This is a genomic window from Pelomonas sp. Root1217 (genome assembly GCF_001425705.1).
Lineage (GTDB): Bacteria > Pseudomonadota > Gammaproteobacteria > Burkholderiales > Burkholderiaceae_C > Pelomonas.
In genome coordinates, this window is the sequence record NZ_LMDC01000001.1 from 1,333,810 (window position 1) to 1,557,693 (window position 223,884).

At 67.0% G+C, this 223,884-nt stretch carries 209 protein-coding genes, 2 tRNA genes and 3 pseudogenes (2 of these 214 cut by a window edge); 112 read left to right on the forward strand and 102 right to left on the reverse strand.

Annotated features, from left to right (window positions below; genetic code table 11):
• From ASC95_RS05975 to ftsZ, 4 genes are all read left to right on the forward strand, one after another.
• On the forward strand, positions 1-449 hold the end of the coding sequence (locus ASC95_RS05975) for a D-alanine--D-alanine ligase (protein ID WP_057296798.1). It extends 529 nt beyond the left edge of the window; only the last 449 of its 978 coding nucleotides appear in the window; the start codon falls outside the window, past its left edge; it ends in the stop codon at positions 447-449.
• A complete protein-coding gene (locus tag ASC95_RS05980; protein ID WP_235537702.1) occupies positions 446-1,273 on the forward strand; it encodes a cell division protein FtsQ/DivIB in 828 nt (275 codons plus the stop codon). Before ASC95_RS05975 ends, ASC95_RS05980 begins: the two co-directional genes overlap by 4 nt.
• Before the next feature lie 8 nt (positions 1,274-1,281).
• Positions 1,282-2,511: a cell division protein FtsA gene (gene ftsA / locus ASC95_RS05985; RefSeq protein WP_057296799.1), complete on the forward strand. Its 1,230-nt coding sequence runs from the start codon at positions 1,282-1,284 to the stop codon at positions 2,509-2,511.
• Between the two features lie 94 nt (positions 2,512-2,605).
• A complete protein-coding gene (ftsZ, locus tag ASC95_RS05990; RefSeq protein ID WP_057296800.1) occupies positions 2,606-3,841 on the forward strand; it encodes a cell division protein FtsZ in 1,236 nt (411 codons plus the stop codon).
• A 50-nt stretch (positions 3,842-3,891) separates the two neighbouring features.
• Here the strand turns inward: ftsZ and ASC95_RS05995 are convergent, their stop codons facing one another.
• The 3 genes from ASC95_RS05995 to ASC95_RS06005 are packed head-to-tail and all read right to left on the reverse strand — an operon-like array spanning position 3,892 to position 6,612.
• Positions 3,892-5,076, reverse strand: a complete 1,185-nt coding sequence (locus ASC95_RS05995) for a Bcr/CflA family efflux MFS transporter (RefSeq protein WP_057296801.1) — start codon at positions 5,074-5,076, stop codon at positions 3,892-3,894.
• Positions 5,073-5,897, reverse strand: a complete 825-nt coding sequence (locus ASC95_RS06000) for an alpha/beta fold hydrolase (protein ID WP_057296802.1) — start codon at positions 5,895-5,897, stop codon at positions 5,073-5,075. The genes ASC95_RS05995 and ASC95_RS06000 overlap by 4 nt, the downstream gene beginning before the upstream one ends.
• A gap of 19 nt (positions 5,898-5,916) precedes the next feature.
• The gene (locus ASC95_RS06005; protein ID WP_057296803.1) at positions 5,917-6,612 is read right to left on the reverse strand and encodes an SDR family oxidoreductase; all 696 of its coding nucleotides are present in this window, start codon (positions 6,610-6,612) and stop codon (positions 5,917-5,919) included.
• A gap of 108 nt (positions 6,613-6,720) precedes the next feature.
• Here ASC95_RS06005 and ASC95_RS06010 point away from each other — a divergent pair, with 108 nt between their 5' ends.
• The 4 genes from ASC95_RS06010 (at position 6,721) to ASC95_RS06025 (ending at position 10,554) form a co-directional block, all read left to right on the forward strand.
• The gene (locus tag ASC95_RS06010; protein WP_057296804.1) at positions 6,721-7,284 is read left to right on the forward strand and encodes a TetR/AcrR family transcriptional regulator; all 564 of its coding nucleotides are present in this window, start codon (positions 6,721-6,723) and stop codon (positions 7,282-7,284) included.
• Positions 7,285-7,386: 102 nt separating this feature from the next.
• On the forward strand, positions 7,387-9,342 hold the full coding sequence (locus tag ASC95_RS06015) for a sensor histidine kinase (protein WP_057296805.1): 1,956 nt from the start codon (positions 7,387-7,389) through the stop codon (positions 9,340-9,342).
• 77 nt (positions 9,343-9,419) lie between these two features.
• Positions 9,420-10,355, forward strand: a complete 936-nt coding sequence (gene lpxC / locus ASC95_RS06020; protein WP_057296806.1) for a UDP-3-O-acyl-N-acetylglucosamine deacetylase — start codon at positions 9,420-9,422, stop codon at positions 10,353-10,355.
• A gap of 13 nt (positions 10,356-10,368) precedes the next feature.
• Positions 10,369-10,554 (forward strand): hypothetical protein, encoded by a 186-nt coding sequence (locus ASC95_RS06025; RefSeq protein ID WP_057296807.1) that lies wholly within the window; start codon positions 10,369-10,371, stop codon positions 10,552-10,554.
• 284 nt (positions 10,555-10,838) lie between these two features.
• On the opposite strand, the gene ASC95_RS06030 is transcribed toward ASC95_RS06025, so the two are convergent.
• Together ASC95_RS06030 and ASC95_RS06035 are read right to left on the reverse strand one after the other, a co-directional pair.
• Positions 10,839-12,329 carry a carboxypeptidase M32 gene (locus ASC95_RS06030; protein WP_057296808.1) on the reverse strand — a complete coding sequence of 497 codons (1,491 nt, stop codon included), beginning with the start codon at positions 12,327-12,329 and terminating at the stop codon, positions 10,839-10,841.
• Complete coding sequence (locus ASC95_RS06035; protein WP_057297070.1) at positions 12,326-12,823, reverse strand: YqaA family protein; 498 nt, start codon at positions 12,821-12,823, stop codon at positions 12,326-12,328. The genes ASC95_RS06030 and ASC95_RS06035 overlap by 4 nt, the downstream gene beginning before the upstream one ends.
• Positions 12,824-12,885: 62 nt before the next feature.
• Here ASC95_RS06035 and dusB point away from each other — a divergent pair, with 62 nt between their 5' ends.
• From dusB to ruvC, 12 genes are all read left to right on the forward strand, one after another.
• Positions 12,886-13,938, forward strand: a complete 1,053-nt coding sequence (gene dusB / locus ASC95_RS06040; RefSeq protein WP_057296809.1) for a tRNA dihydrouridine synthase DusB — start codon at positions 12,886-12,888, stop codon at positions 13,936-13,938.
• Between the two features lie 20 nt (positions 13,939-13,958).
• Positions 13,959-14,207 (forward strand): helix-turn-helix domain-containing protein, encoded by a 249-nt coding sequence (locus ASC95_RS06045; RefSeq protein ID WP_056202949.1) that lies wholly within the window; start codon positions 13,959-13,961, stop codon positions 14,205-14,207.
• A gap of 6 nt (positions 14,208-14,213) precedes the next feature.
• Positions 14,214-15,791, forward strand: a complete 1,578-nt coding sequence (gene purH, locus ASC95_RS06050) for a bifunctional phosphoribosylaminoimidazolecarboxamide formyltransferase/IMP cyclohydrolase (protein ID WP_057296810.1) — start codon at positions 14,214-14,216, stop codon at positions 15,789-15,791.
• Between the two features lie 103 nt (positions 15,792-15,894).
• A complete protein-coding gene (locus ASC95_RS06055) occupies positions 15,895-17,304 on the forward strand; it encodes a coniferyl aldehyde dehydrogenase (protein ID WP_057296811.1) in 1,410 nt (469 codons plus the stop codon).
• 3 nt (positions 17,305-17,307) lie between these two features.
• Positions 17,308-18,948, forward strand: coding sequence for a GMC family oxidoreductase (locus ASC95_RS06060; protein ID WP_057296812.1), 1,641 nt, complete (start codon positions 17,308-17,310; stop codon positions 18,946-18,948).
• Between the two features lie 2 nt (positions 18,949-18,950).
• Positions 18,951-19,238: an antibiotic biosynthesis monooxygenase gene (locus tag ASC95_RS06065; protein ID WP_057296813.1), complete on the forward strand. Its 288-nt coding sequence runs from the start codon at positions 18,951-18,953 to the stop codon at positions 19,236-19,238.
• Between the two features lie 30 nt (positions 19,239-19,268).
• Positions 19,269-19,817, forward strand: coding sequence for a GNAT family N-acetyltransferase (locus tag ASC95_RS06070; RefSeq protein WP_057296814.1), 549 nt, complete (start codon positions 19,269-19,271; stop codon positions 19,815-19,817).
• A complete protein-coding gene (locus ASC95_RS06075; protein ID WP_057296815.1) occupies positions 19,817-20,206 on the forward strand; it encodes a GFA family protein in 390 nt (129 codons plus the stop codon). The genes ASC95_RS06070 and ASC95_RS06075 overlap by 1 nt, the downstream gene beginning before the upstream one ends.
• Positions 20,207-20,314: 108 nt before the next feature.
• On the forward strand, positions 20,315-21,190 hold the full coding sequence (locus ASC95_RS06080; RefSeq protein WP_082567508.1) for a M48 family metallopeptidase: 876 nt from the start codon (positions 20,315-20,317) through the stop codon (positions 21,188-21,190).
• A 45-nt stretch (positions 21,191-21,235) separates the two neighbouring features.
• A complete protein-coding gene (locus ASC95_RS06085; protein ID WP_057296817.1) occupies positions 21,236-21,886 on the forward strand; it encodes a 1-acyl-sn-glycerol-3-phosphate acyltransferase in 651 nt (216 codons plus the stop codon).
• Positions 21,886-22,866, forward strand: coding sequence for a phosphatidate cytidylyltransferase (locus tag ASC95_RS06090; protein ID WP_057296818.1), 981 nt, complete (start codon positions 21,886-21,888; stop codon positions 22,864-22,866). Before ASC95_RS06085 ends, ASC95_RS06090 begins: the two co-directional genes overlap by 1 nt.
• A gap of 245 nt (positions 22,867-23,111) precedes the next feature.
• Positions 23,112-23,660 carry a crossover junction endodeoxyribonuclease RuvC gene (gene ruvC, locus ASC95_RS06100; protein WP_056202980.1) on the forward strand — a complete coding sequence of 183 codons (549 nt, stop codon included), beginning with the start codon at positions 23,112-23,114 and terminating at the stop codon, positions 23,658-23,660.
• 47 nt (positions 23,661-23,707) lie between these two features.
• On the opposite strand, the gene ASC95_RS06105 is transcribed toward ruvC, so the two are convergent.
• Both ASC95_RS06105 and ASC95_RS06110 read right to left on the reverse strand, forming a co-directional pair.
• Positions 23,708-24,187, reverse strand: a complete 480-nt coding sequence (locus ASC95_RS06105) for an FxDxF family PEP-CTERM protein (RefSeq protein WP_057296820.1) — start codon at positions 24,185-24,187, stop codon at positions 23,708-23,710.
• 11 nt (positions 24,188-24,198) lie between these two features.
• Positions 24,199-27,198, reverse strand: a complete 3,000-nt coding sequence (locus ASC95_RS06110) for an ExeM/NucH family extracellular endonuclease (protein WP_235537703.1) — start codon at positions 27,196-27,198, stop codon at positions 24,199-24,201.
• 123 nt (positions 27,199-27,321) lie between these two features.
• Here ASC95_RS06110 and ASC95_RS06115 point away from each other — a divergent pair, with 123 nt between their 5' ends.
• The 5 genes from ASC95_RS06115 to ubiM all read left to right on the forward strand — a co-directional run bounded on the left by ASC95_RS06115 (position 27,322) and on the right by ubiM (position 34,030).
• A complete protein-coding gene (locus ASC95_RS06115; RefSeq protein WP_057296822.1) occupies positions 27,322-28,734 on the forward strand; it encodes a sodium:solute symporter in 1,413 nt (470 codons plus the stop codon).
• A gap of 10 nt (positions 28,735-28,744) precedes the next feature.
• Positions 28,745-29,107 carry a hypothetical protein gene (locus ASC95_RS06120; protein WP_057296823.1) on the forward strand — a complete coding sequence of 121 codons (363 nt, stop codon included), beginning with the start codon at positions 28,745-28,747 and terminating at the stop codon, positions 29,105-29,107.
• A gap of 38 nt (positions 29,108-29,145) precedes the next feature.
• Positions 29,146-30,882, forward strand: a complete 1,737-nt coding sequence (locus tag ASC95_RS06125; protein WP_057297071.1) for an ABC transporter ATP-binding protein — start codon at positions 29,146-29,148, stop codon at positions 30,880-30,882.
• A gap of 171 nt (positions 30,883-31,053) precedes the next feature.
• Entirely contained in the window at positions 31,054-32,823 is a 1,770-nt protein-coding gene (locus ASC95_RS06130; RefSeq protein ID WP_057296824.1) for an ABC transporter ATP-binding protein, read from the forward strand.
• 46 nt (positions 32,824-32,869) lie between these two features.
• Entirely contained in the window at positions 32,870-34,030 is a 1,161-nt protein-coding gene (ubiM, locus tag ASC95_RS06135) for a 5-demethoxyubiquinol-8 5-hydroxylase UbiM (RefSeq protein WP_057296825.1), read from the forward strand.
• 7 nt (positions 34,031-34,037) lie between these two features.
• Here ubiM and ASC95_RS06140 read toward each other — a convergent pair whose 3' ends face one another.
• Positions 34,038-35,279: a patatin-like phospholipase family protein gene (locus ASC95_RS06140; RefSeq protein WP_057296826.1), complete on the reverse strand. Its 1,242-nt coding sequence runs from the start codon at positions 35,277-35,279 to the stop codon at positions 34,038-34,040.
• 20 nt (positions 35,280-35,299) lie between these two features.
• Complete coding sequence (locus ASC95_RS06145) at positions 35,300-36,010, reverse strand: phasin family protein (protein ID WP_057296827.1); 711 nt, start codon at positions 36,008-36,010, stop codon at positions 35,300-35,302.
• A 205-nt stretch (positions 36,011-36,215) separates the two neighbouring features.
• On the opposite strand from ASC95_RS06145, the gene ASC95_RS06150 reads away from it, so the two are divergent.
• The 5 genes from ASC95_RS06150 to ASC95_RS06170 are packed head-to-tail and all read left to right on the forward strand — an operon-like array spanning position 36,216 to position 44,533.
• Positions 36,216-38,210 (forward strand): SDR family oxidoreductase, encoded by a 1,995-nt coding sequence (locus tag ASC95_RS06150; RefSeq protein WP_057297072.1) that lies wholly within the window; start codon positions 36,216-36,218, stop codon positions 38,208-38,210.
• 55 nt (positions 38,211-38,265) lie between these two features.
• A complete protein-coding gene (locus tag ASC95_RS06155; protein ID WP_057296828.1) occupies positions 38,266-41,952 on the forward strand; it encodes a M48 family metallopeptidase in 3,687 nt (1,228 codons plus the stop codon).
• Positions 41,953-42,012: 60 nt separating this feature from the next.
• Positions 42,013-42,558, forward strand: a complete 546-nt coding sequence (locus tag ASC95_RS06160; RefSeq protein WP_162250725.1) for a GNAT family N-acetyltransferase — start codon at positions 42,013-42,015, stop codon at positions 42,556-42,558.
• Positions 42,555-43,781, forward strand: coding sequence for a trans-acting enoyl reductase family protein (locus ASC95_RS06165; RefSeq protein WP_057296830.1), 1,227 nt, complete (start codon positions 42,555-42,557; stop codon positions 43,779-43,781). The genes ASC95_RS06160 and ASC95_RS06165 overlap by 4 nt, the downstream gene beginning before the upstream one ends.
• Positions 43,778-44,533, forward strand: a complete 756-nt coding sequence (locus tag ASC95_RS06170) for a nitrilase-related carbon-nitrogen hydrolase (protein WP_057296831.1) — start codon at positions 43,778-43,780, stop codon at positions 44,531-44,533. The genes ASC95_RS06165 and ASC95_RS06170 overlap by 4 nt, the downstream gene beginning before the upstream one ends.
• Here the strand turns inward: ASC95_RS06170 and ASC95_RS06175 are convergent.
• The 6 genes from ASC95_RS06175 to ASC95_RS06200 all read right to left on the reverse strand — a co-directional run bounded on the left by ASC95_RS06175 (position 44,530) and on the right by ASC95_RS06200 (position 47,906).
• Entirely contained in the window at positions 44,530-45,117 is a 588-nt protein-coding gene (locus tag ASC95_RS06175) for a PEP-CTERM sorting domain-containing protein (protein WP_082567509.1), read from the reverse strand. The two genes, ASC95_RS06170 and ASC95_RS06175, sit on opposite strands and share 4 nt — an antisense overlap.
• Positions 45,118-45,213: 96 nt before the next feature.
• The gene (locus ASC95_RS06180) at positions 45,214-45,672 is read right to left on the reverse strand and encodes a DUF1203 domain-containing protein (protein WP_057296833.1); all 459 of its coding nucleotides are present in this window, start codon (positions 45,670-45,672) and stop codon (positions 45,214-45,216) included.
• A gap of 261 nt (positions 45,673-45,933) precedes the next feature.
• Complete coding sequence (locus ASC95_RS06185; protein ID WP_057296834.1) at positions 45,934-46,416, reverse strand: hypothetical protein; 483 nt, start codon at positions 46,414-46,416, stop codon at positions 45,934-45,936.
• Positions 46,413-46,688 (reverse strand): hypothetical protein, encoded by a 276-nt coding sequence (locus ASC95_RS06190; protein WP_057296835.1) that lies wholly within the window; start codon positions 46,686-46,688, stop codon positions 46,413-46,415. Before ASC95_RS06190 ends, ASC95_RS06185 begins: the two co-directional genes overlap by 4 nt.
• 42 nt (positions 46,689-46,730) lie before the next feature.
• Positions 46,731-47,210, reverse strand: coding sequence for a glycine zipper domain-containing protein (locus ASC95_RS06195; RefSeq protein ID WP_057297073.1), 480 nt, complete (start codon positions 47,208-47,210; stop codon positions 46,731-46,733).
• A 138-nt stretch (positions 47,211-47,348) separates the two neighbouring features.
• A complete protein-coding gene (locus ASC95_RS06200; protein WP_056203026.1) occupies positions 47,349-47,906 on the reverse strand; it encodes an HNH endonuclease in 558 nt (185 codons plus the stop codon).
• Between the two features lie 381 nt (positions 47,907-48,287).
• Here ASC95_RS06200 and ASC95_RS06205 point away from each other — a divergent pair, with 381 nt between their 5' ends.
• The 11 genes from ASC95_RS06205 (at position 48,288) to ASC95_RS06255 (ending at position 60,456) form a co-directional block, all read left to right on the forward strand.
• Complete coding sequence (locus tag ASC95_RS06205) at positions 48,288-49,001, forward strand: TetR/AcrR family transcriptional regulator (RefSeq protein ID WP_235537759.1); 714 nt, start codon at positions 48,288-48,290, stop codon at positions 48,999-49,001.
• 40 nt (positions 49,002-49,041) lie between these two features.
• On the forward strand, positions 49,042-50,832 hold the full coding sequence (locus ASC95_RS06210; protein WP_057296836.1) for an acyl-CoA dehydrogenase C-terminal domain-containing protein: 1,791 nt from the start codon (positions 49,042-49,044) through the stop codon (positions 50,830-50,832).
• A gap of 29 nt (positions 50,833-50,861) precedes the next feature.
• A complete protein-coding gene (locus ASC95_RS06215; RefSeq protein ID WP_057297074.1) occupies positions 50,862-51,287 on the forward strand; it encodes a DUF2147 domain-containing protein in 426 nt (141 codons plus the stop codon).
• A 6-nt stretch (positions 51,288-51,293) separates the two neighbouring features.
• Positions 51,294-52,154: a S9 family peptidase gene (locus tag ASC95_RS06220; protein ID WP_057296837.1), complete on the forward strand. Its 861-nt coding sequence runs from the start codon at positions 51,294-51,296 to the stop codon at positions 52,152-52,154.
• A 34-nt stretch (positions 52,155-52,188) separates the two neighbouring features.
• Complete coding sequence (locus ASC95_RS06225; RefSeq protein WP_057296838.1) at positions 52,189-54,588, forward strand: 3-hydroxyacyl-CoA dehydrogenase/enoyl-CoA hydratase family protein; 2,400 nt, start codon at positions 52,189-52,191, stop codon at positions 54,586-54,588.
• 65 nt (positions 54,589-54,653) lie between these two features.
• Positions 54,654-55,145, forward strand: a complete 492-nt coding sequence (locus ASC95_RS06230; protein WP_056262554.1) for a DUF4442 domain-containing protein — start codon at positions 54,654-54,656, stop codon at positions 55,143-55,145.
• 11 nt (positions 55,146-55,156) lie between these two features.
• On the forward strand, positions 55,157-56,371 hold the full coding sequence (locus ASC95_RS06235) for an acetyl-CoA C-acyltransferase (RefSeq protein WP_057296839.1): 1,215 nt from the start codon (positions 55,157-55,159) through the stop codon (positions 56,369-56,371).
• Between the two features lie 3 nt (positions 56,372-56,374).
• On the forward strand, positions 56,375-56,908 hold the full coding sequence (locus ASC95_RS06240; RefSeq protein ID WP_057296840.1) for a DUF1569 domain-containing protein: 534 nt from the start codon (positions 56,375-56,377) through the stop codon (positions 56,906-56,908).
• 117 nt (positions 56,909-57,025) lie between these two features.
• Complete coding sequence (locus ASC95_RS06245) at positions 57,026-57,790, forward strand: enoyl-CoA hydratase (RefSeq protein WP_057296841.1); 765 nt, start codon at positions 57,026-57,028, stop codon at positions 57,788-57,790.
• Positions 57,791-57,840: 50 nt separating this feature from the next.
• Positions 57,841-58,515, forward strand: a complete 675-nt coding sequence (locus tag ASC95_RS06250) for an SGNH/GDSL hydrolase family protein (RefSeq protein WP_057296842.1) — start codon at positions 57,841-57,843, stop codon at positions 58,513-58,515.
• 198 nt (positions 58,516-58,713) lie between these two features.
• Entirely contained in the window at positions 58,714-60,456 is a 1,743-nt protein-coding gene (locus ASC95_RS06255; RefSeq protein ID WP_235537704.1) for a rhamnogalacturonan lyase B N-terminal domain-containing protein, read from the forward strand.
• Between the two features lie 166 nt (positions 60,457-60,622).
• Here the strand turns inward: ASC95_RS06255 and ASC95_RS06260 are convergent, their stop codons facing one another.
• Together ASC95_RS06260 and ASC95_RS06265 are read right to left on the reverse strand one after the other, a co-directional pair.
• A complete protein-coding gene (locus ASC95_RS06260; RefSeq protein ID WP_057296844.1) occupies positions 60,623-61,024 on the reverse strand; it encodes an acyl-CoA thioesterase in 402 nt (133 codons plus the stop codon).
• A 37-nt stretch (positions 61,025-61,061) separates the two neighbouring features.
• Positions 61,062-62,693, reverse strand: coding sequence for a PAS domain-containing methyl-accepting chemotaxis protein (locus tag ASC95_RS06265; RefSeq protein ID WP_057296845.1), 1,632 nt, complete (start codon positions 62,691-62,693; stop codon positions 61,062-61,064).
• Between the two features lie 163 nt (positions 62,694-62,856).
• Between ASC95_RS06265 and ASC95_RS06270 the strand changes: the two genes are divergently transcribed.
• Positions 62,857-64,659, forward strand: coding sequence for an ABC transporter ATP-binding protein/permease (locus ASC95_RS06270; protein WP_057296846.1), 1,803 nt, complete (start codon positions 62,857-62,859; stop codon positions 64,657-64,659).
• Here the strand turns inward: ASC95_RS06270 and ASC95_RS06275 are convergent.
• From ASC95_RS06275 to ASC95_RS06285, 3 genes are all read right to left on the reverse strand, one after another.
• Positions 64,656-64,979, reverse strand: a complete 324-nt coding sequence (locus ASC95_RS06275; RefSeq protein ID WP_057296847.1) for a hypothetical protein — start codon at positions 64,977-64,979, stop codon at positions 64,656-64,658. The genes ASC95_RS06270 and ASC95_RS06275 overlap by 4 nt on opposite strands.
• A 63-nt stretch (positions 64,980-65,042) precedes the next feature.
• Positions 65,043-65,663, reverse strand: a complete 621-nt coding sequence (locus tag ASC95_RS06280; protein WP_057296848.1) for a UPF0149 family protein — start codon at positions 65,661-65,663, stop codon at positions 65,043-65,045.
• Positions 65,664-65,688: 25 nt separating this feature from the next.
• Complete coding sequence (locus tag ASC95_RS06285) at positions 65,689-65,928, reverse strand: hypothetical protein (RefSeq protein WP_056203067.1); 240 nt, start codon at positions 65,926-65,928, stop codon at positions 65,689-65,691.
• A 63-nt stretch (positions 65,929-65,991) separates the two neighbouring features.
• On the opposite strand from ASC95_RS06285, the gene ASC95_RS06290 reads away from it, so the two are divergent.
• A complete protein-coding gene (locus ASC95_RS06290) occupies positions 65,992-66,837 on the forward strand; it encodes a transposase (protein WP_057296849.1) in 846 nt (281 codons plus the stop codon).
• Positions 66,834-67,667 (forward strand): amidohydrolase family protein, encoded by an 834-nt coding sequence (locus ASC95_RS06295; RefSeq protein WP_057296850.1) that lies wholly within the window; start codon positions 66,834-66,836, stop codon positions 67,665-67,667. Before ASC95_RS06290 ends, ASC95_RS06295 begins: the two co-directional genes overlap by 4 nt.
• Here the strand turns inward: ASC95_RS06295 and ASC95_RS06300 are convergent.
• From ASC95_RS06300 to ASC95_RS06315, 4 genes are read right to left on the reverse strand one after another with little or no spacing between them, the layout of a single operon-like run.
• Positions 67,654-68,394 (reverse strand): LytTR family DNA-binding domain-containing protein, encoded by a 741-nt coding sequence (locus tag ASC95_RS06300; protein WP_057296851.1) that lies wholly within the window; start codon positions 68,392-68,394, stop codon positions 67,654-67,656. The genes ASC95_RS06295 and ASC95_RS06300 overlap by 14 nt on opposite strands.
• The gene (locus ASC95_RS06305; protein WP_235537705.1) at positions 68,391-69,407 is read right to left on the reverse strand and encodes a hypothetical protein; all 1,017 of its coding nucleotides are present in this window, start codon (positions 69,405-69,407) and stop codon (positions 68,391-68,393) included. The genes ASC95_RS06300 and ASC95_RS06305 overlap by 4 nt, the downstream gene beginning before the upstream one ends.
• Positions 69,407-70,486 (reverse strand): sensor histidine kinase, encoded by a 1,080-nt coding sequence (locus tag ASC95_RS06310; RefSeq protein WP_057296853.1) that lies wholly within the window; start codon positions 70,484-70,486, stop codon positions 69,407-69,409. Before ASC95_RS06310 ends, ASC95_RS06305 begins: the two co-directional genes overlap by 1 nt.
• Positions 70,486-70,863: a hypothetical protein gene (locus ASC95_RS06315; protein WP_057296854.1), complete on the reverse strand. Its 378-nt coding sequence runs from the start codon at positions 70,861-70,863 to the stop codon at positions 70,486-70,488. The genes ASC95_RS06310 and ASC95_RS06315 overlap by 1 nt, the downstream gene beginning before the upstream one ends.
• 211 nt (positions 70,864-71,074) lie before the next feature.
• Between ASC95_RS06315 and ASC95_RS06320 the strand changes: the two genes are divergently transcribed.
• Both ASC95_RS06320 and ASC95_RS06325 read left to right on the forward strand, forming a co-directional pair.
• A complete protein-coding gene (locus ASC95_RS06320; RefSeq protein ID WP_057296855.1) occupies positions 71,075-71,515 on the forward strand; it encodes a hypothetical protein in 441 nt (146 codons plus the stop codon).
• A gap of 51 nt (positions 71,516-71,566) precedes the next feature.
• Entirely contained in the window at positions 71,567-73,801 is a 2,235-nt protein-coding gene (locus tag ASC95_RS06325; protein WP_235537706.1) for a penicillin-binding protein 1A, read from the forward strand.
• An 18-nt stretch (positions 73,802-73,819) separates the two neighbouring features.
• Here the strand turns inward: ASC95_RS06325 and ASC95_RS06330 are convergent, their stop codons facing one another.
• From ASC95_RS06330 to ASC95_RS31100, 5 genes are read right to left on the reverse strand one after another with little or no spacing between them, the layout of a single operon-like run.
• Complete coding sequence (locus tag ASC95_RS06330) at positions 73,820-74,236, reverse strand: hypothetical protein (RefSeq protein ID WP_057296856.1); 417 nt, start codon at positions 74,234-74,236, stop codon at positions 73,820-73,822.
• Positions 74,237-74,255: 19 nt separating this feature from the next.
• Positions 74,256-74,642 carry a VOC family protein gene (locus tag ASC95_RS06335; RefSeq protein ID WP_057296857.1) on the reverse strand — a complete coding sequence of 129 codons (387 nt, stop codon included), beginning with the start codon at positions 74,640-74,642 and terminating at the stop codon, positions 74,256-74,258.
• Positions 74,643-74,693: 51 nt separating this feature from the next.
• Positions 74,694-75,164, reverse strand: a complete 471-nt coding sequence (locus ASC95_RS06340) for a group II truncated hemoglobin (RefSeq protein ID WP_057296858.1) — start codon at positions 75,162-75,164, stop codon at positions 74,694-74,696.
• Positions 75,161-75,898 carry a DUF4386 domain-containing protein gene (locus tag ASC95_RS29765; protein ID WP_057296859.1) on the reverse strand — a complete coding sequence of 246 codons (738 nt, stop codon included), beginning with the start codon at positions 75,896-75,898 and terminating at the stop codon, positions 75,161-75,163. The genes ASC95_RS06340 and ASC95_RS29765 overlap by 4 nt, the downstream gene beginning before the upstream one ends.
• Positions 75,895-76,413: a hypothetical protein gene (locus tag ASC95_RS31100; RefSeq protein ID WP_057296860.1), complete on the reverse strand. Its 519-nt coding sequence runs from the start codon at positions 76,411-76,413 to the stop codon at positions 75,895-75,897. Before ASC95_RS31100 ends, ASC95_RS29765 begins: the two co-directional genes overlap by 4 nt.
• Positions 76,414-76,637: 224 nt before the next feature.
• Between ASC95_RS31100 and ASC95_RS06355 the strand changes: the two genes are divergently transcribed.
• Positions 76,638-77,336 (forward strand): hypothetical protein, encoded by a 699-nt coding sequence (locus ASC95_RS06355; RefSeq protein WP_235537707.1) that lies wholly within the window; start codon positions 76,638-76,640, stop codon positions 77,334-77,336.
• An 11-nt stretch (positions 77,337-77,347) separates the two neighbouring features.
• Here the strand turns inward: ASC95_RS06355 and ASC95_RS06360 are convergent, their stop codons facing one another.
• A complete protein-coding gene (locus ASC95_RS06360; protein ID WP_157255968.1) occupies positions 77,348-77,794 on the reverse strand; it encodes an Lrp/AsnC family transcriptional regulator in 447 nt (148 codons plus the stop codon).
• A 126-nt stretch (positions 77,795-77,920) separates the two neighbouring features.
• Here ASC95_RS06360 and ASC95_RS06365 point away from each other — a divergent pair, with 126 nt between their 5' ends.
• Complete coding sequence (locus ASC95_RS06365) at positions 77,921-78,835, forward strand: DMT family transporter (RefSeq protein ID WP_235537708.1); 915 nt, start codon at positions 77,921-77,923, stop codon at positions 78,833-78,835.
• Here ASC95_RS06365 and ASC95_RS06370 read toward each other — a convergent pair.
• On the reverse strand, positions 78,762-79,292 hold the full coding sequence (locus tag ASC95_RS06370; RefSeq protein ID WP_057296863.1) for an SRPBCC family protein: 531 nt from the start codon (positions 79,290-79,292) through the stop codon (positions 78,762-78,764). The two genes, ASC95_RS06365 and ASC95_RS06370, sit on opposite strands and share 74 nt — an antisense overlap.
• 85 nt (positions 79,293-79,377) lie before the next feature.
• On the opposite strand from ASC95_RS06370, the gene ASC95_RS06375 reads away from it, so the two are divergent.
• Positions 79,378-80,232 (forward strand): phytanoyl-CoA dioxygenase family protein, encoded by an 855-nt coding sequence (locus ASC95_RS06375; protein ID WP_057296864.1) that lies wholly within the window; start codon positions 79,378-79,380, stop codon positions 80,230-80,232.
• A gap of 146 nt (positions 80,233-80,378) precedes the next feature.
• Positions 80,379-81,554 (forward strand): BON domain-containing protein, encoded by a 1,176-nt coding sequence (locus ASC95_RS06380; protein ID WP_057296865.1) that lies wholly within the window; start codon positions 80,379-80,381, stop codon positions 81,552-81,554.
• Positions 81,555-81,612: 58 nt separating this feature from the next.
• Here ASC95_RS06380 and ASC95_RS06385 read toward each other — a convergent pair whose 3' ends face one another.
• From ASC95_RS06385 to ASC95_RS06440, 13 genes and pseudogenes are all read right to left on the reverse strand, one after another.
• Positions 81,613-82,038 carry a hypothetical protein gene (locus tag ASC95_RS06385; protein ID WP_057296866.1) on the reverse strand — a complete coding sequence of 142 codons (426 nt, stop codon included), beginning with the start codon at positions 82,036-82,038 and terminating at the stop codon, positions 81,613-81,615.
• Between the two features lie 105 nt (positions 82,039-82,143).
• Positions 82,144-83,523 (reverse strand): bifunctional UDP-N-acetylglucosamine diphosphorylase/glucosamine-1-phosphate N-acetyltransferase GlmU, encoded by a 1,380-nt coding sequence (glmU, locus tag ASC95_RS06390; protein WP_057296867.1) that lies wholly within the window; start codon positions 83,521-83,523, stop codon positions 82,144-82,146.
• Between the two features lie 75 nt (positions 83,524-83,598).
• Entirely contained in the window at positions 83,599-84,222 is a 624-nt protein-coding gene (locus ASC95_RS06395; RefSeq protein ID WP_235537709.1) for a DUF4136 domain-containing protein, read from the reverse strand.
• Positions 84,223-84,283: 61 nt separating this feature from the next.
• Positions 84,284-85,198, reverse strand: a complete 915-nt coding sequence (gene ttcA, locus ASC95_RS06400; RefSeq protein WP_057296868.1) for a tRNA 2-thiocytidine(32) synthetase TtcA — start codon at positions 85,196-85,198, stop codon at positions 84,284-84,286.
• A gap of 5 nt (positions 85,199-85,203) precedes the next feature.
• Positions 85,204-85,599 carry a dihydroneopterin aldolase gene (locus ASC95_RS31705; RefSeq protein WP_056203616.1) on the reverse strand — a complete coding sequence of 132 codons (396 nt, stop codon included), beginning with the start codon at positions 85,597-85,599 and terminating at the stop codon, positions 85,204-85,206.
• 312 nt (positions 85,600-85,911) lie between these two features.
• Positions 85,912-86,451: pseudogene (locus ASC95_RS31710) on the reverse strand (FAD-dependent oxidoreductase); the annotation flags it as partial.
• A 24-nt stretch (positions 86,452-86,475) separates the two neighbouring features.
• Entirely contained in the window at positions 86,476-87,102 is a 627-nt protein-coding gene (locus ASC95_RS06410) for a sulfite oxidase heme-binding subunit YedZ (protein WP_057296869.1), read from the reverse strand.
• Between the two features lie 4 nt (positions 87,103-87,106).
• Positions 87,107-88,075 (reverse strand): protein-methionine-sulfoxide reductase catalytic subunit MsrP, encoded by a 969-nt coding sequence (gene msrP, locus ASC95_RS06415; RefSeq protein WP_057296870.1) that lies wholly within the window; start codon positions 88,073-88,075, stop codon positions 87,107-87,109.
• Between the two features lie 128 nt (positions 88,076-88,203).
• Positions 88,204-90,420, reverse strand: coding sequence for a PAS domain-containing protein (locus ASC95_RS06420; protein WP_057296871.1), 2,217 nt, complete (start codon positions 90,418-90,420; stop codon positions 88,204-88,206).
• A 26-nt stretch (positions 90,421-90,446) separates the two neighbouring features.
• Positions 90,447-91,877, reverse strand: coding sequence for an ATP-binding protein (locus tag ASC95_RS06425; protein WP_057296872.1), 1,431 nt, complete (start codon positions 91,875-91,877; stop codon positions 90,447-90,449).
• Between the two features lie 269 nt (positions 91,878-92,146).
• The gene (locus ASC95_RS06430; RefSeq protein WP_082567516.1) at positions 92,147-95,449 is read right to left on the reverse strand and encodes an error-prone DNA polymerase; all 3,303 of its coding nucleotides are present in this window, start codon (positions 95,447-95,449) and stop codon (positions 92,147-92,149) included.
• 35 nt (positions 95,450-95,484) lie between these two features.
• Positions 95,485-96,777, reverse strand: a complete 1,293-nt coding sequence (locus tag ASC95_RS06435; RefSeq protein WP_057296873.1) for a DNA polymerase Y family protein — start codon at positions 96,775-96,777, stop codon at positions 95,485-95,487.
• The gene (locus ASC95_RS06440) at positions 96,746-97,570 is read right to left on the reverse strand and encodes a hypothetical protein (RefSeq protein ID WP_057296874.1); all 825 of its coding nucleotides are present in this window, start codon (positions 97,568-97,570) and stop codon (positions 96,746-96,748) included. Before ASC95_RS06440 ends, ASC95_RS06435 begins: the two co-directional genes overlap by 32 nt.
• Positions 97,571-97,755: 185 nt before the next feature.
• Here ASC95_RS06440 and ASC95_RS06445 point away from each other — a divergent pair, with 185 nt between their 5' ends.
• Positions 97,756-98,136 carry a VOC family protein gene (locus ASC95_RS06445; RefSeq protein ID WP_057296875.1) on the forward strand — a complete coding sequence of 127 codons (381 nt, stop codon included), beginning with the start codon at positions 97,756-97,758 and terminating at the stop codon, positions 98,134-98,136.
• Positions 98,137-98,141: 5 nt separating this feature from the next.
• On the opposite strand, the gene ASC95_RS06450 is transcribed toward ASC95_RS06445, so the two are convergent.
• The 3 genes from ASC95_RS06450 to ASC95_RS06460 form a co-directional block, all read right to left on the reverse strand.
• Entirely contained in the window at positions 98,142-99,188 is a 1,047-nt protein-coding gene (locus tag ASC95_RS06450) for a serine/threonine protein kinase (protein ID WP_057296876.1), read from the reverse strand.
• Between the two features lie 23 nt (positions 99,189-99,211).
• Complete coding sequence (locus ASC95_RS06455; RefSeq protein ID WP_057296877.1) at positions 99,212-100,078, reverse strand: DUF2726 domain-containing protein; 867 nt, start codon at positions 100,076-100,078, stop codon at positions 99,212-99,214.
• Between the two features lie 158 nt (positions 100,079-100,236).
• Positions 100,237-101,034, reverse strand: a complete 798-nt coding sequence (locus ASC95_RS06460; protein ID WP_082567517.1) for a GNAT family N-acetyltransferase — start codon at positions 101,032-101,034, stop codon at positions 100,237-100,239.
• A 209-nt stretch (positions 101,035-101,243) separates the two neighbouring features.
• On the opposite strand from ASC95_RS06460, the gene rplM reads away from it, so the two are divergent.
• The 4 genes from rplM (at position 101,244) to mdtD (ending at position 104,043) form a co-directional block, all read left to right on the forward strand.
• Entirely contained in the window at positions 101,244-101,672 is a 429-nt protein-coding gene (gene rplM, locus ASC95_RS06465; RefSeq protein WP_056203159.1) for a 50S ribosomal protein L13, read from the forward strand.
• Between the two features lie 9 nt (positions 101,673-101,681).
• Positions 101,682-102,074: a 30S ribosomal protein S9 gene (gene rpsI / locus ASC95_RS06470; RefSeq protein WP_056203161.1), complete on the forward strand. Its 393-nt coding sequence runs from the start codon at positions 101,682-101,684 to the stop codon at positions 102,072-102,074.
• 99 nt (positions 102,075-102,173) lie between these two features.
• Positions 102,174-102,539 carry an iron-sulfur cluster insertion protein ErpA gene (erpA, locus tag ASC95_RS06475; protein WP_056203164.1) on the forward strand — a complete coding sequence of 122 codons (366 nt, stop codon included), beginning with the start codon at positions 102,174-102,176 and terminating at the stop codon, positions 102,537-102,539.
• A 58-nt stretch (positions 102,540-102,597) separates the two neighbouring features.
• Positions 102,598-104,043: a multidrug transporter subunit MdtD gene (gene mdtD / locus ASC95_RS06480; RefSeq protein ID WP_057296878.1), complete on the forward strand. Its 1,446-nt coding sequence runs from the start codon at positions 102,598-102,600 to the stop codon at positions 104,041-104,043.
• A 10-nt stretch (positions 104,044-104,053) separates the two neighbouring features.
• Here the strand turns inward: mdtD and ASC95_RS06485 are convergent, their stop codons facing one another.
• Complete coding sequence (locus tag ASC95_RS06485; RefSeq protein ID WP_057296879.1) at positions 104,054-105,169, reverse strand: anhydro-N-acetylmuramic acid kinase; 1,116 nt, start codon at positions 105,167-105,169, stop codon at positions 104,054-104,056.
• A complete protein-coding gene (locus tag ASC95_RS06490; RefSeq protein WP_235537710.1) occupies positions 105,147-106,532 on the reverse strand; it encodes a M23 family metallopeptidase in 1,386 nt (461 codons plus the stop codon). The genes ASC95_RS06485 and ASC95_RS06490 overlap by 23 nt, the downstream gene beginning before the upstream one ends.
• Positions 106,533-106,768: 236 nt before the next feature.
• Between ASC95_RS06490 and tyrS the strand changes: the two genes are divergently transcribed.
• A complete protein-coding gene (gene tyrS, locus ASC95_RS06495) occupies positions 106,769-107,995 on the forward strand; it encodes a tyrosine--tRNA ligase (protein WP_057296881.1) in 1,227 nt (408 codons plus the stop codon).
• A gap of 147 nt (positions 107,996-108,142) precedes the next feature.
• Positions 108,143-108,616 (forward strand): DUF6622 family protein, encoded by a 474-nt coding sequence (locus ASC95_RS06500; protein ID WP_057296882.1) that lies wholly within the window; start codon positions 108,143-108,145, stop codon positions 108,614-108,616.
• Between the two features lie 45 nt (positions 108,617-108,661).
• Here the strand turns inward: ASC95_RS06500 and ASC95_RS06505 are convergent, their stop codons facing one another.
• Entirely contained in the window at positions 108,662-112,012 is a 3,351-nt protein-coding gene (locus ASC95_RS06505; protein ID WP_057296883.1) for a S41 family peptidase, read from the reverse strand.
• 140 nt (positions 112,013-112,152) lie between these two features.
• On the opposite strand from ASC95_RS06505, the gene ASC95_RS06510 reads away from it, so the two are divergent.
• From ASC95_RS06510 to ASC95_RS06525, 4 genes are read left to right on the forward strand one after another with little or no spacing between them, the layout of a single operon-like run.
• Positions 112,153-113,685 (forward strand): DUF4331 domain-containing protein, encoded by a 1,533-nt coding sequence (locus tag ASC95_RS06510; RefSeq protein ID WP_082567520.1) that lies wholly within the window; start codon positions 112,153-112,155, stop codon positions 113,683-113,685.
• Between the two features lie 11 nt (positions 113,686-113,696).
• Entirely contained in the window at positions 113,697-113,966 is a 270-nt protein-coding gene (locus ASC95_RS06515; RefSeq protein ID WP_057296885.1) for a hypothetical protein, read from the forward strand.
• Positions 113,963-115,117 (forward strand): hypothetical protein, encoded by a 1,155-nt coding sequence (locus ASC95_RS06520; protein WP_057296886.1) that lies wholly within the window; start codon positions 113,963-113,965, stop codon positions 115,115-115,117. Before ASC95_RS06515 ends, ASC95_RS06520 begins: the two co-directional genes overlap by 4 nt.
• A complete protein-coding gene (locus tag ASC95_RS06525) occupies positions 115,114-116,223 on the forward strand; it encodes a HupE/UreJ family protein (RefSeq protein ID WP_235537711.1) in 1,110 nt (369 codons plus the stop codon). Before ASC95_RS06520 ends, ASC95_RS06525 begins: the two co-directional genes overlap by 4 nt.
• Here ASC95_RS06525 and ASC95_RS06530 read toward each other — a convergent pair.
• The gene (locus ASC95_RS06530) at positions 116,216-117,109 is read right to left on the reverse strand and encodes a 5'-nucleotidase (RefSeq protein WP_057296888.1); all 894 of its coding nucleotides are present in this window, start codon (positions 117,107-117,109) and stop codon (positions 116,216-116,218) included. The genes ASC95_RS06525 and ASC95_RS06530 overlap by 8 nt on opposite strands.
• 75 nt (positions 117,110-117,184) lie before the next feature.
• Here ASC95_RS06530 and ASC95_RS06535 point away from each other — a divergent pair, with 75 nt between their 5' ends.
• Positions 117,185-117,700 carry a DUF3455 domain-containing protein gene (locus ASC95_RS06535; RefSeq protein WP_057296889.1) on the forward strand — a complete coding sequence of 172 codons (516 nt, stop codon included), beginning with the start codon at positions 117,185-117,187 and terminating at the stop codon, positions 117,698-117,700.
• Here the strand turns inward: ASC95_RS06535 and ASC95_RS06540 are convergent.
• Complete coding sequence (locus ASC95_RS06540; RefSeq protein WP_057296890.1) at positions 117,697-118,872, reverse strand: PLP-dependent aspartate aminotransferase family protein; 1,176 nt, start codon at positions 118,870-118,872, stop codon at positions 117,697-117,699. The genes ASC95_RS06535 and ASC95_RS06540 overlap by 4 nt on opposite strands.
• Positions 118,869-120,257, reverse strand: coding sequence for a pyridoxal-phosphate dependent enzyme (locus ASC95_RS06545; RefSeq protein ID WP_057296891.1), 1,389 nt, complete (start codon positions 120,255-120,257; stop codon positions 118,869-118,871). Before ASC95_RS06545 ends, ASC95_RS06540 begins: the two co-directional genes overlap by 4 nt.
• Before the next feature lie 258 nt (positions 120,258-120,515).
• On the opposite strand from ASC95_RS06545, the pseudogene ASC95_RS29775 reads away from it, so the two are divergent.
• A pseudogene (locus ASC95_RS29775) lies at positions 120,516-120,723 on the forward strand (transporter substrate-binding domain-containing protein); the annotation flags it as partial.
• 1 nt (position 120,724) lies between these two features.
• Positions 120,725-121,216: pseudogene (locus tag ASC95_RS06550) on the forward strand (amino acid ABC transporter permease); the annotation flags it as partial.
• Between the two features lie 134 nt (positions 121,217-121,350).
• On the opposite strand, the gene gspF reads toward ASC95_RS06550, so the two are convergent.
• The 11 genes from gspF to gspG form a co-directional block, all read right to left on the reverse strand.
• Positions 121,351-122,562, reverse strand: a complete 1,212-nt coding sequence (gspF, locus tag ASC95_RS06555; protein ID WP_057296892.1) for a type II secretion system inner membrane protein GspF — start codon at positions 122,560-122,562, stop codon at positions 121,351-121,353.
• Positions 122,563-122,573: 11 nt separating this feature from the next.
• Complete coding sequence (gene gspE / locus ASC95_RS06560) at positions 122,574-123,998, reverse strand: type II secretion system ATPase GspE (RefSeq protein ID WP_057296893.1); 1,425 nt, start codon at positions 123,996-123,998, stop codon at positions 122,574-122,576.
• A 7-nt stretch (positions 123,999-124,005) separates the two neighbouring features.
• Positions 124,006-126,240: a type II secretion system secretin GspD gene (gspD, locus tag ASC95_RS06565; RefSeq protein WP_082567566.1), complete on the reverse strand. Its 2,235-nt coding sequence runs from the start codon at positions 126,238-126,240 to the stop codon at positions 124,006-124,008.
• 2 nt (positions 126,241-126,242) lie between these two features.
• Positions 126,243-127,127, reverse strand: a complete 885-nt coding sequence (gspN, locus tag ASC95_RS06570; protein ID WP_235537712.1) for a type II secretion system protein N — start codon at positions 127,125-127,127, stop codon at positions 126,243-126,245.
• Positions 127,127-127,651 carry a type II secretion system protein GspM gene (gspM, locus tag ASC95_RS06575; protein ID WP_082567521.1) on the reverse strand — a complete coding sequence of 175 codons (525 nt, stop codon included), beginning with the start codon at positions 127,649-127,651 and terminating at the stop codon, positions 127,127-127,129. Before gspM ends, gspN begins: the two co-directional genes overlap by 1 nt.
• Positions 127,651-128,898 (reverse strand): type II secretion system protein GspL, encoded by a 1,248-nt coding sequence (gspL, locus tag ASC95_RS06580; RefSeq protein WP_057296895.1) that lies wholly within the window; start codon positions 128,896-128,898, stop codon positions 127,651-127,653. The genes gspM and gspL overlap by 1 nt, the downstream gene beginning before the upstream one ends.
• A 101-nt stretch (positions 128,899-128,999) precedes the next feature.
• Positions 129,000-129,989 (reverse strand): type II secretion system minor pseudopilin GspK, encoded by a 990-nt coding sequence (gene gspK / locus ASC95_RS06585; protein WP_057296896.1) that lies wholly within the window; start codon positions 129,987-129,989, stop codon positions 129,000-129,002.
• The gene (locus ASC95_RS06590; RefSeq protein WP_057296897.1) at positions 129,986-130,609 is read right to left on the reverse strand and encodes a type II secretion system protein J; all 624 of its coding nucleotides are present in this window, start codon (positions 130,607-130,609) and stop codon (positions 129,986-129,988) included. Before ASC95_RS06590 ends, gspK begins: the two co-directional genes overlap by 4 nt.
• Positions 130,609-130,977 (reverse strand): type II secretion system minor pseudopilin GspI, encoded by a 369-nt coding sequence (gene gspI, locus ASC95_RS06595; RefSeq protein ID WP_056203235.1) that lies wholly within the window; start codon positions 130,975-130,977, stop codon positions 130,609-130,611. Before gspI ends, ASC95_RS06590 begins: the two co-directional genes overlap by 1 nt.
• The gene (locus ASC95_RS06600) at positions 130,974-131,441 is read right to left on the reverse strand and encodes a Tfp pilus assembly protein FimT/FimU (protein WP_057297082.1); all 468 of its coding nucleotides are present in this window, start codon (positions 131,439-131,441) and stop codon (positions 130,974-130,976) included. The genes gspI and ASC95_RS06600 overlap by 4 nt, the downstream gene beginning before the upstream one ends.
• Positions 131,413-131,847 (reverse strand): type II secretion system major pseudopilin GspG, encoded by a 435-nt coding sequence (gene gspG / locus ASC95_RS06605; RefSeq protein ID WP_157255970.1) that lies wholly within the window; start codon positions 131,845-131,847, stop codon positions 131,413-131,415. Before gspG ends, ASC95_RS06600 begins: the two co-directional genes overlap by 29 nt.
• Before the next feature lie 53 nt (positions 131,848-131,900).
• Between gspG and ASC95_RS06610 the strand changes: the two genes are divergently transcribed.
• The gene (locus ASC95_RS06610; RefSeq protein ID WP_157255971.1) at positions 131,901-132,554 is read left to right on the forward strand and encodes a hypothetical protein; all 654 of its coding nucleotides are present in this window, start codon (positions 131,901-131,903) and stop codon (positions 132,552-132,554) included.
• Positions 132,555-132,569: 15 nt separating this feature from the next.
• Here ASC95_RS06610 and ASC95_RS06615 read toward each other — a convergent pair whose 3' ends face one another.
• Positions 132,570-133,643 carry a nicotinate-nucleotide--dimethylbenzimidazole phosphoribosyltransferase gene (locus tag ASC95_RS06615; RefSeq protein ID WP_057296899.1) on the reverse strand — a complete coding sequence of 358 codons (1,074 nt, stop codon included), beginning with the start codon at positions 133,641-133,643 and terminating at the stop codon, positions 132,570-132,572.
• 32 nt (positions 133,644-133,675) lie between these two features.
• Complete coding sequence (ilvA, locus tag ASC95_RS06620; RefSeq protein ID WP_057296900.1) at positions 133,676-135,196, reverse strand: threonine ammonia-lyase, biosynthetic; 1,521 nt, start codon at positions 135,194-135,196, stop codon at positions 133,676-133,678.
• Between the two features lie 197 nt (positions 135,197-135,393).
• Here ilvA and ASC95_RS06625 point away from each other — a divergent pair, with 197 nt between their 5' ends.
• Positions 135,394-135,573, forward strand: coding sequence for a hypothetical protein (locus ASC95_RS06625; protein WP_157255972.1), 180 nt, complete (start codon positions 135,394-135,396; stop codon positions 135,571-135,573).
• A gap of 12 nt (positions 135,574-135,585) precedes the next feature.
• Positions 135,586-136,017, forward strand: coding sequence for an OsmC family protein (locus tag ASC95_RS06630; RefSeq protein ID WP_057297084.1), 432 nt, complete (start codon positions 135,586-135,588; stop codon positions 136,015-136,017).
• Positions 136,018-136,028: 11 nt separating this feature from the next.
• On the opposite strand, the gene coq7 is transcribed toward ASC95_RS06630, so the two are convergent.
• Positions 136,029-136,691, reverse strand: a complete 663-nt coding sequence (gene coq7, locus ASC95_RS06635) for a 2-polyprenyl-3-methyl-6-methoxy-1,4-benzoquinone monooxygenase (protein WP_082567522.1) — start codon at positions 136,689-136,691, stop codon at positions 136,029-136,031.
• Between the two features lie 194 nt (positions 136,692-136,885).
• Between coq7 and ASC95_RS06640 the strand changes: the two genes are divergently transcribed.
• The 6 genes from ASC95_RS06640 (at position 136,886) to ASC95_RS06665 (ending at position 143,336) form a co-directional block, all read left to right on the forward strand.
• Positions 136,886-137,908 carry a porin gene (locus ASC95_RS06640; RefSeq protein ID WP_057296902.1) on the forward strand — a complete coding sequence of 341 codons (1,023 nt, stop codon included), beginning with the start codon at positions 136,886-136,888 and terminating at the stop codon, positions 137,906-137,908.
• A 174-nt stretch (positions 137,909-138,082) separates the two neighbouring features.
• Positions 138,083-139,285: a porin gene (locus ASC95_RS06645; protein ID WP_082567567.1), complete on the forward strand. Its 1,203-nt coding sequence runs from the start codon at positions 138,083-138,085 to the stop codon at positions 139,283-139,285.
• 157 nt (positions 139,286-139,442) lie between these two features.
• Entirely contained in the window at positions 139,443-140,420 is a 978-nt protein-coding gene (locus tag ASC95_RS06650; RefSeq protein WP_057296904.1) for an ABC transporter permease, read from the forward strand.
• Positions 140,421-140,422: 2 nt separating this feature from the next.
• Positions 140,423-141,367, forward strand: a complete 945-nt coding sequence (locus ASC95_RS06655; protein WP_057296905.1) for an ABC transporter permease — start codon at positions 140,423-140,425, stop codon at positions 141,365-141,367.
• Complete coding sequence (locus ASC95_RS06660; protein ID WP_057296906.1) at positions 141,364-142,344, forward strand: ABC transporter ATP-binding protein; 981 nt, start codon at positions 141,364-141,366, stop codon at positions 142,342-142,344. Before ASC95_RS06655 ends, ASC95_RS06660 begins: the two co-directional genes overlap by 4 nt.
• On the forward strand, positions 142,341-143,336 hold the full coding sequence (locus ASC95_RS06665; protein WP_057296907.1) for an ABC transporter ATP-binding protein: 996 nt from the start codon (positions 142,341-142,343) through the stop codon (positions 143,334-143,336). The genes ASC95_RS06660 and ASC95_RS06665 overlap by 4 nt, the downstream gene beginning before the upstream one ends.
• Here ASC95_RS06665 and ASC95_RS32420 read toward each other — a convergent pair.
• Positions 143,333-143,605: a lipoprotein gene (locus tag ASC95_RS32420; protein ID WP_082567568.1), complete on the reverse strand. Its 273-nt coding sequence runs from the start codon at positions 143,603-143,605 to the stop codon at positions 143,333-143,335. The two genes, ASC95_RS06665 and ASC95_RS32420, sit on opposite strands and share 4 nt — an antisense overlap.
• On the opposite strand from ASC95_RS32420, the gene cyaY reads away from it, so the two are divergent.
• Positions 143,495-143,827 (forward strand): iron donor protein CyaY, encoded by a 333-nt coding sequence (gene cyaY, locus ASC95_RS06670; RefSeq protein ID WP_200960075.1) that lies wholly within the window; start codon positions 143,495-143,497, stop codon positions 143,825-143,827. The two genes, ASC95_RS32420 and cyaY, sit on opposite strands and share 111 nt — an antisense overlap.
• Positions 143,828-143,831: 4 nt before the next feature.
• On the opposite strand, the gene ASC95_RS06675 is transcribed toward cyaY, so the two are convergent.
• Positions 143,832-146,225 (reverse strand): penicillin-binding protein 1A, encoded by a 2,394-nt coding sequence (locus ASC95_RS06675; protein WP_082567523.1) that lies wholly within the window; start codon positions 146,223-146,225, stop codon positions 143,832-143,834.
• 284 nt (positions 146,226-146,509) lie between these two features.
• On the opposite strand from ASC95_RS06675, the gene ASC95_RS06680 reads away from it, so the two are divergent.
• The 11 genes from ASC95_RS06680 to ASC95_RS06730 all read left to right on the forward strand — a co-directional run bounded on the left by ASC95_RS06680 (position 146,510) and on the right by ASC95_RS06730 (position 163,876).
• Positions 146,510-147,589, forward strand: coding sequence for a pilus assembly protein PilM (locus tag ASC95_RS06680; RefSeq protein ID WP_057296909.1), 1,080 nt, complete (start codon positions 146,510-146,512; stop codon positions 147,587-147,589).
• Positions 147,586-148,188 (forward strand): PilN domain-containing protein, encoded by a 603-nt coding sequence (locus tag ASC95_RS06685; RefSeq protein ID WP_057296910.1) that lies wholly within the window; start codon positions 147,586-147,588, stop codon positions 148,186-148,188. The genes ASC95_RS06680 and ASC95_RS06685 overlap by 4 nt, the downstream gene beginning before the upstream one ends.
• A 6-nt stretch (positions 148,189-148,194) precedes the next feature.
• Positions 148,195-148,884, forward strand: coding sequence for a type 4a pilus biogenesis protein PilO (locus ASC95_RS06690; RefSeq protein ID WP_057296911.1), 690 nt, complete (start codon positions 148,195-148,197; stop codon positions 148,882-148,884).
• Entirely contained in the window at positions 148,881-149,405 is a 525-nt protein-coding gene (locus tag ASC95_RS06695) for a pilus assembly protein PilP (RefSeq protein WP_057296912.1), read from the forward strand. The genes ASC95_RS06690 and ASC95_RS06695 overlap by 4 nt, the downstream gene beginning before the upstream one ends.
• Positions 149,402-151,603, forward strand: coding sequence for a type IV pilus secretin PilQ (pilQ, locus tag ASC95_RS06700; protein WP_057296913.1), 2,202 nt, complete (start codon positions 149,402-149,404; stop codon positions 151,601-151,603). Before ASC95_RS06695 ends, pilQ begins: the two co-directional genes overlap by 4 nt.
• A gap of 58 nt (positions 151,604-151,661) precedes the next feature.
• Entirely contained in the window at positions 151,662-153,833 is a 2,172-nt protein-coding gene (locus ASC95_RS06705; protein ID WP_157255974.1) for an Ig-like domain-containing protein, read from the forward strand.
• 1 nt (position 153,834) lies between these two features.
• Positions 153,835-155,544, forward strand: coding sequence for a 3-dehydroquinate synthase (gene aroB / locus ASC95_RS06710; protein ID WP_369820581.1), 1,710 nt, complete (start codon positions 153,835-153,837; stop codon positions 155,542-155,544).
• 1 nt (position 155,545) lies between these two features.
• A complete protein-coding gene (locus ASC95_RS06715; RefSeq protein ID WP_057296916.1) occupies positions 155,546-156,682 on the forward strand; it encodes a deoxyguanosinetriphosphate triphosphohydrolase in 1,137 nt (378 codons plus the stop codon).
• Between the two features lie 79 nt (positions 156,683-156,761).
• A complete protein-coding gene (locus ASC95_RS06720) occupies positions 156,762-157,487 on the forward strand; it encodes a transposase (protein ID WP_057296917.1) in 726 nt (241 codons plus the stop codon).
• 129 nt (positions 157,488-157,616) lie between these two features.
• Complete coding sequence (locus ASC95_RS06725; RefSeq protein ID WP_057296918.1) at positions 157,617-162,389, forward strand: glutamate synthase-related protein; 4,773 nt, start codon at positions 157,617-157,619, stop codon at positions 162,387-162,389.
• 11 nt (positions 162,390-162,400) lie between these two features.
• Entirely contained in the window at positions 162,401-163,876 is a 1,476-nt protein-coding gene (locus ASC95_RS06730; RefSeq protein ID WP_057296919.1) for a glutamate synthase subunit beta, read from the forward strand.
• Positions 163,877-163,940: 64 nt separating this feature from the next.
• On the opposite strand, the gene ASC95_RS06735 is transcribed toward ASC95_RS06730, so the two are convergent.
• The 6 genes from ASC95_RS06735 to ASC95_RS06760 are packed head-to-tail and all read right to left on the reverse strand — an operon-like array spanning position 163,941 to position 171,123.
• Positions 163,941-167,837: a pilus assembly protein gene (locus ASC95_RS06735; protein ID WP_057296920.1), complete on the reverse strand. Its 3,897-nt coding sequence runs from the start codon at positions 167,835-167,837 to the stop codon at positions 163,941-163,943.
• A gap of 28 nt (positions 167,838-167,865) precedes the next feature.
• Positions 167,866-168,510: a hypothetical protein gene (locus ASC95_RS06740; RefSeq protein WP_057296921.1), complete on the reverse strand. Its 645-nt coding sequence runs from the start codon at positions 168,508-168,510 to the stop codon at positions 167,866-167,868.
• Between the two features lie 9 nt (positions 168,511-168,519).
• Positions 168,520-169,665 carry a PilW family protein gene (locus tag ASC95_RS06745; protein WP_057296922.1) on the reverse strand — a complete coding sequence of 382 codons (1,146 nt, stop codon included), beginning with the start codon at positions 169,663-169,665 and terminating at the stop codon, positions 168,520-168,522.
• Positions 169,662-170,066: a type IV pilus modification protein PilV gene (gene pilV / locus ASC95_RS06750; RefSeq protein WP_235537719.1), complete on the reverse strand. Its 405-nt coding sequence runs from the start codon at positions 170,064-170,066 to the stop codon at positions 169,662-169,664. The genes ASC95_RS06745 and pilV overlap by 4 nt, the downstream gene beginning before the upstream one ends.
• Entirely contained in the window at positions 170,063-170,653 is a 591-nt protein-coding gene (locus ASC95_RS06755; protein ID WP_057296924.1) for a Tfp pilus assembly protein FimT/FimU, read from the reverse strand. Before ASC95_RS06755 ends, pilV begins: the two co-directional genes overlap by 4 nt.
• Positions 170,647-171,123 (reverse strand): type IV pilin protein, encoded by a 477-nt coding sequence (locus ASC95_RS06760; RefSeq protein ID WP_057296925.1) that lies wholly within the window; start codon positions 171,121-171,123, stop codon positions 170,647-170,649. Before ASC95_RS06760 ends, ASC95_RS06755 begins: the two co-directional genes overlap by 7 nt.
• Before the next feature lie 297 nt (positions 171,124-171,420).
• On the opposite strand from ASC95_RS06760, the gene ASC95_RS06765 reads away from it, so the two are divergent.
• The 6 genes from ASC95_RS06765 to ASC95_RS06790 all read left to right on the forward strand — a co-directional run bounded on the left by ASC95_RS06765 (position 171,421) and on the right by ASC95_RS06790 (position 175,420).
• Positions 171,421-172,224, forward strand: a complete 804-nt coding sequence (locus ASC95_RS06765) for an ABC transporter ATP-binding protein (protein ID WP_235537721.1) — start codon at positions 171,421-171,423, stop codon at positions 172,222-172,224.
• Positions 172,221-173,000 carry a lipid asymmetry maintenance ABC transporter permease subunit MlaE gene (mlaE, locus tag ASC95_RS06770; RefSeq protein WP_057296926.1) on the forward strand — a complete coding sequence of 260 codons (780 nt, stop codon included), beginning with the start codon at positions 172,221-172,223 and terminating at the stop codon, positions 172,998-173,000. Before ASC95_RS06765 ends, mlaE begins: the two co-directional genes overlap by 4 nt.
• 12 nt (positions 173,001-173,012) lie before the next feature.
• Entirely contained in the window at positions 173,013-173,513 is a 501-nt protein-coding gene (mlaD, locus tag ASC95_RS06775; protein WP_057296927.1) for an outer membrane lipid asymmetry maintenance protein MlaD, read from the forward strand.
• On the forward strand, positions 173,510-174,370 hold the full coding sequence (locus ASC95_RS06780) for a VacJ family lipoprotein (RefSeq protein WP_157255975.1): 861 nt from the start codon (positions 173,510-173,512) through the stop codon (positions 174,368-174,370). The genes mlaD and ASC95_RS06780 overlap by 4 nt, the downstream gene beginning before the upstream one ends.
• 88 nt (positions 174,371-174,458) lie before the next feature.
• Complete coding sequence (locus ASC95_RS06785) at positions 174,459-175,109, forward strand: phospholipid-binding protein MlaC (protein ID WP_157255976.1); 651 nt, start codon at positions 174,459-174,461, stop codon at positions 175,107-175,109.
• Between the two features lie 2 nt (positions 175,110-175,111).
• Entirely contained in the window at positions 175,112-175,420 is a 309-nt protein-coding gene (locus ASC95_RS06790) for a lipid asymmetry maintenance protein MlaB (RefSeq protein WP_057296929.1), read from the forward strand.
• Here the strand turns inward: ASC95_RS06790 and ASC95_RS06795 are convergent, their stop codons facing one another.
• Positions 175,421-176,281: a MurR/RpiR family transcriptional regulator gene (locus ASC95_RS06795; RefSeq protein WP_057297089.1), complete on the reverse strand. Its 861-nt coding sequence runs from the start codon at positions 176,279-176,281 to the stop codon at positions 175,421-175,423.
• Between the two features lie 2 nt (positions 176,282-176,283).
• Complete coding sequence (zwf, locus tag ASC95_RS06800; RefSeq protein WP_057296930.1) at positions 176,284-177,729, reverse strand: glucose-6-phosphate dehydrogenase; 1,446 nt, start codon at positions 177,727-177,729, stop codon at positions 176,284-176,286.
• Positions 177,730-177,863: 134 nt separating this feature from the next.
• Between zwf and tal the strand changes: the two genes are divergently transcribed.
• From tal to ASC95_RS06815, 3 genes are read left to right on the forward strand one after another with little or no spacing between them, the layout of a single operon-like run.
• Positions 177,864-178,805, forward strand: coding sequence for a transaldolase (gene tal / locus ASC95_RS06805; RefSeq protein ID WP_057296931.1), 942 nt, complete (start codon positions 177,864-177,866; stop codon positions 178,803-178,805).
• Between the two features lies 1 nt (position 178,806).
• The gene (pgi, locus tag ASC95_RS06810; RefSeq protein ID WP_057296932.1) at positions 178,807-180,453 is read left to right on the forward strand and encodes a glucose-6-phosphate isomerase; all 1,647 of its coding nucleotides are present in this window, start codon (positions 178,807-178,809) and stop codon (positions 180,451-180,453) included.
• Positions 180,450-181,070 carry an HAD family phosphatase gene (locus ASC95_RS06815; protein ID WP_057296933.1) on the forward strand — a complete coding sequence of 207 codons (621 nt, stop codon included), beginning with the start codon at positions 180,450-180,452 and terminating at the stop codon, positions 181,068-181,070. The genes pgi and ASC95_RS06815 overlap by 4 nt, the downstream gene beginning before the upstream one ends.
• Positions 181,071-181,080: 10 nt before the next feature.
• Here ASC95_RS06815 and ASC95_RS06820 read toward each other — a convergent pair whose 3' ends face one another.
• The 8 genes from ASC95_RS06820 to ASC95_RS06855 form a co-directional block, all read right to left on the reverse strand.
• Positions 181,081-181,296 carry a DNA gyrase inhibitor YacG gene (locus ASC95_RS06820; protein WP_057296934.1) on the reverse strand — a complete coding sequence of 72 codons (216 nt, stop codon included), beginning with the start codon at positions 181,294-181,296 and terminating at the stop codon, positions 181,081-181,083.
• Positions 181,293-182,048, reverse strand: a complete 756-nt coding sequence (gene zapD / locus ASC95_RS06825; protein ID WP_057296935.1) for a cell division protein ZapD — start codon at positions 182,046-182,048, stop codon at positions 181,293-181,295. Before zapD ends, ASC95_RS06820 begins: the two co-directional genes overlap by 4 nt.
• A 22-nt stretch (positions 182,049-182,070) precedes the next feature.
• Positions 182,071-182,676: a dephospho-CoA kinase gene (gene coaE / locus ASC95_RS06830; protein ID WP_057296936.1), complete on the reverse strand. Its 606-nt coding sequence runs from the start codon at positions 182,674-182,676 to the stop codon at positions 182,071-182,073.
• Between the two features lie 7 nt (positions 182,677-182,683).
• Positions 182,684-183,613: an A24 family peptidase gene (locus tag ASC95_RS06835; RefSeq protein ID WP_057296937.1), complete on the reverse strand. Its 930-nt coding sequence runs from the start codon at positions 183,611-183,613 to the stop codon at positions 182,684-182,686.
• Positions 183,613-184,836 carry a type II secretion system F family protein gene (locus ASC95_RS06840; RefSeq protein ID WP_057296938.1) on the reverse strand — a complete coding sequence of 408 codons (1,224 nt, stop codon included), beginning with the start codon at positions 184,834-184,836 and terminating at the stop codon, positions 183,613-183,615. Before ASC95_RS06840 ends, ASC95_RS06835 begins: the two co-directional genes overlap by 1 nt.
• 19 nt (positions 184,837-184,855) lie before the next feature.
• Positions 184,856-186,523 (reverse strand): type IV-A pilus assembly ATPase PilB, encoded by a 1,668-nt coding sequence (gene pilB, locus ASC95_RS06845; protein WP_082567571.1) that lies wholly within the window; start codon positions 186,521-186,523, stop codon positions 184,856-184,858.
• A gap of 219 nt (positions 186,524-186,742) precedes the next feature.
• A tRNA-Pro gene (locus ASC95_RS06850) sits at positions 186,743-186,819 on the reverse strand.
• A 20-nt stretch (positions 186,820-186,839) separates the two neighbouring features.
• Positions 186,840-187,793 carry a polyprenyl synthetase family protein gene (locus ASC95_RS06855; RefSeq protein WP_369820582.1) on the reverse strand — a complete coding sequence of 318 codons (954 nt, stop codon included), beginning with the start codon at positions 187,791-187,793 and terminating at the stop codon, positions 186,840-186,842.
• A 351-nt stretch (positions 187,794-188,144) separates the two neighbouring features.
• On the opposite strand from ASC95_RS06855, the gene rplU reads away from it, so the two are divergent.
• The 4 genes from rplU to proB all read left to right on the forward strand — a co-directional run bounded on the left by rplU (position 188,145) and on the right by proB (position 191,130).
• Positions 188,145-188,456: a 50S ribosomal protein L21 gene (gene rplU, locus ASC95_RS06860; protein ID WP_056203376.1), complete on the forward strand. Its 312-nt coding sequence runs from the start codon at positions 188,145-188,147 to the stop codon at positions 188,454-188,456.
• 37 nt (positions 188,457-188,493) lie between these two features.
• Complete coding sequence (gene rpmA / locus ASC95_RS06865; protein ID WP_056203384.1) at positions 188,494-188,757, forward strand: 50S ribosomal protein L27; 264 nt, start codon at positions 188,494-188,496, stop codon at positions 188,755-188,757.
• A 196-nt stretch (positions 188,758-188,953) separates the two neighbouring features.
• Positions 188,954-190,018 carry an Obg family GTPase CgtA gene (gene cgtA / locus ASC95_RS06870; RefSeq protein WP_057296939.1) on the forward strand — a complete coding sequence of 355 codons (1,065 nt, stop codon included), beginning with the start codon at positions 188,954-188,956 and terminating at the stop codon, positions 190,016-190,018.
• Positions 190,015-191,130: a glutamate 5-kinase gene (gene proB, locus ASC95_RS06875; protein WP_057296940.1), complete on the forward strand. Its 1,116-nt coding sequence runs from the start codon at positions 190,015-190,017 to the stop codon at positions 191,128-191,130. The genes cgtA and proB overlap by 4 nt, the downstream gene beginning before the upstream one ends.
• 11 nt (positions 191,131-191,141) lie before the next feature.
• On the opposite strand, the gene ASC95_RS06880 is transcribed toward proB, so the two are convergent.
• Complete coding sequence (locus ASC95_RS06880; RefSeq protein ID WP_057296941.1) at positions 191,142-191,744, reverse strand: RNA pyrophosphohydrolase; 603 nt, start codon at positions 191,742-191,744, stop codon at positions 191,142-191,144.
• 167 nt (positions 191,745-191,911) lie between these two features.
• Between ASC95_RS06880 and ASC95_RS06885 the strand changes: the two genes are divergently transcribed.
• From ASC95_RS06885 to ASC95_RS06895, 3 genes are all read left to right on the forward strand, one after another.
• Positions 191,912-193,657, forward strand: a complete 1,746-nt coding sequence (locus ASC95_RS06885; RefSeq protein ID WP_057296942.1) for a proline--tRNA ligase — start codon at positions 191,912-191,914, stop codon at positions 193,655-193,657.
• Positions 193,654-194,262 carry a lytic transglycosylase domain-containing protein gene (locus ASC95_RS06890; protein ID WP_057296943.1) on the forward strand — a complete coding sequence of 203 codons (609 nt, stop codon included), beginning with the start codon at positions 193,654-193,656 and terminating at the stop codon, positions 194,260-194,262. The genes ASC95_RS06885 and ASC95_RS06890 overlap by 4 nt, the downstream gene beginning before the upstream one ends.
• Positions 194,263-194,345: 83 nt before the next feature.
• Entirely contained in the window at positions 194,346-196,481 is a 2,136-nt protein-coding gene (locus tag ASC95_RS06895) for a M3 family metallopeptidase (protein ID WP_057296944.1), read from the forward strand.
• A gap of 3 nt (positions 196,482-196,484) precedes the next feature.
• Here ASC95_RS06895 and ASC95_RS06900 read toward each other — a convergent pair whose 3' ends face one another.
• From ASC95_RS06900 to hemA, 6 genes are all read right to left on the reverse strand, one after another.
• Positions 196,485-197,048 (reverse strand): UbiX family flavin prenyltransferase, encoded by a 564-nt coding sequence (locus tag ASC95_RS06900; RefSeq protein ID WP_057296945.1) that lies wholly within the window; start codon positions 197,046-197,048, stop codon positions 196,485-196,487.
• On the reverse strand, positions 197,048-197,362 hold the full coding sequence (grxD, locus tag ASC95_RS06905; RefSeq protein ID WP_056203405.1) for a Grx4 family monothiol glutaredoxin: 315 nt from the start codon (positions 197,360-197,362) through the stop codon (positions 197,048-197,050). The genes ASC95_RS06900 and grxD overlap by 1 nt, the downstream gene beginning before the upstream one ends.
• Before the next feature lie 55 nt (positions 197,363-197,417).
• A complete protein-coding gene (locus tag ASC95_RS06910; RefSeq protein WP_057296946.1) occupies positions 197,418-197,990 on the reverse strand; it encodes a hypothetical protein in 573 nt (190 codons plus the stop codon).
• 111 nt (positions 197,991-198,101) lie between these two features.
• Positions 198,102-198,911: a peptide chain release factor N(5)-glutamine methyltransferase gene (prmC, locus tag ASC95_RS06915; RefSeq protein ID WP_057296947.1), complete on the reverse strand. Its 810-nt coding sequence runs from the start codon at positions 198,909-198,911 to the stop codon at positions 198,102-198,104.
• Positions 198,908-199,993: a peptide chain release factor 1 gene (prfA, locus tag ASC95_RS06920; RefSeq protein ID WP_057296948.1), complete on the reverse strand. Its 1,086-nt coding sequence runs from the start codon at positions 199,991-199,993 to the stop codon at positions 198,908-198,910. Before prfA ends, prmC begins: the two co-directional genes overlap by 4 nt.
• 65 nt (positions 199,994-200,058) lie before the next feature.
• A complete protein-coding gene (hemA, locus tag ASC95_RS06925; RefSeq protein ID WP_056203417.1) occupies positions 200,059-201,321 on the reverse strand; it encodes a glutamyl-tRNA reductase in 1,263 nt (420 codons plus the stop codon).
• Positions 201,322-201,376: 55 nt separating this feature from the next.
• Here hemA and ASC95_RS06930 point away from each other — a divergent pair, with 55 nt between their 5' ends.
• Entirely contained in the window at positions 201,377-201,652 is a 276-nt protein-coding gene (locus ASC95_RS06930) for a hypothetical protein (protein ID WP_057296949.1), read from the forward strand.
• On the opposite strand, the gene miaB is transcribed toward ASC95_RS06930, so the two are convergent.
• Both miaB and ASC95_RS06940 read right to left on the reverse strand, forming a co-directional pair.
• Positions 201,642-202,997: a tRNA (N6-isopentenyl adenosine(37)-C2)-methylthiotransferase MiaB gene (gene miaB, locus ASC95_RS06935; RefSeq protein ID WP_235537723.1), complete on the reverse strand. Its 1,356-nt coding sequence runs from the start codon at positions 202,995-202,997 to the stop codon at positions 201,642-201,644. The genes ASC95_RS06930 and miaB overlap by 11 nt on opposite strands.
• Positions 202,994-203,371 (reverse strand): hypothetical protein, encoded by a 378-nt coding sequence (locus ASC95_RS06940; protein WP_057296950.1) that lies wholly within the window; start codon positions 203,369-203,371, stop codon positions 202,994-202,996. Before ASC95_RS06940 ends, miaB begins: the two co-directional genes overlap by 4 nt.
• A gap of 67 nt (positions 203,372-203,438) precedes the next feature.
• On the opposite strand from ASC95_RS06940, the gene ASC95_RS32425 reads away from it, so the two are divergent.
• Together ASC95_RS32425 and ASC95_RS06945 are read left to right on the forward strand one after the other, a co-directional pair.
• On the forward strand, positions 203,439-204,038 hold the full coding sequence (locus ASC95_RS32425; protein WP_369820583.1) for a hypothetical protein: 600 nt from the start codon (positions 203,439-203,441) through the stop codon (positions 204,036-204,038).
• Complete coding sequence (locus ASC95_RS06945; RefSeq protein WP_369820584.1) at positions 204,023-204,502, forward strand: Crp/Fnr family transcriptional regulator; 480 nt, start codon at positions 204,023-204,025, stop codon at positions 204,500-204,502. The genes ASC95_RS32425 and ASC95_RS06945 overlap by 16 nt, the downstream gene beginning before the upstream one ends.
• A gap of 31 nt (positions 204,503-204,533) precedes the next feature.
• Here ASC95_RS06945 and pepA read toward each other — a convergent pair whose 3' ends face one another.
• The 3 genes from pepA to ASC95_RS06960 all read right to left on the reverse strand — a co-directional run bounded on the left by pepA (position 204,534) and on the right by ASC95_RS06960 (position 207,271).
• Positions 204,534-205,328, reverse strand: coding sequence for a flocculation-associated PEP-CTERM protein PepA (gene pepA / locus ASC95_RS06950; protein ID WP_057296951.1), 795 nt, complete (start codon positions 205,326-205,328; stop codon positions 204,534-204,536).
• 165 nt (positions 205,329-205,493) lie between these two features.
• Positions 205,494-205,570, reverse strand: a tRNA-Met gene (locus ASC95_RS06955).
• Between the two features lie 54 nt (positions 205,571-205,624).
• On the reverse strand, positions 205,625-207,271 hold the full coding sequence (locus tag ASC95_RS06960; protein WP_057296952.1) for a rhamnogalacturonan acetylesterase: 1,647 nt from the start codon (positions 207,269-207,271) through the stop codon (positions 205,625-205,627).
• A 120-nt stretch (positions 207,272-207,391) separates the two neighbouring features.
• Between ASC95_RS06960 and ASC95_RS06965 the strand changes: the two genes are divergently transcribed.
• The 8 genes from ASC95_RS06965 (at position 207,392) to ASC95_RS07000 (ending at position 219,692) form a co-directional block, all read left to right on the forward strand.
• The gene (locus ASC95_RS06965; RefSeq protein WP_057296953.1) at positions 207,392-208,744 is read left to right on the forward strand and encodes a PD40 domain-containing protein; all 1,353 of its coding nucleotides are present in this window, start codon (positions 207,392-207,394) and stop codon (positions 208,742-208,744) included.
• A gap of 376 nt (positions 208,745-209,120) precedes the next feature.
• Entirely contained in the window at positions 209,121-212,264 is a 3,144-nt protein-coding gene (locus ASC95_RS06970) for a TonB-dependent receptor (protein WP_057296954.1), read from the forward strand.
• A gap of 96 nt (positions 212,265-212,360) precedes the next feature.
• On the forward strand, positions 212,361-214,193 hold the full coding sequence (locus tag ASC95_RS06975) for a rhamnogalacturonan lyase (protein WP_057296955.1): 1,833 nt from the start codon (positions 212,361-212,363) through the stop codon (positions 214,191-214,193).
• The gene (locus ASC95_RS06980; protein WP_057296956.1) at positions 214,190-215,179 is read left to right on the forward strand and encodes a glycoside hydrolase family 43; all 990 of its coding nucleotides are present in this window, start codon (positions 214,190-214,192) and stop codon (positions 215,177-215,179) included. The genes ASC95_RS06975 and ASC95_RS06980 overlap by 4 nt, the downstream gene beginning before the upstream one ends.
• Positions 215,179-217,593 carry a glycosyl hydrolase 115 family protein gene (locus ASC95_RS06985; protein ID WP_057296957.1) on the forward strand — a complete coding sequence of 805 codons (2,415 nt, stop codon included), beginning with the start codon at positions 215,179-215,181 and terminating at the stop codon, positions 217,591-217,593. The genes ASC95_RS06980 and ASC95_RS06985 overlap by 1 nt, the downstream gene beginning before the upstream one ends.
• Before the next feature lie 50 nt (positions 217,594-217,643).
• Positions 217,644-218,141: a hypothetical protein gene (locus tag ASC95_RS06990; RefSeq protein ID WP_057296958.1), complete on the forward strand. Its 498-nt coding sequence runs from the start codon at positions 217,644-217,646 to the stop codon at positions 218,139-218,141.
• Between the two features lie 44 nt (positions 218,142-218,185).
• Positions 218,186-219,157, forward strand: coding sequence for a family 43 glycosylhydrolase (locus ASC95_RS06995; RefSeq protein WP_057296959.1), 972 nt, complete (start codon positions 218,186-218,188; stop codon positions 219,155-219,157).
• 13 nt (positions 219,158-219,170) lie between these two features.
• Positions 219,171-219,692, forward strand: a complete 522-nt coding sequence (locus tag ASC95_RS07000) for a tetratricopeptide repeat protein (protein WP_157255977.1) — start codon at positions 219,171-219,173, stop codon at positions 219,690-219,692.
• Between the two features lie 8 nt (positions 219,693-219,700).
• Here the strand turns inward: ASC95_RS07000 and ASC95_RS07005 are convergent, their stop codons facing one another.
• The 5 genes in view from ASC95_RS07005 to ASC95_RS07025 are tightly spaced (at most 44 nt apart) and all read right to left on the reverse strand, a layout consistent with a single transcriptional unit that may run on beyond the window.
• Positions 219,701-221,080 (reverse strand): hypothetical protein, encoded by a 1,380-nt coding sequence (locus ASC95_RS07005; RefSeq protein WP_057296961.1) that lies wholly within the window; start codon positions 221,078-221,080, stop codon positions 219,701-219,703.
• Positions 221,081-221,085: 5 nt separating this feature from the next.
• Positions 221,086-221,394, reverse strand: a complete 309-nt coding sequence (locus ASC95_RS07010; RefSeq protein ID WP_057296962.1) for a DUF5060 domain-containing protein — start codon at positions 221,392-221,394, stop codon at positions 221,086-221,088.
• The gene (locus ASC95_RS07015) at positions 221,391-222,242 is read right to left on the reverse strand and encodes a hypothetical protein (protein WP_057296963.1); all 852 of its coding nucleotides are present in this window, start codon (positions 222,240-222,242) and stop codon (positions 221,391-221,393) included. The genes ASC95_RS07010 and ASC95_RS07015 overlap by 4 nt, the downstream gene beginning before the upstream one ends.
• A 44-nt stretch (positions 222,243-222,286) precedes the next feature.
• Complete coding sequence (locus tag ASC95_RS07020; protein WP_057296964.1) at positions 222,287-223,054, reverse strand: alpha/beta hydrolase; 768 nt, start codon at positions 223,052-223,054, stop codon at positions 222,287-222,289.
• Positions 223,051-223,884, reverse strand: partial view of a family 43 glycosylhydrolase gene (locus ASC95_RS07025; protein ID WP_057296965.1) — the 3' portion only. Its footprint extends 183 nt past the window's final position; only the last 834 of its 1,017 coding nucleotides appear in the window; the start codon falls outside the window, past its right edge; its stop codon occupies positions 223,051-223,053. Before ASC95_RS07025 ends, ASC95_RS07020 begins: the two co-directional genes overlap by 4 nt.

A 223,884-nucleotide genomic window follows, 5' to 3' on the forward strand; every position in this document is an offset into this window, starting at 1 on the left:
AGTTGGCGCTGGGCTTTGACGATGAGCTGCTGTTCGAGCAGTGCATCGAAGGCCCCGAGCTGACCTGTGCCGTACTGGGGGAGGGTGATTCGGCCGTCGCGCTTCCTGTCATCGAGATCCGCGCCGAGGCTGGCAATTACGACTTCGCAAACAAGTACGAGACCGACACGACGCAGTACCTGTTCGGCTCGCTGCCCGCCGCACTCGAGGCCGAGATCGGTCGCCTCGTGCTGCATGCCTATCGCCTGCTCGGCTGCCGCGGCTGGGGCCGTGCCGACCTGATGCTGCGCAAGTCCGACATGAAGCCCTTCCTGCTGGAGATGAACACCAGCCCCGGAATGACGTCGCACTCCCTGGTGCCCAAGGCCGCGCAGGCCGTGGGCGTGGACTACCCGCATCTGTGCCTGTGGTTGCTTGCCCAGGCCCGGCTGGATCGCCTGATCACGTGAACGCTGCCGCCGCCACCGCCGCGCTGCCGTCCGATATCCGCCTGATGAATGCGGTGTCGGCGCTGCTCGTGGCTGCGTTGGTGGCCACGGCCGCGTGGGGCGTGCTGCGCTGGATGGTGCGCCTGCCAACGTTCAACTTCCGCGCCATTCAGATTGAAGGCGATGTCAGCCGCAACAGCGTGGCCTCGTTGCGCGCCAATGCGCTGCCGCGCCTGCACGGCTCCTTCCTCAGCATGAACCTGAAGGACGGTCGCGCCGCCTTCGAAGCCGTGCCCTGGGTCAGGCATGCGCAACTGACGCGCATCTGGCCGATGCGACTCAAGGTCAATCTCGAAGAGCACCGCGCCGCCGCCTACTGGGAGGCGCGCACCGACGGTGCCGACTCGGCCACCGAAGCCAGCGCGGAACGCGCCCTGGTCAACAGCTTCGGCGAAGTCTTCCAGGCCAATCTCGGCGACGTCGAGGACGAAACCCTGCCGGTACTCGCCGGCCCGGCGCGGACCGCCGGCGCGATGCTGCAGATGTGGCGGGCGCTGTCGCCAGCCGCTGAAAAACTCGGCGAGGGCGTCGACCGCCTGGACCTCTCAGGCCGCGGCTCCTGGCGCGCGACGCTGGGCAGCGGCGCCGTCATCGAACTGGGCCGCGGCAGCGAGACGGATGTCGTCGAGCGCTTCAGCCGTTTTGCCCAATCCATCACGCAGGTCACGGCAACCTACCGCAGCCCGCTGCTGTCCGCCGACCTGCGCCACGCCGACGGCTACGCGGTCAAGCTGCGCGGCGTGACGACGAACACCCCGGGTAAACCCGTAAATAGAAAACGTTGAGGACGGACATGGCCAAGGAATACAAGGATTTGGTCGTCGGGCTGGATATTGGGACCGCCAAGATCATGGCCGTCGTGGCCGAGGTTTTGCCGGGGGGGGATTTGCGCATTGCCGGCCTCGGGGTGGCGCCGTCACATGGCTTGAAGCGCGGCGTCGTCGTCAATATCGACGCCACCGTCCAGTCCATTCAGCAGGCCTTGAAAGAGGCCGAAATGATGGCCGACTGCAAAATCTCCCGGGTTTACACGGGCATCACCGGCAGTCATATCCGCGGCCAGAACTCCACCGGCATGGTCATCGTGCGCGACAAGGAAGTCACGCCGGTCGATGTGACTCGCGTCGTCGAAACCGCCAAGGCCATCAATATTCCCAACGATCAGCGCCTGTTGCTGGTCGAGCCGCAGGAATTCGTCATCGACGGCCATGAGGTGAAGGAGCCCATCGGCATGAGCGGCGGGCGGCTGGAGGTCAAGGTCCATATCGTGACCGGCGCGCAGAGCGCGGCCGAAAACATCGTCAAATGCGTGCGCCGCTGCGGTTTGGAGGTCGATCAGCTGGTTTTGAACCCGAGCGCCTCCAGCCATGCCGCCCTGACCGCCGATGAACGCGACCTGGGGGTCGCACTGGTGGATATCGGCGCCGGCACGACCGATGTCGCGATATTCACCGGCGGCTCCATCCGCCATACCGCAGTCATTCCGATTGCCGGGGACTTGATCACCAGCGATATCGCGATGGCGCTGCGCACGCCGACCAAGGATGCCGAGGAAATCAAGGTCGAATATGGCGTCGCCAAGCAGCTTCTGGCCGATCCGTCCGACCAGGTGGAAGTGCCCGGCCTGGGCGACCGCAGCCCCCGCATGCTGTCCAAGCAGGCGCTGGCCGGCGTGATCGAGCCGCGCGTCGAGGAAATCTTTTCGCTGGTGCACCAGGTCATTCGCGAGAGCGGATATGAGGAATTGCTGTCCAGCGGCATCGTGCTGACCGGCGGATCGGCCGTCATGCCAGGCATGGTGGAACTCGCCGAGGACATTTTCCTGAAACCCGTTCGCCGCGGCCTGCCCACCTATTCAGGGGCCCTTTACGACATGGTCGCCAACCCGCGCTCGGCGACCGTCATGGGACTGTTGGAGGAGGCCCGGCTGTCGCGCAGCCGGGGTTTCAAGGCGGCACAGCAGGCCGGTTCGGTGCAAACCCTGCTTGGTCGGGTCAAGGATTGGTTCATGGGGAATTTTTGACCCCCCAAAACCAACAGTAGCCACGAAAAATTTGTTTCAGCAACTAGTCATCCATTGCGTGCCACGGCACAATTGCAGTAGTTAGGAGATCGATATGCCCATCGAGATGATCGAAGAGTTTGACCAAGGCACCCAAATCAAGGTGATCGGGGTCGGTGGTGGCGGCGGCAACGCCGTGGACCACATGATCGCCCAGGGCGTTCAGGGCGTGGAATTCATCTGCGCCAATACCGATGCGCAGGCACTGAATCGGTCCAAGGCCGACCAGCTGCTGCAACTCGGCACCTCCGGTCTCGGTGCTGGTGCCAAACCCGAAATGGGCAAGGCGGCGGCTGAAGAAGCCGAAAACCGCATTCGCGAATCCATCGCTGGCGCCAATATGCTGTTCATCACCGCCGGTATGGGCGGCGGTACCGGAACGGGTGCCGCGCCAGTGATTGCCCGCGTCGCCAAGGAAATGGGCATCCTGACGGTGGGCGTCGTCACCAAACCCTTCGATTTCGAGGGCGGCCGGCGCGCCAAGGCTGCCGACGCCGGTCTGGCCGAGCTCGAAGCCAATGTCGACTCGCTGATCGTCGTGCTGAACGACAAGCTGCTCGATGTGCTGGGCGACGATGTCACGCAGGATCAGGCCTTCGCGCACGCCAATGACGTGCTGAAGAACGCCGTTGGCGGCATTTCCGACATCATCCACATCCCCGGCCTGGTCAACGTCGACTTCGAAGACGTCAAGACGGTGATGAGCGAGCCGGGCAAGGCCATGATGGGCACGGCGCAAGCCACCGGCCCGGACCGCGCCGCCAAGGCCGCTGAAGCGGCCGTGGCCTGCCCGCTGCTGGAAGGCATCGATCTGTCCGGCGCGCGCGGCGTGCTGGTGCTGATCGCCGCGGGCCGCAGCAACTTCAAGCTCAGCGAGTCGCGCAACGCGATGAATGCCATCAAGCGCTACGCCTCGGATGAGGCTCACGTCATCTTCGGCACCGCCTACGACGAGAGCCTGGGCGACGCGCTGCGCGTCACCGTCATCGCCACAGGCCTGACGGCCGGCCGTGCCCGTCAGCAGGCGCCGCTGCAGGTCGTGCAGACCCAGCAGGTGGTGCGCAACGGTACCGACGGCATGCCTGTGCTGACGCAGGCGGTGGCCATGGCCACGCCGACGGCGCAGCAAGCCAATGTCGGCCTGGGCCTGGGTGATTTCGCCAACGCCAATGTGCCCAGCGTCTGGCGCCATGGCCGCTCGGGCAGTGCCGCGGCCAAGGTCGAGGCGCTGTCGTCCAACGGCATGGACGAGATCGAGATCCCGGCCTTCCTGCGCAAGCAAGCTGATTGATCAGCAGCTGCTTATAAAAAGGCGAGCCGTGAGGTTCGCCCTTTTGCTTTTCAAGAGGCACGAACGGCAGCTTGGACGGGCTTCGCGGAACCGCAGAGCAAGGCCATCAAACCACCGCTGGCCAGCACGAGCGCTAACGCATCCATGCGCGCACCCGGCAAGGTTGCAGCGGTGGTCGTCAGCAGCGCTGCAGCCGCCATTTGCAGAAAGCCCAGCAGCGCTGAAGCTTGGCCAGCCTGCGACGCAAATGGCGTCAACGCCAGCGCCGTGCCGGTGGGTGACACCAGGCCCATGCCAAACAGGAAGATGGCCACTGCGACGGCAAAGCCGGCAAGGCCTGCGGCGCCACCGGCCAGCATCAGCAGGCCGCCCAGAGTTGCCAGCACGGCGCCGACCCGCAACACCGTAGGCCCGCCCCACCGTGCCGCCCAGCGCGGCGCGGTCTGGCCTGCAGCAAAGACGACGAACACCGACGTGGCAAAGAACAGGCCGACCTGCAGCGCGCTGAAGCCGAAGTCACGCGCCAGCACCAGCGGTGCCGTACCGAAGAACGCAAACAGCGCGCAGAGGATGGCGGCGGTCGCAAGTGCGGGGCGCATGAAGCGCGCCTCACCCAGAAGCAGGACGTAACCACGCGCCAGCGTGCCCACCGGCTGATGCCGCCGCCGCTCGACGGGCAGCGTCTCGCCGACGATGCCGAGATACGCTGCGGCCAGCGCCAGCCCGGCCAACACGAGCACGACGAACAATGCCCGCCAGCCCCAGGCGGCCTGCACGAGGCCGCCGAGCAGCGGCGAAAAACCGGGCGCGGCGGCCATCACAACCATGATGCGGCCGAGCAGCGCAGCAAGCTGCTGGCCTTCGAAACGGTCGCGGGCGGCGGCGCGTGCCAGCACCGATGCGGCGGCCACCCCGATGGCCTGCAGTGCGCGGCCGAACAGCAGCAACGCCAGATCGCTCGCCAATGCACAAACCACGCTGCCCACGATGAAGACGGCCAATCCGACCAACACGACGGGCCGGCGGCCGATGCGGTCCGACAGCGGGCCGACGATGAGTTGGGCCAGCGCGAATACGGCGAGGAAGAGGCTGAGCACGGCCGTCATGGCTGCCTCGCTCGACCCCAGGGCCTGCGCCATCACGGGCAGTGACGGCAGCAGGATGTTGGTGGACAGGGTCGCCAGTGCCGACAACGCGGCCAGCGTCAGCAGCCAGGGGCGCGGCACGGTGCTCATCGAACTGCTCCGTCGGCCATGAAGGCCACGCTGCGGGCGATCACATCGGCATCGATCAACAGCCGGCGGTGCCCCAGCCCGCTCACCCGCTCGAACCGCGAACCGGGCCAGGCCGCGTGCAGGGCCTCGGACGCTGCGATGGGCACGGTGCGATCCTCCGGGTCGTGCACGATCAGCGCGGGGTGCTGCAGGCCGTGCTGCAGCCGTTCCAGGTCCACATAGGTGATGCGCGTGCCGATGAAACGCTCCACCCAGCCCGCGAATGCGGCCGCATCCGCTGGGCCCAGGCCCTGGGAAGCGGCCAGCCCCTTGACCATGGGCGTCAGCGAGGACGGGCCGGCCAGATGCACGCTGCGTCGGACCCGCCAGCCGTGCGCGAAGGCGAGCAGCGCCGCGGCCGAGCCCATCGAATGGCCGATGACGCCGTGCACTTCCGTGCCGATGTCGGCCACCACGGCGCGCAGCGCGCGGCCGGCATGCACGACGCTGGCCGCGTGGCCGGTCGAATCACCATGAGCGGGCAGATCGAAAAGGGTGACCGAGAAACCAGCCTTGACCAGGATCCGGGCGAAGCCGAGCAGGTGAGCGCCGCGGCTGTTCCAGCCATGCACGAGGACGACACGCGGGCCGGCGCCCAGCGTCCAGCGCGCGAGTTTGTGGCCTTCGTGGCGCAGCGGCGGCTCGGCGTGGCCGGCCAGCGCGGCGCGCTCCTCGGCCGTCAGCGGCACGCGCTCGGGTGCTGAGAAGGCATGGCGCGCCGCCGCAAGAAGGCCGTCGTCATGAACTGTGAAGGGCGCAGCAAAGGCTTGGGAGGCAGGCATGGCGATCTCCTGGGCGGGCTCAGTCGGCGTAGGCGGGCTCGGCCGTGGACAGGCTTTGCTTGACCTGGCGGCTGATGTCATCGGCCAGCACCTCGAATGCACCGGCTTCCAGCTCGGCCAGGGCCAGGCGGGCGACATCGGCCGGCGCGGACTTGGGCGCCTCCAGGCCGCGTGTCATGTCGGTGTCCATATAGCCGACATGCAGGCTGGTCAGCTGCGTGCCCTGGGCCTTGAGCTCGCTGCGCAGGCCGTTGCTCAGCGCCCAGGCGGCGGCCTTGCTGGCGCTGTAGGGCGTCAGGCCCGGCAGCGTCACCCAGCTCAGCACGGACAGCACATTCAGCACCGCGCCGCCGCCATTGGCCTGCAGCACGGGCGCGAAGGCCTGGGTCAGCGCCCAGACGCCGAAAAAGTTGATGTCGAGATGCCGGCGCGCCGTGGCGATGGCGTCGTCGGCGAGCACGCCAGCGCCCTGCGAGATGCCGGCGTTGTTGATCAGCAGCGTCACGTCGGGACACTGCACGGCCGCGGCGGCCACTTGGGCGATGTCGGTCACGTTCAGTGCGATGGGGACGACGCCGGGCAGGTCGATGGAGGCGGGGTCACGCGCCGCGGCGTAGACCTTGGCCGCACCGGCGGCCAGCGCGGCCTCGGCAAAGGCACGGCCCAGGCCGCGGTTGGCACCGGTGATGAAGACGACGGCGTTCTTGAGCTTCATGGCGATCCTTCTCGATCTGTTTATTCATGTCAGTCAACATGATTGATATAAATGTCGGTCAACATATAAAATCAGTCAAGTCCCGTCCGAAAGCCCTCAGGAGACGTCATGAAGGTCAGCCGCGCCCAGGCCGAAGAGAACCGCGAACGCATCCTCGACAACGCCGCCCAGCTGTTTCGCGAGCGCGGCTTCGATGGCATCGGCCTGAACGATCTGATGCAGGCTGCCGGCCTGACGCGTGGCGGCTTCTATGGCCATTTCGAGTCCAAGGACGATCTGGCCGCCCAGGCCACGCGACGTGCGCTGCAGGGCAATCGCGAGCAGTGGAAGAAGCAGACCGACCGCAGCCTGCAGGCATGGGTCAAGGCCTATCTGTCCGACGCCCATCGTGACCACATCGGTGCCGGCTGCGGCCTCGTCGCGCTGGCCGGAGATGCCGCGCGCGGCGGTCCGGCCGTGAAGCAAGCTTTTGCCGAAGGCGTCGCCAGCCTCGTCGCGACGCTGCAACATCAGATGCCGGCTGACGAGGCAGCCGAGAAGCGCGAGCAGGCGCTGGCCATGCTGTCCACGCTGGTGGGGGCGCTGCTGCTGTCGCGCGCTGTCGGCGGCGACACCACGCTGTCCTGCGAGCTGCGCGAGGCCGCCCGCAAGAGTCTGCCCGCCGGCGGCTGAACGGTCGCCACCTGTCGCCCAGCGGCGCTGCGGCGGTTGGGCTGCGGCCACCCCCTGTGGCATGCTCGCGCCCCATGTCAACGCCTAGAAGAAATCATAGGGATGCTTGAGTTGGGCCTGATATGGCGCCGCGGCCTGCTGCTGCTGGCCTTGCTGGCCTGCGCGCCATTGCAGGCACAGCGATTGCCCCAACCCAGCACACGGGCCGGGGGCGACGATGCGGCCCCCGCCGAGCTTGCCACCACCGCCTGGACGCGCGACCAGCTCGATGCCTGGTGGGCCGCGTTACGGCACCACACGGTGGTCGGCGGCGACCATCTCGATTTGCCGCCGGAACTGCTGCCCCCCGCCGACGAAGCGGCCTGGAAACCCGTGGCGATGCCTGACGTGCGCTCACGCCCCGGCGCGGCCATGGTCAGCGATGCACGGGGCTACGAGATGCGCTGGTACCGGCTCCATGTGCCGGGCGGGCGGGACGAAGCCATGGCGCTGTATCTGCCGCGCCTGGTCACGTTGTCGGCCGCCGTGCTGGCGCGCACCGACAAAGGCTGGCAGGCCCTGTTGGACAACCAGCATGCCGAGCGCGAGCAATGGGTGCAGCCCCTGTGGCTGCCCTTGCCCGGCATCGGGCCACAGGGGTTGGATGTCGTGGTCGCCCTGCCGGTGCCAGCGGGCAGTTATCACGCCGTGTCACGCATCTGGATCGCCCCTCGCGACCAGCTGGAACGACGCTGGCTGTGGCGGGTGCGCGCCCAGAACGGCCTGCCCCAGGCCGTCAGCTTGACGCTGGCAGTACTGGGCATGTTCGCGCTGACGCTGTGGCTGCGCCGCCCCGAGGCCATCTATGGCCTCTTCGCTCTTGGTACCGCCGCCTGGATGGTGCGCAACCTGCACTATTACGTCAGCCTGCCGGCCTCGCCTGCAGGGCAGGATTGGTTCTGGTGGGCCACGCACGCGTCCATGGGCTGGGTCATGCTGACGGCGCTGTTGTTCGCGCTGCGCTTTGCGAGCCGGCGCATCCTGTGGCTGGAATGGGCGTTGATCGCCAGTGTGACGCTGGTGAGCCTGCTCAGCATGCCGCTGTGGCTGCGCCAGCTCGACATGGTTGTCATGCAATACACGGTCACGGCCGGCGTTGCCGCCATCGGCACGGCCTGGGTGTCTTTCCTGGCCTGGCGAGAGCGACGCACCGAGCTGCGCATCATGGCTGTAGCGCTGATATTCGGCGTCGTCCTCGGCGGCCACGACCTGGCCGTCTTGGCCGGCTGGGCCTGGCCGGAGCACTTCTTCCTGATGCCGTTCGCGACGCTGGCTGTCATGCTCAGCTTCCTGCACGCGGTGCAGCGCCGCTATGTCGGGGCGGTCGAGCAGGTGCAGGCCGAGAACAGCCAGCTGCAGGAGGACCTGGATGAGCAGGTCTCGGTGCTGCACGCCCAGAACGCCCAATTGCGCGAGGCCGAGCGCCAGCAGGCCCTGTTGCTGGAGCGCCAGCGCATCATGGCCGACATGCACGATGGCCTGGGCTCGTCGCTGCTGTCGGCGCTGGTGGCCATGGAGCAGGGCAGCATGTCGCACGAGCAGTGCGTGGAAGTGCTGCGCGAATGCGTGGATGACCTGCGGCTGGTCATCGATTCGCTGGAGCCGGTCGGCCACGACCTCGTCTCGCTACTGGCGACGATGCGCTACCGGCTCGGCAAGCGGCTGCAGATCGGCGGCCTCAAGCTTGACTGGGACGTGCAGGACCTGCCGCCCCTGGCCTGGCTGGAGCCGCCCGACGCACTGCACGTGTTGCGCCTGATGCAGGAGGCGCTGAACAACGTGCTCAAGCACGCCCAGGCCAGCCGGGTGCGCATGGTGACGCGTCATCACGGCAGCTATGTCGAGATCCGCGTCGAGGACGATGGCGCCGGTTTCGACCTGCAAAGCATCCAGCACGGCCGCGGCTTGAAGAGCCAGATCAAGCGCGCCCAGCGCCTGGGCGGCAAGCTGCGCATCGACTCCCAGCCGGGCATGGGCACGCGCCTGTCTCTCAGATTGCCCGTGGAGCGCAAAGAGTAGGGCCTGCTGGCGCTGCGGCAACGCGACCCATTGCCGTAGCGCCAGCAGGCCCTCGTGTGATCTTGGACAATTGACCCATGGTCAAGCAACGCACTCTGAAGTCGATCACGCGCGCCGTCGGCGTCGGCATCCACAGCGGCCAGAAGGTCGAGCTGACATTGCGTCCGGCGCCGGTGGACACCGGCATCGTCTTTCGCCGCGTCGACCTCTGCCCACCGGTCGACATCCCGGTCAGCGTCACGTCGGTCAGCGACACGCGCATGGCCACCACCATCAGCCCGGGCGGCGACCCGGGCGGCCCGAAGGTGCAGACCATTGAGCATCTGCTGTCCGCATGCGCCGGCCTGGGCCTGGACAACCTCATCATCGACATCAACGCCGATGAGGTGCCGGTGTTGGATGGCTCGGCGGCGAGCTTCGTCTTCCTGCTGCAGTCGGCCGGCATCGTCATGCAGGACGCGCCCAAGCGCTTCCTGCGCGTGAAGAAGCCCGTCGAAGTGCGCCAGGGCGAGGGCAAGAAGCTGATGTGGGCCAAGCTCGAGCCGCACCACGGCTACACGCTGAGCTTCGAGATCGAGTTCGACAACCCGGCCGTGGCGGCCACCGGCAGCCAGTTCGTCTTCGACATGGGTTCGGGCACCTACAAGAAGGAGATCGCCCGCGCGCGCACTTTCGGCATGACGGCCGACATCGACCTGATGCGCTCGCGTGGCTTGACGCTGGGCGGCTCGATGGACAACGCCATCGTCGTCGACGACTACAAGGTGCTCAATGCCGACGGTCTTCGCTACGACGACGAGTTCGTCAAGCACAAGATCCTGGACGCCATCGGCGACATGCAGGTGGCCGGCATGCCGCTGCTGGCGGCCTACACATCGTTCAAGGGCGGCCACGCGCTGAACAACAAGCTGCTGCGCGCGCTGCTGGCCGACGAATCGGCGTTTGAGATCGTCAGGTTTGACGACGAGCGTGCGGCGCCCAAGGGCTTCGCGGAACTGGCACCAGCTTGGTGATGAGAGCGTTTACATGCTGATCGCTCGCCTGGTCATCGGCCTGCTGCTGTTCTCCGCCGTGCTTTGCTTCGCCGTCTCCATCGCCACCGGCCAGGCGCGCTGGCGGCGGCTGGGGCTGATGATCATGAAATGGACGCTGGTGGCCGGCCTGGCCTTCTTCGGCGTGCTGATCCTGGAACGATTGGCGCTGCTGCTGTGACGCTCGTCACGCCGTAGCTGGGCCACCCCTGGGCTTGCGGGGATGCCAGCCCGGCCGCATGTGCTCAGAATGCAATCACGGTCGCTGTTCGCATTGCAGCGGCCCAGTCCGGGACCCTACAAACCGGGCGCCACGCGTGGAGAAGGCCGGGGGGCCGGGGAAGCGCAGTGGATTGAAGAGAGAGATTGTTGTAACTGATTGGGCCGCTCCCGCAGGAGTGGCCCTTTTTTTTGTTTCGGCACCATAGCCAAAGCTGTCGACAAGCTGTCCGTCTTGGCCCGGATTCAGCTGCCCAGATAGCGGTCGCGCAGATGGGCCTCGAAATGCGCCGGGTTCAAGCCCTCGCCGCTGGCGCGCCGTACCAGTTCGGGCGTCTCATAGCGGCTCGCCGTCTGCCAGACATGGGTGGACAACCAGTCGAACACCGTGCCCAGTTCGCCGCGGGCGATCTGCACATCCAGGTCGTTGCGCTGGGACCTCATCGCCGCAAACCACTGCGCCGCGTACATGGCGCCCAGCGTGTAACAGGGGAAGTAGCCAAACAGGCCGGCTGGCCAGTGCACGTCCTGCATCGGTCCGTCCTTGAAATTGCCGCGCGTGTCCAGGCCGAGCAACTCGGCCATCTTGGCGTCCCACAGCGCCGGGATGTCGTCCACCTCGGCCTGGCCCTCGATGAGCGCGCGCTCGATATCAAAGCGCAGCAGGATGTGCGCGGGGTAGGTCACCTCGTCGGCATCGACGCGGATCAGGCCGGGCTTCACGCGTGTCAGCAGCTTGTGCAGATTGCCGCGCTCGAAGGCGGGCTGATCACCGAAGTGCTTCACCAGCAGTGGCGACAGCAGCCCGGCGAAGGCGGGGTGGCTGCCGAGCTGCATCTCGAAGGACAGGCTCTGGCTCTCGTGGATGCCCATGGAGCGTGCGCGGCCGACCGGCTGGCCCAGCAGGTCGCGCGGCAGGTTCTGCTCGTAGCGGCCGTGGCCGGTTTCGTGGATGGTGCCCATCAGGCTGGGCAGGAAGTCGTCCTCACGGTAGCGCGTCGTCATGCGCACGTCCTCGGGCACGCCGCCGCAGAAGGGGTGGGTGCTTTCGTCCAGGCGGCCGGCAGCGAAGTCGAAGCCCATCAGCTTCATCGCATCCAGCCCGAGGGCCTTTTGGGCTGCGGTGGGGAAGGGACCCACGGGCTCGATGACGGTTTCGCTAGCCTGTTTAGCCGTCACGTCGCGGATCAGGCCCGGCAGCCAGCCGCGCAGCGGCGCGAAGGCCGCCTCGACGTCGGCGCCGCGCATGCCGGGCTCATAGTTGTCGAGCAGTGCGTCGTACCTGGACAGTCCTGCGCTCTGCGATAGCAGCTCGGCCTCCTGGCGGGCGATCTTCAACACCTCGCGCAGGTTCGGCGCGAAGCCGGCCCAGTCATTGGCCGGGCGCTGGCTGCGCCAGGCGTGCTCGCAGCGGTTGTTGGCCAGGCTCTTGGCTTCCACCAGCGCCTGGGGCAGCGCGTTCGCGGCGCGCCAGGCGCGGCGGATCTCGCGCAGGTTGGCGCGCTGGCCTTCGTCCAGCGGCTCACTGGCGGCAGCGTCCAGCAGGCTGGGCAGGGCCGGGTCGGTCGCCAACTGGTGCAACAGGCCGTCCATCTCGGCCAGGGCCAAGCTGCGTGCCTCGTTGCCCTTGGCCGGCATGTTGGCCGCCTGATCCCATTGGGCGATGGCCTGCAGATGGCCGAGGTGGTGCAGGCGCTGCTGGCGCGCCGCGAGGTCTTGGTAGGCAATGGTGGTCATGAAATCCAGGTCTCCGGGATCAGCCAGATGAGGGCAACGGTATAGAGCAGGAAGCGCAGGAACTTACCCAGCGCCATCCAGCCCACACAGGGCCAGAACGGCAGCTTGAGCCAGCCGGCCACGGCGCACAGCGGGTCGCCGACGATGGGCAGCCAGCTCATCAGGCAGGCCTTGGGGCCGAAACGCTGCAACCACCGCATCGCCCGCGAATGCGAGGGTTCGTGGTGCTTCACCGCCTCGACCGCCTTCTCGGCGCCGTAGCCTATCCACCAACTCGTCATGCCGCCCAGCGTGTTGCCGACCGTGGCCACCGCAATGACGGCCCAGAACATGCTCGGGTCTGCCTTGACGACGAGGTAGACGGCCGGCTCAGAGCCTAGTGGCAGCAGAGTGGCTGAGACGAAAGTGATGATGAAGACGGCCACCAGCCCGACCTGGGGCAGAGCCAGGGCGGCGAGCAGCTCGCTGATGAATTGACCGAGCCAGGCTTCCATGGCGGTCATTGTCGGTGCGGCCGGATGGCTACAATCTCGCCTCTTTTTTAAGCAGACGTCTCGTGCAAATCGGCCCTCACCTTCTCCCCAACCGGCTCTTCGTGGCGCCGATGGCGGGAGTGACGGACCGGCCCTTCCGCCAGCTTTGCCGGCGCCTGGGCGCGGGTTACGCGGTCAGCGAGATGGTCACGTCGCGCAAGGAACTGTGGGGCAGCCTCAAGACCTCGCGACGCGCCGACCACAGTGGCGAGCCGGGACCGATTGCCGTGCAGATCGCCGGCACCGACGCGGCCATGATGGCCGAGGCCGCCGCCTACAACATCGACCGCGGTGCCCAGATCATCGACATCAACATGGGCTGCCCGGCCAAGAAGGTGTGCAACAAATGGGCGGGCTCGGCGCTGATGCGCAACGAGGCGCTGGCGCTGGAGATCGTCGAGGCCGTCGTCGCCGTGTCTACGCCGCGCGGCGTGCCGGTCACGCTGAAGATGCGCACCGGCTGGAGCGAAGACGAGCGCAATGCGCTGCGCCTGGCGCGCCTGTTCGAGTCGGCCGGCATCGCCATGCTGACCATCCACGGACGCACCCGCGAGCAGGGCTACAAGGGCCTGGCCGAGTACGACACGATTGCGGCCGTCAAGACAGCGCTGACAATTCCGGTGGTCGCCAATGGCGATATCGACAGCCCCGAGAAGGCGCGCGACGTGCTGGCCTACACCGGTGCCGACGCGCTGATGATCGGCCGCGCCGCCCAGGGCCGGCCCTGGATCTTCCGCGAGGTGGCCCACTTTCTGGCGACAGGCGAACACCTAGCCGCGCCCACCGTGCTTGAAGCACGCGACTGGCTGAGCGAGCATCTGCACGACCACTACGGCCTGTACGGTGCGCTCAGCGGCATGCGCAGTGCGCGCAAGCACATCGGTTGGGCCGTGCGCGGCCTGCCCGGCGGCGAAGCCTTCCGCCAGCACATGAATACGCTCGAGAGCTGCGACCTGCAGTTGCAGGCTCTGCGTGACTGGTTCGATGAACTCGGCCAGACCCACGACCGGCTGCCGCCCACCGTCGCGGCCGCCAACGACGAAGACGCACAGGCCGACGAAGCCTGTGCCGCCTGAAACCTTTTTCGCGCCCTGTCATGAGTGCCCAGAAGAACACCACGCCCAACCCCATCGACGCCTGCGTGCGCGACAACCTCGAAGCCTTCTTCCGCGACCTCGACGGCCAGGAGCCGCACTCGATGCACGAGATGCTGGTCAAGCTGGTCGAGAAACCGCTGTTCGAGATCGTCATGCGTGAGGCTGGCGGCAACCAGAGCAAGGCCGCGCAATGGCTGGGCATCAACCGCAACACGCTGCGCCGCAAGCTGACCGATCACAACCTCTAAGCCGTCATGCAACTCACCGCACTTCTCTCCGTTTCCGACAAGACCGGCATCCTCGAATTCGCCAAGGCGCTGCACGCCCTGGGCGCCAGGCTGCTGTCCACCGGCGGCACCGCCAAGCTGCTGGCAGACGCCGGCCTGCCGGTGACCGAGGTGGCCGAGCACACGGGCTTCCCCGAGATGATGGATGGCCGCGTCAAGACGCTGCACCCCAAGATCCACGGCGGCCTGCTGGCGCGCGGTGACACGCCCGAGCATGTTGCGGCGATGGAAAAGCACGGCATCACGCGCATCGACATTCTGGCCGTCAACCTCTATCCCTTCGAGGCGACGGTGGCCAAGCCCGGCTGCACGCTGGAAGACGCCATCGAGAACATCGACATCGGCGGCCCGGCCATGGTGCGCAGCGCGGCCAAGAACTGGAAGGACGTGACGGTGCTGACCGACGCGGCCCAGTACGGCACGGTGCTCGACGAGCTGAAGGCCCACGGCAAGACCAGCGACAAGACGCGCTTCGCCTGCTCGGTGGCCGCGTTCAACCGCATCGCCCAGTACGACGCGGCCATCAGCAATTACCTGTCGGCGCTTCAAGAGGACGGCGCCAAATCCGAATACCCGGCGCAGATGAATGCCACCTTCGTCAAGGTGCAAGACCTGCGTTACGGCGAGAACTCGCACCAGAGCGCGGCGCTGTATCGCGACCTGTTCCCGGCGCCGGGTTCGCTCGTCACCGGCAAGCAGTTGCAGGGCAAGGAGCTGAGCTACAACAACATCGCCGATGCCGACGCCGCCTGGGAATGCGTGAAGAGCTTCGACACCCCGGCCTGCGTCATCGTCAAGCACGCCAACCCCTGCGGCGTCGCCGTGGCCGGCACCGCGGCCGAGGCCTACAGCAAGGCCTTCAAGACCGACCCCACCAGCGCCTTCGGCGGCATCATCGCCTTCAACCGCGAAGTGGACGGCGCGGCGGCCCAGCTCGTCGCCAAGCAGTTTGTCGAGGTGCTGATGGCCCCGAGCTTCAGCGCCGAAGCGCTGGAGATCTTCAAGGCCAAGGCCAATGTGCGCCTGATGCAGATCGCCTTGCCGCCGGGTGGTTCGCGCCCCTGGGACCAGGGCCGCAATGCCGGCGACAGCAAGCGCGTGGGCTCGGGCCTGCTGCTGCAGACCTCCGACAACCACTTCCTGAAGCGCGAAGACCTCAAGGTCGTCACGACGCTGCAGCCTACCGCCCAGCAGCTCGACGACCTGATGTTCGCCTGGACCGTGGCCCAGTATGTGAAGAGCAATGCCATCGTCTTCTGCGGCGGCGGCATGACGCTGGGCGTGGGCGCCGGCCAGATGAGCCGCCTCGACTCAGCCCGCATCGCCTCCATCAAGGCCCAACACGCCAGCTTGAGCCTGCAGGGCTCGGCCGTGGCCAGCGATGCTTTCTTCCCCTTCCGCGACGGCCTTGACGTGCTGGCCGACGCGGGCGCGAGCTGTGTCATCCAGCCGGGTGGCTCCATGCGCGACGACGAAGTCATCGCTGCCGCCAATGAGCGCGGCATCGCGATGGTGGTCACAGGCGTACGCCATTTCCGCCATTAATCCGGCTCTAGACGTACTTCTCTAGTCCAGGGCCTCCCCCGATGGTGGGGGCCCGTCTTGCGGTTAGCCTCGACGCACTAGATCGAGAACCGGAGACATGCCCATGGACACCGCCCTGCAGGAGCGCCTGCATCTGGCGCTGACGGCGCAGCGCCGCGCCTACGAGGCTGAGCGCATGCCTTCGTACGAGGTGCGCCGCGACCGCCTGCAGCGCCTGCTGGCCATGACACGCCAGCACGGCGAGGCCATCGCCGCTGCCATGGCCCAGGACTTCGGCCATCGCGCCCGCCAGGAATCGCTGCTGGCTGACATCTTCACCGTCGAGTCCGGCGCCCGCCACGCCATCAAGCATCTGCGCCGCTGGATGAAGACCCGGCGCGTCGCCACGCCGCTGCACTTCCTGCCCGGCCGCAATGTGCTGATGCGCCAACCGCTGGGTGTCGTGGGCATCGTGTCGCCCTGGAACTATCCGTACTACCTCGCCATGGAGCCTGCCGTCGCCGCGCTGGCGGCAGGCAACCGCGTGCTGATCAAGCCCTCGGAGCTGACGCCGGCCACCAGCGAGCTGATGGCGCGCATCGTCGCCGAGCACTTCAAGCCCGAGGAAATGCAGGTCATCACCGGGGACGCCGAAGTGGGCAAGGCCTTCACGACGCTGCCCTTCGACCACCTGTTCTTCACCGGCTCCACCGCCGTGGGCCGCCACGTGGCCCAGGCCGCCGCCCGCAACCTGACGCCGGTCACGCTGGAACTGGGCGGCAAGTCACCGGCCGTCGTCGACCGCAGCTGCGACCTGCGGCTCACCGCCTCGCGCCTGGCCTTCGGCAAGCTCTTCAACGCCGGCCAGACCTGCGTCGCGCCCGACTACCTGCTGGTGCCGCGCGAGATGGTCGAACCGCTGAGCGAGCAGATCCTGGCCGAGATGCGCCGCATGTACCCGCGCATTGCCGGCAACGCCGACTACACCAGCATCGCCACGCCGCGCCACCTCGCGCGTCTGCAAGGGCTGATCGCCGATGCCGCCGAGCGCGGCGCACGCGTGCTGCGCAGCCACGACGAGCAGCCCGACGACCGTCGCCTTGTGCCGGCTCTGCTGCTTGACGTGCCGCCCGAGGCCACCGTCATGCAGGAGGAAATCTTCGGCCCGCTGCTGCCCATCGTCGGCTACGACAAGGTCGACGAGGCCCTGGCCCACATCAACCGCGGCGACCGTCCGCTGGCGCTGTACTGGTTCGGCCAGGATGGCGCGGCGCGTGACCACGTCATGCGCGAGACCCATGCCGGCGGCGTGACGATCAACGATTGCCTGTGGCACCTGGGCCAGGAGGAGCAGCCCTTCGGTGGCGTCGGCGCCAGCGGCATGGGTTCGTACCACGGCGAATGGGGTTTTCGCACCTTCAGCAAGGAGAAGCCGCTGTTCATCCAGTCCCGCTTTGCCGGCACCAAGCTGTTCCAGCCGCCGTATGGCGCCACCTTCGAGAAACTTCTTTCGCTGCTGCGACGCATCGCCTGACCCATGAACGACACCCAAGGTTTCGACGAGGCCCATGACGTCATCGTCATCGGTGGTGGCTCATCCGGCTCGGCGCTCGCCGGCCGGCTGAGCGAAGACCCCGGCACCCAGGTGCTGGTGCTGGAAGCAGGTGCCGACGTCAGCAACTGGCTGGGGACGGTGCCCACAGGTGCCGTGCTGATGGTGCCCAGCAAGCTGCACAACTACGCCTTCGAGACGGTGCCGCAGCCGGGCCTGAATGGCCGCTGCGGCTATGTGCCGCGCGGCAAGATGCTCGGTGGCTCGTCGGGCATCAACGCGATGGTCTACATCCGCGGCCAGCGCGAGGACTATGACCACTGGGCCGCGCTGGGCAACCCCGGCTGGGGCTGGAGCGACGTGCTGCCGCACTTCATCAAGAGCGAGGGCAACGACACCTTCGGCGCCCCGCTGCATGGTCGCGATGGGCCATTGAAGGTCAGCCAGTTGCGCACCGACAACCCGCTGCAGGCTGCCTGGCTGGCCGCCGGGCGAGAGGCGGGCCACGTCATCAATGCCGACTTCAATGGCGAGACGCAGGAAGGCGTTGGCATCTACCAAGTCACGCAGGACCGCGGCGAGCGTTGCAGTGCGGCCCGCGCCTACCTGCGCCCGCACCTGGGCCGGCCCAACCTGCGCGTGACCGTGCAGGCACAGGTGCAGCGCATCCTGTTCGACAGCCGCCGCGCGGTGGGCGTGGAGGTGAAGGTGGGCGGCGTGTTGCGTCGGCTGCAGGCCAGGCGTGAGGTCGTGCTGGCGGCGGGCGCCATCCAGTCGCCGCAGCTGCTGATGCTGTCCGGCGTGGGCGATGCGGCGCAACTGCAGGCGCAGGGCATCGCCGTGCTGCACCACCTGCCCGGTGTCGGTGCCAACCTGCAGGACCATCCCGACTTTGTGTTCGGCCTGCGCAGCAGCAGCCTCGACACCTTCGGCCTGTCCCTGCGCGGCGGCTTCGCCTTCTGGCGCGCCGTCCAGCGCTACCGCGCCGAGCGCCGCGGCATGCTGACCAGCAATTTCGCCGAAGGTGGTGGCTTCCTGCGCACCAGCGCCGCGCAGGCGCGGCCGAACATCCAGCTGCACTTCGTCGTCGCGGCCGTGGAAGACCACGCGCGCAAGATGCGCCTGGGGCACGGCATGTCCTGCCATGTGTGCCTGCTGCGCCCGCAAAGCCGCGGCACCGTCAGGCTGGCCGGGCGCGATGCCGGCACCGCGCCGCTGATCGACCCAGGCTTCTTCCAGCATGCCGACGACATGGCGCAGATGGTGGCCGGCTTCAAGCTCACGCGCGAGCTGCTTCACCAGCCGGCGCTGCGCGCGCATTGGCGCACCGAGATGTGGAGCACCGAGACGCGCTCGGATGCCGACATCGAAGCCCTGCTGCGCCAGCGCGCCGACACCATCTACCACCCGGTGGGCAGTTGCAGGATGGGCACGGACGCGATGGCCGTGGTGGACGCCGAGCTGCGTGTGCACGGCCTGCAGGGCCTGCGCGTGGTGGATGCGTCCATCATGCCCACGCTGGTCAGCGGCAACACCAACGCGCCCGCCATGATGATCGGCGAGAAGGCGGCGCAGATGATGCAGGCTTCGGCCCGCCAGCCCGAGATCGTTGCGCAGGCGGCCTGAGCATGATCCTGGAGATCGCGCAGCTTCAGGTGCGGCCTGGTCAGGGCGCTGAGTTCGAGAGGGCCTTTGCCGTCGCGCAGGGAATCATCTCGTCCATGCCCGGCTACCTGGGCCATGAGCTGCAGCGCTGCCTGGAGCGCGCCGATCACTACATGCTGCTGGTGCGCTGGGAGAGCGTCGAGCACCACGAGGTAGGCTTTCGCAAGTCCGAGAGCTACCAGGAATGGCGCCGGTTGCTGCACCACTTCTATGACCCCTCCCCGACAGTGCTGCACTACGAGCGGATTTGAAGCCTCGGGATGCGAACATGCGGTCCACGCATGCACAGCCCGCCACAATTCCGCCACGCCACGCCTGAAGACGCTGCCGCGCTCGCGGCCTTCGGCGCCCAGGCCTTCGCCGACACCTACCGTGAGCTCAGCGACGCGCAGGAGATTGCCGACTATGTCGCCGAGCACTTCCAGCCCGAGGTCATGGCTGGCGTCATCCTGGACACCACCTGCACGGTGCTGCTGGCCTGGGTGGACGAGCAGCTCGCCGGCTACGCCATCGTCAAGGTCGAGCCTGCGCCCGATTGCGTGGCGGGCCCGGCCCCCATCCATCTCTGGCGCATCTATCTCGGCGAGGGCTTCATCGGCCGTGGCCTGGGCGCGGCGCTGATGCATGAGGTGCATGCCGTGGCGCGCCGGCGCGGGGCGCAGACCCTGTGGCTGGGTGTCTACGATCGCAATGTGCGAGCCGTGGCCTTCTACGAGCGCTTCGGTTTCGCCCAGGTTGGCGGCCAGGAATTCCTGTTCGGCGGCCAGATCTACATCGACCCGGTCTACGCGGCCGCCGTGCGTCCGCCCGAACTGAAGGAGGCCTGCTGATGATCGAAGGTTCCTGCCTGTGCGGCAGCGTGTGCTGGCGTTTCGACGGACAGCCTGACGGCGCAACCGCCTGCAACTGCACGGCCTGCCGTCGCTACGGCACGCTGTGGGCCTACGACTACGTGGACGAAGGCATCCACGTCACCGGCCCGACGCAGGCCTATGTGCGCGGCAAGGCGCTGGAATTCCATTTCTGCCCGACCTGCGGCTGCGTGACGCATTGGCGCGGGCTGAGGCTGGAAGCCGACGGGCGCCGCCGCATTGCCGTCAACCTGCGCCTGGCCGAGCCTGATGCGGTGGCGGCCGTCCCGATCGACCACTTCGACGGCCTTGATACCTTCGATGACCTGCCACGCGATGGCCGATGCGTTTCCGATTATTGGTTTTAGTCCTACAGGTAAAGCCTTGAAACCGCACGGCTCGTCGCCAGATTGGGGGCGCAAACTGCCGTCTTCCCACGCGCGTGGCGGGTGGGTGATGGTTTGAGGAGTGTTGCGATGAAATTCCCCCGATTCCTGCTGCTGTGCATGGCCCTGCTAGGCACGCTCTGGCTGGGCAACGCCCAGGCGCTGCCTAACGTCGACGAGGTGCAGGCCGCTGCTCAGCGTGGCGACTACGCCGGCGCGGAGAAGATGATGCGCGAGGTTGTTGCGGCCAAGCCCGACAGCCCGCGCGCCCATTACGTGTTGGCCGAGATCCTGGCCCACCAGCGCCAGTTCCCTGAAGCCGCCGAGCACACGCGCCGCGCTCGCGCGCTGGACCCTGCCATCAAGTTCGCCGACGCCGCCAAGTTCAATGCCTTCGAACAGTTGCTGCAGCGTGAGCAGGCCGGGGTGGCGAAGTCCGTCGCGCCGACTGCCGTCAATGCGGCACCGCCGATGCGCGCCGCGCCGGTCGAGCGCAGCGAGAGCGGTGGTGGCGTGTCCCTCTGGCTGCTGATCGGTGGTGCCGTCATCTTCATCTGGCTGGCCATGCGCTGGATGCGCAACCGCACCGCCGCGCAGAGCCAGCAGCCGGCCATGGCGGGTGGTTATGGCGCGGGCGGCTATGGCGCTGGTTATGGGCCTGGCGGTATGCAGGCGCCTGGCTCGGGCGGCCCCGGCATGCTCGGCGTTGGTCTTGGCGTAGCGGGTGGCGTTGCCGCCGGCATGCTGGCCGAGAAGCTGCTCCATGGTGGCCATGACGAACGCAGCGTCCCGCGCGACACCGATACCAGCGGCGGCCTGATCCCCGGCAGCTTTGATTCCGGTGGCTCCAGCAGCGCCGCCGACGAACTGAGCCGCCGTGACATCGACTTCGGCAGCGGTGACGGCTGGGGCGACGCCGGCGGCGGCGATTTGGGTGGCGGTGGCGGCGGCAGCGACGACTGGTAAGTCCTCACGGGCTGGCGCGGGGGCGGGCCCCGATAATCCCGCCCCATGACGCCAGCCGCTTTCACCGGCCAGTTGCTCTCCTTCATTGCCCGCCTCATCACGGGGGCTCAGGGCCACTGGAAGGGCTGCCCGCCGACGGCGGAGCAGCGCATCTACATCGCCAACCACCAGAGCCACTTCGATCTCGTCCTGATCTGGGCCGCCTTCCCGCATGATCTGCGCGCCACCACGCGCGCCATCGCCGCCCGCGACTACTGGACAACCAGCGCGCTCAAGCGCTGGCTGACGACCTCGGTCTTCAACGCCATCTACGTCAGCCGCACGCGCAGCAAGCCCGACGAGGACCCGCTGGAACCCCTCGTCGAGGCGTTGGCCAATGGCGACTCGCTGGTCATCTTTCCCGAGGGCACGCGGTCCAACAAGGGCAACCCGCAGCCCTTCAAGTCCGGCATCTACCACCTCGCCGAGCAGTTCCCGCATGTGCAACTGATCCCAACCTGGATCGACAACGTGCAGCGTGTCATGCCCAAGGGCGAAGTCGTGCCCGTGCCCATCCTGTGCACGGTCACCTTCGGCGCGCCCATCCAGCTGCGCCCTGGCGAAACCAAAGCGGACTTCCTGTGCCGCGCCCGCGAGGCCGTCATGGAGCAGCGGCCCGACCCGTACTGGGTCGGCCGCGAGAACGAGGCCAATTGATGCGCTGGCTCAAGGCTTTGACCTCCAACGAGCAGGTGGCCCTGCTCTTCGTCGTGCTGTTCGGCTTCCTGATGCTGTTGACGGTGGGGCTGTTCCTGAACTCGCTGCGCGAGCGCGAGAGCGAGGACGAACGCCTGAAGTCCCAGCTCGCCTGGGAGCGCGTGCGGCGCGACCTGCGCGCTGCCTGGATCGGCGGCTGCATGTTCTGGGTCGCGTGGATCTCGGGGCCGCTCGGCGCGACGCTGCTGTTCGCGCTGTTCTCCTTCCTGGCGCTGCGCGAGTTCATCACCCTCGTGCACACCGAGCGCAGCGACCACCGCACCCTCATCGTCGCCTTCTTCGTGCTGCTGCCCATTCAGTACATGATCTGCGGCACGCGCTTCTTCGACCTGTTCACCGTCTTCCTGCCCGTCTACGGCTTCCTGGTGCTGCCCATCGTCAGCGCGCTGGCCGGCGACCCGCGCCGCTTCCTGGAGCGCAACGCCAAGATCCAGTGGGGCGTCATGGTCTGCGTCTATGGGCTGTCGCACGCGCCGGCGCTGCTGCTGCTGGACATCCCGGGCAACACCGGGCGCGGCGCCTTCCTGCTGTTCTTCCTGGTCATGGTGGTGGCGGCTTCGCAGATCGCGCAGGAGATCGCCACCCGCGCGCTGCGCCGCCGCCCGGTGGCCCGGCAGATCAGCCGCAGCTTCTCGATGCGGGCCTGGTGGATCGGCACTTGCACCGGCGCCGTGGCCGGCCTGCTGCTGTACTGGATCACGCCGTTCAAGGCCGGCCAGGCGCTGGCCATGGCCTTCCTGACCGCCGGTGCTGCGGGCTTCGGCGGCCTGGTCATGAAGGCCCTGAAGAAGGACGCCGGCGTGCTGTACTGGGGCAACCGCAGCTCCATCACCGGCGCCGTCGGCCTGCTGGACCGCATCGCGGTGCTGTGCTTTGCGGCGCCAGTGCTGTTCCATTCGGCGAACTGGTACTACCGGTGAAATGATGGAGCCCCTCGTCCAGTCTCGCCGCGCTGAACGCGGGCAAGCCCGGTCGGTCTTGCAGACCGCGCTGCGGCTTGAGCCGCAGCCCTTCGGCAGGCACATGCCGCCCACTGGGCGCCATGTGTCCGGCCTCAGCCCCCAAGGGGACGGCCATGCTTGGCGGATCGACCGCCAAGCACATCGCCCCAGGCGGGCCGGCTTGGGAGCGGCCCTGCGCTCGGCCCGCAGAACCGCTATCTAACATGAGAATTCTCGGCATTGACCCCGGCCTGCAGACCACCGGTTTTGGTGTCATCGAAGCCGACGGCCCGCGCCTGGCCTATGTGGCCAGCGGCACCATCAAGACCAACGCCGTCGCCACCGGCGACCTGCCGGCGCGGCTGAAGATCCTGTTCGATGGCATCCGCGAGGTCACGGCGCGCTACCAGCCACAGTGCGCAGCGGTGGAGATTGTCTTCGTCAACGTGAACCCGCAGTCCACGCTGCTGCTCGGCCAGGCGCGCGGCGCGGCCATCACCGCGCTGGTGTCGGCTGACCTGCTCGTCAGCGAGTACACGGCCCTGCAGATGAAAAAGGCCATCGTCGGCCACGGCCACGCCAAGAAGGAGCAGATCCAGGCCATGGTGCAGCGCTTGCTCAGCCTGCCGGGCCTGCCTGGCAAGGACGCCGCCGATGCGCTGGGCATTGCCATCATGCATGCGCATGCGCGCGTCAGCTTCGAAGCGATGAGCCGCAGCACGACGCTGGAGCGGCGCCAGCATGCGCAGTTCAAGGGCGGGCGGACGTACTAAGAAGAACGGCCCGCCTAAGCGGGCCGTCGAAGCGACGCGGGTCGCGCTCAGATCAGCTTGCGGCGACGAGCGAGGAAGCCGACGACACCGAGGCCGCCCAGCATCAGGGCATAGCTTTCGGGTTCCGGTACTGCGCTGATGCTCAGCGTGCCACCTTGATCGATGCCGTTGATCGCATAGTTGAAATTGCTTGCACCGAAGTTCGAGAACAGATCTACGGCGCCACCACCTTGGGTCGCGAAGCGGCCATTGGGGCCTGTCAGCGTGCCACCTTCGAACTTCACATAGGGGTCGGTGGCCTGTGCCAGCGTGTAGGTCTGGCCCTGAAAGCTGAAGCTCAGCGAGGTCAGGCCGAAGTCGCCGTCGAAGCCGCCAGCCGACACCACGGCGTCGTCGAAAGAGAAGCTGCCGTTCAGCACCGTGGCTGTGGGGGCGGTGTCGAAGCTGCCGGTGAAGTTGTACGTGGCGGCCTGAGCGGCGCCGGCCAGAGTCAGGGCCGCCAGGGCCAGGATAGATTTGCGATTCATTTTGTATTTCCTCAGAACTTGAAGCTGGTGGCCGTGACTGCTGCGCAGGCAATGCCCTTGAGCTGCAGCAGCGGCTTGGACTTGATGGGGCCGGCAGCGCCGTCAGCGTCGATGCCGATGATTGCGCCGGTGGCATTGGCCGTGCAGGTCACATGGCCGCTGGCGAGCGGGTCTGCGCTGGCAATGCCATTCGCAGTCAGCAGCTTGGTCAATACCAGCGTATCCACACCGGGCTTGAAGTCAGTGATGACGTCGCCGGCGTCCCCCATGCTGCGATAGACGAACTGGTTGCGGCCGCCATTGCCAGTCAGCGTATCGGCGCCCGGGCCACCTTCGATGATGTCGTCGCCTGCCGTGCCGACGATGTTGTCGCGGCCGTCGGTACCGGTGAAGCCCTTGGTCAGGTCCAGCCCGATCAACATCGGGTCATGGTCGGAGGCGCGGAACTGGTTGGGCTGGTACCAGTCATTGCCGGCGGCCTTGTCCTCGGTGTTGTAGTCGATCCATTCCGGCTCATCGGCGTTGATGTGCCAGCTGGTCGCGCCCGTCACCTTGGCGGCGATGGCCGCGGTGCCCAGGCCGTGGTCGAGGCGGCCGGCGCTGGCGTCGAAGACATAGCTGTAGTCGGCCGGGTCGAACATGCTGACCAGGTCGACGATGCCGTTGCTGGTCAGCAGGTCGATCGGGTCTTCCTTCGCATAGGAATTGAAGTCGCCGAGCATGATGACGCGGTCGGTGCCGGCCGTGGCTGTGACGGTGGGCAGCCAGTCCAGCAGGCGCTGGGCCTGCTGCTTGCGCTGCAGGTTCCAGCAGCCCTGCAGGTCGCCGGTGTCGCCGTTCAGGCCGGTGCCGCAGCTACCCTTGGACTTGAGGTGGTTGACGACGACGGCGAACTTCTCGCCGTTGGGGGCCACGAAGCCCTGCGCGTAGGTGGGCCGGTTGTTGATGGCGTTGTCGTCGGACATCGACGCACCCATCAGGCCGAGCTTGGCCGGCTTGTAGATCATGGCGACGCGGATGGCGTCGGTGCCCGTGGAGGGCGGCAGCGGCACGGCGGCATAGGTGTTGACGCCCATCATGGCGTTGAGGCCGTCGACGAGGTTCTGCACGGCGAAGTTGCCGCTGTTCTGGATCTCCATCAGGCCGACGACGTCGGCGTTCAGGCCCGACAGGGCGGCCAGGATCTTGGTGCGCTGGCGATCGAATTCCGCCTGGTTGTCCGCGCCGCGGCAGCCGGCGCTCGGGCAGGCGCCGCCGCCCGGCACGGCGCTGCCGTTGGTGAACGTCGTGAAGAAGTTCAGCACATTGGAGCTGGCCACGCGGACATTGCCGCCCACGGCAGGCGGCGCCAGCGGGCGCGCGATCGGGCGGGCGAACACCGGCGCGGCGGTCGGGTGGATCTTGTAGGCCAGCGGGCCGGTGGCCGAATCGGTCGAGGGGCCGAAGTCGACGACGCCGGTCACGCCTTCGACCGTGTCGCCGGCGCGCACCGTGCCGTCTTGCCAGAGGTAGGGCGTGGGGTTGGGGAACTTGGTGGCGCTGCTGTCATCCAGCACGACGCTGCGAGCCAGGTTGGCAGCCTGCATGGCGAGCGCCGCCGGGCCGGGGCGCAGCACATTGGTTGGGTTGAGCGTGCGGCCGCCGGCCGACACGGTCAGCTGGCCCCAGCTGCCGACGAAGTTGGTCTGGTTGACGGTCAGCGGGTCGGTGATGTGGACCAGCATGCCCTCATAGCGCTCCATGTCCGACTGGCTGGCCAGGGATGCCAGGCTGACCTCGACCGGCAGGGGCAGCGGGTTGCCGGTGCTGACGACGGTGACATTGGTGACGCTGCTCAGCTCGGTCAGCGGGTTGGCCAGGCTGGCGGCGCTGCTCGAGACCGAGTACTCCTGCACCTTGGCCGACACGTTGACCTTGTCGCCGACGGCCACGGTGGGCGCCGTGCTGGTGAAGACGAAGATGCCGTCGGAGGTGGTGGCATCACCGTCGCCGTCCGGGTCCTGCAGGTAGAAGCCGTTGTTGATCAGCTTGGTGACGACGCCGCCGGTCGTGACGGTCGTGCCGTCCATGCCGCTCTTGGCCCCCGAGCCCTGGATGGCGGGAATCGTGACGACGCCGCTGACCGACAGCTTGAACGTGCAGCTGGCCGTCTGCGCCTCGTCGTTGTCCCATTTCAGGCCGAGGTTGTAATTGCCGGCCGCGAGGGTGTTGTCGACGTTGATCTGCTGGGTCGCGGCCACGCCGTCGGCACTGGCGCCGACGAAGCTGCCCAGGGTCACGCCGGCGGGCAGGGCGCCGACGACGCTGGCCGCGTTGACGCGGCTGTCGCTGTCGGTGGCACTGACCACGAAGCTCGAGGCCGTGCCGGATACGACGGCCTGGTCAGGGCAGCTGGGGATGATGGGCTGGTTGACGTTGCCGCCACCGCACAGATTCACCGGACTGCTGGTGTTGCGCGGTGTGGGTGCGCCGGTGGCAAAGTCGGCGGCGTTGTTGTTGCTGTCCGTGCAGCCGCTGGCCGCGCGCAGGTTGGCCGTCGTGTTGGTCAGGACCGGGGCCGGGGCCGCGCCCTCCGCGCCGGTGCCGGTGGGGCCCCAGGAGATCAGGTCCTCAGCGCCGGCTGGCGCGGCGCCGCTCAGGGCCGCGGTGCTCTTCACCAGGGCGACCTTGCCTGTCGTGCCCGACAGCGCCAGGGTGCCGGTGAGATCCCCCACCACGTCAGTGGTGCCACCGGTGCCCGCGGCTTCACGGACGAGGTAGTACTGGCCCGGCTGCAGCGTCACACCGGCCGGAATGGCCGTCGCCTGCCAGCTCGTGCCGGTGGCCGACGCGTACTGCACCGACCAGCCGCCGATGGCGACAGGCGCCGCGCCGGCGTTGAACAGCTCGATGAAGTCCTGCTTGTAGACCGCGCCGCTGTTGCCGCCACCGCCATAGACCTGGCTGATGACGACGCCGCTGGTCGAGGCCAGCACGGCGGGCGCGGCGAAGGCCGCGGCGAGGAGTGACACCAGAGGTTTGATCCGCATGACTATTTAGTAAAAATTGCCCAAAACGGGGCGCATCGTAGGGATGCTTCATGACGTTTTGGTCCACCGCATTCGAGGGGGTGTCCTCAGGCATCATCCCGGCCCATGTCGCCTGCACTGCTTTTGCTCGGGGTTCTCACCTATTTCGCCCTGCTGTTGGTACTGGCGCGGTGCGTCTCGCACGGTTCGGGGGCTGAGGGTTTCTATGTGGGGGGCAGGGAAAGTCCCTGGCCGGTCGTCGCCTTCGGAATGATCGGGACGTCGCTGTCCGGCGTCACTTTCATCAGCGTGCCCGGCTCGGTGGCGGTCAGCGGCTTCACCTATCTGCAGATCGCGATTGGCCAGGTCGTCGGCTATGTCGTGATCGCGTTGCTGCTGCTGCCGGCGTATCACCGCCTCAAGCTGGCCTCGATCTACGGCCTGCTGGGAGACCGCTTGGGCCCGGCCGCGCAGCGCCTGGGCTCGGCCTTCTTCGTGCTGAGCCGCACGCTGGGTGCGACGGCGCGGCTCTACCTCGTCGTGGCCGTGCTGCACACGCTGATCCTGCAACCGCTGGGCGTGCCCTTTGCCGTCGGCGCGGCCGTCGTGCTGGTGATGATCCTGCTCTACACGGTCGAGGGCGGCGTGAAGGCGCTGGTGTGGACCGACACGCTGCAGACCGCCGGCATGCTGACCGGCCTCGTCGTCTGCGTGGCGCTGCTGTGGCAGACGGGTGCGCTGGCCCAGCTGGAAGCTGCAGGCCTGAGCCGTGTCTGGGTCGGCGACCCGCTGTCCCGCGACTTCTCCGCCAAGGCGCTGCTGGCCGGCATGTTCATTGCCATCGCGATGACGGGGCTGGACCAGGAAATGATGCAGAAGAGCCTGTCGGTGGCCAAGCTGCGCGACGCGCAGAAGAACGTGCTCGTGCTGGCCGTGCTGATGCTGGTTGTCGTGGGCGCTTTCCTGCTGCTGGGCGGGCTGCTGACGCTGTTCGCTCAAGCGCACGGCATCACGGTCAAGGGCGACGCACTGTTCCCCACCGTCGTCATGCAGTACCTGCCGGCCTGGGTGCAGGTCGTCTTCGTACTGGCGCTGGTGTCAGCGCTATTGCCTAGCGCCGATGGCGCATTGACGGCGCTGACCGCCAGCACCTGCCTGGACTTGCTGCGCCTGCCACGCGAGGACGTGCGTACGCGGCAGCGCGTGCACTACGCCTTCGCGGTGCTGTTCCTGGCGTTGGTGCTGGGCTTCAAGGCGCTGGACAGCACCAGCATGATCTTTCTGATCCTGAAGCTCGCGGGCTACACGTATGGGCCGCTGCTGGGGCTGTTCGCGTTCGCGATGTTCACGCCGCGGGCGGTGTCGGGGCGGGCGCTGGTTGCTGTCTGCGGGGCGGCGCCGTTGCTGTGCGCGGTGCTGGACTTCGGGCAGCCTTGGGGTGGGTATCAGATTGGGCTGGAGTTACTGTTGTTGAACGGATTGCTGACGTGGGGTGGGCTTTGGTTGTCGAGTCGGCCATCGTTGCTCCTGCATTCGTGATACTGCGCTAATGCATAACGACACCGTCACCTTGTATCGGCCGACCGGTCCGGCGGAGTTGCGTTTGGTCGAGAACGCGGGCTTTCGGGCTTGGCCGCCGCGTTTGCCGGACCAGCCCATCTTCTATCCGGTCACGAACCGGCAATATGCGGAGCAGATCGCTCGCGACTGGAATGTGCCGGCCAGCGGCTACGGGTGCGTCACCCGCTTCGAAGTCCGGCGTAGCTTCATGGACCAGTTCCCTGTTCAGCAAGTGGGTGGCGGCTTGCACACTGAATGGTGGGTGCCTGCCGAGCGCCTTGAGGAATTGAACGCCAACATCGTCGGGTTGATCGAAGTTGTCGCCGAATTCGGCACGCTGCCCTTGTTGTGACTTTGCTCGTTTCTTCGCCACCTTTCGGCCTCGCCCGCATGCTTGGCGCCTTCGTGCGCGGCCACTGGCGCGCCTACGCGACCGCCGGCGCGATGCTCAGCTGCATCGCGGCCCTAACGGTCTGGATTCCTCGCCAGGTCGGCCATGTCGTCGATGCTCTCGTCGCCGGCGGCCTCAAGGGCGATGCGTTGCTGCAGCAACTCGGCCTGCTGGTGTTGGCCGGCCTCGTCATCTACCTGCTGCGCGCCGGCTGGCGGCTGACCCTCTTCAAAGCGTCCTTCCAGCTTGGTGCACGACTGCGCACGCGGCTCTACGCGCGTCTTGCGCTGCAAGGCCCCGCCTACTTCCAGTCCCAGCGCACCGGTGACCTGATGGCGCTGGCGACAAACGACATCGACACCGTCGAGCAGGCCGCCGGCGAAGCCATGCTGGCCGGCTTTGACGGCACGCAGACGCTCGTCCTCGTGCTGGCGATGATGACCATCGGCATCGACTGGCGCCTCGGCCTGGCGGCCCTGGTGCCGTTCCCGCTGATGGCCCTGGCGTTCTGGTGGATATCCAACCACCTGCACCAGGCTGCGCAGGACTCGCTGGGCGCCTTCAGCGGCCTGAACCAGCAGGTGCAGGAAAGCCTCTCGGGCGTGCGCACGGTGCGTGCCCTGGGCCTGGTCGCCCGCAGCGAGGCGCAGTTCACCGAGCTGGCCGAGAAGGCGGCCGAGGCGAGCTTTCGCTCGCAGCGCTGGGAGGCCGCCTACGAGCCGGCCGTCGGCATGACGCTGTCCGCCGCGTTCGCCATCGCGCTGGCCGTGGGCGGCTGGTTGGTCTCGCGCGGCGAGCTCAGCATCGGCCAGCTGACGGCCTTCACGATGTACCTCGGCCAGCTGATCTGGCCAATGTTCGCGGCGGGTTGGGTACTGGCATTGCTGGAGCGCGGGCGCGCGGCCTGGATGCGCCTGGCCCCCGTGCTGGACGCGCCGCTGACACTGACCGACGAGGGCAGGGCGGCGCTGCCGGCCCACGCCGAACTGCGCGCTGACGGGCTCACCTTCAGCTTCCCCGGCGCCAAACGGCCGGCGTTGGAAGGCGTGGGCCTGGCACTCGCACCGGGCAAGACGCTGGGCATCGTCGGCGCGACCGGTGCGGGCAAATCCACTTTCGTGCGCTTGCTGCTGCGTCAGTCCGAGCCGGACGCGGGCCGGCTGACGCTGGGTGGTGTCGCATTGCCAGAACTGCCGCTCGCTACGCTGCGCGCCCACATCGCCTGGGTGCCGCAGGAGCCGTTTTTGTTCTCGGCCTCGGTGGCTGACAACATCGCGCTGGCCAAGCCCGGCGCAACGCGCGAAGAGATCGAGGCTGCAGCACGCCTGGCTTCGGTGCACGACGACGTCGCTCGGCTCCCCGAAGGCTATGCGACCGAGGTCGGTGAGCGCGGCGTGACGCTGTCGGGTGGCCAGCGCCAGCGCGTCGCCATCGCACGGGCTCTGTTGAGTGACGCGCCGCTGCTGGTGCTGGACGATGCGCTTTCCGCCGTCGACACCGGCACCGAGACCGACATCCTCGACCACCTGCGCGAGCTGCGTGCCGCGCGGCCTGATCGCAGCGTCATCGTCATTGCGCATCGACTCTCGGCCGTGATGGATGCCGACGAAGTCATCGTGCTCAAGCAGGGCCATGTCATCGAGCGCGGCACGCACCAGCAGCTGCTCGAACTGAGTGGCTGGTACGCGGCGCAATGGCGCTATCAACAGATCGAGGCCAGTCTTGAAGCCGCCTGAAATGGAGCCCCTCGCCCAATCTTGCCTGGCTGAACGCAGGCGAGCCTGGTCGATCCCCCGAGGGGATGGCGATGCTCGCGTCATCGAGCCGCGAGCACATCGCCGGTGCGGGCCGGCTTGGGAGCGGCCCTGCGCTCGGCCCGAAATGCAATGCGCGGTGGAGCGCCCTAGATGAAGAAAGAGACACCTTGGAAGAGCGTCGGTTTGCTGCTGGACTCTGCACGGCCCGAGCGCAGCCACCTGATCAGCGGCGGCATCTGGCTCGTCCTTGCCGCCGGCCTCGAAGTGCTCGGCCCCATCCTCGGCAAGCGCTACATCGACCACCACCTGCTGCCGCGCCAGTTCGTCGTCGCCGAAATGGCCACGCTGCTGGCGCTGATGCTGCTGACCGGCTGGGCCGCGAGCTGGATCCGCTACGCCCAGCTGTCGCGCATGGCCGGCGTGGCGCGGCGCTCGGTGCTGCGGCTGCGCGAGCGGGTCTACGCGCATGTGCTGGCCCTGCCGATGGCCTTCTTCGACAAGGCCATCACCGGCCAGCTCGTCAGCCGCGTCACCAACGACACCGAGGCGGTGAACCAGCTCTACCGCCAGGTGCTGTACGTGATGCTGGACTCGACCATCGTCGTCTTCGGCTCGCTGGTGGCGATGGCCTTTCTCGACTGGCGGCTGATGCTCATCGTCGCGACGCTGGTGCCGGCCATGGTGGTCATCATCCTGGGCTACCAGAAGCTGTCGGCGCCGGCAGTGGCGCGCACCCGCCAGCTGCGCAGCGACATCAACGCGCAGATGGCCGAGAGCATGGCTGGCATGGCCGTGCTGCAGGCTAGCGGCGCGGCCGGGCGCTTCGGCGCCCGCTTCGAGACGACCAATGCCGAGCACCGGCTGTCGCGCATCGCCGAGCTGCGCGCCAACGCCTGGCTGCTGCGCCCGGCCCTGGACCTGATGAATGTGCTGCTGCTGGTCACGGTCATCTACAGCTTCGGTCGGCGAGAGATGTCGGGGCTGGAGGTCGGCCTGCTTTACGCCTTTCTGAGCTACATCGCCCGGGTGGTGGAGCCGCTGATCCAGATCACCATGCAGTTCGGCCAGCTGCAGCAGGCCATGGTGGCGGCGTCGCGCGTGCGCACGCTGCTGGAGGAGGATGAGCACCGCGGCCCGGCCCAGGACGGCCGCGGGATTGCCCAGGGCAGCATCCGCATCGAGGGGCTGAGCTTCGGCTACGACCCTGCAAGGCCGGTGCTGCATGGCGTCGACGTGGACATCGCGGCGGGCAGCTTTGTCGGCATCGTCGGCCACACCGGCAGCGGCAAGAGCACGCTGCTATCGCTGCTGCTGCGCTTCTACACAGCGCAGGCCGGGCGCATCACGGTGGACGGCCAGCCGCTGGCCAGCGTGCCGGACGCGGCCTTTCGCGACGCGGTGGGGCTGGTGCCGCAGGAGCCTTATCTGATGTCGGCGAGCGTGCGCGACAACATCGCGATGGGCCGGCCGGGCATCAGCGAGGACGACATCCAGGACGCGGCCACGGCGGCGCGCGCGCATGACTTCATCACGGCGCTGCCGCAAGGCTATGACACGCTGCTCGGCGAGGGCGGGGCTCGCGTGTCCACCGGGCAGAAGCAGTTGCTGGCGATGGCGCGGGCATTGGCAGGCTCACCGCGCATCCTGTTCCTAGATGAGGCGACCAGCAATATCGACAGCGCCACCGAGCAGCGCGTGGGTGAGGCGCTGACGGCGCTGCGCGGGCGCGTGACGGTGGTGGCCATCGCGCACCGGCTGTCGACCATCCGCGCGGCCGACCAGATCCTCGTGCTCAACCACGGACACCTGCAGGAGCGTGGTTCGCACGAGGCGCTGATGGCGATCGAAGGCGGCTTGTACCGCCGCCTGGTCGAACTGCAGACACTGGAAGAGCCCGACGCCGAAGCCGAGCCTGTCTGACCTGCGTCAAGGCGCCGTTGCGCTCCGCGGCCTAGGCTGCGCGACCATGAATGAACTCGTCCGCGCTTCGCCGCAAGTCCTGATCTGCGGCGCCGGCCCGGCCGGCCTGGCGCTGGCCTGCGCGCTGCACGACCGCGGCCTGGCCGTGCGCGTGCTGGAGCAGGCCGATGCCACCACGCTGGCCGCCCCCGCGGACGATGGCCGCGAGATCGCACTCACCCACCGCTCGCGCCGCGTGCTGGAGAACCTGGGGCTGTGGCAGCGGCTGAGCGACATCGCGCCGCTGCGCCGGGCCAGTGTTCGCTCCAGCGGCTCGCGCGTGGCACTGCCTTTCGAGTCGGGTGGGCAGGATCTCGGCTGGTTGGTGGCCAACCACCGCATCCGCGCCGCGGCCTGGGCCGGCGCGCAGCAGCGCGGCATTGACGTGCTCTGCGGCCGCACCGTCGTCGGTTTTTGCCGCGACGCCGAAATGGCCACCGTGGACACGCTTTGCGGTGAGCGACATCTGGCGTCGTTGGTCGTCGCGGCCGACAGCCGCTTTTCGCCGCTGCGCCGCCTGGCCGGTATCGGCGCCCGCCATCACGATTTCGGCCGCAGCGCGCTGCTCGTGCCGCTGGCGCACGAGCGCGACCACGACGGCGTGGCCCAGGAATGCTTTCTGCAAGGCCACACGCTGGCGCTGCTGCCCAAGACGGGGCGGCGCTGCTCGGCGGTGTGGACGGTGGCGAACACCGAGCTGCCGCGACTGGCGGCAATGGATGACGTGGCGCTGGCGGGGGCCATCGAGGTTGCGGCCGAGGGCAGCCTGGGCGCGATGAAGATGGACGGTGCGCGGCACCTCTATCCGCTCGTGGCCGTGTGGGCGCAGCGCTTCGTCGCGCCGCGCCTGGCGCTGATCGGCGATGCGGCCGTGGGCATGCACCCCGTGACGGCCCATGGTTACAACCTGGGGCTTTACGGCATCGAGGCTCTGACCAGGCGCCTGGACCCGGCCCGCGATCCGGGCGAGATGGGCGCGCTGCTGGCCTACGAGGCCGAGCATCGCCGTGCAGCGGGGCCGCTGTATGCCGGCACGAATGCGCTGGTGCGCTTCTTCACCGACGACCGCGCGCCGGTGTTGGCGCTGCGCCGTGCCGTCATCGACATCGCCCGCCATCTGCCACCGCTGCGCGCGGCGATCACGCGGCGCCTCGTCGACGCCGCCTGAGCCATCGTCAGCGCGCGCGCGCTTCCAGCACGCTCAAGGACCCGCGTAGCGACCGCATCGCCTGCTCCATTGGAGTCTCGCCCGGCGCGGGCAGCAGGCGGGCCTCGCGGCTGGCCAGCACGTCTTCGCGCAGCGTCAGGCCGGCGCGTGCGAACTGCGGCTTCAAGACCGCCGCACGCTCGCGCAGCAGCTCGCGGGTGGCCTGGTAGGCGTGCTCCGCGAGGTGGCGGCGCTGGCTGTAGCTGAAGGTGTTGGCCATGAACAGCTCGGCGTCGCGCGGGTCGGGTTCGAACAGCAGGATGTCGGTCTGCGGATGCGTCAGCTCGTAGCCTTTGAGGCCGAGGGCCAGGCGCGAGTGGATCAGCGAGCGGAAGGTCTGCGACAGCACCAGCGGCAGGCCACCGTCCACCAGGCGGTGGATGCGCGGCTGCAGGGCGCGCAGGGCCGGGCGGCCGAGCTTGCTGGCCAGCTTCCTGGCGCGGCGCGAGCGCGCATCGCGCGGCGACATGCGGTTGCTCTCGTAGGGCACGAGCGGGTTCAGGCAGATCAGCAGGTCCAGGCCGCGGTCCAGCAGCACGGAAGCGTGCAGCGTCTTCTTCAATGCGCCGTCCACGTAATGCCGGCCGTCGATCTCGACCGGCGGGAACAGGCCCGGCAGCGCTGCGCTGGCCTGCACGGCCTGCGAGATGGGCACGTGGTCCCAGCCCTCGGCGCCGAAGGGGATGGCTTCGCCGGTGTCCAGATCGGTGGCCACCAGCACGAGGCGATGGCGCAGGTCGCGGAAGTCGTTGCTGCGGCCGGGCTCGGCGAACACCTGGGTCAGTGCCTCGCCAAACCGTTCACTGCTCAGCAGGCCGGTGGGCAGCACACGGCCCAGGCGCTCGATGGCACCGAGCAGGGAGCGGCCTTCCAGCAGCACCTCGCGCGCGGCGTCGGCCAGCAGGCCGGGCAGCAGGCGCAGGCGCTCGCCGAACTCGGCCCAGGCGGGCTGCAGCAGCTCGGCGGGGTCGAAGCGGTCGGGGGCTTCCGCCGTGTTCTCGATGAAGGCGGCGCAGAGCTGGCGCGGCGTCATGCCGTTGGCCAGGCCGGCGGCGATGAAGCCGCCCGCACTGACGCCGATGTAGCCGTCGCAAGCGGTGAAGTCGAGGCCGCCAACGGCCTCCTCCAAAGCACAAAGGGCGCCAACTTCATAGATGGCGCCCAGTGGGCCTCCGCCTGCCAGGGCCAAACCGATCTTCGGTTGGCTCATGGTCAGAGAGAGTTACTTGCTCAGGCTTGAGCGGCTTGCTCGGCGGCCGGAGCGGCGGCAGCCTTCTTGGCAGCCGGGGCGCGCTTGGCCGGAGCGGCCTTCTTCGCCGGGGCGGCAGCCTTCTTGGCGGGAGCGGCAACCTTCTTGGCCACAGCCTTGACGGCGGCCTTCACCGGAGCGGCCTTCTTGGCAACAGCCTTCTTGGCGGGCGCAGCCTTGGCCACGACGGCCTTCTTCACGGCAGCAGCCTTCTTGACCACGGTCTTCTTGGCCTTGGCAGCGGGCGAAGCTTTCTTCAGGCCAGCCGACACGGCGAGGTCGTCGATGCGCTTGATCAGGCTCTGCACGTCGCTGGCTGACGGCACGTTCAGGGTCTTCAGCGCCTTGGCGACGCGTTGCTCGAAGATGCTTTCCAGCTTGTCCCAGTGCTGACCGGCCTTGGCGCCGACATCACCGGCCATGCCGCTGACCTTGGTGGCCACGGCGCTGAGCTTTTCCTCAGCGGCGGATTGGGTCTTCTTCTGCAATTTGAGTCCTTCCGAAACGAGGGCCTCGAAAACCTTGCCGCCTTCGCCCTGGGCCTTGGCGAAAGAGGCCAGACCGGCGGCCCAGATCTGCTGGGCGCTGTCCTTGACATTCTTGGCCATGTCGCCATCGAGCAGGCCAGCCGGGAAGCCGGTGGCGGCCGAGGCCTTCTTCTTGTCTGCCATCTTTTGAAGCTTCTTGACCATTTGGGTGTCCTTGCGAGTTAGCGCGGTTTGTTGGGATCAGCCGGCGGGACTGTAGCGGCGCGATCCCCCTTCAGCACGGCCATTCCTAGTGAGTGCGCTCTACGATGGCGAAGGCCGTTTCCTGGGGAAAGTGCCCAGCGGGCGGCCGCAAACCCTGGTCAAGAATCAGCGCGACAACGTCCAAATCCACAAGCAGGAGACCCGCATGCAGTATTTCGTCACCGGCGCCACAGGCTTCATCGGCAAGCGGCTCGTCAAGAAGCTGCTGGCTCGCCGCGGCAGCACGGTCCATTTCCTGATGCGCGAGGAGAGTGCGGCCAAGCTGCCCGACCTGCTCGCCTACTGGGGCGTCAGCAAGACCCGCGCGATCCCCGTCTACGGCGACCTGACGAGCAAGAAGCTCGGCGTGGCCAGCGACGTCATCAAGAGCCTGAAGGGCCAGATCGACCACCTTTACCATCTGGCTGCGGTCTACGACCTCGGCGCCGACGAGGAGTCGCAGGTCGCGGTGAACATCGAGGGCACGCGCAGCATGGTGGAGTTCGCGCAGGCGATCGACGCTGGCCATGTGCACCATGTCAGCTCGATTGCGGCGGCAGGCCTGTACGAGGGCGTGTTCCGCGAGGACATGTTCGAGGAGGCCGAGAACCTCGATCACCCCTACTTCATGACCAAGCACGAGAGCGAGAAGATCGTGCGCAAGGAGTGCAAGCGCCCCTGGACGGTCTACCGCCCCGCGCTGGTGGTGGGCGACTCCACCTCCGGTGAGATGGACAAGATCGACGGGCCTTACTACTTCTTCAAGCTGATCCAGCGCATGCGCCAGATCCTGCCGCCGTGGCTGCCCAGCGTCGGCCTGGAGGGCGGCCGCATCAACATCGCGCCGGTGGACTTCGTCGTCGACGCGCTCGACCACATCTCGCACAAGGTCAGCAAGGGACAGGGCTGCTACCACCTCGTCGACCCCAAGGGCTACCGTGTCGGCGATGTGCTGGACATCTTCAGCAAGGCCGCGCACGCGCCCAAGATGAACCTTTTCATCAACGCCGCGTTGATGGGCTTCATCCCCAAGAGCGTTAAGAAGGGCCTGATGGCGCTGGCGCCGGTGCGCCGCATCAAGAATGCGGTCATGAAGGACCTCGGCATCCCCGAGGACATGCTGACCTTCGTCAACTACCCGACCCGCTTCGACTGCCGCGACACCGAGGCCGCGCTGAAGGGCTCGGGCATCGCCTGCCCCGACCTGAACGACTACGCCTGGCGGCTGTGGGACTACTGGGAGCGTCATCTCGACCCGGCCCTGTTCATCGACCGTTCCCTGCGCGGCGCGACCGGCGGCAAGGTGGTGCTGGTGACGGGTGGCTCCTCGGGCATCGGCCTGGCCGCGGCCATCAAGTTCGCCGAGGCCGGCGCCATCACGCTGATCTGCGCGCGTGACGAGGCCAAGCTGGCCGAAGCGGTCAAGGAGATCAAGGCTGCGGCGGGCAAAGACGCGCAGATCCACAGCTACGCCTGCGACATCGCCGACGAGGCCGGCTGCGCCGGGCTGATCCAGTGGTGCACCGACGAGTTCGGCGGCGTCGACTTCCTCATCAACAACGCCGGCCGCTCCATCCGCCGCGCCATCGAGAGCAGCTACGACCGCTTCCACGACTTCCAGCGCACGATGGACCTGAACTACTTCGGCTGCCTGCGCGTGACCATGGGCCTGCTGCCCGGCATGGTGGCCAAGAAGAAGGGGCACGTCGTCAACATCAGCTCCATCGGCGTGCTGACCAATGCGCCGCGCTTCAGCGCCTATGTGGCCAGCAAGGCTGCGCTGGACGCCTGGACGCGCTGTGCTTCCAGCGAGTTCGCCGACACGGGCGTGACCTTCACGACCATCAACATGCCGCTGGTGCGCACACCGATGATCGCCCCCACGGCGATCTACAAGAACGTGCCGACGCTGGCGCCCGAGGAGGCCGGCGACATGATTGCGCAGGCTTGCATCAACAAGCCGGTGCGCATCGCCACGCGCCTGGGCATCTCGGGCGAGATGCTGCACGCCGCCGCGCCGCGCATCGCGCAGATCGTCATGAACACGACCTTCCGCATGTTCCCCGACAGCTCGGCCGCCAAGGGCGACAAGTCGGGCAAGTCGGGGCTGTCGCCCGAGGCCATCGCGATGCAGCAAATGATGCGAGGGATTCACTTCTAAGCCATCGATGAGCGCCCAGGGGCCACAGAGCCCCGGCGCGTGAAGGGAGGATCTCTTGCAACACTCACACCCTGTCGGGCCGCTGCCGTCCGTCAAGCCGGCGCCCACGCCGCGCAGCTACCAACTGCGGGCCTGGGGCGCCGTGGCCTCGCTGGTCGCCTTCCTCGGCATCTATTTCGGCCTGGCCGGCTGGTTCGCCTGGACGGCGTGGCGGCTGGGCCAGAGCGCCTTCGCCGGCCGCAGCGACGGCTTCTGGGCCTTTCTGGTGGCGCTGTGCGCGGCGCTGCTGACCGTCTTCATGCTGAAGGCGCTGTTCTTTCGCCAGCGACGCGCTGAAGACCACAGCCTCGAGATCCAGTCCACCGACCAGCCCGCGCTGTTCGTCGAGCTGAACGCCATTGCCGATGCTGTCGGCGCACCGCGTCCGCACCGTGTGCTGGTGTCGGCGCGCGTCAACGCGGCGGTGTTCTACGACCTGTCGCCACTGAACCTGCTCTTTCCGACCAAGAAGAACCTGGAGATCGGTCTCGGCCTGGTCAACGTGCTCAACCGCAGCGAGTTGCGCGCGGTGCTGGCGCACGAGTTCGGCCACTTCGCCCAGCGCGCCATGGCCGTCGGCCGATGGGTCTACGTGGCCCAGCAGATCGCCGCGCGGCTGGTGGCGCAGCGCGACATGCTGGACAACTTCCTGCAGGCCCTGAGCCGCTTCGACTTCCGCATCGCCTGGGTCGGCTGGCTGCTCAGCGTCATCGTCTGGGCCATTCGCAGCCTGGTGGACAGCGTCTTCACCGGTGTGCAGCTGCTGCAGCGCAGCCTGGGCCGCGAGATGGAGTACGGCGCCGACGCGGTGGCCGTCGCGCTGACCGGCAGCGACGCCCTCGTGCACGCCCTCTACAAGCTGCAGACAGCCGACATCGACTGGGACCGTGCCGCTGGCGTCGCGAGCGAGCTGCGGGCCAAGGAGCAGTGGGTGGGCGACCTGTTCGCGCTGCAGGAGCAGATCGCCGAGCGCACCGGCCGCATGCTGGATGACGCCGATTACGGCCGCGTGCCGCCTCGGCAGGCTGGCCCGACCCGCCTCTTCGACACCGCCGACAGCGCCGTGCCGCAGATGTGGCGCACCCACCCCCTCAACCACGAGCGCGAGGCGCGTGCCAAGGCCGAATACCGGGCCAGCGACGTGGATGAGCGCAGTGCCTGGACGCTGTTCGAGAACGCCGCCGCGCTGCGCGGGCAGGTGACGCGCCGGCTGATCGAGACGCCCGAGGCCGCGCAGGCCATGGACGAGGCGGCCCTGCATGCCGCACTGGAAGAGCGCTTCGGCGGTGAGCTGCTGCAGCCGCGCTATCGCGGTGCCTACCTGGGCCGGGCATTGACCCGCCATGTGGCCGAACCCGGCCAGCTGATCGGCGACCTGCCCGATGAAACGCAGGGTATCCAGCGCCTCGCCGCGCTCTATCCGGCCAGCCTGGGCGAGGCCGTGCGCCGCTGGCGCCGCATTGACGCCGACAAGGAGCCGGCGGAACACGCCGAGCTGCTGGCCGAACTGCGCCGCCATGACCAGGCCGCCCGTGCCACCCATCTGGCACTGGCGCGAGCAGTGGGCGACGGCAGCGAAGCACGGCTGCGCGGCCTGCTGGCGCAAGTGCATTACGCCGAGCACACCGCCGCCAACCTGCGCGACCTGCGCGGCGCGCTGGCGCACACGGTGCGCGTCGAGACCACCGGCCGCATCAGCGATGCGGGCCGCATGCGCGTGCGGGATGCGGGCGGCCGGCTGCATCACGCGCTGCAGCAGGTCTATGCCGAGGCGCTCGATGTCGTGCTGGACGCAGCCACATGCAAGCGGCTGCAGGCAGACAACTGGGCGGCGGCCCTCGGTGAGCTGAAGCTTGGACCGCCCGACATCAGCCAGCTGGGCGACTGGCTCGGCGTCATCGACAGCTGGATGGATGCGGCCGAGCACGCCCTGGGCGAACTCCGCGATGCGGCGCTGGCGGAACTGCTGGTCGCGGAAAACCGCGCTGCTGCACAGCAACCCACGGGCGAGTCCACGGTGCCGTCCGCGCCGCGCGGCTACGCCACGCTGCTCGAGGGGGCCGAGCGCCCGCGCGACCTGCGCCCCAACCTGTGGGCGCGCTTCCTGGCTGCCCAGGGCCGCGGCGCGGCGGCGGCGCGCGTCGCGGTGGCCGGCGGCATCGTCGTCGGCGTGCTGGGTTTTGGCGGCGGCTATGGCGACATCGACGTGCAGGTGCTCAATGGCCTGGACCGTCCGGTCCAGGTACGGATCGGCGGTGCGAGTGCGATCACCCTGCCCGCCTTCGGTGCAGCCGTGGTCGCGCAGGCACCGGACGCGCATCTGCCCATCGTGGCCGAGACCGCGCAGGGCGAGCTTATCGAGCGCTTCGAGGTGGCGCTTGAGCACGGCCCCGGCCATCCGGTCTACAACGTCGCAGGCGCCGCGCCACTGGTCGAGTTGACCTACACCTATGGCCGCGACACCGGGCCTGCACCGCCCAGGATGCTGGGCGCGAAACGCTGGTCGGCCAGCGAGGCGGATGTGTTCTTCGGCGACCCACCGCAGAGCGTCTCGGTCAAGCAGGGGCAGACGGAAGTCCGCCGCGTGCTCTACAGCGGGGCAGACGTGGCGCCGGGAATGCAGCTCAGCCTGCTGCGCGATGACGCCGCGGCGCTCGAACGCCTGAGCGAGCTGCATCTGCATTGGGACCGCCGCGATTCACCCGTGCGCTATGTCTGGCTGCGCCTGCTGCGCGGTCAGCCTGCGCATGACAAGCTGCTGACCGCCGCCCTGGCGCGCGAGCCTTCAGGAATCGAGCTCATGCGCGAACGCCTGGACACCCTGCCCACCGACGAGCGCAAGGCCCTGTGCGACGAACTCGGCCGCCGTGCGGACGCCGCGTCGGCCGATGGCCATGCGGTCTATCTGGCCGGGCGATGCCTGCCCGACGGCCCGCTTCGTGACGCCGCCATGGTGGCGGGCCTGGCGCGCTTCCCTCAAGATGCATGGCTGGCCTATGGCGCGGCCAAGGTAGAAGCCGGCAATGCCAATTGGCGCGTGGCGTTGCGTGACTACGAGCTGGCACGCGCAGAGCCGGCGCTGGCGCCGTTTGCGGCCATCGAGGCTAACCGGCTGCGTCGGCTGCTGGGCGAAAAGGAGCTGGGCGTCGAGGCGGAGCGCATCGACCCACCGAGCCGGCTGCTGGCCGCGCTCGGCTACCAGATGCGGGCGCGAGCCCTGGTCGCCGAGCCTGAGGCCATGGCCAAGCTCGCGGCCGGCGAACCGGACAAGGCGGCCGGCGTCGACAGCGCGCCTTCCCCGCATCTGCTGCGTCTTGCAGCGGCCTCCGATGGCGCCTCGGCCGAGCTGCGCCGGCGTGTCGCGGCCTTGCCACCCGACGATGGCGTGGACGAGCTGACCTACTGGACTTCACTGGCCCTGGCTGAACGCGAGGGACGGCCCGCGCCCGCGCTGCCCGCCGAGGCCATGGCCAGTGCGGGCATCGAGCCCGAACAGATCCACAAGCTCGAAGCCTTTCACGACGCGCTGGGCGGCCCTGCCACGCTGGCCGGCGCCGAAAAGCATCTGCTGGGTTTGGCGCTCGATTTGCGCGGCCAGGCCTACAGCATGGCCACCGTGCGCCTGGCTGGGCGCACCCCACCGGCATGGCGCGAGGCGGCCAAGCGCCTGCTCCAGAGCCACGAGCGCCCCTACTTCAACTGAATCACAATGACCCCGAAGCCCGGCCTCGGCCGGGTTTTCTCATTCAAGGAACCCGCACCCATGCTGAGAGGACAACGCGTCGGCCTGCGCTATGTGACCGAAGATGACCTGCCTTGGCTCAAGCGCACCACGGGCGACCCGCAGGTGCGCGGCCCTTTCCTGGGCTCGCGCATGATGACGCCGCATGCCGTGGACCAGCGCTGGAAGGAGAGCGGCTTTGCCAACGAGGACGCCGAGCGCCTGCTGATCTGTCACCTGCACGACGGCAGCGTCATCGGTGACGTGGTGCACTTCGCCGCGGCCCGCTACACGACGGCGCGCGAGATTGGCTGGACGCTGGCCGACGTCGCAATGCGCGGCCAGGGGCTGGCCAGCGAGGCCGCCGCGCTGCTGGTCGACTATCTGTTCGAGAACTGGCCGGTGAACCGCCTGTCCTGCGGCATGTCGGTGCACAACCATGCGTCGCGGCGCGTGGCCGAGAAGTGCGGCTTCAGGCACGAGGGCGTGCAGCGCGGCATCGTCTTCGTGGCCGGCGAGTATGTCGACTGCCATGCGCTGTCGCTGCTGCGCAGCGATTGGCTGGCTATGAAAGGCAGGGGCGAGTGAAAGACAAGGAATTCGATCTGATCGTCTTCGGCGCGACCGGCTTCACTGGCCGGCTCGTTGCCGAGTACCTGCATCTCAGCGGCGCCGGCGGCGCGCGCTGGGCGATTGCGGGGCGCAGCCTGGACAAGCTTGGCAAGGTGCGTGACGAGTTGCATCTGCCGCCCGCCGTGGCGCTGCTGAAAGCCGACGCGAAGGACCCCGCGGCGTTGAAGGCGCTGGTGGCGCGCACGCGCTGCGTCATCACGACGGTCGGCCCCTATCAGCTCCATGGCGAACCGCTCGCCACGGCCTGCGCCGAGGGTGGCACCGACTACGTTGACCTGTGCGGTGAACCGCTGTGGATGGCGAGGATGATCGACAAGCTGAGGCCGCTGGCCGAAAAGAGCGGTGCCCGCATCGTCTTCTCCTGCGGCTTCGATTCCATCCCCTTCGACCTGGGAGTGGTCTACCTGCAGGCCGAGGCGCAGAAGCGCTTTGGCGCGCCGTTGCCGGAGGTGCGCGGTCGTGTCGCCCGCGTGAAGGGCACAGCCTCGGGCGGCACGCTGGCCAGCATGATGGAGACCATCGAAGCGGTGCGCCGCGAGCCCGGTCTCATCAAGGTCATGGCCAACCCGTTTGCGCTGACGCCGGGCTTCAAGGGACCACGGCAGCCCAGCGGCCAGGACGCGAGCTTCGACGACTGGGCCGATGCCTGGAGCGGCCCTTTCTTCATGGCCACCATCAACACCAAGAACGTGCATCGCAGCAATGCGCTGCGCGGCCATCCCTGGGGTGCCGACTTCATCTACAGCGAGAAGCTGCTGACCGGTAGGCCCGGCCAGGGCGACAAGGGCCGCAGGAAGGCGATGGCGCTGGCACGCTTCACCCGCTTGCAGAACCTGGCCCTGGGCTTCACGCCGATGCGTGCCCTGCTGCGCCGCTTCGTGCTGACCCAGCCGGGCGACGGCCCGAACAAGGCGGCGCGCGAGGCCGGGCATTACGTGCTCTGGTTCACGGGCAAGTCAGCGGGCGGCGAGACATTGCGCGCCATCGTCAAGGGCGATCGTGACCCCGGCTATGGCTCGACGTGCAAGCTCATCAGCGAGGCGGCGCTGTGCCTCGTGCAGGACGTGGGCCGCGACGCGACGCCCGGCGGCGTCTGGACACCCGGCAGCGCGATGGGCCTCGCCCTGGTGCGGCGTCTGCATGAACGCGCCGGGCTGACCTTCGAGATGGCGGCTTGACGCCCACCCCGCGCTGGGCGGTCAGCCAGCCGCGCATGCACTGGACGCTGCAGGCCAACGTGGCCGAGACGCTCGCCACACTGGAGGCTGCTGCGGCGGCAGGGGCGCAGGGCTGCATCGGTACCGAGCTGGCGCTGACGGGCTTTCACCGCCGCGTGCCCGAGTTGCTCGATCAGCAGGCCCTGGCCGACGCCGAGGCGCAACTGCGCGCGACCTGTGCCCGGCTGTGCATCGCGGCGGCCATCGGCGTGCCGACCCTGGGTGAGGGCGGTGCGGTGTTCAACAGCCATCTCTACATCGATGCCTCGGGCTGCGAACTGGGCCGTGTGCACAAGCGCGGCTTGACCGACAGCGAGGCGACCTTCTTCGCGCGTGGCCGTGAGCGGGGCTGGACCACCATTGGTGGCGTGCTGGCGACCTCGGTGCTGTGCCGCGAGACGCTGGACGGGGCGGCGCTGCTGGCAGAACTGCATGCCGCGACCAGCGGTTCGGTGCCGCGCGTGATCTTCTGGCCCAGCTACATCAGCGAGTCCGATGCCGAGCAGGCGGCGCTGTGCCAAGCCTATCGCGATGGCGCCGAAGCGCTGGCACGCGAGCTGGGCGCCTGGGTGCTGCAGAGCAATTGGCCCGAGTCGCTGAATGAGCCAGAGCAGCGCGGCTTCGGAGTGAGCGTGGTCATCGCACCGGATGGGCGTCGCGTGCAGACGCTGCCGCGGGATGAGGCGGCTCTGGTCGTTGTGGACCTGGCTTAGCGGCGGCGCCTGGCCAGCCAGCCGAACATGCCCAGGCCGGCCAGCAGCAGCGCGCCACTGGCGGGTTCGGGCACCGGGGCGGTGGTGCCGGTCACGGTCGCGGCGTTCAGGCCCCAGCCCTCGTCGCCCAGGCCCTGGAAGCCGGCACGGTCTGAACCTTCAAAGCTCGTTGGGCTGTCGATGCTGAAGACCAGTTGGTTGCTGCCTGCGGCCAGCGTGACGGGAATGCTGATCGTCAGTTGCTGATTGACCACCGCACCGACCGTGGCGCCGTTCGGGTTGAACAGCACGCGGTCGGTGCCACCGCCGCCAAGATTCCAGGTGCCGCTGAACACTTCGCTGCCATTCAGCGTCACGTGAAGGATGTCGATGTAGCCGTTGTCGCCGTCCAAGGTGGCGTAGCCCGCCAGCGTGAAGTCGATCAGGCCGGCGCCGGCGCCAGCGGCGAAATTGGTGGTCACCGAGACCGTGGTGTCCAACGCGGCCGTCGGCGCGGGCAAGGTGTACAGCGTGGCGGCCCAGGCGGGCGCGACCGTCAGCAAGGCGGCAGCGGCGAGCAGCGGCAGGCGGGGCATCGAAGTCATCGCGCGTCTCCAGTGAGGTTCGGCGCAATCTATCTGCCGCCGGTCCGCGTCGTGGGCTTTGAACTTGGGGGTGTCCCCCGACTCGGGGGGGCGGGTTCAGGCGCGCCGGATCAGGGCCGCATAGCAGCCGCGGCGGGCGAAATGCGCGTGGATGTAGTCCACCTTGGGCTGAGCCAGCAGGCGCTCGATGAGGCCCTCGATCGCGGCGCCGTCGACGACGTCCGCATCGACCATCAGGCCCGCCGCATCGAAGGCGCGCAATGACAGCAGGCGGCTGCGCAGGGCATCCGCCACGGTGTCGATGGCGTCAAAAGCTTCGCCTGCCTGTTCGCGCACGTAGATGGCATGGCGAGAGCGGTAGGGCGTGTCGGCAGGCTGGTGCTCATAGTTGATGAGCAGCACGGACTCGTCCGCCGTCGTGTCGCGCAGTTCGACGCGGTCCGGCAGGCCGGCGCCGCGATGACGCTGCGCGCCATGGTCGGCCAGCGCTGCGTCGCTCAGGCCGAAGAGGTGCTTGAAGGGTTGGGCGGACAGCCCGGTGATGCGAAAGGACATGACGTGCTCCGTTGAAGGGGATGCACGTCATTCTTCAGACACGGCCGGGGCGCGTCTGGCCGCAATCGGACCTCGATTTCGGCTGTCCGTGGCGCGTTCGCGTGTCCTTGCCGCATTGATTTGCGGGCCGAGCGCTGGGCCGCTCCCTAGCCGGCCCGCGCTGGCGATGTGCTTGCGGCTCGATGCCGCAAGCATCGCCGTCCCCGCGGGGGACCGACCAGGTTCGCCTGCGTTCAGCAGGGCGAGACTGGGCGAGGGGCTTCAGTCCCGGCCTGCGGGACGCTCATAGCCGTTGTCCACCCAGGCTTCGGCGGACGCCTGGCTGAGCTTGAAGCCGGCGGCGACCTTGACCTGCGCCAAGCGCTCGCCGGCAGCATCGAAGGCCGCCAGCCAGGCGTAGGGGTCGTCCTCGGCAGGCACGATCTCCAGCGTGATCTTCAGCCAGGCGCCGTCGCGAGCGACATACAACGCCTTGTTCAGCTGCGCATGCAACTGCTGCTCATGGCGGCGGAGGACCTCGGAGGCCGTCTTCACCAGCGTGTTGAAGGCGTTGACGTCCAGGGGCTTGGGATTCTTCTTGTCGCGCCCCATGGTCCAGGGGCCGACCAGGGCCGGCTCGCTTTCGCCGGCCTTGAACATCGCGACGGCCCAGCCTTCATCGTCCTCGTTCTTGATGACCTGGGCGGTCCAGCCGTTGTCACGCCACAGCCGGGCTTCGAAGACGGGTTCGTCAACTTCACTCATGCCTTCAATCCCTTGGCGAGCAGTTCGGCCACCAGCGCGTTGATGCCGCCTTCATGTCCGGCGGCCCGGTCGCGCAGCTGTTCGGTCAGCTCGGCGGGCAGCTTGCAGGCAAAGGGGACGAGGCCGGCGGCGGCGTCCAGCTTGCGCTGGGCCTTGCGGTCGGGCAGGGCGGCAGCGGCGTGGCCGAAGCGGCCTGGGGCCGCCTTGCCGCGCATTGCGGCGTCCAGCTTCAGGCCGGCCAGGCGTTCGAGATCGGTTTTCTTCATGCTCATGGGCCGGATTGTCCCCGTTCGAGGAAACCTGCCCGTGAGCGGTCAGCCGTTGGTGGCCCGAGCAGCGGGAACGACGGCGGGTGCGCGCGTCACGCGGGTCTTGCCGCCGGTCGTCACGAGGACGACGGGGTCGCCGCTGTTGAAGGCCTCGGCGCCCTTGGCCTGGATGATGGCGCGGCGTTCGCCATTGCGCAGCTGGACGATGATTTCCAGCGCATCTTCCTTGGTGGCCGAGCGCTCGATGGCATTGCCGATGACGGCACCGGCGACGGCGCCGATGACGCCGACGACTGCGCCTTCACGGCGGCCGCCCACCGAGCTGCCGGCAATCGCGCCGGTCACGCCACCGGCCACGCCGCCGACGCCGCTCTGCGAGCCGTCCACAGTGACGGGACGGGAGGACAGCACGGTGGCGTCCATGATCTGCGACATGCGTTGCGCGTCACCGCGCTGGACGACGTCGGGGCTGGTGGTCGAGCAGGCTGACAGCGCAACCGCGGCGGCCAGGGTGAGGGAAGTCATGAGCTTGGACATTCGAATACTCCTTGGGCAAAACGGCAGCCCAACGTCGCCAATTGTCTCGCCGTTGACGGCTCGATGCCCCCGGCTACAACTCTTTACCGTTGGCGGTCAACGGGAATGACCCTCAATCGCCGCGAATTACCCATGCAGGCGCGAGCTGCGCGGCACGCTGGCGAGCAGGAACTCCATCTGGTCGGCCAGGATGCGGCGGCCGCGCAGGATCATGTCCTCGTGCAGGCTGGGCACATAGGGCAGGTAGAGCAGGCTCATGTGCGCCTCCTCCGGCATGCGGTTGCCCTTGCGGCCATTGCAGGGCCGGCAAGCGGTGATGCAGTTCATCCAGGTGTCGTAGCCGCCGCGCGACGTCGGGTGAATGTGCTCGCGTGTCAGGTCTTCGGGCAGGCAGTGGTGGCCGCAGTAGGCGCAGACGAAGCGGTCGCGCACGAAGAGCTTGCTGTTGGTCAGCGCCGGCGCCTGGCGCCAGGCCCGGCTGGGCACGGCCCCGCGCACGGCAATGATGGGGTGGACCTCGATGCGCGACTGGCGCCCGGAGATGCGCTGCCAGCCCCCGCGCAGCACCTGGCAGGGGTCGCCCAGCGTCCAGGCAACGCCGTCGCAGGCGTAGATCACGGCCGCTTCGCGGGTCGTGATCCAGGCCTGGGGGCGGCCGGAGACATCGAGTTGGAGCACATCCACAGAAGTCAACCTCCAACGCAGAGACTACTTCAGAAGCGACCTCCCGCTCAAGCGTGACTCCATTACAGCGTGGCGCTTCTGCTCGCCCGGTATTTCGGGCCGAGCGCCGGGCCGCCCCTAGCCGGCCCGTCGGGCGATGTGCTCGCGGCTCGACGCCGCGAGCATCGCCGTCCCCGTTGGGGACCGACCAGGCACGCTCGCGTTCAGCGGCGCGGGACTGGGCGAGGGGCTGGGGTAAGCACTAGGTTGGCGTGCGTATTAGGCACATCACCCTAGGAAATCGGTGGGACAAGCTGGCGCTGTCGCGGGAGCGACCTGCAAAATAGAACGATCGTTCGTTTTATTCCAGGATGGCTTCCGCCCCTTCTGCCCGTGTCCACGCTGCCCACTCCCGCCAAGAAGACCGCCCCGCTGCGCGTTGCGAAGCCGGCGCGCGTTGCGCGTTCGCTGCAAAAAGGCCAGCAGACCCGTGCTGCCATCCTCGAGGCGGCTCTCGGCCTGGCTTCGCACATGGGCCTGGAAGGCTTGTCCATTGGCGCGCTGGCCGACGTCACCGGCATGAGCAAGTCGGGCGTCTTTGCCCACTTCGGCTCGCGCGAGGAACTGCAAATCGCAGTCGTCACCGAGTATCACGCCAAGTTCGAGGAAGAAGTCTTCTTCACCGCCATCCGTGAACCGCGTGGCCTGCCGCGGCTGCGCGCGATGTTCGAGCGCTGGGTGCGGCGCGTGTCCGTCGAGGTCGACTCCGGCTGCATCTACATCAGCGGCGCCGTCGAATTCGACGACCGGCCCGGCCCGGTGCGTGATGCTCTCGTGGCCATGGTCAAGGCCTGGCATGCGGCGCTGCAAAAGGCCATCCAGCTCGCCATCAGCGAGGGCCATCTGAAAGCCGATGCCGATGTCGAGCAGATCTGTTTCGAGCTGCATGGCCTGATCCTGTCCCTGCATCACGACGCGCGCTTCATGCGCATTCCCGGCGCGCTCGCGCGTGCCGGCATCGGTTTCGACCGAACCATCCTTTTCTACGCCACGCCGCTTGGCCTCGACATCGACGGCAGCCGCAAGCTTCCAAAGACCGGCGCCGCCAAGCGCTGAACCCCTTTCTTGACCCACTGACCGTTCCAGGAGTACCCCGATGCCCCAGTACACCCCGCCCATGCGTGACATGCAGTTCGTCATGCACGAGCTGTTGAACGTCGTCGACGAACTGAAGATGCTGCCCGCGCATGCAGACATCGACGCCGACACGATCAACGCGGTGCTCGAGGAGGGTGGCAAGTTCGCCGCCGCAGTCATCGCCCCCATCAATCTCAGCGGCGACGCCGAGGGCTGTGTGCTCGACAAGACCACGCACGAGGTCAAGCCGCCCAAGGGCTTCAAGGAAGCCTACAAGCAGTATGTCGAAGGCGGCTGGCCGGCTTTGAGCTGCGACCCGCAGTTCGGCGGCCAGGGCCTGCCCCACCTGGTGAACCAGTTCTTCTACGAGATGCTGAATTCGGCCAACCAGGCCTGGACGATGTACCCGGGCCTGAGTCACGGCGCCTATGAAGCCCTGCATGCCCACGGCACGCCCGAGCAGCAGGCCACCTACCTGCCCAAGCTGACCAGCGGCGAATGGACCGGCACCATGTGCCTGACCGAGCCGCACTGTGGCACCGACCTCGGCATGCTGCGCAGCAAGGCCGAGCCGCAGCCCGACGGCACGTACAAGATCACCGGCGCCAAGATCTTCATCTCTGCCGGCGAGCACGACATGGCGGAGAACATCATCCACCTGGTGCTGGCCCGCTTGCCGGACGCGCCCGTGGGTTCCAAGGGCATCTCGCTGTTCATCGTGCCCAAGTTCAACGTCAATGCGGATGGCTCGCTGGGCAGCCGCAACGGCATCTTCTGCGCCGGCCTGGAGCACAAGATGGGCATCCATGGCAATGCCACCGCACAGCTCGTGCTGGAAGGCGCCAACGGCACCCTGGTGGGCCAGCCCAACAAGGGCCTGGCGGCCATGTTCGTGATGATGAACGCGGCACGCCTGGGTGTCGGCAACCAGTCCCTGGGCCTGACCGAAGTGGCCTATCAGAACGCCGTTGCCTACGCCAAGGACCGCATCCAGATGCGGGCGCTTTCCGGCCCCAAGGCCCCGGACAAGCCTGCCGACCCCATCATCGTGCACCCCGACGTGCGCAAGATGCTGCTGACGGCCCGCGCCTTCGCCGAAGGCGGCCGCATGCTGCAGGGCTACACGGTGCTGCAACTGGACAAGGCGCTGAAGAGCGACGACGAGGAAGAGCGCAAGGACGCCGAGGCCGAGGTCGCGCTGCTGACGCCCATCATCAAGGCCTTCATCACCGACAACGGCTGGCTGGCCACCTCGCACTGCATGCAGGTGTTCGGCGGCCACGGCTTCATCCACGAGTGGGGCATGGAGCAGTACGTGCGCGATGCGCGCATCAACATGATCTACGAGGGCACCAACACCATCCAGTCGCTGGACCTGCTGGGCCGCAAGGTGCTGGGCAACAACGGTGCGACGCTCAAGAAGTTCGGCAGGAAGATCGCCGCCTTCATCGAGGAAGAGGGCACGAATGAAGCCATGCAGGAGTTCGTGAACCCGCTCGCCGACCTGGGCGACAAGGTCAACAAGCTCACGCAGGAGTTGGGCATGAAGGCCTTCGGCAACCCCGACGAGGTGGGTGCCGCGGCGGTGGACTATCTGCGCGTGGTCGGCCACATGACCTTCGCCTTCTTCTTCGCCCAGGCCGCCAAGATCGCTCTGGCCAAGAAGGACAGCGGAGACCCGTTCTACACGGCCAAGCTGGCCACGGCACGCTTCTACTTCGCCAAGCTGCTGCCCGAGACGGCGACGCTGATCCGCACCTGTCGTGCGGGCCTGGCGCCGCTGATGGAAATGGAAGAAGCGCTGTTCTGAACCGCTTGATGAACGACAAGGATGCCCCGATGAAATTCCTGTTCGCTGCTGCCCTGCTGTTGCCCGCGTTTGCCTTCGCGCAGACTTCACCCGTGGGCCTGTGGAAGACCATTGACGACGACGGCAAAACCGCGAAGTCGCTGGTCCGCATCAGCGAACAGGGGGGCACCCTCGTGGCCAGCATCGATAAGCTGCTGGACCCGAGCGCCGAGCCCAACGCGAAATGCGACAAGTGCAAGGACGACCGCAAGGACCAGCCCATCGTCGGCCTGCAGATCATCCGCGGCGTGAAGGCCGAAGGCGACGGCATCTGGGGCGGCGGCGAGATCCTCGATCCCAATAACGGCAAGACCTACCGCACCCGCCTGAAGCCGATCGACGGCGGCAAGAAGCTGGAGATGCGCGGCTACATCGGGCCGTTCTATCGCAGCCAGGTGTGGCTGCGCGTGGAGTGAAGCAGCATGGGTGAACTCGCTGGCCGCGCCTGGCAGGGCTTGACCACCAGCACGCCGGACGCGCGCTGGTTCTGGCATCGCCAGTTGAAGAAGCCGTTCTTCGGTCGCTTCATGAAACCCTGGCGCTGGCCGCAAGGCGTGCCGGCAGACGGCTGGGAGCGCCTGGCCATCCCGAGTGCGAGCCAGTCGACGCTGGCTGCCGTGCTCAAGCGCACGCCCGTTGACAGGCCGCGCGGCGTCGTCGTCTGCGCCCACCCGATGGGCCTGGCCGCCAAGGGCTTCTGGCTGCGCAACGGCCATGCGGATGCGCTGCTGCAGGCGGGCTTCCATGTGCTCGCCTTCGACTACAACGGTTTCGGCGACAGCCCCTGCACCAATTTCGACTGGCCGGCCGACAGCCTGGCCGCCGGCCGGCAGGCGCGGCAACTGTTCCCTGGCCTGCCGGTGCATGCGCTGTGCGCATCCTTCGGCGCGATGAACACGTTGAACGCGCTCGGTACGGCGGATTTCCCCTTCCAGCGCATCGTGGCCGAGGGCTGCGCCTCCAGCCTGCCGGCGTTCTGGAAGAGCTACCCCTTCGCCCATGCCGTGCTGCGCCTGAGCAGCGCCGTCGCGCCCGAGGGCGAGCGCCGATTGCGGCCCGAACTCGCCATCACGCGGCTGCCCGCCCACGTGCGGCTGCTTCTCGTGCACAGCAAGGGAGACGACTGGACGCCCACGAGTCACGGCGACCGCCTGGCCGCCGCGGTGCCCGCCGGTGCGCATGTCGAACGGCTGACGCTCGCCAGGGCAGAGCACACCCACGGCATGCGCGACGAGCGCGAGGTCTACTGGCCGGCGGTGCACGATTTTCTGACCGCGGCTTGAGCCGCAGTCCCACGTTCTTCAGACAGGAGACCCCATGAGTTCCAAGTTTCAAGTCCGCAAGGTCGCCGTCCTCGGCGCCGGCGTGATGGGCGCGCAGATCGCGGCCCACCTCGTCAACTGCAAGGTGCCGGTCGTGCTGTTCGACCTGCCCGCAAAAGAAGGTGCCAAGAACGGCATCGTCACCAAGGCCGTCGACGGCCTGAAGAAGCTCAAGCCCGCGCCTCTCGGCGACGCGTCGGAAGCCGCGCTGATCCAGCAGGCCAACTACGAAGAGCATCTGGAGCTGCTCAAGGGCTGCGACCTCATCATCGAGGCCATCGCCGAGCGCATGGACTGGAAGCTCGACCTGTACACCAAGATCGCGCCGTTCGTCGCTACGCATGCCATCGTCGCGTCCAACACCTCGGGCCTGAGCATCACCAAGCTCTCCGAAGTGCTGCCCGAAGAAATCAAGCCGCGCTTCTGCGGCATCCACTTCTTCAACCCGCCGCGCTACATGGCCCTGGTCGAGCTGATCAACACGCCGACCACGCAGCCCGAGATCCTCGACCAGCTCGAAGCCTTCGTCACCACGTCGCTGGGCAAGAGCGTCGTGCGCGCCCACGACACGCCCAATTTCGTCGCCAACCGCGTCGGCATCGCCGGCATGATGGCCACGATGATCGAGGCCGAGAAGTTCGGCCTCTCCGTGGACGTCGTCGACGACCTGACCGGCAAGAAGCTGGGCCGCGCGTCGTCGGGCACCTTCCGCACCGCGGACGTCGTCGGCCTTGACACCATGGCCCATGTCGTCAAGACCATGCAGGACAACCTGAAGGACGACCCGTTCTACAGCACCTACGCCACGCCCAAGGTGCTGGCAGGCCTGATCGAGAAGGGCGCGCTGGGCCAGAAGACCGGCGCCGGCTTCTACAAGAAGGTCGGCAAGGACATCCAGCGGCTGGACTTCGCCACCGGTGAATACGTCGCCGGCGGCAAGAAGGCCGACGAGATCGTCGCCCGCATGCTGAAGAAGGCCCCGGCCGACCGTCTCAAGCTGCTGCGTGAATCGACCAACCCGCAAGCCCAGTTCCTGTGGGCCATCCTCCGCGACAGCTTCCACTACGCCGCTGTGCACCTGGACACCGTGGCCGACACGGCGCGCGAGATCGACTTCGCGATGCGCTGGGGCTTTGGCACCACGCAAGGCCCCTTCGAGCTGTGGCAGGCCGCCGGCTGGAAGCAGGTCGCCGAGTGGATCTCGGCCGACATCGCCGACGGCAAGACGCTGTCCAGCGCGCCGCTGCCCGCCTGGGTCACCGACGGCCCCGTGGCCGAAGCCGGTGGCGTGCACACGCCTGCGGGCTCGTGGAGCGCCGCTGAGGGCAAGTTCAAGCCGCGCAGCGAACTGCCGGTCTACAAGCGCCAAGCTTTCCGGGAAAGCCTGCTGGGCTGCGGCGCCGCCGACCCGTTGAAGTCGGGCACCGAGCTGTTCAAGAACGAGGAAGTGCGTGTCTGGACGCTGGACGGCAATGTCGTCATCGCCTCCATCACCGCCAAGCTGCACCTGATCAGCCCGGCCGTCACGGAAGGGCTGCTCAAGGCCGTCGAGATTGCCGAAGCTGACTACAAGGGCCTGGTGATCTGGTCGCCGGACGACGTGTTCTCGGCCGGTGCCAACCTCGAGAGCCTGATGCCCGTCTTCATGAAAATGGGCAGCAAGGGCATCGCGCCGGAAGAGAAGAAGCTGCAGGACATGATGCTGCGCCTGCGCTACGCCAGCGTGCCGGTCGTCGCCGCCATGCGCGGCCTGGCCCTGGGCGGTGGCGCCGAACTGGCCGTGCACTGCGCACGCCGTGTCGCCCACGTCGAGAGCTATGTGGGCCTGGTCGAAGTCGGCGTGGGCCTGGTGCCCGGCGGTGGCGGCCTGACTTATATCGCCCGTCGCGCCGCCGAGATGGCCGCCGCTGGCAATGCCGGCGCCGACATCCTGGCCTTCCTGAAGGACGGCTTCCTGACCGCGGCCACGGCCAAGGTCGCGACCTCGGCGCACGAAGCGAAGAAGAACGGCTTCCTGCTGGACAGCGACATCATCGTGCCGCACAAGGACGAGCTGCTGCACGTCGCGACGGCCACCGCCATCGGCATGGCCGAGGCCGGCTACCGCCCGCCGCACAAGGCGCTGTTCCCGGTCGCCGGCCGCAGCGGCATCGCGACGATCAAGGGCCAGGTCGCCAACATGCGCGACGGTGGCTTCGTCAGCGCCCACGACTACCACCTGGCCGCGGCGATTGCCGACGTGGTCTGCGGTGGCGAGGTCGAGGCGGGTTCCCTCGTCACCGAGGAGTACCTGATGGCGCTGGAGCGCAAGCACTTCTGCGCGCTGCTGGACAACCCCAAGACGCAGGAACGCATCATGGGCATGCTGCAGACCGGCAAGCCGGTTCGAAACTAATGACATCGCGGGACAGACCGAAGCGCACAGCGCGTAGCTCTGTCCCCGACTGACCAAGACTCGAAATGAATAGGCTTCAACGCACCCTTGCCAAGCTGGACGGCCTGCCGTCCGCGCTGCGTGGGCCTGCGCGCAACTTCGCGCTGCGGCGTGCCGTGCCCTTCACCGGCACGGCGTCGCTGGATTTCGTGGCGCTCACGCCCGAGCGCAGCGAGATCCGCGTCGCCAACAAGCGCCCGGTGCAGAACCACATCAAGGGTGTGCACGCGGCCGCGATGTCGCTGCTGGCCGAGACGGCCACCGGCATGGTGGTGGGCATGAATGTGCGTGACGACTGCCTGCCGCTGTGCAAGTCGCTGCAGGTGAACTTCCGCAAGCGTGCGACCGGCGGACTCACCGCCAAGGCGCACCTCACGGACGCCCAACGCGCCAGCATGGCCAGCGACACCAAGGGTGAAGTGCGGGTCGCCGTGACCGTGACCGACGAAGCCGGCATCGAGCCGATCGAGTGTGAATTTGTCTGGGCCTGGGTGCCCAAAGAGAAGCCCCAGGCTTGAAAGGAACAAACATGAGCAAGCAAGTCCAAGACGCCTACATCGTCTCCGCCACCCGTCTGCCGATCGGCAAGAGCGGCCGTGGTTTCTACAAGAACACCCGCCCCGACGAGATGCTCGTCAAGGTCATGCAGGCCGTGCTGGCACAGGCCCCGGGCCTGGACCCGGCCGCCATTGAAGACGCCATCGTCGGCTGCTCCTTCCCCGAAGGCGAGCAAGGCATGAACATCGCCCGCGTCGCCTCGGTGCTGGCGGGCTTGGGCCCGACCATCGGTGGCGTGACGATCAACCGCTACTGCGCCTCCGGCATCACCGCCGTGCAGATGGCCGCCGACCGCATCCGCGTTGGCGAGGCCGACGTGATGTTCGCCGGCGGCGTCGAATCGATGTCCATGATCCCCATGGGTGGCAACAAACCCAGCTTGAGCCCGCTGATCTTCGAGAAGGACGAGAACATCGGCATCGCCTACGGCATGGGCCTGACGGCCGAGAAGGTTGCCGCGCAGTGGAAGATCAGCCGCGAAGCCCAGGACGAGTTCTCGGTGGAATCGCACCGCCGTGCGGTGGTTGCCATGGCTGCCGGCCACTTCGACGCCGAGATGACGCCTTTCGATGTCGTTGAGCGCACGCCCAACCTCGCCGACGGCAGCATCAACACCAAGACCCGCACCGTCAAGCTCGACGAAGGCGCCCGCCCCGACACGTCGCTGGAAGGCCTGGCCAAACTCAAGCCCGTGTTCGCCGCCAAGGGCAGCGTCACCGCCGGCAACAGCTCGCAGACTTCCGACGGCTCGGGCGGCCTGCTGATCGTCAGCGAAGCGGCCCTGAAGCGCTTCAACCTGACGCCGCTGGCCCGCTTCGTCTCCTTCGCCGTGCGCGGCGTGCCGCCGGAAATCATGGGCATCGGTCCCATCGCCGCCATCCCCGTGGCGCTCAAGGCGGCCGGCATCACCGCCGCCGACCTGGACTGGATCGAACTGAACGAGGCCTTCGCGGCGCAGTCGCTGGCCGTGCTGAACGACCTCGACAGCAAGGGCATCGTGCTCGACCGCAGCAAGGTCAACCCGAACGGCGGCGCGATCGCGCTGGGTCACCCGCTGGGCGCTACCGGCGCCATTCGCGCGGCCTCGGTCATCCATGGCCTGCGCCGCACCGGCGGCAAGTACGGCATGGTGACAATGTGCGTCGGCGCTGGCCAAGGCGCTGCTGGCATTTTCGAAAGGCTGTAAACCATGGATCGTCGCCGCGCGCTCAAGACCGCCACGGTATTGCTCGCGGCGACCCCGCTGGCGGCCTGCACGGGCAAGTTGAAGACCTTTGCAACGTGGAAGGACGGTCAGCAGGCCGTGCTCGATCTGCTGTTCGCGCCCAAGGTCGTGCAGGACAACCCCTGGAACCTCAGCCAGGTCATGCAGCACTTGGCCCAGAGCATCGAGTTCTCGATGCAGGGCTTCCCGGCGCTCAAGGGCGCCTGGTTCCGCTCCTCCATCGGCTCGGCGGCCTTCGCCGTCTTCAACGCGCGCGGCACCATGAGCCACAGTCTGGACGAGCCCATCCCCGGCGCACCGGCACTGGATGCGTCGCAGGCGCTGAAGACTTCGGTGCAGCGCCTGCTGGATGCCATGGACGCCTTCGCGCAGTTCAACGGCACACTGCGGCCTCATTTCGCCTACGGTGAGCTGACCAAGCCGCAGTACGAGCGAGCCCATCTGATGCACCTGGCGAATCACTGGACGCAGTTCCACGCCAAGACAGCCACCGCTTAACGATTTTCCAATGCAACCACAGAGGCACAGAGACACGGAGCAACTCCTCAGGAGCTTCTTCTCTGTGCCTCCGTGCCTCTGTGGTTGCATCTGTATTTCCAAATCTGGAGACAACCGATGACCATCAAGAGCTACACCGTCAACGGCGTCGCGACCATCGAGATCGCCCGCCCCGAGAAGAAGAACGCCATCACCCAGGCCATGTACCAGGCCATGGCCGACGCCTTGCGTGCGGCCGATGCCGACCCGGCCGTGCGCGCCATGCTGATCACCGGCCAGCCGGGCATCTTCACGTCGGGCAACGACCTGGAAGACTTCATGGCCGGCCCGACGCGCGGCGAAGACGCGCCAACCTTCCAATTCATGCACGCGCTGGTGGACAGCACCAAGCCGGTCATCGCTGCCGTGACCGGCGCGGCCATCGGCATCGGCACCACCATGCTGCTGCACTGCGACTTCGTCTTTGTCGCCGATGACGCCCGCCTGGCCATGCCCTTCGTGGCCCTGGGCCTGGTGCCCGAATTCGCCTCCAGCGTCGTGCTGCCCCAGCTGATCGGCAACCGCCGCGCGGCCGAAAAGCTGCTGCTGGGCGACCCCTTCACAGGGGAGCAGGCCGTCGAATGCGGCATCGCCAACCGCGTGCTGCCGGGCAGCGAGGTGCTGAACCACGCCCGCCGCATCGCCGAGCGCTTCAACACGCTGGCGCCGGGCGCCGTGCGCGACAGCAAGAAGCTGATCCGCGATGCGCAGCGCGACGCCGTCAAGGCGGCCATCACGCGTGAAGCCGAGATCTTCGGCGCGCGTCTGCGCAGCCCGGAGGCGATGGAGGCCTTCCAGGCCTTCTTCCAGAAACGCCTGCCGGACTTTTCCAAATTCTCCTGACCCTTTCGAAGGTCGCGCTCGGCCCGCTGCTGATTTGGCAGGGGCGGCGAGTGCGTGCCACAGCGCTGCGCCTGCCCGAGGCGGCCGGGCCGCGCTCGGGTGAGGGTTCAGCGCTGAGATTGCTGATCGTCGGTGACTCGTCCGCGGCGGGCGTTGGCGCATCCCACCAAGATGAAGCACTGGCCGGCCGGCTCGCGCAGGCCCTGGCAACGCGGCTCGGGCAACCCGTGGGTTGGCAACTGATCGCGACGAGCGGCCATCGCAGCGAGCAGGCGCTCGCAGCTTTTGAAGCGGCAGAAGTGGCACCGGCCGATGTGCTGATCACCTCCCTGGGCGTCAACGACGTTGTTGACCAGATCGCACCTGCGCAGGCCCTGGCGGCGTTGGACCGCATCCACGCCCTCGCGACCGAGCGCGCGGGCGTGCGCCTGAGCGTGCACTGCGCCGCACCGCCCATGCAGCAGTTCCCGCTGCTGCCCCAGCCGCTGCGTTGGTTCTTCGGCCGCCAGGCGGCGTGCTTCAACGCGGCCTTGAGTTCGGCTGTCGAAGGTCAGGCATCACGCCATGTGCTGCATCTGCCCGAGGCCATGCAACGCAATGCCGTCGAGCTGATGGCCGAAGACGGCTTCCACCCCGGCCCGCGCGGCTATGCGCTGTGGGCCGAGGCGCTGGCCGATCAGGTTGTGGCGTCGTTACCTCGGCTATCGATCTACTCACCAAGTTGAGCGTTGCGGCCGCTCGGCCGTTCCTAGACTGCCCCGGCCGCAACCACGCGGCAGCACCGGCCGCGCAAACCTGCAGACGGCGGGCTCAATAGGAGACAAAACATGCGGATCGAATTCCTCCGCCGGTGCTTGCGCCGGCTGAGCGCGGCAGCGTGCCTGCTTTTGGCGATGGTCACGGCAACGCCGGCGTTGGCGGCCTTGAGCCTCACCACCCTCTACGACGGCGGTAGCGCCGCCAAGCTGCAGTACCAGGTAGACACCGGCGGCGGCCTGGTATTCAAGGTCATGGCCTACGACAACGGCGTCAGCACCCAGTCCAAGGGCGACCTTTCCAGCCTGCTTTACAACGGCGTGCAATACGCGGATGCCAGCCGCGGCTCGCAGCTGAACTCCGGCTTCGACTTCCTCTACAGCAACGTTTCGGCGGTCGATGTGCAGGCCCAGATGATCAGCAGCAGCGGTGCAGCCACGTCGGCCTCCACCGCCAACGGCGGCGTGGTCAGCGGCGGCGCCTACGTCAAGATCACGGTGACCGTCTTAAGCGCCAACGGCGGCGTGCTCAAGCACTACTACATGGCCAGGAGCGGCGAGCCGCGCATCTACATGGGCACCTATTTCACCGAGGAGCCCGACACGCTGAATCTGGTGCGCTTCATCCTGCGCGTACCCATCGCGGCGCTCTCCAGGGGCGGCCCCGCGGGCCTGCCCGGCGGTCTGGCCAGCAATGGCAGCTGGCCGCAGGACCTGCGCGGCACCGACACGACGGTCGAGGCGAGCGACGTGTTCGGCTTCTCCAGCGGCACCGCCAGCGCGGGGCAGACGCGCTCCAAGCACTACTCCAACATGCGGCTGAAGGACTGGCAGTATTTCGGCGGCCTCAACAGCACCAGCAGTGTCGGGCTGTGGTTCTACCGGGACAACAACGAAGGCAATTCCGGCGGGCCCTTCTACCGCAGCCTGCTCAACCAGATCACCGCCACCAACAACGAGCTGACCTACATCGTCAATTACGGCGAGGGCCAGACCGAGGCCTTCCGCATGGGGGTGTTGAACAGCTACACGCTGATGTTCACCGCCGGCGGTGCGCCGTCGGCGCCGGACACGAGCTGGTTCTCGGTGATGGCGCTGGACGGTTATGTGGCGCCGTCCGGCCGCGGCACGGTGGCCGGTGTCGGCCTGTCGGGCACCGATCCGAACTACAGCTACACGGTGGGCTTCTCCAGCAGCACGGCGCAGTACTGGGCCAGCGCCAACCTCGCCAACAACGGCTTCTTCAAGAGCACCGGCATGCGGCCTGGCGCCTACACGCTGACGGTCTACAAGAACGAGCTCGCCGTCTACACCGGCAGCGTGACCGTCACGGCCGGTGGCACGACGACCTTGAACACGCTGGCGATCAATGCCGACCCGTCAGCCAAGGCGGCGTTGTGGCGCATCGGCAACTGGGACGGCACGCCAGCCGAGTTCCTGAACGGTGGCCGGCTCACGACCATGCATCCGACGGACGTGCGCATGAGCAATTGGGTGCCGGCCACCTTCGTGGTTGGCACGTCGAGTGCGGCCAGCGGTTTCCCGGCCTACCAGTGGAAGGACGTCAACAACGCCCGCGTCATCCAGTTCACGCTGACCAGCGCCCAGGTGCAGAACCTGACGCTGCGCATCGGCACGACGGCCGACTTCAACGGCGCCCGGCCGCAGATCACAGTCAACAACAACAGCTGGACGTCCGCCATCCCGACCGCGCCGCCCAAGGGCTCGCGCAACCTGACGGTGGGCACCTATCGCGGCGTGAACCGGCTGTACAGCTTCGACATCCCGTCGACCGCGCTGGTGGCCGGCACTAACACGGTGACCGTCAATGTCGTCAGCGGTACCTCGGGCACGGCCTACCTGAGCCCGGCACTGTCTTACGACGCGGTCGACCTCATCGTGACGCCGTGAACTGAGCCCCTCGTCCGGCCTCGCCTCGCTGAACGCGGGCGAGCCCAGCCGGTCCCCCAAGGGGACGGCGATGCTCGCCGGGTCGACCGGCAAGCACATCGCCAGTCGGGCCGGCTTGGGAGCGGCCCGGCGCTCGGCCCGCGAGTGCGACACGACACTGACCAGGCTAGACCGTGATCGGCCTGGACTTGCCTTCGCGGTCGATGGCCACGTAGGTCAGGTTGGCCTCGGTCACCTTGACCACGTGCAGGTTCTCTGGGTCGCGCTCGGCCATCACCTCCACGTGCACGGTGACGGAGGTGCGGCCCACCCGGGTGACCGTGGCGTAAAAGCTCAGCAGGTCGCCGATGGACACCGGCTGCTTGAAAACGAACTCGTTGACGGCGACGGTGGCAACGCGGCCACGCGAAATGCGCGCCGGCAGCACCGAGCCGGCAATGTCGACCTGGGCCATGATCCAGCCGCCAAAGATGTCGCCGTTGGCGTTGGCGTCGGCCGGCATGGGCATGACGCGCAGGACGAGCTGGCGGTCACCGCCGTGCGGTGTCGAAGGGGCGTTTTCAGTCATGGCGGGATTGTCCCGTACAAGCTGCCGTTCAGCAGCGCTACCGGTTGTCGGCGCCCGGTGTATCACCCCGCTGCGCCTTGCGCAGATCGGCCGCATCAGCCTCGGCCAGGCTCCTGTCCTGGTCGCTCAGGCGGAACACGCGGATGGAGTCCCGCACCCGGCTGACCTGGCCGTTCAGCGCTACGGCCGAGGCGGCAAGCTCCTCCACCATCGCGGCGTTTTGCTGCGTGATGGCGTCCATCTGCTGCACGGCCTCGCCGACCTGGGCGACGCCGGTGGCTTGCTCGCTCGCGGCGGTGTCGATCTGTACCAGCACATCGCTGACGCGCGACACGGCCGAGGCCACCTCGTCCATGCGCAGCTGTGCGTCACCGGCCCGGTGGCTGCCGGTCTCGACGCGCCCGCGCGATTCCTCGATGAGGGCGCGGATCTCCTTGGCTGCCGTGCCGGTGCGCTGGGCGAGAGCACGCACCTCGGCGGCCACCACCGCAAAGCCGCGGCCCTGCTCACCGGCGCGAGCCGCCTCGACGGCGGCATTCAGGGCCAGGATGTTGGTCTGGAAGGCCACGCCTTCGATGACCTCGATGATGTCGCCGATGCGCCGCGACGAGTCGGTGATCTCCTGCATGGTGTCGGCCACGCCGTGCACCGCCTGCTGGCTGCGCTGGGCCACGCCGGCAGTGTCGCGGGCGAAGCGGGCACCGTCGCCGGCCAGCTCCGAGGTCTGCCGCACGGTGCCGCTGATCTCGTCCATCGCGGCGGCGGTCTGCTCCAGGCTGCTCGCTTGTGACTCCGTGCGGGAAGACAGCTCCTGGTTGCCGGCGGCGATTTCCCGGGCACCGCCTTCCAGGTGGATGACTTCCTCGCGCACGTCGCGCACGACGGTGCGCACGGATACGGTCAACTGGGCCAGGGCCAGCTGCAGCTCGCCGATTTCGCCCTGGCCGCTGACCTCGACCGGCCGCGTCAGGTCGCCGCCCGCCAGCAGGTTGGCGGTGGCAATCACCTGGCGCAGCGGGGCGATCCCGCTTGCGAGCAGGCCGTAGCTGGCGGCGGCAACGCTGGCCGCGGCAGCCAGTACCAGGCCCCAGCCCGGCGCGCCGGCCCAGGCCGCGGCCAGCGGTCCGGCCGCGGCCAGCGCGGCCAGCAAGATCATCTGGCCGCGCAACTCGGGCCGCAGCCAGTCCGTCAGGCGGCCCACTGCGTCGTTGCGCTTGACCACGCCGCGCCGCAGCACATGCGTCCGGCGGCCCGCGGCCGCCTCGGCGCGCATGGTGGCGTAGAGCTGCTCGAAGCGGCGCACCTCGGCGTCGCTGGGCTGGGTGCGCACCGACAGGTAGCCCACCGTGCGGTCGCCGTTTCGCACCGGTGTTGCGTTTGCTCGCACCCAGTAGTAGTCGCCGTTCTTGCGCCGGTTCTTGACGAGCGCGGTCCAGGGAAGGCCGCTCTGGATGGTGGCCCAGAGGTCGCGGAAGGCCTCCTCGGGCATGTCGGGGTGGCGCACGAGGTTGTGGGGCTGGCCCAGCAACTCGGCCTGCGTATAGCCGCTGACGGCCACGAAGCTCGGGTTGCAGTAGGTGATGCGCCCCTTCAGATCCGTGATCGACACGAGGGTCTGATCGGAGCTCAGGGTGTACCCTTTTTGGGTGACCGGCTGGTTGTTGCGCATGATGCCCTCTCAGTTGGATGGAGAACCCGCCCCGTCTTTTTCTATCGGCCAGCATAGGGGCGGCGGCCGGGCGGGAATTGCGCTACGTCATGCCAGGCGCCGATGTGCCGCCCCAGTTCCCGGCTGCGCACACCGCCTAGGCCAGGGCGGGACAATGCCGCGCATGCGTTCCCTTGCCGCCCGCCTTCCCCCGTCCACGACCTCCAGCAACGTCCGCGGCGACTGGGGCACCGTTGGCCGTCTGCTGCCCTATCTGTGGCGCTACCGCTGGCGCGTGGCGCTGGCGCTGACCTTCATGGTGGGCGCCAAGCTCTGCAATGTCGGCGTGCCGTTGCTGCTCAAGCAGTTGATCGACAGCCTGAACCTCAAGCCTGGTCAGCCCGAGGCCCTGCTGGTGGTGCCGCTGGGCCTGCTGCTGGCCTATGGCGCCTTGCGGCTGTCGACATCGCTGTTCACCGAGGCGCGTGAGCTGATCTTCGCCAAGGCCACCGAGGGCACCTCGCGCAGCATCTCGCTGCAGGTGTTCCGGCACCTGCACGATCTGTCGCTGCGCTTTCACCTCGAACGCCAGACCGGCGGCATGACGCGCGACATCGAGCGCGGCACGCGCGCCGTGCATTCACTGATCAGCTATTCGCTCTACAGCATCGTGCCGACGCTGATCGAGGTGGTGCTGGTGCTGACGCTGCTGGGCGTCAAGTTCGACGTCTGGTTCGCCGGCATCACGGTGGCGGCGTTGGTGATCTATATCGGCTTTACCGTCGTCGTCACCGAGTGGCGCACCAAATTCCGCAAGACGCTCAACGAGCTGGACTCGGTGGCCCACAGCAAGGCCATCGACTCGCTGCTGAACTACGAGACGGTCAAGTACTTCAACAATGAAGCCTTCGAGGCCACGCGCTATGACGAGAGCCTGGAGAAGCTGCGCAAGGCCCAGTTGAAGAGCCAGCGCACGCTGTCCATGTTGAACACCGGCCAGCAGCTCATCATCGCGTCGGCGCTGGTACTGATGCTGTGGCGCGCCACCCAGGGCGTGGTGGCCGGCCACATGAGCCTGGGCGACCTGGTCATGGTCAACGCCTTCATGATCCAGCTCTACATCCCGCTGAACTTCCTCGGCGTGATCTACCGCGAGATCAAGCAGGCGCTGACGGACATCGAGAAGCTTTTCGTGCTGCTCGACCGTGAGCGCGAGATCGCCGATGCGCCGGATGCCGCCGAGCTGACCGTGGGTGGCGGCAGCGTCGTCTTCGACAACGTCCGCTTCGCCTACGACCCGGTGCGGCCCATCCTGCACGGCGTCAGCTTCGAGATCCCGGCGGGCAGGAAGGTCGCCGTCGTCGGCCCCAGCGGCTCAGGCAAGAGCACGCTGGCGCGGCTGCTCTACCGCTTCTACGACATCGACTCGGGCGCCATCCGCATCGACGGCCAGGACATCCGCGTCGTTACGCAGTCCAGCCTGCGCCGCGCCATTGGCATCGTGCCGCAGGACACCGTGCTCTTCAACGACACCGTGGCCTACAACATCGCCTATGGGCGGCCCGGCGCGAGTCAGCAGGAGGTCGAAGGCGCGGCGCGGGCGGCGCATATCCACGCCTTCATTGCGGCGACGCCGCTTGGTTACGACACCATGGTGGGTGAGCGCGGCCTGAAGCTGTCGGGCGGCGAGAAGCAGCGTGTAGCCATTGCGCGCACGCTGCTGAAGAACCCGCCCATCCTCATCTTTGATGAAGCCACGTCGGCGCTGGACTCGACCAACGAGCGCGCCATCCAGGCCGAACTGGAGGCTGTGGGCCAGAACAAGACCGTGCTGGTCATCGCCCACCGCCTGTCCACGGTGGTGGATGCACACGAAATCCTCGTGCTGGAGCAGGGCCGCATCATCGAGCGCGGCCGGCACGACACCTTGCTGGCCAGGAACGGCCGCTATGCCGAAATGTGGCGCCTGCAGCAGTCCGCTGACTAATGTGGCTTCTTGGGCTTGTCGAAGCTCTTGGGCCGATAGACGTTGCCGTCCCACTCGCCGTCCGTGCGACTGTCGCGTGCATCGTGCAGGGCCGATTCGCGGGCGCGGCGGATGACGCGCTCGGCCTCCAGCGCGGCGGCCCGGGTCTGGCGCTGGCGGCGGCGCCAGCCGGTCAGGCGGGCGATCTGCAACTCCACCCACGATGCCAGGGCCGCCACGCCGGCGTCCAGCCGCGCCTGCAGCCGGTAGGGCAGGGCCATGTGGACCGCCAGCGCGAGGCAGACGGCCAGGCCGGTGGCGGCGAGCAGGGTCTGGAGCATGGCCTGAAGTTAACCTAAACCGACGCTTGCGGCCACCTGCAACCACCCGCGTTAGGGGGATGGTTACGCTTTCTGGTCGGCGCCTCGGCGCAGAGCCCACAACGCCAGCATGGCGTCAGGAATCTTGCGGCTGGCTTCGTCGCGCTCGGCAGCCGAGCCTTCGGCCAGGGCGCCATCTTCGCCGCCCAGGGCGGCGATGGGCGCGAGCAGCTCGGCCGTCTCGGCACCGTCGAACAACGGCCCCCAGGCCTCGGGCGCCAGGTCCACGGCCATCAAAAAGCCGGCAGCCCAGTCTTCGGCGTCTGCGTACTCGGTGTCTTCCTCTTCGCCTTCGGCAAAGCTGAAGATCGGCTCCCAGGCCTTGGGCGCGTGCGTCCAGGCCATGGCGATGGACTGCACATGCCGCAGTACCGCCATGACCACCTTCTTGCGCTGCTTGCCGCTGGCGAAAGGTTTGGGGTCGGGTTCCTGGTCGCCGCCCCAGACCACCGGCAGCCAGGCGTCGCCGGGCAGGTCGGCGAGGTTGTGCGGCGACAGCAGCAGGCCGGTCAGATAGCCATCCAGCGCCTCGATGTTCATCGCGCTCTCGGTGGGCAGCACCGAGAGCAGCTCGTCCAGATCGTCGAGCTCCTCATCGGACAGCGGCCGGTTGTCGGAGGCGGGGTTGTATTGGGGGTACTGCATGGGATTCGTCCTTGGGCTCGCGAGTTCAGCCGTGGCGGCCGTGGCGGCTCTTGGGCTTCTTGTTGTCGATTTCGGCGATCTGTGCCTTCAGCAAGGCCATCAGCACGCGGGCGTTCTGCTCCGTCATGACGATGACGCTGCTGGGCTCGATGCCGTCGATGGGCGTCTTGGGCGTGACCATGGCGTCCACCTTGAACATGATCTGGCCATGCTGGTTGGCGGACGCGGCCTTGAACTTCTGGATTTCGATTTGGTGCGTTTTCATGGCATTGCGCGGGCCTGCAAACCGCCATCTTGCCATTCCGGGCGGCGAGACTTAAGGTGGCGCATGGCAAGGCCTGCCCGACTCGAGATCGCTGGCGCCGTCTATCTGATCGGCGCGCACTGCCCGTTCGAGAGCGGGCAGCTGGCTTTTGTCGACGAAGCCGACCGTGCCGAAATGCGTGCCTTGCTCGCCCAGGCCTTGCACCGCTTCGACGCCCAGGCCCTGGCCTACGCCCTGCTGCCCGACCACTACCACCTGCTGCTGTTCACGCGCCGCGCCAATCTGTCGCAGCTGATGCGGCATGTGAACGGCGTCTACACCCAGCATCACCAGCGCCGCCACGGTTTCAGCGGCCCCCTGTTCCAGGGGCGTTTCCATGCCGTGCTGGTCGACCGCGAGCGCCATCTGCTGGACGCCTGCCGCTATGTCGATCTCAGCCCAGTGCGCCTGCGCCTGGCGCGCGGCGCGGCGGATTGGGCCGGTTCGAGCTTTCGCGCGCTGGCCGCCATGGAAGTCGCGCCCGAATGGCTGGACGTCGACGGCCTGCACAGCCATCTGCTGGGGCGCCCGGCGGCGACGCCGGCCCAGCATCGCCTGGCCGGCGAGCGCTATGCCCGCCTGGTCGCCTCCGAGCCCGGGCTGCAGCTGTGGCCGGGGCGGCTGCGTGAACAGATCTTCCTGGGCGACGCGGACTTCGCCGCACGCATGCGCGCCGCCGCCGCGGCGCCCCGGCGCGCTGCGCGCACGAGCTGGGCCGAATGGCTCAAGCGCGCCGGCGGCATCCGCGAGCAGGCGCTGTGGCTGGCCCATGCCGAAGGTGGCGTCGCGATGACGGAGCTCGCGGGCCAGCTCGGTTTGTCGGTATCGCGAATCAGCCGCCTTATTGCGGCCGCAGAAAGAGCGGCTTGAAGCGCCGTGCGCTGCTGCTGGCCGGCCTGCCGGTTCCGGCATGGGCGCAGGCCTATGCAGGCCCGCTGTTCGACGCCCATCTGCACTACAACGACGACGCCCAGGCGCCGCATCCCCCGGCCGATGTGCAGGCCCGCATGGTCCGCGCCGGCGTGCGCGGGGCGCTGGTCAACAGCCGGCCCAACGACGGCACGCTGCGGCTGGTGGCCGAGGCGGGGCCGCAGTGGGTGCCCTTCATCCGTCTCTACCGCAACCGGGCCGACTACACCGGCTGGTTCGCCGACGACAGCATCCGGCTGATGGTGCTCGACTTGCTGAAGCGCGGCAGCCCGGCCGGGCCCTTCCGGGGCCTGGGCGAATTCCATCTCTACGACAGCGCCAATGCCGACGGGCCGACCGCCGTCGCGCTGATGAAGCTGGCGCGCGAGCGCGGCCTGACGGTGCTGGCCCATGTGGACGATGTGGCGGTCGACAGGCTGCTTGGCCATGCGCCCGGCGCGTCGCTGATCTGGGCCCACACCGGCATTTCCGGCGAGCCCTTGCCGCGCGTGAAGGAGCTGCTGGCCAAGCACCCGGGCCTGCGCGGCGAACTGTCCTACCGGCCGGGCATCACCTTTGACGGCAAGCTCAGCGACGACTGGCGCGCACTGATGACGCAGCATCCGGGACGCTTCCTGATCGGCTCCGACACCTGGGTCACGCAGCGCTGGCAGCACTATGAAGGCCTGTTCGCCGACTACCGCGGTTGGCTCGGGCAGATGCCGGCTGAGGTGGCTCAGCGCATCGCCTGGAGCAATGCGGCCGAGCTGTTTGCCCTTAAAGCTGTTTGAACCGGTGGGCGTAGGCCGGGCTGACTTCCAGCGTCTCCGGCCTGTCCTTCAGCGCGATGCTGAGCTTGCCGCTCAGCGAGCGGCTGACCGACTTGATCGCCCGCGCGTTGACGATGGTCGAGCGGTGCACCTGCCAGAAGTGTTCGCCGTCCAGTCGCGCGACGAGGTCCTTCAGCGGCACCGAAATAAGCGCCTCGCTGTCGGCCGTGACGACGGCGACATACTTGTGGTCGGCACGGAAATAGGCCACGTCTTCCACCGTGATGAGCTGCAGCTCGCGGCCGCGCTGCACGGTGATCCAGCGCAACGGCTCCGTGGCCACGGCGGGAGCGGTGCGCGCGGCCAGGCCGCCCAGGTCGGCGGGCAGTTGCGTCAGGCGCTCCTTCAGCCGCAGCAGCGTCTTGGCCATGCGCACCGGGTCCAGGGGTTTGAGCAGATAGCCGACGGCGCCTTCGTCGAAGGCCTGCACCGCATACCGCTCATGGGCCGTGATGAAGACGACGTGGGCGCGACGGCCGATCAGTTGGGCAACTTCCAGCCCCGACAGCCCCGGCATCTGCACGTCGAGGAAGCAGACCACGGGCGCCAGCTGCTCGACCAGGCGCAGCGCCTCGTGGCCGTCGCGCGCCATGCCGACGATCTGGGCCTCGGGCCACTGGCGCAGCAGCTCCTCGCGGATCTCGGCGGCGAGCAGGGCCTCGTCTTCGGCAATCAGGATGCGGGTCATGTCGGCCAGATCAACGTGAACAGCGGCATATCTTCGGCGAGCAAGCTCAGCGATGCGGCCTCGCCATGCACGGCGCGCAACCGTTGGCACAGTTCGGCCACCGGCACGTGGGCGGCCGCACGCTGTGTGCGCTCGGCATCCGGCCCCAGCGCCTGCAGGCGCAGTTCGGCCACGCCGGCGCTCGCATGCAGCGACAAGCTCCACAGCGTCGTGCCCTCGTCCAGCAGCGGGCGCACCAGCGGCAGCAGCACCATGGGTGCCAGCGGCCAGTCCGCGGGCTCGGCCAGGCCGGCGAGATGCAGTCTCTCGGTGTGCTGGGCGTCGGCGCTGACCAGCTTGGCATAGGCGCGCAGCGCGACGATCTCGCGGGCCAGCGTCGACACCTCGGCCTCGATGTGGGGCTGCAGCGCACGCAGCAGCTCGATCAGCGCCGCCAACCGCGCCTGGGCGCGCAGGGGTTCCCGCAGCAGCTCGTCGTCGATGGCGGCCAGGCGCTCGGACAGCAGGGCCGGGTCCACCCGCGCCTGCAGCGCCAGCAGCTGGGTGGCGGCGAGCTGGCGCTCGCGCTGGGCGGCCGCGTCGCGCAGCGTCGCCAGGCGGGCCTGGGCGCGCTGCGAGAAACGCAGCTGCACATAGACGGCCACGCCCAGGCCATGCCAGATCAGCGTGGTGCTGGCCAGCGCGAAGTCGTTCTCCCAGGTCCACCAATCCACCTTGCCGAGCAACGGGTACAGGCGCGGCGCGATGAGCCAGATGCCGCCGAAGACGGTCAGGCCGACGACGCCGATATAGGCCGGCCAGGCCGGCAACCAATCCGCGTCGACCAGCGCGTTGGCCAGGCGCAGCAGCAACACCGCCGGGATGCCGAATTGGATGACGTTGTAGGCCAGCGCATTCAGCACTTCGCGGCCCGACATGGTGTTGTCCAGCGGCGTGCCATTGGCCACCAGCGTGGCGGCACCGACCAGCAGCATCCAGCCGGGGTCGCTCGGGCTCAGTCGCAAGTCCTTCATCAGGGCCATGGCAACTGCACTCGGGCGATCAGGCCGCGCGGCTGGTTGAGGTGGAGGCTCAACTTGGCGTCGGCGCCATGGGCCGCTGCCAGTCGCGCCCGCAGCGTGGCCAGGCCCGTGCCGCTGCCGCTGCCGCTACCCATGCCGGCGCCGGTGTCGGCCACTTCCAGGCGCAGCAGGCCCGCATCGTCGGGGTCGGGGCCGGCGCGCACGCAGATCTCGCCGCCCCCCACCTGCGGGCCGATGCCATGCTTGATGGCGTTCTCGGCCAGCGTCAGCAGGCAGGTGGACGGCACGATGACATCCTCCAGGCCCGGCGCGATCTCATAGTGCAGGGCGAGGCGCTCGGGGCCGATGCGGCGCTGGTGCAGTGCCAGGAAGGCGGCCACCAGCTCCAGCTCGCGCGCCAGCGGGGTCTCGGCCTGGCGCAGCTCGGGCAGGGCGGCGGCCAGGTAGCGGCGCAGGTCGGCCAGCATCGCGTGGGCGGCCTGGGCGTCGGTGCGCGCCAGGCGGCGCAGATGGGCCAGGGTGTTGAACAGGAAATGCGGCTCGACCTGGGCCTGCAGAAGCGCCGCGCGGGCTTCGTCGAGCTGGCGGGCCTGGACCTGCTCTTCGCGCTGCAGCGCCTGGGCGTCAGCCTCGCCGCGAGAGCCGCGCTGGCGGTATTCCAGGCCCAGGCAAACGCAGGCAGCAAAGGTGAGCAGCATCTGCAGCGTGTAGGCGTTGAGCCGGCTGTCCGGCGCGCCGACGGTGTGCAGCACGCCGTTCAGCGTCGCGAACAGCAGCGTCAGGCCGCCGATCTGCACAGCCAGCCCCCAGCGCCTGGCCACGCCAGCACGCGGCAGCAGCGGCTGGGTCAGCGCCGCCGCCAGCCACAGCCCCCACAGCAGGGCAGCCAGGCCGAGGCCGCCCTTCAGCCCGACACCCGTGCCGCAACCATGGTCCTCGCGCCACAGCGCGCAGCGCAGCGCGCCCGGCAGCAGCAGGGCCAGCGCCAGCGCGGCACTCAGCGCGGCGGCGGCCAGCAGGGCGGGCCAGCGCAGCAGGGCGACGCGATCAGGAGGGGCAGCGGGAGGCATCAACGCGCAGTGTCACCGGGTCTGGCCTGGGCCAATGTGGAAGACGCGGCGGCAGCGACCGCCCGGGGCGCGGGGTCGGCGAAGCGGATGTTGAGGACGTAGCGCTGCGGCGTGCCGCGCTGGCATTCCAGCGTGGTCATCGCGATGCGGACCGGGCTGCGGTACATGCGCGAGCCGTCCAGCGCCAACAGCCTGGCATGGCCGTCGGCATCTACCTCGAACTCGACGCGCACCTCGCCGTCGGAGCCGACGCGCTGCTTGGCGCTTGCGAGGTATTCGCTCAATTGCTCGCCGACCTGGGGACAGGTGGCGGGAGCGGCGAAGGCCGGCGACGCGCTGCAGGCGGCGAGCAACAACAGGGGCAGGATGGCTTTCATGAGGGCTCCTTGGTGGATGGCGATGCCGCAAAGTTAGAGATCGCCACGGCCCCGGTCAGCCGCTGCCAGACAAAGCTTGGAAATCGGCCGACGAAGCCCGCGCCGCGCCCGACGGCGCAAGGCCACCATGACTTCTGGCAGGTCGCCGTCGTGGCCACCGAGGGCGCTAAGCTGGCGGCCCTGCCAATCGGCACCATGCCGGGAGACGTCCATGCGCCGCTTCGTCCTGACCGCCCTGCTGCTGGCCAGCTCCGCGTGGGCCGCCGACATGAGCCCAGCGCCGGAGATCAAACCCGCCGCGGCTGACCCTCTGGCTGCGCCACGCCGTCTCATCGCGGTCAAGGACTGGGCGGGCGCCCTGGTCGCGTTGCGCGCCGAGCCCCAAGCCGGCAATGCCGACTGGCACAACCTGATGGGCTACACGCTGCGCAAGCAGGCCCCGCCGCAATTCGGCGAGGCCGAGGCCCAGTACCTGCAGGCGCTGCGCATCGACCCCAACCATCGCGGTGCCAACGAATACCTCGGCGAGCTCCATGTGATGAAGGGCGAGCTGCCCAAGGCACGTGAGCGCCTGGCCGTGCTGGAGAAGCTCTGCCCGGCCGGTTGCGAGCAGCGCGACGACCTGCAGCGTGCCATCGCGGCGGCCAGGTAACAGCTTGCAGCGCGCGCCAGAGCCAGGCGTCCACCCCCTAGGATGCGCGCCATGCTGAAGTACCTTCTCCAACGCCCCTGGCTCGCCGCCCTCGTGGGCGTGCCGCTGGCGATCCTGCTGCTGGGTGCCATCGCGGCGGCCCTGATCTGGGCGCAGCTGCCGGCCCTCGACGCGCTGACCGACTACCAGCCCCACCAGCCACTGCGCGTGCTCAGCGAAGACGGCCAGCTGCTCGGCGAATTCGGCGCCGAGCGGCGGCGCTTCGTGCCGCTGAAGGAGATCCCAAAGGCCCTGCAGGACGCGCTGCTGGCCGTCGAGGACGGCGACTTCTACGTGCACTCCGGTATCGACTACAGCGGCATCGCCCGCGCCGTGCTGCACAACATCCTGCACCCGACGCGGCTGCAGGGCGCGTCCACCATCACGCAGCAGCTGGCCCGCAACATCTTCCTGAGCAACCGCCAGACCTTGGCGCGCAAGGCCCAGGAGGGTCTGCTGGCCATCAAGATCGAGAGGAACCTGAGCAAGGACCAGATCCTCGAGATCTACATGAACCAGATCTCGCTGGGCAACAAGGCTTATGGCTTTGGCGCTGCGGCCGAGCGCTATTTCGGCAAGCCGCTGGACAAGCTCAGCACCGGCGAGATCGCCGTCCTCGTCGGCCTGCCCAAGGACCCGAACCGCCTCAACCCCGTTCTGTACCCTGAGCGCACCAAGCGTCGCCAGGCCGTGGTGCTGGGTCGGCTCGTCGCCGTGGGCCAGATCACCCAGGCGCAGGCCGACGCCGCGCGCGAGAAGCCGCTGGACGTGCGCCGGCCCAAGCGCCTGTCCGGCGTGGCCGACCATGCCGCCGAGCAGGTGCGCGCCGAGATGGTGACCCGCTATGGCGAGGAGGCCTACACGCGCGGCCTGACCGTCTACACGACGCTGCGCTACGCCGAGCAGGCGGCAGCGCAGGAGGCGCTGCGCCACGCGCTGTTCGAGCTGGAGCGCCGCCAGCCCTTCCGCGGCCCTGAGGCGACCGTCGAGCTGCCTGACGGCGACGACTACGACGAGGCGCTGGAGGCCGCCTTCGACGCCCACCCCGATCTCGGCGAGCTGCGCACCGCGGTGCTGCTCAAGGTCGACAAGAGCGCCGCTGAGCTGGTGATGGCCGACGGCGAGAAGATCACGTGGAAGGGCCAGGCGCTGCGCCCGCTGCAGAGTCTCAAGCGCGGAGCCGTGCTGCGGGTGCTGGAGTCGGGCAAGCAGTGGCAGCTCAGCCAGACGCCGCAGGCCGAAGGCGCCGTCGTCACGCTGGACCCCACCACCGGCGCCATTCGCGCCCTGGTGGGCGGTTTCGACTTCGCCCGCAACCAGTTCAACTCCGCCACGCAGGCCTGGCGCCAGCCGGGCTCGGCCTTCAAGCCCTTCATCTACTCGGCCATCATCGACCAGGGCGCCTGGGCCGGCACGCTGGTCAGCGACCAGCCCGTCCAGGTTGGCGACTGGTCGCCACGCAACTACGACGGCCAGTACGAAGAGGCGCTGACGCTGCGCCAGGGCCTGGCGCGCTCCAAGAACATGGTCACCGTGCACCTGGTGCAGGCCCTCGGCCCCCAGCGCGCCCGCGCCTGGGCGGCGCGCTTCGGCCTGGACGAGGACAAGCAGCCGCTGAACCTGACCATCGCACTGGGCACCGGCTCCGTCACCCCGCTGCAGATGGCCCAGGGCTATGCCGCCTTTGCCAACGCCGGTCAGCTGCCCACAGCCTGGCTCATCGACCGCGTGCAGGATGCGCAAGGCGCCGTGCTTTGGAAGGCCGAGGCGCCGCGCTTCAGGACGGCCGTCAGCCCGCGCAATGCCTTCATGACCTCGCAACTGCTGGCGGCTGTCGCGCGCGAAGGCACCGGTGCGCGCGCCAGCAGCCTGCTCGGTCGCTGGGACCTCTACGGCAAGACCGGCACGACCAACGATGCCGTCGACGCCTGGTTCTGCGGTTTCCAGGCCACGCGGGCCGGTGCTGTCTGGATCGGCTATCCCCAGCCCCGATCCCTGGGCGAGCGTGAAACCGGTGGCGGGCTGGCCTTGCCGGTCTGGGCCGCGACCATGGCGGTGGCCTTGAAAGGCCAGCCCAATACCCAGCTGCCACCGCCAGACGAGGGCCTGGTGCAGCAGGACGGCAACTGGTTCTACTCGGAGTTCGCCGGCGACATGGCGATCGCGCGCATCGGCCTGCCGCCACCGCCACCGCCGGTGGCTTCTGAGCCCGAAACGGAGCGGGTGCTGCCGCCGATCAATCAGTAATGCGATGCGGGAGGAACCTCAACGTCGGCACTCCTTCCGCTCATCGATATCCCGCACCAGGACCGCCGTGATGGTCTCTTCAATGCGCACGGCATCGAACATCTTGCGCCCCGACAACTCGCGACCTCGGCGGTCGAAGTAGCGAGCCGTTGTGCAAATCCGGAGCTCGCGCTCACGCGGCTCCAGCGCCGCGCGGCGATGCAATCGCACGGTGTAGGGGCCGGCGCGCGCTCCCCCCAGATGGATGAAGTGATTGCCGAAGCGGATGTCGGCAAATGCGGCTTCAGACAGTTCGTACTCGGTCCTGACGGCGGCGATCTCCTTGGGTCGCTGCTCCAGCAGGATTGCGAGTTCATCGGTGCCCAGCGAGCCGCCCGCCCGTGCAGACATCAGCATCAGAGCCAGCAGTGCACCCAACAGCAAGCGGCAGGTCATCGCCGGGTTGTCCGCTGGACTATTGCCCCGCCGGGGGCTCCCAGAGCTCGACCTTGTTGCCGTCGGGGTCCATGACCCAGCCGAACTTGCCGTATTCCGAGTCCTGCGGTTCGCCGACGACGTTGCAGCCTTCCTCGCGCAGGGCGGCGAGCAGGCCGTGCAGATCGGCGACGCGGAAATTGATCATGAAGGACGCTGTGCTCGGCGCAAAGTAGCCGGTATCGGCCTTGAAGGGGCACCAGTTGGTGCCACCCGCGCCGCCCGGGTTGTCGGGCGTCGTCCAGGGGAAGGTGACGCCGCCCCAGGCCTCGACGGGCAGGCCCAGGTGCTTGCCGTACCACTCGGCCAGGACCTTGGGGTCGGGCGATTTGAAGAAGATGCCACCGATGCCGGTCACGCGTTTCATGGGAGTCTCCTGAAGTGACGCGATTTCAGCACGCGATGGGGTGCCTGCGCATCAGCCTTGATAGGGCCCCTTGACCTCGCCCCAGCCCCATTTGGGCATCGGCGCGTCAGCATCGACCGTCACACCCGGTTGGGAATTCAGGACGGCCAGGCGCGAGCCCCATTCAAGGTAGCCCACCAGCGCGGAGCGGAACTCCGGGTCGTCGGGCATGCCGAGCTGATCAGCCGTGTCCAGCAGCAGTGCAACCCAGGCGCGGCGCTGCTCCTGGCTCAGGTGGCGGTTCAAGTGCTGTCTCACCATGTGCGGATGGCCGCCATGCTCGGCGGAATAGGTGGCCGGACCGCCCAGCACCTCACCGAGGAAGGCGGCCACATGGGCCGGGTGCTCGCCGTTCATGTGGGCGAAGACGGGCGCGAGCAACGCATCGTCCGTGACGCGCTGGTAGAAGCGCTCGGTCAGCTGTTGCAGTGCGGGCAGCCCGCCGAGCCAGTCGTAAAGGGTAGGGACAGCGGGATCGTTCATGGGGGTGAGGGCAGTGTGGATGCGCTGGACGTGGGGTGGGCCGTGACCTTCACAAGTCGGTGTTTGCCCGCGGTCAGCCACAGCGCAAACGCCAGCTCGCCCACCAGGGCCGGGAGCATGACGGCCGGGAACAACAGCCTGGCGAACGCCGGCGCCAGCAGCAGCGCGAAGCTGTTGAGCAGATAGGCCAGGCCAGCGGACGCGAGCAGCCAGCCCAGGACGCGTGGCAGCACGCCGCTGCGCGCGATCAAGGCGCCACGGATGACGCAGGCGAAGCCGAAGAAGATCAAGCCGATGCCGAAGCCCTGGCTGTGCAGCTGCACGGCCAGCATCGCCAACGCCTCGCGCTGGCCGGGCGGGATTGCGGCCACGGTGGTGGGCCCCGTCAGCAGGTCGAGCGCCGCGAGCAACTGCACTCGGTTGGCGACGAGCACGGCCGTCTGCACGAGGTTCAGGCCGGTTGCGGTCAGTGCCAGCGACTCGTTGATGGGCCGCAGCAGCCGCCACATCATGACGATGATGGGCAGGTCCAGCACCTGCATCAGCAGGTCGGCGACCAGGCCGCTGCGCCACAGCAGCGGGTTGGCGGCGATGCGCTCGGCCGTCGCGGCGGCATCGCCGGCCACGACGAGGCTGCCGCGCACGAAGGCCTCGCTGTACAGGCCCAGGGCAATGATGGCGAGATAGCACAGCCCGGAGATGCGCAGTTCGCGCGCGCTGACGGTGTTGCTCATGCCGGCCTCGCCGCATGCCAGGCACGGCGGGCGACGCCGCGCACCCCCCACGACAGGCCGGCGATGACGCCGCCGATCACGGTGGGTAGCACGGCGCCGAAGGTCCAGCTCATGCCGAGCACGAAGCCGAACAGGCTCTCGGCCCGATGGGCGGGAAGCAGCAGGGCCAGCAGCGGCAGCAGGCCCATGAAGATGATCGCGGTCAGCTCCTGCAGGTGCAGCTCGAAGCTCAGGGCCAGCGAGGCGCCCAGCAGCAAGGGCAGGACGAAGCCGATGGCGACGGGCCACCATTCGCGTCGAGTGGCGGGGGCACGGGGCAGGCGGCCGGCCGCCCAGGCGGCGAGGGCGGGCAGCAACAGCAGGCCCCAGGCGTTGGACAGGCCGGGCAGGTCGGGGCGTTGCAGCAGATGGTGAGTGACGATGCCGCCGTGCAGGGCCTCCCAGGTGAGGTGAACAGCCTCGGCCATCAGGGCCAGGGCGGCGAGGGTCAGGCGCGGTGGGGTCGATGCTTGCATGGCATTGGAGTGTGACGGAGCAGCGGCGCAGCTTGCCGGTGTCGGCGCCGCGTAGCGACGCGGCTGCGACCGATGGTGGCGGCATGGTGTCCAGCTGCAGCGAGGGCCGACGGCCGGTGTGGCGTTTAACGGAAGCAACGCCGGGTAACAGCTGTCCGCCCGGCGCGGCCCTAGAGTCGGCATATCCGTCACGACCCAGGTTCCTGCCCATGCGCCATCGCTTCTTGACCGTCTCCGTCCCGACTCTGCTGGCCTTGCTGCTCGTGGGCTGTGCCTCGGTGCGCGACGGGCGTGAGGTGCGCGGGCGTGATGGGCGCGACGCGCACATGGCTCAGGCGCCTTCGGTGGCGGGCGTGGCGGAGGAGAGCTTCGGCAAGCCGGCCTGGGGGCGCAAGGGCGAGTTCTCACTGAGCGGCCAGCGGGTGCGCTACGAACGCGGTGCCGAGCGGCTGGCCTTGTTCGAGCCTTTGCCCGCCAATTTGCGCAACCCGCTGAACTTCAGCTGGCAGGGGCCGGGCGGCGAGAGCTCGACCGTTTGTGAAGCCTGGACGCCGGAGGCCAGCGCCAACAGCCGCCTGACCGACAGCAAGCCCTGGGTGCTGAGCTGCCGCTGGGGCAGCGCGCCGGCTGCGATGCTGCAGATCGGCGAGGGCCAGATGCGCCGTGGCAAGCTCAGCCGTGAAGGTGCCTACCGCCGCGGCGAGCTGACGGTGGGGCTGCGCTCAGTGCATCTGCACGAAGGCAGCGCGCAGCCGCAAACGGTGGCCACGGGCTATGAGATGCTGCACCAGGGCACCGTTGTGGGCAGCCTGGACCTGAGCGGTAGCCAACCGCGCCTGCGCCGCCCCGACCCGGCCACGCCGTTGGGCCGTGCGGTGACCGAGGCGGCCCTGGCGCTGGCCCTGGTCTGGGAGCCAAGCTGAGCTTAGGAGCGTCAGGTTTCCAGCTTCAACGGCGGTACGCGCCGACGCAGTGGCTGGGCCTTGACGATGCTGGAGCTGGTCTGGGCGCAATCGGACAGCCTGTCCAAGGCCTGGTCGAGGTGCTCGATGGAGCGTAGCGCCAGCCGCAGCACGAAGCAGTCGTCACCGGTGACCTTGTCGCATTCCAGCGCCTCGGGCATGGCGTCGATGCGCTGCTGCACCATGGCCAGTGCGCCCGGCATGGGCCGCACGCGCACGATGGCCTGCAGCGGGAAGCCCAGGGCCAGGGGGTCGATGTCGATGGTGAAGGCGCGGATCACGCCGCGTTCGCGTAGCCGCGCCAGCCGCTCCGACGTGGCGGGCGGCGACAGCCGAATAGCTTCGGCCAGGTCCTTCAGCGGTGCCCTGGCGTCCGCGGCCAGCGCGGCCAGCAGCAGGCGGTCGATGTCGTCGATCATGATTAGGTTTGAATAGTGAACTGCCTTTGCCAATTCTGCCAAGTCATCGGATTGCCGCGCATATTGCATGTATCTGCCATGCGGGCCTTGGAACAATGGCCTCCTTCGTCATTGCAAGGATTCACCGTGTCCCCCACCACACGCGGCGCCCTCGAGATGGGCAGCGCGATGAGCTTGCTGGGCTCCATCGGCTATTTCGTGCTGCTGTCCGGCTTGGCGCCGCTGGACGTCGTGTTCTGGCGCTGTGGCTTCGGGCTGTTGACGCTGGCACTGATCTGCACGGTGCTGGGCCTGTGGCGCCGGCCGAGCGCGCGGGAACTGGGGCTGACCGTGCTGGGAGGCGTGGCCATTGTTCTGAACTGGGTGCTGCTGTTCGGCGCCTACGGCCGGGCCTCGGTGGCCGTGGCCACGGCGGTCTACAACCTGCAGCCCTTTTTGCTGATGGGCCTGGGCGTGATGTTCTTCGGCGAGCGGCTCAGCCTGGCGCGGCTGGCCTGGGTGGCCCTGGCCTTTGCGGGCATGGTGCTCATCGTGCAGGCACGGCCGAGCGCCGGCTATGTCGGCGGCAACTTCGGGCTGGGTGTGGCGATGGCCCTGGGTGCCGCGGCGCTGTGGGCGGTGGCGGCCGTTGTCGCCAAGCGCTTGAGCGGCATGTCCGCCCCGCTGATCGCCATGATCCAGGTCGCCGTCGGCATGCTGATGCTGACGCCCTTTGCCGACTTCGGCCATTTGCCGCAGACGGCACTGGGCTGGATGCCGCTGGTGGTGCTGGGCGTCGTGCACACCGGGCTGATGTACGCGCTGATGTATGCCGGCGTGCAGCGCCTGCCGACGGCACTGCAGGGTGGCCTGTCCTTCCTCTACCCGGTGGTGGCCATCGGCGTGGACTGGCTGGCCCTGGGGCACGAACTGGCGCCGCTGCAGTGGCTGGGCGCGGCGGCCATCCTGCTGGGTGCTGCGGGCCTCTTCAGGGCTTCTCGGCCAGCGCCTTCAGATTCGCCAGCCCCTCGTCGAAATCCGGCCCGACCATCCTGTCCATGAACAGGCCCATCCAGCGGTAGACCGGGTTGCTGCCCATGTCGCCGTCCATGGACCAGGTCACCTGGGTGGCGCCGCCATTGGTCTCGAGGCGGAATTCGCCGGTCGAGGTGGTGCCGAAGTCGGGGAAATAGAGCTCATAGCCGAGGCGCTTGGGCGCCTCGGCGGTCGTGAAGGTCATGCGGCCGTCGCCCTGGCTCTTGCTCTTCCAGGCCCAGACGGCGCCGGCGCCCGAGGCGGGGCCGCTGTATTCGATGGCCATGGCCGGATCGCGCTGGTTCCAGGCGCTCCAGGCTTTCCAGCCTCGCGGATCAGCGATGAGGGCGTAGATCTTGTCCGGCGCGGCGTCGATCTTCACCGTGCGCGAGAGCGTGTACTTCGGCGACAGCATCAGCCCGCCGCCTACGCACAGGACCAACAGCGCGACGATGGCGATCAGCAGGGCCTTGAGCACTTTCATCGGGAATCCCCGGGGTGTTGACGTGGCCGCACTGTGGGCGCCCCGCGCTGGTCACACAATCCGCACAACTCCTTCCTACAAGCTCATGACGAACTCCGCCGACCTCGCCTCCGTGTACGCCGAACAAGGTTATCTCGTCATCCCCGGCTTCAAGACGGCCGCTGACATCGCCGCGCTGCGCCAGCGCGCCCTTGACCTCGTCGATGCCTTCGACCCTGGCGAGCAGCGCCCCGTCTTCACCACCGAGGAGCAACAGCGCCATGTCGACGACTACTTTCTCGACAGCGGCGACCAGATGCGCTGCTTCTTCGAGGAGGAGGCCTTCGATGCCGAGGGCCGGCTGCGCGTCGACAAGGCCCTGGCCATCAACAAGATCGGCCATGCGATGCACGACCTCGACCCGGTCTTCAGCGCCTTTTCCAAAGGCCAGGCGCTGCGCGGCGTGGCGGCCGAGCTCGGGCTGAAGCAGCCGCAGGTCTGGCAGAGCATGTTCATCTTCAAGCAGCCCGGCATCGGCGGTGAGGTGCGCTGGCACCAGGACGCCAGCTTCTTCGAGAGCGACCCCATCACGGTGACCACCTTCTGGTTCGCGCTGGAAGATGCGACGCTGCACAACGGCTGCCTGTGGACCGAGCCAGGCGGCCACAAGGGCGAGCGTGGCGTGCTGCGCGAGCGTTTTGTGCGCGAGGGCCGCAAGGCCTGGATGGAGCAGATCGACGCGACACCCTGGCCCGCGGCGGACTCGCGGCAGGCCATTCCGCTGGAGGTCGAGGCGGGCTCCCTGGTCGTCTTCCATGGCCTGTTGCCGCATTACTCGGCGGCCAACCGCTCCGACAAATCGCGCCATGCCTACACCCTGCATGTGACGGACGCGGCCAGCCGCTATTCACCGCGCAACTGGCTGCAGCGTGACGGCACGTTGCCGGTGCGGGGTTTCTAAGCCGCGCCCTCACAGCGGTCACAAGTCCATACACCCCAAGCCCTTTGTCCTACAAGGCGAAGGAGCTTGCACCGGCATGGCGCGCCACCGGGTCACCTCACAGTCGGCTCCATCGCAAACGTCGACAACGACGACCGGAGGCCGATATGAAATTCCCCAAATCGATGCACGCCGAGGGCTGGGCCAACCACCTGGAGGAGACCAAGTCCGAGCATCTGCCCGAAGCCCTGAGGGACGGCGGCGCCGCGCCGCTGCATGCCGCCAAGGCGCCCCCTGTCGGCGCGGCGCGACTCAGGCCGACCGGCGCTGGGGCCAAGGTGTCGGCGACGACGCCGCTTCATGCCGAGACGCCGCGTGTCGAGCCGGTTCACGCCCGGCCTCAGCCTTCCACCGCGTCAGTGCAGCGTGACCGGCAGATGAGCTGGATGATCCCGGCCGGCGCCGGCGCCGCCCTCATCGCTGCTGTGGCCATCTGGGCCATGAACCGGCCGAGCGAGGCCCCCGTCACGCCGCCGGCCATCGTGACCGGCAGCGCCGAGCCGCAGACCGAAGTGGCCGCTGCCACGCCGGTGCCGGAGACGCCCGCCGCTTCGCAGGCCGAGGACAGCACGACGACCACCGTCGCTGCCGCGCCAGCACCTGCCGAGCCTGCAGCGACCACCACCCGTCTGGGCCCACCGGTGACGACGACCCGGCCGGCGGCCGACGCTCCCGCTGTGGTGGCCCAGGCGCCGGCCCCCGCGGCGCGACCCGACATGGTGTTGCGCGCCGCACCGAACAGCCCGGCTGCAACCCTGTCGCCACCGACGACCGTGGCGGCCGCGCCAACAAACAGCCAGCCGCTCAGCGTGCCCCCCGGCTCGGCGCCCATCGTGATGCCGCCGACCGCTGCCGGCCCGGCCACGGCGATGACACCTCAAACCACGCCGCAAGCCATGCCGCCTGCGACGCCACCGCTGGCCTCGACGACGCCTGCCGCGCCTGACACGGTTACCGGTTCGACGGCGCCTGGCACGCCGGCTCAGACCCAGGCTCAAGCCCAGCCGCAACCGCCGCAGCAGCTCCTGCCGACGGTCGAAGACAGCGGCATCACGGCCAAGGTGCGCATGGCCCTCTCCGCCGATTCAACGCTGGCCGCAGTACCCATCGCTGTCAGCACCGACCATGGCGTCGTGAAGCTGGAAGGCCAGGCGCCCGACACCCAGACTCGTGAGCGGGCCACTGTGGTCGCGTCCTCAACGGGTGGCGTGAAGGCTGTCGACAACCGCCTGACGGTGCCGCCCGCTGCGGTGGTGAGCCAGGCACCGACCAGCCAGCAATAAGCGCGTTGCAATGCAAAGGGCGCCCTCGAGGCGCCCTTTTCGCGTTGTGCGGTTCGGTTCAGTGGCAGCGCTGGCTGCGGGCGGGCGCCAGTTCGGCGTCGATCAGCGCTTCCTCGGTCACCTCGCGAGCGGCTTCGAGCTGCTGGCAGAGTTCACTGATGCCGTCATCCCGGCCGCCAGTGACTGCCGGCAGCGGCGCCGCGGCAATTTCAGTGGGCAGGTCAGCCAGGGCGCCGATCAGCTGGAACAGCAGTTCCAGGCTGGCCTCGCCGTCCTGGGGCAGGTCGCGCGCGGCACCCAGGCTTCGGGCCAGGTACCAGCAGGCTTCGGCGGCGTTGTCGCAGGCCTGGGCCTTCAGTTCGAGGGCGCGATTCCGAGCTTCAGCCTCATCGCGCTCACGATGGGCCTGGGCGATCTCATAGCCCAGATCGGCCGGGACAGCATCGTCTGGCGAGAGCGCGGCAAAGTCGAGATGGTGGGCCATGGGCACTGCGGTGTTCGTGACAGGGCCATCCTAACGGCGGGCCGGTCCGGCAAGTGCCCCCTCACCTCGAGCGGCGTGAAGCAATCGCCGGAATTAAGTCACTATTCAACGCTTCTTCGTCGGACGGGTCCAGCCAGTCAATGCAACTTGTTTGCCGCGAGCGACAGCGAGGTCACCGGGGGTAACGTCCTTGGTGATGGTGGACCCCCCGCCAATGGTGGCGCCATTGCCAATCTTGATGGGCGCCACCAGCACGCAGTTGGAGCCGACGTGAACGTCATCGCCGATCGTGGTGCGGTGCTTGTTGGCGCCGTCGTAGTTGGCCGTGATCGAACCCGCGCCGTAGTTGACGCGCTCGCCCACGGTGGCGTCGCCCAGATAGGCCAGGTGGTTGGCCTTGGCGCCCTTGGCCAGCGTCGAGTTCTTGACCTCGACGAAGTTGCCGATGTGCACCTCGGCACCCAGTTGCGCGCCCGGGCGCAGGCGGGCGAAGGGGCCGATCAGTGCGCCCTCGCCGACGCTGGCGCCCGCCGCTTCACCGTCGATGTGGGTGAACTCATGGATGCGTGCGCCGGCGGCGATGGTCACGTTGCGGATCACGCAGTTGGCGCCTACGCGTACGCCGTCGCCCAGGCTCACATCGCCTTCGAAGACGCAGTTCACGTCGATCTCGACGTCCTGGCCGTGCGTCAGCGTGCCGCGCAGGTCGAAGCGGGCCGGGTCGGCCAGGCGCACGCCGGCGCGCATCAGGCCTTCCGCCTGGCGGACCTGGAAGGCGCGTTCGAGCTGGGAGAGCTGCACGGGGTCGTTGACGCCCAGCACCTCGATCTCGCTGTGGGCCTTGATGCCCAGGACCGGCAGGCCCTCGGCAACGGCCATCGCGACGATGTCGGTCAGGTAGTACTCGCCCTGAGCGTTGTTGTTGGTCAGCTGGCCGACCCAGCGCTTGAGTGCAGCGGTGGGCGCGGCCATCATGCCGCTGTAGCCCTCGTGGATGAGGCGCTGCTCGGGCGTGGCGTCCTTGTGCTCGACGATGGCGAGCACGCCGCCGTCATCGGGGTCGCGGATGATGCGGCCGTAGCCGGTGGGGTCGACGAGGTCGACCGTCAGCAGCACCAGGGCGTGGCCGGCACAGGCTTCGACGAGGGCCTTGGCCGTGGCGGTCTCGATGAGAGGCACGTCGCCGTTGAGGATCAGCGTGGTGCCTTCGCCCAACAGGGCCGGCACGACCTGCTGAATGGCATGGCCGGTGCCCAGCTGGGGCATCTGGCGCACGAAGGAGATGCCGTCCGCCGAGACGGCCGCCTCGACCTGGTCAGCGCCGTGCCCCGTGATGACGATGCGCGCGCTGGCGGCCAGGGGCTCACAGCTCTTGAGCACATGGGCCAGCAGCGAGCGGCCGGCGAGTTTGTGCAACACCTTGGGCGTTGCGGACTTCATGCGGGTGCCCTTGCCCGCCGCCATGATCACGATGTTGAGCGCCATGCCTGCCTTGCGACTGCGTTTGAACGAAGCCGCGATTATGGTCAGGCAGGGCGTGGTCTCCTGCGATTCCCGCCGCTAGCGGATGGCTTGCACGGACACGCGGTGCGATTTCGGGTTGACCTTGGGGAACTCGGCCATGGCCGCGTCGAACAGGGGCGTCAGCAGGGCATCGCTGCCCATGGTCACGCCTTCGTTGCTGGCATGGGTCTCGAACAGGGCCTCGCCGCTGGCGCGGTCACGCATCAGCAAGGCCACGGCGCGGTCGTAGCGGCGGTCGAAGAACGGGTCGTGGCGCCAGCCAAAGCCGCCCCAGCCTGGCGCATAGCCATAGCGCGGCGAGAAGAGGCGACCGCGCCAGCGCCACCACAGCGGGTCGTCCCACGGCACGGGGTCGTAAGCGGTGACGCGGGCACCCAGCGTGACGAGCACGTCGGCAGTTTTGGTGTCTGCCGCTGGTTTGAAGCCGGCCTTCTCCAGCGCGGCCTTGGCAGCGTCTTCCAGCGTGGCCTGGCGCTTGGCGGCCTCCTCGCTCTGCTGCTGCGAGGGCAGGCGGTCGAAGGCATAGCTGCCAGGCTTGCGGTCGGCGGGCCAGTTGCCATAGCTGGAAACGTCGGCGGAGACCGTGTAGGGGCCGGCGCAGCCGGTGAGGGCGGCGACCGAGGCAGCGGCAAGGGTGGTGAGGATCAGGCGGCGGTTCATGACGGCACCTCCATCAACGAGATGCCGCCATTCTGATCCGCCCAGATTGCCCGCGTGTAAATCAGCGTTGCAGCGTGATGACTGCAGCCGGCGCGGGTGTCGCGCAACTTTCATCGTCGTCGAAGGCGATGTCGCCGTCGGGCTCGGCTTTGCCGGTCGCCTTCATCGTCTCGAAGGGGAAGAGCTTCTTGTCCATCATGTGCGACGGCACGATGTTGCCCATGGCGGTGAAGATGTTGTCGATGCGGCCCGGGTAGCGCTTTTCCCACTCGTTGATCATGGCCTTGACCTGCACGCGCTGCAGGTTGTCCTGGCTGCCGCACAGGTTGCACGGAATGATCGGGAACTCGCGGTGCTCGGCCCAGCGCACCAGGTCGGGCTCCTTCACATAGGCCAGCGGGCGGATGACGACGTTCTTGCCGTCGTCGCTGACGAGCTTGGCCGGCATGCCCTTGAGGCGGCTGCCGAAGAACATGTTCAGGAACAGCGTCGTGACCATGTCGTCGCGGTGGTGGCCCAGCGCGATCTTGGTGGCGCCCAGCTCGCCGGCCACGCGGTAGAGGATGCCGCGGCGCAGGCGTGAGCACAGGCTGCAGGTCGTCTTGCCCTCGGGGATGAGCTTCTTGACGATGGAATAGGTGTCCTGGTTCTCGATGTGGAAGTCCACGCCGCGCGAACGCAGGTAGTTGGGCAGCACCTCCTCGGGGAAGCCGGGCTGCTTCTGGTCGAGGTTGACGGCGACGAGGCTGAACTTGATGGGCGCGCGCTGCTGCATGTTGATCAGGATGTCCAGCATCGCGTAGCTGTCCTTGCCGCCCGACAGGCAGACCATGACCTTGTCGCCTTCTTCGATCATGTTGAAGTCGGTGACGGCCTGGCCCACCTGGCGGTGCAGGCGCTTGGACAGCTTGTTGATCTCGTATGCGGCCTTCTTGTCGGCGGCGGCTTGTTCGGCGAAATCCAGAACTTCAGACATATGACTCACCATGCACCCAGTTCGGTACTGATTGCGACTTCGCAGTCGGGAAAGATTTCGAGCTTGGTCAGCTTCAGGCGTACGCCGACGACGCCGGGCAGGCTCATCAGGCGGTTGCAGAGCTTGCCCAGCAGGGCTTCGACGAGGTCGGTGTGCTCGGCCGTGCACTCGTCGATGATGGCCGTACGCACGCGGCGGTAGTCCAGCACATGGCCGATGTCGGCGTCGCGCGCCACCACCGGCATGGCGCCGAGGTTGACTTCGGCATCGACCTGGATGGGCTGCGGCCCGGTGCGCTCGAAGTCGAGCACGCCGAGGTTGGCGCGAAAGCGCAGCCCCTGCAGATGGATGACCTGGCGGTTGTTGTAGCGCTGCGGCGCGGCGGCAACCTGTGGGCGCAGTGCCAGCTCGATCTGCTTGGCGGCCTGCACGCCGTCGGCCAGGGCCGTCTGCACGCAGGGATGCCAGCGACGGCTGGCGTCGCCGGCGACGAAGGCGCGTTGGCGCGAGGCTTCGTCCAGCAGCGCGAAGGCTGAGGGCTCGGGCTCGAAGCCCAGCAGCGCGGCGACATAGTCGAAGCGCTCGGCGCCGACGTTCACGCCGCCGTCGTCGGGCAGTAGGGCCTCGGGCAGCGGCGTGGCCAGGCGCACGCTGATGTGCGGATGGGCCTCGGCGCGCTCGGCCAGGTGGATCTGGGCGCGCCAGCTGCCACGCGACCAGAGGGTCACGTCATGGCCGCGCTCGGCCAGGAAGAGGGCGTTCTCGGCTGCGTTGTCGCCGGCACCCAGCAGCAGCACGCGGCCCGGGGGCAGCGCTTCGCGGCGGGTGGTCAGCTGGGAGGCGTCCAGCACGCGCTCGTGCGGCACGGCGAAATAGCGGGCCGGGCGCAGCAGGCGCAGGCCGGTGGAGACGAGCAGGGCGCGGGCCTGTACATGCTCGCCGGTGGCCAGTTGCAGCGTCCAGCCCTCGGGCGTGTGGCGGGCGGATTCGGCCCGCGTGCCCAGGCGCAGCGTCATGCCCGGCGTGGCCTGGGCCTGGGCGGCATAGTGCTCGCCCAATGCGGCCAAGCGGGCGGCGGGCTCACCCAGCACCCAGTCCTGGGCGAAGTTCAGGCCGGCCAGTGCGGCGCAAAGGCGCGACTCGCGCTCGACGAGCAGGGTCGTCATGCCCATCTGGCCCAGCCAGGATGCGGCGCTGCAGCCGGCAGGGCCGCCGCCGAGGATAGCAACGTCGATGGAGGTGGGATTGGGCATGGGCGGTTCGGGCAGAACCGCGAATTATCCCAGTCGCGCCTTTTTCGGGGCCAGGCGTTTGAAAAGGCGCCAACCCAGCAGCGCGGCAAGGATCACGCCGTACACCGCCGGCTCGGCGAAGTTGTGCTTGCCGGCACGCATCCAGATGAAGTGCAGCAGTGCGATGACGGAGATCGCGTAGATGGCCTTGTGCAGGGTCTGCCAGCGCTTGGCGCCGAGGGTCTTGATGGCCTTGTTGAAGCTGGTGGCGAAGAGCGGCAGCATCAGCGCCCAGGCCGTGAAGCCCATCAGGATGAAGGGGCGCTTGGCGATGTCGGCGGCGATGACGGCGACATCCAGCCCCTGGTCGAGCCAGCCGTAGGCCAGCAGATGCAGGCTGGCGTAGCTGAAGGTGAAGACGCCGAGCATGCGGCGAAAGCGCGCCAGGGCAGCCAGTCCGGTCAGCTCGCGCAGCGGCGTGATGGCCAGCGTCAGCCACAGCCCGCGCAGGGTCCAGTCGCCCAGGCGGCGGATCAGGGCCTCGGCCGGGTTGGCGCCGAGCTGGTTGGTCGCCGCGGCATAGACCAGCCAGGCCAGCGGCAGCAGGCAGGCGATGAACAGCAGCGGCTTGGCGCCACGGCTGAGCAGCGCCGTCGACAGCAGCTTCTTCATCGCCTCAGTAGAACTTCTTCAGATCCATGCCGGCGTAGAGCTGGCCCACCTGGGCCTCGTAGCCGTTGAACATCAGCGTGGGCCGCTTTTTGGCGAACAGGCCGTCCTCGCCGATGCGGCGCTCCGTTGCCTGGCTCCAGCGCGGGTGGCTGACGTTCGGGTTGACGTTGGAATAGAAGCCGTACTCCTGCTGCGCAGCCTTGGTCCAGCTGGACATCGGCTCCTTCTCGACGAAGCGGATCTTGACGATGCTCTTGGCCGACTTGAAGCCGTACTTCCACGGCAGCACCAGGCGCAGCGGCGCGCCGTTCTGGTTGGGCAGCACCTCGCCGTACATGCCGAAGGAGAGCAAGGCCAGCGGATGCATGGCCTCGTCGATGCGCAGGCCCTCGACGTAGGGCCAGTCCAGCACGCCCGAGCGCACGCCGGGCATCTGGGCCTTGTCGGCCAGCGTCGTGAACTCGACGTACTTGGCCTTGGACGTGGGCTCCGCCTTTTTGAGCAGTTCGGCCAGCGAATAGCCTTCCCAGGGGATCACCATGCTCCAGCCCTCGACGCAGCGCAGGCGGTAGACGCGCTCTTCCATCGGTGCGAGCTTGAGCAAAGCCTCGATGTCGAAGCGGCCCGGCTTGGCGCATTCGCCTTCGATGCTGACCGTCCAGGGCCGCGTCTTCAGCGTGTGGGCGTGCTGGGCGGGGTCCGCTTTGTCAGTGCCGAACTCGTAGAAGTTGTTGTACGAGGTGGCGTCCGCATAGCTGGTGACCTTCTCCATCACCATCGCGCCCGGCACGGCCGAGCGGGCGCCCGGCAGCTTGGGCAGCTTGCCACCGCCGGGCGCGGCTTGGGACAGGGCCAGCGGCGATGCCGCCACCAGGCCCAGGCCGGCCAGGGCCGTGCGGCGGTTCAGGTAGACGCGCCGGGGCGTGATCTCGCTGGGCAGGGGCTCGTGAGGGGCGGGAGTTCGAATCAGCATGAGGGGCTCTCGGGTCTGCGGGCTGAAGGCTGGGTCGGGCCAGCATGGGCGCAACTTACACCGACTGCGTTCCACTTGCTTGAGAGCGTGTCAGCACGCGTAGACCCTGGGCCAGACATTCACCGGTCTCAGTGTGCGGATCCAGCAGGCACGGTCACAGGAATCTCCAGGGCGAACGATGCACCCTGTCCGGGGCCTTCGCTGTGGACATGCAGGCTGCCGCCCATTTCCTGTGCGGCCAGAACGCAGCTGTGCAAACCAAAGCCATGTCCGTTCTTGCGCGTGGTGAAACCATGAGAAAAAACACGGGTCAGATTCTCCGGCGCAATGCCCTCGCCGTTGTCTGTCACCGTGATGCGCAGCACAGGGCCCTCCATCAAAACAGCACCGAGCGTAATGAGGGCGCGTTTGTCCGCGGTGGCGCTCAACGCTTGTTTGGCGTTGCTGATCAAGTTCACCAGCACCTGCAACACGCGATGTCGATCCAATAAAAGAGTGGGCAAGCTCGGGTAGTTTCTGACGACATCCACTTTATGGCGCGTCAGCGCAACTGCGTGCATGCGCAGCGCGTCGTCCAGCAGTTCGTCCACCTTGGCGGATTCCACAACACGCGGTGTACCTGCATAGGACTGCTGGGTGGCGATGACCTGTTTGATGTGTTCCACGCTGCCGCATAGCGCGCCCAGTTCAGTCGTTATGGCATTGTGTTCACCCTCGAGTGTTCGAGCCAGCTCGCGCAAATAGGTGGGTAGCAGCTTGCCTTTGCTGTCCTGCGTCAGGAACTGCCCCAAATCCCCGGCATGCGCATCCATCAAAGCCACGGAGCGGGCGAGCCCCTTGAGCTTGGATACCCGCAACTGGGCGCCAATCAAGTCAGCCGATACGTTGACGCTGTTGAGAACGTTGCCCACGTTGTGCAAAACATTGGTTGCGATCTCTGCCATGCCGGCGAGGCGCGCCGCAGTCAGCAGTTGGGCCTGCACCTCTTCGATCTTTCGTTCAGCTTCCTTCAGCTCGGATATGTTTTTCGACGTTCCGAAGGTGCCGATCAATTGGCCATTCCTGTCTCTCCAAGGGCTTTTGGTGGTGAGATACCAAACGACGCGCCCATCGGGGTGAACGGTTTTCTCGCTTTTTTCGACGATGGGCTTTCCGGTCCGCAGGATCTCTTCCTCGTCACGGCAAAACTCACTCGCCCTGTCTTGACCGTAAAGGTCTGCATCGGTTTTTCCGATCACATATTTTTCAAACTCATCCACGCTGGCCAGATGCGGCGGGAGCGCATCTTCATCGGTGCCGGGATGGATTGCGCGGTAGCGGCTGATCGATAGCCGCAGCAGGTTATGCAGTTCCGAACGGCTTATTTTGACGAAGCGTGATTGCAGGTCCTTGAAGAAGATGGAATCTGGCGAGTTATCCATCAACGTACTCAGCAAATCATGGTGATATGCCAGCGCTGCTTCCGTCTGTTTCAGCGAAGTAATGTCCTTGGAGATGCCGAAAGTGCCGATGATGACGCCTGCACTGTTGCGCAACGGCATTTTGGTACTGAGCGTCCAGGATTCAGCGCGCCCATCCTTCCACGTCTCCTTCTCCGCTTTGCCAATCATTGGTTGGCCTGTGCGCAGTATTTCCTGTTCATCTTCATAGGCGGGGCGCGCATGCTCTTCGGAGAAAAAGTCAAAATCCGTCTTGCCCACCAGTTCCGCTGGTGATGCGGCACCGAATTGCAATGCCTGCGCCTTGCTGCATTTGAGAAATCGGGACTTCAGATCTTTGAAATAAATATGATCGGGAGAGTTGTCCAGGAGCGTGCGCAGCAAATCCTGCTCATTGATCTCAGTGGCATCCACTGGGTTCGCTATCGTCTCTGCCGCTGAGTGCGTGCCGTCATGCAAGTCGGCAAGCTGTTGCAAATCCCGCTTTTCTGTCAAAGAATGTGACAGCTGAATGACTTCGACGCGATCAAGAGGTGTTCTAAGCTTCAGCCACCTGTTCGTTGCTCCCATCGCTTCGAATAACGCATCAGAAGAGATGTCGAGTAGCTCTGCGTAAATTACGATTTGAACGCTAGGGTCAACCGCCCAGATTTGAGAAGCTATTTCAGTCGCTGCCCATTCCTTCGCTGGGGACGCGCCTATGAACGCCAAGGTATAAGGCTGCTGAGCCAGCAAGGACTGTTGCATCAGGGCATGGCTCTCGTGGGTATCACGGGCGCAATCCAGTTCGAATTTTCCCTGCGCATGAGTATCTTCGACAAGCATGTCGCGAAAGGCACCGTGGATGTCGGGATTGCTGTCCACGACGAGAACGCGATCCTTGTTGGGGACAGGCCGTGTTTTCATGATGGGTTGCCTTGCATGAAGCGGCTTCAAATATCGGACGCTGGCACTTCGGCTTGCGTTTGGGTCTGTCGCACGGGCAGCGTGACGCGAAACGTGGTGCCTTGGCCCACCACGCTTGCCACGTCAATGCGGCCATGGTGTTTTTGCACGATGCCATAGGACACCGACAGCCCGAGCCCCGTGCCTTTGCCCACGGGCTTGGTGGTGAAGAAGGGTTCGAAAATACGCTTGAGCGTCTCCGGCGGTATGCCGGTGCCCGTGTCGGCCACCTCCATCCACACGTGCGCCTCTTCGGCGCCCGTTCGAATGGTGATGCGCCCACGCTTTTCACCAAGGGCGTGAGTGGCGTTGACCACAAGGTTCATCACCACCTGATTGATCTGTGAAGGCAGGCACTCAATATTGGGAATGGCGCCATATTCTTTGACCAGATCGGCCTTGTACTTGACTTCGCTGGCCACGATGTTCAGTGTCGAATCGATACCCTGGTGCAGATCGGCCGATTCCCAGTCCTGCGACGAATCAACGCGGGAAAAGTCCTTCAGATCCTGAACGATCTGGCGTACCCGCACAATGCCTTGCTTGGACTCTCGTATGAGCACCGGAATGTCTTCTTTCAAGAAGTCCAGCTCCACACGTTCGCGCAGTGCGCGCAGGTTGGCGATCACCTCGGGTGCGGTAATGCTGGTTTCCGCGCGTTCATAGGCGGTAATGAGTTCGAATAGTTTCCCGATATATCCATCCAAAGTGCCATGGTTTGAGAATATATAGCCAATCGGGTTGTTTATCTCATGCGCGACACCCGCCGCAAGCTGGCCTATGGAGGCCAGCTTCTCCGATTGGATCAATTGGCCTTCCAGATGCTTGCGCTCCTTTATTTCGTTCTGCAAAACCTCATTGACGGTGCGCAGTTCGCTGGTGCGCTCCTGCACGGCATCTTCCAGAAGCGTGCGGTGCGCCGCCGCGTCCTGCATCATTTGCCATTTGGTGGTGAGCGCCGTGGCCAGTTGGAAGACCTCAATGGCATCAAAGGGCTTTTTCAGGATCAGCAGGCGGTCGGACACGTCGAGCCGCGCCAAGATGTCAGCCCACGAGCCATCGGCGTATGCTGTGCAAATAACAACCTGCAGGCGAGGGTCGCAGCGCCATAGATGTTCAATGGTTTGCACACCATCCCAGCCGGGCGGCATGCGCATATCCACGAAGGCCATGGCATAGGGTCGGTTTTCATTGAGGGCGGCCTCCAGTCTTGAAAGCCCCTCCTGCCCTTGGTAGGCAGAATCGAGTTCAAAGACGATTTGAGGGAGCCCACTGTCCTCATCGCCAAACAATGCAGCTTCCACGGCGCTGAGTTGGGCATGCTCCGACGCTGGCGGCATGAGGATCTTGCGAAAATCCTCATGGATTGCCGGCATGTCATCCACCAACAGGATGCGACGGTTTTGCGGGGTCTTCATCGCTGGCCTTCCGGATTGGAGCCTGACTATTCAAAATAATTAGAGCAGATTTCCGTAAAGGTATGTCGCGAATGAGATACTGTCTGTGCGCCTGTCTTATGAGTGCGGATTGAAATTTCTGACCGATTGAGCGCCGTTTGGGCGCAAGACTTCATTCTTCGCTCATTACTGGCCGCGCTGTCAATGCTTGCTTGGCAGCGGCCCGGTGCGGCGGTCACGGTGGATCCCTGTGCGGCCCGGTGCCCGGAGGCGGGCTTGCGCGCGCTGGCTCACCTGAAATCCCGGCTCTCCGTCGGCAACCTTCCCAGCAGCGGGTTGAGGTTGGTGAACCCCTGCGCCAGCAAGTGGCGCACATCGCCGTCCCCGCGCTGCCATACGCCTTCCACCGCCAGCAGCCGCGCGCCGAGGATGGTGCTGCGGTGTTCTTCATAGACCTTGGGCCAGACGATGACCTGCACATTGCCGGTCTCGTCCTCCAGCGTGACGAAGAGGGTGCCCTTGGCCGTCTGCGGCTTCTGCCGTCCGGTGACGATGCCGCAGGCCTTGGCGCGGCGGCCGCTCTTGACGGCGTCGAGCTGCTGGGCGCTGAGCAGGCCCCGTTTGGCCAGGTTGGGGCGCAGCAGCGCCAGCGGGTGGCGGCGCAGCGTCAGGCCCGTGGCGGCGTAGTCCCACAGCACCTCCTCGCCCTCGGCGGCGGCGGGCAGTTCGAGGTCGTCCTCGGGCAGCAGGCTGCCCTGCAGCAGCACCGGCATCGCGTGCAGGGCCGAGGCCTGCCAGACCTGCTGGCGGCGGTGGCCGGCCAGTGAGGTCAGCGCATCGGCGGCCGCGAGCTGCTGCATGTCCTGCTGGGTGAGGCGAGCGCGAAAGGCCAGGTCCTGCGGGTGGGCGAACTCACCGCCGCGGGCACGGGCCTTCTCGATGCGGTCTGCCGCCTCTTGCCCCAAGCCGCTGACCAGGCGCAGGCCCAGGCGCACGGCGGGTTGGTGCTGGCCGGGGCGCAACTCCAGCGTGCTGTCCTTGTTGCTGTGGTTGACGTCGATGGCACGCACCTCGATGTCATGCCGGCGTGCGTCCTGCACCAGCTGGCTGGGACTGTAGAAGCCCAGCGGCTGGGAGTTCAGCAGCGCACACAGGAAGGCCGCCGGCTCGTGGCATTTGAGCCAGGAGCTGACATAGGTCAGCAGCGCGAAGCTGGCGGCATGGGACTCGGGGAAGCCGTAGGAGGAGAAGCCCTTGATCTGGCTGAAGATGCGCTCGGCAAACGCGTCTTCGTAGCCGCGCTCGCGCATGCCCTTGACGACCTTGTCGTAGTACTTCTCGAGCACGCCGGGGCGCTTCCACGCGGCCATGGCGCGGCGCAGCTGGTCGGCCTCGCCGGCGCTGAAGCCCGCGGCAATCATGGCCACCTGCATGACCTGCTCCTGGAAGATGGGCACGCCGCGGGTGCGCCAGAGCGCTTCCTTCAGCGCTTCGCTGGGGTACTCGACCTGGTCTTCGGGCAGGGCGCGGTTCTTCAGGTAGGGATGCACCATGCCGCCTTCGATGGGGCCGGGGCGCACGATGGCGACCTCGACCACCAGGTCGTAATAGGTGCGGGGCTTGAGCCGCGGCAGCATCGACATCTGCGCGCGCGACTCGATCTGGAACACGCCGATGGTGTCGGCCTTGCAGATCATGTCGTAGGTGGCGGTGTCGTTGTCCGGAATGGTCAGGTCGATGGCCGTGCCGCGCATCGGGTTGACGAGATCGAAGCAGCGCCGGATCGCGCTGAGCATGCCCAGGGCCAGCACGTCGACCTTCATCATCTTCAGCTCGTCGATGTCGTCCTTGTCCCACTCGATGACGCTGCGGTCCTTCATCGTCGCGTTCTCGATGGGCACGAGGCGCTCCAGCAGTCCCTCGGTCAGCACGAAGCCGCCGACATGCTGCGAGAGGTGGCGTGGCAGACCGTTGAGCTGCCGGCCCAGCGTGATGAGCTGCTGCAGGCGCGGGTCGTCTTCCGGCAGGCCGAGTTTGTGCAGCAGCTCGACGCGGTGCTCCTCGGGCAGCACCTGGGTGGACCAGCCGCTGTGGTCCTGGCTCATCACGTCCAGCTGCTCCTCGCTGAAGCCCAGCGCCTTGCCGACATCGCGGATGGCGCTCTTGGGGCGGTAGCAGATGACGACGGCGGTCAGCGCGGCGCGGTCACGGCCGTACTTGGCATAGAGGTACTGGATGACCTCTTCACGACGCTCGTGCTCGAAGTCGACGTCGATGTCGGGCGGCTCGTTGCGCTCGCGGCTGATGAAGCGCTCGAACAGCAGGGTGCTGCGGTCCGGGTCCACCGACGTGACGTGCAGGCAGTAGCAGACCACGCTGTTGGCCGCGGAGCCCCGTCCCTGGCACAGGATCTTGATGTCGCGCGCGAACTTCACGACGTCGGCAACGGTCAGGAAGTAGTGCTCGTAGCCCAGCTCCTCGATGAGTTGGAGTTCATCCTCGATGCGGCGCCTGAACTTGGCAGGAATGCCACCTTGGGATTGAGGCCAACGCAGCTCGGCGCCTGCATAGGTGAGATCGCGCAGGTGTTGTCGCGGCGTGCAGCCTGGCGGCACCACTTCGCTCGGATATTGGTAGCTGATCTCGTCGAGCCTGAAGCTGCAGCGTGCCGCCACCTGCAGCGTCTCGCGGATCAGCGCTTCGGGATACACGCGCGAGATGCGGTAGCTGCTGCGCAGATGCCGCTCCGCATTGGGCTGCAGGTCGTAGCCGCACTCGGCCACCGTGCGGCCCAGGCGGGTAGCGGTCATCACGTCCTGCAGCGCCTTGCGCGAGCGCACGTGAAAGTGCACGTCGCCCGCGGCCACCAGTGGCAGGGCCGTCTCCTCGGACAGCGCCTGCAGCCGTTGCAGCCATTGCGCATCGCTGGCCTCGCGCAGCAGCTCGACGGCGATCCACGCCCGACCGGCAAAGTGACGCAGCACCCAATGCGCGGCGGGCGCCAGTTCGGCATCGGGCGCCTCACGCGGCAGCACCACCAGGGCCAGGCAGTCGGCCAGCTTCTCGGGCGCGAGCTGGCGCCAGTGCAGGGTGTACTCGCCCTTGACCGGGCTGGCGCGGCGCAGCCGGGTGATGAACTGGCTCAGGTTGCCGTAGCCATTGAGGTTCTGCGCCACCAGCACCAGCTTGAAGCGCGGCGTGCCGGCGTCGTCGCGGACGAGGAATTCGCTGCCGATCAGCAGCTTCATCAACTGCGGTTGCTCAATGGCTTCGTCAGACAGGCCGGCCTTTTTCGCGTCCTCCTTGAGGGTGTGATGCGCTGCCTCGCGCATCTCCCGCAGCTGCTTGTGCGCGCGCACGACGCCGGCCAGCGAGCATTCGTCGGTGATGGCCAGGGCCTCGTAGCCCAGGTCGCAGGCACGCTCCACCAGTTCGGCGGGCTCGGACGCGCCGCGCAGGAAGCTGAAGGCCGACAGGCAGTGCAGCTCGGCGTAGCGCGGCAGTTCGCCACCCGCGACGGGCAACGCGGGTGGCCAGCCATCCGCCGCACGGCGCAGTTCGGCCTCCGAGTCAATGCCTTGCTGGCGCAGCATTGCCCGCCTTTCGTCTCGGTCCGACATGGGCGGCGTCATGCGAACACGCCGTGCAGGAACCAGCCCGTGGAGGCGGGTGCGGCCGAGGAAGGCCGCTCGTGGTAGACCCACAGCAGCCCGCGCGCGGCGCTGCGGTAGACAAAGTAGTCGCGCGCCTGCATGCCGCTGCGGCCTTCCCACCAGCCGGCCTCGACGCGGTGCGGGCCGCTGACCAGCGCCAGGGGGCCGCAATACATGGGTTGCTCGCGGGCATCGGCGCGCAGCGGCTGTGGCGGCTGGACGAGCCAGGTGGGTTGAGGGCCGCAGGGGCGACGCTTGGGCGTGGCCGGCGGTGCGGGCCAGGCCTGCCAACTCTGCATGTGGTCCAGGCGATGGTCCTCGCGCAGCCGGCCCTCGCGCACGCGATCGGCACCCAGGCGCACGGACAGTCGCTCCAGCAGCGCATTCGTCGTCGTGCGTTCCTGCGGGTCAGAAGGGCCGGGCAGCAGGCTGCCACTGGCTTCCTCCATGGGCAGCACGGTGTCGGCGCTGAGGCTGATCTCGCCGGCCGGTGCGGCCAGCGTTGTGCGGGCGAGGTGCTCGGCCAGTAGGCGTGTCAGGCGGTGCAGGTCGCGTGTCGTGTCGGCGGTGGCGATGCTCAGTTCACCGCTGTCGGCCACGTCCCGCGCACGCATCGCGTCGTGCTGCCAGGCCAGGCGCAGCGTGCGCACACCGGCATGGTGGGCGGCCAGGAAGGCGCAGAGCTGGCGCAGCAGCGTCTCGGCAAAGTGCAGCAGCACCGGCGCGTGCTCGACGCGGTAGGGCAGCTCCAGCCGCGCGTCGAAGCGATCGGGCAGGGTCAGCCACTCGTGCACCTCGGGCAGATCGCCATAGGCCTGGTCCAGCGCCGTCAGCAGCGTCGGGCCGAAGCGCTTGGCCAGGGCGGGGCGGGGCAGCCGGCGCAGCTCGCCCAGGCGGGTGCAGCCCAGGCGGGCCAGCATGGCGTGGTGAGCCTGTGCGGTGCTCAGGGCGGGCAGCGGCAAGGCGTCCAGGCGCTCGCTCAATCGGCCGGGGTTGGTGTCGGCGCAGCGCGCCAGCGCCAGCGCACCCAGCGCCGTCGATGCCCAGGCCATGTTGCCAAGCGCCAAGCCGGCCTCAGTCGCTTGCGCCTGCAGCCGCTGCCGCAGGGCCCGCGCGCCGCGGAACAGTCGCAGGCTGGTCGACACCTCGGCCACGACCGCCTCCTCCAGCCGCGCGACGCGCGGCGTGAAGCTCAGCGCCAGCCAGCCCAGGGCGTCGACATCGCCGGCGGGTGCATCAGGCGTGCAGCACAGGGCGAGCCAGCGCATGGGGGCGCTCCGTGGGAGGGCTGACCGGGACCGGGGCGGGTTCCGGCGTGGGGGCAGGAACAGGCAAGGGCTTGCGCTTGGCTGCCGTCAGCAGCGGTTCGACCGCGCCCGGGACGGCCGGCAGGGTCAGCCAGCCCTCATGGGCAGGCCCGCGGCGCTTGAGCACATGCACGGTCAGGCTCCAGCCCTCGCCCGGCTGCACGACCAGGCGCAGCGGTGCGGCCGAGGATTGCTGCTGCACGCGCTCCGGTCGCACCAGGAAGGCCGGTGCATCGGAACTCAGCGCATTGACCTGCAGCCGCCGGATCTGCTCCGGCCTGGCCTCGGGCAGCCAGGCCAGCACGGCCACGCGCGATTTGATGGCTTGCTCGGCCGCCCAGAGCGCCTGAGCCGGCGTACCGGCCTGCACCCAGATCAGTGCCGAGGGCGGCAGGCCCAGGGCCTGCAGACCCGGCAGATGGGGCGCATGCGGTGGGTTAATGAGCAGCAACGAACGCAATGCTGGTGTGGATGCACGCCCACGGCGGCCGGGGGCGGCTGTCGGCAAGGCCTGGGCAGCCCACCAACCGCGCAGCGCCGGCGACAGCAACCGCCACTCCAGCACGCCGGGCTGGGGCGTCAACAGTTCGGTGACGGCCCGCAGCGGCCAGCCGCCGCCAGGCAGTTCGGCATCAAGAGCCGCAAAGCCGCTGGCCAGCGTCGGGTCGGCGGCGGTGCTCAAGCTGCTGCCGCGCCACAGCCGCCCCTGCAGCCGGGCATCATCCAGCGGTAGGTGGGCCTGGGGGAGCGGCAAGGCAGCGCAAGGGATGGAAGAGACTGGAAACGCGGACAACATGGCCAGGAACAGCTTGGAAGAGGCGGGTCGGGGGAAGAAACCGGAACTTGAATGAGAGCACAATACTGTATGTATATCCAGTATTTTCCGCCTATCGGCTCCCGCCAGCCGCTAGCATTTCACGCGTCCACCGGAGAGCCGCCATGCAACTCGCCCCGCTGATCTGCGTCCACGACGTGCCCGCCAGCAGCCGCTGGTATCAGCGCTTGCTGGGGTGCCACAGCGGCCACGGCGGCGACGAATACGAACGCCTGAACGCGCCCGACGGCCATCTGCTGCTGCAGTTGCACCGCTGGAAGGTCGATCACGATCATGGGCCTCTTGGCGACGTCGAGTTGCGCCCCTATGGCAACGGCGTGCTGCTGTGGTTCGAGCTGGCTGACTTCGACGCCGCCGTGGAGCGGGCGACAGCGCTGGATGTCGACGTCGTCAGGCCGAAGCGCTGGAGCCAGAACGGCAACTGGGAGTTCTGGCTGCGCGACCCCGATGGCTATGCCGTGGTGTTGACGAGCCCACTGCCCTGAGCGAATCAGGCGAAGCCGTCGCCATCGAAGTTGACCTCGTCCTCGTCACGGGCCAGCGTCGGGGTGCTGCCTTTGGGCCGCATCGCTTCCAGCTGTTCCCTCAGCTTGGTCACTTGATCCAGCCAATAGTTGGGCGTGCCAAACCAGGGGAAGGCAAGGGGAAAGGCCGGATCGCCCCAGCGGCGGGCCAGCCAGGCGCTGTGGTGGATCATGCGCATCGTCCGCAGCGGTTCGATCAGGCGCAGCTCACGGTCGTCGAATTCGGCGATCTGCTCGTAGCCATCGAGCACGGCGTTGAGCAGGCTGCGTGCGGCATCGGGCTCGCCGGGCAACAGCATCCACAGATCCTGCACGACCGGGCCGGTGACGGCGTCGTCGAGATCGACGAAATGCGGCCCACGGTCCGGTGTCCACAAGATGTTGCCTGGATGGCAATCACCGTGCAGGCGCGTGAGTTGAAGGTCGGGCAGGCCGTCGAAGGCGCTCTGGATGGCGTCGATGCAGCGGTGCGCGGCATCGTCCCAGGCGGGTGCGATCTCCGGGGGGATCGCGTCGTGTTCGATCAGCCAGTCGCGCGCGGCCTGGGCCGGAGCGGCGCTGGCCCAGGCCAGGCGAACGGCGAAGGGCTTGCGGCGACCGACGCCATGCAGGCGGGCCAGCAGGCGGCCGATCCAGCGCAGCACCTCTGGGTCTTCCAGCTCCGGCCCGCGGCCACCCTGGCGCGGCGTGACAGCCAGGCGCTGGCCTTGATAGTGGAAGAGGGTGGATCCGCCTGCCAGCGTCCATGGAGCGGCAACAGGCACCTCGGCGGCGGCGAGTTCGGTGGCGAAATCGTGTTCTTCCAGGATCTGTGCATCGCTCCAGCGCGCTGGGCGGTAGAACTTGGCGACGGCCGCGCCGCCATCCTCCAGGTGCAGCATCAACACGCGGTTCTCGAAGGAGTTGAGCTGCAGCAGCCGGCCGTCGGCGCGCAGGCCGGCGGCGTCCAGGGCGTCGAGCATGAACTCCGGCGTCAGGTCGCCGAAACTGAGGTCAGGGGTCGTGTCATGCATCCGGCGAGTGTCGCCGGTTGCGATCATCCTCTGCGAGGGCGCTGGGTGGCGTAGCGCGGCGCATCGACGACGACGCCGACGATGTCGTCCATCATGGCCTCCTCATCGGCGTCATCGAGCACCGGCAGGTTGCGTGGGTTGTAGCGCGCCGGGTCGAGGTTGCGTGACGACAGACGGCGCTGTGGATGCGGCGCAGCGGGCTGGGCCGGCATGCGCGGATGGCGGTCGCGCTCTCGGTCCCCATAGCCGTCATTGCCGCCACTGAAGACGCCAGCGTCCTGCCACAGCGGCAGAGGCTGGGAGAACTGCCCCCAGTCGCTGCCGAATTCGTCCTCGCTGCTGCCCATGCGGCGGCGCGGCGGCGTCGATGTGGCTGCCGGTGCGGGGAGCGGGCCGCGTGAATTGCTGCTCTGGGGCACCAAAAGCTGCAGCTCGGCGACGCTGGGCAACTGGTCCATCGCGCAGCGCAAATAACGCACGCGGCAGGCGGAGAGCACGGCATGCTTGATCTGCAGGCTGCGCGGCGTAACGCCGCGCTCGCCCTCCAGGTCGATGGCGGCCAGCACGCGACCATTGGGGCTGCAGACAGCGAAGGTGACATGCGAGGCGCCGAGCAGGTCGAACCAGTAGCGCACTTCCTTGGCCTCGGTCGGCTGGCAAAACCGCACCAGCGGCAGCTTGGACAGCACGACGTGGTGGGGCAGGGCCTCGCGCAGCAGCCGAAAGACACGGCGCTCATCGGTCGTGAATACCGGCCGCGCCGTGAGTGACCACTCCGCCGGCAAGCCCTTATTGGCGTACGCAGGTCGGCGCAGCGCCCAGATCAGGCTGATAGCCAGACCCAGGACGCAAACAGCCAGCGCGGCGATCCAGTAGATGGCGTACGGCATACCCTGAAGGGATTTCGGCGGGGGACGCCGACCTGTCTTCTCGCGGCGCAATGGACGGGCAATGTATCGCAACGTCCCTAAAAGGCATTACTCGCTAGTCCCGATTCCCCCGGGCATGAGGGGGAGCGCGCCATGGAAAACGGCCGTTGACCTGTCATTTATTCCTTGGCGGCCCGGCCAGGAGCTTCGAAATGGGCTTTGACCTCGGCAACGCTGTCGACAAACTCACTCAACACTTGAGCCTGTCGCTTGAACTGGAAATCCAGCTCGCCCAGATGCCGCTCCAGCGCCTGCTCGACCTGGGAGCCGAATGATTCGGGTGGCAAGCGCAGATAGGCCGCGGATTCGCTGCCGTCGCGCTCGACGATGGCGCCAGCCGCTGCGGCAATGCGCAGCATGGGACGGTTTTCGCTCAACGCGTGGATGAACAGGGTGTCGATACCCCGGTTGCGGGCATGCAGGCCTGCGGCGTCGAAAAGTCGCCGCCCCAGACCCCGGCCGCGCGACTGCGGCAGCACGGAGACGCCGAACTCGGCCATTGTGCGACCGGGCTCACCCGGCATCGGTTGTCCATAGGCTAGATGGGCCAGGGCGATCAGATGCAGGCTGCGGTTGAAGATGCCCAGCACCTCGTCGCGGGCAAAGTCGATGCTGCGCGCGTACTTGCGAATCTGCTCGTCAGAAGCCGCGTAGCCGAAGCGCAAGTAGCGGTCCTGCGGCTCCAGCGCCAATAGGTGGTCAATGATGCGATGGCGGTGACGGCGCGCGAGCGAGCGGATCGGCACCCAGGTGGAAAGGAGCTCCAGTGCAGCCCGGGCCTTGGCCAGCGGGCCTGCGGGTTCCGCCGGGGCGGCGGCCGGCGCATTCGGGTCGAGGCCAAAGGCCGACAGCCCATGATCCCAGTCCGCCGCGGGTTGGGCGGGCGTAGGAGGGAGGGCGGGCGATGGCTTGGGCATGGGTGGCTGGCAGATATGGCAAGGTTAACGCTTCGGTTCTTTTCAAACCATTGGCCGCGCTGGTACACTCGTGGGCTTTTCCGTCAAAAGGCTGCGGGAAAGAGCTGTGCCGAGAGGCTGTGCATCAGACACAAGCACCGAGGCCGGTCGAAGTTCAGCCATCTATTGCCGGTTTCAGCAGTTTGAAGCCGGCGCAGCGAAAGCAACTCATGAAGACCTTCAGCGCCAAGCCGGCCGAGGTGACGCACGAGTGGTTTGTGATTGACGCCACCGACAAGGTGCTCGGACGTGTTGCCAGCGAAGTGGCACTCCGTTTGCGCGGCAAGCACAAGGCCATCTACACGCCTCACGTCGACACCGGTGATTTCATCGTCATCGTCAATGCCGAAAAGCTCCGTGTGACCGGCAACAAGGCCACCGACAAGGTGTACTACCGTCACAGCGGCTTCCCCGGCGGCATCTACGCCACGAAGTTCAAGGACATGCAAGCCAAGCACCCCGGCCGCGCGCTGGAGAAGGCTGTCAAGGGCATGCTGCCCAAGGGCCCGCTGGGTTACGCCATGGTCAAGAAGCTGAAGGTCTACGCAGGCCCGACGCACCCGCATACCGCTCAGCAGCCCAAGGCTCTCGAGATCTAAGGAACGGCCATGATCGGAAATTGGAATTACGGCACTGGCCGCCGCAAGTCGTCGGTCGCTCGCGTCTTCATGAAGAAGGGCACGGGCCAGATCATCGTCAATGGCAAGGCCATCGACGCTTACTTTGGTCGTCAGACCTCCATCATGATCGCCAAGCAGCCCCTGCTGCTGACGAACAATGGTGAGGCCTTCGACATCAAGGTGAACGTGCACGGCGGTGGCGAATCGGGTCAAGCCGGCGCCCTGCGCCTGGGCATCACCCGCGCGCTGATCGACTACGACGCAGCCCTGAAGCCCGAACTGAGCCGCGCCGGCTTCGTCACGCGTGACGCGCGTGAAGTCGAGCGTAAGAAGGTCGGCCTGCACGGCGCCCGTCGCAGGAAGCAGTTCAGCAAGCGTTAATTTCTGCGCTTGGACACAAAAGGCCGCTTCGAGCGGCCTTTTGTTTTTGCGCGGACAATCCCCATATTCGTCTCTGGACAGATTCACAGGAGCCTCGCCATGAGCGCCGTGCTTGATACCCCCGTCACCGACATCCCCGTGCCCCTCGTCTTCACCGACAGCGCCGCCGACAAGGTACGCGACCTGGTCGCCGAGGAAGGCAACCCGGACCTGAAGCTTCGTGTCTTCGTGCAGGGCGGCGGCTGCTCCGGCTTCCAGTACGGCTTCACCTTCGACGAGGCCGTCAACGACGACGACACGCAGATGCAGAAGAATGGCGTGACGCTGTTGATCGACTCGATGAGCCTGCAATACCTGATGGGCGCCGAGATCGACTACAAGGAAGACCTGCAGGGCGCCCAGTTCGTCATCAAGAATCCCAACGCGACGACGACCTGCGGTTGCGGCTCCTCCTTCTCGGTCTGAGCCTTCGCTCAACCTGCGCTGACAAGCCGCCTCCGGGCGGCTTTTTCATTGCCGACCCATGGCACCTCCCTTGCCGTCTCCCGACATGGAACAGGAACGCAACCAGCGCATGCTGCTGTGGTTGGTGGCCCTCGGCTTCTTCATGCAGACGCTGGACGCCACCATCGTCAACACGGCGCTGCCGGCGATGGCGCGCAGCCTGGGCGAGAGCCCGCTGCGCATGCAGTCAGTCGTCGTCGCCTATTCGCTGACGATGGCGATGCTGATCCCGGCTACCGGTTGGATGGCGGACCGTTTCGGCACGCGCCGCATCTACGTTGGCGCCATTGTTCTTTTCGTGATTGGCTCGGTACTGTGCGCGCTGGCACCCAGCCTGGACGCACTGGTGGCCGCGCGTGTTGTGCAGGGTGCGGGTGGCGCGCTGCTGCTGCCGGTCGGGCGCCTCGTCGTGCTGCGCACCTTCCCGCGCGAGCGCTTCCTGCAGGCGATGAGCTTTGTCGCCATCCCGGGCTTGATCGGCCCCCTGATCGGCCCGACGCTGGGTGGCTGGCTGGTGCAAGCGGCGTCCTGGCACTGGATCTTCCTGATCAACCTACCGGTCGGCCTCATCGGCGCCTTGGCCACGCTGCGCTACATGCCCGCGCCCGCGCCCGTCGCCGTCAGGCGCTTCGACCTTGCCGGCTATCTGCTGCTGGCTTTCGGCATGGCCGCGGTCTCGCTGGCGCTGGACGGCCTGTCTGGACTGGGCCTGCGCCAGGCTTCGGTGCTGCTGTTGATGATCTTCGGGCTGGCCAGCCTGACGACCTACTGGCTGCACGCCATGCGCCGGCCCGACCCGCTGTTTTCGCCCCGGCTGTTCCGCATCGGCGCGCTGCGCATCGGCCTGCTCGGCAACCTGTTCTCGCGCCTGGGCAGCTCCTGCATGCCCTTCCTGATCCCGCTGCTGCTGCAGGTGACCATGGGCTATTCGCCCGCCCAGGCCGGCATGATGATGTTGCCCGTGGCCCTGGCCAGCATGTCGATGAAGCGCGTGACGACACCGCTCATCCGGCGCCACGGTTACCGGCGCGTGCTGGTGGTCAATACCTTGCTGGTCGGGCTGACGATGGCGAGCTTCGGCTTCGCCACGCCTGGGCAGCCTCTGGTGGTGACTGTCGTGCAGCTGGCGCTTTTTGGCGCCGTCAACTCGATGCAGTTCACCGCGATGAACACGCTGACGCTGAAGGATCTCGAGCCCGACACCGCGAGCAGTGGCAACAGCCTGCTGTCCATGGTGCAGATGCTGGCCATGGGCATGGGGGTGGCTGCGGCGGGTGCTGTGCTGGCGGCCTTCACCGCGCACTTCGGCATGGACGGTGTGCAGACGCTGCAGGCCTTCCGGGCCACGTTCGTCTGCATGGCCTTGATCACGATGGCCTCGGCGGGCATCTTCGGCCAGCTCGAATCGGGCGACAGCCACGTGGCGCTGGCGATCAAGCAGCAGGACCCGCCCGAACCGGGCTGAGCCCGCGCTGTCAGGCGGGGTAGAGCGCCCCCAGCAGGCGCGCGCCTGCTGCCCCGGTGACGGCAGGCAGATTGCCCGGCCGGCGCTCGATAAAGCACTGGGCCAGCCAGGCGAAGGCCGCCGCTTCGACTTGGTCGATCGGCAGGCCGTGCGCGGCGCTGGTCTGCACGGCCACGCCGGGCAGCAGCGCCGCCAGGCGGCCCATCAGCACGCCGTTCAAGGCGCCCCCGCCACAGGCGATCAAGGTACTGGCCTGCGGCATGGTGGTGTGCAGGGCGTCGGCCACGCAACGGGCGCTGAGCTCCAGCAGCGTTGCCTGCACATCTTCCGACGCGAGACTGGGCGTCAGCTTCGCGTCCAGCCAGCGCAAATGAAAGAGATCGCGGCCCGTGCTCTTGGGCGGCGGCAATGCAAACCAGGGTTCGGCCAGCAATGCCGCCAGCAGTTCGGGCAGCAGCTTGCCCGTCGCAGCCCAGGCGCCACTGGCGTCGTAGGCCAAGCCGCGGTGCCGGGCGATCCAGCCATCCATCAGGCAGTTGGCAGGGCCGCAGTCGAAACCGCCCGTGCGGCCATCCGCAAAGAGCAGGCTGAGGTTGCTGATGCCACCGAGGTTCAGCACCGCCACGTCCGTCTGCGCAGCGCTGAAGACGGCGCGGTGGAAGGCCGGCACCAGCGGCGCACCCTGGCCGCCGGCGGCGACGTCGCGGCCGCGCAGGTCGCAGATGACGTCAATGCCGGTCTGCTCGGCCAGCAGGGCGCCGTTCAGCAGTTGCGTCGTGTAGCCGTCGAAGCCATCCGGGCGGTGGCGCACCGTCTGGCCATGTGCGCCCAGCGCCGCAATCTGCTTGCGTGCAACGCCCGTGGCTTCAAGCAGCTGCGAGACGACGTCGGCATAGGCACGGGCTACCGCATTGGCAGCCAGGGCGGCGCGGTGCAGTTCGTTGTCGCCGGGTGCGTTCAACGCTAGCAGCTCGTCGCGCAGCGCGTGGGAGAAAGGGGCATGCACATGGCCGATGACGGTCAGCGCCTGGGCATCGAAGAGCACGCCGTCAATGCCGTCGAGCGAGGTGCCCGACATCAGCCCGATGTAGAGCTGACGGGCTTCAGTCGGCAGCGGAGACGCCATCCATGGTCTCGGCCACGGCCAGCTGGGTCTTGACGCTGGCGACGGTCTGCAGGAACTGCGACTTGGCGTAGTTCGGCAGCGTGATCGCCTCGGAGGCGCGCGCGATGGTGCGCGGGTCCATGTGGCGGCCGCCAACGCGGAACTCGAAGTGCAGATGCGGGCCGGTGGCCCAGCCGGTCGAGCCCACGGCGCCGACGCGCTGGCCTTGCTCGATGCGCTGGCCCTTCTTCACGTCGATCTTGCTCAGGTGGGCGTAGACCGTGCTGCGGTCGCCAGCGTGGCGCACCTGCACGACGTTGCCGAATCCGTTCTGCCAGCCGGCCATCTCGACCGTGCCATCGCCCACCGAACGCACGGCCGTGCCGGTCGGCGCGCCATAGTCGACGCCGTTGTGCTGGCGCCAGGTCTGCATGATGGGATGGAAGCGCATCGCGAAGCCGCTGGTGATGCGCGAGAACTCCATCGGACTGGCCAGGAAGGCGCGGCGCTTGCTCGTGCCGTCGAAGCCGAAGAAGCTGGCCTTGCCGCTGGCGCTGTCCTTGAAATAGACCGCCGAATAGGTGCGGCCGTTGTTCGTGAACTCGCCAGCGAGCAGCCGGCCGACGCCACCGTCCCATGGGACCGGCTCGCCGTCGGCCGTCAGGGTCTCGTAGACGATGCTGAAGCGGTCGCCCTTGCGCAGCTCGCGGTGGAAGTCGATGTCGCCGGAGAACATGTCGGCCATCTGAGAGGCGATGGCGTCGGGGATGTTGGCGTCGTCGGTGGCGGCGAACAGCGAGGTGCGGATGGTGCCGCTGCCCAGGGCCACCTGGGCCTGCAACGGCGCCGTTTCGGTGCGGGCCGTAAAGCGACCGCCGACGCGTTCGATGGTCAGTCGGGTGAAATGACTTGCTTGCTGCTCCACCTTCTCGGCCGGGAAGCGCACAACGATCTGCTGCACCTGGCCCGACGCATCGGCCGTCAGGTGGACCATCTTGCCGGCGCGGCCCTGCAGCACGCGGCGGCCCAGCGGGTCGGACCGCAGAAAGGCGGCGGCTGCCGGGTCGAAGGCGCCAGCGCGCTTGAGCAGGCTGTCGGGGGTGTCGCTCGAGCGGGTGGCTTCGGCGCGGGTCAGGCCGATGGCATGGGTGGCCAGCTCCTCGAGCTGGCTCTCGACGTCGGGCGCAGCCAGGGTCTCGACCAGGGTGCGCTTGGGCAGCGCGGCGGCGTCAGGGGCCAGCGGCGCGATGCCGAAGGCGGTCACGGCGAAGCAGCTCAGCAGGCCGACGACGGTGGCCGTCAGCGCACGCGGATGCCGGGCGGCAAAGGCCTCGGCATGCTGCAGGCTGGCTTGGAGTTGCTTCAGGCGGTTCTTAACAGTCACTCTCGCTGTCACTCTCGGTCTTCCCGGGGTTGTCGCTGGGGCAATCCCGGCCGAGCCGGTTCAGCGCTGAGGCCGCTCGTGGGCGGCCCTTAAAATCCCTGGATTGGTTGTGTTGAAACAACACCCCCAAACGAAGGGTGAATTCTAACGGCTTTGTCCTACTCGACATGCCGGTTAACCCCGACGGATCAACAACTTAACAATTTCGCCCGCTTCTGGCCGGGCGATGAACCGCCATGGCCGCTGCTGCGCAATTCCTCATCACCGATGCCGTTCTCGAAGCCCTGGCCGTCACGCGCCGCGGCGTCGACGAACTGCTGCCGGAGGCCGAGTGGACGAAGAAGCTGGCCCGCTCGGCCGCCACGGGCGTGCCGCTGCGCATCAAGCTGGGCCTGGACCCGACGGCGCCCGACATCCACGTCGGTCACACGGTTGTCTTGAACAAGATGCGCCAATTGCAGGACCTGGGCCACCAGGTCATCTTCCTGATCGGCGACTTCACCTCGCTGATCGGCGACCCGTCGGGCCGCAACGCGACACGCCCGCCGCTGACCAAGGAGCAGATCCAGGCCAACGCCGAGACCTACTACGCCCAGGCCAAGCTGGTGCTGGACCCGGCGCGCACCGAGATCCGCTACAACTCCGAGTGGAGCGAGCCGCTGGGCGCGGCCGGCATGATCCAGCTGGCCAGCAAGTACACGGTGGCCCGCATGATGGAGCGCGACGACTTCACCAAGCGCTTTGCGGCCCAGACGCCAATCTCGGTGCACGAGTTCCTTTACCCGCTGATGCAGGGCTATGACTCGGTGGCGCTGAAGTGCGACCTGGAGCTGGGCGGCACCGACCAGAAGTTCAACCTGCTGATGGGCCGCCACCTGCAGCAGGAGTATGGCCAGGAGCCGCAGTGCATCCTGACCATGCCGCTGCTCGAAGGCCTGGACGGCGTCGAGAAGATGTCCAAGTCCAAGAACAACTACATCGGCATCACCGAACCGGCCAACACCATGTTCGCCAAGATCCTGTCGATCAGCGACGTGCAGATGTGGAAGTGGTTCGAGCTGCTGTCCTTCAAGTCGCTGGCCGAGATCGCGGCGCTGAAGGCCGAGGTCGAGGCCGGCCGCAACCCGAAGGATGCCAAGGTCATGCTGGCCAAGGAGATCACGGCGCGCTTCCACAGTGCCGCTGCGGCGGACGCAGCCGAGGCCGACTTCAACAACCGCGCCAAGGGCGGCATTCCGGACGACATCCCCGAGGTGCAGCTCAGCGGCGCGCCGATGGGCCTTGCCCAGGTGCTGAAGGCGGCCGGCCTCGTCGCTTCGACCGGCGAAGGCCTGCGCATGGTGGAGCAGGGTGGCGTGCGCCGTTCGGGTGAAGTGATCTCCGACAAGGGGCTGAAGCTCGATGCTGGCGAGCATGTGCTGCAGGTCGGCAAGCGCAAGTTCGCGCGGGTCGTGCTGAGCTGAGGGACGGGCGGTGCGGCGGGCGAGCCGCCCGTTCGCTGCGGCTCGCTGGCGATTCCCGAAGCGTCCTGTCCATTCGTCGCAAGCCGTTGGCCCGGCTGCGGTGGCATCTGCACAGTCCATGGCATCGCAACCCAACGACTGCCGCAAATGACCGCCTCCCTCCCCGTCTGGCCCTTCGCTGTCCTCGCCGTCCTGGTGATCCTGGGCTACCGCCAATCGCGTGACCGTATCGTCCAGCCCGGCACGCTGGCCAAGCTGGCCGTCGCCATGCTGGCGCTGTCGCTGTACGGGGTCACCGCGGCATTCGGTGCGAGCCTGGTTCCGGTGCTGGCCTGGGCGCTGGCCTTTGCCGCCGTCTTGTTTCTCGGTGGTGCGGTGTTTGCGCCGCGTGGCCTGGCCAGGGAAGGTGCTGCCGTGCGCATGCCCGGCAGCTGGGTGCCGCTCGGCCTGATGCTCGGCATCTTCATGACCAAGTTCGGCCTGGGCTTCGCCACTGGCATGGGCGCCCATGTGCTGCAGGAGCTCTGGTTCGTGGCCGCTGTGAGCGCTGCCCTGGGCCTGTTCAGCGGTGCCTTCGCGGCCCGGGCGACGGCGGTGCATCGCTTCGTCCGCAACGCGTGATTTCGCGATCCCACGAAAAAGGGAGGCCTCGGCCTCCCTTTCGCTTTACGGCTTGACCGGTCGCAGATAAGGCCCCGGCCTCACGACCTGCAGAGGCTGCTCGGCAATGCGCCGCTTCAGCTCGGCGAGAGCCGCGTCCAGCTGCGCGTCATGCCCCATCGCCGTCGCACGCGGCAGATTGTCGACCTCGATGTCCGGTGTCACGCCGATGCCCTCGATGAGGAAGTGGCCCTCGGCGTCCACCTGCCCCGTCTCGGCGGCGCGCATGATGCCGTTGTCAATCAGGCGGTTCTGGTCCGACAGCCACACGCCGGCCCCCGAGCTGCGCTTGCCGATGACGGGGCCGAGCTTGAGGCGCTTGAAGCCTTCGGCGAAGGTTTCGCCGTCGCTGTAGGTGTCCTCGTTCATCAGCACCACCGTGTGGCCGCGGTAGGCGTTCTGCATGTTGGCGTAGACCGGCGAGCCCGCGGGTGAGCGCGGTTGCCAGAAGGCCCAGGCGCGGCGCAGCAGCTTCTCCAGGATCCAGCTGTCGATGTTGCCGCCGTTGTTGTAGCGCACGTCGATGATGAGGCCGTCGCGGTCGCTGGCGGCATAGAACTCGCGCACGAAGTCCGCAATGTCGGCCGGACCCATGGCGCGCAGGTGCACGTAGCCGATGCGGCCCTGGCCGGCCTGCTCCACGGCGCGCGCGCGGCTGACGCGCCAGTCGTTGTAGCGCAGCTGGTTCTCGCGCGTCTGGGCCACTGGCGTGACGATTCGCTGCACGGTCCTGTCGCCCTGCTTCACCTCCAGAAGCACCTGACGGCCGGCCTGGCCACGCAGCAGCTCCAGGATGTGCGGGGCCTCGGCCGCGGGGCGGCCGTTCACCGTCGTGATGACGTCGCCCACCTTCAGGCCCAGCCCCGGCGCAGCCAGCGGTGGCGCTTCCGACGGCAGCTCGGCCTCGTGTGCGTAGATCGCGTCGATGCGCCAGCCGTCGGGCCCGCGCGAGAAACGGCCGCCCAGGCCGGCCAGACCCGGTTCATCAGGGGCGGGGCGGGTATCGCCGGCGGCGACCTGGCTGTGCAGCGCGCCCAGCTCGCCGACCATCTGCGCCATCAGCTCGGCCAGTTCGAAGCGGTCGGTCACGCGGTCCACCAGCGGCTCGTACTTGGCGCGCACCGCCACCCAGTCCACGCCGTGCATCTTGACGTCGTAGAAGTGGTCGCGGTGCAGGCGCCAGGCGTCGGCAAACATCTGCTTCCACTCGGCGCGCGGCTGGGTAGCGATCTGCCAGTCGCTCCAGCGCACCTGCAGCTTGCTCAGGTCCGTAGGCAGCTTGGGCGCTGCGTCCACGATGAGAACTTCGGGCGCGCCCTGGCCCTGGTTGCGTACCAGCATCAGCTTCTTGCCATCGGCACTGATGTCGTAGCTGCGCACGTCGTGGGCCAGGATCTCGGCCGGGCCGCCCTGGTTGTCGATGGCTATGGATTTGAGCTGGCTTTTTCCCTCCAGGTCGCGGTCCAGGAACCAAAGGCGCTTGCCGTCCACTCTCAGCTCGCGGTAGTTGCCGGCCGCCACCGGCAGCTCGTACAGGCGCCCCGCCAGCCCTTCGAACTGGATGATCGGCTTGCCTTTCTTGTCGGCGGCCGGCTTCTTGTCCTTACCGTCCTTGGTATCGGGCTTGCGCTCGGTGGGTTCCTTGTCCGTGGCCTTCTTGTCCTCGGCGCGTTGCTCGTCGGCCTTCTTCTCGGTGGCCGACTCCAGTTCGTCCTTGGCCGCGAACGGCGAACGCAGGCCCGGCTGCAAGGCCAGCGCGTAGAGCTTGGCGCGGAAGCCGAAGAAGGCCCCGGTGTTGCGGTCACCCCAAGGGCTGCCGTTGCCGGTGGTCGCGAAGTTGCGGTTGGACGCGAAGTAGAGCCACTGCCCGTCCGGGCTGAAGGCCGCGGCGCCGCTGTCGTAGCGATCTGTGGTCAACGTGTGGGTGCGACCGTCGGCCGTGCCGTAGAGCTGCAGCTGGCTGCGGTCGGGGTGGTGCAGCGACAGCGTCCAAGCCAGGGCCTGGCCGTCGGGGCTCCAGCCTTGCAGGTGTGGCGGGTCGCCGATGGTGCTGCGCGCGATCTCACGGGTCGTCCTGGCTTTCAGGTCGGTCAGCCAGACGGCGCCTTCCTTGTCCGTGTGTGCCAGCCAGCGGCCATCCGGTGACGGCAGCAGGTCACGGCGCTGCGTGACCTGGCCACTGGGGGCGCCACTGGTGATGCGTTCGGGCAGGCCGGTGCCATTGGCGGCGAAGCGCCAGATCTCCGTCTCGCCGCTGAAGTCGCAGACGGCGAAGACGCTCTTGCTGTCGCTGCTGAACTCGCCCTTCTTGCAGCGGCCATCGGCCGGCTGCGGCAGCTCGGCGCGGCGCAGCTGCTGCACGCCCTGCGTCGCGAGGTGACCGCGCGCGGCCAGCAGCACGCGCTCGCCATTGGGGGCGAAGGACGTGTCGGTCAGGAAGTCCTGCGGCTTCTTGATCCAGCGCTCGCGCTGCTGGTCGAAGTCGCCGCCCAGGCTGATGTCGAGCTTCTTCGCGCCGGCGCCCTGCGCCAGGTCGACGAGGTAGAGGTCCGCCCCCAATGCATAGACGACGCGGCTGCCGTCGATGGCGGCATGGCGGATGTCCCAGCCCTTGTGCGTGGTGTGCTGGCGCAGGTCGCCGCCCTGGGCGTTGACCGACCAGAGGTTGACGGTGCCGTCGCGGTCGGACAGGAAGGCGACCCGCTGCGCAGCACCGATCCGGTAGGGCAGGGGCCGGCGGTCGTTGTTGCCTTCGGCAATCAGCGGCCTGGCCTCGGATTTTTCCGCCATGTCCATGGACCACAGCCGTGCGATGGCGCCGCCGCGGTATTGGCGGGCGTTGTCGCTGCGCAGGCCGCTGCGCGTGAAGTACAGCGTCCTGCCGTCGTCGCTCAGGGCGGCATCGCTGGCCTGGCCGACGGGCAGCTGGCGGCGCTGGCCGGTCTTCACGTCGATGGCGAAGAGCTGGCTGCCAGGGCGGGCGTCAAGGCTGGTGTAGAGCACTTCACCGGCGGCCGTGAAGCCCCAGACGCGCATGCCGCCACCTTCCCAGGTCAGGCGCCTGGGCGGGCCGCCGGCAACCGGCATCAGGTAGATCTCGGTGCCGCCGTCGTACTGGCCCGTGAAGGCCATCCACTGGCCGTCTGGCGACACGGCTGGCTGGCTCTCCTGGCCGTTGTGCGTCGTCAGGCGCTGGGCTTCGCCGCCCTGGCCATTGACTCGCCACAGGTCGCCCTCGGCGACAAGATAGACGACATCGCCACGCAGCGCGGGCTGGCGATAGAAGCCGCTGGTGCCGGCCCAGGCGCTCGTGGCGCACAGGACCGCAGCCAGCGCGGCGGGACGGAAGCGAGACATGGGGGCTCTCCTGATGAGGGCCGCCATTGTGTTGCTAGGGGGACGGCAGGCGATTCGTCACATCGGGTGAATCCGGAGGGCGACTGGGCGCGTAACACCGCCCAGATGCCATGCCGGCATTGCCCCACAGGATGCCCCCGATGAAAGCTCGTCTCACCCGCAGCGCACTGGCGACGGCGCTGCTCTGCCTGGCCGCTGGCGCCCAGGCCTCCAGCCACCGCGAAGCCCCCTTCATCACGACCGTGCCGAAGGTCGATGCGACGGACTTCTACATGTTCAACAGCTATGAGACGGGCCGCGCCGGCTACGTCACGCTGATCGCCAACTACCAGCCGCTGCAGGATGGCTATGGCGGCCCGAACTACTTCTCGATGGACCCGAACGCGCTCTACGAGATCCATGTGGACAACGTCGGCGACGCCAAGGAACACATCACCTTCCAGTTCCGCTTCAAGAACATGCTGTCCAACAGCGGCGCCGGCACCTCGCTCAATGTGGGCGGCAAGATGGTTGGCATCCCGCTGATCCAGTCGGGTGCCGTGGCCAACGTCAAGGACGCCAACCTGCAACTCAATGAGAGCTACACGCTGACCGTGGTGCGCGGCGACCGCCGCAGCGGCACGGCGCAGGCGGTCACGCATGCCACCAGCGGCGCGACGAGCTTCGACAAGCCGGTCGACAACATCGGCAAGAAGACGATTGCCGACTACGCCGCCTACGCGGCCAAGCATGTCTATCCCGTCACCATCCCGGGCTGCAGCACGCCGGCCAAGGTCTTCGTCGGTCAGCGCCAGGATCCGTTCGCCGTCAACCTCGGCACCATCTTCGATCTGGTCAACGCACCAGTCTCCGTCATCACCGACCCGTCGCTGATCAACGCCGCGCCCAACACCATCGGCGACAAGAACGTCACCACGCTGGCACTGGAAGTGCACAAGGACTGCCTGAAGAGCGCGACCGACGACGTCATCGGCGGCTGGACGACGGCCAGCCTGCGCCAGGGCCGCCTGCTCGACCCCAAGCCGGGCAGTGGCCACCAGGCCAGCGAGAAAGCGGGCGGCGCCTGGGTGCAGGTCTCGCGCCTGGGCATGCCGCTGGTCAACGAGGTCGTCATCGGCCTGAAGGACAAGGACAAGTTCAACTCGTCCAAGCCCTCGGGCGACGGCCAGTTCGCCGACTATGTGACCAACCCGACCCTGCCGGCCCTGCTTGAGATCGCGCTGGCCCTGCCCAACACGGCGCCGACCAACTTCCCCCGCAATGACCTGGTCACGACCTTCCTGACCGGCATCAAGGGCGTCAACCAGCAAAAGACCGTGACGGCCTCGGAGATGCTGCGCCTGAACACGGCCATCGCGCCGGTGGCCTTCGCGCAGCAAAACCGGTTGGGCATCGTCGGCAACATCCTCGCCGCGGGCAATGACAACGCCGGCTACCCCAACGGCCGCCGGCCCAAGGACGACGTCGTCGACATCTCGCTGGTGGCCGTCATGGGCGGCCTGTGCGTGGCCAACGGCGACACCGACAAGCTTGGCTTCGGCGCGGCCTGCAAGCCCAGCGCCGTGCCCCTGGGCGCCAACAGCTTCAAGCTGCACGATGCGGTCGACCAGGCCGTCGTCCCGCTGCTCAGCGGCTTCCCCTATCTCAACACGCCCATCCCGGGCACCAAGTGAAAGGGGCCGCCATGTTGACCCGCAAGACTGCCGCGGTTGCCGCCGGCGCCGTGCTCGTGCTGGCTGCCTGCGGCGGCAGTGACAGCGACACTGAAATCATCAGCCCGCCGCCCCCACCGCCGCCGGCTCCCACTGCGGTGCCCGACAGCGCCGTGGCGTCGTCGACGGCCCTGGTCGCCTACCTGAAGGCGCAGAAGACCGACGACGAGACCACGGAGGCGCTGACGCTGCCGACGGTGGCGGTGTCGGTCAGCGAAACGGAAGAGCCGCAGACGCTGTGAAGCCCCTGCTGGCGCTGCTGTTGGCGTTGCCGCTGACGCTGCCGGTCTTGGCCGAACCCTTCGTTCCGAAGGACGACGCCGAGATCGTGCAGCGCCTGCCTTACCGCATCGACGCGCCCGAGCGTCAGCGCCGTGCGGCCTTGGCGCGCGACCCAGCACAGCTGCAGCTCGCCGTAGCCGCCGCCCGCGCGGCGCTGCAGCGCGCCCGCGTGCATGGCGACCCGCGCGAGCTTGGCGCTGCGCAGGCGGCACTCGCGCCCTGGTGGCGCCAGGCCGATGCGCCGGCCGACGCCGTGCTGCTGCGCGCCCGCGTGCTGCAGGCGCGGCACGAATTCGAGCCGGCCCTGGCCGAGCTGAAGCGCCTGCTGGCGCGCCCAGACCTGACGCCCGACCAGCGCGCCCAGGCCCTGCTCGACGCAGCCGCCCTGCACCAGCTGCGCGCCGAGCTTACGCAGGCCCGCGCCCTGTGCGACCAGCTCCAGCCCCTGGCCTCCTTACCGGCCACCGCCTGCCTGGCCGAGCTGGCCAGCCTGTCGGGCCAGGGCCAGGCGGCCGCGCAGACGCTGGCCCAGCTCAACCCCGGCCGGTCCATCGCGCCCTGGCTTGCACTGATGCGCGCCGAGCTGGCCGAGCGCCTCGGCAACGAGACCACCGCGCCTGCCCTCTACCGTGCCGCGCTGGCCGGTGAGGACGAGGTCTACACGCGCGCCGCGCTGGCCGACTGGCTGCTGGCCCGCAACCGCGCCGCCGAGGCGCTGGTGCTGATCGAGCGCAGCCCCGATGCCGAGGCCGACGCGCTGCTGCTGCGCCAGGTCATCGCCTTGCGCCAGCTCGGCCGCGATGCGTCGACGCCGGCCGCACTGATGCGCGAGCGCCTCGCTGCCGCCGACCGCCGCGAACCGGGCAAGCATGCGCGTGAACAGGCCCGCTTTGCGCTGGACGTCGACCAGCAGCCGCGCGAGGCCCTGCGCCTGGCGCAGCTGAACTGGGCGATGCAGCGGGAGCCGGTCGACGCCGTGCTGCTGCTGCGCGCCGCCCTGGCCGCCGCCCGTGACGGTGATGCGACGCGCCAGCAGCTCGCGCGCGTGCTGCGCGACAAGGGCTGGCAGGATGCACGCCTTGCCGCTCTCGACAGGAGCTTTGTGCCGTGATCCGTCGTTGCTTGCTGTGGCTGGCGCTGCTGCTGTGCGGCGCGGCGCGGGCCCACCAGGCCAGCGAGGCCTATCTCGTCTATCGTGTCGACGGCACGGAGGTCGAGCAGCGCCTGGACATCGCGCTGCGCGACCTCGACCGCGATCTGGCGCTGGACGCCGATGGCGACGGCAGATTGGCCTGGGGCGAGGTGCGGCAGCGCTGGCCCGCCATCGAGGCCCTGGCCAACACCGGCCTGCGTTTCACGGCCGATGGCGCGGCCTGCGCGCTGCAAGACCGCGCCCAGCCGCAGCTCGACGAGCACAGCGATGGCACGCATGCCGTGCTCGTCAGCCACTGGCGCTGCGCGGCGCCCGTGCATGAACTCGACATCGACTACCAACTTTTCGCCACCACCGACGCCGCCCACCGCGGCCTGGCCCGCCTCGTCGGCGCGGCCGGCGAGCCGCTGGTGCTGACGCCCGGCGCCGGCCCGCAGCGCCTGAACCTGCACAGCCGCGGCTTTGGCGGCTTCGTCGTCGAAGGCATGGCCCACATCGCCAGCGGCCTGGACCATGTGCTCTTCCTCGTCACGCTGCTGCTGGTGGCCGTCTGGCGGCGCGAGGGCAAGGGTTGGGCGCCGCGTGCCAGCGGCCGCGCCGCGCTGGCCGAGACGCTCAAGCTCGTCACCGCCTTCACCCTCGCCCACTCCATCACGCTGGCACTCGCGGCCAGCGGCGCCATCGATCCACCGGCCGCCGTGGTCGAGTCGCTGATCGCTCTGACCGTGCTGCTCGCCGCGGTCGACAACCTGCGGCCCTTCGTGCCGGGGCCGCGCTGGAGCATGGTGGGTCTTTTCGGCTTGGTACACGGCGTGGGTTTCGCCGGGCCGTTGAAGGACCTGGGACTGCGCGGCGGTGAGCTCGTGCTGCCGCTGCTCGGCTTCAACCTCGGTGTTGAGCTGGGCCAGCTTGCCGTGGTGGCGTTGCTGTTGCCGCTGGCGCTGGCGCTGCGCTCGGCGACCGTCTACCGGCGCTGGATCGTGCCCGGCGGCTCGAGCGCCGTCGCAGCGCTGGCCCTCGTCTGGCTGGCCGAAAGGAGCCTGGGCCTGGCGCTGATCAGCTAGCCACGCCCATCGCCACATGACCCGCCGGCACATGGGCCGCGGCGCTGGTGATGTGGCCGACCTGATCGTCGAAGAAGAAGTCGGGCTCGAACTCGCGCAGGAATTCGCCCTTGGCCAGGCCGCCGAGGAACATGGCCTCGTCGATCTCGATCTGCCAGTCCATCAGCGTACGCAGGGCGCGCTCGTGAGCCGGCGCGCTGCGGGCCGTGACGAGGGCGGTGCGCACCTTCATGCCGTTTGCGTGCGAATGCTGCAGCCGGTGCAGCGCCTCCAGCATCGGCTTGAACGGCCCGGCCTGCAGCGGCAGGTGGGCGCGCTGCAGCTCATGCTCGCGAAAGGCCGCCAGGCCGTCGCGCTGGAACACCTGCTCCGCTTCGTCGGAGAACAGCACCGCGTCGCCGTCGAAGGCGATGCGCAATTCCTTGGGATGCGCTGCTGAGGCGCGCGCCGCCAGCGGCATCACCCGCGCCGCCGCCACACCGGCGCCCAGCGCCTGGCGCACGTCGGCCTCATTGGTAGACAGGAACAGCTGGGCCGACAGCGGCTTCAAATAGCGCCACGGCGAGGCACCGCGCGTGAACACGCCGCGCTCGATGGGCAGGCCGTAGTGCTTGGCCGAGCGGAACACGCGCATGCCCGAGATCGGGTCGTTGCGCGACAGCACGACCACCTCCACCTGAGGCGCACCGCCGGCATTGAAGGCCAGCAGCTTCTCCACCAGCGAAAAGGCCACGCCGGGCGGTGCCGGTTCGTCCAGGCGCTGTTGCTGCAGGGCCATGTAGGCATGGTCATCGCCGGCCTCGAAGACCTCGTTCTCGGCCTCGAAGTCGAAGAGGGCGCGTGACGAGATGGCGACGACGAGTTGACCGGAGAGCGTGGCTGGCATGGCGGTCGATGATAGGGGGCGACTGCGGACCTGCGGCTTCCTAGACTGCGGGCTCCTCCGTTTCAAAGGCCTTCCATGCGCGTCGTGTTCGCCCTGTCTCCCGTCCTGATGCTGGCTGCCTGCGCATCTGCGCCTCAACCGCCACAGGCGCCCGCGAATCTGCAGCCGCCCGCCGGCCAGACCTTCGTCATGGAAGCGCTGGCCAGCGGCGTGCAGATCTACGACTGCGCCGCCAAGGCCGATGGCAGCGGCCCGGGCTGGGTGTTTCGCGCGCCCGAGGCCACGCTGGCCGACCAGCGCAGCAACCCGCTGGGCAAGCATTACGCCGGCCCGACCTGGGAGGCACCGGACGGCAGCCGGGTCGTCGGCGAGGTCAAGGCACGCGCACCCAGCCCCACGCCCGAGACCGCCATTCCGTGGCTGCTGCTGGCCGCCAAGAGCAACAGCGGCAGCGGCGTGTTCGCCAATGTGCGCAGCATCCAGCGCTTGAACACCGGCGGCGGTGTCGAACCCGCCGAACACTGCACCACCGAGAAGCTGGGCCAGCAGGCGCGTGTGGCCTACACGGCCGCTTACTACTTCTACCGCTAGATCACTGCCAGGGCGGTGGCCAGGTCGCGACGCAGGTCGTCCGTGGCCTCGATACCGACCGACAGCCGCACCAGCGAGTCGGTGATGCCCAGACGCGCCCGCGTCTCGGGCGGGATGGAGGCGTGGGTCATCAGCGCCGGCAGTGAGATCAGGCTCTCGACACCGCCCAGGCTCTCGGCCAGCGTGAACAGCTCTACGCGCTGCAGAAAGCGGCGCGCACCGGCCAGGTCGGTTTTCAGCGCGACGCTGATCATGCCGCCGCCGCCGCGCATCTGGCGCTTGGCCAGGGCGTGCTGCGGGTGGCTCTCCAGCCCGGGGTAGAGCACGCGTTCGACCTGGGGCTGGGCACTGAGCCAGGCGGCCAATTCGGCGGCGCTGGCGTTGTGCCTCTCCATGCGCAATGCCAGCGTCTTGAGGCCACGCAGCGCCAGGAAGCTGTCGAAGGGCCCGGCCACCGATCCGACGGCGTTGTGCAGGAACTCGAGCTTCTCGCGCAGCGCCGCCTGGCGCGGCTCGCCACCGACGACGGCGATGCCGCCGATGACGTCGCTGTGGCCGTTGAGGTATTTGGTGGCCGAATGCACGACGAGGTCGAAGCCCAGCTCCAGCGGGCGTTGCGCCCAGGGGCTGGCGAAGGTGTTGTCGGCCACGGCCAGCGCGCCGTGCTCGCGGGCGAGCTTGGCCGTGGCCGATAGGTCGCTCAGCCGCAGCAGCGGGTTGCTGGGCGTCTCGATCCAGATCAGTTTCGTGTCGGGCTGCAGCGCGGCGCGCACCGCCTCGGTGTCGCGGCTGTCCACATAGCTCACGCGCAGGCCGGCGCTGTGCTTGCGCACCCGCTCGAAGAGGCGATAGCTGCCGCCGTAGAGGTCGTCGCCGGCGACGATGTGGGCGCCGGCGGGCAGGGTGTCCAGCACTGTCGCCATGGCGGCCAAGCCGGAGGCGAAGGCAAAGGCCTGCGCGCCTCCTTCGAGGTCGGCGACGGCGCGCTCCCAGGCCTGGCGGGTCGGGTTGTGGGTTCGACCGTACTCGTAGCCGGTGTGCTCGCCGGGGCCGTGCTGGCGGTAGGTTGAGCTGACCGAGATGGGCGGCATGACGGCGCCGGTGACGGCGTCGGGCGTCTGGCCGGCGTGGATGACGCGGGTGTTGAAGTCCAGGCGGGTGTCATCGCTCATCGCGCGACCTCCTTGCGCAAGTGGTTGATGAGGTCGAAGCGGGTGACGAGGCCGTGGAAGCCGGTGTCGTCCGCGATGACGGCGACGAGGCCGCGGCGCAGCTGCTCGTTCAGCTCGGTGAGCGACGCGCTGGGTGCCAGCGTGATGACCTCGGTGTTCATCGCGCTCTGCACCTGGGCGCCGAACGCGGTGGCATCGGCATGCAGGCGGGCCAGCAGGTCGGACTCGTCCAGCAGGCCGACGAGGCGGCCGCCGTCTAGCACCGGCAGCTGCGACACATCGGCCTGGCGCATGCGTGAGAAGGCCGTCTGCAGCGTGTCGTCCGGGCCGACAGACACGACGCCGCCGCTGGTCACCGGGCGCGAGATCAGGTCGCGCAGGTCGCCCAGGCGCGGGCGCGTCAGCAGGCCCTGGTCGAACATCCAATGGTCGTTGTAGACCTTGGACAGGTAGCGCGTGCCGGTGTCGCAGACGAAGGTGACGACGCGCTTCGGCGTCTTTTGCTCGCGGCAGTAGCGCAGCGCCGCGGCCAGCAGCGTGCCGGTGGAGGAGCCGGCCAGGATGCCCTCGGCGCGGTAAAGCTCGCGGGCGGTGGCGAAGCTGTCGGTGTCGCTGATGCTGTAGGCAGTGCGGACCGGCCGAAGGTCGGCGATGGGCGGGATGAAGTCCTCGCCGATGCCTTCCACGGCCCAGGAGCCCGCGTCGCCGAACTTGCCGGTGTCGATGTAGTCCTTCAGGATGGAGCCGACCGGGTCGGCCAGCACCATCTCCACGCCCGGCTGCACGCGCTGGAAATAGCGCGACAGGCCGGTGAGCGTGCCGCCCGAACCGACGCCGCAGACGATGGCGTCGACGTCGTGGCCCATCTGCTGCCAGATCTCTGGTGCGGTGGTCGTCTCGTGGGCCAGCGGGTTGGCGGGGTTGTTGAACTGGTCGGCATACCAGGCGCCGGGGATCTCGCGCACCAGGCGGGCGGCGACGTCCTGGTAATAGGCCGGGTGGCCCTTGCCGACGTCGGAGCGGGTCAGGTGCACTCGGGCGCCGAGCGCCTTGAGCTGCAGCACCTTCTCGGCAGACATCTTGTCGGGCACCACCAGAGCCACTTCGTAGCCCTTGGCACGGGCGACCAGCGCCAGGCCCAGCCCGGTGTTGCCGGCGGTGGCTTCGACCACCGTGCCGCCGGGCTTGAGCAGGCCCTCGCGCTCGGCGGTCTCGATCATTGCCAGGCCGATGCGGTCCTTGATGGAGCCGCCGGGGTTCTGGGATTCGAGCTTGAGGAAGAGCTGGCACGGGCCGGTGTCCAGGCGCTGCACGGGCAACAGCGGCGTGTTGCCGATGAGGTCCAGCACGGCGGGCCGGGCCTCGAGCGGGGGGCGAGCAGTCATGACGGATCGGGCCGCGTGTCGGGCGCGGCCAATTTAGGCTGGACCTCGCAGGATACGAAGGGAGACTTCGCGTGCAATCCCATTTTTCGCATGAGCTTGCGCGGTTCTGGGCCGTGCCCCGCTCACACGCAAATGCGAAAAGCGTCTTCGCGGCGGCTTATGTGATTCCTAGCATGCGCCCACTTTTTCTCCAGGAATCCAGATGACTCTCTTCCGCCGCGTAATCACCCGCTACCCGTCTGGCCATCAAAACTGCAGATCAAGCAACCCGCCGTGGCTGCCCGCATCCCCGAGCTGCAGCAAGGCCAGTCGACCTGTTGGCCGCGTCGCTCACCCACAACAAGGAAGGCGCGGCAGTCATCGACTTCTCGCTGATCGCCTTCGTCACCGGCCAGAAGGTGCTGGTCAAAGCCGATAGCGGCATCCAGAACTCGCGGTGTTGAGCGGCAAGAAGGTCGTCACCATCAGTGCTGGCGTTGCCGCTGGGCGTGCTGCCGAGCCTGGCGCGCTTCAGCCCCAGGCGCTAGCTGCGCCTGCCGGCGACCGGCTGGGTCTGGGTGGTGCGCGGCGCGCCACTGCTGATGGTGATGTTCTGGGCGTACTTCTTCCTGCCCACGGTCACTGGCCACAAGACCGACCAGTTCTGGACCATGCTGATCGCGCGGATCGTCTTTGACGCCGCCTACCTCGCAGAGATAGTCCACGCGGGCATCCAGGCCCTGCCGAGCGGCCAGCTGCAGGCGTCGATGTCACTGGGCATGAGGCACGCCCAGACGCTGCGCTCGGTGCTGCTGCCCCAGGCGCTGCGCCACATGCTGCCCTCGTTGATCAACCAATTCGTCGCGACCATCAAGGAGACGTCGCTGGGCACCATCATCGGCCTGTCCGAGTTGAGCTTCATCGCCAACCAGATCAACGCCCAGGTGCTGGTCAAGCCGGTCGAGATCTACCTGACGCTGGCTTTCCCAGGCCATCGGCAGTTGCCAAGGCCAGAGGCCTTGTCCTTCGCCAGGCACAAACAGTCCTCAGGACTGTTTGTGTCCGGGCTCAGCCTCCTTGAGGGGGCCGCAGCTTCGCTGCGGTAAGGGGTGGTCTATTTCACCCAGGTGTTCAACTGAATGATCGGCAGCAACACCGCCAGCACGATCAGCAGCACCACGGCGCCCATCGCCACGATGAGCAGCGGTTCGAGCAGCGTCGCCGCGGCCATCGAGCGGCGCTGCACCTCGACGCCTAGCTGGCGCGCCGCGCGGCCCAGCATCTCGGGCAGCTGGCCAGTCTGCTCGCCCAGGCGGGCGAACATCGCCAGGATGCCGGGGAAGCGCTTCTTGCCAGCCAGGGCCGAGCCCAGCGGCGCACCTTCGCGCACCTGCACCAGGGCGTCCAGCGCATCGGCCTGCATGGCGCGGTTGGACAGGGTCTCGGCCGCCGCCTGCAGCGCCTTCAGGATGGGCACGCCGGCACCGGCCAGCATGGCCAGCGTGCCGGCGAAGCGGGCGGCGTTGTAGCCGCGCGCCAGTCGCCCAACCAGGGGCAGGCCGAGGATGCCGGCGTCGAAGCGCAGCCGGAAGGCCGGTGCCTTCAGCGCGAAGCGCAGCGCCACACCACCGGCGACGAGGACGGCCAGCATGGCCCAGCCCCAGCTGCGCACGAAGTCGCTGACGGCGAGCATTGCGACCGTCAACGCGGGCAGGGCGCGCTTGGAGCTGGTGAACACGGTCGCGATCTGCGGCACCACGTAGGTGACGAGGAAGATGACGATCAGCACCGAGATGAAGGAGACGATGGCCGGGTAGGCCATGGCGCCGATGAGCTTGGCCTTCAGGTCCTGGCGCTCCTCGAGGTCGTCGGCGAGCTTCTCCAGCACCTGGCCCAGCGCGCCGCTCTGCTCGCCGGCAGCCACGACGCCGCGATAGACCTCGTCGAACTCGCGCGGCGCCAGGCCCAGCGCCCGCGCGAAAGTCGAGCCGGCATTGACCTCGGCCTTCAATTGCGAGATCAGCTCGCGCTGCTTGGTGTCCTCGCTCTCGTCGGCCAAGGCCGTCAGCGCACGCTCGATGGGCAGGCTGGAGCCGACCAGGCCGGCGAGCTGGCGCGTCCAGACGGCCAGCGCCGTCGTGCTGAAGACGCGGCGGGCGAAGCGGCTGCCTTCCTGGGTGCCATGCTGTTGCACCATCTCGATCGACAGTGGCGTCAGGCCTTGCGCGCGCACCATGGCACGCGCCGCACGCGGGTTGTCAGCCTCGATCAGGCCGCTGCTCTGGCGGCCGGCGTCGGTGAGGGCTTCGTATTTGTAGGCTGGCACGGCGGGTCAGCCTATTCGCGCGTCACGCGTAGCACTTCTTCGAGCGACGTCACGCCGGCGTCGATCAGCCTTTCGCCGTCCTCGCGCATGGAGCGCAGGCCGTTGGCCTCGGCAGCGGCCTGCAGTTGGCTCTCCGGCGCTCGGTTGTGAATGAGGCTGCGCACGGCGTCGTCGGCCACCATCAGCTCATACACGCCTGTGCGGCCCTTGTAGCCCGTGTGGCCGCAGGCATCGCAGCCGACGGGGTGCCAGCGGTCATGGTCGTCCTGGCGCTTGCAGACGGGGCACAGGCGCCGCACCAGGCGCTGGGCCAGCACGCCGAGCAGCGAGCTGCTCAGCAGGAAGGGCTCGACACCCATGTCGGTCAGGCGCGTGACGGCGCTGGGCGCGTCATTCGTATGCAGCGTGGCGAGCACCAGGTGGCCGGTCAGCGAGGCCTGGATGGCGATCTGCGCGGTCTCGTAGTCGCGGATTTCGCCGATCATGATGACGTCCGGGTCCTGGCGCAGGATGGCGCGCAGGGCCTTGGCAAAGGTCAGATCGATCTTGCTGTTGACCTGGGTCTGGCCGATGCCGGGCAGCTCGTACTCGATCGGGTCCTCGACGGTCAGCACATTGGTCGTGCTGGTGTCGACGGTCTGCAGCGACGCATACAGCGAGGTCGTCTTGCCCGAGCCGGTCGGGCCGGTGACCAGGACGATGCCGTGGGGCTGCTGCACCAGCTTCTTGAAGGCGGTCAGCACGTTGCCGTCCATGCCCAGGCCCTCGAGCGTGAACTTGGATTCGCTCTTGTCCAGCAGGCGCAGCACCGCGCGTTCGCCGTGCGCCGAGGGCAGGGTGGACACGCGCACGTCGATGGCGCGGCCGCCGATGCGCAGCGAGATGCGGCCGTCCTGCGGCAGGCGCTTCTCGGCGATGTCCAGCTCCGCCATGATCTTCAGCCGCGAGATCAACGCCGCATGCAGACCACGGTTGGGCTGCACCACTTCGCGCAGCGTGCCGTCGACGCGAAAGCGCACCGACGAGGCGCGCTCATAGGGCTCGATGTGGATGTCGCTCGCGCCGTCCTTGGCCGCCTGCGTCAGCAGCGCGTTCAGCATGCGGATGATGGGCGCGTCGTTGGCAGCCTCAAGCAGGTCTTCCACCGCCGGCAGGTCCTGCATCATGCGCGACAGGTCCACCGCGCTCTCGACTTCGCCGACGACGACGGCCGCGCTGGATTCGCTACCAGCATAGGCGGCATTGATGCGCTCGGACAGCGAGTTCGCGGCCTCGGATTCGAGCCGGTCTACCGCGTACTGGCGCTGCACCTCGGACAGCGTGGCCCAGCCGACCTCGGGTGGCGCCCACAGCGTCAGCGTGCTGCCGTCGTCCTCCAGCAGCACGGTGTTGGCCTTGGCGAAGGCGTAGGGCAGGGGGTGGCGGGTGGCGGCCATGGCAGGTTTACTGCGGCGTTTGCGGGGGCGTCTGCTGCAGCGACGGCTGCGGCAGGGCCTTGTTCGGCGGCGAAGTCTTGGGCTCGGGCAGCACCGGCGCGCCGGTGTCGGGCAGGACCAGGCTCTTCTGCGGCTGGCTGCCCTGCTGCACGCTGCGGATGCTCTCGTAGCGGTCCAGCGTCAGCTGGTTGGCGCTGTCGGCGTTGCGCATGACGACGGGGCGCAGGAAGACCATCAGGTTGGTTTTCACGCGCTTGCGGTTCTTGCTGCTGAACAGGTTGCCGATCAGCGGGATCTTGGACAGGCCCGGTACGCCGTCGTCGCCGTCGGTGTACTCGTCCTTCAGCAGGCCGCCGAGCACGATGATGTCGCCGTCGTCGACGACGACGCTGGTCTCGATGGCGCTCTTGTCCAGCGTCGGGCCGGTGGTGCTGTTGGAGCCGGGCACCACGGAGGAGTTCTCCTGGTAGACCACCATGCGCACCGTGCCGCCCTCGCCGATCTGGCTCTTGATCTTCAGCGTCAGGCCCACGTCCTTGCGGTCCACGGTCGTGAAGGGGTTGACGGTGCCACCGGTCGACCCGCCGCTGCTGGCGTAGGAGCCGGTCACGAAGGGCACGTTCTGGCCGATGACGATGCGGGCCTCCTCGTTGTCCAGCGCGACCAAATTGGGCGTGGACAGCACGTTGGCGCCGCTCTGGCTCTCGAAGAAATTGGCAACCGCGCCGAGCGTGTAGAAGTCGCCGACCTTTCTCAGGATGCCGATGTTCAGGCCAGTGGGCGCCGAGCCCGAGCCCAGGGCCGAGGCCACGCCGCTGCGACCGCCGGCCACGGCCACGGTGCCGTTGATGATGTTGGACAGGCCTGAGCCGAAGTTGGTGCCGGCGCCGGTGATGGTGTTGTCGCCCTTGCTGCCGAACAGGTTCTGCCACTGCACGCCGAACTGGGCCGCCTTGGTGTTGTCGATCTTGACGATCAACGACTCGACGTAGATCTGGGCGCGGCGCGAATCGAGCTGCTCGATGACGGCGCGCACCTGCCTGTACAGCGGCTCGGCGGCCGTGATGATCAGCGAGTTGGTCGACGGGTCGGCCTGCACGAAGCCGCCGGTGGAAGGGCCGGCTGACTGCGTCAGCGGCGCCGTCGCGGCGGCCGAGCTCATGCCGCCGGTGTTGCTGTTGGCGGCGTTGCCGCCGGTCAGCGAGGGCGAGGCGCCAGTCAGCGAGCCGCTGCCGCTGAGGCTGGACGTGCCCGAGGAACTGCCCCCACTGCTGCTGCCCGACGAGGCGGCGCCGAAGGCCGCACGCAGCACGGTGGCCAGCTTGGTGGCATCGGCGTTCTTCAGGTAGACGACGCGGATGTTGTTGCCGCCGCCATCGCCGCTGGGCTGGTCGAGCTTGTCGACCATGGAGCGCACGGCGGCCAGGCGTGCCGGGTTGCTGGCGCGCAGGATGAGACCGTTGGAGCGCGGGTCCACCAGCACATTGACGGCGCTGCTGCTCTGGCCCGGCACGGCCGCGCCGACGGCGGCACCGCCATCGGCGAGCCGCTGCACCAGCGGCGCCAGGTCGGCGGCGACGGCGTTCTTCAGCGGCACGATCTCGATGTCGCTGGTGCCCGGCGTGTCCATCGCCGCGATGATCTTGGCGATGCGCTGCAGGTTGTCGGCGTAGTCGGTGATGATCAGGCTGTTGTTGCCCGGGTTGGCATTGATGGTGTTGTTGGGGCTGATCAGCGGGCGCAGCACGGCGACGAGGTTGTTCGCGTTCTCGTGCTGGATGCGGAAGATCTGCGTCAGGATCTGGTCGCCACGCACCGCGCTGGTCTCAACGGCCACCGAACCGGCCTGCAGCTTGGCATCGGGCTCGGGCAGCACCTTCAAGAGCCCGGCCGTCTCTACAACGGTGAAACCCAGACCGCGCAGCGCCGCGAGGTAGTTGAGATAAGCCTCGCGCACCGACACCGGCTGCTCGCTGTAGACCGTGATCGTGCCCTTGACGCGCGGGTCGATGATGATCTGCCGGTCCAGCATGACGCCGATGGCGCGGGTGACGGCCTCGATGTCGGCGTTGACGAAGTTCAGCGTGACCGGCGAGCTGGCGCGCACGGCGGGGCCTTTGCCCGAGCCTGGCCGGCCGCGCTGCACGGTGGCGCTGTCGGGCTGGGCGAACGCGCTGCCGGTGGACGTCAGCAGCACGGAAAGCGCGGTGGCCGAAGCGACGGCGGTGCGTTGGAAATTCATGATCATCCGATCGTCAGGACGGAGCGGGCCCCTTGACGGCGCCCGATGATGTTCAGCAGATTGTTCAGCGCTTCCTCGCGGCCCGGCGCTGCGCCGGCCTCACCAGTGAAGCGGCTCTTGCCACCGCTGTTCAGCGTGCCGACGCCCGAAAGCTGCAGCGCGCCCTCCAGCGTGGACAGGCGCAGCGTGCTGACGCCGGGATTGGCCGTGTCGGCCGTCACGGTGAAACGGTAGCTTCCCAGCGGCGCAACTGTGGACACGCGCGAGGACAGGTTGAGCAGGTCCAGCTGCAGCTCGCCGAATTGGCGCCAGCGGCCCTGCACCGACTCGAGCCTCAGCTCGCGGGCAGACAGGCGCAGCGAGCCACCCAGCTGCAGCGTGTTCCATGGCGTGCCCAGCCCCGCCAGCAGGCCGGCGGGCAGCCGGGCCAGCCAGTCGGCCTGGTTGTCGACGCTGATCTCCGTGCGGCCCAGGCCGGGCTTGATGCCCAGTAGCAGGTCGCCGTTGATGCAGCAGTCCTGGCGCGCTGTGAGCTGCAGGCCCAGGCCTTTGACGGCCATGCGCCAGTACAGCCGGCCGGGCAGGGCCGAGGCATCACGGCTGCCGGTGCCGCCGGTCAGCACCAGCACGCCCGAGCCATTCCAGACGCTGCCGCGCGTGTCGACGATGAGCAGGTGGTCGTTGCTGGCCGAGGCCAGCGCGCGTGCCAGCCAGCTCGCCGGCGCAAAGATGATGAGCGCGGCGAGGATGCCTATCAGCGCGCCGCCCAAGGCCCAGCGCCGTGGCGTGCGGTGGCGCACCGCACGGCCGCCATAGCTGCCGCTGCCCAGCACCGAGTCCGACATTTGCTGCGTCGTGTGGCCGCTGCGCTTCTTGAACAAGGCCATCAGGCGCCTCCCAGGCTCAGCACCAGCGTGCCGGAATAGCCCTTGGGGCCGCGCGTCAGCTGGGCTTCGACGGGCCGGGCCCGCGCTGCCGAGCGCACCTCGCCCAGCCAGCCCTGCAGCAGCTCGGGCGCGACGCCGGTGAGCGTGACGACGGCGCGGTCGCCGGTCAGGTTCAGGCGGGCTGCGGCGCCCAGATGATCGACGGACGCCTTCAATGCGGCCTGGGCCTGGTCGGCTGGCACCGGTGGCGCCGCGCGCAGCGCCAGGGCCTCCTGCGCCTGGGCCTGCATCTGCTGCAGTTGCAGCTCCAGCCGGTCCAGTTCGGCAGGCGCTGTCTTCAGCGTTCGCAGGGCCGGCGCGAGCAGCACGCTCCAGGCCAGCAGCAGGCCGAGGAGCAGGCCGATGGCACCCACGGCGAAGCGTTCGCGTTCGCCCAGGGCTTGCCAGTGCGCCAGGGCTTGCGCCTTGGCTTGGCCGAGCTGGGCGGAGAGGCCGTCGCCGGCGCTGGAATTGAAGCGGGCCATCAGGGGCGTCCTTGCGCGTTGGTGCGGCTGATGGTCAGCTTGCCCTCGCTGGCGTCCAGCTGCCAGCCTTCGCTGCGCAGCTGGTTGCGGAAATTGTCGATCTGGGGCTGGGCCCAGCCCTGTGCCGACACGGTGAGGCGGCCGGGCTCGAAGGCCAGCGCATCCGTCGGCGGGCGGTCGGCAGGCCAGGCCATGGCGGCGGCCGCGAGCAGGGCTTCAAGGTCCTGCTCGCCGACGCTGCCGGCACTGGCCCGCATCAGGTCGAGTTGCTTTTGCATCTGCACCGGCGCGTCGAGGATGGCACGCACCTGCGGAAAGGCGGTGGTCAGCGTCGTTGTGACCGCTTCGCGTCGCGCCGCCACCTCGCGGTGCTGGTGCCAGGCCCACAGGTTGAGGCCCAGCAGCTGCACCAGAACCAGGCCGGCCAGGCCGTAGCGCACCGGCTGCCAGGGCTTGCGCATCAGCCCGCGGCTGATGAGGCGCAGGGCGCGCACGCCACGGGCGCGGGGCGCGAGGTCGAACTGGCGGAAATCCCAGGCGTTGTCGACGACGGCCAAGCCTCGCTGCGCCGGCGTCTGCACGGTGACCGTCGTGCCCAGCCAGCGTTCGGCCACCGTTGCGACGGCCGGCGTGGCCGTCCACTGCGCGGCGTGCACGAGGCCAGGCGGGAAGAACTGGCGCGCCAGGCCGCCGTCCAGCGGCAGGGTGGCGACGCCGTCCACATGGCTCCAGCGCAGGGCGACGGCATTGCCATTGGCTTCAAAGAAATGGCCGCGCGGCAATTCGTCGGGCCAGGACAGCGGCGCGACGCGGTCGATGAAGATATGGGCCGCTTCGAGCTGGGCCAGATGCTCGGCCAGCCAGGGGCGCGACGTGATGGCGATCCAGGCCGTGTCGCCGCCAAGCGCATCGGGCTCGACCGCAAAGTGCAGGGTGTCAGGCTCGTCGAGCAAGGCCTCCTCAAGCTTGCCGGCCAGGGCGGCGCGCATCTGGCGGCCGGCGCGTGGCAGTTCGACGCGGCGCCAGGCCACGTCGGACTCATTGACAACGGCGATGACGCTGTCCGCCGCCGGCAGGCCACCCGGCGCGGCACGGCCCTCGGCGGTGATCTGGCGGCCGTCCGGCGTCAGTGCGTAGTCGTACTCGCGCATCGCGTCGGCGCGAGGCAGCTCGGCCGCGGCGGACGCGGCTTTGCCCAGGGCGCGCAGGCGCGTCCGCGGGGGCAGGAACAGCAGCAGGGTGCTCATTGGGAGATCAGGGGCGGCGCATTCTAGGAGGGGCGGCTGCCTTCCCGGCCCGGGCGCCAAGCCGCCGGTGAAAGTCTGTAGCCAGGTTCGAGTTCAAGGAATCACTGATCCAGCAGCTGGTTGATGCGCTCGCGGGCAAGGATGTCCATGCTCAGGTTGTTGCGGAAGATCAGCGAGCGCTGTTCGAGCTGACGCTCGTCCAGGCGCAGCCGGCCGGTGACGATGAAGTAGGACGATTCCACCGACGCCCGGTTGCCGCTGAGGTCGACAGCGGCGGGCAGGAAATTCTTGGCGTCGTCGACGTTCTGCAGCGGCTGGGCCTTGCGGCCCTGCACCAGGCGCTCGGCCGAGGCGAGGTCGACGCCGTCGAACAGCGCTGCGATGACTTCGCGCGGCGCGGTGTTCAAGTTGACCGGCGTGGGCTTGGGCAGCAGCACCACATAGGGCTGCAGGCGCTTGAGGGTGTCGGCGTCCAGGCCCAGCCAGGCGAGCTGGTCCAGGCCGGCCGGCCGCAGGGGGCCGGACTCGCTGATGGCCGCATCGCTCGCAGGCACGCCGGGCCCGCTGGCGGCGCTGGCCGGCGCCGGGAAAGCGCTCCGCAGGCCGGTGACGATGACGGCAGCTGCGCCGGGCGCCGCGTTGACCTGGCTGCACAGCCGCTCCAGCACGCGTTGCTCCAACTCCGGCACCTTGGCACCGCCGAGCAGTGCGCGCAGGTTGTAGCGGCTCTGCGCGTCCTCGATGGTGCCGGACAGGAAGGCCTCGGGGCCGTCGTCATCGCTGGCCGCCGTGCGGTCGGCAGCCAGGAAGGTGGACAGCCGCGCCTCGGCCAGCGGCACGGCCCAGGGCTCGCCGAGGTGGTCGATCTTCTTCCCCTGCTGGCTGTTGCCTCGGGCGTCCTCTTTCAGGATCAGGCGGGCCCAGTCCAATGCGCCTTGCAGGATCCAGGCACTCTGGGCGCGCGCGCGGTCGGCGGCTTCGATCTGCACGGCGCGGTACTGTTGCCAGACCATGCCTGCGGCAAGGCTGGCAATCAGCGTGACGATGATCATTGCCGTGAGCAAGGCGGCGCCGCTCTGACGAGTCCTCATCGAACGGTCACTTCCAGCTCGCGCGTCAGCGTGCCTGTCAGGCCGCTGCCCTCGGCGAACTGCATGGCCACGCGCAGGCCGGCGGGCGGCTGGGTCGGCGTCTTGGGGTTGACGGGACCGGCGTTGTCGTTGCCGATGCCGCCGGTGGACTGGCAGTTGCTCCAGGCATTGCCCCAGTAGCAGTAGAACTGCCAGCCGGCCACGCCGTCGAAGGCGCGCAGTGCCGGGTTGCGTTGGTCCAGTTGCTGCAGGCCGCGCTGGCGCTGGTCTTCGAGGTCCTGCACGGTACGCTGCGCCGGGCTTTCCCATCGCCATAGGCTGCCTTCGCGCAGGCTCCAGACGACGACCTGCAAACCGGTCGGCGCCTGACGGGTCAGCACGAGGTTGCCGCCGTCGAAAGCGATGGGCTGCACGGTGCTGTGGCTGTCCTGCAAGGCGCGCAGGTCGACCTCCCACTGCGCCAGCACGGTCTGCAGCCGCGCGGTCTGGGCCAGGTGGGCCTGGGCGATCTCACGGCTTCTCACGAGGGCATCGATGCCCCGCCAAGCCATGGCCGCCATGGTTGCCATGACGACCAGGGCGACGAGTACCTCGACGAGGGTGAAGCCGCGCACCTTCATCAGAACTTGCCCATGATGGTGCTCAAGCTGAGCACGGGGCGGCCCTGGTCGTCGGTGACGTCGGCGTCGACGCGGCGGAACAGTGGGTTGGGCGTCGGGCTGACCCTGAGCTTGCCGCCATAGCTGCGGCCAAGCTGCTCGCAGCTGAAGGGCGATTCGCCGATGTCGGGAAACTGCTGGGTCAAGCGCAATTCGGTCAACAGGTTCTCGGCGCACCATTGGCCCGCGCTGACCTGGGCCAGGCGCTCGGCGTTGTTTGTCAGCGCCCCGGCAGCCTTGATGCCAGCGCCGAGCGCGATGGCGACGATGACCAGGGCGACGAGGACCTCGATCAACGTGAAGCCGCGCTGGTCATGCACGGGATTCATTGCGGCGTGACGACGTCGAAGGCGGCCAGGCCGTCGGTGGCCAGCACGAGTTGCTGGCTGCCGAGCTGCAGGCGCAGGCGCTGGGCGGGGATGACGGGCTCGGGGCCGAGCCTCAGGCCGGGGTTGGTGGCGGTCGCGTTGTCGATCAGCACGGCCACCGGCTCGCCAAGCCAGCGCGTGGGCAGCTGGATGGTGCGAGGCAGGCCTTCGAAGCGGAAGTCGTCGCCGCTCTTGATGCCCTTGGGAATCCAGCGCACGTCCAGGCCCGACGCACGACTCTCGGCGCGTGCCGTCTCCAGCAGCGCGGCCAGGCGCTGGGCTTCGCGCTGCAGCTGCAGCTCGGCGGGGTCGCGCAACGCCAGCGTGATCGTGGCGCTGGTGATCGCGATCAGTGCGACGACGACCAGCAGCTCGATGAGCGTGAAGCCGCGCGGCTTACTGCCAGGAACCGATGTCCGCGTCACGGCCCTCGCCGCCGGCGCGGCCGTCGGCGCCAAAGCTGTAGATATCAACCTCGCCCTTCACGCCGGGATTGGCGTATTGGTAGGGGTGGCCCCAGGGGTCGTTGGGCAACTTTTCCAGATAGGGCTTCCAGTTCGGCGGCGGATTGCCGGCCGTGGGCTTGTGCACGAGGGCGTCCAGGCCCTGCTCCGAGCTCGGATAGCGCTGGTTGTCCAGCTTGTAGAGCTTGAGCGCCTGCATCAGGTTGTTGACGTCGGTGCGGGCGGCGGTGACGCGGGCGTCTTCGGCGCGGTCCAGCACATTGGGCACGACCAGAGCCGCAAGCACGCCGATGATGACGAGCACGACCAGCAGTTCGATCAACGTGAAGCCGCGGGCGATGTGGCCGGTGAGAGAGGAACGACGCATGTCTGGGAGCGTGGAAGCGCTGAGCTGCGGTGAGCGGGCCATCATAATGGGCCATGCTTGCTCGAACGATGGCGTTTACGGTGTGGCTGCTGCTGGGCGGCTCGGTGGCTTACTGGAGCCTGCAACTGCTCGCTCGGCCGCTGGCCATGCCGGCTTCGGTGTTGCCAGCCGGTGAGGGGCGCGGGGGGGCGGTCGACCTGAGCCGGCTGCTCGGCGTGACGGCGCCCGAGGCCGTGCCCGAGCCGGAGGTCGCCGCATCGACGCGGCTGCGCCTGCTCGGTGTCGTTGCGCCCAAGAACGCCAAGGCGGCCGAGGCCGGCGAAGGCGTCGCGCTGATCGAGGTGGACGGCGTGGCGCGCACGGTGCGCGTCGGCGCCGTGGTCGACGGCGAGCTGCGCCTGCTGCGTGTGGATGTCCGCAGTGCCAGCCTGGGCCGCATCGGCCAGGCGCCCAGCCAGGTCTTGCAGATCAGCCCGCCGGCCGCTGCGGCCACCGGCGCGCTGCCGCCGGCTGCGCCATCTCCGGTGGTGCTGGGCGGCAATCCGAATGGCAATCCGAGCGGCAATCCCAATGCCGCGCCCAATGCCCAGGGCCTGCCGCTGCGCGCCAATGCGCCGACGCCCGTGCCGGCCACCATGCCTTCGGTCTATGGCGCGGCGCCGGCAAACCAGGCCTCGCCGCCGACGCGCGGGGAGCAGCAGCGCTGAGCCGCTGAGCCGGCGTTAGGCGCCCAGCGTCGGGACGTGGGCGCTGGGGTCGGGGCGAGCAGCGACGCGGGCTTCGGCAACCTCGTGCAGATCGGTCAGCAGGGCAGCGGCGGCACGGATCATCGGCCAAGCCAGGGCCGCGCCGGTACCGTCGGCGCTGTCCATGCCGAGTTCAAGCAAGGCAGAGGCGTGGAACAGGGCCAGCGCTTCATCCAGGCCGCGGTGCACATGGCTGCGGCAGAACACGGCGTAGTCGGTCACCGGCGCGCAGATCAGCGACGCGAGTTTGAGCGCGGCGCAGGCGGCGATGCCGTCCACGATGATGAGGCTGCGCTTGCTGGCCGCAACGAGCATGGCGCCGACCATGACGGCGATCTCGTGGCCACCGAAGGCCGCGATGACGTCCATGGGGTCCTTGGCGTCGCGATGGCGGGCCAGGGCGCCTTGCAACACATCGAGCAGATGGACGAGATCGTCCTGGCGCATCGTCGGGCCGGAGACGATGAAGTCGCGCACGGGTTGGTCGGACAGCCGCGCCAGCACCAGGGCGGCGCATTCGGGCGAGCCCTGGCCCATGGAGGCGCAGGCCAGCACATTGCCGGGCAGGTTGTCGGCGATTTCCATGCCGACGCGCACGCCGGCGTGGGCCTGCTCGACGCTCATCGCATGCGCAGTGCGTGCGTTGCGCGTGCCATGGGCGACCTTGCGCGCCAGCAACCGGGCGTGGGGGGGCAGATTCTCGGCGACGCCACAGTCGACGACGGTCAGGTGCAGCCCCTGCAACCGGGCAAAGACCGACACCGGCAACTGGGCATGCAGGGCCATCTGCACCTGATCCCTGGTGGCGCGGCCCCATTGCGCGCCAACGCCGTCGACGACGATGCCGTGATCGGAGGCGAAAAGACCGAGCACCGGGTCGCGGAAGCGCGGCGTCAGGCTGTTCTGCACGAGCCCGAGGCGGACGGCCAGTGGTTCCAGTTCGCCGAGGCCGCCAGCGATGGCCGAGCGTCGATCGACGCGGTCACGCAGGGCCTTTTCAAGCTCAGGGTTGGCGGTGGGAGAGATCAGCGACTGTTGGGCAACGGTCATGGCGCAGGCGTTGTCAGACCCCGCATTTCAACTCAACCGAGGAACAAGCGATAGACCGGATTGGAGGTTTCGTCTTCGAAGGGATAGTTCAGGCCGTTGAGGAACTCTCGCAAAGCCGCCGCATCGCCCTTGGGAACCTGAATGCCGACGAGGATGCGGCCGTAGTCCGCACCCTGGTTGCGGTAGTGAAAAAGGCTGATGTTCCAGTCGGGGTGCATGCTGGACAGGAAGCGCATCAGCGCGCCCGGCCGCTCAGGAAAGACGAAGCGATAGAGGCGCTCGTCGCGCGCCAGTTCGCTGCGCCCACCCACCATGTGACGGATGTGCTGCTTCGCGAGCTCGTCGTTGGTCAGGTCCAGCGTCTCGAAGCCGGCCTTGCTGAAGGTGCGGGCCAGTTTGGCAGCATCGTCGGGCTTGGAGATGGCGATGCCAACGAAGATATGGGCGACGTCGGCGCCGGCGATGCGGTAATTGAACTCGGTGACGCTGCGCGGCCCGAGCAGCTCGCAAAAACGCTTGAAGCTGCCACGGGCCTCGGGGATGGTGACGGCGAACAGGGCCTCGCGGTGTTCGCCGACCTCGGCCCGCTCGGCGACGAAGCGCAGGCGGTCGAAGTTCATGTTGGCGCCGCAGGTGATGGCCACCAGCGTTTGGCCCTTGGCGCCGGTCGAGGCGACATATTGCTTGACGGCGGCGACGCTCATGGCGCCCGAAGGCTCAAGAATGGAACGCGTGTCCTCGAAAACATCCTTGATCGCGGCGCAGACGGCATCGGTGTCGACAACGATGAAGTCGTCGACCAGTTCGCGCGCGATGCGGAAGGTCTCCTCGCCCACCAGCTTGACAGCGGTGCCGTCGGCGAACAGGCCGACATCAGTGAGCGTCACGCGCTTGCCGGCCTTCACCGAGCGCAGCATGGCGTCAGAGTCGGTGGTCTGCACGCCGATGATCTTGATCTCCGGGCGCAGCGCCTTGACATAGGCGGCAACGCCGGAGACGAGACCGCCGCCGCCGATAGCGACGAAGATGGCGTCGATGGGGCCCGGATGCTGGCGCAGCAGTTCCATGGCGATGGTGCCCTGGCCGGCGATGACGTCGGGGTCGTCAAAGGGGTGGACGAAGGTCAGGCCTTGCGCACTCTCCAGTTCCTTGGCGTGACCATAGGCGTCGGTGAAGCTCTCGCCGAACAGCACGACTTCGCCACCGTGGCCGCGCACCGCCTCGACCTTGACCTGGGGCGTGGTCACCGGCATCACGATGACTGCGCGGCAGCCGAGCTTTTTCGCCGACAGCGCCACGCCCTGGGCGTGGTTGCCTGCCGAAGCACAGATGACGCCGGCCGCTCGTTGCTCGGCCGACAGATGCGCCATCTTGTTATAGGCGCCGCGCAGCTTGAAGCTGAAGACATCCTGCTCGTCCTCGCGCTTGAGCCAGACCTTGTTGGACAGGCGCTTGGACAGCTTGGCGGCGGCGTGGAGATGGGTCTCGCGGGCGACTTCGTAGACCCGGGCGTTCAGGATTCGCTGCAGATAGCTGCTGCCGGGCGGCAGCATCGCGGGCACCTGAGATGACGCGCTGGACGGCGCCTTGACAGGGGGCTGGCGTCGGCGCGAGGGGGAGGTCCCTGCGGCACCCTTTGCGCTGCGCGCTGTCCCGCCGGGCGGGAGTTGAGCCCCTACGGGCGGCCGGGCGGGGCTCATCGTCTCTCCATGATCTCTTGTTGCGGCGCCGCATGATAGGGGAGACCCTCATGTGGCGCCGCTTGCCTGCCTTCGGCGAAAAAAAACCCGAGCTTTTGCAAGCTCGGGTTGAATCCACCATGGAGGCGGTGGAGGAGACAATCGGTGCGAAAACGTTTTCGCTTGGATGGCAGTTTAGCGCCGAGTTATGCTGCGCTGCAATATTTTTCGTGAACGAATTGGGGCTTTGACTCTAGATGACCATGGAATGCACCGTCAGTTGGCTGGGTCCTGAGGGCCCGAGTGGCATGAGCTTCGTGGCCGAGACCGGCAGCGGTCATGTTTTGAGCATGGACGGCGCGCCGGACGGTGGCGGGCGCAACCTGGCGCCGCGGCCCATGGAAACCGTGCTGGCGGGCACGGGCGGCTGCACGGCCTATGACGTGGTCCTCATCCTCAAGCGTGGCCGCCATGATGTACGTGGCTGCAAGGTCGCGTTGAAGGCCGAGCGCGCCACCAGCGATCCCAAGGTCTTTACGGCCATCCATTTCCACTTCATCGTCAGCGGCAAGGGACTCAAGCCCGAGATCGTCGAGCGGGCGGTGGCGCTGTCGCACGAGAAATACTGCTCGGCGACGGCCATGTTGGCCAAGACCTCGGCCATCAGCACCTCTTTCGAGGTCATTGAAGTCTGAGCCAGGTCTGATCAGACTCGGTGAGCCACGGTCGTCATGACCTTGGCTGCTGCGCGCATCAGCTCAGCAATGGGCGCCGGCAACGGCCGAGCGCCGGCGGCGACAGCCGCGTCGGCATGCTCGGCTTCCTCGCGCCGCATCTGGTCGACGATGGCGCGCGATGGCGCGTCGGCTTCGGGCAGGCGTTGGAGATGCGAGGCCAGATGGGCTTCGACCTGGCGCTCCGTTTCGACGACGAAGCCAAGACTCCATTGATCGCCGGCCAGCCCAGCCAGGCTGCCCCAGGCGAAGGCGCCGGCCCACCAGAGCGGTGCGAGGTGGCTGGTATGGCCGTCCAGCTCGGCGATCCGGTCGGCCGTCCAGGCGAGGTGATCCAGTTCTTCCTGGGCGGCTTGTTCAAAGTAACGCCGCAGCGCCGCATTGCGGCTGAACAGCGCCTGTGACTGGTAAAGCGCCTGGGCGCAGATCTCACCGACGTGATTGACGCGCATCAACGCTGCCGCATGCTGCCTGTCTGCCGCATCCAACTCGACCGGCGGCTGGACCGCCGATGGCGACTGACGTGTGGCGCGGGTAGGTACGAATACCGTGCGAAGCCCCGCGTCGAGCGTACTGATGAACCGGTCTCGAAAGTTCAGATCGCGACGATGCGAATCGCTTGCTTGAGGTTGCATTCAGTTAAGCAATGTTTCGATGAAGAAATCGTGAATCTTGGGCGGCGTTGTGGATCGGCAACGACAACACATAATTTCATATCCGTGAATTCCCCAGCATCTCAAACCTGTAGTGGAATACGCGCACTTCCTCACAGGAGGTAAGTCGCTGGCCTGTTCGCTCGGCGACTCGGATGAATACCTAGGAGTATCGAATGAAGAAAGCTCTGATTGCCTTGGCCGTCCTCGGCCTGACCGGCGGCGCTGCCGTCGCGCAATCGTCCGTCACTCTGTTTGGCGTCATCGATGCCGACCTGAAGTACGTCAAGACCGGCGGTCTTACGATGAAGAAGTTGGACTCCAGCGGCCTGAACACCAGCCGTTTCGGCGTGCGCGGCACTGAAGACCTGGGCGGCGGCCTGAAGGCTGGCTTCTGGCTGGAATCCCAAATCGATGCCGACACCGGTGTCGCTGGTGGCGGTGGCGCCTTCTGGGGTCGTCGCGCCACGGTCAGCCTGAGCGGCGATTTCGGTGAAGTGCGCCTCGGCCGCAACAAGACCGTTTCGCGCCTGCACATCGAAGACTTCGACCCATCCGCATTCACCGGCCTGGGTAGCGTCAGCGTGCTGTACAGCAACCTGGGCAGCGGCAACGGCACGTCGTTCGGCCGTGCTGACAACCTCGCCTCGTATTCCCTGCCGGCCAATCTCGGCGGCTTCTACGGCGGTGTTGACGTGTCGGCTGGTGAAGGCACGAGCACCAACAAGGGCCAGTCGGTTCGCCTGGGCTACAAGCAGGGTCCCCTGCACGTGTCGGGCGCCTACGCCAGCACGTCCAACGCCGCTGACAGCAGCAAGTTCAAGCTGGCCTCGGTTGGCGCGGCTTATGACTTCGGCGTGGTTCGCCCGTCCCTGTCGTACACGGAGTCCAAGTATCTGTCGCGCAAGCAGAAGGTCCTGACGGCCTCCTTGACGGCCCCTCTGGGTCAAGGCCAGCTGTGGGGTTCCTACAGCCAAGCCAAGACCAGCGGTGAGACCGGTTTCGCCACGGTCGGCACTCCCAAGCTGTTCGCCGTCGGCTACGTCTACAACCTGTCCAAGCGCACTGCGCTGTATACGACGTTCGCCCAGCTCAAGAACGACGGCACGACCCGCTTCGCTCTGGGCGGCGCACCAGCCGCTACGGCCAACGGCCAGAAGTCCACCGGCTACGACGTCGGCGTTCGTCACAGCTTCTGATGCCGCGCGGCCTCGGCCGCAGCGAAATCAGCCAAGCCGCCTTCGGGCGGCTTTTCTTTTGTCCCATGCGAGACAGGGGAATTGCTGTGGGAAATCCACAACAGAGCTAGCGTTATGGCAGGGCGCATCACTGAGAATCAAAAAGTTCACTTTTCTTCGCAGGAGACAACCTTGATGAAAAAAGCCACTCTGGCAGTCGCCGCTCTGGCCGCTTGCACCTCTTCCGCTTGGGCCCAGTCCAGCGTGACCCTGTACGGCATCGTGGACGCCGCCGCGCGTTACACCACCAACGTCAATCCCGGTGTTGCGCCAAAGCAATTGATCCCTGGCGGCATGTCGCAAAGCCGTCTGGGTGTGAACGTCATCGAAGACATGGGCGGCGGCCTCAAGGCTCTGGCGAACATGGAACATCGCCTCAGTTCCGATACCGGCGCGGTCGCCGCCGCGGACTTCTGGCGCCAGGCATGGGTTGGCCTGCAGTCGAATGAACTGGGCCAGATCCGCCTCGGTCGTCAATACAACATCCTGTTCGACCTCTACACGTCGTCCTTCGCGTCCTTCCGCTATTCGCCCTATATCGAGGCTTACAAGCCCGAGATCGGCATGTCTATGGCGGCGCGTCAGGACAATATGGTCAAGTACCTGGCCCAGTTCGGCAGCTTCTATGCCGAAGTCCAGGTGAGCGCAGGCGAGGCCCAGAGCGGTGCCGCTGCCGCGCTGCCGAACAAGACCATTGGCGGCTTGGTCCGCTACAACGACGGCAAGTTCGGTGCGGGTGGTGCCTACCTGCAAGCGACGGAGCAAACCGGCAAGAAGATCAAGGCGATGGTGCTGGGTGCGTCCTACACACAAGGCCCGCTGTATGTTCACGCTTCGTGGGGCGAGAACAAGTTTGAGAACCCCTTTACGCTGCTGAATCAAACCAGCGCCGGGGCGTTTGCTGCTTCAGCGGCACCCGGTTCGCCCGCCAACATTGCGTTGACGACTCGCGGTGCGTACACCAGCGGCATTCTGGGCGCCAACGTCTTCAATACGGACTCGGCCGACATCAAGAAGCGCACCATGATCATGTTTGGTGCAACTTATCAGCTGACCCCGCAGCTGAATATTGGTGCCAACGCCTGGCTGACCGAGCAAACGCACTACGGCACGGCGCAGAATCTGGCAGCTCCGTTTGCGAATGCTCTGGGCTTCGCGACAAACGCCAACACCAAGTCCAAGGCCAACTTCTTCGCCGTCGTCCTCGACTACGCCTTCTCCAAGCGTACGGACGCCTACCTGGAAATGGACTACACCAAGCTCAAGGGCGAGGTGCTCTTCCTGAACAACGCTGTCAAGCGTGGTGGCGCGATGGTCGGTCTGCGTCACCGCTTCTGATGCCGATGCGAGGCTTCGGCCTCGCGAAGCGTCTCAACGGGCCGCGAAAGCGGCCCGTTTTCTTTGGCGGCTCAGGCTCAGGGTGCTAGGGCTTTCCCGGGAAGCTCCGGCTCCCGCACTTCGCCATGATCCCGCCTTCGCGCCGCGCAAAGTCTTCATGCTGGTCTTCATTCTTCGCCGCCTCGTCCAGGCTCTCGTCGTCATGCTGACGGTGGCCTTCATCGCCTTCATGCTGTTTCAGTACGTGGGCGACCCGGTCACGAATTTGCTGGGCCAGGATGCGACCGAAGAGCAGCGCATCGCCTTGCGCAAGGATCTCGGCCTGGACCAGCCCTTTCCCGTGCAATTCGCGCGTTTCGCTGTCAACGCGGCCCAAGGTGAATTCGGCATCAGCCTGCGCCAGGGCCGCAAGGTTTCAAGCCTCATCGTCGAGCGCTTTCCGGCGACGCTGGAGCTCGCTCTCGTTGCCGGCCTGATCGCGCTCGGCCTGGGCATCCCGCTGGGCGTCTACGCGGCACTGCGCCGCGGCAAGGCGAGTGCACAACTGCTGATGACGGGCACGCTGTTCGGTGTCAGCCTGCCCAATTTCGTCATCGGCATCGTGCTGATCTGGGTCTTCGCGGTCGAACTCAAATGGTTGCCGAGCTTCGGCCGCGGTGAGGTCGTTGCCCTGGGAACGTGGACTTCGGGCCTGCTGACGCGGGACGGCCTGCTGCACCTCGTCTTGCCGGCCTTCACGCTGTCGGCCTTCCAGCTGACGCTGATCATGCGGCTCGTGCGCGCCGAGATGCTGGAGGTGCTGCGCACCGACTACATCCGCTTTGCCCGCGCCCGCGGCCTGACGGACCGCAGCGTCTACTTCGGCCATGCGCTGAAGAACACGCTGGTGCCCGTCATCACGATCACCGGCCTGCAACTCGGCTCGTTGATTGCGTTCGCCATCATCACCGAGCAGGTCTTCCAGTGGCCCGGCATGGGCCTGCTCTTCATCCAGGCCGTGCAGTTCGCCGACATCCCTGTGATGGCTGCCTATCTCTGCCTGATCTCGCTGATCTTCGTCGTCATCAATCTCGGCGTTGACCTCCTCTATTTCGCCGTCGATCCGCGCCTGCGCGTCGAAGGCAAAGCGCATTGACCATGGCAGTCGACGCCAATCCCAATCCCACCCCGTCGGCATCCGCGCTGCGCGGCTTCTTCGACGGCGACGTCTGGCATTCCTTCCGAAATTCGCCGGTTGCGATGCTGGCTGCCGCCATTGCGCTGGTCTGCCTTGTCTGCGCGCTGTTTGCGGAGTTTGTGGCGCCCCACAACCCTTTTGACCTGGCGACGCTGGAACTGATGGACTCGCTGAAGCCTCCGGCATGGGTCGATGGCGGCGAAGCCAAGTACCGGCTCGGCACGGACGGCCAGGGCCGCGACATCCTGTCGGCGCTGATGTACGGCGCGCGCATCTCGCTGCTGGTCGGCATTGCCTCCGTGCTGCTATCCATCCTGATCGGCGTCAGCCTCGGCCTGCTGGCTGGCTTTGTCGGCGGCCGCACGGACGCCCTCATCATGCGCATCTGCGATGTGATGCTGTCCTTCCCATCCATCCTCGTCGCGCTGATGATCAGTGGCGTCGGCCGCAGCCTCTTCCCGCATGCTCCCGACATGCTGGCCTTCGTCGTCCTCGTGCTGGCGATTGCGCTGACGGGCTGGGTGCAATACGCGCGCACCGTGCGTGGCTCGACGCTGGTGGAGCGCAACAAGGAATATGTGCAGGCCGCCCGCGTCATCGGCGTCGGCTCGCTGCGCATCATGCGCCGCCATGTGCTGCCCAACGTGCTCGGGCCGGTGCTGGTGCTGGCCACCATCCAGGTCGCCTCGGCCATCATCACCGAAGCGACCTTGTCCTTTCTCGGCGTCGGCGTGCCGGCGACCAGCCCGTCACTGGGCACGCTGATCCGCAACGGCAACGACTACCTGTTCTCGGGCGAATGGTGGATCACCGCCTGGCCCAGCCTGACGTTGGTGCTGATCACGCTCAGCGTGAACCTGCTGGGCGACTGGCTGCGTGACGCGCTCAACCCCCGCCTGCGATGACCGTCCCTTTGCTTGAAGTCAGCCACCTGCGGGTGGAGTTCCCGACCCGCCGCGGCACGCTGCTGGCGCTGGACGACATCTCTTTCTCGATCGCTCCCGGTGAGATCCTTGGCGTCGTCGGTGAATCCGGCGCCGGCAAGTCGCTGACCGGTGCGGCCATCATCGGTTTGCTGGACCCGCCGGGCCGCATCGCCGCGGGCGAGATCAGGCTCGCGGGCCGGCGCATCGACAACCTGCCTTACGAGCAGATGCGCCGCATCCGTGGCAAGGAGATCGGGGCTGTCTTCCAGGACCCGCTGACGTCGCTGAATCCGCTCTATACGGTGGGCCAGCAACTCACCGAGACGATCACGACCCACCTGGATCTGAGCGCCGCCCAGGCCCGGGCCCGCGCCGTCGAACTGCTGGCGTCCACCGGCATTCCGGCGCCCGACGCTCGGGTCGATCATTTCCCGCATCAGTTCTCGGGGGGCATGCGCCAGCGTGTCGTCATCGCCCTGGCCCTGGCGGCCAACCCCAAGCTCATCGTCGCCGACGAGCCGACGACGGCACTGGACGTCTCCATCCAGGCGCAGATCATTGCGTTGCTGAAGAAGGTCTGCCGCGAGCAAGGCGCGGCGGTCATGCTGGTCACCCACGACATGGGTGTCATCGCCGAGACCTGCGACCGCGTCGCCGTCATGTATGCCGGTCGTATCGCCGAGATTGGCCCGGTGGCCGACGTCATCCACCACCCGGCTCACCCGTACACCGTCGGTCTGATGGGCTCGATTCCGGCGATGGACGAGGATCGCGAACGCCTGCTGCAGATCGATGGCTCGATGCCGCGTCTCACTGCAATCCCGCCGGGATGCGCCTTCAACCCGCGCTGCCCTCGCGTTGTCGAACGTTGCCGCGTCGAGCGGCCCGAACTGGTCCAGGTTGGCGCGACGACTGCGGCATGCTGGCGGCCGGTCACCGTGGAGGTGCCGCGATGAGCATGCCCCTCGTCGAGGTGCAGGACCTCGCCAAGATCTTCGACGTATCCCCGCCCTGGCTGAACCGCGTCGTTGAGCGCAAGCCCAAGGCCTTTGTGCATGCGGTGGATGGCGTGTCCTTCAGCATCGAGCGCGGCAAGACGCTGGCTCTCGTCGGCGAGAGCGGCTGCGGCAAAAGCACGGTCGCGCGCCTGCTTGTGGGCCTGTATGCAACGACGCAGGGCGCGGTGCGCTTCGATGGCGAGGACATCGCCAGGACGCTGGCCGGTGCCGGCGCCTTGAAGCTGCGCCGCCGCATGCAGATGATCTTCCAGGACCCGTATGCGTCGCTGAACCCGCGCTGGAAGGTGCTGGACATCGTCGCCGAGCCGCTGCGCGAGCACGGCCTGATCCCGGACAACGCGGAGGCCAGGCGGCGCGTCGGCGAGCTGCTCAGCTCGGTCGGCTTGAATCCGGCCGATGCGGAGAAATTCCCGCACCAGTTCTCCGGCGGTCAGCGTCAGCGCATCTCCATCGCCCGGGCGCTTGCGACGCAGCCGGAGTTCCTTGTCTGCGACGAGCCGACGTCGGCGCTGGACGTGTCCGTACAGGCCCAGGTGCTCAACATCATGAAAGACCTGCAGCGCGAACGCGGTCTGACTTATCTCTTCATCTCGCACAACCTGGCGGTGGTGCGCCATGTGGCGGACCAGGTCGGCGTCATGTACCTCGGCCGCCTGGTCGAAGTGGCCGACAAGGCCGAACTGTTCGCGCGGCCGCGCCATCCCTACACGCGCATGCTGCTGGATGCGATTCCCGACATCCACATGAGCGGCCGGGCCCGTACGCCGGTGCAGGGCGAAGTGCCCAACCCCTTGAATCCACCGAGCGGCTGCAGCTTCCACCCGCGCTGCCCACTCGCCAATGCGCGCTGCAAGACCGAACGGCCGGCGCTGCTGCAGATCAGGGGCGTGCGCGTGGCCTGCCACGCGGTGGAAGAAGGCCGGGACTAGCGCGCAGGGCCAGACGCCGGAGCAGAGGCCGCGCCGGCCGGTTGGGGCAGGGTCAGCGGCCCCTTCTGCCCACAACCCGTGAGGGCGGTAAGGGTGATGAGCAGAGCAGCGACGCCCCCACCTACACTGACAGCAGTCTTGTTCATGCCGCCCAGTTTATGTCCCTGTCCGACGCCGAATACCTCGCCAAGGCCCACGCCTTGCTCGCCCGTATCGAAGAGCAGATCGATGCCTGGCTCGAGAGTGATGTGGTGGACATCGACACCCATCGCACAGGCGGCTTGCTCGAGCTGAGCATGCCTGGGGGCAGCAAGATCGTGCTGAACACGCAGCCGCCGCTGCAGGAGATCTGGCTGGCGGCACGCTCGGGTGGCTACCACTTCAAGTGGGACGGCGCGCAGTGGGTGGACCGCGAAGGCCAGGAGTTCCTTGCCCGCTTGTCGCGATCGGCGAGCGAGCAGGCCGGGCAGACGCTGACGTTCAGCGCCTGAACCTCTAACGTTTGAAGAGGTCCAGGATGGACTTCTTCTCATCCTCGGTTGTCGCACCCGGTACCGCGGCAGGTTCGCTGGACAGTTCGCGCACGCCGTTGCCGGTCGTGTATTCCTCGTAGAACCACTCGCCATTGACGTTGACGATGCCTTCCGGCGGCGTGATCTCGTCGACGGGCTTGTTCTTCAGCGCAAAGCCCATGTACTCGATCCAAACCGGCAGGCTCAAGCCTCCTCCCGTCTCACGGTCGCCGAGCTTGCGCGGCTGGTCGTAGCCGATCCAGACGATGGCGACGAGGTCCTTCTGGTAGCCGGCGAACCAGGCGTCCATGGAGTCGTTGGTTGTGCCGGTCTTGCCATAGATATCGGGGCGCTTCAGCGTTGCCTGGGCGCGGGCCGCCGTGCCGCTGCGCGTGACCTCCTGCAGCAGGCTACTCATCAGGAAGGCGTTGCGTGGCTCGATGGCGCGGGTGTCGTCGGTCAGCGTGACGGGCAGGGCTTCGTAGAGCAACCGGCCCTTGTTGTCGGTGATGCGGGCGATGAGCTGCGGGCTGACGCGATAGCCACCATTGGCAAACACCGAATAGCCCTGAGCCATCTGCATGGGCGTTACGGAGCCGGCGCCCAACGCCATGGTCAGATAAGCGGGGTGCTTCTCGGCCTCGAAACCGAAGCGCGTGATCCAGTCCTGCGCGTAGCGCACGCCGATGGAGTGCAGCACGCGGATCGACACCATGTTCTTGGACTTGGCCAGCGCCGTGCGCAGCGGCATCGGACCTTCGAACTTGCCATCGTAGTTCTTGGGCTCCCACGGCTGGCTGCCCGTCGTGCCGGCATCGAAGAACAGCGGCGCATCGTTGACGATGGTGGCCGGCGTGAAGCCCTTCTCCAATGCCGCCGAGTAGATGAAGGGCTTGAAGCTGGAGCCCGGCTGGCGCCAGGCCTGGGTCACATGGTTGAACTTGTTCTTGTTGTAGTCGAAGCCGCCGACCATGGCGTGCACCTGGCCGGTCTTCGGGTCCAGCGATATGAAGGCGCCCTCGACCTCGGGCAGCTGGGTGACCGTCCACTCGCCGCCGTCCTTTTGCTTGGTACCTTTGACGACGCGGATGACGGCGCCGCGGCGGATGCGGGTCTTGGGATTGCCCTTGTCGGACAGGCCGGAGGTGGCCGGCTTGAGACCTTCGCCGATGATGGCGATCACGTCTCCGCTTTGCAGCACCGCCGTCACCTTCTTGGGGTCGGCCTCCAGCACGACGGCAGCGAGCAACTCGTCGTTGGCGGGGTGGTCGGCCAGCACGAGCGCGATGCGCGCGTCCAGCTCCTTGTTGTCGCTCGGCAGGTCGGCATAGGCCTCCGGGCCGCGGTAGACCTGGCGCTTCTCATAGTCGAGGATGCCGCGGCGCAGCGCGCGGTAGGCCGTGTTCTGCTCCGCGCTGTTCAGCGTCAGATAAACATTGAGGCCGCGCGAATAGGCTTCGTCGCCGTACTGGCTGAAGATCAGCTGGCGCGCTGCCTCGGCGACGAACTCGGCATGCGATACCGACTCCTGCACCGGGCGGATGCGCAGTTTCTCGGCCTTGGCTTCGTCGCGCTGCTCCTCGGTGATGTAGCCCGTCTCATACATCCGCTCGATGATGTATTGCTGGCGGATGTTGGCGCGGCGCGGGTTGTTGATGGGGTTGTAAGCCGACGGTGCCTTGGGCAGGCCGGCCAGCATCGCCGCCTCGGCGATGCTGATCTTGTCCAGCGTCTTGCCGAAGTAGATCTCGCTGGCTGCCGCGAAGCCGTGCGCGCGATGGCCCAGGAAGATCTGGTTCATGTAGATCTCGAGGATCTTTTCCTTGGACAGCGCCGACTCGATCTTCAGCGCCAGCAGGATCTCGTAGATCTTGCGTGTGAAGGTCTTTTCCGTGGACAGATAGAAGTTGCGCGCCACCTGCATCGTGATGGTGGACGCGCCCTGGCTGCGTGATTCGCCGACGTTGGCCAGGCCCGCGCGGATGATGCCCAGGTAGTCGACGCCGCCATGCTGATAGAAGCGCGCGTCCTCGATGGCCAGCACCGCCTCCTGCATGACCTTGGGAATTTCCTTGATTGGCAGATAGTTGCGGCGCTCCTCGCCAAACTCGCCCAGCAGCACGCCATCGGTGGATAGCACGCGCATGGGCAGCTTGGGTCGATAGTCCGTCAGGCCGCCGATGTCCGGCAGGTTGGGATAGGCCAGAGCCAGCCCCAGGGCCAGCAGCAGGCACATGGCCGCGATGCCGCCTGCCACGATGCCCAGAGCCCACAAGGCCCAGCGACCGAGACGGGAGCTCAGACCGGAGAGGGGAGGGGAGGTGGGAGTGCCGGCGGGCGAAGGACTGGGTGCAGCGGAGCGGGGCTTGTCGATCATGAGCCGGCGGGGCGCGCCCGCGGGCGCGTTGGGAGGAGGCGCCGGATTATAGGAAGCGCTGCCTCGGCATCCTTGTATACCCGCGCGCACATCAAACCGTGTGCCAAACGACCGCTTCACATGTGTTTTTCAGTAGCTTGCAAGTCTGTTGAATCGTGTATGTTTAGCAACGTGGCGTTACCAGCTTGCGCCGAATTTCCGTTCGGTGTCAACGGCTTTGCTGCTAGCATTCAAGTAACTTATTAATAGTCCGATACGTAACTCGCGTGTCGGGAACAAAGGGCATGGGAATACTTGACGCACTTTTGGGTCGCAAGCACCCCCCCCTGATTGGCCTGGATATCAGTTCATCCAGCGTCAAGCTGGTGGAGCTGAGCCAGACCAAGAGCGGTGAATTCGTGCTCGAGCGCTTTGCCAGCGAGCCCTTCGAGAAGGGCTGGATTGCTGACGGCCAGATCGAGAAGTTCGACGAGGTGGCCGACGCAGTCCGCCGCGTCGTTGCGCGCAGTGGCAGCAGGACCCGCGACGCCGCCCTGGCCATGCCGCAGTCGGCCGTCATCACCAAGAAGATCATGTTGCCCGCCGGCCTGCGCGAGGAAGAACTCGAATTGCAGGTCGAGGCCGAGGCCAACCAGTACATCCCGTTCTCGCTGGATGAGGTCAGCCTGGATTTCTGCGTCATCGGCCCCAGCCCCACGTCGGTGGGCGATGTCGAGGTGCTGATCGCGGCGTCGCGAAAGGATCGCGTGCAGGATCGGCAAGGTCTGGCCGAGGCGGCCGGCCTGCGCCCGGTCGTGCTCGACATCGAGTCTCACGCGTCGCGCATGGCGATGGGCCGCTTGATCGCTGCCCTGCCCAATGAAGGCAAGGATGCCCTCGTTGCGCTGTTCGAGATTGGCGCAGACACCACCAGCCTCAAGGTGCTGCGCGACGACGAACTGCTTTACGACCGGGACCAGTCTTTCGGCGGATCCCAGCTGACACAGCTCATTTCGCGGCAATACGGCTTCTCCTTCGAGGAGGCCGAGCAGAAGAAGCTGGCCAATGAGCTGCCGGAGGACTATGAGACCAGCGTGCTCAACCCCTTCGTCGACAGCTTGTCCCAGGAAATCGGCCGGGCGCTGCAGTATTTCTTCACCAGCACGCCGCATCACAAGGTGCACTACGTGATGCTGGCCGGCGGCACGGCCACTCTGCCCGGTCTGAAGGAGCGGGTGACGGACCTGACGGGTTTTGCCTGCATGGTGGTCAATCCCTTCGAGAACATGGCCATGGGCTCCGCCGTGCGCGAGCCCAAGCTGCGTCGTGAGGCGCCGTCCTATCTGACCGCCTGCGGCCTCGCGATGCGGAGGTTCTTCCAGTGATCCTGATCAACCTGCTGCCGTATCGCGAAGAACGGCGCAAGCGGCGCAAGGCTGCCTTCTTCGCCGGCCTGGGCTTTGCTGGCCTGGTCGGTGCCGGCCTTGTGGTGGCGGCCTACCTGATGCTGCAATTCCTGACCGCCGAGCAGCAGTCGCACAACCAGTACATCCAGAGCCAGATCTCTCTGCTCGAAGCCCAGATCAAGGACATCGCCGATCTGAAGGCCGAAATCGAGTCGCTCAAGGCGCGCCAGCGTGCCGTCGAGGACCTGCAGACGGATCGCAACACGCCGGTGCAACTGCTCAATGATTTGGCCCGGCTGGCCCCCGAAGGCATCTACCTGACGGCCATCAAGCAGGACGCCAAGCTCGTCACCATCAGCGGCATCGCCCAGACGAACGAGCGCGTGTCCGAGTTCCTGCGCAACGTGTCGCGCAGCTCGGAATGGCTGGAGAAGCCCGATCTCATCGAAGTCAAGCTGGCCAATGTCACGACCAACACGCGTGACCAGCGGCGCCTGCTGGACTTCTCGATGAAGGTCTCGATCAAGACCCCGCCGCGCGAGGCTGCGCCGGGTGCCGCAGCGCCGAAGAAGAGCTGATCGCCCATGGCCACCTCCACATCCAAGTTCGACCTGAACGCCTGGTTCGCCGACGTCGCGAGCCAGTTCCAGGGCCTCAATCCCAAGGAGCCGGGCCAGTGGCCGCTGCTGCCCAAGCTCGCCGCCTCGCTGTTCGTGATGGTGATCGTCGCCTTGGCCGGCTACTTTTTTGTGCTGTCCGACGTGCAGGCCGGCCTGGAAGCAGAGCGCGACCGTGAACCGCAACTGCGCCAGGACTATCACAACAAGCTGGGCCAGGCCGTCAACCTGCCCGAACTGCGCAAGCAGAAGAGCCAGGTCGAGGAATACGTGACCCAGCTTGAAAAGCAGTTGCCCGGCAAGGCGGAAATCGATTCCCTGCTGTCCGACATCAGCAGCGCTGGCGTCGGGCGCGGCCTGCAGTTCGAGCTGTTCCGGCCCGGCCAGGTGCTGATCAAGGACTATTACGCCGAGCTGCCGATCGCGGTCAAGGTGTCGGGCCGCTATCACGACATCGGCGCCTTTGCCGCCGACGTGTCGAATCTGTCGCGCATCGTCACCCTGCACAACCTCGTGGTCGTCGCGCCCAGTGGCCCGCGCGACGCGAACGGCCCCCTCAGCATGGAGGCCACGGCGCGCACCTACCGCTACCTGGACGCCACCGAAGTTGCCGAGCAGAAGAAGGCCGCGACCAAGACGGCGGGAGGCAAGAAATGAAGCGCCTGCTGATGCCCCTTGCAGTGCTGCTGCCGCTGGCCGGTTGCGGCAGCGACATGGATGAGCTGCGCCAATGGATGGAGCAAGAGCGCAAGGAAGCCAAGACCACCGTCACGCCGCTGCTGCCGCCCAAGAAATTCCTGCCCCAGCCGTATGAGTCGGCGGCCGGCGTGGACCCCTACAGCCCGCAGAAGCTCAGCGTCGCGATCAAGCAGGAAGCCGCGCAGCCGAATTCCCTGTTGACGGCCGAGATCAGCCGTCGCAAGGAGCCGCTGGAGGCCTATCCGCTGGACGGCATGGCCATGGTGGGCAGCCTGACGCGCGACAACCGCCGCTATGCGCTGTTGCGCGTCGACAACCTGTTGTATCAAGTCAAGGCCGGGGACTACCTCGGCCAGAACTTCGGCCGCATCACCAAGATCAGCGAGACCGAGATCACGTTGCGAGAAGTCGTCCAGGACGCTGCGGGCGAGTGGATCGAGCGCACCAGTACCCTCCAGCTACAGGAGAAGGGACGATGAACAAGACACCGCAGGAGAATAAGTCGATGGGCCGTGGCTGGTTGGTGGGATTCGCACTCACGTTGCTGGCCGCCGCGCCGGCAGCTTGGGCACAGACGCAGATACGCTCGATCAATACCAGCCAGCAGGCGGGTGTGGAGGTCGTACGGATCGAACTGAGCGAGCCCTTGCAGGCCCTGCCGACCGGCTTCACGATCCAGGCGCCGCCGCGCATCGCCATCGATCTGCCGGGCGTCACGAACGGCGTCGGTCGCAACCAGATCGACATCAACCAGGGAAATCTCCGCTCGGCCAATGTGGCACAGGCGGGTGAACGCTCCCGCATCGTGCTGAACCTGCGCCATGCTTCGGGCTACACGGCCAAGCTGGAGGGCAATGCCCTGGTCATCGTCCTCGACCCGGCGCCCGTGCAGCCCTTGCCCCAGGCCCAAGCTCCCGGCGAACCGGTCCATTTCGCACAGAGCCTCAACGCCGCACCTCAGCCGCTGCGCGATATCGACTTCCGTCGTGGCGCGGACGATGCAGGCCGCGTCATCGTCAACCTGCCCAGCAACCAGGTCGGCGTCGACATCCAGCAGCAGGGCCATAGCCTGGTGGTCGAGTTCCTGCGGTCCAGCCTGCCGGAGAACCTGCGTCGCAAGATCGACGTGGTCGATTTCGGTACCCCCGTGCAAACCATCACCACGAGCCAGGTCGGTGATCGGGTGCGCATGCTGGTCGAACCCAAGGGCAACTGGGAACACAGCGCCTACCAGAGCGACAACCAGTTCGTCCTGGAGGTCAGGCCGCAGAAGGTCGATCCGAACAAGCTGACCCAGGGGCCCGGCTACGCAGGTGACAAGCTGTCGCTGAACTTCCAGAACATCGAAGTCCGGGCACTGCTGCAGGTCATTGCCGACTTCACCAACTTCAACGTCGTCACCAGCGATACCGTGACCGGCAGCGTCACGTTGCGCCTGAAGGACGTGCCTTGGGATCAGGCGCTGGACATCATCATGCAGGCCAAGGGCCTGGGCCTGAGGAAGTCCGGCAACGTGCTGTGGATCGCGCCCAAGGAAGAGCTCGCCACCAAGGAGAGGCTGGACCTCGAAGCCAAGGCGGCCATCGCCCAGCTCGAACCGCTGCGAACCCAGTCCTTCCAGCTCAACTATGTGAAGGCCGAGGACCTTGCCAAGGGCCTGACGGGTCAGGGCGCCACGTCATCCGGCAGTGGCGGTTCCAGCAGTGGTGGCAGCGGTACTGGTACCGGGACGCGCATTCTTTCGGCGCGTGGCAGTGTCATCTTCGAGCCTCGCACCAACCAGCTCTTCGTCTCGGATGTGCCGAGCAAGCTCGAAGAGATCCAGACCATGATCGCCAAGATCGACATCCCGGTGCGCCAGGTGCTGATCGAGGCGCGCATCGTCGAGGCCAACGACAAGTTCGGCCGCTCGTTGGGCGTCAAGCTCGGCGCCAACGATCTGCGCGGGCAGCAGGGGGGCATCCCGGGCTATAGCGTTGGTGGCGGCAACTATGTGACCATCGGTGGCAACTACAACGGCATCGGCTCCCAGACCAACCAAGGGGTCGCTGCCAATTACAACAACACCCAGTTCGTCAACCTGCCGGCGAACACGTCGTCCGACGCGTTCAGCGGCGGCACGGCAACCCAGGTCGCGCTGTCGCTATTCAGCGCCACCGCCAACCGCTTCCTGAACCTTGAGCTGTCGGCGCTTGAATCCGACGGCAAGGGCAAGGTCGTGTCCAGCCCGCGCGTCATCACGGCCGACCAGGTCAAGGCCCTTATCGAGCAGGGTGAGGAACTGCCTTATCAGGTGGCCACGGCCAGTGGTGCGACTTCCATCGCATTCCGCAAGGCCAACCTCAAGCTGGAGGTCACGCCGCAGATCACGCCTGAAGGCAGCGTCATCCTGAACGTGGACGTCAACAAGGACAGCCGCGGTACGTTGACGCCCCAGGGCTATGCAATCAATACCAAGCATGTTCAGACGCAGGTGCTGGTCGAGAACGGCGGTACGGTCGTCATTGGCGGCATCTACACACAGGACGAGGGCGAGACCGTCAACAAGGTGCCGCTGCTGGGAGATGTGCCTTTCCTGGGCAACCTGTTCAAGAACAAGACCCGCACGACCTCCAAGACCGAGCTGTTGATCTTCCTGACGCCCAAGGTGGTCAGTGAACGGTCGACGGTGCGCTGAGAATTCACCGAATTGACGATGTGTCAGCTGCGCTGGCTACACACGGGAGTGAGCAGAGATGTTGAAGTTTGATGTTTGGAGCCGGACTGCGGTTCGTGCGTTGTTGGGTGGTGTGCTGGCTGCAGCGCTCACGGCCTGTGGCGGTGGCGGTGGAAGCGCCGGTACACCGGTCTTCGATCCTCCGGCATCCACCCCGTCGGGCGCGGCGAGCGCGGTGGCGGCCGACCTCGTCGTCGTGCTGAACAAGTCCACGTTGACGAACACGGGGTCCGATTCCATCACGGCGACGGTGACGTCCATCGACACCAACCGCGCCGCGATTGGCAACGTGCCGGTCACCCTTTCCGTCAATGCCAATGCGGTGGTGTCGACAAATAACGCGACAGCAACCAATGCCAGCGGCCAGTTGACGGCCACGATTACCCAGGGCTCGGACACTTCGGTTCGTCCCGTGACCCTGACCGTAGCCTCGGGCACTATTACGCGGGCGGTGACCTTCAATGTCGTCCAGCAGTCTTCGACCAACAATCCTCAGGCCAATGACCTGACGTTGACGCTGAGCGCGAGCAATATCAATAACTCGGGCAGCGCAACGATCACCGCCACGGCTACGGCAGTGGACGGCAATAGAAACGCCTTGCTGGGCATTCCCGTGCAGCTTTCGGTGACAGACCCCAGCGCCTTCCTCATCGCGCCCTCCAGCACTACAAATGCCAGTGGACAGGTGACGGGTACGGTCAACATCGGTCAGGATCGCTCGAATCGCACCATCACAGTCGTTGCGACAAGCGGCAACTTGACGCGCACCGCGGCGTTCCAGGTCATTGGGGCAAACTTCTCGCAAGCCAGCCCGGTGCCGGCCGTTGCGACGGTGGGCGCCGCCGGTACCGTCCAATACACGCTGTCTGACGTGAACAGCAATCCGATGCCGGGCGTGACTATCAATGTCAGCGGCAACGGCGTGACCAGTGCCACGGGGACGACGGACTTGAATGGCGCTTATACGTTCACTTACACCACCCCCAACGCCCCGGGAACCAATCTGACGATCAAGGCGGTAGCGGGCGGGCGCGAGTCTCTCGTGACGATTCCCATCGCAGGCGGCAGTACGACGGTGCCAGTGGCTGGCTCCACGCCTGTCGCGACGGCACTGAATCTGTCTGCCGATGTCGTCACGGTCAACACGTCCACCACCAACAACCAGGTGACCGTCAGTGCCATCTTCCGCGATGGCAGCAATGCACCCATCTCCAACGTTCGCGTGCTGTTCGCAGCAGCGGGCGACAACGGGACCGGCAAGATCGGCTCTGGGACAAACTCCGTTCTGTCGGATGCCTCGGGTACCGCCTCGACGACCTATGCCCCTGGCGCCGTCAGCAGCCCGACGAACGGCGTGACTATTCAAGCCTGCTGGAAAGTCAGCGACTTCGCGCCCGGCGCCACGGCTGGCAGTTGCGTGGCTGCGGGCGGCCAGTTGCTGACCACGACGCTGACCATCGTTTCGAATCCGGTGTCGATCTCGATCGGCACGGACAACACGGTCGGTGAGGGTGGCGCCGGTCTGACCTATGTGAAAAAGTACGTCGTGCTCGTTGTGGATTCAGCTGGCAATCCCAAGGCCGATGTTCAGATCACGCCGTCGTTGGATCTGGGTAGTTATTCGAAGGGGTTTTGGAAATACAACATCGCGAAGCGCCGCTGGGAGCTGACACCTCAAGGCGACTACGCGGCCGTCCTTGATGACGGTGTGTATATCGAGGGTGCACTCAACGCCATTTGCCCCAACGAGGATTTGAATCGGAACGGTGTCGTCGACGGCGGTGAAGACGTGAACGGCAACAAGCAGTTGGATCCCCGCAAGTCCGATGTCGCAATCACGCTGGTGGGCGCTACCAAGACGGATGCAAACGGCGTCGCTGTGCTTCAGCTCGAGTACCCGAAGAGTCTGGGTACCTGGGTCGACTACAAGATCACGGTCACTGCAGCGGGTGTCCTCAGCCCACCTGCTTACTACCCGATTGGTGTGCCGGTGTCCCTGCCGTCCAAGTCGTACTCCGCGCTTGTGGCTCAGGGTGTCGCTCAGGGCCAGACCTACGCGGCAAGCGTCGTTGACTACCTGTATACCTACACACAACTGCCGGTTTCTGCAGGAGACCTTACCAGCGAAACGCCGCCGCCGTTCGTGATCAGCCCTTATGGCACCAGCAGCAGCTGCGCCAGCCCGAAGTGAGGTGATTGCCCTCGTGGGCATGCCTGGCGGTGGCAAGTCCACCGTCGGCAAACAACTGGCACGCCAAATTGGCGTGCCTTTTGTCGATTCGGACCATGAAATCGAGCTGCGCATCGGCGGCAGCATCAAGCAGTTCTTCGAGCGCCATGGTGAGGACGCTTTTCGGGACCTTGAGACCGAGGTAATCGCCGAGCTGATCGCACGCCCTGGCGATCGCGTGCTGGCCACCGGCGGCGGTGCGGTGCTGAGGGAGCGCAATCGCGAGCTGCTGCATGGCGGCGCGACGGTGCTTTACCTGCGCTCCACGCCCGAGGACCTGTTCCGGCGTCTGCGCCACGACACCACGCGGCCGCTGCTGCAGGTGCGCGACCCGCTGGCCAAGCTGCGCGAACTCCACCAGCAGCGCGACCCGCTCTATCGCCGCTGCGCCCACTACGTGCTGGAGAGTGCACGGCCTTCGGTGCATGCACTCGTCAACATGGCGTTGATGCAGCTGGAACTGGCCGGCCTGCTCGATCCGACGCGCGTGGCTGCCACTGTTGGGGCCGAGCCGCTTGATGCGGGCTTGACCGGACGCAGAGGGCCGCCAGCGGGGGCGGCTCTTACACTTGGCCGCATGCCTGCCACCGATACCGTCCGCATCCGGCTTCCCGACGACCGCAATTACGAGATTCGCATCGGTTCGGGCCTGCTGGACGAGCCTGCCAGCTGGCAGCATCTGCCCAAGGCGGCAACCGCCGTCATCGTCAGCAACGAGACCGTGGCCCCGCTGTACGCCACTCGTCTGCGTGAACGCCTCCTGGCGGTCTACGGCCGGGTCGATGTCGTCGTGCTGCCGGACGGCGAACAGCACAAGGATTGGGACAGCCTGAATCGCATCTGCGACCACCTGCTTGGCCACGCGCTGGACCGCAAGACCGTGCTGTTCGCGCTGGGCGGCGGCGTCATCGGCGACATGACCGGTTTCGCGGCGGCCATCTACATGCGCGGCGTGCCCTTCGTGCAGGTGCCCACCACATTGCTGGCTCAGGTCGACTCGTCGGTCGGCGGCAAGACGGCGATCAACCATACGCTGGGCAAGAACATGCTCGGCGCCTTCTACCAGCCCGCGCGCGTCATCGCCGACCTGGACACCCTGGACAGTCTGCCGGACCGTGAACTGCGCGCTGGCCTGGCCGAGGTCATCAAGTATGGCCCGATCGCTGACGCCGGTTTCCTGTGCTGGATCGAGGACAACCTCGACGCGATGCTGGCGCGTGACAAGGCCGTGCTCGGCTATGCGGTGCGGCGCAGTTGCGAGATCAAGGCCGACGTGGTGGGCCAGGACGAGCGTGAGCAAGGCCTGCGCGCCATCCTGAACTTCGGCCACACCATCGGCCATGCCATCGAAGCCGGTCTCGGCTATGGCGCGTGGCTGCATGGCGAAGCCGTTGCCTGCGGCATGGTACTGGCGGCCGACCTGTCGCAGCGCATGGGGCTGATGCCGGCCGGCTTCGTCGAGCGCCTGCGCCGCCTGGTCGAGAGGGCAGGGCTGCCGGTGCAGCCGCCTCAGCTGGGCGCCGAACGCTATCTGTCGCTGATGCGGGTGGACAAGAAGGCGGAGGCGGGTGAGATCCGCTTCGTCCTCATCGAGACGATCGGCCGAGCCGGCCTGCACTCGGTGCCAGACATACATATCGTAGAAACACTGGCAGCGCACGGGGCGGCCTGAGATGTTCACGCCGCGCCCGGCCTACGCCGCCGACCCGGCGCGCAGCCGCGGCCGCCGCCTGCCCGAGCCGGCCGCACCCACGCGCAGCGAATTCCAGCGCGACCGCGACCGCATCATCCACAGCACGGCGTTTCGCCGCCTCGTCTACAAGACCCAGGTCTTCCTCAACCATGAGGGCGATCTGTTCCGCACGCGGCTGACGCATTCACTGGAGGTCGCCCAACTCGGCCGCTCCATCGCACGCAGCCTGGGCCTGGACGAAGACCTGGTCGAGGCCGTGGCTCTGGCGCATGATCTCGGCCACACGCCGTTCGGCCATGCGGGCCAGGACGTGCTGGACGAATGCATGCGCGCCCATGGCGGCTTCGAGCACAACCTGCAGTCACTGCGCGTCGTCGATCAACTGGAGCAGCGCTATCCGGATTTCGACGGCCTCAACCTGTGCTTCGAGACGCGTGAGGGCATCCTCAAGCACTGCTCGCGACGGCATGCCGAACTCATCGAGGCTGTCGAACCTGGCGGCATCGCTACCCGCTTTCTGCGTGGCGGCCAGCCCAGCCTGGAAGCCCAGCTCTGCAATCTCGCCGACGAAGTGGCCTACAACGCGCACGACGTGGACGATGGCGTGCGCTCGGGCCTGATCGAGCTGGAACAGCTGCTGGATGTCGAACTGGTGCGGGAGCACTGGCGAGCGTCGCTGGATGCGCACCCCGGCCTGGCCGGCAAGCGCCTGCTGTTCGAGACGATCCGCCGCATGCTGTCGGCCCAGGTCTACGACATCATCGACGCCACGCGTGCGGCGCTGGCTGACGCAGCGCCCGATGGTGTCGACGCCGTACGCCAGGCGGACAAACCGCTGCTGCGCTTCAGCCCAGACATGCGCACCAAGAGCACTGCGCTCAAGCGCTTCCTGTTCGGTAACCTCTACCGTCACCCGCAGGTGCAATCCACGCGTGGCCGCGCCGAGCAGGTGCTGCGCGACCTCTTCGCGGCTTATTCGACCGACGCGACGCAGATGCCGGCAGACTTCGCCGAGCGCGCTGATCGTGAACGAGCCTGCGCCGACTACATCGCCGGGATGACCGATCGGTTCGCTATCCGCGAGCATCAAAGGCTGACAGGCAAGACGCTCTTCTGATCCTATTTCACAAAATGGGGTCGGAGTCGATTATCCTGGTCGCTTCTACCGTGGCCGCTGGGCCGACAAGGACGCACCCATGGCCCGCCTACCCCGATTGATCCTGCCGGGTCAGCCCCACCATGTCATCCTGCGCGGCAACAATCGTCAGGCCATCTTCTTCAGTGACCACGACCGCGAGCACCTGCTGGTCGCATTGGCCGAGGTCGCGGTTCAGTATGGGGTGGCCGTTCATGCTTACGTGCTGATGGACAACCACCTTCACCTGCTGCTGACGCCGCCCGCTGTGGACGCTCTCAGTCGCATGATGCAAGCGCTCGGCCGCCGCTACGTGGCCTGGTTCAACACCCGTCATCAGCGCAGCGGCACGCTCTGGGAAGGGCGGTTCAGGGCGGGCTTGATCGAGGGCGAACGGCATCTGCTGGCCTGCATGCGCTACATCGAATTGAATCCAGTGCGTGCAGGACTGTGCCAAGACGCGGCGCAATGGCCCTGGTCCAGCGCCGCCCACCACCTTGGCCTGAAGCGCAGTGCGCTGGTCACGGAGCATGAACTGTATTGGTCACTGGGCAACACACCCTTCGAGCGCGAACATGCCTATCGCGAGTTGATGGACCAGGGTGTCACCCTGCAGGAGCAAGCGCAGTTCACTGAGGCTGTGTTGCGGGGGCGGCCAGTGGGCGGCGCGGCGTTCCTGAATGCGCTGGGCGACATCCACCCGAAAGTCGCACTCAAACGGCCGCGCGGACGGCCGCGCAAAACGCCACTGGCGTCGTCGGAAACCAAGCCAACCGGAGTGGCATGACTATGGCCCCATTTATTTAACTTCATCACATTGATGGAAAATTAATTGACTCTGACCCTAATTTAATCAGGTTGCCGCAAATGCTGCACTGCATTACGCTCCCGCCCTGTTGTGTTCCAGGAGGGCGCTATGAGCCACGCCGCGCAGATTCAAGCCGAGATCCAAGACCTAGCCGAGCACGGGCTCTACCGGCCGGGCAATGAGAAAGACGCCTGCGGCCTCGGGTTCGTGGCACACATCAAAGGCCACAAGGCGCACCACATCGTCCAGCAGGGCCTGAAGATCCTCGAGAACCTGGATCACCGCGGCGCGGTCGGTGCCGACAAGCTGATGGGCGACGGTGCCGGCATCCTGATCCAGATCCCGGACGAGTACTACCGCGCCGAGATGGCCAAGCAGGGCATCAACCTGCCGCCGCCCGGCGAATACGGCGTTGGCATGATCTTCCTGCCCAAGGAAGCCGCCTCGCGCCTGGCCTGCGAGCAGGAACTGGCCCGCGCCATCAAGGCCGAAGGCCAGGTGTTGATCGGCTGGCGCGATGTGCCGGTGGACCGTGAGATGCCCATGTCGCCCACCGTGCGCGAGAAGGAGCCGGTGATCCGCCAGATCTTCATCGGCCGCGGCCCGGACATCATCGTGCCCGACGCGCTGGAACGAAAGCTCTACGTCATCCGCAAGACGGCCTCCAGCGCCATCCAGGCGCTCAAGCTCACGCACAGCCGCGAGTACTACGTGCCGTCGATGAGCTGCCGCACCGTCATCTACAAGGGCCTGCTGCTGGCCGACCAGGTCGGCAAGTACTACCTCGACCTGGCCGACCCGCGCGTCGTCTCGGCCATCGCGCTGGTGCACCAGCGCTTCTCCACCAACACCTTCCCCGAATGGCCGCTGGCCCACCCCTACCGCATGGTCTGCCACAACGGCGAGATCAACACGGTCAAGGGCAACTTCAACTGGATGCGCGCCCGCGAAGGCGTCATGAAGTCGCCCGTCCTGGGCGACGACCTGAAGAAGCTCTACCCCATCAGCTTCGAGCACCAGTCCGACACGGCCACCTTCGACAATGCCATCGAGCTGCTGACCATGAGCGGTTACCCGCTCGCCCACGCGGCCATGATGATGATCCCGGAAGCCTGGGAGCAGCACGAAGGCATGGACGAGCGCCGCCGCGCCTTCTACGAGTACCACGCCGCCATGATGGAGCCGTGGGACGGCCCCGCCGCCATGGCCTTCACCGATGGCCGTCAGGTCTGCGCCGCGCTGGACCGCAACGGCCTGCGTCCGGCCCGCTACTGCATCACCGATGACGACCTCGTGGTCATGGCCTCAGAGTCCGGTGTGCTGCCCATCCCCGAAGCCAAGATCGTCAAGAAGTGGCGCCTTCAGCCCGGCAAGATGTTCCTCATCGACCTGGAGCAGGGCCGCATCGTCGACGACGAGGAACTGAAGAACCAGTTCGCCAATGCGCGCCCCTACCGCCAGTGGATCGAGAACGTGCGCGTCAAGCTGGACGACATCGCCGTGCCCGACACGGCCCGCCCCGGTTTCACGACGACGCTGCTGGACCGCCAGCAGGCCTTCGGCACCACGCAGGAGGACATCAAGTTCCTGCTTGCACCGATGGCCGCCAATGGCGAAGAGGGCATCGGCTCCATGGGCAACGACTCGCCGCTGGCGGTGCTGTCGGGCAAGAACAAGCCGCTCTACAACTACTTCAAGCAGCTCTTCGCCCAGGTCACGAACCCGCCGATCGACCCGATCCGCGAGAACATCGTGATGTCGCTGAACAGCTTCATCGGCCCCAAGCCGAACCTGCTGGACATCAACGCCATCAACCCGCCGATGCGCCTGGAAGTCAGCCAGCCCATCCTGGACTTCGACGACATGGCCCGCCTGCGCGGCATCGAGGCGCCCACCAACGGCAAGTTCAAGCCGAGTGAGCTGGACATCACCTACCCGCGCGACTGGGGCCGCGCCGGCGTGGAAGCGCAGCTCGCCTCGCTGTGCGCCTCGGCCGTGGACGCCATCAAGACCGGCCACAACATCCTCATCATCACGGACCGCCACCTGAGCCAGGACCGCATCGCCATTCCCGCGCTGCTGGCCCTGTCCGCCGTCCACCACCACCTGGTGCGTGAAGGCCTGCGCACGACGGCCGGCCTGGTCGTCGAGACCGGCACGGCCCGTGAGGTGCACCACTTCGCCGTGCTGGCCGGCTACGGCGCGGAGGCCGTCCACCCCTACCTGGCCCTAGAGAGCCTCGAGGCGATGAAGGACGAACTGCCGCCAAAGCTGACGGCAGAGCAGGCTCGCTACAACTACATCAAGGCGGTGGGCAAGGGCCTGTCCAAGATCATGTCCAAGATGGGCATCTCGACCTACATGTCCTACTGCGGCGCGCAGATCTTCGAGGCCATCGGCCTGAAGGCGGACTTCGTCGAAAAGTACTTCCGCGGCACCGCCACGCAGGTGGGCGGCATCGGCGTGTTCGAGGTGGCCGAGGAAGCCATCCGCATGCACGAGGCCGCCTTCGGCGACGACCCGCTGCTGGACAGCATGCTGGAGACGGGTGGCGAGTACGCCTGGCGCGTCCGCGGCGAAGAGCATATGTGGACGCCCGACGCCATCGCCAAGCTGCAGCACGCGGCGCGCGCCGGCAAGTTCGAGACGTACAAGGAATACGCCCAGCTCATCAACGACCAGAGCAAGCGCCACATGACGCTGCGCGGCCTGTTCGAGTTCAAGTTCGACCCCGCCAAGGCCGTGCCGCTGGAGGAGGTCGAGTCGGCCGCCGACATCGTCAAGCGCTTCGCCACCGGCGCGATGTCGCTGGGTTCCATCTCCACCGAGGCGCATGCCACGTTGGCTGTCGCCATGAACCGCATCGGCGGCAAGAGCAACACAGGTGAGGGCGGCGAAGACCCGGCGCGCTACCGCAACGAGCTCAAGGGCATCAAGATCACCGATGGCACCAAGATCAGCGACGTCATCGACGGCAAGGTCATCGCCGTCGACTACGCGCTGAAGGAAAACGACAGCCTGCGCTCCAAGATCAAGCAGGTGGCCTCCGGCCGCTTTGGCGTCACGACCGAGTACCTGGTCAGTGCCGACCAGATCCAGATCAAGATGGCCCAGGGCGCCAAGCCCGGCGAGGGCGGCCAGCTGCCCGGCGGCAAGGTGTCCGAGTACATCGGCATGCTGCGCCACTCGGTGCCCGGCGTCGGCCTCATCAGCCCGCCGCCCCACCACGACATCTACTCCATCGAGGACCTGGCCCAGCTCATCCACGACCTGAAGAACGTCAACCCCAAGGCGGACGTGTCGGTCAAGCTGGTGTCCGAAGTCGGCGTGGGCACGGTCGCCACCGGCGTGGCCAAGTGCAAGGCCGACCACATCGTCATCGCCGGCCACGACGGCGGCACCGGTGCTTCGCCCTGGTCGTCCATCAAGCACTGCGGCACGCCGTGGGAGCTGGGCCTGGCCGAGGCGCAGCAGACGCTGGTGCTGAACCGCCTGCGCGGCCGCGTGCGCGTGCAGGCCGACGGCCAGATGAAGACCGGCCGCGACGTCGTCATCGGCGCGCTGCTGGGCGCAGACGAGTTCGGCTTTGCCACCGCGCCGCTGGTGGCCGAGGGCTGCATCATGATGCGCAAGTGCCACCTCAACACCTGCCCGGTGGGTGTGGCGACTCAGGACCCGGTGCTGCGCAAGAAGTTCACCGGCCGCCCCGAGCACGTCGTCAACTACTTCTTCTTTGTCGCCGAGGAAGCGCGCCAGATCATGGCCCAGCTGGGCGTGCGCAAGTTCGACGAACTGATCGGTCGCAGTGACTGGCTGGACACCAAGAAGGCCATCTCGCACTGGAAGGCCAAGGGCCTGGACTTCGCCCGCATCTTCTACCGCCCCGGTTTCGACAAGGTGCCTGCCGACGTGGCCCGCATCCACAACGATGTGCAGGATCACGGCCTGGAGCGCGCGCTCGACGTCAAGCTGATCGAGAAGTGCCTGCCCGCCTTCGAGAAGGGCGAGAAGGTGCAGTTCATGCAGGAAGTCAGCAACGTGCGCCGCTCGGTCGGTGCGCGCCTGTCCGGGGAGCTGATCCGCCGCAAGCCCGAGGGCCTGCCCGACCACACCATCTTCATCCAGATGGAAGGCACCGGCGGCCAGAGCTTCGGCGCCTTCCTCGCGCACGGCATCACCTTCTACCTGATCGGTGACGCCAACGACTACACCGGCAAGGGCATGTCCGGCGGCCGCATCGTCGTGCGCCCCAGCATCGACTTCCGCGGCGACGCGACCAAGAACATCATCGTCGGCAACACCGCGCTGTATGGCGCGACGCGCGGCGAGGCTTTCTTTCGCGGTGTGGCGGGCGAGCGTTTCGCGGTGCGCCTGTCGGGCGCCACGGCCGTTGTCGAAGGCACGGGCGACCATGGCTGCGAGTACATGACCGGCGGCACCGTCGCCGTGCTCGGCAAGACCGGCCGCAACTTCGCCGCCGGCATGAGCGGTGGCATCGCCTACGTCTATGACGAGGATGGCCACTTCGCCAAGCGCTGCAACACCAGCATGGTGTCGCTGGAGAAGCTCGCGACGGCGCAGGAGCAGGAGGCCAGCGTGGACAAGGCCATCTGGCACCGCACCAAGGGTGTCGACGGCGTGGACCGCGAGGCGCAGACCGACGAGGCCATCCTGAAGAAGCTGCTGGAAGACCACCACCGCTGGACCGGCAGCCAGCGCGCCCGCGACATCCTCGACCACTGGGCCGAGTCGCGCACCAAGTTCGTCAAGGTGTTCCCGAACGAATACCGCCGTGCCCTGGGCGAGCTCAACGCCGCCCGGGAAGCCGCACAAACCATCGCTCAGGCCAAGGCGCCTGAAGCCGTCACCGCCAAGGCCTGAGGAGAGGGAGCATGGGAAAAGTCACCGGCTTCATGGAGTACGAGCGTCTGGAAGAGGGCTACGAGCCCGTCCCCGCCCGCGTCAAGAACTACAAGGAATTCGTCATCGGCCTGAACGTCGATCAGGCCAAGCAGCAGGGCGCGCGCTGCATGGACTGCGGCACGCCGTTCTGCAACAGCGGCTGCCCGGTCAACAACATCATTCCGGACTTCAATGACCTGGTCTACAAGGGCCGCCCGGAAGACTGGAAGAACGCGATCGTCGTTCTGCACAGCACCAACAACTTCCCCGAGTTCACCGGCCGCATCTGCCCCGCGCCCTGCGAGGCGGCCTGCACGCTGAACGTCAATGACGACGCGGTGGGCATCAAGTCCATCGAGCACGCCATCATCGACCGCGCCTGGGCCGAGGGCTGGGTACACCCGCAGCCGCCCAAGGTGAAGACGGGCAAGAAGATCGCCATCGTCGGCGCCGGCCCGGCCGGCCTGGCCGCGGCCCAGCAGCTGGCCCGTGTCGGCCACAGCGTCACGGTCTTCGAGAAGAACGACCGCGTCGGCGGCCTGCTGCGCTACGGCATCCCGGACTTCAAGATGGAGAAGTCCCACATCGACCGCCGCGTCGAGCAGATGAAGGCCGAGGGCGTCGAATTCCGCACCGGCGTGCTGATCGGTGCGCTGCCCGAGGGCAGCAAGGTCACCAACTGGGCCAAGGAAACCATCAGCGCCGACGAGCTGAAGGCGCAGTTCGACGCCATCGTGCTGACCGGCGGCGCCGAGCAGTCGCGTGACCTGCCCGTGCCCGGCCGGGAGCTGTCTGGCGTGCACTTCGCGATGGAATTCCTGCCGCAGCAGAACAAGGTCAACGCCGGCGACAAGCTGAAGAACCAGATCCGCGCGGACGGCAAGCATGTCATCGTCATTGGCGGCGGCGACACCGGCAGCGACTGCGTCGGCACCAGCAACCGCCACGGCGCCAAGAGCGTCACCCAGTTCGAGCTGCTGCCCCAGCCGCCCGAAGTGGAAGACCGCCCGCTGACCTGGCCTTACTGGCCGATCAAGCTGCGCACCTCGTCCAGCCACGAAGAGGGTTGCGAGCGCGAGTTCGCCATCGCCACCAAGGAGTTCATCGGCGAGAAGGGGAAGCTGACTGGCGTCAAGACGGTGCGCCTGCAATGGCACGGCGGCAAGATGACCGAGGTCGAAGGCAGCGAGCAGGTCCTGAAGGCCGACATGGCCTTCCTGGCCATGGGTTTCGTGTCGCCGGTCGCGACCATCCTGGAAGCCTTCGGCGTCGACAAGGATGCGCGCGGCAACGGCAAGGCGGCGACCGAAGGTGCGAACGCCTACAAGACCAATGTCGACAAGGTCTTCGCTGCCGGCGACATGCGCCGCGGCCAGAGCCTGGTGGTGTGGGCCATCCGCGAGGGCCGCCAGGCCGCGCGGGCGGTGGATGAATACCTGATGGGCGCGACGACGCTGCCGCGCTGACAGCACCCCGGCACTCCACATGCAACAAGGCCGCCCGAGGGCGGCCTTGTCTGTGTTGCAGAGTTCAGTTATTGACCTGGATTTCGCGCCAGTTCAGGCGTTGCAAGCCGAGGTTGGCCGGCTTGCGCGTGTCGACCTTTTCAACCGGCTGACAGTTGTTGCCTGTGCAGTTGTCCTTGCCTGCGAGCAGCACGGACTTGCCGACACCGTTGATGTTGACGCTGTAGAAGGTCAAATCGATGACGACGCCATCCGTCTTGCTGACGTAGCAGTTCGAACCACCGCCGGTGAGGCCGCAGTAGCCCGAACCGAGGTCGATCGCATAGATGCGGCTGGTGCCGTTGGGCGCGCAGGCGTCGGTAGAGCTCGGGGATGTGGCCGCGAATGCGACGGTGCCATAGAAAGAGGTGGGGTCAGACAGCACTCTCCAGCCCGGCCCCCCGGCTGAAACACCGAGATCCACATACCAGCCGAGCTGGGTGGTCAGATTCAGCGTGATCTTGGCGTTCAGATCGGTCAGCTGCAGCATGTTGGCCACTGTCAGCGGGAAGGTGATACCCGCCGGCAGCGTCGAGGTTTGTCCCGTGACGGTGCCATCCACGTCGAAAGCCGCGTTCGAGCCATCGATGATCGCAAAGAAGCGTTGCGCCTGAGTGTTGTTCAGGTCGGTGGCATCCAGCAGCCGACCAGTACCCACGGTGATGTAGCGGCGGTTGGTGCCGGGCTGCACGACGGGAAGGGGCTTGCTCGTGATGGGCAGGGCGCTGCCATTGGACCCCACCAAACTGGCAAACTTGACGGGGGCGGGATAGGCGGTAGTGCCGGTGACATCAACGCGCCAGACGTTGCCCATCAGATCGCCGCCGTAGATCGCGTCGGCGTAGCCATCAGTCAGGTCCAGCACGAAGGCGTTGATGTGGGCCATGCCTGCCTGATTGCTTGCAGAGCAGGCGGCGCAGTAGTTGTTGCCAGCAGTGGGCACGCTGGTGGTGGCAGCCACCTTCTGCAGCAACGCACCCGTGCGCGGGTCGATGAAGAAGAAGTAGGCGTGGCCATCGGTGTTGTTGTAGCCCGAGCCCACCACGACGGTCCAACCCCAGCGGCGCGTCTTGACGACCACCGGCTGACCGTAGACATAGCCCAGGTCGGCATCCGTGAACTCCCACAGCACCTTTTGAGCCGCGATCGCCTCGGTCGTGACCGAAGCGGGGTCGGTGATGTCGAGCGCGTACAGCGCCTTGCCACCCTTGCCCAGCCCGCCGACGAGGATGGTGCGCCAGTTCGTGGCGCCGACGACGCCGCCGGTGCGGCCGAGGTCGACGTCGATGGTCAACGGCGTGGCGTCCACCATGAAGTGGTGGAGGAAGGTCGGATTGCCGATGGACGCCAGGCCGTCGGTACTGCCGGTGCCGCTCGGGCCGCTGAACAGGGCGCTGGGAAAGTAGGCCCAGATCTCCTTGCCCGGCGTGCTCGGATTGGTGTTGGGGAAGGTGCTCGTGGTCAGGCTGCCGTCCACGGCGTGAACCATGCCGTCGTTGGACGCGACGTAGACCATGGGCGGTCGAGCAGCGTAGGTGGTCTTGAAGGTGTCGTAGCCGGGGTTGTTGGCGGCGGAGTAGGGCGCTGCCGGTGCAGCGACGGGGCGGGCCTTCGCATTGACGATGTCGCCCAGCAGCTTGGCACGGTCCCGGTAGGCGTGCGTCGAGCCGGCCGCCGCGGACGACACCTCGTTGGTGCGATCACCGCGCAGGTAGTTCAGGTAATTGGCTGAATCGTTGCCGGAGACATAGGACGTGTCGAGGGCCGTCAACTGGGTGGCGGAAATGCCACTGGTGCCACCACCGCTGCGGAAGGGCACGCCGGCGCTCCCGTTGTAAGTGACGATCCTTCGCGCGGTGTTCCAGCCCGTGCCGGCGGCCTGCGTGTCCAGCAGGGTGGCGAAGGTCCACTGGCTTTGCAGGCTCGGCTCGCCCGTCGTCGCGTTGAAGGTGGTCAGGCTGGCTTCAAGCTCGCCCGTCCAGCTCTTCGCATCGAACTTGGTGGAGTAGGAGGCAACGCCGAGCGCCGAGACTTGGGGCAGGGCTGTCGAGAATGATGTCGAATAGGCAGAGAGCTGGGAAGCGATGCTGGAGAAGGTCTTGTTCAGGCCTGCCACCATCTGATCGGCCTGCGCGGCCGTGTAGTAGTTGTCGGGACGCGGCGAGCCATCCGGCAGGGTGTCGGTGGTCGTGGTCCACCAGGTCTTCGTCGACGCGTTGCTGGCGAACTGGGAGGCCGTCGCCGTGGCGTCCGTATAGTTGCTGGGTGGCTTGAATCCGCCGTATTTGGCAGCCAGGTAGAACTGGTTGTTGGACTTGAAGGCCTGGTATTCCAGAACGTCCAGCCAGTAGGTCTGGATGGTCTGGACGCCGCTCTTGTCGGTGCGGATGTCGTTGATGTTGGACCAGTAGGCCAGGCCGGCCATCAGCGCGCCGTTGTTGGTGCAGCAACCGCCGTAGCCCTGGACGGACGCAAGCGAATTGCCCAGGCCCTGCAGCACGCCGACCCGGTTGGTCCAGTCCGTGGCGTTGACGCCCGTATCGTTGCTGACTTCGGCAGGTTTGGACGGCTCGGACGAGCCCGTTGCCCCCGGCAGGTTGCGGTCTGCATGGGCATTGACGTCGCCGATGCCGAGGATGAAGTTGCGCTGGCAGGAATACAGAACGGGATCATCCCAGGTGGTGATGACCGGGAAGCCGTCGGCATAGGTCGACTTGGTTGCTGCATTGCCAGACATTGACGTCCAGGCGGGCACATTGCCCAGGTTGCGGTAGTACCGCTGCGCGGCGTAGTACAGCTCGCCAACGGGGTCGTACGTCTTGTAGGTACTGGGTGTCGAGATCTCGCCAAACTTGTTGAGGTAGTTCATCACCCCGCTGTTGCTGATCGAGATATTGAACTCGCTGTTCGTGGCGGCGGCATCCGTCGCATTGGGATCCGTGACCATGACGCCAGTCGTTGCATCCCACTCGGGGCCGTCCCCGTTGGCGACAGGGATGCCACCCGGCACCGGTTTCATCGGGCCGATGAACTTCTGCTTTGCACGCAGCACGCCGCCATCTCGACCGAGAGTGCTGTCGTTGAGGTAGCCGAATGCGCTGTAGCGAATCTTGTCCGAATACTTCTGCATCAGCCCGGTCGGCTTGTAGGAGCTGGCGCCGTACAGCGTGCAGTTCGCCTCGAGGCCTCCGGCAGACACGGAAGAGTCACAGACCTTCACGCGGATGAAGACCTCGTAGAGCGTGCCATGCGCGTAGGCCGCGCTGGGGTTGTAGTGCGTGGCCGCATTGCCGTAGTTGGGGGACGGAACGCCGGAGGTCGCCGTCATGAAACGCATTTTGTTGCCGAGGGACCAGATCCGCGTCGCGATGCCGGTGGCGGTGGAAAACGGCGTGGCGCCACCCACGGTGGCATTGGTAGAGACGCTGCTGTCAGGGAAGTTGCTGGTGCTGCCCTGGTTGCTGGCCCAGCCCTTTTCCAGCACGGTCAGCGTCGAGGTATCGAGGACGCGATAGCCACCCGTCAATGCCCACCGGAATGGATCGATGGTCTGCATCGACGCCCAGTTCAGGTAGTTGCCGCTCCATTTGCCCGAGCAGGTTCGATTGGTAGCCGCGCCGTCCGGATAAAAGTAGTTGTCCGTGCTGGTGCCGTTCGTGTATCGGTAGGCGTAGCACTTGGCTGGGTCGAAGTAGCCAATGTAGGTACTGGCCGATGAGTAGGTGCGCGAGGGATGGGCCACACTGATGGCCGTCGGATACTCCACCGACAGCGCCAGTGCGAGGTTGCCCGGCACGTTGACGGACGTGAACACCGGTTGGTCCGACAGCGCGACCTGGGCAGACGACGTCACGGCAAGTGTCGCGAGGCTGGCTGACAGCGCCAGACCGCGCACGAAGACAACAAGGCGGACTGCATTCATGGAAAACCTCAAAGCGCCCTGAGCGGGCTCAGTTGGTGGTGAAGGTGGACTGGAAGAAGGACAGCGTGTTGCGCGGCCCCTTCACTCGCAGCGTGATGCGGTAAATGGGCTGTTCAGGAACTGCGGACGGGTTCGCGTTGTTGGCGGCGCCGCTGTTGGTCTGCGAGTTGATCCATTCACTGGAGCCACCCCCGAAGACCGTCTGGTTGGCCATCGTGCAGGTGCTGCTGCTGCAGCCGCCCGTGGCCGTGGCCATGCGGTCGATCACATAGCGGACCGTGACACCCATGTCGGCAACGGTGATGTCATTGCTGGCGACCCCGACGGTGGTGAAGGTGGTGTCCGACAGCAAGGCATTCGGAATGCCCTGGGCATTGGTGGCCAGCAGCGTGGCGCTGTAGTTGGCGCTCGTCAGATTGGTGTTGCGAGTCGTCACGACGGCCAGCGGTCCTGTGCGAACCGCGTCCATCGCAATTTGCAGCGCGCGCTCACCCTGATTCGTCAGGTCGCGCTTGAAGCCGATATTGCCGATCGTGAACTGGCTGGAATTGATGGAGCGTGAGATGGCCACCGCACCGATCAGCAGGATGACCAGGGTGATGAGGGCAAAGATCAGCGCGATGCCGTGCTGGTTGTGCTTTGGCGACCGGAGGTGGGTGTGGATGCGCTTCATCACGGCGGCTCAGCGGGAATAGCGGACATTGCGCAGCGGTACCGTGAACTCCACGACGCGGTAGCGCTGGTTCGCAGTACCGGTGGGTACGGTATAGGTGTAGGTGGCGCCGGCGCCAAGGTCGCTGAACATCGTCAGCGTGTCCGGCGTCACATCGGATTTTTCGACCAGCTCGCTGCGCAGGATGAGGCCGACGCGAACGGCGTAGATGGACTGTAGATTTGTCTGGGCGACCGCGGTGCCTGACGTCAGCTCCGCGGCGGTGTAGCCCGCAGCGCTCGGTGCAATCCACGCCGTAACTTGTTCCAGTCCTGCGCGCACGGTATCGACGCCATACAGCACCCGCATGTCGACGACACCCTCGACCAGAGCCTCGGCGTTGCTTGAACTCAATTTCAGCAGATCGTAGGAAAACAGCGTTGCGTTGTCACCAACGCCGAACAGCATGAATCGCGGTGGATTGCCGTTGACATTGCCCAGCAGTGACACAAAGGCGTTGCCGTTTGAGAAGCCAGTCAGTGCCAAACCATTGATGGTGTTGGCGGCGTAGGCCCCTCCGAAGGTCAGCGTCTGGGCGGCGCCGCCGGCGAAGCCGTTGCTCACCTGCTGCACCATGCAACCCACGCCCGCCTGGGACAGCAGCACCAGATCGCCTCCGCGGATGCCCAGTGTGTTGGCCAGCTTCAACTGGCCAGCGGCAGTGGACCTGGGCGAAACCGGCAGGGCCGACTCGCTCAATGCGGAGTTGCCCGTTGCCACGGCGATCACGTCAGATCCGTTGGCGCCGGCGCCGGCGTGAATGATCAACGGCGCCAGCACATAGGTTTGCGGCACAGTGGCGAAGGGCGCCGGAAACGCGGCTGTTGCGGGCAGGAGTTGGGCGCCATTCAGCGACACATTCAGGTCGCAGCCGTAGTTCGCCGAAGAAGCTTGGCTGAAACCCGCGCCGGCGCTGCGCAGTTCGCGATCCAGCAGAAAGGCCGCATAGGCGGTGTTGCTCGTCAGGTCATTGCCCGAAGTCACGCCGCGCCGCAGCGATTCCTGCCTGACCACCATCATCGAAATGGCCAGCGTCAGCACCAGGCCGATGGCGAGCGTCACCATCAATTCGATCAGGGAGAAGCCGCCGCAGGCGGTTGAAGGTGCGCGCCTCATTGCGGAATCACCACATCCGTGCTGTAGGTGTGCGTGTCGTTCGCGGCACCGGTCGATTGCACCGGTAGCCAGGTCACCGTGATGCGCGCGGTCGTCGCGTTCGCCGCAGTCACCGTGCCCACGCCGTTAGGGACGCCGCCATTGGTAGGGTCCGAGGCACGTGCCGCCCAGGCAGCGACCACCGCTGCGGGTACGTTGACGGAATTGAGGTTGAGCATCTGCGCCGCCATCTCACTGGCCAGCATTGCTGCGCGCTGCGAATCTTCGCTGCTGACGGAAACCTGCAGCGCGCGGGCTTGCAGCGTGATCAGTCCCAGCAGCCCGAAAGAGATGATCAGGATGCCGACAAGGACCTCGATCAGCGAGAAACCACGGCTGGCACGGCGGGAGGGGGTCATCATGGGCATCCTTCCGGCGCTGTCGAGGCCTTGTCCCGATCACACATGCGAATGGAGCCGGCCAAGCTGACCGTCACCCGCAGCCGGCGGTTTTCGGCATTGGAGGTCGCCGACGTGATGTCGTAGCTGGCCGCTGCCGCCGTGCAGTCGACGCCAACGCCGGCCGGATCGCTCACGGTGGCCTGGCGGCCATCGCCGCCGAAGCACAGCGCCGTTTTGTTGGAGGTCAGGTTGACGCCAGATGACACGTCGGTCAGCACGCCGCACTGCACGGCTTCGGCTGCATCACCGGTCAGCAAGGCGTTGGGCACGGTGCGGGCCTGCCAATAGCTGCCTCCGGCAGCGGCCGTCGCCGCGGGATCGCAAGTCTTGCTGTTCGTCAGGAAGAACACGACTGTATGCGTGCGTCGCTGCGCCTCGCCCTGGGCCAGTCGCATGCCAGACTGCAGAGCGTCCGCGACCGTACGCACCCGCGAATTGCGGATCCAAGTCATGAAATTGGGCATGGCGACAGCGGTCAAGATGGCCAGGACGCTGACGGCCACCAGCAATTCAATGAGGCTGAAGCCTGAGCCACGGCGTATCAGCACGGGTCGCCCTTCTTCATGATCCACTTGCTGGTGCAGGTACTGCCCCAGCTGCTGGGAACAGCCGTTGTCGCTCGCACGTCCTGATGGTTGATCGTGAACGTGAAGCCCGAGGACGGGCCACTGCCCTCGGCCTGCAAGGTGAACCGAGTGGCATCCAGCGTGCCGGTGCAACTGACCAAGAAGTTCCCGAAGGTACGTGCTGAGGCCGTGGCGTTATTGCAGGGCGAGACGAAGGTCCCGACATTCGCGTAGGTGCGATTGTCCTGGTAGTAGCGCTCCATCTGCGCGCGCATCGTCGTCAGGCCGGAACTTGCATCAGACAGCCGACTGCGCGCCACATAGTCCCTGTATTGCGGGATGGCAACCGCTGCAAGGATGCCGATGATGGTCACCGCGATCATCAACTCGATGAGCGTGAAGCCGCGGGCTGCGGTGGAGCGGAGTCGATGGCGCATGGTGATGCTTTGCATGTCGGTGGAAGCTATTTTGGTAGCGAGGGGCGCCAGCGCGATACCGCTTGTCGCGAAGCAACGAACGCTGGTCGCAGCCGCGCGCCGATTCGTGAACTGGCGCACGTTTGGCGCGGTCGTGACAGTTGTTCAGAGGGTTGACGAAGGCATGCGGACGCTACAGCGCGGTGTCCTGGCTCCGCTCTTTATCGGCACGCCGGCAGGTCTGCCAAGGGTGAACCCCGTGGTTCTCGGTGTTTCCCCTATCATGGCGCCCTTTCTCCCGCCCCCGGCTTGCAGCCCGCCTGCGTGAAACCCTTGGCAATCGCACCTCTGATTGAACTGCGCAACGTCAGCGTCGGCTACGGCGACCGCGTGGTGCTGGACGGCGTCAACCTGAAGCTGGAACGCGGCAAGGTGCTGGCGCTGATCGGCACTTCGGGTGGCGGCAAGACCACCGTGCTGCGCCTGCTCGGCCGCCAGCTCAGGCCCATGAGCGGCCATGTGTTGTTCGACGGCCAGGACCTGGCGCCGCTGGACCTGGACGGCCTGTATGCCGTGCGCCGGCGCATGGGCATGCTGTTTCAGTTTGGCGCGCTGTTCACCGACCTCAGCGTCTTCGAGAACGTGGCCTTCCCGCTGCGCGAGCACACCGATCTGCCCGAGGCCATGATCCGCGACCTGGTGCTGATGAAACTCAATGCGGTGGGCCTGCGCGGCGCGCGCGACCTGCTGCCCAGTGAAGTCTCCGGCGGCATGGCGAGGCGCGTGGCCCTGGCCCGCGCAATCGCGCTGGACCCGGACCTGGTGCTGTACGACGAGCCCTTCGCCGGCCTGGACCCGATCTCGCTGGGCGTGGCCGCCCGGTTGATCCGCGACCTGAACGACGCCCTCGGCCTGACCAGCATCATCGTCTCGCACGACCTGCACGAGACCTTCGAGATCGCCGACGAGGTGGCGATGGTGGCCAATGGCCGCATCGTCGCCCAGGGCACGCCGGACGAGCTGCGCCACAGCGATGACCCGCTGGTGCGTCAGTTCGTGGGTGCCGAGCCTGACGGGCCGGTGCGCTTTCACCAGCCTGCCGTGCCGGTGGCCGAGGATTTCGGGGTGGCGTCATGATGGCACTGGCCGCCAACGTGGGCTTGAGCGTGCGCATGCTGCTCGCCGATCTGGGTGCTGCCGCGCGCCTGTTCGCCGCGCTGCTCGCCTGTTCGCCGCGTGCGCTGATGCGTTTCGTGCTCGTGCGCGAGCAGCTCTTCTATCTGGGCAATCGCTCGCTGCTCATCATCGGCGTGTCGGGCCTGTTCGTTGGCTCCGTGCTGGCCCTGCAGGGCGACTATGCGCTGCAGCGCTACGGCTCGCGCGAGGCGGTGGGCCTGCTGACTGCGCTGAGCCTGGTGCGAGAACTGGGCCCGGTGGTCACGGCGCTGCTGTTTGCGGGCCGCGCCGGGACGTCGCTGACCGCCGAGATCGGCTTGATGAAGGCCGGCGAGCAGCTCACCGCGATGGAGATGATGGCCGTGGACCCGGTACAGCGCGTGCTGGCGCCGCGCTTTTGGGGCGGGCTGATCGCGATGCCCTTGCTGGCCGCGGTCTTCTCGGCTGTTGGCATCATGGGCGGTTGGTTGGTCGACGTGCCGCTGCTGGGCATAGACCCCGGTGCCTTCTGGTCGCAGATGCAAGGCGGCGTGGACGTGTTCAAGGACGTCGGCAACGGCGTCATCAAGAGCCTGGTGTTCGGCGTGACGGTCACCTTCATCGCGCTGCTTCAGGGCTATGGTTGCCGGCCCACGCCAGAGGGCGTGTCGGCAGCGACCACGCGGACCGTCGTGCTGTCGTCGCTGGCCGTTCTGGCCCTGGACTTCACGCTGACCGCCATGATGTTTTCGATTTAGGGAGAAGGAAGGATGCAATCCTCTCGATATGACGCCTGGGTGGGCCTGTTCGTGTTGATCGGCGGCGCGGCGCTGCTGTTCCTCGCGCTCAAGGCTGGCAATCTGCTGAGCCTCAATTTCGATGCCACCTACCAGGTGTCGGCGCGTTTTGACAACATCGGTGGCCTGAAGCCCAACGCGGCGGTCAAGAGCGCCGGCGTCGTCGTGGGCCGCGTCGAGTCGATCGTCTTCGACGACAAGACCTTCCAGGCCAAGGTGCTGCTCAATATGTACAAGAACACGCAGTTCCCCAAGGACAGTTCGGCCAAGATCCTGACCTCGGGCCTGCTGGGCGAGCAGTACATCGGCCTCGAGCCGGGTGCGGATGAGAAGAACCTCGCCAGCGGCGACATCATCCGGCAGACGCAGAGCGCCGTGGTGCTGGAAAACCTCATTGGCCAGTTCATCAACAGCAAGGCGTCGGACATGGGCAGCGCCGCAGCGGCAGTACCAGCCTCGGGGAGCAAGCCGTGAACCGTATCGTCCGCATGCTGGCCCTGTTTGTGCTGGCCCTGAGCCTGGCGGGTTGCCAGACCGTCAAGGGTGTCGGCACGCGCATCGAGCGGGCCGTCGACAAGGTCATGGGCTCCAAGGGCCAGCGACTGGACCCCTGGGAATCCTGGAACCGCAAGGTGTTCGCCTTCAACGAGAAGCTGGACGAGAACGTGCTCAAGCCCGTTGCGACGGCCTATTCCGAGCTCGTGCCTGCGCCCATCCGCACCGGCATCGACAACTTCTTCGGCAACATCGGCGATGCCTGGTCGGCGGTGAATCTCTTCCTGCAGGGGCGTTTCAAGGCCGGTGTTGAACAGGGCATGCGCTTTGCCGTCAACTCCACGCTAGGCCTGGCCGGCGTGCTGGATATCGCGACCGAGGCGGGCCTCGAGAAGAACAGCCAGGATTTCGGCAAGACGCTGGGCAAATGGGGCATGGGTACCGGGGCCTATATCGTCTGGCCGCTGTTCGGCCCGTCCTCGGTGCGTGATTCGCTGGCCCTGCCGGTGGACTGGCAGGCGTCGCCTGCGGTGGTGTTCGACGATGGCCGCAAGCAGGTGGCCATCACGGCGCTCAACCTGGTCAACACCCGCGCCAACTTCCTGCGCGCCGGCGAAATGCTGGAAGGCATCGCGCTGGACAAATACACCTTTTACCGCGATGCCTATCTGCAGCGCCGCGGCAGCTTCGATGATGACGACGAGATCGAGCTGCTCGTGCCGGGCAATGGGGCTTCGGCGCCCGCTGCTGTGGCTTCGGCGCCCGAGCCGGCGGCGTCCGAACCCATGGCGAACGTGAAGAAGCCTGCCGAGGCGGCCTCAGCGGCGTCGCGGTGAACCCATACGCGAACGGTTACGTACCGGTAGCCAACCAAAATCCGGACTGGCGCGTTGAGCGCCCGTCCCGTTCAGAGAAAGCGAAACCATGACTGTGCTGAATTCCCTGCGCCGCCGCCTGCTCACCGTGGCCACCCTGGCGACGTTGAGCCTTGGCCTCGTGCACGGCGCCCATGCGGCCGATGGCGGCACGCCGGACCAACTGATCCGCCAGCTGTCGCTGGAAACCATTGAAGCCGTCAAGGCCGACAAGGACATCCAGGCCGGCAATGTCAACAAGATCATCGCCTTGGTCGATGCCAAGGTGATGCCTCACGTCAACTTCCAGCGCATGACGGCATCGGCCGTCGGCCGCTTCTGGCGCCAGGCCACGCCGGAGCAGCAGAACAAGCTGCAGGCCGAGTTCAAGACCCTGCTCGTGCGCACCTATGCCGGCGCGCTGACACAGGTGAAGGACCAGACCATCGGCCTGAAGCCGCTGCGTGCCCAGCCGAGCGACACCGAAGTCGTGGTGCGCACCGAGATCCGCGGCAAGGGCGACGCCATCCAGCTCGACTACCGCCTGGAGAAGGCCGGCGCCGAATGGAAGATCTATGACGTCAACGTGCTGGGCATCTGGCTGGCGGACCAGTACCGCAACAGCTTCGCCCAGGAGATTGGCGCCAACGGCATCGATGGCCTGATCAAGAGCCTGGCGGACAAGAACGCCAAGGCCGGCGCTCCCGTCGCCAAGGGCTGATCTTGAGCGGCCTGAAGCTGCCCGCGCGGCTGCGCATGGACGGCGCCCGCGCCGCCTGGGCGCAGATGTCGCCCGCCCTGCGCGCCGAGGCCGCTCAGGTGCTGGCGGCGGCTGGCCACGAGGTCAGGCTGTCGGCCGCCGAGCTGACGGATTTCGATTCCGCGGCGTTGAGCGTGTTGCTGTCGGCCGGGCGCCAATGCACCGAGCAGGGCGCAACGCTGAAGCTGGACGACGCGCCCGACAAGCTGCGCGAGCTGGCCCGCGTCTACGGCGTGGCCGAACTGCTTTGGCCGCCTGCCGCGGCCGTCTGATCAGCCCGCGTAACGTTTCGCGCGCAGGTTCTTCTTGATCTCCTGCAGCATGGGCCGCAGGTGCTGGCCCAGCTTCAGCGCCACGCCCGTGGTCAGGATGTCTACTGCGATGAGGTGCAGCAGTCGTGACACCATGGGGCTGTAGCGGTCGAAATCCTCGGGGTGGTCCACCGCCAGCAGGATCTGGCTGGGGCCCAGGGCCAGTTGCGCCAACGGTGAGGCGCTGGCCGTGATGATGATGATGGTCGCGCCCTTCTTGCGCGCGATGTCGGCCGCATCCAGCAGGTCGCGGCTGCGCCCCGAATTGCTGATGATGACGGCGCAATCGCCGGGCTGCAGCATGGTCGCGCTCATGAGCTGCACATGGCCGTCGCTGGTCGCCGCCGTGTTCACGCCCAGGCGAAAGAATTTGTGCTGGGCGTCCTGCGCCACGATGCCAGAGTTGCCGACGCCGTAGAACTCGATGCGCCGGTTGTGGCGGGCCGAATCGGCCAGCGCGTCGATGGCGCGCTCGAAGGCGTGACTGGCCGCGTCGTTGCGGTAGTGCAGCAAAGCGGCGACGGCGTTGTCGACCACCTTGACGATGATGTCGCCCGTCTTGTCGTCCTCGTCCACCGCACGGTGCACGAAGGGCACACCTTCGTTGACGCTGCCGGCCAGTTTCAGCTTGAAGTCAGCCAGACCGTCATAGCCGACGCTGCGGCAAAAGCGCACGACGGTAGGCTTGGACACGTGCGAGCGGTCGGCCAGTTCGCTGACCGGCAGGCTGGCAAAGCTGCGGGCGTCAAGCAGCAGCAGTTTTGCCACCCGTTGTTCCGCGGGCGGCAGTGCCGGCAAGGCGGCTTTGACACGCTCCAGAATGCTCATTGCTCTTCAGCCCAGTGGAAACCATCACGCGCGACCAGTGCGCTTGCAGCGGCCGGGCCCCAGGAGCCTGCCGAATAGGGGCGCGGGCCGCTCGCGTCGGCCGCCCACGCATCAAGAATGGGCTCGACCCAACGCCAGGCCTGCTCCTGTTCGTCGCTGCGCACGAACAGGTTGAGGCGGCCCGCAATCGCATCCAGCAGCAGGCGCTCGTAGGCGCCGACGCGCTGCGTCGCGAAGGCCTTGTCGAAGTCCAGGTCCAGTGACACCGGCGTGAGTTGCTCGCCGTGGCCGGCGCCCTTCTGGGCCAGCAGTTGCAACTCCAGGCCGTCCTCGGGCTGCAGCTTGATGACCAGGCGGTTGGGCTGGCTTGCGCCGGGGAAGATCTTGTGCGGTACGGGGCGGAAGTTGACGACGATCTGCGCGTCGCGCTCCGCCAGCCGCTTGCCGGTGCGCAGGTAGAAGGGCACGCCGGCCCAGCGCCAGTTGTTGACCTCGGTGCGCAGCGCGACGAAGGTTTCGCAGGCGCTGTCGGGCGGCACCTTGACCTCTTCCAAATAGCCCGGCACGGCCTTGCCCTCGATGCTGCCGGCGCGGTACTGGCCGCGCACGACGTCGCGGGCGACGCTGTCGGACGTGAAGGGCTTCAGCGAGCGCAGCACCTTGAGCTTCTCGTCGCGGATGGCGTCAGCGTCGTTGCGCGCGGGGGGCTCCATCGCGATCATGGTCAGCAGCTGCAGCGCATGGTTCTGGATCATGTCGCGCAGCGCGCCGGTGCTGTCGTAGAAGGCGCCACGCGTGCCCACGCCCAGGCGCTCGGCCAGCGTGATCTGGATGTTGGCGATGCTCTCGCGGCGCCACAGCGGCTCGAACAGCGCGTTGCCGAAGCGCAGCGCCATCAGGTTCTGCACCGAGGGCTTGCCGAGATAGTGGTCGATGCGGAAGGCCTGCGCTTCGGCGAAGACGCTGCGCACCGCGCGGTTGATCTCCTGGGCGCTGGCCAGGTCATGGCCAAGCGGCTTCTCCAGCACCACGCGCACCTTGTCGTGGTTCAGGCCGACGGCTCCGAGTTGCTGGCAAATGCCGGTGAACAGGTGCGGGCTGGTCGCTAGATAAAGGACGACGGTGTCGGCGTTGCGCGCGTCCAGCCATTCCTTGAGCCCGGCGTAGTGATCGGGCTGTGACAAGTCCATGCGACGGTAATGGATCAGCGCCGCGAAGCGCTCGAATTCCTCGTCGTTGGGACGCTTAGCGCCATCCACTTCCCGGAAGCGCTCCTTCAGCCATTCGCGATAGCGCTCATCCGTCTGGTCGTCACGCGCGACGGCGAGAATACGGCCGCCTTCGGGCAGCTTGCCGTGCCGGAAGGCCTGGAACAGCGCGGGCATCAGCTTGCGCCATGTCAGGTCGCCGGTGCCGCCAAAGAACACGAGATCGAAAGACATCTGCGGGGTCTCCAGGCCAGCGTCTCCCTATGAGGCGAGGGTCGGCGCTAACCGTTGTGTAACTTAGTTTCGTGAAATACTATGCAGCAGTTTCTTCATCGGGTCAATCCGTTCGACCCGGATACAGGCAGCCCATGAACCAGCTCGACCAGCTCAAAACCCTCACCACCGTCGTTGCCGATACGGGCAACTTCCTGCAGCTCGCGCAGTTTGCACCGCGAGATGCAACGACCAATCCTTCACTGATCCTGAAGGCGGTGCAGTCGCCCGACTACGCGCCGCTGCTGAAGGAAACGGTTGAAGCCCACCGGAGCAAGCCGCTGGACGAGATCGTCGACCAGGTCTTGGTGCGCTTCGGTCTCGAAATCCTCAAGGTCGTGCCTGGCCGTGTGTCCACCGAGGTCGATGCGCGCCTGTCCTTCGACAAGGCGGCGTCGCTCGCCCGCGCCCGCCGCATCATCGGGCTGTATGAAGCCGCCGGCATCTCGCGCGAGCGTGTGCTGATCAAGCTGGCCTCGACGTGGGAAGGTATCCAGGCCGCTGCCGAATTGGAGCGCGAAGGCATCCGCTGCAATCTGACGCTGCTGTTCGCCTTCGCCCAGGCCGTGGCTTGCGGTGAAGCCAAGGTCCAGCTGATCTCCCCCTTCGTCGGCCGCATCTACGACTGGTACAAGAAGTCGGCCGGCAGCACTTGGGATGAGACGGCGATGGCCGGCGTCAACGATCCCGGCGTGAAGTCGGTGACGCAGATCTACGCCTACTTCAAGCAGCATGGCATCAAGACCGAGGTCATGGGCGCGAGCTTCCGCAACATCGGCCAGATCCAGGCGCTGGCAGGCTGCGACCTACTGACCATCAGCCCCGATCTGCTCGCCCAACTTCAGGCCACCGACGCCAAGCTGGAGCGCGCGCTTGACCCGGCCAAGGCGGCGGCCATACCTGCCATCCACCTGGACGAAGCCGCCTTCCGCTTCGCGCTGAATGAAGATGCGATGGCCACCGAGAAGCTGGCCGAGGGCATCCGCCAGTTCGCCGTCGATGCCGGCAAGCTCGACAAGCTCATCGAGGCCGCCTGACATGACGGCGCGCTGCGACCTGTCTCCCGTTTGGGCTGAACTGCAAGCCCATTTCGACCAAGACGGCGCCGCGAGCGGTCGCGGCTTCGATATCCGTGAGGCTTTCAAGGCGGATGCGGACCGCTTCGGCGCGCTGTCGTTTGAAGCGCCCGAGGTGTTTGCCGATCTGTCCAAGAACCGCATCGACGCGCCCACGCTGGCCCTGCTGCTGAAACTTGCGGCCGACTGTGGCCTCGAAGAGCGGCGCGATGCGCTGCTGCGCGGCGACCCGGTCAACCACACCGAAGGCCGCGCAGTGCTGCACACGGCGCTGCGCGCGCCGGCAGGAAGCAAGGCACCGTTCAATGCCGAGGTGCAAGCATCTCTGGATGCGATGCTGGCCTTTGCCGAGAGCGTGCGCCGCGGTGAGCGGGGCGAGATCACGGACGTCGTGCACATCGGCATCGGCGGCAGCGACCTCGGGCCCGCGATGGTCGTGCAGGCGCTGCAGGCCTTTGGCCGCCGCGACCTGAAGCTGCATTTCGTCTCCAACGTCGACGGCCACGACCTGGCGCCGGTGCTGGCCGGGCTGGACGCGAAGCACACGCTGTTCGTCATTGCGTCCAAGACCTTCACGACGCAGGAAACGCTGGCCAATGCCCAGGCGGCCAAGGCCTGGTTCCTGGCCGCTGGCGGCACGGACGTTGCCCGTCATTTCGTCGCCACCAGCAGCAACACCACGGCCGCGGCCGCCTTCGGCATCGACACCGCCTTCGGCTTCTGGGACTGGGTGGGCGGCCGCTATTCGCTGTGGTCGGTCATCGGCCTGCCCATTGCCATCGCCGTCGGCGCCGACAACTTCCGCGAACTGCTGGCCGGTGCGCATGCGATGGACGAACACTTCGCGTCCGCACCGCTCGACCGAAATCTGCCGGTGCTGCTGGGCCTGATCGACATCTGGTATCGCAATTTCCATGGCTTCACGAGCCGCAGCGTCGCACCGTATCACCAGGGCCTGCGCCGGCTGCCGGCCTATCTGCAGCAACTGGAGATGGAGAGCAACGGCAAGGGTGTGGACCTGGAGGGCAATGCGCTGCCGCTGGGCACCTCGCCGGTCGTCTGGGGCGAGGCCGGCACCAACGGCCAGCACGCCTACTTCCAGATGCTGCACCAGGGCACGGACGTCATCCCGGTGGAGTTCATCGCCGTCAAACGCCCCAACCACGGCGCAGTCGTCGAAAAAGCGGGCGAACTGGCCGGGAAGCTGGCAGACCAGCATCGCAAGCTGCTGGCCAACTGCCTGGCGCAGAGCCAGGCATTGATGCAAGGCAAGACGGCTGCCGAGGCCCTGAACGAGAAGGCGCCCACAGCCTCCGCCACGCTGGACCCTGACGTCTTGTCCCGCCACCGCAGCTTCCCCGGCAACCGCCCGAGCACGACCCTCGTGCTGGAGACGCTGACGCCGCGGTCGCTCGGTGCGCTGATCGCGCTGTACGAGCACCGTGTCTTCGTGACCGGCGCACTGTGGGGGATCAACAGCTTCGACCAGTGGGGCGTGGAGCTGGGCAAGGCGCTCTGCAACCAGTTGCTGCCGCGCCTGGACTCGGGCGACACGGCGGGCCTGGACGGCTCGACGGCCGGCTTGCTCAAGCGGCTGGTGGCCGCATGAGGATCGTCTTTGATTTCGGCGGCGTGGTGTTTCGCTGGCATCCGGCCAGCTTCCTTGCGCGCATCTGGCCGCACCGCATCGAGACGCTGGAGCAGGGCGCGGCCGCGGCGGCGGTCTTCTTCCAGAACTACGGTGGCGACTGGGGCCTCTTCGACCAGGGCCTCATCGGCGCGGACGAGGTGGTGCGCCGCATCTCGGCACGCACCGGCTGGCCGTTGGGCGACGTCGCAGCAGTCGTGCGTGCCGTGCCGGACGAGCTGATGCTGATCCCCGCCACCGCGGTGCTGATCCGCGACCTGCGCGCCGCGGGGCATACGCTGCACTTCCTGTCCAACATGCCGGAACCGTACGCCGCTCACCTGGCCAAGGCGCATCCGCTGGCCGAGTGGTTCGAATCGGGTGTGTTCTCCAGCCACGTGAAGCAGATCAAGCCCAGTGCCGAGATTTTTGCCATCGCCGAGCGGCGTTTTGGCGTGCCACCGCAGGAACTGCTTTTCCTGGATGACCATCCGGCCAACATTGATGCAGCGCTATCGCGTGATTGGCAGGCCTTCCTGTTCACCGACGCCGCGAGCGCGCGGCGTGAGCTGGTGTCGCGGCGCCTGCTCGGCGCTTGATCACGCCTGATCAGTGCACCAGCGGTTCGCCGTCCGGCCCGTATTCATCCGGGTTCTGGGGCGGCGTGGCCGGCACGCGGAAGGACTCGCTGGCCCAGGCGCCAAGGTCGATCTGCCGGCAGCGCTCGCTGCAGAAGGGGCGCCACTTGTTGCTGGGTGCGAACACGCTGTCGCCGCCACATTGGGGGCAGCGCACGATGCGCTCGCCTTGAGTATTCGTCTTCATTGACACAGAGCCAGTTCGAAGCCGCTGTCTTCCTGGGCCAGCTTGAGCCGGCCTTCCTCATCCTGACGCATCAGGCGGATGGAGATCATTAGCCGGTGGCCTGAAATCTCGGGGATCAGCCCGAGGCTGGGGTCGATGCGCATGCGCAGCAGCTGGTAGACGCGGCCAGCGGGCAGGCTCTGCTGGAACTGGCCCGCGGTGGCCGCCACCTTGTGCGGCGCGCCGGAGTCGCGCAGCAGGCCGAGCAGCACCTGCAGGGCCTCGGCCAGCGGCATCAGCGTCTGGGCCCAGGTCATCAGATCCTTGCGACGGCGCACCGGCAGCAGCTGCTGCCAGTTGTAATAGGCCGGCAGGTCGAACTCGCAGGTACCGCCGGGGATGCTGATGCGGCTGCGGATGCTCATCAGCCACTCGTTGCCCGTCAGCGTCGCGCCCGCCTTGCCCGCCAGCGCGTTCAGGCGCTGGAAGGCGCCGTCGATGCGGGCGACGACTTCATCCAGGCGTGCTTCATCAAGGCCGGGGCTGCCACGGTAGCCGATGAACTGCGCCTTGTGCTTCTCGAGCTCCTTGAGCAGGTCGCTCTTGAGGTCGGCACGCGAGGCGACGTCCATGATCTCGAACAGCGTGACCAGGGCGAAATGATGGTCCAGCGCGGTTTCGCGCGACATCAGCGTGCCGAGGCGGTCGAACAGATGCTCGAGGCGAAGCATCGTGCGAATGCTTTCGTTGAACGGGTACTCGTACAGGACCAAAGGTGCCTCGGGTGGACTGCGATCAGGGCCGGGCGATTGTTTCACAGCCCCAGCGCTCGGCCAGGCTGAGAACCTCGTTTCTGAGCGCAACAAGCGGTATGCCATCGTTGTGAAGCACAGCATCGGCGGCCGCCCTGCGGGCTTTGCGGCTGGCCTGGGCGGCAATGGCGCCCATGACGCGTTCGCGCGTCCAGCCCGGGCGTTGCAGCACGCGTTCGATCTGGGTTTCGATGGCGCAATCGACGACGAGCACTCGGGCGACGCGCGCCCGCCAGCGACCGGATTCGACAAGCAGGGGCACGTCGAAGACAACAAGGCGGGCCGTCGCAGTCTCGGCCTGCGCCTGTGCTTCAACCGTGATCAGCGGATGCAGGATGGCCTCGAGCTGGCGCTTGGCTGCCGGGTCAGAAAAGGCCAGGCCGCGCATGCGGTCGCGGTCCAGGGCGCCGTTGACGCCAACGAAGTCCGCGCCGAATTGTTGGTGAATCGCGGGCATCGCAGCGCCGCCAGCCGCAGTCAGGGCGCGGGATATCGCGTCCGTGTCGATGAGGGTGGCACCGGCTTCGCGTAGAAAGCCTGCGACCGTGCTCTTGCCGCTGCCAATGCCGCCGGTCAGCCCGACTCTCATCAAGGCGTCATGTCCAACCGAGCCAGCCCAGTACCGTCGGCTGGCCAGCAAACAGCACCACGAGGCCGCCGCCAGCCAGGAAAGGGCCGAAGGGCACGTAGCGGCCCTCACGCAGGCCGGCATTCATCTTCATGATGATGCCGATGACGGCACCGATCGCCGAGGCGCCGAGGACGATGGGCAACACCATCTGCCAGCCCAGCCAGGCGCCCAGCGCCGCAAGCAGCTTGAAGTCGCCATAGCCCATGCCCTCCTTCTTGGTGAGGAGCTTGAACACCCAGTAGACCGACCACAGCGACAGATAGCCGGCCAGCGCGCCGATCAAGGCCTTGTCCAGCGGAATCGTCCAGCCCATCAGGGCGGCAATCAGGCCGGCCCAGAGCAAGGGCTGGTTGATTGCGTCCGGCAGCAGTGTCGTGTCCCAGTCGATCATCGCCAGTGCGATCAGGGCAGCGACGAAGCCGCACCAGAGCAGCGTCGTCGGCTGGGCGCCAAAGCGCCAGGACAGGGCGGCGAAGGCGACGCCAGTGGCGGCTTCAATGATGGGATAGCGCTTGGAGATCGGTGCCTTGCAGGTGGCGCATTTGCCGCCCAGGCGAAGCCAGCCGATGACGGGCAGGTTTTCATGCCAGCGCAACTGATGGCCGCAATGTGGGCAGCGTGAACGAGGCGCGGCAATGGTGAACGGCGGCAGTGCCTCGATCTTTGTGCCGTAGGCATCCACGGCCTTGGCCAGCTTTTCCGCCTCGGGCAGCGGCACGCTGGCGACGCGCGCCATGGCGTCCGCGTCAGTGAGCTGCGCAGCCGACTCATGCAGCCACTGACGCTCCAACATCAGCGGCAGGCGGTAGACGACGACGTTGAGAAAACTGCCGATACAAAGACCGAAGATGCCGAGGACCCAGGGTGACAGCAGCAGGCTGTAGTCCACCACCATCAGACCACCTGGCCGAGCTTGAAGATCGGCAGGTACATCGACACGACGATGCCACCGATCAGGCCGCCCAGGATGACGATGATAAAAGGCTCCATCAGGCTGGACAGTGCCTTGACCGCCTCATCCACCTCGTCCTCGTAGAACTCGGCGGCCTTGGCCAGCATGTGGTCCAGCGAGCCGGACTCCTCACCGATGGAAGACATCTGCAGCACCATGGTCGGGAAGACGCCCGTCGTCTGCATCGACGTCGTCAGTGCAGCGCCGGTAGAAACATCGCGCTGGATCTGTTCGGTCGCCTCAGCAAACACTGCATTGCCCGAGGCGCCGCCGACGGAATCGAGCGCCTCGACCAGCGGGACGCCAGCGGCAAACATCGTCGACAGAGTCCGTGTCCAACGCGCGATGGCGGACTTGTACATGAGGTCGCCGAAGACCGGTACCTTCAGGAGCAGGCGGTCCATGCGCTTTTGCATCGGCACGGAGCGCTTCCAGGTCTGCAGGAAGAAATAGATGCCGCCGCCAATCGAGCCGAAGATTGCCCACCAGTAGCTGACGAAGAACTTGGACAACGCGATGATGAAAAGCGTCGGTGCGGGCAGGTCGGCGCCGAAGGACTTGAACACGTCCTCGAATGCAGGAACCACGAAGATCATGATGACCGCGACGACGATGAAAGCGACCACCATCACCGCGACGGGGTAGGTCAGTGCCGATTTGATCTTGTTCTTGATGGCGACCGTCTTTTCCTGATAAACCGCCAGCCGGTCCAGCAGCGCCTCCAAGATACCGCCCGCTTCGCCCGCCTCGACGAGGTTGCAGTACAGCGCGTCGAAATACATCGGGTGCTTGCGAAAGGCCGATGACAGGCTCGTACCGGTCTCCACATCCTGCCGGATGTCGTTCAGCAGCCGCGTGAGGCGCGGGTTGGTCGCGCCGCGAGCGACGATGTCAAAGGACTGCAGCAGCGGCACACCGGCGCGCATCATCGTCGCGAGCTGCCGCGTGAAGATCGCGATGTCCTTCTGCTTGATCGCGCTGCCACCGCTGGCGCGGCGCTTCTTGACCTTGTTGACCAGAATGCCCTGGCGACGCAAGGTTGCGCTGACCATGGCCTCGCCGCCGGCCCGGAGTTCGCCTCTGACGATCTTGCCATTGCGGTCCTTGCCCTCCCACTCGAAGACGAAGTCCTTGACGCTCTTTGCTGCGGCAGTGGCAGTAGCCATGCGCTCTCCTCGAGACTGATTATTCGTTGGTGGCGGACAGCACTTCTTCCAGCGTCGTGACGCCGATGCGCGCCTTCACAAGGCCGGACTGGCGCAAATCGCGCACGCCTTCCTTCTTGGCCTGCTCGGCAATGTCCATTGCCGTTCCCTCAGCCAGGATGATGCGCTGGATGGCCTCCGTGACGGGCATCACTTGGTAAAGCCCGACGCGGCCGCGGTAACCATTTGTGCAGTTGCTGCAGCCGACGGCGCGATAGAGCTTCCAGCTGCCGTCGAAATCTTCCTCGACGAAGCCGGCCTTGATCAGGGCTTCGCGTGGGTAGTCGGCCGGCTGTTTGCAGTTCTCACACAGCCGGCGCACGAGGCGCTGAGCGGTGATGAGCAGCACGCTGGATGCAATATTGAACGGCGCCACGCCCATGTTGAGCAGGCGAGTCAGCGTCTTGGGCGCATCGTTGGTGTGCAGGGTCGACATGACCATGTGACCCGTCTGCGCCGCCTTGATCGCGATGTCGGCGGTTTCGAGGTCGCGGATTTCGCCGACCATGATGATGTCCGGATCCTGGCGCAGGAAGGATTTCAGCGCGGTCGAGAAGTTCAAGCCCGCCTTGTCATTGACGTTGACCTGGTTGATGCCGGGCAGGTTGATTTCGGCCGGGTCTTCCACGGTCGCGATGTTGACGCCCGGCTGGTTCAGGATGTTGAGGCAGGTGTAGAGCGACACCGTCTTGCCGGAGCCGGTCGGGCCGGTCACCAGGACCATGCCGTACGGGCGGTAGATGGCGGCGAGAAGGCGGTCCTTCTCGATCTTCTCGTAGCCCAGCGCCTCGATGCCCAGCTTGGCCGAGGAGGAGTCCAGGATACGGATGACGATCTTTTCGCCAAACAGCGTGGGCAGGGTGCTGACGCGGAAATCGATGGACTTGCTGCCGAACTTCAGCTTCATGCGCCCGTCCTGCGGCACACGTTTTTCGGAAATGTCCAGCCGCGAGATCACCTTGATGCGCGAGGCCAGTTTGTCCTTGATCGCAATGGGCGGTTGTGTGATTTCGCGCAATTCACCATCGACGCGAAAGCGCACGCGGTAGTGGAATTCGTAGGGCTCGAAATGCAAGTCCGAGGCGCGCAGATTGATCGCGTCGACCAGCATCTTCTGCAGGAAGCGGACGACGGGTGCGTCCTCGACGTCCGCCAGTTCGGCGGCCTCCTGCTGGGGCGTCGCATCCTCTTCGGCGATGTCGAAATCGAAGTCGCCGCCGGCCATGCTCTCCAGCGATTCCGCCGCGCTGGCGCCGGTGCTTGCCAGCATCTTGGCCAGCTTGTCATGCTCGACGATGACCCATTCCGGCTGCAGCTGGGTCGCGAACTTGATGCGTTCAATGACCTCGAGATCCGTGGGATCGGCGCCGCCGACGAAAAGGCGATTGCCGCGCCGCGACAGGGCCACGACCTGGTACTGCTGGGCCAGCTTGGCGTCGATGACGTTCTGCGGCATGCGCTGCGGGTCCATCGCCGACAGATCGAGCAGCGGCAAGGCCAGGGCGCTCGACAGGGTGTGCGCCAGATCGACTGGCGAAACCAGGCCACTTGCGATCACCGCGTTGACGAAACTGGCCTTCTTTTCCCTCGCCTGCTTGACGAGGTCTTCGGCGGCCTTGGCCTGGAGCTTGCCGGCGTGCACCAGCATGCGCGCTACTCCCGACAGGGAAGACTGAAGCGGCTCGGCGAGCGTGGTTTCCACAGGCAGTTGCGTCAACGACGGAAAGAGCGAAGTCTGCCAATTGTGCCAGTCGGTAGCCGGGCGCGAGGCAAACGAATTCCAGGGATAACGGCAGGATTTCAGGGTCGCCGGTGGGACGGCTTGTCAGTTTGCTCAGCCCTCATCCCGAGGGGGCATCAAAAGATCTGGTCGGGGTGAGAGGATTCGAACCTCCGGCCTCTACGTCCCGAACGTAGCGCTCTACCAGGCTAAGCTACACCCCGATGTCTTTTGCTTGAGGCGCCTATGAGTGGCGCTCAACCGACTGAATTGCGAATTCTAGCAGAGATTCCGTCCACCTATTTGGAGGCAGATGGCTGAGGCATTCGGCCGCGTGCCGCGCTTCGGTGCGCGCGGCCTCCCGGGTCGATTCGAGGGCGCCGGTTGAGCGCACGATGGCAACGATATCCTGCAGTTTTTCCTGCTCGCCCTCTTCGATGGCATGCCGAAGCAACGCGCGTTGCTCGCCGGTTGCTCGCTCCATCGCGATCAAAAGCGGCAATGTCGTCTTGCCCTCGCGAAGGTCGTCCCCGATGTTCTTGCCGAGCTCCAGGGCGTCTCCTTCGTAATCCAGCACATCGTCGATGAGCTGGAAGGCCGTTCCCAGTGCGCGGCCGTAGGCGGCGCAGGCCTCTTCGACCTCGGGTGAAGCGTTCGCGAGCACCGCGCCGAGGCGTGCGCTGGCTTCGAAGAGCTTGGCTGTCTTGAACCGGATCACGCGCAGATAGCTCTCCACCGTGATGTCCGGGTCGTGCATGTTCATCAGCTGCAGGACCTCGCCCTCGGCGATGACGTTGGTGGCCTCGGCCAGCACCTCCAGCACGCGCATGCGGTCGACCGACACCATCATCTGGAAGGCGCGCGAATAAAGGAAGTCCCCGACCAGTACGCTCGCGGCGTTGCCGAACAGCGCGTTGGCCGTCGGCTTGCCACGACGCAGCGAGGACTCGTCGACGACGTCATCGTGCAGCAGCGTCGCCGTATGGATGAACTCGACGACGGCGGCCAGCTCGAAGCGCGCCGGCTTGGCAAAACCGAGCGCGTTCGCAAACAGCAGCACAAGCTTGGGGCGCATGCGCTTGCCGCCGGCATGCACGATGTAGTGCGCGATCTGGTCGATCAGTGCCACGTCGGAGGAGAGGCGCTGCGCGATGACCGCGTCGACCTGGGCCATTTCGTCGGCCAGCAGGGCGAGCACCTCAGCAACTTGGGATGGGGGCGAGGCTGACTCGACGCGCACGTGGACTCTCAGGCAAGGGATGTCGCGATTATAGAAACGGCGTCCGAGCGCTTACGGGTAAGGTCGGGCCGTACGGTTGTCGTGAGGCTTGCAGCCGACTCGCAAGTCGTCCCATTGCCTCCGAGTGGGCCGTCAGGGTATACTCGCGGGCTCTTTGCAACCCATGCCTTTTTGGTGTGTGGTCTGTCGAGGGGGAAAACCGACAAAACCGACAAAAAGGCCCGACGAGGGTGGCGGCGCTGGCTGAATGGCTGGTGTCAAGCTGCTGGAGCCGGGTGATTGCACCCCCTGAGGTGCGGAAGGATGAATATGTACGCGGTCATCAAAACCGGCGGCAAGCAATACAAGGTTGCTGCCGGCGAAAAGATCAAGGTCGAGTTGCTCGACGTGGAAGTCGGCGCTGAGGTCACCATCGACCAAGTGCTGGCCATCGGCAGCGGCGACGGCCTGACGGTCGGCGCTCCGCTGGTCGCCGGCGCTACCGTCAGCGCCAAGGTCGTCAGCCACGGCAAGCACGACAAGGTTCGCATCTTCAAGATGCGCCGTCGCAAGCATTACAAGAAGAGCCAAGGCCATCGCCAAAACTTCACCGAGCTGGAAATCAGCGCGGTCAACGGCTGATCCCAGTCGTCTTTCGCTAATTTCTAGGAGCTAACTCATGGCACAGAAAAAAGGCGGCGGTTCCACACGGAACGGCCGCGACTCCAAGCCCAAGATGCTGGGCGTCAAGGCTTACGGCGGTGAACTGATTTCCGCAGGTTCGATCATCGTGCGTCAGCGCGGCACCAAGTTCCACGCAGGCGTCAACGTCGGCATGGGCAAGGATCACACGCTGTTTGCGCTGGTCGATGGCCACGTGTCCTTCGCCATCAAGGGCGAAAAGAACCGCCAGACCGTCGTCATCACGCCGCTGGCGGCTTGATGATTGCGTGATCCGGACGGGTCGCCCGCCCGGATACTTCCAAGCCCCGGCTCGCCGGGGCTTTTGTTTTTGAGGTCCGGTTTGCCGGAGCCTTTGCTTTTTTGATCCGGCTCGCCGGGTTTGTTTTTTGGAAAGCCCGCGGCAGTGAATCGCGGCGGGCGCGCCGCAACCCAGCCAGTACGATGGCTGCTCAGCCATGAAATTCGTCGACGAAGCCACCATTGACATCGCAGCCGGCAACGGCGGCGCGGGCTGCGCGAGCTTTCGTCGCGAGAAGTTCATTCCCTTCGGTGGGCCGGACGGCGGTGACGGCGGCAAGGGTGGCAGCGTGTGGGCCGAGGCGGACCGCAACCTGAACACGCTGATCGACTACCGCTACGCACGCCGCCACGAAGCACGCAACGGTGAGGCCGGTCGCGGTTCCGACTGCTTCGGCGCGGCGGCCGACGATATCGTGCTGCGTGTGCCGGTCGGCACCATCATCACGGACCTGGAAACCGAGTCCGTCATCGGCGAGTTGATCGAACCCGGCCAGCGCATTCTCCTGGCCAAGGGAGGCGACGGGGGCTTCGGCAACCTGCATTTCAAGACGAGTACCAATCGTGCGCCGCGCCAGAAGACGCCGGGTTGGCCGGGCGAGGCCAAGAAGCTGCGCCTGGAGCTACGCGTGCTGGCCGACGTTGGTCTGCTGGGCCAGCCCAACGCCGGCAAGTCGACATTGATCACGGCGATCTCCAACGCCAAGCCCAAGATTGCGGACTATCCGTTCACTACGTTGCATCCCAACCTCGGTGTCGTGCGCGTCGCGCCCGAGAAGAGCTTCGTTGTCGCGGACATTCCGGGCCTCATCGAAGGTGCCTCCGAGGGCGCGGGCCTCGGCCACCAGTTCCTGCGCCATTTGCAACGCACGCGGCTGCTGTTGCATGTCGTTGACCTCGCGCCCTTTGATCCCGAAGTCGATCCGGTCAAGGAAGCCAAGGCCATCGTCGCCGAGCTGAAGAAATACGATCCTCAGCTGCATGCCAAGCCACGCTGGCTGGTGTTGAACAAGCTGGACATGGTTCCCGAGGAAGAGCGTGCCGCGCGCGTGAAGGACTTCGTCAAGCGCTATCGCTGGAAGGGGCCGGTCTTCGAGATCTCGGCGCTGACACGCCAGGGCTGCCAGCCGCTGATTCACGCGATCTACGACCACGTCGCCGCCGAGCAGAACGTGCTGGTCGAACCCGATATCCGTTTCGAGTCCAACAGCCCCGCCGAATGAGTTTGCTATCCAGCGCGCGCCGCATCGTTGTCAAAGTCGGTTCCAGCCTCGTCACCGACGAGGGCCGCGGCGTTGATGCCGACGCTATCGCGAACTGGAGCCGCCAGCTGGCGGCGTTGGCGAAAGAGGGCCGAGAGCTGATCATGGTGTCCAGCGGCGCCATCGCCGAGGGCATGAAGCGCCTCGGTTGGGCGACGCGCCCCAAGGAACTGCACGAGTTGCAGGCCGCTGCGGCCGTCGGCCAGATGGGCCTGGCGCAGATGTATGAGAGCCAGCTCAGTGCCCAGGGCATGGCCAGTGCACAGGTGCTGCTGACGCACGCCGACCTGGCGGACCGCGAGCGCTATCTGAACGCTCGTTCGACGCTGCTGACGCTGCTGGCCCATCGCGTGCTGCCCGTCATCAACGAGAACGACACCGTCGTCAACGACGAGATCAAGTTTGGCGACAACGACACGCTGGGGGCGCTGGTCGCCAACCTGGTCGAGGCCGATGCGCTGGTGATCCTGACCGACCAGCGCGGCCTGTATTCAGCCGACCCGCGCAAGGACCCAACCGCCCGCTTCATCGATACGGCACAGGCCGGCGATCCGGAGCTGGAGCGCATGGCTGGTGGCGCCGGCTCGAGCATCGGCCGTGGCGGCATGATCACCAAGATCCTTGCGGCCAAGCGCGCGGCTGGCAGTGGCGCGGGCACCGTCATCGCCTGGGGGCGCGAGCCCGATGTGCTGCTGCGCCTGGCGCGCGGCGAAGCCATCGGTACGGCCCTGCTGGCGGCCACGCCCAAGCTGGCGGCGCGCAAGCAGTGGATGGTCGACCACCTGCAACTGCGCGGCTCGGTCAAGGTGGATGCCGGTGCGGCGATCAAGCTGCGTGACGAAGGGAAAAGTCTGCTGCCCATCGGCGTGGTGGGCGTGCAGGGCGGCTTCCATCGCGGCGATGTCATCGCCGTGCAGACGGTCGAGGGCGTCGAGCTCGCGCGCGGCCTGGCCAACTATTCAGCCTCGGAAGCCCGGCTGATTGCGCGCAAGCCCTCATCGGAGTTCGAGGCCTTGTTGGGCTATGCGGCTGAACCCGAGCTGATCCACCGAGACAACTTGGTTCTCCGTTAGGAGCGCCAACGTCAGTTGGGCGGCTCGCCGTCCGGCGGCGTTGCCGTTGTCTCCAGTGGCGCGTCCAGCGGCATTGGCCCGCTGTTGCGCTCCCGGTGCGAGGGCCGCATGCCAGCACGCAGATAGCGGTTGTGATGGTTGATGCGCGGCAGGTAGCGCGCCAGCTCCGTCAACGCCATCTCGTAAACGCCGCGCTTGAACTCGATAACGGCCTCCAGCGGCACCCAGTACTCGTTCCAACGCCAGGCGTCGAACTCCGGGTGATCGGTGGCGCGCAGGTTCATGTCGCAATCGCGCCCCACCATCTGCAGCAGGAACCAGATCTGTTTCTGGCCCCTGTAATGGCCACGCGCATCTCGCCGGATGAAGTGCTCGGGCACCTCGTAGCGCAGCCAGTCGCGCGTTCTCGCAATGATGCGCACATGCTCTGGTATGAGCCCCACTTCTTCGTGGAGCTCTCGGAACATCGCCTGCTCAGGCGTTTCACCGTGCTTGATGCCCCCTTGCGGGAACTGCCACGAGTGCGTCCGGATGCGTTTGCCCCAGAAGACCTCGTTGCGTTGGTTGAGCAGGATGATGCCGACGTTGGGGCGGAAGCCTTCACGGTCGAGCATAATCAACCTCAAATCTCTAGTTGGTTCGATTATTGCATCGGGCCGCGATGGTCACAGCGCCCTCGCTAACCCGCAGAGTTCTCCCTGTTTTGTCGTGACTTCGGCCGGGTTTTCACCCGGCCTTCGCATTTGCCAGGCGCTCTCCTGGCCTTTGATCCGGTCTGCCCATGAAAGCCTCCCAGTTCTTTGTCTCCACCCTCAAGGAAGCGCCCGCCGATGCCGAGGTCGTCAGCCACAGGCTGATGATGCGCGCTGGCATGATCAAGCGCCTGGGCGCCGGCATATACAACTACATGCCGATGGGGCTTCGCGTCATCCGCAAGGTCGAGAAGATCATCCGCGAGGAGATGGACGCGGCGGGAGCCGTCGAATGCCTGATGCCCGTCATCCAGCCTGCCGAGCTGTGGCAGGAAACCGGCCGTTTCGACAAGATGGGCCCCGAGTTGCTGCGCGTGAAGGATCGCCATGGCCGCGACTTCATCGTCCAGCCGACCAGCGAGGAGGTCATCACCGACATCGCCCGCCAGGAACTGCGCAGCTATCGCCAGCTGCCCAAAAATTTCTATCACATCCAGACCAAGTTCCGCGACGAACGCCGTCCGCGCTTTGGCCTGATGCGCGGCCGCGAGTTCACGATGAAGGACGCTTACTCCTTCGACCGCGATGTCGAGTCTGCAGGCCGCAGCTACGACAACATGTACGCGGCCTACGGCAAGATCTTCGACCGCTTCGGCCTGCAGTACCGCGCCGTGGCGGCGGACACCGGTGCCATCGGCGGCGATCGTTCGCATGAGTTCCAGGTCATCGCCGAGACCGGCGAAGACGCCATCGTCTATTGCCCGACCAGCGACTACGCCGCCAACATCGAGCTGGCGGAAGCGGTCGCGCTGCTGCCCGCGCGCGGCGAGGCGCTGCAGCCACTTGCCAAGACGCCCACGCCGGGCAAGGCCACCTGTGCGGAAGTCGCATTGCTGCTCGGCTTGCCGCTCGCGCAGACCGTCAAGTCGCTGGTACTGGCCACCGATGAGCTCGACAGGGACGGCAATATCGCCAAGACCCAGGTCTGGCTGCTGCTCGTTCGCGGCGACCACGAGCTGAACGAAGTCAAGGCTGGCAAGGTCGAAGGCCTGAAGGGCGGCTTCCGCTTCGCGACCGGTGGTGAGATCGACGCTCACTTCGGCTGCAAGCCCGGCTACCTCGGCCCCATCGGCCTGAAGCAGCCGCTGAGGATCGTCGCTGACCGGACGGTCGCCGTCATGAGCGACTTCGTCTGTGGTGCCAACGAGGCCGACTTTCACTTCACCGGCGCCAACTGGGGCCGCGACCTGCCCGAGCCCGATGTCGTTGCGGACATTCGCAACGTCGTCGCCGGCGATCCCTCGCCCGACGGCAAGGGGCTGCTGGCCATCCAGCGCGGCATCGAGGTCGGCCATGTCTTCTATCTCGGCACCAAGTACTCGGCCGCGATGAACGCGAACTTCCTGGACGAGAACGGCAAACCCAAGCTGATGGAGATGGGCTGCTACGGCATCGGCGTGACCCGCATCCTGGGCGCCGCCATCGAGCAGAACCACGACGCGCGCGGCATCATCTGGCCGGACGCCATCGCGCCCTTCACGGTGGTCATTTGCCCCATCGGCATGGACCGCAGCGAAGAGGTCAAGGTCGCCGCACACAAGCTGTACGAGGAACTCAAGGCGCTGGGCGTGGACGTGCTGCTGGATGACCGCGGCGAGCGCCCCGGCGCGATGTTCGCGGACTGGGAACTCATCGGCGTGCCGCACCGTGTGGTGCTGGGCGACCGCGGCCTCAAGGAAGGTCAGGTCGAATACCAGGGCCGTCGCGATGAGGCTGCCACCAAGCTCGCCGTGGCTGATGTGGTCGGTCACCTGAAGGGCCTGATCAAGCTTTGAAGCGCCGGTTGCTGCTGTCCAGCCTGCTCGCCGCGCCGCTGGCGGCGCGGGCGGGCGCCCAGGTCGAGGAGCCGCTGGCGGACTCGATGCGCTCGGCGCTGACGGCCTCCATCGCGCAGGCTGCGCCGCCGCGGCCGAAGTTCGAGGCCAGCCAGGTCGAGGAGCGCATGGCCTACCTGCGCTGGCTGGGCGCGATGAGCGAGCGTTTGAAGAAGCGCAAGAGCGAGACGCAGATCCGCATCGAATTCCTCGAGACGGTTTGGTACGAGGCCAAGCGCGCGGGCCTGGAGCCCAGCCTGGTGCTCGGCCTGGTGCAGGTCGAGAGTGGCTTTCGCAAATACGCGATCAGCATCGCCGGTGCGCGCGGCTATATGCAGGTCATGCCCTTCTGGGCCAAGCTGATCGGCGACGGTGATGCCGCGCGCCTCTTTCACATGCAGAGCAATCTGCGTTTCGGCTGCGTCATCTTGCGCCACTACCTGGACTTGGAGAAGGGCGACCTCTTCCTGGCTCTGGGCCGTTACAACGGCAGCCGCGGCCGGCCCGAATATCCGAACGCCGTATTTGCCGCGCGGCGGCAGTGGTTGCTGCCCGGCGAGAAATGACCCAGGGCTTTCCCGGCGTGGCTTGTGGCCGGGAGCGGTCAGGGCGCTAGGCTGTGAGGTTTCGTCCACAAGACAAGTCACCCATGCCCGCTGCCAAACGCTTCGCGCCTCTTCTCCTGACGACATTGCTGGCCACCAGCCTGAGCTGGGCTCAGCAGCCCTCGGAAAACCCTCTCTTCACGCCCAGCCCGCTGCCGCTGCAATACCCGCAGTTCGACAAGGTGCGCGACGAGCATTTCGCCCCGGCCCTGGACAAGGGCATGGCCGAGCAACTGGCCGAAATCCAGGCCATCGCCGGGAACCCTGCAGCGCCCACCTTCGACAACACCATCGTCGCGTGGGAGAAGAGTGGCCGGTTGCTGAGCCGCACCTCTACGCTGCTGTTCAGTCTGCTCGGTGCCGATGCCAACCCGGCCCGCCAGCAGTTGCAGACCGACTACGCCGCCAAGCTCGCCGCCCATCGCGACGCGGTGCTGCTCAACGCCAAGCTGTTCGCCCGTATCGAGGCCCTGTACGCGGCGCGGGACAAGGCTGCGCCCAACGCCGAGGGCAAGCGCCTCATCGAGCGCTACCGCCGCGACATGGTGCGCGCCGGGGCCCGGCTGAGCGACGAGCAGAAGGTGCGCATGAAGACCATCAACGCCGAATTGGCGACGCTCGGCGCGCGCTTCAACAAGGCAGTGCTGGCCGAAGTCAATGACTCAGCCCTCGTCGTTGACAGCGCTGAGGAATTGGCCGGCCTGACGCCGGCCCAGATCTCTACCGCCTCGGAAGCCGCCAAGAAGAAGGGTCTGGATGGCAAATACCTGTTGACGCTGCTGAACACCACCATCCAGCCGCAGGAGACCGAGCTGCAGAACCGCGCGCTGCGCGAGCGCCTGCACCGCGCATCCGTCGCGCGCGGCAGCCGCGGCAATGCCAATGACACGACGGGCATCGTGTCCCGCGTGATGACGTTGCGCGAGGAGCGCGCGGCCCTGCTCGGCTATGCGACGCCCGCCGCCTATGTGCTGGAAGAGGAGACGGCCAAATCTGCCGAGGCCGTCAACGCCATGCTGGGCAAGCTCGGACCGGCCGCGGTCGCATCAGCGAAGCAGGAGGCTGCCGAACTGCAGAAGCTTATCGACGCCGACCAGGCCGCCAAGAAGCAACCCAGCTTCGCCCTGCAGCCCTGGGACTGGAGCTACTACGCCGAGAAGCTGCGTGCCGCCAAGTACGGCTTCGACGAAAGCCAGCTCAAGCCCTATCTGGAGCTCACCAGCGTGCTGGAGCGCGGCGTGTTCTTCGCGGCCAACCAGCTCTACGGCATCAGCTTCAAGCGCCGCACCGACCTGCCCGTTTACCGCGACGACGTGCGCACCTACGACGTCTTCGACACCGACGGCAAGCAGCTCGCCATCTTCATCGCCGACCTCTACGCCCGACCCAGCAAACGCGGCGGTGCATGGATGAACGCCTACGTCAGCCAGAACGCGCTGGAGGGCACGCAGCCGGTTGTTGCCAACCACCTCAACATCCCCAAGCCACCGGCCGGTGAGCCGACGCTGCTGACCTGGGATGAGGTCAACACCTTGTTCCACGAGTTCGGCCACGCGCTGCATGGCATGTTCAACAAGGGCCAATATCCGGGCCTCTCCCGCGTGCCGCGCGACTTCGTTGAATATCCCTCGCAGGTCAACGAGGTCTGGGCCGACTGGCCCAGCGTGCTGGCCAGCTATGCCAAGCACTACCAGACTGGCGAGGCCATGCCGCGTGAACTGCTCGACAAGGTGGCGCGTGCCAAGCGCTTCAACCAGGGCTACACGACACTGTCCTATCTGAGCGCCGCCATCGTCGACCAGCGCCTGCACCAACTCAAGGCCGGCGAGGTCCCGGCGGCCGAAGGCATCATGGCCTTCGAGGCCAAGGTGCTGAAGGATGATGGCCTTGACTTCGGCCCCGTGCCGCCGCGCTACCGCCTGCCTTACTTCAGCCACATCATGGGCGGCTACTCGGCCGGCTACTACGCCTACATCTGGAGCGAGGTGCTGGACGCCGACACCGTGGAATGGCTGAAAGCCCACGGCGGCTTGAAGCGTGCAAACGGCGACGCGCTGCGCGGCAAGCTGCTGTCGCGTGGCGGCAGCGAGGATGCAATGGTGCTGTTCCGGAACCTCGTGGGCCATGAGCCCGACATCAAACCGCTGCTGGAGCGCCGCGGCCTCGTCGTGCAGAAGTGAAGCCTAGAGCCCGGCCCAGGATTTGGGCTGGGCGGCTGCGATGCCCGCCAGCTCGAGCACCCGTTCGACCGTTTCGTTGACCATCTCCTCGATCGTCTCGGGGCGGTGATAGAAGGCCGGCAGCGGCGGGAAGCAGATGCCGCCCATCTCGGTCACGGCGACCATATTGCGCAGATGGGCCAGGTTGAGCGGCGTCTCGCGCACCATCAGGATGAGACGGCGGCGCTCCTTCAGAGTCACGTCGGCGGCGCGGGTCAGCAGGTTGTCGCCCAAACCGTGAGCAATCGCCGCGAGCGACTTCATCGAGCAGGGCGCGACGACCATGGCGGCGGTCGCGAAGCTGCCGCTGGCGATGCAGGCGCCGACGTCTCCTGGCGCGTAGGCATGGTCCGCCTCGGCTTCCAGCGCGGAGCGGTCCAGGCCGAGCTCGTGGTGGGCATTGAGGATGCCGGCGGGCGTGGCGATCAGGTGGGTCTCGACGCCCAGCTCGCGCGAGCGGCGCAGCAGGCGCAGCGCATAGGCCGCTCCGGTTGCGCCCGTCAGCCCGACGACGAGCCTTTGGGTCATCAGGCGGCCGTCAGCGCCTGCTGCAACTCACCCGACTCGTACATCTCCATCATGATGTCCGAGCCGCCGAGGAATTCGCCATTGACGTAGAGCTGGGGGATGGTGGGCCAGTTGGCGTAGTCCTTGATGCCCTGGCGCACTTCCTCGTCTTCCAGCACGTTGAAGGTCTTGAGGTCGGTCACGCCGGCCGCCTTGAGGATCTGGATGGCGCGGCCGGAAAAGCCGCACATCGGAAACTGGGCAGTGCCCTTCATGAAGAGCACGACGCGGTTGGACTTGACCAGATCGTCGATGCGTTGCTGAACGTCGCTCATTGCAGTTCTCATCAAAGGCAAAACCGCAATTATCCCGGACAGACCCGCGCGGGCTTCAGTAGTTGTAAGCCAGGCCCAGTTGCAGCAGGGGCTTGAAGCGCAGATCGCGCATCGCGTCCTCGAAGCCCTGGGCGCTGCTGCGGCCCAGGCGCAGGCTGCCGTAGGAGCCTGACATCAGGCCGAAGTCGGCGCTGAAGGCCAGGCCGCTCTTGTGCACGCGGCCGGTGTAGCCGATGCCGACATAGGAGAGGTTGGCGTTGTCCAGCGAATAACCGTCCGGGCCGTTCAGCGACAGGCTGCGCCGGCCGGCGGAGACCGGGCCGCTGCCCAGTGCCAGGCCGCCACTGCTTTGCGACATGGATAACGGGCCGAGCAGCAGGCCACCGGTGGCGCGCAGGCCACCGCGCAAGCTGGAGAAGCCGGAGCTGGTGAGGTAGTAGTCGCCGAGCAGGTTGGCGCTGAGCACACGGGAGCCGCCAAGATGGGGCTGCTGGGCCTCGCTGCCGCTGTCGATACTGTTCAACTGCAATCGCGCCTGCCAGCGCGGATTGGTGTTGTCGTCGGCCCAGGCCGAGACGGTGAAGAGAACAGAGAGGCTCAGTACTGCAGCGCTGGCGAGGCGGGCCATGATCGTCTCCTGCGCGGTGCATCGAGTGGCACCGGGATTTGATACTACGCCGGCCAGTCAGTTACGGGAATGAAGAACTGGCAGCAATACATCACACATTTCGGGGCCCTTTCAGCTGGTTGCACGCCAGCAGCCGCCGCTGGCGCGGGGCCGGTCGGCGAGGTCGCGCCTCAATGTGGCCTGGGCAAAACCCCGTGCGGCCAGGCGGGCGGCGACCGCTTCGGCCTGGTCCCAGCCATGTTCCATCAGCAGCCAGCCGCCGTCGTTGATGTGTTGCGGTGCAGCATCAATCAGGGTCTGAAGATCGGCCAGGCCGTCACCTCCGGGCGTCAGGGCTGTGATGGGCTCATGGCGCAGGGCCGGCAGATGCGGGTCATCGCCGGCGATATAGGGCGGGTTGCTGACGACGAGGTCGAAGCGCCGGCCGGCCAGCGGCTCGAACCAGTTGCCGTGCCGCCATTCGACGGCCAAGCCCAGGCGCTCCCCATTGGCGCGAGCAACAGCCAAGGCGTCAGCGCTGAAGTCGACGGCGGTCACATGAGCGCGCGGGCAGGCCGCCTTGATGGCCAGCGCGATGGCGCCGCTGCCGGTGCCGAGGTCGACGACGCTGGGTTGGCCAGGCAGCATGGCCAGCAATTCCAGCGCCCAGTCGACCAGGGTTTCCGTGTCGGGGCGGGGGATGAGGGTGGCCGGGGTGACCTGCAGCATCAGGCCGTGGAAAGGCTGCCAGCCGGTCAGGTGGGCCAGTGGTTCGCCAGCGGCCAGCCTGTTCAACGCCGCTTCGGCATCGTGAACCGGCGCGTCGCCGTGGGTGATCAACCAGGCGCGGTCCTGGCCAGTCAGGTGGCTCAGCAGCGTCTGTGCATCGCCGCGCTCGACGCCGAGCCGGCGGGCGAGGGCAAGCGCCTCGTCGACGGTCATGCGCGGCCTTCCTCCAGCTGCGCGAGTTGCTCGGCCGCCTGCGCGGCCAGCAGGCCGTGGATGACGTCGGCGAGGTCGCCGTCCATGATCTGGCTGAGCTTGTAGAGGGTCAGGTTGATGCGATGGTCGGTCAGCCGCCCCTGCGGGAAGTTGTAGGTGCGGATGCGGTCGCTGCGGTCGCCGCTGCCGATCAGGCCCTTGCGCGTGGCGGCCTCCTTGGCGGCGCGCTCGCTGCGCTCCTTCTCCTGGATGCGGGCCTGCAGCACCTGCAGCGCCTTGGCCTTGTTGCTGTGCTGGCTGCGGCCGTCCTGGCATTCGGCCACGATGCCGGTCGGCAGGTGGACGACGCGCACGGCGGAATCGGTCTTGTTGATGTGCTGGCCACCGGCGCCGCTGGCACGGAAAGTGTCGATGCGCAGGTCGGCCGGGTTCAGCGTGATGACCTCCGCCTCGTCGGGCTCGGGCATCACGGCGATCGTGCAGGCGCTGGTGTGGATGCGGCCCTGGGTTTCGGTGGCTGGCACGCGTTGCACGCGGTGGCCGCCGGACTCGAACTTCAGCCGGCCGTAGACGCCGTCGCCCTCGATGCGTACGACCAGTTCCTTGTAGCCGCCGAGGTCCGACACGTTCTCGGACAGGATTTCGGTGCGCCAGCCCTGACCTTCGGCGAAGCGCAGATACATGCGCGCCAGGTCGCCGGCGAACAGGGCCGCCTCGTCGCCACCGGCGCCGGCGCGGATTTCGAGGAAGGCGTTGCGCTCGTCGTCCGGATCCTTGGGGATCAGCGCGAGCTGCAACTCTGCGTCGAGCGACGTCAATGCTGTCTCGTTGGATGCAATTTCCTCGCGGGCCATCTCCGCCATCTCAGCGTCCGCCAGCATGTCGCGTGCCGCGGCGAGATCGGCCTCGTGTTGCAGATAGCGCCGGTAGCGCTCGACCAGGCTAGACACCTCGGCCTGCTCCCTGGTCAGCGCGCGATAGCGCTTCATGTCCGATGCAATGCTGCCATCGGCGAGGAGGGCGTCGAGCTCGGCGAGGCGGAAGCCGAGGCGGTCGAACTGCTGGCGAAGGGAGTCTTTCATGGGCGGCAAACGTAAGGGCAGTCAGGGGCGGCGCTGGTGGCGCCGAGCGGCGAGCGAGATCGCCGCTAAGACTGCTTGCCGCGCAGAAAAAGGCGCGAGACGGTCTGCGCCAACTGCAGGCGCTGCTCGCCGTCGCTTGCGTGCAGTTCGGCCAGCGTGCCGTGCAACAGTTTCTGGGTGATGCCCTTGGACAGCGCGTCCAGCACCTCGTCCACATCCGCCCCCTTGGCCAGCAGCTTGCGGGCGCGGGCGATCTCGAGGGCCCGCCAGTCGTCGGCCTGGGCATGCAGGGCCTGGATCAGCGGCACGGTGTGGCGCTGGTCCAGCCAGTGCATGAAGCTCTGCACGCCGGTCTCGACGATGGCCTCGGCCTGGGCCACGGCGGCCTGGCGTTTCTCGCCGGCGGTCTGCACCTGGGCGGCGAGCTCGTCGACTGTATAGAGGTAGACGTCGTCCAACTGGGCGACCTCGGGCTCGATGTCGCGCGGCACGGCCAGGTCGACCATGAACATCGGGCGGTGCTTGCGTTTCTTCAGCGCCCGCTCGACGGCGCCCAGGCCGATCAGCGGCAGGCTGGAGGCCGTGCAGCTGACGACGATGTCGAACTCGTGCAGGCGCTCGGGCAGGTCGGCCAGGCGCATGGCCTCGGCGCCGAAATGGGTGGCGAGCTTCTCGCCGCGTTCCAGCGTGCGATTGGCCACGGCCATCTGGCGCGGCGTCTTGGCCGCGAAGTGAGTCGCGGTCAGCTCGATCATCTCGCCGGCGCCGACGAAGAGGACCCGTGTCTTGGCCAGGTCCTCAAAGAGCTGGCCGGCCAGCCGCACGGCAGCAGCGGCCATGCTGATGGAGTGGGCGCCGATCTCGGTGGAGCTGCGCACCTCCTTGGCCACCGAGAAGCTGCGCTGGAAGAGCTGGTGCAGCGTGGTGCCCAGCGCGCCGGCGTTCTCCGCCTCGCGCACAGCCTGCTTCATCTGGCCGAGGATCTGCGGCTCGCCCAGCACCATGGAGTCCAGGCCGGCCGCGACGCGGAAGGCATGGCGAGCGGCATCGCTGCCCTGCATCACATAGGCATGCTCGCGCAAGGCGCCGGCCTGCACGCCGCCGGCATCGGCCAGCCAGGCGATGGCGGGTTGCACCAGGGCTGACGGTGCGGCCACATAGACCTCGGTGCGGTTGCAGGTCGACAGGATGGCCGCCTCGGGCGTGCCGGACAGCTTCTGGCGCAGGCCGGTCAGTGAAGGGGCGAGCTGCTCGAGCGTGAACGCAAACCGCCCGCGCAGATCGAGCGGGGCGGTGTTGTGGTTCAGGCCGAGAGCAAAGACGGACATGGGCGTGAATTGTAGGATTCGCGGCTTTTCCGCATCTGACATCGGTCAAGCCCGAATGAGCCCACTTGACGCCTTTTGGCACATTGCGAATCTCTTTGCCCCAGCCTGGGGGCTGGCGGCGCTACTGGCGTTGGCGATCAAGGGCCTGTGGCGGCGGGTGGCGAAGCCTCTGGCGTGGCAACGGTTGTGGGCCTGGGGTGCGGCGGGCGGCACGGCGGCCGCCATCGCCACGCTGATCCTGCTCGGCCGAGATGGCCGCATGGCGGGCTATGCCTTGCTGGTGCTCGGCGTGGCCTTGCCGCAATGGTGGCTGCTGAGTTTCAAGCGCTAAGCACGTCTTCCGTCGTCACGACCTCGCCGCGCAGCGAATGCGCGAAGGCCGTCGTGATGCGCACATCGACCAGCTGGTTCATCAGCCGCGGCGAGCCGGGGAAGTTGACGATGCGGTTGCACTCGGTGCGGCCCATCAGCTCCGAGACGTCCTTGCGCGCATTGCCGGTGACAAGCACCTTCTCGACCTTGCCCACCATGCCTTGCGAGATGGTGATGGCATGCGCCTCGATGGCCGCTTGCAGCTCCTGCAGGCGCTTGACCTTGACCTCGTAGGGTGTCGTGTCCTCCAGCGCCGCGGCCGGCGTGCCGGGGCGGGGGCTGAAGATGAAGCTGAACGAGGCGTCGAAGCCGACGTCGTGCACCAGCTTCATCAGCTTGGCGTGGTCTTCGTCCGTTTCGCCGGGGAAGCCGACGATGAAGTCGCTGGCCAGGCGCAGGTCCGGGCGGATGGCGCGCAGCTTGCGCACGATGCTCTTGAACTCCAGCGCCGTGTAGCCGCGCTTCATCGCCATCAGGATGCGGTCGCTGCCATGCTGGACGGGCAGGTGCAGGTGGTTCACGAGTTGCGGGATCTTGCCGTAGGCCTCGATGAGGCGGGGGCTGAACTCGTTAGGGTGGCTGGTCGTGAAGCGCAGGCGGCGGATGCCGGGGATCTCGGCGGCGTATTCCAGCAGCAGGGCCAGGTCGGCGAACTCGGCTGTTTCGCCCATCTTGCCGCGGTAGGCGTTGACGTTCTGCCCCAGCAGGTTGATCTCCATGACGCCCTGGTCAGCCAGGCCGGCGATCTCGGTCAGCACGTCGTCAAACGGGCGCGAGACCTCCTCGCCGCGGGTGTAGGGCACCACGCAGTAGCTGCAGTACTTGGAGCAGCCTTCCATGATGGAGACGAAGGCCGAGGCACCCTCGACCTTGGCCGGCGGCAGGTGGTCGAACTTCTCGATCTCGGGGAAGGAGATGTCCACCTGCGGGCGGCGCTGTTCGCGGCGGGCATCCAGCATGGCGGGCAGGCGGTGCAGGGTCTGCGGGCCGAACACGATGTCCACGTAGGGTGCACGCTCGATGATGGCCGCGCCTTCCTGCGAGGCGACGCAGCCGCCGACGCCGATCATGACGCCCTTGGCCTTCAGGTGCTTCACGCGGCCGAGGTCGCTGAAGACCTTCTCCTGGGCCTTCTCGCGCACCGAGCAGGTGTTGAAGAGGATGAGGTCGGCCTGCTCGACATCGGTCGTCGGTTCGTAGCCTTGGGCGGCGCCCAGCACGTCGGCCATCTTGTCCGAGTCGTACTCGTTCATCTGGCAGCCGAAGGTCTTGATGAAGACCTTTTTTTTCACGACCTCGCTCATGGCTTGCTCCAGGTCTGGTCGCCCGGGTTGAACTGCCAGGTTGCCGACTCGGCCGGCGTCGTCGGCCAAGGTTTGTTGGCGATCTCGGCCGGGTTCAGCAGCCAGACGTCCATGATCAAGCCGCTGTTCTCGACCGTGTAGTGCACGATGAACTTCTGGCCGGTGATGGCGCCTGGCTGCACCAGCAGATTGGTGTCGCCTTTGATGCGGCTGCCGGGTGCGAGGCGCGCGTACTTGCCGTTCAACAGCACGTCAGGGTGCTGGGTGACGACGAGTTCGCCACGCAGGGTCTGGGGCGTGAAGAAGCGGTGCGTCTGGGCCTGGGCGGCCAGACAGCTGACGGCCAGCGCCAGTGGGAGTGCACAGCGGTACATGGTATGTGTCCAGTGGCTGCGGTTGAAATGAAAACGACCCGGGGTGCCCCGAGCCGTCGTGCCCGGCATGACGAGCCAAGCGCCCGGCATTGTAGCCACGGTACCGATTCAACCTGGTTGCGGCTCATGGGCGGCAGTCCCCGCATGGAAAGCATTCGGCAAATTTTTCAAGCTGGCCGCGCCGGCACCCCTTCGGTGCAAAGACGGGCAGCAATTGCCTGCCGCTGCTTGGGGCGGGAACGGCCTTTGCCATTTGAAATATTGGCAGGTCGTCCATCCACCGCGCCTAGAGCGCATTCACGGCAAGAACATGAAAGATTTACCCGCTCTCCATGCCGCCGATGACCGCTCGACCGCGGCAGTTCACGCTCAGGCCTGGCTGCAGGACGACGTGGAGGAAGGTGTCCGGCGCGGAGCAGCTTACGCGGACGACTGGCGTTACAACAGACTGCTGGCGGCGCTGATGCCGGACCACCGCCAGCGGTGGCTGGCGCAGGCGGAATGTGTCTACCTGCGCCCCGGCCAGATGCTTCACGAAGCGGCAGCCTTCATCCAGTGGGTGTACTTCCCGATCACCGCGTTGGTATCGCTGTCGGTGCCGGATCGCGCAGGCGCCTGCGCAGAAGTGGCGACGGCGGCCGCGAAGGTGTCGTGGGTCTGCCGTTGATCGACGGCAACTACACACGCAGCCGCGCCGTCGTGCACGTGCCGGGCAAGGCCCTGCGCCTGCGTGCCTCCGCCGTGGCCGAGGAATTCGCGCGCCATGCCACGGTGCGTCGGCTGCTGCTGGCCTATTCGCAGGCCCTGGTCGCCGAGATCATGCAGACTGCTTTATGCAGCCGGCATCATGGCCTGGAGCAGCAGCTCGCGCGCCTCATCCTGCTGCGGATGGACCGGCAGCAGTCCGATGAGCTGACCATGACCCAGGAATCCATGGCCGGCATGCTGGGCGTGCGGCGCGAAAGCGTCACGCTGGCCGCGGCTCGGCTACAGCAGGGCGGCTGTATCCGCTATGCGCGGGGCCATATCTCGGTACTGGATCGCGGCGGACTGGAGACGCGCACCTGCGACTGCTATCACACCATCCGCTGCGAGTTCGAGCGTTTGCTGCGGCCACGGCCGCTCTACTGACGCCGGGGTCGGAGCCCCGGCGCCCCTTGCGTCAGCCCTGCTTGCGCTGGCGACGGTAGCCCAGGAAGCCCGCGGCAGCCAATCCGCACAACAGCATGGCGGTGCTGCTCGGCTCAGGCACCGGCGCAAAGTTCAGCGATCCGCCGCCTTGGCGAATGCGGAAGCCTCCCGCGAAGGGCTCGACCTGTGACGGCGTGTTGGAGAAGGCCGTCAGCGCGACCGAATAGAAGGGATCGGGCGAGAAGAAGGTCGGCTGGTTCAGCGTCACCGTCAGCATGGCATTGGCCGACGGGCTGAAGGTGCCGCCGCCGGTTGGCACTGTCAGCACGCTGCCCGAGATCAAGGTGCCGCTGGCCAGCGCCATCTCACCGCTGGCTGTTTCGGTAGGCGTGTTGCCGCTGAAGCCGAAGGTCGCCGTGCCGTTGTAGCCGTACAGCGTGTACGTCAGAGTCGTGAAGTTGCCGAAATTGAAAGTCGTGGTCGGATCGTTCGTCGTCGTTGTGCCGGTACCGGTGAAGGCGAGATACAGCCCGTAATCGGTGTTCAGGCCAGTGGGTGTGAGAGCGTTGCCGCCAAGCTGGAAGCCGGTGATGGGCAGATAGCCGGTCTCGGTGAAGGTGCCGCCCGCGTCGATGGCGACGGTGGAATAGTCCGAAATCAGGATGTTGTCGGCCGTGAGCGACGCGCCGTTCAGCCCGACCGCGGCGGGATCGAGGGTGAACGAAGGCAGGGCCGCGGAAGCGGCGGCGCAGACCGTCATCAGCGCGACGGCGATCGAGGCGCGTTGCAGGCTTGGGAACCGCGACTTGCTGGGGTTGAGCATCATGCGAACTCCTTGATGGATCGCCCGCACCATGCGGGCGTGCGGCAGTACAGCAGTCGTGCAAAGCGGCGTCTGTGCGCGCGCTCACACATGCATCCCCAACACCAGTGGACCTGGATCCGCCCAAACGAAAAGCCCGCACAGCGCGAGCTGTACGGGCTTGGTATTTGGTGGCGCTTCAGGGACTCGAACCCCGGACCTGTGGATTATGATTCCATCGCTCTAACCAACTGAGCTAAAGCGCCTGAGCCCGCCATTCTAAGCGAAGTTTTTTGAGGCTGGCAAGCAGTCGCGAAAGATCACAGCGTGGGCTCGCGCAGATAGGCCTGCAGCGGCTTGCCCGGCAGGCGCTTCAAGCCCTCGACGACTTGCGTGGCGTTGAACACGGCGCCGGCGGCATTGGTGTGGGTGCGGGCGTCGGAAAAATACGCATCGACGCGCTCGGCGCCGATGGTGCGATAGGCCTCGGTCACCAGCATCGTCAGGTCGATGAACTGGGCGCCGTTCTCGCGCGCCACCTGCTCGCCCCAGGCGGCGTAGTTCTCGAAATCGCGCGGCTGGCCCGCCTGCCAGCGGTCCTTGTGCGGGATGGGCGACAGGATGACGACGCTGGCGCCCTTGGCCTTGGCGTCGCTGATGTAGCGGGCGAGGTACCAGCCGAAGCTTTGCACCATCTCCTTGCTGCCATCGGGCCGCATGTCCTCGACCGTTTCGGGGCCGATGCCGGGCACCGAGCCGCGATTCTTGCCGGCCGGGTCGCCGATGCGGGCGCCGTCGTTGTGGCCGAACTGGACCAACAGCGTGTCGCCGGCTTTCAGTTGCTCCAGCACGGAAGCCCAGCGGCCTTCGGTGAAGAAGGTGCGGCTGCTACGCCCGCCGATGGCGTTGTTGACGATGTTGATGCGCTGGGTGTCGAAGAAGGGTGCAAGTCGCTCACCCCAGCCATAGGCGCCGTTCTGGCCGCCGCTGCGCACGGTGGAGTCGCCGATCAGCACGAGGCTGGGCAGCTTGGGATCGCGGGGCGCTTCGGCCTTGACCTTGCGGGCGTCGACGACGGGCCGGTCGTCTGAGCCGTCGGGCGCGAAGCGGCGGGTGTAGACGGCGTCCGGCAGCACCTTGTTCTGGATCAGCCCGGCGATGACGAGCTGTGCGTTGACCGCCGCGCCGAGCCAGTTGGTGTGTACGGTCTCCTGCGGCATGTCGGCAGGGAAGAGCTTCTCGACCGTGGCCTTGCCCAGCGCCTCGTAGCGCAGCGCGCCCCATTCGTTGAGGTCGATGAAGGCCACGCCTTCCTGCTTGGCGACCTCGGCGGCCCAGGCGGCGAAGTTGCCGCCGGCGCGCGTCACCGTCACCCCATCCGCCTCCCAGCGCTTGCGGATCACGGGCGAGCAGACGACGGGTGTGGCGCCGGCCGCGCGGATTTCGGCGATGTAGCCGCGCAGATAGGCGCCGTAGGTGTAGACCGTCTCCCGCTTGCCGGTCAGCTGGTTGTCGATGTCTTCCTTCTCGGGCCCGGTGCCGCGCAGCACGCCGCGGGCGCGGCTGTTGTCATTGACCGGGCTGGCATCGTTGTGGCCGAACTGCATGACCACCCAGTCACCCTTCTTGATGAGGGACTTGGTGCGGTCCCAGTGGCCGCTGGTGCGATAGGTGCGGCTGCTCAAGCCGCCCACGGCGCGGTTGACGACGTTGATCTTGTTCGCGTTCAAGTAGGCGGCGATGGGGTTGCCCCAGCCCCACTGGCCTTCGGCGCCCTTGCCCTGGCCGTCGTCCTGGCCATTGCGCACCGTCGAGTCGCCGATGAGGATGAGGGAGGGCAACTCGGGCCGCGCCGGCTCGGGCAGCTTGACCTGCGCACGGGCCGGGTCGGTGCTGGCGGTGAAGGTCTGGGCCTGTGCCAAGGGCAAGGCGAACAGCGAGAGCAGGGCGATGAGCGTGCGGATCATGGCGCGCATGCTAGGAGGAGGCCGAGTCGCGACGGCGCAAGTTCTTGAGCGATTGAGGCTCAGCAACATCGCGCAACAGAGCCGGTCCTAGAGTCGCGCCACTTCTACCGGGCATCCATCATGTCGCTTCGCAAGACTTCCCTGCTGCTGTGCCTGCTGCTGGCCACGGCGTCCACCTGGGCCCAGATCGGCCAGCGCTTCCCCTCCGAGAAGCGCGTCGTGCCCGACCCCGTCACCGGCGTGCCGCTGACTTTCCTGACGACCCAACCGCGCGGCGACTCCAAGATCTACCCCAGCCACCCGCAGTGGACGGCCGATGGTCAATGGCTGGTGTTCCGCTCCAACCGCGTCAAGGGCGAGGCCATCGCCGTCAACGAGGCGACCGGTGACATGGTGCAGGTCACCGAGGGCGGCTATGACGGCATGCTCAACCTCGCGCAGTCGGGCGGCAACAAGCTCTATTTCCTGCGCAAGGACCCCGGTGGTGCGGCCAAGGTCATGCAGGCCGTCGAGGTGGACCTCGACCGTGTGTTTGCCGACAGCAAGGTCGGCGCCATGAAGCCGGCGAGCAGCTACCAGCGCGTCATTGCGACGTTGCCGGCTGAACTGGAGGCGTTTGGCGACAACGCGCTGGATGCCGACGGCCAGTGGTTCTACTTCCGCATCCAGGGCAAGGCCTACGCTGGGGCGCGGCTGCCCGCCGGCACCAAGATCGAGCCCCCCTTCGGCCCGCGCGGCATGGGCGCAGGCCCGCACGCCATCGGCAAGGTGAACGTGAAGACGGGCGAGATCCGCCATGTCGTCTCCGTGCCCTTCCAGATTGGCCACATCCAGAGCAACAGCTGGAACCCGGGTGAGCTGGTGTTCAGCTGGGAGACGGGCGGCAAGTCGCCGCAGCGAACGTGGACGGTCAAGGGCGACGGCAGCGGCTTGCGCCCGCTCTACCCGGAGGCGTCGTATGAATGGGTCACGCACGAGGCCTTCATCGGCAAGGACGAGGTGGCGCTGGCCATCATGGGGCACCGCGCCATCCCAGGCGTCGTCGACCCGAACCGCCCGGCGGCCACCGACGTGAGCGGCGCCAACCCGGGCCAGGACGCCGCCTGGGGCGATGCCGGCACGCGCGAGAAGCCGACCGGCCTGGCCATCGTCAACCTGCGCACGCGCGAAGTGAGCCTCGCCGGCCAGACGCCGTCCGGCAGCGGCCTGTGGCATGTGCATGGCTCCGCCGACGGGCGCTTTGCGGTCGGCGACGACTTCAGCCGCAGCCTCTACCTGATCGACCGCCGAACGCGCGAAATGATTCTGCTGACCACCGGCCACAAGACGACGGCGCGTGATCATCCGCACCCGACTTTCAGCCCCGACGGCCGGAAGATCCAGATCCAGTCCGCCATGCTCGCCGCCGACGGACGCGAGATGAATATCTGCATCGTGCCGGTGCCCCAGGCTTGGCTGGAGCGCAAGCCCTGAGATTGTGTGGTGACGGATTTGATGCCAATATTCAAATATTGATATTTGACAAATTCGAATGAGCCTGCCGCCGGCGGATTTGTTGATATAAAAAATTTTGCGCCATATTGCCTAACGTGCAAACCGGGGCAGGCGACTGGTGCCACGGCCGCATCACTGGCCACTGGGGCGTCGCTCGCTCAACGGCTGGGCCGGGTTAATCAGGAATTTGAGCGAATCTGCGCCTTTCAAGGGTTTTTGCGGAGTCGAAGCAATCACGGTCGTGATTCTTTGCCGGCGTATGAACACGGCAGGAAACCGGCCTCTAGACTGTCTTCGGGGCATTAAAGAGAGCCTTTTCGAGTTCTCCCCGGTTGGTATTCTGGAGACAGACAAAATGCTGAAGAAGATTCACGGCGGCACCCCGGTTTTGCGTTGGACGCCGCTCGCCCTGGCCATCTCCGCAGCGCTGGTGGGCCAGGCACACGCCCAGCAAGCCGCCGCGCCGGCCCAAGCCGCATCTGCGCCAGCGGCTGCTGCCAACGCCCAGCAGCTCGAGACCGTCACCGTCACCGGCATCCGCCGCTCCATCCAGAGCGCCATTGACCGCAAGCGCAATGCCTCCACCGTCAGCGACAGCATCGTTGCGGAAGATATCGACCAGTTCCCGGACAAGAACGTCGGCGAGGCGCTGTCGCGCATCACCGGCGTGCAGCTGTCGCGCTCGTTCGGCGAAGGCTCGCAGGTGTCCATCCGCGGCGTCGAGCCCGACCTGAACCGTGTCCAGATCAATGGCATGTCTGTGCTCGGAACCAATGGTGGCGCCGGTCGCGGCGCTGAGTTGCGTGAGCTGGCGTCGGAGCTGATCGCTTCCATCGACGTCATCAAGGGCTCGACGGCCGACCTGACCGAAGGCGGCATCGGCGGCACTGTGGAGATCAAGACGCGCAAGCCGCTGGACTTCACCAAGCGCACGATCGCCGGCACCCTGTCGGCCGAGCAAGGCAGCCTGCGCGGCGGCATGCAGCCGCGCGGCACGCTGCTGCTGGCCGACAAATTCCTGGACAACAAGCTGGGCCTGATGGCCAACCTGGTCTACGACAAGGTCTACACGCGCGGGGACTTTGCGCGCAACACGTCGTGGGCCTTCTTGCGCGACTGGGATTTCTCGGCCGACAAGACCGTCACCAGCCTGAACGCCAACGCCGCGGCCGTGACCACCAAGGCCGGCTGTACCAGCCTGGCCACCGCTGACCAGGCGCCCTGCCTGAATCAGTGGTTCGACTACTCGCCGCGCATCTCGCGCTACGGCATCTGGACTCGCGACCACAAGCGCAGCTCCGCCGAACTGACCGCGCAATACCAGTTCACCAAAGACCTGGACGCCTACGTGAGCCACGAGGTCAACACGCAGGCGCAGCGGCTCAACGACATGAACTACGGCACCGACTTCTCGGCGGTGACGCGGCTGAACTCCGCTGGCAATGCGCCGGTCTACCGCGCCGACGGCACCGTGCAGACGGCCGGCACCTGCGTGGCCGCGCCCACGGCCAGCACGCCGGCCGGCATGGTGGTCGACAACCACCACGTCACGCAGTTCACCGTGGGCAACTGCCTGAACGTGGCCGGCCAGGGCGGCCAGGGCGCGTTCAGCACGTCGGCGCGCGACTTCGCTCTGGACATCAAGTCCAAGTACACGCAGGCCGGCTTCAAGTTCAAGAACGACAAGTGGCGCGTCGAAGGCCTGCTGGGGGACTCCACGTCGGACTACAAGAGCGAGAGCAATAACATCGTGCTGACGCAGAACGCGCCGGGCCTGGTTGTCAAGCTCGACGGCAGCCACCTGCCGCAGTTCACCTTCCCCAGCGCCTACAGCCCCGACAACGCGTCGTCCTATGTGCAGGCGCAGCTGCAGTACCGCCCGTCGGCCACAAAGAACACCGAGCGCCAGGGCAAGCTGGACTTCCAGTACAACTTCGACCACAGCTTCTTCCAGAGCCTGTGGTTCGGCGGCCAGTTGCGCGAGTCCAGCTCGCGGCAGTTCAACGGCGGCGGCTATCTGGTACAGAACAATGGCCTCCTGAGCAACACCAACGAGGCCGTTGACATCAACGCCCGTACCGCCAACGTCAACCAGACCTTCATCTGGGACCCGCTCTACACGGGCACCGCGCAACGCCCCAACGACGCGCAGACCTTCATCAACAGCGGTTTCAAGACCTCCTATGTGACAGGCGCGCGCATGCAGGAGATCGTCAACACGATCCGTACCAAGTCGCCTGGCACCTTCATGGGCGGCTATAGCGACGTCAGCGGCGTGCCCGCCAACTGGACGGCGCCGAGCTATGCGACGACGGCGTCGTCGGGCATCTTCGACACCAGCGATTTCTCCCACAAATACCTCTACTCGACGCCCGGCAGCGACGGCAAGACCTATCCGCAAATCCCCGCCTTCGACGTCACCGAAAAGGTCAAGGCCGGCTATGTGCGGCTGGACTGGGGCACCGAGGTGATGGGCCTGCCGCTGGACGGAAACGTCGGCGTGCGCTATGCCCGCACCGACATGACCACGACCGGCCTGCAGACAGACCGCACCTGCGACCCGGCCGCCGTGTCGACCTGCTCGGTCCTCGTGAACGGCAACAAGGTGGTGTCGCTCAGCAACAGCTACAACGACGTGCTGCCCAGCCTGAACGCCACGCTGCAGCTGATCAACGGCAAGCTGCTGGTGCGCGGCGGTGCGGCCAAGGTGATGGCGCGACCGGCGATCGACCTGCTGGCCCCCAACGTCACCTGCACGACTGGCAGCGGCTCCCCCGCGCGCCCGGGTGGCGACGGCACCGACGACTGCACGGCCGGCAACCCCAGCCTGAAGCCCTACCGCGCCACCAAGTACGACCTGAGCGTGGAGTACTACCCTGGCCGCGATACGCAGGTCAGCCTGGCCACCTTCCGGACCAACATCGGTACCTATGTCCGCAAGGGCGTCGTGAACCGCGGCGTCAACTTCTACGGCGACGGCCGCCTGTTCGACGTGACCCAGGCCGTCAACGGCGAGGGTGCCAAGACTCAGGGCCTGGAACTGGCGGGCCGCACGGCGCTGTCATTCCTGCCCGGCTTGTTCGGCAACCTCGGTGTCGACGCCAACTACACCCGCATGACGTTCAGCTACGCCAAGGGCAACGAACTCATCAGCCCGCTGGACGGCTCGGTGCTGCCGTATCCCGGCCTGTCGAAGAACTCCTACAACCTGGGCGTTTGGTACGACGACGGCGACTTCAACGCCCGCCTGGCCTACGCCTACCGCGACAAGTACTACAGCGGCACCAACGACGTGTCGGGCAACCCGAACTTCAGCGACAAGACCGGCTACCTGGATGCCAAGATCCAGTGGAAGGCGACCAAGAACTTCACGCTGGCCCTGGAAGCCAAGAACCTGACCAACCAGGCCGAGCTGACCTATGCCGGCGACCTGGGCCGCCCCAACGAGTTGGCCTGGTCGGGCCGCCGCTACTACGTCACACTGGGCTACAAGCTCTGACCTGATTTGAACTCCCGGGCCGGCATGGCCTCTGTGTTGCGCTGACCGCGCGCCGGCCCCCGCCTGAAGCTGGGGCCGCTTTTTTTGACCGTCACCATGAGTCTTCTGCGCCACCTCCTCGTCTGCTGCCTGTTGTTGGCCGGCGCCGCTCAAGCCCAGCCCAGGCAGATGGAGAGGCTGGATCGTGGCGTCGTTGCGTTGACGACGTCGTCCGGTGTCTTCGTCAGCTGGCGGCTGCTGGGCACCGAGCCGTCTGGCGTGCGCTTCAATGTCTACCGCGACGGCAAGCGCATCAACCACGAGCCGCAGGCGCTGACCAACCTTGTCGACGCCCAGGGCCGCAGCGACAGCCTCTACACCGTGCGCGCCATTGTGGGCGGCCAGGAGCAGCCTGCGTCCGCCGCCGTCGCGCCGTGGAGCCAGCCCTATCTGCGTGTGCCGCTGCAAAAGCCCGAAGGCGGCGTGACGCCCGACGGCGTGGCCTATCGCTACGAAGCCAACGACGGCACTGCGGCCGACCTGGACGGCGACGGCCAGTACGAACTGATCGTGAAGTGGCAGCCCACCAACGCTCATGACAACTCGCACAAGGGCCACACCGGCCACACGCTGCTGGACGCCTACAAGCTCGACGGCACGCGGCTGTGGCGCATCGACCTCGGCCAGAACATCCGCGCCGGCGCCCACTACACCAGCTTTCTGGCCTACGACTTCGACGGCGACGGCAAGGCCGAGCTCATGATGAAGACGGCCGACGGCACGGTGGATGGCACCGGCAAGGTGATTGGCGACGCCACGGCCGACTACCGCAACGAGGCTGGCTACGTGCTGGCCGGCCCCGAGTTCCTGACCGTCTTCAACGGCCTGACCGGCGCGGCCATGGCGACGGCGCCCTACACGCCGCCGCGCGGCGACGTGGCCGCCTGGGGCGATGCCTACGGCAACCGCGTCGACCGCTTCCTGGCCGGCGTGGCGTATCTCGACGGCAAGCGCCCGAGCGCTGTCTTCTCACGCGGCTACTACACCCGCGCCGTGCTGGCCGCGTGGGATTGGCGCGATGGCAAGCTGACGCAACGCTGGATATTCGACAGCGACAGCGACGCAGCGAGCAAGCCCGCCGCAGGCCAGGGCGCGCACTGGTTCTCGGTCGCCGACGTCAACGGCGACGGCCTGGACGACATCATCTACGGCGCTGCCGCCATCTCCGGCACCGGCAAGCTGCTCTACAGCACCGGCCTGTGCCACGGCGACGCGCTGCACGTCAGCGCCTTCGACCCGGCGCGCAAAGGCCAGCAAGTTTTCATGGTCCACGAGACTCCGCGTTGCTACGGCGAGCACGGCCTGGAGATGCACGATGCCGCCACCGGCAAGGTCTTGTGGAGCATGTCTGGCAAGAACACCGACGTGGGCCGCGGCGTCTGCTTCGACATCGATCCGGCCTGGCCCGGCTCCGAATGCTGGGGCTCCGTCGGCGGCCTGATGAGTGCGGGCGGCAAGCTCATCAGCGAGCAGCACCCCAACCGCTACAACTTCGCCATCTGGTGGGACGGCGACCTGCTGCGCGAGTCACTGGACCACGTCGCCATCGACAAGTGGAACCCTGCCAGCTTCAAGTTCGAGAACCTGTTGAACGGCAAGACCTTCGGCGCCGCGTCCAACAACGGCACCAAGGGCAACCCGGTGCTGTCGGCTGACCTCTTCGGCGACTGGCGCGAGGAAGTCGTCTGGCGCAACGAGGACAGCACGGCCCTGCTGGTCTTCTCGACGGCCGTGCCGACTGAGCACCGCCTCGTCACGCTGATGCACGACCCGCAATACCGCGTGCAGGTGGCCGCGCAGAACGCCGGCTACAACCAGCCGCCGCACACCAGCTTCCACCTCGGCCACGGGATGAAGCCGCCGCGCTACCTGCCGATCACGACGCCATGAGGTTCGTTGCACTGTTCCTGCTGGTGCTGTTGATCGGCTGCGCCACGCCTGAGCCCGCCCCGCGCCCGCTCTACCGCGACCCGGTGCTGGACGGCGCGGCCGACGTGTCGCTCGTCTTCAACCGCGGTCTGAAGCGCTGGGAGATGTTCTACACCAACCGCCGCGCGACGCTGCGGCTGGACGACCCCAAGGACGTGAGCTGGGTGCACGCCACGCCGATCGGCATCGCGACGACGGACGACGGCAACCACTGGCGCGCGGCTGGCGAGGCGAAGTTCCCTGCCGAGTGCACCGGCGCCACGTTGTGGGCGCCCGAGATCCAGGACTTCGACGGCGTGTACCACCTGTGGCTGACCATCGTGCCGGGCGTGCACAAGAGCTGGACCGGCGAGCGGCGCATCGAGCACCTCACCAGCACGGACCTGCGCAACTGGACCTGCGCCGGCAAGGCGGACCTGGGCTCGCCCAAGGTCATCGACGCGTCCGTCATCCGCGCGCCGCAGGGCGGCTGGCGCATGTGGTTCAAGGACGAGCAGGGCGGCAGCAAGCTGAAGGTGGCTGACAGCCCCGACATGAAGACGTGGACCGTGCGCGGCCCGGTCAGCCAACTGCCCGGTGAAGGGCCGACGGCGTTCCAGTTCGCCGGCAAATGGTGGCTGGTGGCCGACCTGTGGAAGGGCTTGCTGGTGCTGCGCTCCGACGACGCCGAGCACTGGCAGGAGCAGCCCACGCGACCGCTGGCCGGCATCGGCGAGCACCCCACCGACCGCGCCAAGGGCCAGCACCCGGGCGTCACCGTTGTCGACGGCCGGGCTTACCTCTTCTACTTCACGCACCAGAGCGGCGAGCCCGAAGCGAAGGCGGACGACCGCTGGCACCAGCGCACCGTCATCCAGGCAGCGGAGATGAAGCTGCAGGACGGCTGGCTGACCGTGGACCGCAACGCGCCGCCGCCCGATCTGCGGTCTGCATTCAAGGCCCGCTGATGCGCGCGCTGCTGCTGGGTCTGTGGATCGGTCTGGCTGGCGCCGCGCAAGCCGGGCTCAACGTTGCAACCCAGGCCACGCCGAGCAGCGTGCCGCTCGACGGCGCCGTCATCATCGCCGCGCCGGATGCCGACCCGCTCGAAGCTTTCGTCGCCCGCGACCTCGCAGATGACCTGAAGCGCGTGGGCCTGCAAGCCAGCGTCGGCGGCAAGGGCGCCGTGCAGATTTGGGTCGGCACCGCGGGCCGCCATGCAGCCATCGACGCCGCCGGTCTGGACCTCAGCAAGCTCAAGGGCTGCTGGGAGTGTTTCCAGATCGCGCTGCTGCGCAATCCGAAGCCTGGTGTGAAGGCCGCCCTCGTCATCGCCGGCGCCGACCGCCGCGGCACGGCCTATGGTGTCTACACGCTGAGCCAGGCGCTGGGCGTGTCGCCCTGGCATTGGTGGGCGGACGTCGCGCCGCTCAAGCGAGGGCCGTTGCATGTCAGCCTGACCGAGCCGCTGAATGACGGCCCCGCCGTGAAGTACCGCGGCCTCTTCATCAACGACGAGGACTGGGGCCTGTTCCCTTGGGCCGCCCACTCCTTTGAGTCCGAGGCAGGCACCATCGGCCCGCGCACCTACGAGCAGGTGTTCCGCCTGTTGCTGCGCCTGAAGGCCAACACGCTGTGGCCGGCCATGCACCAGGTGTCGGGTGCCTTCAATGCCAACCCGCGCAACGCGGAGCTGGCGCAGCGCTACGGCATCGTCATGGGCTCCTCCCACGCCGAGCCGCTGCTGCGCAACAACGTCGCCGAGTGGAAGGCGCCGGCCGAGCAGTACAACTACGCAACCCATCCTGAACAGGTGCGCGACTATTGGGCCGAGCGGCTGAAGACGAACGGCCGCTTCGACAACCTTTACACGCTGGGCATGCGCGGCATCCACGACTCCGGCATGCAGGGCGGCGGCACCGTGGCCGAGAAGCAGGCGCTGCTGAACAGCCTCATTGCCGGCCAGCGCGGGCTGTTGGCGAAGCATGTGGGCGACCCGGCGGCGCTGCCTCAGGTTTTCGTGCCCTACAAGGAAGTGCTGCCTTTGCTGCCCGGCCTGGCCCTGCCCGACGACGTGACGCTGGTCTGGCCCGACGACAACTTCGGTTACCTCCGCCAGTTCCCGGATGCCACTCAGGCCAAGCGTTCGGGCGGCTCGGGCGTTTACTACCATCTGAGTTATCTCGGTGCGCCGCTGTCCTATCTGTGGCTGAGCACCACACCACCCGCACTCGTCGCCGAAGAAATGGGCCGCGCCTTCGATGCCGGCGTGCAGCGGCTGTGGATCGCCAACGCGGGCGACATCAAGCCGCACGAGGTCAACCTCAGCCACTGGTTTGACCTGGCCTGGAACCCGGCTGCCGTGCGCGCACAAGGGCAGGGCGCCTACCTCCGTGAGCTGGCCGTGCGGCTGTTCGGCGTCGACGAGATCGCGTCGATCTGGGACGGCTACTACCGCGTCAACTTCGAGCGCCGGCCCGAGCACCTGCAGTTTCAACTGCCCGGCGAACGCGCGCGCCGCAGCGGCCTCGCGGCGGCAGCCGTCAACGAGCGTCTGATGCGCTTCGCCCAACTGCTGGCCGGGCTCGACGCCGTGCGCCCGCGCATTGCCGCCGCGCAGCGCGACGGCTTCTTCCAGCTCGTCGAGTACCCGCTGCGCGCCTCGGCGCTAGCCAATGAGCGCTTCTTCGCGCTGGAGCGCTACGCCGCGACGATGGAGCGCGACCCGGCCGGCGCCCGGACCATCGCTGCGCAGGCCGTGCGCGCGGACCAGCGCCTCAAGGCCTTGACCGCGCGCTACAACGCGGGCCGGTGGGCCGGCGTCCTTGCCGAGGAACCGGCCGACGGCTTGTGGACCAGCTACCGCCAGCAGGCGCCGTTGCTGCCGGCGGCGGGCCTGGGCGGCAGCGCTCCCGACGCACTGCGGGACCTGGCCCTCGCCTCGGCCGACCTCGCCCCGTTGCTGCTCGTCGAGCCCATCGCGCCGCTGCTGCGCGTCATCGCCGCCGAAGGCTGGCGCCTTGTAGCCGGCCTGGGCCGCGGCGACGGCGTGCTCGTCGCGCAACAGCCCGGCGCGCTGGTGACGCTGCAGGCGCCGGCGAGCGACGCGGCCTGCCTGCGCGTCCACGTGCTGCCGACCTATCCGCTCGCCACCGGAGAGCCCTGGCAGGCCGATGTACTTGTCGACGGCCAGACCCACGCGCTGCGCTGGCCGCGCGGCCTGCAGGACGCCGTGTGGGGGCAGGGCGTGCTGGCCAACCGCATCACCGCGTCGCTGACGCTGCCCGAGCGCACCAGCCCGCTGCGCCTGCAGCTCAGGGCCGGCCAGCGCGACCTCATGTTCGATGGCGCGGAGCTGCTGCCCGGTGCCTGCCGCCCCTGACCGCAAGCAAGACTTCGACACCTTCAGTTGCAGCACCAAGGAATTGACCCATGCTTAAAACACTCACCGCGAGCGTCCTCGTCACGTTTCTGCTGGTTCTGGGCGGCGCCGCTCACGCACAGACGAGCTGCGTCGCGGACTTCTCGGCGTTCGGCCAGGGGCGCATCACCGTCGAGATCAAGCCCAGGCAGGACGGGCGATTCGACGCCGTGGTCAACGGCAGCACGACGAACGCGGGCTTGGTGCCCGTCGATGAGGCGATTCGCGCGGGCCTGAATCTCGCCGCCGATCCCCATGGCAAGGAGATCGTGCAGTTCAATGCCTCCGAACGGTCCCTCGTGCACCTGCACGGTCTGCGTGAAGGCGCGGCGACCCGCGGCGTCATCACCCTGCCGTTCTCGCCCGCCGACGTGCGGCTGCTCAGGACGTTCGACCTCACCGGCAAGACCGACAAGTTCGGCGGCCAGGTCTTGCTGGAGGCCTTTGATGAGCAGGGCGCTTCGCTCGGCAAGGTGCTCCGACGCGTGTTCGTCGCAACCTGTCGATGACCCCGCGAGCGGCTCCCTTCATCGACACTTGCCCTGCTGACCGCATGAAACGCCTTCTGCTCGCTCTTGCCGCCCTGCTCACCGTGACCGCCTGCCAGGCCCAGAACCCGCTGGCCCTCGGCAAGGACCTGCGCACCGCCGATCCCTCCGGCCATGTCTGGCCCGACGGCAGGATGTGGCTCTACACGTCCCACGACGAGGAATGCCAGGCCGACTTCCACATGAAGGACTGGACCGCCTTCTCGTCCACCGACCTCGTCAACTGGACGAACCACGGCGCGGTGCTGTCGGTCAAGGACCTGAAATGGGCCGACGATTACGCCTGGGCGCCCGACGCGGCCTACAAGAACGGCAGGTACTACCTCGTTTTCCCTGCGGGCACTGGCGTCAAGGACCGCCAGAACCCGAAGAACAGCACCAAGTGGATGGGCATCGGCATCGCCGAGAGCGAATCGCCTGCCGGCCCCTTCAAGGACATGATCGGCGCGCCGCTGTGGCGCAAGCCTTACGCCAATGATCCGGTGCTGTTCATCGACGACGACGGTCGTGCCTACCTCTACAGCCGCACGTCAGGTGTGAACTACCTGGTGGCCGAGATGGCCGACGACATGCGCAGCATCAAGGGCGAGCTGCAGAAGATGGACATGGGCGGCTACGAGCCGCCGATGGAAGGCCCGTGGGTGTTCAAGCGGGGCGGCCTGTACTACTTCACGATGCCCGAGCACAACCGCATCCTGACCTACTACACGGGCACCTCGCCCAAAGGCCCGTGGACCTACCGCGGCGTCATCATGGACGCCGAGGGCGGCAACAACCACCACTCCATCGTCCAGTACAAGAGCCAGTGGATCCTGTTCTATCACCGCTGGCTGGACGTGCCCGGTGCGGCCTGCGCGAAGAAGCAGCGGCATGTGGCGGCGGAGTACCTGCACTTCAACGAGGACGGGAGCATTCGCAGGGTGGAGCGGACGAAAGAGGGCGTGGGAGACTTTGCCCAGCGCGTGGGTGCGCGCTGAGGGAGACAAGACCATGAACCCATATCAGCACCTCAACGCGCTGGCCCGGCAGGCCTTCGAGCACTGGGGCGCCGGCCGGCTGGCCGAGGCCGCCGAAGGCTATGCCGCCGCCATCGCCGTCGCCCGTGACGGCGGCATGCCCGCTGTTGCAGACCTGCACGGCCAATTGGCAGCCGTGCTGGACGCGCAGGGCCGTCTGGACGAAGCCGTCGCCCAGTCCGAACTGGCGTTGGCCGCCGAGCAGGCGCAAGACGGCGCGAACGACGCCTGGCCCAGCGTGAAAGTCGCGCGGTACTTCCTGGCGGACAGGCTGGAACGACAGGGCCAGCCCCAGCGTGCGCTGGATGCGCTCGCGCCGTCGCTGGCAGTGCTGCCCGACGACTGGTTGCTGAACATGGCGCAGGCCGAGGCGCTGTTTGCCGCGGGCCGTGTTCCCGAGGCCCGGGCGGCGGCCGAGCGTTCGCTGGCGAACGCCTCGTCGAACGACAAGCGGGCACAGCTGGCCGAGCGGCTCGCGCCGGTGCTGCGCGCCTGATCGGGTTGTCAGCGCATCAGGTGCGCCACCAACCCGTTCAGATGGCGCTCCAGCTGCGTGTAGCCCGACGCCGGGTCCACGCGCGCCGCGTCCGACGGGTCCCTGGGGTTGAGCCCGTGTGAGGTCTCCCAAGCGTCCGGCATGCCGTCCCCGTCGCTGTCCAGCGGCGCCGGGGCGCTCTTCAGCGTGGGCCAACCGCCAACCTCGGTCTGGCTGTTGATGAGTTTGCCGCGGCGCTGGCGCACGTCGGCGATGAAGCGCTCATCTACCGCGTCGCGTACCAGTGATGCACCTGCGCCGGCCAGCACGCGCGCAAGAGTCTTGTCGGGCGCGTCCACGGTGACTGGCGAGAAGGGCAGGGCGGCGCCGAGCTTGTAGCCGTCGGGCAGGCCGCCGGGCAGGTTCTGCGCATGGGCACGCACCAGCGACCATGGGTCGGCCGGCAACAGGCCATCCATGGTGTTGCCGGCGAAGAAGGCGCGCGAGCCGGGGTTGCTTTCCTCGAAGGCGAACTTGCCCTTGGAGTTGGGCCCGGTCAGGTAGACATTGCCGACGAAGTTGTAGCTGGCGCGCTCGCCGCCGCGGTCCAGGTTGTAGCCGGCGCGTTGGGTGCCCCAGTTGTAGAAGACGTTGGCGCGCAGGTCGTAGAAACCGCCCACCGGGTCGGCCTGCGGGCTGAGGTAGTTGCCGGGGCGCGGCATGCGGTCCTGGTGGTGAGCCCAGAGGTTGTGGTGCATGGACAGCCGCGTGCCGTGCGCGCCGCGCAGCAGGCTGCCGAAGCCGTGGCAGGCACCCGTCTTGGGCGCGTTGCAGTTGAGGGACTCGGCAATGACGCTCCACTGCACGGTGACGTGCTGGTAGGCCGGGCGGCCGAGGTCGGCCCGCGCGACCGAGACCGACAGCGCCTCGTCGGTTGACCAGCTGGCCGACACGTGGTCCAGCATGATGCGCTGGCCCGAGCCGACGCTGATGGCGTCGTCGTCGGCGCCGGCCGCGTCGCCCATACGCGAGCGGATGAAGCGCACGACGACGTCGTCGGCGTCCACCATCAGCGGCTGGTCGCGCAGTGTGATGCCGTCGCCGGGGGCGGTCTGGCCGGCGATGGTGATGCGGCCCTGCGTGATGCGCAGCGGCGTCTTCAGGGCGATGGTGCCGGACACGGCGAACACGATGGTGCGCGGGCCCTGCACCTCGACGGCGGCGCGCAGCGAGCCGGGGCCATCGTCGGCCAGCGTGGTCACGTAGATCGCACGGCCGCCGCGGCCGCCGAGCGAGATGGCGCCTTCGCCCTCGGCCCCGGGGAAGGCGGGTGGCACGGGCACGCCGGGCGGCACGGGTGGCGCGGCGCAGGCCGCGAGCAGCAGCATGGCGGGCAGGGTGATTCGCATGCGTGTCAGTTCGTCAGCGGCCAGCGGTTGCTCTGGCTGACCCAGGTCCAGCGCCCGGGCCGCGGCGGCATGAAGCGCACGCGGTAGACGCCGTCACCGTCGTAGAAGCCATCGACCGCGACGGTCTGCGCACCGTCGCTGAAGCGGGCGCTGAGTTGAACGTCGATGAAGGGATTGCCGTCGGCGGGGCCAGGCAGGCTGATCTCGAAGACGCCCCACTGCTCAGGCTGCTCAGTCTGTTCGGCCTGGCCGGGCCCGGCCGATGCCAGCGCGCTGCACAGGGCCAACAGCACAACGCTCAGCCAGCGGCTCATCCGATATCTCTTGTACCTTGCTCGGCCAGCATGCGCCACGCCGTCATGGTGCGAGCCGTGCGGCTTGGCGGCTTGGGGACTCGTCCGGGCGTGAGCAGGTCCATGGCCTGGATGGCGCGAACCACGAAGGGCAGGGCGAAGAGCAGCGGCATTGCCATCAGGCGGAGCGCTTCGGCCGTGCCCACCGGGAACTGGAACAGCTGATGGACGGAGAACGGCAGCGTGTGCACATGCTGGGAGAGCTGCATCGTGACCGCCTTGTGCCAGCCGGCGTCCACGCCGCTCATCTCGCAGCGCTGGCGCCGGCTCAGGTGGAAGTCTGGCGGGTCGTTGCGCCGCAGGCGCAGGCGCAGCTCGGCCTGCTGCACGGCCGGCAGCGAGGCCATGTACTCGTGCACTTCCAGCGCCAGCTGCAGCCGCGCTGCATCGGCCAGGATGCCGGGGACCGCCGGGTTCGTCGAGCCGGTGCCGCCGAGGATCTTCAGGCGGCGCGTGGCGTCATGCAGCTCCCAGAGCCGGATGCGAAAGCTCCGCTCGGACTCCGTGACCGGATGACCCGCGATGTACTCGAAGGCGTCATGGGCCTCGATGACACAGCGCGCCAGGGCGCACATGGACGGCAGGTCCCACCGCTCGTGCGGCATCTGCTGTCCAGGGTCGGGCGCCAGCCGGCGCAAGGCGATGCCATGGTGCAGCAACTTGACGAAGATCTGCTCGCCGTAGCTGACATGGGGAGCAGCCATGGGCAGGCTGGTCAGGGCCGCAGACACCGCCTTGCCGTACTCAAGCACAGCGTCGAACTCGCGCACCTTGGCTCGATAGTCACCCCAGGTATTGATCTCTTGCATGCCGGAAGCGTTGCCGTGACAAACGCGCTAGCGTAGGCGAAGTCTCAGCGGTCCAGCCTGTCCGCCATCCATCGGGCCGCCAGCACCGGCCATTGCCCGTGTGTTCCTTGCAGCCCGCGCAGCGCAAAGCCGTGTTCGGCCTGCGGGAACACATGCGCCTCCACATCCAGCCCGTGTTGCTGCGCTGCCGCGATCAGGTTCAGCGCATGTGGCACCGGCACGATGGGATCGAGCAGCGCATAGGCCAGGAACACCGGGCAGCGTGGCAGGCCGTGGGGCTCGCTCGCGATGCCGATCGGCCAGGCGTCGTAGAAGGCCTGCTTCTCGGGCGGCGGGAAGTCGGGCTTGCCGGCAGGGAACTTGTGGTCGCGGTGGTTTGCATTGAGCGGTGCGTAGGCGATGAGGGCGCCGGCGCTCTCGCCCTGGCAAGCCATCACGCCGGCGAGGTGGCCGCCGGAGGACAGGCCCACGTGCAGCAGCGGCAGCGGCGGCAGCGTGGCGAGGTGATCCAGCGCGAGCAGACCGTCCTGCAGCGCGATGTCGAAGGGGTGGCCGTCCTGACCGGGCAGGCGATGCACCAGCACATGGGCGTCCAGCCCCAGCGTGTTCAGCCATCGCGCGATCTCGACGCCTTCCTTGTCGTGCATCAGCTGCAGGTAGCCGCCGCCGGCATAGACGAGGGCACGGCCGCGCGCCGGTGAGGGCGACGGATAGGCGTGCAGCTCGGCCCGCGTCGGGCGGCGGCAGATGCGGTCGGGCGATTCGCCGTCAAAGACATTCGGCGCGCCGGCTGACAGAGCAATGAGGTTCATCGTTTCTCGGGCAGCGGCAGACCGAAGTCCGGCATGCCGTCGGCCGTGAACGCCAGCGGCTGCACGCGGGTGGCGCGACCGGTGTCCTTCAGCGGGTCGCCGACGATGTCGCGGTAGTTGCGGGCATGGAAGACGTTCAGCACGCTGCCATCCGGCTCGGTGATGAAGCTGTTGTGGCCGGGGCCGTAAATGCCGTTCTCCGGGCTGCTGGTGAAGACCGGGCCGGGCGACTTGCGCCAGCTCTTGGCGTCCAGCAGGTCGGCGTTCTCGTCGGCCCACAGCAGGCCCAGGCAGTACTCGGCGCCGGTGCCGGCGGCCGAGTAGGTCATGAAGACGTGGCCACCGTGGATGAGCACGGCAGGCGCCTCGTTGACGAAGTGGCGCACCTTCTCCCAGGCGTAGTCGGGCTGGCTCAGCCGCACCTGCGGGCCTTGCAGTTCGGTCGGGCTCTTCATGCTTGAGATGAAGATGTCGGTGCTGTGGTTCTTCTTCGCCGGGTCGGTCTGGGCCCAGGCCAGGTAGCGCTGGCCGCGGTGCTCGAAGACGGTCGCGTCCAGCGTGAACGTCTCCCATTGCGTCCTGATCTGCCCGCGCTCGGTCCAGTCGCCCTGCATGGGGTCGGCAGAGGCGTTCTCCAGCACCCACAGGCGGATCTTCCACGGCTCCTTCGCTTCACCGGCGCTGAAGTAGATGAACCAGCGGCCGTCGATGAAGTGCAGCTCGGGCGCCCAGATGTGGCGGCTCATCGGGCCTTGCTCGTGCCGGCGCCAGATCACTTTCGGCTCGGCCGTGGCGAGGCCGGCGATGCTGCGTGCGCGGCGCAGTTCCAG

Coding starts and splice junctions, on each gene's coding strand:
- ASC95_RS06025 (WP_057296807.1), top strand. CDS start 10,369: ATGCTGATCGCTCGCCTGGTCATCGGCCTGCTGCTGTTCTCCGCCGTG.
- ASC95_RS06115 (WP_057296822.1), top strand. CDS start 27,322: ATGTCGCCTGCACTGCTTTTGCTCGGGGTTCTCACCTATTTCGCCCTG.
- ASC95_RS06315 (WP_057296854.1), bottom strand. CDS start 70,863: ATGAAAGCCATCCTGCCCCTGTTGTTGCTCGCCGCCTGCAGCGCGTCG.
- ASC95_RS06735 (WP_057296920.1), bottom strand. CDS start 167,837: ATGAATGCAGTCCGCCTTGTTGTCTTCGTGCGCGGTCTGGCGCTGTCA.
- ubiM (WP_057296825.1), top strand. CDS start 32,870: ATGAATGAACTCGTCCGCGCTTCGCCGCAAGTCCTGATCTGCGGCGCC.
- zwf (WP_057296930.1), bottom strand. CDS start 177,729: ATGTCTTTCGATCTCGTGTTCTTTGGCGGCACCGGCGACCTGACATGG.
- ASC95_RS06275 (WP_057296847.1), bottom strand. CDS start 64,979: ATGCTCCAGACCCTGCTCGCCGCCACCGGCCTGGCCGTCTGCCTCGCG.
- ASC95_RS06325 (WP_235537706.1), top strand. CDS start 71,567: ATGCTGAAGTACCTTCTCCAACGCCCCTGGCTCGCCGCCCTCGTGGGC.
- gspE (WP_057296893.1), bottom strand. CDS start 123,998: ATGGCCGCCACCCGCCACCCCCTGCCCTACGCCTTCGCCAAGGCCAAC.
- ASC95_RS06300 (WP_057296851.1), bottom strand. CDS start 68,394: ATGACCCGCATCCTGATTGCCGAAGACGAGGCCCTGCTCGCCGCCGAG.
- coaE (WP_057296936.1), bottom strand. CDS start 182,676: ATGAGAGTCGGGCTGACCGGCGGCATTGGCAGCGGCAAGAGCACGGTC.
- ASC95_RS06270 (WP_057296846.1), top strand. CDS start 62,857: ATGCGTTCCCTTGCCGCCCGCCTTCCCCCGTCCACGACCTCCAGCAAC.
- ASC95_RS32425 (WP_369820583.1), top strand. CDS start 203,439: ATGACGAGCCAAGCGCCCGGCATTGTAGCCACGGTACCGATTCAACCT.
- ASC95_RS06610 (WP_157255971.1), top strand. CDS start 131,901: ATGCTTGCTCGAACGATGGCGTTTACGGTGTGGCTGCTGCTGGGCGGC.
- ASC95_RS06125 (WP_057297071.1), top strand. CDS start 29,146: ATGCTTGGCGCCTTCGTGCGCGGCCACTGGCGCGCCTACGCGACCGCC.
- erpA (WP_056203164.1), top strand. CDS start 102,174: ATGAGCGCCGTGCTTGATACCCCCGTCACCGACATCCCCGTGCCCCTC.
- ASC95_RS06455 (WP_057296877.1), bottom strand. CDS start 100,078: ATGCCGTACGCCATCTACTGGATCGCCGCGCTGGCTGTTTGCGTCCTG.
- gspN (WP_235537712.1), bottom strand. CDS start 127,127: ATGGCCTTGTTCAAGAAGCGCAGCGGCCACACGACGCAGCAAATGTCG.
- ASC95_RS06260 (WP_057296844.1), bottom strand. CDS start 61,024: ATGACTGAAAACGCCCCTTCGACACCGCACGGCGGTGACCGCCAGCTC.
- ASC95_RS06160 (WP_162250725.1), top strand. CDS start 42,013: ATGCTGAGAGGACAACGCGTCGGCCTGCGCTATGTGACCGAAGATGAC.
- ASC95_RS06645 (WP_082567567.1), top strand. CDS start 138,083: ATGAAAAAAGCCACTCTGGCAGTCGCCGCTCTGGCCGCTTGCACCTCT.
- ASC95_RS06960 (WP_057296952.1), bottom strand. CDS start 207,271: ATGATCCGCACGCTCATCGCCCTGCTCTCGCTGTTCGCCTTGCCCTTG.
- purH (WP_057296810.1), top strand. CDS start 14,214: ATGCAACTCACCGCACTTCTCTCCGTTTCCGACAAGACCGGCATCCTC.
- ASC95_RS06435 (WP_057296873.1), bottom strand. CDS start 96,777: ATGCGCTGGCTCGCCCTGTGCTGCACGCCTGATGCACCCGCCGGCGAT.
- ASC95_RS06590 (WP_057296897.1), bottom strand. CDS start 130,609: ATGAAGGTGCGCGGCTTCACCCTCGTCGAGGTACTCGTCGCCCTGGTC.
- gspG (WP_157255970.1), bottom strand. CDS start 131,847: ATGCGTCGTTCCTCTCTCACCGGCCACATCGCCCGCGGCTTCACGTTG.
- rplM (WP_056203159.1), top strand. CDS start 101,244: ATGAAGACCTTCAGCGCCAAGCCGGCCGAGGTGACGCACGAGTGGTTT.
- ASC95_RS07020 (WP_057296964.1), bottom strand. CDS start 223,054: ATGAACCTCATTGCTCTGTCAGCCGGCGCGCCGAATGTCTTTGACGGC.
- ASC95_RS06885 (WP_057296942.1), top strand. CDS start 191,912: ATGAAAGCCTCCCAGTTCTTTGTCTCCACCCTCAAGGAAGCGCCCGCC.
- ASC95_RS06630 (WP_057297084.1), top strand. CDS start 135,586: ATGGAATGCACCGTCAGTTGGCTGGGTCCTGAGGGCCCGAGTGGCATG.
- ASC95_RS06005 (WP_057296803.1), bottom strand. CDS start 6,612: ATGAAGCTCAAGAACGCCGTCGTCTTCATCACCGGTGCCAACCGCGGC.
- cyaY (WP_200960075.1), top strand. CDS start 143,495: ATGTCCCTGTCCGACGCCGAATACCTCGCCAAGGCCCACGCCTTGCTC.
- ASC95_RS06000 (WP_057296802.1), bottom strand. CDS start 5,897: ATGCCTGCCTCCCAAGCCTTTGCTGCGCCCTTCACAGTTCATGACGAC.
- ASC95_RS06035 (WP_057297070.1), bottom strand. CDS start 12,823: ATGGAAGCCTGGCTCGGTCAATTCATCAGCGAGCTGCTCGCCGCCCTG.
- tyrS (WP_057296881.1), top strand. CDS start 106,769: ATGGCCGCTGCTGCGCAATTCCTCATCACCGATGCCGTTCTCGAAGCC.
- ASC95_RS06445 (WP_057296875.1), top strand. CDS start 97,756: ATGCAACTCGCCCCGCTGATCTGCGTCCACGACGTGCCCGCCAGCAGC.
- ASC95_RS06060 (WP_057296812.1), top strand. CDS start 17,308: ATGAACGACACCCAAGGTTTCGACGAGGCCCATGACGTCATCGTCATC.
- ASC95_RS06545 (WP_057296891.1), bottom strand. CDS start 120,257: ATGACTGCTCGCCCCCCGCTCGAGGCCCGGCCCGCCGTGCTGGACCTC.
- ASC95_RS06530 (WP_057296888.1), bottom strand. CDS start 117,109: ATGCCAGCCACGCTCTCCGGTCAACTCGTCGTCGCCATCTCGTCACGC.
- ASC95_RS06235 (WP_057296839.1), top strand. CDS start 55,157: ATGAGCAAGCAAGTCCAAGACGCCTACATCGTCTCCGCCACCCGTCTG.
- ASC95_RS06220 (WP_057296837.1), top strand. CDS start 51,294: ATGGGTGAACTCGCTGGCCGCGCCTGGCAGGGCTTGACCACCAGCACG.
- ASC95_RS06965 (WP_057296953.1), top strand. CDS start 207,392: ATGTCGCTTCGCAAGACTTCCCTGCTGCTGTGCCTGCTGCTGGCCACG.
- ASC95_RS06725 (WP_057296918.1), top strand. CDS start 157,617: ATGAGCCACGCCGCGCAGATTCAAGCCGAGATCCAAGACCTAGCCGAG.
- ASC95_RS06290 (WP_057296849.1), top strand. CDS start 65,992: ATGGCAAGGCCTGCCCGACTCGAGATCGCTGGCGCCGTCTATCTGATC.
- ASC95_RS06510 (WP_082567520.1), top strand. CDS start 112,153: ATGAAAGCTCGTCTCACCCGCAGCGCACTGGCGACGGCGCTGCTCTGC.
- ASC95_RS06015 (WP_057296805.1), top strand. CDS start 7,387: ATGCTTGAGTTGGGCCTGATATGGCGCCGCGGCCTGCTGCTGCTGGCC.
- gspK (WP_057296896.1), bottom strand. CDS start 129,989: ATGAGGACTCGTCAGAGCGGCGCCGCCTTGCTCACGGCAATGATCATC.
- ASC95_RS06330 (WP_057296856.1), bottom strand. CDS start 74,236: ATGACCTGCCGCTTGCTGTTGGGTGCACTGCTGGCTCTGATGCTGATG.
- mlaE (WP_057296926.1), top strand. CDS start 172,221: ATGATGGCACTGGCCGCCAACGTGGGCTTGAGCGTGCGCATGCTGCTC.
- ASC95_RS06720 (WP_057296917.1), top strand. CDS start 156,762: ATGGCCCGCCTACCCCGATTGATCCTGCCGGGTCAGCCCCACCATGTC.
- ASC95_RS07000 (WP_157255977.1), top strand. CDS start 219,171: ATGAACCCATATCAGCACCTCAACGCGCTGGCCCGGCAGGCCTTCGAG.
- ASC95_RS06895 (WP_057296944.1), top strand. CDS start 194,346: ATGCCCGCTGCCAAACGCTTCGCGCCTCTTCTCCTGACGACATTGCTG.
- miaB (WP_235537723.1), bottom strand. CDS start 202,997: ATGAGCGAGGTCGTGAAAAAAAAGGTCTTCATCAAGACCTTCGGCTGC.
- ASC95_RS06150 (WP_057297072.1), top strand. CDS start 36,216: ATGCAGTATTTCGTCACCGGCGCCACAGGCTTCATCGGCAAGCGGCTC.
- ASC95_RS07005 (WP_057296961.1), bottom strand. CDS start 221,080: ATGCGAATCACCCTGCCCGCCATGCTGCTGCTCGCGGCCTGCGCCGCG.
- ASC95_RS06695 (WP_057296912.1), top strand. CDS start 148,881: ATGAAGCGCCTGCTGATGCCCCTTGCAGTGCTGCTGCCGCTGGCCGGT.
- ASC95_RS06175 (WP_082567509.1), bottom strand. CDS start 45,117: ATGACTTCGATGCCCCGCCTGCCGCTGCTCGCCGCTGCCGCCTTGCTG.
- ASC95_RS06065 (WP_057296813.1), top strand. CDS start 18,951: ATGATCCTGGAGATCGCGCAGCTTCAGGTGCGGCCTGGTCAGGGCGCT.
- pilQ (WP_057296913.1), top strand. CDS start 149,402: ATGAACAAGACACCGCAGGAGAATAAGTCGATGGGCCGTGGCTGGTTG.
- ASC95_RS06840 (WP_057296938.1), bottom strand. CDS start 184,836: ATGGCTACTGCCACTGCCGCAGCAAAGAGCGTCAAGGACTTCGTCTTC.
- ASC95_RS06930 (WP_057296949.1), top strand. CDS start 201,377: ATGAGCCCACTTGACGCCTTTTGGCACATTGCGAATCTCTTTGCCCCA.
- ASC95_RS05995 (WP_057296801.1), bottom strand. CDS start 5,076: ATGAGCACCGTGCCGCGCCCCTGGCTGCTGACGCTGGCCGCGTTGTCG.
- ASC95_RS06690 (WP_057296911.1), top strand. CDS start 148,195: ATGGCCACCTCCACATCCAAGTTCGACCTGAACGCCTGGTTCGCCGAC.
- ASC95_RS06740 (WP_057296921.1), bottom strand. CDS start 168,510: ATGAAGCGCATCCACACCCACCTCCGGTCGCCAAAGCACAACCAGCAC.
- ASC95_RS06140 (WP_057296826.1), bottom strand. CDS start 35,279: ATGAGCCAACCGAAGATCGGTTTGGCCCTGGCAGGCGGAGGCCCACTG.
- ASC95_RS06380 (WP_057296865.1), top strand. CDS start 80,379: ATGAAATTCCCCAAATCGATGCACGCCGAGGGCTGGGCCAACCACCTG.
- ASC95_RS06715 (WP_057296916.1), top strand. CDS start 155,546: ATGTTCACGCCGCGCCCGGCCTACGCCGCCGACCCGGCGCGCAGCCGC.
- pilV (WP_235537719.1), bottom strand. CDS start 170,066: ATGATGACCCCCTCCCGCCGTGCCAGCCGTGGTTTCTCGCTGATCGAG.
- ASC95_RS06675 (WP_082567523.1), bottom strand. CDS start 146,225: ATGATCGACAAGCCCCGCTCCGCTGCACCCAGTCCTTCGCCCGCCGGC.
- ASC95_RS06640 (WP_057296902.1), top strand. CDS start 136,886: ATGAAGAAAGCTCTGATTGCCTTGGCCGTCCTCGGCCTGACCGGCGGC.
- ASC95_RS06320 (WP_057296855.1), top strand. CDS start 71,075: ATGCGCCGCTTCGTCCTGACCGCCCTGCTGCTGGCCAGCTCCGCGTGG.
- ASC95_RS06900 (WP_057296945.1), bottom strand. CDS start 197,048: ATGACCCAAAGGCTCGTCGTCGGGCTGACGGGCGCAACCGGAGCGGCC.
- msrP (WP_057296870.1), bottom strand. CDS start 88,075: ATGCTGATTCGAACTCCCGCCCCTCACGAGCCCCTGCCCAGCGAGATC.
- ASC95_RS06425 (WP_057296872.1), bottom strand. CDS start 91,877: ATGAAGACCCCGCAAAACCGTCGCATCCTGTTGGTGGATGACATGCCG.
- ASC95_RS06195 (WP_057297073.1), bottom strand. CDS start 47,210: ATGACTTCCCTCACCCTGGCCGCCGCGGTTGCGCTGTCAGCCTGCTCG.
- pgi (WP_057296932.1), top strand. CDS start 178,807: ATGACGGCGCGCTGCGACCTGTCTCCCGTTTGGGCTGAACTGCAAGCC.
- ASC95_RS06835 (WP_057296937.1), bottom strand. CDS start 183,613: ATGGTGGTGGACTACAGCCTGCTGCTGTCACCCTGGGTCCTCGGCATC.
- ASC95_RS06120 (WP_057296823.1), top strand. CDS start 28,745: ATGCATAACGACACCGTCACCTTGTATCGGCCGACCGGTCCGGCGGAG.
- ASC95_RS06880 (WP_057296941.1), bottom strand. CDS start 191,744: ATGCTCGACCGTGAAGGCTTCCGCCCCAACGTCGGCATCATCCTGCTC.
- ASC95_RS06285 (WP_056203067.1), bottom strand. CDS start 65,928: ATGAAAACGCACCAAATCGAAATCCAGAAGTTCAAGGCCGCGTCCGCC.
- glmU (WP_057296867.1), bottom strand. CDS start 83,523: ATGGCGCTCAACATCGTGATCATGGCGGCGGGCAAGGGCACCCGCATG.
- ASC95_RS06395 (WP_235537709.1), bottom strand. CDS start 84,222: ATGAACCGCCGCCTGATCCTCACCACCCTTGCCGCTGCCTCGGTCGCC.
- ASC95_RS06760 (WP_057296925.1), bottom strand. CDS start 171,123: ATGCAAAGCATCACCATGCGCCATCGACTCCGCTCCACCGCAGCCCGC.
- ASC95_RS06980 (WP_057296956.1), top strand. CDS start 214,190: ATGAGGTTCGTTGCACTGTTCCTGCTGGTGCTGTTGATCGGCTGCGCC.
- ASC95_RS06240 (WP_057296840.1), top strand. CDS start 56,375: ATGGATCGTCGCCGCGCGCTCAAGACCGCCACGGTATTGCTCGCGGCG.
- prfA (WP_057296948.1), bottom strand. CDS start 199,993: ATGAAAGACTCCCTTCGCCAGCAGTTCGACCGCCTCGGCTTCCGCCTC.
- ASC95_RS06505 (WP_057296883.1), bottom strand. CDS start 112,012: ATGTCTCGCTTCCGTCCCGCCGCGCTGGCTGCGGTCCTGTGCGCCACG.
- ASC95_RS06540 (WP_057296890.1), bottom strand. CDS start 118,872: ATGAGCGATGACACCCGCCTGGACTTCAACACCCGCGTCATCCACGCC.
- coq7 (WP_082567522.1), bottom strand. CDS start 136,691: ATGCAACCTCAAGCAAGCGATTCGCATCGTCGCGATCTGAACTTTCGA.
- ftsZ (WP_057296800.1), top strand. CDS start 2,606: ATGCCCATCGAGATGATCGAAGAGTTTGACCAAGGCACCCAAATCAAG.
- ASC95_RS06370 (WP_057296863.1), bottom strand. CDS start 79,292: ATGAAAGTGCTCAAGGCCCTGCTGATCGCCATCGTCGCGCTGTTGGTC.
- ASC95_RS06410 (WP_057296869.1), bottom strand. CDS start 87,102: ATGAAGAAGCTGCTGTCGACGGCGCTGCTCAGCCGTGGCGCCAAGCCG.
- pilB (WP_082567571.1), bottom strand. CDS start 186,523: ATGCTGGTGCACGCCGGCAAGCTCCAGGCCAAGGCCGCCGAAGACCTC.
- ASC95_RS06055 (WP_057296811.1), top strand. CDS start 15,895: ATGGACACCGCCCTGCAGGAGCGCCTGCATCTGGCGCTGACGGCGCAG.
- ASC95_RS06785 (WP_157255976.1), top strand. CDS start 174,459: ATGACTGTGCTGAATTCCCTGCGCCGCCGCCTGCTCACCGTGGCCACC.
- ASC95_RS06515 (WP_057296885.1), top strand. CDS start 113,697: ATGTTGACCCGCAAGACTGCCGCGGTTGCCGCCGGCGCCGTGCTCGTG.
- ASC95_RS06145 (WP_057296827.1), bottom strand. CDS start 36,010: ATGGTCAAGAAGCTTCAAAAGATGGCAGACAAGAAGAAGGCCTCGGCC.
- gspD (WP_082567566.1), bottom strand. CDS start 126,240: ATGAATTTCCAACGCACCGCCGTCGCTTCGGCCACCGCGCTTTCCGTG.
- ASC95_RS06245 (WP_057296841.1), top strand. CDS start 57,026: ATGACCATCAAGAGCTACACCGTCAACGGCGTCGCGACCATCGAGATC.
- gspI (WP_056203235.1), bottom strand. CDS start 130,977: ATGAATCCCGTGCATGACCAGCGCGGCTTCACGTTGATCGAGGTCCTC.
- ASC95_RS06815 (WP_057296933.1), top strand. CDS start 180,450: ATGAGGATCGTCTTTGATTTCGGCGGCGTGGTGTTTCGCTGGCATCCG.
- ASC95_RS06450 (WP_057296876.1), bottom strand. CDS start 99,188: ATGCATGACACGACCCCTGACCTCAGTTTCGGCGACCTGACGCCGGAG.
- ASC95_RS06615 (WP_057296899.1), bottom strand. CDS start 133,643: ATGACCGTTGCCCAACAGTCGCTGATCTCTCCCACCGCCAACCCTGAG.
- ASC95_RS31100 (WP_057296860.1), bottom strand. CDS start 76,413: ATGCAAGCATCGACCCCACCGCGCCTGACCCTCGCCGCCCTGGCCCTG.
- ASC95_RS06625 (WP_157255972.1), top strand. CDS start 135,394: ATGTGGCGCCGCTTGCCTGCCTTCGGCGAAAAAAAACCCGAGCTTTTG.
- ASC95_RS06045 (WP_056202949.1), top strand. CDS start 13,959: ATGAGTGCCCAGAAGAACACCACGCCCAACCCCATCGACGCCTGCGTG.
- ASC95_RS06665 (WP_057296907.1), top strand. CDS start 142,341: ATGAGCATGCCCCTCGTCGAGGTGCAGGACCTCGCCAAGATCTTCGAC.
- ASC95_RS06820 (WP_057296934.1), bottom strand. CDS start 181,296: ATGAAGACGAATACTCAAGGCGAGCGCATCGTGCGCTGCCCCCAATGT.
- ASC95_RS06975 (WP_057296955.1), top strand. CDS start 212,361: ATGAGTCTTCTGCGCCACCTCCTCGTCTGCTGCCTGTTGTTGGCCGGC.
- ASC95_RS06075 (WP_057296815.1), top strand. CDS start 19,817: ATGATCGAAGGTTCCTGCCTGTGCGGCAGCGTGTGCTGGCGTTTCGAC.
- ASC95_RS06985 (WP_057296957.1), top strand. CDS start 215,179: ATGCGCGCGCTGCTGCTGGGTCTGTGGATCGGTCTGGCTGGCGCCGCG.
- tal (WP_057296931.1), top strand. CDS start 177,864: ATGAACCAGCTCGACCAGCTCAAAACCCTCACCACCGTCGTTGCCGAT.
- ASC95_RS06420 (WP_057296871.1), bottom strand. CDS start 90,420: ATGAAAACACGGCCTGTCCCCAACAAGGATCGCGTTCTCGTCGTGGAC.
- ttcA (WP_057296868.1), bottom strand. CDS start 85,198: ATGTCTGAAGTTCTGGATTTCGCCGAACAAGCCGCCGCCGACAAGAAG.
- ASC95_RS06215 (WP_057297074.1), top strand. CDS start 50,862: ATGAAATTCCTGTTCGCTGCTGCCCTGCTGTTGCCCGCGTTTGCCTTC.
- ASC95_RS06375 (WP_057296864.1), top strand. CDS start 79,378: ATGACGAACTCCGCCGACCTCGCCTCCGTGTACGCCGAACAAGGTTAT.
- gspM (WP_082567521.1), bottom strand. CDS start 127,651: ATGGCCCGCTTCAATTCCAGCGCCGGCGACGGCCTCTCCGCCCAGCTC.
- ASC95_RS06030 (WP_057296808.1), bottom strand. CDS start 12,329: ATGACCACCATTGCCTACCAAGACCTCGCGGCGCGCCAGCAGCGCCTG.
- ASC95_RS06430 (WP_082567516.1), bottom strand. CDS start 95,449: ATGCTGCGCCAGCAAGGCATTGACTCGGAGGCCGAACTGCGCCGTGCG.
- ASC95_RS06460 (WP_082567517.1), bottom strand. CDS start 101,034: ATGCCCAAGCCATCGCCCGCCCTCCCTCCTACGCCCGCCCAACCCGCG.
- lpxC (WP_057296806.1), top strand. CDS start 9,420: ATGGTCAAGCAACGCACTCTGAAGTCGATCACGCGCGCCGTCGGCGTC.
- ASC95_RS06485 (WP_057296879.1), bottom strand. CDS start 105,169: ATGGCGTCTCCGCTGCCGACTGAAGCCCGTCAGCTCTACATCGGGCTG.
- ASC95_RS06085 (WP_057296817.1), top strand. CDS start 21,236: ATGACGCCAGCCGCTTTCACCGGCCAGTTGCTCTCCTTCATTGCCCGC.
- ASC95_RS07015 (WP_057296963.1), bottom strand. CDS start 222,242: ATGCAAGAGATCAATACCTGGGGTGACTATCGAGCCAAGGTGCGCGAG.
- ASC95_RS06105 (WP_057296820.1), bottom strand. CDS start 24,187: ATGAATCGCAAATCTATCCTGGCCCTGGCGGCCCTGACTCTGGCCGGC.
- ASC95_RS06680 (WP_057296909.1), top strand. CDS start 146,510: ATGGGAATACTTGACGCACTTTTGGGTCGCAAGCACCCCCCCCTGATT.
- ruvC (WP_056202980.1), top strand. CDS start 23,112: ATGAGAATTCTCGGCATTGACCCCGGCCTGCAGACCACCGGTTTTGGT.
- rpsI (WP_056203161.1), top strand. CDS start 101,682: ATGATCGGAAATTGGAATTACGGCACTGGCCGCCGCAAGTCGTCGGTC.
- grxD (WP_056203405.1), bottom strand. CDS start 197,362: ATGAGCGACGTTCAGCAACGCATCGACGATCTGGTCAAGTCCAACCGC.
- ASC95_RS06190 (WP_057296835.1), bottom strand. CDS start 46,688: ATGAGCATGAAGAAAACCGATCTCGAACGCCTGGCCGGCCTGAAGCTG.
- hemA (WP_056203417.1), bottom strand. CDS start 201,321: ATGTCCGTCTTTGCTCTCGGCCTGAACCACAACACCGCCCCGCTCGAT.
- prmC (WP_057296947.1), bottom strand. CDS start 198,911: ATGACCGTCGACGAGGCGCTTGCCCTCGCCCGCCGGCTCGGCGTCGAG.
- ASC95_RS06995 (WP_057296959.1), top strand. CDS start 218,186: ATGAAACGCCTTCTGCTCGCTCTTGCCGCCCTGCTCACCGTGACCGCC.
- ASC95_RS06970 (WP_057296954.1), top strand. CDS start 209,121: ATGCTGAAGAAGATTCACGGCGGCACCCCGGTTTTGCGTTGGACGCCG.
- proB (WP_057296940.1), top strand. CDS start 190,015: ATGAGTTTGCTATCCAGCGCGCGCCGCATCGTTGTCAAAGTCGGTTCC.
- ASC95_RS06265 (WP_057296845.1), bottom strand. CDS start 62,693: ATGCGCAACAACCAGCCGGTCACCCAAAAAGGGTACACCCTGAGCTCC.
- ASC95_RS06305 (WP_235537705.1), bottom strand. CDS start 69,407: ATGAAGGACTTGCGACTGAGCCCGAGCGACCCCGGCTGGATGCTGCTG.
- ASC95_RS06210 (WP_057296836.1), top strand. CDS start 49,042: ATGCCCCAGTACACCCCGCCCATGCGTGACATGCAGTTCGTCATGCAC.
- ASC95_RS06230 (WP_056262554.1), top strand. CDS start 54,654: ATGAATAGGCTTCAACGCACCCTTGCCAAGCTGGACGGCCTGCCGTCC.
- ASC95_RS06500 (WP_057296882.1), top strand. CDS start 108,143: ATGACCGCCTCCCTCCCCGTCTGGCCCTTCGCTGTCCTCGCCGTCCTG.
- ASC95_RS06660 (WP_057296906.1), top strand. CDS start 141,364: ATGACCGTCCCTTTGCTTGAAGTCAGCCACCTGCGGGTGGAGTTCCCG.
- ASC95_RS06910 (WP_057296946.1), bottom strand. CDS start 197,990: ATGGCCCGCCTCGCCAGCGCTGCAGTACTGAGCCTCTCTGTTCTCTTC.
- pepA (WP_057296951.1), bottom strand. CDS start 205,328: ATGATGCTCAACCCCAGCAAGTCGCGGTTCCCAAGCCTGCAACGCGCC.
- mdtD (WP_057296878.1), top strand. CDS start 102,598: ATGGCACCTCCCTTGCCGTCTCCCGACATGGAACAGGAACGCAACCAG.
- ASC95_RS06385 (WP_057296866.1), bottom strand. CDS start 82,038: ATGGCCCACCATCTCGACTTTGCCGCGCTCTCGCCAGACGATGCTGTC.
- ASC95_RS06730 (WP_057296919.1), top strand. CDS start 162,401: ATGGGAAAAGTCACCGGCTTCATGGAGTACGAGCGTCTGGAAGAGGGC.
- gspL (WP_057296895.1), bottom strand. CDS start 128,898: ATGAGCACCCTGCTGCTGTTCCTGCCCCCGCGGACGCGCCTGCGCGCC.
- ASC95_RS06090 (WP_057296818.1), top strand. CDS start 21,886: ATGCGCTGGCTCAAGGCTTTGACCTCCAACGAGCAGGTGGCCCTGCTC.
- ASC95_RS06360 (WP_157255968.1), bottom strand. CDS start 77,794: ATGATCGACGACATCGACCGCCTGCTGCTGGCCGCGCTGGCCGCGGAC.
- ASC95_RS06655 (WP_057296905.1), top strand. CDS start 140,423: ATGGCAGTCGACGCCAATCCCAATCCCACCCCGTCGGCATCCGCGCTG.
- ASC95_RS06185 (WP_057296834.1), bottom strand. CDS start 46,416: ATGAGTGAAGTTGACGAACCCGTCTTCGAAGCCCGGCTGTGGCGTGAC.
- rplU (WP_056203376.1), top strand. CDS start 188,145: ATGTACGCGGTCATCAAAACCGGCGGCAAGCAATACAAGGTTGCTGCC.
- ASC95_RS06280 (WP_057296848.1), bottom strand. CDS start 65,663: ATGCAGTACCCCCAATACAACCCCGCCTCCGACAACCGGCCGCTGTCC.
- rpmA (WP_056203384.1), top strand. CDS start 188,494: ATGGCACAGAAAAAAGGCGGCGGTTCCACACGGAACGGCCGCGACTCC.
- ASC95_RS06080 (WP_082567508.1), top strand. CDS start 20,315: ATGAAATTCCCCCGATTCCTGCTGCTGTGCATGGCCCTGCTAGGCACG.
- mlaD (WP_057296927.1), top strand. CDS start 173,013: ATGCAATCCTCTCGATATGACGCCTGGGTGGGCCTGTTCGTGTTGATC.
- ASC95_RS06650 (WP_057296904.1), top strand. CDS start 139,443: ATGCTGGTCTTCATTCTTCGCCGCCTCGTCCAGGCTCTCGTCGTCATG.
- ASC95_RS06070 (WP_057296814.1), top strand. CDS start 19,269: ATGCACAGCCCGCCACAATTCCGCCACGCCACGCCTGAAGACGCTGCC.
- ASC95_RS06705 (WP_157255974.1), top strand. CDS start 151,662: ATGTTGAAGTTTGATGTTTGGAGCCGGACTGCGGTTCGTGCGTTGTTG.
- ftsA (WP_057296799.1), top strand. CDS start 1,282: ATGGCCAAGGAATACAAGGATTTGGTCGTCGGGCTGGATATTGGGACC.
- ASC95_RS06225 (WP_057296838.1), top strand. CDS start 52,189: ATGAGTTCCAAGTTTCAAGTCCGCAAGGTCGCCGTCCTCGGCGCCGGC.
- cgtA (WP_057296939.1), top strand. CDS start 188,954: ATGAAATTCGTCGACGAAGCCACCATTGACATCGCAGCCGGCAACGGC.
- ASC95_RS06745 (WP_057296922.1), bottom strand. CDS start 169,665: ATGAGGCGCGCACCTTCAACCGCCTGCGGCGGCTTCTCCCTGATCGAA.
- ASC95_RS06310 (WP_057296853.1), bottom strand. CDS start 70,486: ATGCCTCCCGCTGCCCCTCCTGATCGCGTCGCCCTGCTGCGCTGGCCC.
- ASC95_RS07010 (WP_057296962.1), bottom strand. CDS start 221,394: ATGAGCCGCTGGCTGAGCGTTGTGCTGTTGGCCCTGTGCAGCGCGCTG.
- ASC95_RS06940 (WP_057296950.1), bottom strand. CDS start 203,371: ATGTACCGCTGTGCACTCCCACTGGCGCTGGCCGTCAGCTGTCTGGCC.
- ASC95_RS29765 (WP_057296859.1), bottom strand. CDS start 75,898: ATGAGCAACACCGTCAGCGCGCGCGAACTGCGCATCTCCGGGCTGTGC.
- ASC95_RS06010 (WP_057296804.1), top strand. CDS start 6,721: ATGAAGGTCAGCCGCGCCCAGGCCGAAGAGAACCGCGAACGCATCCTC.
- ASC95_RS06340 (WP_057296858.1), bottom strand. CDS start 75,164: ATGAACGATCCCGCTGTCCCTACCCTTTACGACTGGCTCGGCGGGCTG.
- ASC95_RS06130 (WP_057296824.1), top strand. CDS start 31,054: ATGAAGAAAGAGACACCTTGGAAGAGCGTCGGTTTGCTGCTGGACTCT.
- ASC95_RS06180 (WP_057296833.1), bottom strand. CDS start 45,672: ATGTCCTTTCGCATCACCGGGCTGTCCGCCCAACCCTTCAAGCACCTC.
- ASC95_RS06335 (WP_057296857.1), bottom strand. CDS start 74,642: ATGAAACGCGTGACCGGCATCGGTGGCATCTTCTTCAAATCGCCCGAC.
- ASC95_RS06990 (WP_057296958.1), top strand. CDS start 217,644: ATGCTTAAAACACTCACCGCGAGCGTCCTCGTCACGTTTCTGCTGGTT.
- ASC95_RS32420 (WP_082567568.1), bottom strand. CDS start 143,605: ATGGGTGTCGATGTCCACCACATCACTCTCGAGCCAGGCATCGATCTG.
- ilvA (WP_057296900.1), bottom strand. CDS start 135,196: ATGCTGCCGCCCGGCAGCAGCTATCTGCAGCGAATCCTGAACGCCCGG.
- ASC95_RS06535 (WP_057296889.1), top strand. CDS start 117,185: ATGCGCGTCGTGTTCGCCCTGTCTCCCGTCCTGATGCTGGCTGCCTGC.